This window comes from Acidimicrobiales bacterium, from assembly GCA_033344915.1.
In the GTDB taxonomy this organism is placed as follows: Bacteria; Actinomycetota; Acidimicrobiia; order Acidimicrobiales; family Aldehydirespiratoraceae; genus JAJRXC01.
The window spans coordinates 2,512,752-2,743,437 of sequence record JAWPML010000001.1; the positions used below are offsets into that span (position 1 = coordinate 2,512,752).

Consider the following 230,686-nt stretch of genomic DNA (forward strand, 5'->3'; position numbering starts at 1 on the left):
CGGCGGCGTACTCCGCTTCGAGGTCCTGCAGGGACGCCAGGAGGAAGTCGCGCTCCTCGCGGCGGGCGGCCTCGAGATCCGCCATCAGACGTCGTCCCGGGCGGCGAGCGCGTCCTCCACGAGCGCGGCGTCCGCGGCCGACGCCTCGAGGTCGCCCTCGCGCTTCCACTTGCGGAACACGACGACCAACCCGGCCGCCGCTCCCGCCCCCGCCACGACCGGGAGGATCCACACCAGGCTCGTGATGCCGTCGGCCGAGGGCGTGTAGTCGACATCGTCGCCGAACCGGCTCCGCAGGTCGCTACGGATCTCCTCGTCCGACCGACCGTCCTGCACCCAGACCGCGATCGCGAGACGGATGTTCTTCGCGACGGTCGCGTCGGACTCGGCGACGGACTGGCCGCTGCAGACCGGGCAGCCGATCGTCTTCGCGATGGCATAGACCCGATCGTCGTTGGTGCGGGGCCCGCCCTCGTCGACGGCTCCGTACAGGAAGGCGCCGGCCCCGACCATCGCGGCGAGAAGCCATGCGAGGGCGCGACGACTCACGGGTCGCCCGCCTGCCACTCGGCGATCACCTGCTCGATCTGGGCGCGGGTGACACCGCCGATCAGCTTCTCGATGACCTCGCCGGTCGGGGCGACGATCGCGCTCTCCGGCACCAGCGCGACGCCGTAGTCGACCGCCACCGGACCGGTGTCCTCGGCGATGACGGGCCAGGCTCCTCCGAACTCCTCGAAGAACTCGCGGATGTTGTCCGGCTGGTCGTCGAAGGCCACGGACACGACGGTGGCCGTGCCGCTGGCGGCGTAGGCCTCGTGGAACGAGATGAGTTCCGGGTGCTCCTGGATGCAGGGCACGCAGGTGGTCTGGAAGAAGTTCACGACCACGAACTGGCCGCGGAGGTCGTCGAGATCGAACTCGTCTCCGTCGATGGTCGTGCCGACGATGCGGGGGGCGAGCTCACCATCCAGATCGACGATGGTCAGTCCGCTCTCGTTGGTGTCCCGCGTGGCCAGCAGCACGATGAACGCGAGCATGAGGACGCCGATCGGCAGCACGATCCACAGGGCGACCCCGCTCGGCGTGGACGCGGTCGGCTCGTCGCTCATGCCGGCTCCATCTCCGGAGTCTCGCCGATCGGGGACGACACCGGCGCGGTCGGCCGCCGCCGCTTCCCCGGCACCACGGCGAGGAGCGTGCCGAGCGCCATCACCAACCCACCGATCCACAACCACACGATCAGGGGCTGCACGGTGGCACGCAGCACCACGGTGTCCTCGTCGAGGTCGAACGCCTGGAGGGACAGCGCAACGTCGTCGAAGGCCGTCGAGCGCACCGACGGGATCCCGATGTTGCGGCCGGTGAACCGATAGTTGGCGATACCGGGCTCGTAGGCCTGGCCGCCGTCGATCGCGATGCGGGCCCGGGTCTCGATGCGGTTCCCGTACTCGGTCTCGGACAGGCCGAGATGGGTGAGTTCATGACCCGAGAAGAAGGCGGTCTCGCCGACGCCGAGCTCGAACTCGGCCTGGCGCACGTAGGCGTTGCTGGCCGCGAAGGCGACGGCGATCAGCACCACGCCGAGATGCACGACCATGCCGCCGTTCGTGCGACCGACGAGTCCCCGCCATCCCTGGCGCCGGGTGGCGAGCACGACCTGGCGCAGCGCCGCGCCGCCGGCGAATCCGCCGAGCCCGAAGGCGAGCAGCGGCGCCCAACCCCGCGCCCCGACGAGCACCGAGAAGACGATCGACCCGACGCCGATCCACGCCGGCCAGATGAGGCGGTCGCCGAGCACGCCGGAGGAGGCCTTGCGCCACGGCAGCACCGGGGCGATGGCCATCAGGAACAGCAGCGTGAATCCGATCGGCATCGTCATCCGGTCGAAGTAGGGGTTGCCGACCGAGATCGTCCGGTCGTCGATGGCCTCGACGATCAGCGGGAAGATCGTGCCGAGCAGCACCACGAAGGCGAACGCCGCGAACAGCACGTTGTTGGCGAGGAAGGCGCCCTCGCGCGAGACCGGCGAGTCGATGCGGCCGGGCGACCGGAGTTGATCGCCCCGCCACCCGATGAGCACGAGCGACACGATCACGATGAGGGCGAAGAAGCCGAGCAGCATCGGGCCGATCCCCGAGTTGCTGAAGGCATGGACGGACTCGAGCACACCGGAGCGGGTGATGAACGTGCCGAGGATCGTGAGCGCGAACGTGGCGATGACGAGCGAGAGATTCCAGACCCGCAGCATCCCGCGCCGCTCCTGGACCATCACGGAGTGGATGAACGCGGTGCCGGTGAGCCACGGCAGGAAGGAGGCGTTCTCGACGGGATCCCACGCCCAGTAGCCGCCCCAGCCGAGTGTCTCGTAGCTCCACCACGCACCGAGCACGATGCCGAGGGTGAGGAAGCCCCACGCCATGACGGTCCAGCGGCGGGTGGCCAGCAGCCACCCCTCCCCCACCCGACCGGTGGCCAGCGCGCCGATCGCGAAGGCGAACGGCACGGTGAAGCCCACGTAGCCGAGGTAGAGGATCGGCGGATGGAAGGCCATCAGGATGTGGCTCTGGAGCAGGGGGTTCGGGCCGGGTCCGTCGTAGCCGGGCACCGGATCGAACGACCGGAACGGCGCCGACGGGCCGACCATCAGCAGGAAGAAGAAGGCGGTGACGATGAAGAGCGTGAGCAGGGCGAAGCCCATCATCGGGTCGTCACGGCGGTCACGGAACTTCACGACGACCGCGACGAGATACCCGCAGAGGATGAACGTCCACAACAGGATCGATCCCTCGAGGGCGGACCACATCGTGGCGACGTTGAAGATCGAAGAGGTCTGGTGCGACCCGTGTTCGGCGACGAAGCGGATCGTGAAGTCCCGGTTGATGAGCGCCCGCTCCATCCACACGATGGACGCTCCGGACAGCGCCAGGGTGGCGAAGGCGAGCCCGCGGGCATCGCGCCACCAGCGCCGGTGGAGGCCGAGGAGACCGAAGGTGACGACGCCGATGCCGACGATCGCCGCAGCGGCGCCGAGGGCAACGAACGCGGCACCGACGTTGGCGCTGCTCACGCCGCGCAGTCCCCGGCTGCGGCGGCCGCGGCCGCCTGCTCGAGGCGGTCCTCGTATTCCTCGTCGTTGATGTAGTCGTTGTCGTGCTTCACCCGCATGCGATCAGACGAGTAGTACCAGCCGTCGTCGGCAAGCCCGTCGAAGCCGACGACGTCGGGTGCGTCGTTGACCCAGTTGCCGTCGAGCACGACCGGTGTGCCGCCCTCGAACAGCTCGGCGGGCTCACCACGATGGACGACATCGACCAGGGCGCCGCCGAAACTCACGGTGAAGGCGGTGACCGGCTCGTCGTCCTGGCTGCCCTCGACGATGGAGCAGCCGACGGGCGTGCCCTGGAGCGTGAACCGGTCGTCGCCCAGCTCGTCGCGTCGTTCGATCGCCTCGTCGGCGTTGTAGAAGAACAGCGTGCCGGTGAAGAGGTTCCACACGAGCACCACGATGAGCACGGCGACGATGCCCGCGATCGCGGCGGGGACCCAGCGTCGCCCGCGGGTTCGTCCCGGGCGCGGGGCCTGTGGGGTCAGCGTCTCGGTCATGCGTCGTCCGTCGTCATCCAGCGGCGGCGCTCGGCCGGCACGCGGGCGGACAGTCGTCGGCCCCGCAGGATCAGGCTCGTCGCGTAGGCCGCGCCGACCCCGAGGCTGACGCCCCAACCGACGAGGAGATATCCGAGATGGGTCACGAGTTTCCTTCCTCGGCGCGGCCTTCGGCCCGCCGTTCTCGCAGGGCGAGATCGAGATCGCTGACCCGCAGCTCCCGTTCGAGCCACGTGATGCGGAACCGGTGAATCAGCGACCAGGCGAAGAAGAGACCCCAGACCACGAGTCCGACGACGATCGTGAAGAGCGTCATGTCCTCGAGGTTGCCGTCGGTGAGCGACGACTGCTGGTGCAGCGTGTTGTTCTCCCACCACTCGACCGAGCGGTTCACGATCGGCATGAGGACCGCGGCGAGCACACCGATCACGGCGGCCCGGGTGGCCGTCGCCCGTTCGTCGCCACCGAGCGACCGGACCGACAGGTAACCGATCATCATCAGCAGGAGGATGAGCGTGGTGACGAGGCGGACGTCGCCCCAGTCCCAGTAGGTGTTCCAGGTGGGGCGGCCCCAGACCGAGCCGGTGAAGAGCGTGAGGCCGCAGAACAGCACACCGATCTCCGCCGCGGCGCCGGCGACGGTGTCCCACCACACGGAACGGCGCAGGAGCCACATCGCCGAGCCGATGGCCGTGGTGACGAACGCGACATAGGTGAAGATCGCCGACGGGACGTGGACGAAGATCATCCGGACGGCGTCCTGCTGTTCGTCGTCCTCCGGGGCGGCGAAGAAGCCGAGGAGCACGAGCGCGACGACGCCGACCACGACGGCGATACCGAGCAGCCGGGTGGTGCGGCTGCCCGTGTGGCTGGGAGCGGGGGCGGGGGCGGGGGCGGGGGCGGGGGCGGTCATCAGGTCTCCTCGAGAAGCACGCCGTAGGCCAATGCTCCCAGCACGATGTTGATCACGCCGAACCCGGCGAGCAGACCGAGCCAGGCCCAGCCGTCGACGGCCACGGTGCCGAGAGCGTCGTCGAACGCCCGGGTGGCTCCGATCAACACCGGAGCGAGGACCGGAAGCAGGAGGATCGGCAGAACCGTCTCCCGCGCCCGAACACCAGCGACCAGCGCGCCGAGCAGCGTACCGGCCGCCGCGATCCCAACGGTCGCGACCACGCACGTCGCGGCGAGCAAGCCGAACGACTCGATGGACGCGTCGTACAGCACCACGATGCCGCCGACCATCACCGCCTCGACCACGAGGAGTTGCACGGCCACGGCCGCGGCCTTGCCGAGGAACACGGCGGCGGGCTCGACGCCGGCCAGGAGCAGGGCCCGGCGCGCCCCGTCCGTCGTCTCGATCGCGGTGGAGCGCTGGACCGCGACGATCGCGACGAACAGCACGGCGATCCAGAAAAGGCCACCCGTGGCTGCGTCCAGAACCGGACGATTCGCGTCGAGGGCGAAGCCGAACAACACGAGGACCAGGAAAGCGAAGGGCACGACCTGCGACGCGGTGATCCGCGAGCGCCACTCGATGCGGAGGTCCTTGGCGGCGACGAGGCGGGCGTCAGCGAACATCGGACGCGTCCCCCGTGATCATTCCGCCCGCGACGGTGACCCGCCGGGTGGCGAGGTCCAGGGTGCGGTCCACTTCGTGGGAGGAGAGGAGAACCGTTGCCCCCGCCGCGGCGGCATCGGCCACCAGCCGGTCGACGAGGTCGCGTCCGCTCGGGTCGAGCCCGGCGTGCGGTTCGTCCAGGAGCCACAGCTGGGGGCGGCGCACGACGACGGCGGCCAGCGCGACCCGGCGGCGCTGCCCGGCCGACAGGAGGCCGACCGCGACGTCGTGCAGCCGGCTCGGCACCCCGAGGCGCTCCATCGCCGCGTCGACGCCGGCGACGTCCACGCGGCTCGCCCGGGCCCAGAAGTCGAGGTTCTCGCGCACGGTGAGGTCGTCGTACAGCGCGGTGTCGTGGCCGAGGAGTCCGACCGAACGGCGGATCAGCGGGCGATCCGTCCTCAGGTCGTGACCGAGGATCTCGCCCTCTCCGGATTCGAGTCGCAACAACCCGGCGCAGAGCCGCAGCAGGGTGGACTTGCCGGCCCCGTTCGGCCCCTGGATGAGCACGACCTCGCCACCGTCGACGTCGAGATCCATCCCCGCAAGGGCGGGAAAGCGGCCGATCAGGGCGACGGCGGCGCGCAGCCGGACGATGGACACGGCGAAAACGGTAGCGGGGAAAACGGTCGCGGAGCCGAGCGCTCAGGACAGGCCCCGCCCCGCCGATAGTTTCGCCGTATGGCAGAACCACCGAACAGAGCGCGCGTGCTCGGTGCAATCGGCCGTGGCCTGATCACGGCAGGGGTCGTCGTTCTGCTCTTCGTCGTGTTCCAGTTGTGGGGCACCAACATCCAGGAGGCTCGCGCCCAGGACGGTCTCCGCGACGACTTCGACGACACCTTCGCGCTCGCCCAGAGCCAGCTCGCCCTGTTCGCCGACAGTGGTGACACCGACCCGCCGGCGGTCATCGACGCGGGCGGCACCGACGGTACGCCCGACCTTCCGGCCCCGACATCGACACTGCCGGGCGGTTTCGACCCCACGGTCCTGCAGTACTTCTTCCCGGAGGGCGGCGACGCCACGGCCCGAATCGAGATCCCGTCGATCGGGGTCGACAAGATCGTCGTCAACGGGGTGCAGGTCGCGGACCTGCGGAAGGGCCCGGGGCACTATCCCGACACGGCGTCGGTGGGCACCGCGGGCAACACCGCGATCGCCGGCCATCGCACGACCTACGGCGCGCCGTTCAACCGCATCGACGAGCTCCGCCCCGGCGACGAGATCCACGTCACCGGCGTGCTCGGGCGTTTCACCTACCGGGTCATGGCGCCGGCGGACGCGTATCCGGAGCAGCTCGACACGGTGGACAGCTCGGGCGACGGGCACATCATCGTGCGACCGGGGGCCACCTGGGTGCTCGGCGACTTCCTCGACAACCGCGTGACGCTCACGGCCTGTCACCCGAAGCTGTCCTCACGCCAGCGGATCATCGTCGCCGCTGAGCTCGTCGACGAACCAGCCGCCCTTCCCGACTTCGCGCCCGCCCTCGTGGCGGAGTTCGTGGGCGGCGACGCCACCCCGACCCTCCCCGGCGAGGAGGTCGACGACGGGGGCGACGAGGCCGGTGCCGACCCTGCGTCGGGTCCGCGGACCGTCCCGGCATCGGACCTCGACGAAGGACTCGATGGTGAGCGCGACGCGATTCCCGCCGCCGTGATCTGGTTCGTCGTCGCGACGGCGATCTGGATCGGCTTCGGCTACCTGGCCCGCCACCTGTTCGCCGAGAAACTGCGCCGTGTCGCGGTCCGCAGCGTGGGCCTGCTCCCGGCCGGATACTGCCTGTGGTTCGCGTTCGAGGCGCTCGATCGCGCGCTCCCGGCGGGCTGACTGCCGTAGCGTCTCTGCGATGAGACGCGCTCGACTCCTCACCGGTGCCGCCCTCGCGGCGGTGCTCGCGCTGACCGGGTGTGGTGACGACGGGGGCGACGAGGCCAGTGCCGACCCCGCGGAATTCGCCGCCGAGGAACTCGAGGCCGCGCGCCGGCGAAGCGTCGACGCCACCACGACGACCACCGACCCGGACGAACTCGCCCCGAGTGACGTCCCGGGCGCCCCGATCAACCAGTTCAATCTGCAGTTGGGCGACTGCTTCGATCGCGTCGACGGTCTCATCGACGGACGACCGAACACCATCACGGCCGAACTCTCCTGCGACGAGCCCCACCACTTCGAGGTGTTCCACCGGTTCACCTACCCCGCCGAGCACCCGTCTCCGTATCCGGGCGAACCCGCCCTTCGGGACTACGCACTCCAGGTCTGCTACCGACGATTCGCGGAGTGGGTCGGCAACGAATACGAGGTCTCGGAGCTCGACATCGACGTGATCGTGCCCCGGCGACAGGACTTCGAGGACGACGCGGCGCGCTATCGCGGGATGCACTGCTCGGTGACGCGCGTGGACGGCGAGCCGATGATCGGCACCTCGGAGGGGTCCGGCTGGTAATTTCGCGGCTGTGTCCGTGGCCCCGATCCTCCTCGCGGTGGTCGTCGGCGTGGTGTTCGGCTTCCTACGCCGAGGCCGCCTGGCGTCGATCGCGCGCACCAAGGTGCGCCACCCCGAGTTCCTGGCGGTGGCCGTCGGCTGCAGCCTCTTCGTCGATCTCGTCGACACCGACCTGGCCGGCGCGATCGCGCTCGTCGGCCTCGTGGGTGGCCTCTTCTTCGCCGTCGTGAACGTCCATCTCGTCGGGATGCTGGTGATCGCGCTGGGCATCGTCTTGAACCTGTTGCCGGTCGTGCTCAACGGCGCCATGCCGGTGCGGGGCGACGCCCTGGTCGAAGCCGAGATGATCACCGCCGACGAACTCCCCCGCGTCACCCTCACCGGGGCCCGCGAGATCGAGACCGACTCGACCATCCTGCCCGCCCTGGGCGACACCTTCCCGGTGCGTTGGACCAACCAGGTCGTGTCGATCGGTGACCTGATCATGGTCGTGGGTCTGGCCGATCTCGTCGCGAACCTGATGTTGCAGCGTCGCCGCCGCCGGCTTCCGGTCAGCGCCCTCCCCGCGCTCGAGGCCATGGGGTGGCACGAGGAGCGCATCGATCTCACCGGCGATCCCGTCGAGGCGATCGACCTCCGCGAAACGGTCGATCTGCGCGATCAGCCCGACGTGTCGAGCACCAGCGCCAGTCCCGTCCAGGACTGAGGGATCGCCCCGAGGCCGGTGCCCCGCTCCCCGTCCCAGTACTCCGCGAGGCCGGAGCTGATCGCGCCGGCGACCGTGGTCGAACGAACCAGTTCGGCGGCATCGGACGCACCGCGGCGGTCGAGGGCGACCCAGAGCAGGTACGCGAGTTGGGGCCAGACCGGGCCCCGCCAGTACGCGCCCGCGTCGTAGGTGGGTTCCCCGATGTGGACGCCCCGGGGCCCGTAGGCCGCAGCGAACCCGTCCTCGTCGACGAGCGCGGCCACGGCCCGGGCCGCGGCATCGTCGTCGTCGGTGACGAGCAGGGGCAGCAGAGCGTCGGCCGTGCGGGCCCGACCGGATCCGTCGGCCGCCGCGCCCGTGTCGGCCCACACCGCGCGGTCCCGGTCGAAGCGGGCGTCGAGCGCGGCGATGCGCGACGTGGCCAGGTCGCGCAGATCACCGTCGTCGGTCACCGAGGCGAGCTCCAACGCGTTCCAGATCGTGAGCGCGGTGAACCCGGCCGACCCGACCCGGAAGGCCGGGTTCTGCAGTGGCTCCCCCGCGGGTCCCCGTTCGACGGTGGCGAGCAGGTCGTTCTTGTGGGTCCGCCAGCGGGCGACGTCGAAGTGATCGCCGGGCCCCAGATCGTCCCATCGGGGCGAGTCGTCACAGCCGCTCTCCCACGGATGGACGATCCCGACCAGGCCGTCGACCGAACGGGCCTCGGACAGCAGGAAGCGGACCCCGCGGGCCGCCGCGTCGAGCAGCGGGGCGGGCACGTCGACCCCTGCGCCGGACAGCGCCGCGATCGTGTGTCCGAACATCGGTGGCTGGGTGATCGAGGACGCGCCGCGCCGGCCCCACAGCTCAACGGACCGCTCCGGGTCGAGCTGATAGCCCATGTGGGCGACGAAACCCGCGTCGTCGATCGTGGACAGGGCCGAGTCGAGCTCGCGCCGGGCGCGGGCCGGGTCGTCGAGCGCGAGCCAGACGAGCGAGTGGAAGCAGCTGTCCCAGAGCCACAGCCAGGGGTACACGTCGGTGTTGGGGGCGGTGTACCCCTCGTCCACCCAGGCGGCGAGCATCGCCTCGTGCACCGCCTGACGCAGCGTGGAGGTGCGGTCGACCGGATCTCCCGGCATCGTGTGGTCCATGGCCAGCGCTGCGATCGTGTCGTTCCGTCTCGGGATGGCGGACGGCGTGTCGGTGGTGGCCCGCAACTGGCAGCGGGCGCTCGAGCAGTTGGATTACTCGGTGCGCACCGTGGCCGGGGACGGGCCCGTCGATCGGACGGTACCCGGGCTCGCGATCGACGCGACGGATCCGCCGACCCGTGAGGAGCTCGAGACGGCGCTCGCGGACGCCGACCTCGTGGTCGTCGAGAACCTCTGCACGATCCCGCTGAACCTCCCGGCCGCGCGGCTCACGGCCGCCGTGCTCGCCGGTCGGCCGGCCGTCATGCACCACCACGATCCACCGTGGCAGCGCGAACACTGGGCCCATGTCACCGAGCTTCCCCTCGTCGACCCGGCGTGGCGCCACGTCACCATCAATCGCCTGACCCGTGACCAGATGGCCGAACGCGGCATCCCCGCGACGTGCATCTACAACGGCTTCCCCACGGCCACGGGCGGCGCCGACCGCGCCGGCGTGCGCCGGGCTCTCGGCGTCGCGAACGACGCGCTGCTGCTCGCCCATCCGGTGCGGGCGATTCCCCGCAAGGACGTGCCCACCGCGGTCCGGCTGGCCGAGGAACTCGGGGGCACCTACTGGCTCTGGGGTCCTGCGGAGGACGGCTACGACGACGAACTCGCCCGGATCCTGTCGACGGCGACGTGCCCCGTGGTCCGCGGGACGAACGGCGAGTCGGCCGTCGACCTCTACGGCGCGGCGGACGCCGTGCTGTTCCCGTCGCTGTGGGAAGGCTTCGGTAACCCGCCCGTCGAGGCCGCGATCCATCGGGTGCCCGCCGCGGTCGCGGACTATCCGGTGAGCCGAGAGCTCCGCGCCCTCGGGCTGTCGTGGTATCCGACCGACGATGCCGGTCCGTTGGCCGAGGCGTTGGCGCATCCGGACCTCGATCGGCTGGAGGAGAACCGGCGCATCGCGGTCGAGCACCTGAGCCTCGATGCGATGCGCGACGCGATCGGCGCGCTGCTCCGCGAGGTCGGCTGGCTAGCGTGAGCGCGATGACCCCGCGCGACCCGATCCTCGAGCAGCGGGCGAAGGCGCGACGGATCGTCGACGTGGGTCAGCGCCTCGGCTACGCGCTCTACGGCGTGGCCATCGTCGCCTTCGTCATCGGCATGCTCACCGACTTCACGGGGATCGTGGCCGGTGTCGCGCTCTTCGGTCTGATCGCCGGGTCCGTCGTGCTCGCGCCCGCCATCATCGGGGGATACGCGATCAAGGCAGCGGTTCGCGACGATCTCGAGCACGGCCGCAACATCGGCGACTGAACACTAGAGTTGCGGCCCGTGACCATCCGACTTCCTGCTGCGGAGCGCCGAGTGCAACTGCTCGACGCGGCCCTCGGGGTCTTCGCCGCGGAAGGCTTCCAGACGGCCACGATGGAGTCCGTCGCCACGGAGGCCGGTGTCACCAAACCGGTGCTCTACCAGCACTTCTCCTCGAAACGGGACCTCTTCCTCGAGCTGCTCCGTTCGACGGGCCACGACCTCACGGAGACGGTCGGCGCCGCCACCGCCTCGGCCACGTCCGCCGAGGAGATGGTGGTCAACGGGTTCGCCGCCTACTTCGACTTCGTGGCCGACCATCCGGAGGAGTTTCGTCTGCTCTTCGGCGAGGGCGTGCGCACCGATCCCGATTTCGCACTCGCCGTCGCCGAGGTGGAGAACCAGCTCGCCGACTTCATCGCCGCCCTGATCGACATCGACGAGCTCACCGCCGACGAGCGTCTGATGTTCGCCTACGGCATCCTCGGCCTGGCCGAGGCGACGGGCCGGCACTGGATCGCGAGCGGGGCGACCGGTGATGTCCAGGCACTCGCCGCCCGCGTCGCCGATCTCGCCTGGCTCGGCCTGCGCGGCCGCCGCCGCTGAACCGACTCAGTCGAAGCGTCCGCCCTGGTCCGCCGGGGGCGTGATGTCGATCGGTTCCTCCGGGATCTCGCCGGCGACGAGGGCGGGGAGGAACTCGCGGAGACGCACGGGCACCGTGGGTTCGTCGTTCGCGAGCAGATCGTCGAGGGCCCACCATTGGGCCCCCTGGAACGCGGCGGCCTCGAGCGCCTCGAGGCCGCGCGGGTCGTACTCGCCACCATCGCACCACGCGACGTGGATGTGGTCGTCGGACTCGAAGTGGTACCCGGCGAACGTGTACTCGGTCTGCTGACGCCACACGCAGGGCCCCATCTCGACGTTCGGGATGCCGGTCTCCTCGTGGAGTTCGCGCAGCGCGGCGTGGGCGGACTCCTCGCCGCGTCCCATGCCGCCACCGGGGATCTCCCACCACTCGGGCTTGTAGGGATCGACGGGATCCTCCGCCCGGATCAGGAAGATGCGATTGTCGCGATCGAGCAGGACCGTGCGAGCGGCCGGGCGACGGAAGGTGAACGACATCCGGGCGAACCTAATCCCTCGGCTTCAGCTCGCGCAGAAGCACCTCTTGGGCGATCGAGGCGATGTGGAGGCCGTCGGCCCCCCACACCTCGCCGAAGGCGAGCCCCCGTGAGCCGTAGACGCCGGACGACCGCAGGTCGTGGAGGCACCATTCGTCGGCGCGCGCCCAGCGGTGGAACCAGACCGTGTGGTCGAGCGACGCGCCCATGTAGGGATGGTCCTCGGGCCCGTTCCATTCCGGACGGCCGCGAGGGTGTTCGAGCTCGACCGCCTCGGTCGCCATGTCGTCGCTCGCGAACACGTGGGCGAGGACATGGATCAACGGGTCGTCCGGCAATGGGCCGGGCACCCGGACCCACGCGCGGGCTCGCTGCTCGTCGCGGGGCACGGGCCGCCGCTCGAGCAGCGGGCCCCAGTCGTCATCGGCCAGCTCGTCGGGGCCGGCGACGGGGCCGGGAACAGCCAGCGCCGTCGCATCAGGTGCGTCCTCGTGACGTTGGAACGACGCCGAGAGGTTGAGGATCGCGCCGCTGGACTGGCGAGCGACCACCCGCCGGGTCACGAACGAGCGCCCGTCGCGGATGCGGTCGACCTCGAACCGGATCGGCTGGTCCTGATCGCCGCCCCGGATGAAGTAGGCGTGAACGGAGTGGGGGGCGTACTCGTCCGGCACCGTCTGGGCGGCCGCCCAGAGCCCCTGGGCCGCGACCTGGCCGCCGTACACGCGACCCCACGGATACTGGGCGCTGGGGCCGACCCAGACATCGGGGCCGTGCACGGCCATGTCGAAGAGAGCGACGAAATCGGTGATGGCCTGGGACACGGGTCGCGACCCTAGCGAGCCGCCGTGGCACCGCGGTCACCGCCGGGCGTGCAACGATCCTGCGATGCCCACGCGTCCCCACCAGCTCGAGACCGTCGTCGTCGGTGACGACCCACGGGCCTGGGCCGACGCGGGCTTCACGGTCACCGACGGTCGGACCCGCATCGGCGGCACCACCATCGTGCTCGCGGGGGCGGCCGACGAGCGGGGGATCCTCGCCGCCGACGCCGGCATCGCCGGTCCGGTCGACGGCATGGCGTTCTCCACCGTCCCCCCGGACCGCGGGATGGTCACCCGTGCGGCCCCCGACCATCCGAACCGCGTGGTGGGCTTCGATCACCTGGTGGCGATGAGTCCCGACATGGACCGGACGACCGCGGCCCTGACCGACGCGGGCGTCGAGCATCGCCGCACCCGGACCTTCGAGGTCGGCGAGGCGATGCGTCGGCAGGCCTTCTTCTGGCTCGGCGACGTGATCCTCGAGCTCGTCGGCGACGACGCCGCCCACGGCGACGGCCCGGCGACCCTGTGGGGCCTCGCCCTGACGTGTGACGATCTCGACGCGTCCGCGGAAGCGCTCGGTGCCGCTCTCGGCCGGGTGAAGCCCGCCGTGCAGCCCGGCCGCCACATCGCGACGATGCGCACCCGCGATCTCGACATCTCGGTGCCCATCGCGCTGATGTCACCCCATCCGGAGCCGGGTCGATGACCGTGCCTGCGGTCCTCGGTGCCCTGCTCACCGTCGCCCTGCTCGCCGGCGGGTGCACCGACGATGCCGAACCGGCCCCGCCCCCAACGTCCACCACCTCGACGGACACGACGCCGGCGTCGACATCGTCGACCGTCTCCACGACAACGACGACCACCACCACGACGACAACGACGACGACCACGACGGTCGCGCCGCCGCTCGATCCGCTCGATCCGGCGTATCCGACCACACCACCACGGCCGCCGGTGACCTATCCGACCACCGGTGACGGCTGACCCACCCTCGCGGTGGGGGTCAGGCGGGTCGATGCCGCACGGCACCCGTCGGCCGGAAGCGCACCGCTCCCCCGCCAGGCTCGACGGCACCCACGCACGACACGTCGACGATGAGACTCATGCTCTGATCCACCGTCGCCGGCCACAGCACGCAGGCCGCCGGATTCGACGACAGCGCCGCCGCCGCCCGACCCCCCACGGAGACCTCGAGTTCGCCGTCGACCCACGCGACCCTCGAGTGGGTGACCCGCGGGGGCGCCGCCTCGACCCCGACGATCACATAGGCCGAATGGCCGTATTCGGCGCTCACCGTCGGCAGTTCCTCGATGGGGACCTGGATGCTCATGGGAGAAAGGTAGCAAGAGCACTTTTGCCCGGGCGGCCAGGTGCCGATGGAAGACCATCGTGCGATACAAGGGGTTGTCCGTCCTGCTGGGCATGTTCGTGATCGTGTCGACCACCGTCGTCGGTGCGCAGGCCGACGCGCCCCCGGCGTTCCCCGAGGCCGAGACGCTCGCAACCGACGGCGCCGCGATCGACGAGATCCTCGCGACCGTGGGACTCGATGCCGCCTGGCGTTCGACCCTCGATCTGCATCCGGCCGCCCGACTGCTCACGATCGAGTATCGGGACCAGGAGGGCGACGCCGTGATCGCGCTCCTCTCCACGACCCTTCAGCTCGGCAACACCACCAACGCCCGCGAACAGGTCATCGCGGACCTGCGGGGCATGGCCGCGAGGTTGGACGAGGCGGCCGAGGAGCAGCGTCGCCGCGAGATCGATCGCAACCGGGCCGACGCCCACTTCCGGGGCATGCACGCCCTCACGCAGGCCGCCGCCGTCCACGTGTTCGCCGGCACGGACCCGGCCATCGACGCCGTGCTCGGTCTCGACGGCGAGGCGTTGACGATCGCCCAGCGCGAGTACCTCCTGACGAACGCCACGCTCGACGAGCTCTTCGCCCTGCGCGCCGAGGCCGCGACCGAACTCGAGCTCGCGGAGGCGGCCCTCGACGCGGCCATCACGTACCACGACGACGTCGAGGCCCAGCACGCGGCGCTGATCGACGACGCCGCCGCGCTCGCCGCCGCGCGACGCGAACTCGACGCGTCGGCCCGGGAGATGCTCGCCCCGGCGGCAAAGGCGTACGCGTTGGCCGCCGTCCCGGGCCAGCCGGGCCTCACCCCCCGCGCCCTCGACGCCTACCTCGAGGCCGAGGCGACCATGTCCGTCCTCGCGCCTTCCTGCCATGTGTCGTGGCGGACCATCGCCGCCATCGCCTCGGTGGAGAGCCGCCACGGCGAATACGGCGGCGGCCGCCTCCACCTCGACGGGCGCCCGGCCGCACCGATCATCGGCATCGCCCTCGACGGGCGAACCGTCGACAACTTCGGCCTGACGACGGCGAAGCTGGCCGACACCGACGGCGGCGAGTTCGACGGCGATCCGCTCTTCGACCGTGCCGTCGGACCGCTCCAGTTCATCCCCGAATCGTGGCAACGGTGGCAGCTCGACGCCGACGACGATGGGGAGCGCGACCCCCAGGACATCGACGACGCGGCGCTCAGCGCCGGTGCCTACCTCTGCAACTACGGCTCGTTGCGGTACTGGGAGGGCTGGCAGACCGCCGTCTTCGGCTACAACCACGCCGGCGCCTACGTGAATTCCGTCAAGGCCGCGCTCGATCGCGTCCAACGGCTCCGGCTGCCGGAATTCGAGGGCGACGAGGACCTGCGCCAGCGCATCCCCTACGGGACGTGGGTGCCGATGCCGGAGGAAGTCGACGAGCCGACGGACGAGGAACCGGTCAGCGCAGAAAGCGAATGACGTCGCCCTTGGTGCCGTCGACCATCCAGCCGTCCACACCGACCATCCTCGCGAGATCGTCGAGCGCGGGGCGCAGCGCCTCCGCGACCCGGCCGGGCGACTGCCCCTCCTCGGCGAACGCGCCGAACACCCGCAGCACGCCGGCGGCGCGGTCGGTCTTGAGATCGACCCGGGCGACGAGCTCGTCACCCAGGAGGAACGGCAGCACGTAGTAGCCGTAGATCCGCTTCGCCGCGGGCACGTAGATCTCGATCTTGTAGTCGAAGGCGAAGAGCCGCGACGCCCGTTCCCGAAACCAGACCACGGGGTCGAAGGGCGACACGAGCGTGCACGCGTCGATCGATCGGGGCCGCACCGCGTCGGGATGCAGCAACGCCGGCCGGTTCCAGCCCTCGACCTCGGCCTCGATGAGCCGCCCGTCCTCGACGAGCTCCGCCACGCGGGCCTTGGCCGGCACCTTTGGCAGCCGGTGGTAGTCGACGAGATCGGGCATGGCCGCGATGCCGTGGCTCGCCGCCGCTCGCATCAGCAGCTCGCGATGCGCGTCCTCCTCACTCGGCGTCGGTCGGGCCCGGATCTCGGCCGGGACGATGCGTTCGAGCAGATCGAACTCCTTGACGAAGCCCGGCGTGCGGCGGATCCCGACCTCGCCGACCCGGAACAGCCAGTCGAGCGCCACCGATCCGAACGAGCGGTCACCCCACCACTCCCCCTCCCGCGGGCGGGGGTCGTCGAGGTCGCCGGGGGCGAGCGGGCGCTCGCGCACCTGGTCGAGCACCTCGTCGATGTACGCGGCGTCGCGCGCCGCGAAGTCCGCCAGCGGGCCCCACGTCTCGCCCCGCCGAGCCCGCGCCTTCGACCACCGCAGGAGCGGCTCGTCCTCCACGGGGACGAGCGACGCCTCGTGGCACCACGCCTCGATCCACTCGTCGTCGCGGTAGGCGATCCGCTCGTGCAGGGCGGTGTCGTAGGGGCCGAGCCGCGAGAACGCGGGCATGTACTGGGTGCGGATGACCACGGGCACCGAGTCGAGCTGGAGGAGTCCGAGCCGTCCCATCACCCGCCGCAGGTGACGGCGATCCACCGCCCCCGTCGGGCGCGGGTCACGAAAGCCCTGCGCGCCGAGCGCGATCCGACGCGCCGTCGCCGCATTGATCGAGACGGTCATGTGGCCAGGTGCTCCGCCAGGGCGACGACGTCGGGCAGACGCCAGTGATCGAAGTGGGCGTGGTGGTCGTAGGGATCGAGTTGGACGACCGGCATCCCGGCCGCGGTCGCGCCGTGCACGTCGGCGTGGACCGTGTCGCCGACATAGAGCGTGCGGTCGGCGGCGGTGCCGAGGGCGTCCAACGCCGGCGCGAAGATCGCCGGATCGGGCTTGGCGACACCCACGACACCGCTGTCGACGATCGCCGCGACCGAGGGGAGGTCCCCGTCGCCGACCTGGCAGATCCGCATGTCGAGGCACTGCTGCACCGCGGTGCCGTTGTTGTTGGTGACGATCGCCGTCGGTCGAAGACGAGCGATGCGGGCGAACGCGGCGCGGTTCTCGACGAGCACGTGGGACCAGATGACGGCGGTGTCGAACCCGTCGACCCGGGCCGCGGTACGCGCCGCGACCGCCTCGTCGAGCGCGGTTCCGCGGAGCCCCGTGGAGGCGAAGTAGGCGCGGTCGTAGTGTTCCCACACCGCCGGATTCGTCTCGTGCACCGCACCGTCGACCAGGGCGGCGGTGAGGGCGGCGACGCCCGCGTAGTGGGCGACTCGCGCGGACGAATCATCGAGCTCGAAGCGAACACCGCCCGCGGCCATCAGCTCCGACATGGGCGCCGGTGCGGGCACCGCGAACACGCCGCCCATGTCGAAGACGACCGCGTCCACACGGTCGGGTGAAACCGGGGCGAGTGAGGTCACGGCCGGACCGTACACTGCTCCGATGCCCGTGGCGCAGGACCGGAGCACGCGGTTCTCCGGCTGGCGGATCGTGGCGCTCGCAACGATCACGATGGCCCTCACGGGGCCCGGCCAGACGATCGGCGTGTCGGTCTTCATCGACCACTTCGCGGCCGACCTCGACCTCGAGAAGTCGTGGATCACCGCCGGCTATCTCGTCGGCACCCTGACCGGCTCACTGGCCCTGCCGACGGTCGGTCGACTGATCGACCGCCACGGCGTGCGCCGATCGATGACGGCCATCGGTGCCGCCTTCACGGTCGCCCTCGTCGCGATGTCGGGGGTGCAGGGAATCCTCAGCCTGACCGCGGGCTTCGTCTTCATCCGCATGCTCGGTCAGGGTTCGCTCTCTCTGGTCAGCGTCATGTCGATCCAGCTCTGGTTCGAGCGGCGGCGGGGTACGGCGATCTCCGTGGCCGTCACCGTCTCCGCCGCGCTGATGGCGCTCGTCCCGGTCGGACTCAACACGGTCATCGACGAGATCGGCTGGCGGGCCACCTGGCTGGTCGCCGCCGGTGTCGTCGGGACGCTCGTGCTGCCCATCGCGTGGTTCGGCATGATCGACCGGCCGAGCTCGGTGGGCCAGATGGCCGATGGCGGCGTCGTGGCCGACGGCGTGGCCGCGGTCCCGGCGTGGGGGCTCGGCCGCGGCGAGGCGGTCCGGCGCTACGAGTTCTGGGTCCTCGCGATCTCGAGCGCGTCGGTGTCGATGCTCGTCACCGGTCTCAACTTCCACCAGATCGCCCTGCTCGGCGAGTCCGGGTTCACCAGCACGGAAGCGGCTGCCCTCTTCCTGCCCCAGGTCCTCGGCTCGACGATCGGCTCACCGGCGACGGGCTACGCCCTCGACCGCATCGGCACCCGCAACGCGCCCCTGATCGTCGTCGCCCTCCTCACCGCGACGCTCGTGGTCGCCGGCTCGGCGTCGTCCACCGGCGAGGTGATCGGCTATGCCGTCCTGCTGGGTCTGCTGGGCGGTGCGGCCCGCAGCGTCTCGTCCACCCTGCCCCCGGCGTGGTTCGGTGTCCGCAACCTGGGGGCGATCCAGGGAACGCTCTCGTTCGTCGGCGTGATGGCGTCCGCCGCGGGGCCGTTCGCGTTCTCGGTCACGGAGCTGGCCACCGGCGGCTACCGCTCGACCGCGCTCGCATGGGCTGTCGCGCCGGCCGCGTTGACGGTGCTGTTCGCCCTGCGGCCGCCGACGGTCAGACGACCAGGTTGACCATCCGGCCGGGCACGTAGATCGCCTTGCGGAGATCCTGGCCGTCCACGTGCGCGGCGACGTTCGCCTCCGCCAGCGCGGCGGCGATCGCCGTCTCCTCGTCGGCGTCGGCCGCGATGACGACCTTGCCGCGGACCTTGCCGTTGACCTGCACGGGCAGCTCGACGGTGTCGTCGACGAGCAGGCTGGTGTCCGCCTCGGGGAACTCGGCGCGGGTGACCGAACCGGTGCCGCCCAAGCGGGTCCACAGCTCTTCGGCGACGTGGGGCACGAGGGGCGAGAGCATGCGGACGATCGCGTCGGCGACCTCGCGCGGCGTGGGTCCCTCCCGCTTCGTCAGCTCGTTGTTGAGCTCGGTGATCTTCGCGATCGCGGTGTTGAAGCGCAGGCCGTCCATGTCGGCGCGGACGCCGTCGATGGTCCGGTGCAGCACCCGCCGCAGGTCGTCGTCCGCGAGGTCATCGGTGACGACGAGCTCACCGGTCTCCTCGTCGACGAGGTTCCGCCAGACCCGCTGCAGGAGCCGCTGGGACCCGACGACGGACCGCGTCTCCCACGGACGGTCCTGATCGATGGGGCCCATCGACATCTCGTAGAGGCGCAGGGTGTCGGCGCCGTACGCCGCGTACATGTCGTCAGGCGTGACGGAGTTCTTCAGGGACTTGCCCATCTTGCCGAACGTGCGCGTGACCGGCCGGCCGTCGTGGGTGAACCCGGACTGCGGGTCGCCCTCCACCTCGTCGGCTTCGACATAGACGCCGCGCTCGTCCTGGAAGGCGGCGGCCTGGATGTAGCCCTGATTGATGAGGCGCTTGAACGGCTCCGGGCCCGACACGTGGCCGAGATCGAACAGCACCTTGTGCCAGAAGCGGGCATAGAGGAGATGCAGGACCGCGTGTTCGACGCCGCCCACGTAGAGGTCGACGCCGCCGACCTCGCCGTCGGCCGGGTCGGTCATCCAGTACTGCTCGACGTCGGGGTCGACCATGGCGTTCTCGTTCGTCGGGTCGAGGTAGCGCAGGTAGTACCAGCACGACCCGGCCCACTGGGGCATCGTGTTCAGCTCGCGTCGATAGGTCCGCGGGCCGTCGCCGAGATCCATCTCGACCTCGCGCCATTCGCTCACCCGGCCGAGCGGCGGCTCGGGCTCGGAGTCCTCGTCCAGCGCACGCGGCGCCCAGTCCATGAGGTCGGGCAGGAGCACCGGCAGCTCGGACTCCGGCACCGCGCGGGGCAGGTCGTCGTCGCCATAGACGATCGGGAAGGGTTCACCCCAGTAGCGCTGCCGGCTGAACAGCCAGTCCCGCAGCTTGTAGGTGATCGTGCCCTCGCCATGATCGTTGGCCTCGAGCCAGTCGATGATCGTCTGCTTGGCGGTTGCGATGTCGTGGCCGTCGAGGAACCCGGAGTTGATGGCGGCACCCTCGCCGACGTAGGCCTTGCCGCCCTCGTCGTCCCAACCGGCGGGAGGCTGCACCGTGCGCACGATGTCGAGCCCGAAGGTCTCGGCGAACTCCCAGTCCCGTTCGTCCTGGCCGGGAACGGCCATGATCGCGCCGGTGCCGTAGCCCATGAGCACGTAGTCGGCGATGAAGACGGGCAGCTCGGCGCCGTTGACCGGGTTGGCCACGGTGGTGCCCACGAACACGCCGGTCTTCTCCTTGTGCTCCTGGCGCTCGAGATCGGTCATCTGGGCGGCACGGGCGCGATACGCGTCGACCGCGGCCTGCGGACTCGCGTGTCCACCGGTCCAGGCCGGATTCGTCCCGTCGGGCCAGGCGTCGGCGGTGAGCTCGTCCACGAGCGGGTGCTCGGGCGCGAGCACCATGTAGGTCGCCCCGAAGACGGTGTCGGGTCGGGTGGTGAAGACCTCGATCGGGCCGAAGCGGATCAGCGCACCCTCGCTGCGCCCGATCCAGTTCCGCTGCATCGTCTTGATCGAGTCGGTCCAGTCGAGCAGATCCAGATCGTCGAGCAGGCGATCGGCGTAGGACGTGATCCGCATCATCCACTGACGCAGCGGGCGACGGAAGACGGGGAAGTTGCCGCGTTCGGAGCGACCCTCGGCGGTGACCTCCTCGTTGGCGAGCACGGTGCCGAGGCCCGGACACCAGTTGACGGGGGCGTCGTCGACGTAGGCGAGGCGGTACTGGGCGAGGATCGCGCGACGGCCGGACTCGTCGGCCGCGGCCCAGTCCTCGCCGCCCTTCGGCGTGCGGGTGCCGGCCTCGAACTCGGCGACGAGCTCGTCGATCGGACGACCGGCCTGGCGGTCTTCGTCGAACCAGGCGTCGAACAGCTGGAGGAAGATCCACTGCGTCCAGCGGTAGAACGCGGGGTCGGTGGTCGCCACGCTGCGCCGCTCGTCGTGGCCGAGGCCGAGGCGTTCGAGCTGGCGGGTCATGTTGGCGATGTTGTTCTCGGTGTTCTCGCGCGGGTGCTCGCCGGTCTGCCGGGCGTGCTCCTCGGCCGGCAGACCGAACGCGTCGAACCCCATCGTGTGCAGGACGTTGAACCCGGTCATCCGTTTGAAGCGGGCGTAGACGTCGGTCGCGATGAAGCCCAGCGGATGGCCCACGTGCAGGCCCGTGCCCGAGGGATACGGGAACATGTCCATGATGAAGAGCTTCGGGCGTCGGGCGAGCGCGTCTTCGTCGTCGGCGAGCAACCCCGACGGGTTGGGCGCGTGGTACGTGCCCGCCTCACGCCACTGCGCCTGCCAACGGGTCTCGATCTCGTCGGCGCGGGCCGCGTCGTAGCGGTGCGCGGGCTGATCGTCTGGCTGGGGCGGTTCGGACACGCCCGAAAGACTACGGGTCCCTGCCGGGACTCCCGCGGTATTCGCCCCCGGCTCGCCGCGGCGCGCGTATTGGGCCGAACGGCGGTGGTGATTCGGCCCCGAACCCGGCATTCTGACCTCTAGTGTTTGCCGGGAGCCGCGTGTCTGTTTCATGATACGGTACGGTTCCACGATGCGGAACAGAGTCGAGCCCTCCAACGCCTTTCGGAGCACCAGAAGTGAGTGACCAACCCGACGAGAACGACGAGGACGAGATCGATCTCAACGCCCTCAGCGATGAGGACCTCACGGCCCAGATGCACGACGACCTCTACGACGGTCTGGCCGACGAGATCGACGAAGGAACCCGCATCCTGCTCGGCCGCGGGTGGTCGGCGGACAAGGTGCTCAACGACGCCCTGGTCGAGGGCATGCGCATCGTCGGCATCGACTTCCGCGACGGCATCCTCTTCGTCCCCGAGGTCCTGCTCGCCGCGAACGCGATGAAGGCCGGCATGGCGATCCTGCGCCCGCTCCTCGCGGAGACCGGCGCGGAGCCCATCGGCACCGTCATCATCGGCACGGTGAAGGGCGACATCCACGACATCGGGAAGAACCTCGTCGGCATGATGCTCGAGGGCGCGGGATTCGAGGTCCACAATCTCGGCATCAACACCGATGTCGACGAGTTCCTCGCCGCGATCGAGGAGCACAAGCCCGACATCATCGGCATGTCCGCCCTGCTCACCACGACCATGCCGTACATGAAGGTCGTGATCGACACGCTCGTCGAGAAGGGCATGCGCGACGACTACATCGTGATCGTCGGCGGCGCGCCGCTCAACGAGGAGTTCGGCGAGGCCATCGGCGCCGACGCGTACTGCCGCGACGCGGCGGTCGCGGCCGAGACGGCATCGTCGTTGGTGCGGGCCCGACGGGCTGCGTAGACCATCATGGCCGGGTCGCCGCGCGTGCTCATCCTGGCGTGCGGTGCGCTGGCTCGGGAGATCCGCGACGTCGCGCGGCTCCATGAGTTCGACAACGTCACCCTCGAATGCCTTCCCGCCTCACTGCACATGACCCCGCAACACATCACCCCCGCCGTCCGCACCCGCCTCGACCGACGCATCGCCGACTTCGACCGCGTGCTCGTCGGATACGCCGACTGCGGCACGGCCGGTGCCCTCGTCGACCTCTGCGGCGAGTACCGCGCGAACGGGGCGAACATCGAGATGATGCCGGGTGCGCACTGCTACCAGTTCTTCGCCGGGGGCGACGTGTTCACCGCGATGCACGACGCCGATCCGACCGCCTTCTACCTCACCGACTATCTGGTGAAGCACTTCGAGCGGCTGATCATCGCCGGCCTCGGCATCGCGGAGCACCCGGAGCTCGAGTCCCTGTACTTCGGCAACTACACGAAGATGATCTATCTCGCCCAGACCGACGACCCGGTGCTGGACGAGAAGGCGCGCGCCGCCGCCGATCGACTCGGTCTCGAGTTCTCCCGGGTCGCCACGGGCTACGGCGAGCTCGAGTCCGAGGTGCTGGAGGTCGCCCGCCATGGCTAGACGCGGTCGCCGGGCCGGACCGGGCCTCACCACCATCTACTGGCGCGACATCCCCGCCCAGATCACCGCCACCACCGCGGAGGGCGGCACCGAGAAGGTGCTGCTGGAGCCGCGGTTCCAGCACGCAATCGACCGAGCCGCCCACGTGGCCGGACTCACCGACACCAACGACTACGTGCAGCAGTGGCGCCGGGTGCAACGCACCCTCGACGGCGACGCCGCCGAAGCCGCCCAACAGGCCGCGGACACGATCCATTCCACCTACCCCAGAGACCGCCTGGAGGCCCTCGTGGCATCGGGCGGGCTCGAGCCCGATGGAGGGCAAGACCAGTGACCGAGACCGTCATCAGTTCCGCAACGAAGGAAGTCGTCCTCGGCTTCGATCGCCCGTTCGTCATGATCGGCGAGCGCATCAACCCGACCGGCCGCAAGCTCCTCGCCGAGGAGATGAAGAGCGGCGACTTCAGCCGGGTCGAGGCGGACGCCATCGCCCAGGTCGAGGCGGGCGCCCACATGCTCGACGTGAACGCCGGCATCCCCCTGGCCGACGAGCCGGCCCTGCTGGCCAAGGCGATCCAACTCGTCCAGTCCGTCACGGACGTGCCGCTCGCCATCGACTCGTCGATCATCGAGGCGCTCGAGGCGGGCATCGCCGTCTATCAAGGCAAGCCGCTGATCAACTCGGTCACCGGGGAGGACGAGGTGATGGAGCGCGTCCTGCCCCTCGTCGCCAAGCACGGCGCCGCCGTCGTCGCGATCTCCAACGACGAGACCGGCATCAGTGAGGACCCCGACGTCCGGTTCGAGGTGGCGAAGAAGATCGTGCATGCGGCGGCCGACCACGGCATCGCGAAGGAGGACGTCGTGGTGGACCCGCTCGTCATGCCGATCGGCGCGATGGGCACCGCCGGCCAGCAGGTCTTCGCCCTCGTCCGCCGGCTGCGCGAGGAACTGGGCGTCAACACCACCTGTGGCGCCTCGAACGTGAGCTTCGGGCTTCCGAACCGCCACGCCATCACCGGCACCTTCCTGTCGATGGCCATCGGCGCGGGCATGACCTCCGCGATCATGAGCCCGATGCACGCGGAGGTGAAGAGCGCCATCATGGCCGCCGACGTGCTGGCCGGACACGACAAGGACTGTGCGGCGTGGATCGGCGAGTTCCGCGACCCGAGTGCCGGCGGCGGCCAGGGCGGGGCCCGTCGCCGCGGAGGGCGTCGCCGCGGCGGCGCCGCGAGCTAGCCCGCCGACCATGGAGGCCCGGGACGCGACCGTGATCTTCACCCCTTCGGGGGTGCAGGCCCGCGTGCCGGAGGGCACCACCCTGCTCGACGCGGCCCGCTCCGTCGCGGTCGACCTGGACTCCACCTGCGGCGGCCGCGGCCTGTGCGGTCGCTGCCAGATCACGCCGTCGTTCGGTGACTTCGCCAAGTGGGGGATCACCTCCACCACGGACGACATCAGCGAATGGACCACCAGCGAACGCGACTATCGCGGGCGCCGACCGATCACCGAGGGCAACCGCCTCGGGTGCCAGGCGCTCGTCCGTGGCGATGTCGTCGTCGACGTGCCGGCCGAGTCGCAGGTCCATCGCCCCGTCGTGCGCAAGAAGGTCGACCTCACCGGCCTCACCCTCGATCCGATGATCACCGCGCGCTACGTCGAACTCCCGACACCGGAGCTGGGCGACGAGCGCACCGATGCCGAGATGCTGGCCGCCGCCCTCACCGAGGACTGGGGTCTCGGACCGACCCGGGTCGACGCGCGGACGCTCAACGACCTCCAGTCCGCCATCGTCGCCGGTGGTCGCTCGGTCACGGCGATCGTCCACGCCGACGGTGCCGTGCTCCACGTCCGACCGGGATTCGACGAGACGATCCTCGGACTCGCCATCGACGTCGGCTCCACGACGATCGCGGCGTATCTCGTCGACCTCGCCAGCGGCGAGGTCGTCGCCGGGGGCGGCGCCATGAATCCCCAGATCCGCTTCGGTGAGGACCTGATGAGCCGGGTCTCGTACGTGATGATGAACCCCGGCGGCGAGCGGGAGCTCACCTCGGCCGTCCGCGGCGCGCTCGACGGCATCGTCTCCGAACTCGCCACCGATCTGGACGAGGACGAGACCACCCTGCGGCGCCGCATCCACGACGTCGTGCTCGTCGGCAACCCCGTCATGCACCACCTCCTGCTCGGCATCGACCCGACGCCGCTCGGCGCGGCGCCGTTCACGCTCACGGTCGGCACCGCGGTCGACCTGCGAGCCGAGGAGCTCGACCTCGACCTCCCGTTCGCGCGAGCGCACGTCGGGCCACTGATTGCCGGTCACGTCGGCGCCGACGCGGCCGCGGCCATGCTCAACGAGGGCACTCACCGAGCCGAGAGCCCCCAGCTCATGGTCGACGTCGGCACCAACGCGGAGCTGGTGCTCGGGGCCGGCGATCGGACCTACGCCGCCTCGTCACCGACAGGCCCCGCGTTCGAGGGCGCCCAGATCAGCTGCGGCATGCGCGCCACCGCGGGCGCGATCGAACGGATCCGGATCGACCGGACCACCTACGAAGCCCGGTACAAGGTGATCGGCTCCGATCTGTGGAGCGACGACCCGGGCTTCGCCGCGGACACCGCCAAGCTCGACATCGCCGGTCTCTGCGGCTCCGCCATCATCGAGGTCATCGGCGAGATGTTCCTGGCCGGTGTCTGCGACCACAACGGCGTGGTGCAGGGGGCACTGACGGCCACCACGGACCGCGTGCGCCCCGAGGACCGGACCTTCCGCTATGTCATCCGGGACGCCACCGACACCTCGCCCGAGCTGGCGATCACGCAGAACGACGTGCGCCAGATCCAGCTCGCCGGCTCCGCCCTGCGCGCCGGGATCGACCTGCTCATGGAACACGCAGGCGTGACGGAGATCCACGACGTCCGCCTCGCCGGCGCCTTCGGGGCCCACATCGACCCGGTGTACGCGCTGGTCCTCGGCCTCGTGCCCGACGGCCCGGTGGAAGGCGTGCGGGCGGTCGGCAACGCCTCGGGGGCCGGCGCGATCCGCATGCTGGTGAGCGCCGAGCAGCGCGCCGAGGTGGCGGCCGCCGTGCGCTCGATCGAGAAGATCGAGACCGCGACCGAGCCGCGCTTCCAGGAGTTGTTCGTCGCGGCCATGGCGTTCCCCCACGACACCGCGCCGAGCCCGCATCTGGCGAAGGTGGTCGAGCTGCCCGAACGCGTCGCCGCGTCCGACTCCGGCCGGCCCCGGCGCCGCCGTCGTTCGACGGGTTCGCCATGAGCGAGACCGACGCCCGGCGCGGACGCCGCGGCGGCGGCCGGGCGGCGCGACAGGCCGCGCGGGCCGAGGTCGGCGGCGAGACCGTCGCGTATCTCGAACGCCGGCTCGCGCCGGTCGACATGCTCGACGAGGAGGGCCTCGCCCGGATCGAGGCCAACGCGGAGATCATCCTCAGCGAGGTGGGCATCGCGTTCCAGGACTTCCCCGAGGCGCTCGACCTGCTCCGCGACGCCGGCGCGGACGTGGACGGCGAGCTCGTGCGCTTCCCCGCCGGCATGTGCCGCGAGATCGTGCAGACCAACGCACCGACATCGTTCGTCCAGCACGCCCGCAATCCCGCCCGCAGCGTGAAGATCGGCGACAACTGCACGGTGTTCGCGCCGAACTACGGGTCGCCGTTCGCCTTCGATCTCGACAAGGGCCGGCGCTACGCGTCGCTCGCCGACTTCGAGAACGCCGTCCGCCTCACCTACATGCTTCCCCACCTGCACCACTCCGGCGGCACGGTGTGCGAGCCGGTCGACATTCCCGTGAACAAGCGCCACCTCGACATGGTGTATTCGCACATCCGCTACAGCGACAAGCCCTACATGGGCTCGGTCACCGCGCCCGAGCGGGCGGCCGATTCGATCGAGCTGAGCCGCATCGCCTTCGGCGGCGACCTCGGCGACCGCACCGTGATGACGTCGCTGATCAACGCGTCCTCGCCGCTGCGCTGGGACGCCACGATGCTCGGCGCGGCCACGGAGTACGCCCGCGCCAACCAGGCGGCCATCATCTCGCCGTTCATCCTCGCCGGGGCGATGTCGCCGGTCACGGTCGCCGGGCTCGCCGCCCAGGCTCTCGCCGAGGCCCTGTCGGGCATGGCCTACTACCAGCTGGTCCGGCCGGGCGCGCCGGTCGTCTTCGGCACGTTCGCGTCGTCGATGTCGATGGCCACCGGGGCGCCGACGTTCGGCACACCCGAAGCCGGGCAGGCCATCAACGTGATGGCATCGCTCGCCCGCCGGGTCGGGGTGCCGTTCCGGTCCGGTGGCCAGTTCACGTCGTCGAAGTACCCCGATGCCCAGGCCGCGTACGAGTCGGCATCGACCATCCTCCCCACCGTCGAAGCGGGCGTGAACTTCGTGCTCCACGCCGCCGGGTGGCAGGAAGGCGGCCTCACCCTCGGGTTCGAGAAGCTGATCATGGACGCCGACCAGCTCGGCATGATGGGGGTCTACGCCCGCGGCATCGACCTCTCGGCGAACGGCCAGGCGATGGAGGCGTTCCACACGAACCCCCACGGCGACCACTTCCTCGGCAACGCCCACACCCTCGCCAACTTCGAGACCGCCTTCTACCGTTCCACGATCGCCGACAACAACAGCTTCGAGCAGTGGGAGCTCGAGGGTTCGCTCACCGCCGCCCAACGGGCGAACGCGAAGTGGAAGGAGATGCTGGCCGCCTACGAGGCGCCGCCGCTCGACGCGGCCATCGACGAGGAGCTGCAGGAGTTCGTCGCCCGCCGCAAGGCGTCGATGCCCGACGCCGCCTACTGAGCGTCGCCGTCCCCCGCCTCGGCGGACGTGGCGTAGACCGATCGCCGGCGGCGACCGATGAGGTTCGACGCCACCGCCGACGCACGGGCCGGGTAGGCCACGAATGCCCGCTGGCGTTCGGCGGGGAGCGCGTCGCGGAAGAGCACCCGCCACGAGATGTAGGACGCGATCAGCCCGTGGGTGACCACCATCACGACGAAGAACGCTCGCGGGCTCGTGGCCGACATGAGCGGGGCCGCCACGAGCGGGCCACAGACCGCGCCGACCCCGTTCACGCGGACGAGCGACGCCGACGACGCCGTGAGCTGCGACTGGGGCAGCCAGTCGCCGGCGTAGGCGATCGTGAGCGAGTAGAGCGGGAACGTCGTCCCGCCGAGCAGGAACATCAACCCGATCGCCGCCCAGCTCCCCACCGGCGCGACGGTGAGCACGGCGCACACGCCGGCCGCGGCGACCGCCACCCACCACATGACGGACCGCCGCGAGACCCGGTCGGAGATCCAGCCGATGGGCCACTGGAGGAGGAACGAACCGATCAGTGGCGCGGCGAGGAAGGTGGGAATCCGCGACGCCGGCACGTCCGCCGCGATCGCGTAGACGGCACCGAGCCCCATCAGTACGCCGGCCGACATGCCACCCCAGAACGAGCTGACCACGCCGGTCGGGACCTGGCGGAAGAGCTCGCGCATCGACAGGGGCTCCGGGATGCCGGTGGGCGGGCTGGTGGAGGCCGAGAGCGTGACCGGCAGCAACGACGTCGACACCAGGATCGACGCCAGCACGAAGAGCTTGAAGCCGGACGGGTCGGCGGCCTCGAGCAGATACTGCCCGATGGTCATGCCGCCCATCGTCGCGACCATGTAGAGCGAGAGGAGCCGTCCCCGCGTCGCGTTGGTGGCCATGTCGTTGAGCCATGACTCCGAGACCACGTAGAGGCCGCTGAAACAGACCCCGGTGACGAAGCGCATCGCCCCCCAGCTGAGCGGCGAGATGAGAATGGCGTGGGCGAGCACGGCGGCGGAGGCAGTCGACGCCAGGGCGGCGAACACGCGGATGTGGCCGACCTGCGCCAGCATGCGTTCGGCGTATTTCGCGCCGACGAGGAAGCCGGCGAAGTAGCAGGCCATGACGACGCCGGCCGCGCCGAGCGAGAAGCCCTCCACCTGGGTCCGCACCCCGAGGAGCGATCCCTGGAGCCCGTTGCCCGCCATGAGGAGGGCGACCCCGATCAGCAGGGCGCGGGCCGCGACGACCGGGTTGTTCTCGATGAGCGGACCGCCCTCGACGTCGTCGCTCACTTCAGGTGCGGCTTCTCGACGACGACCGCGGGCAGGCAGCCGTGGACCGGGTGGTCGATGCCGAGTTCGGTGCCGAGGCGGCTGTGCTCGACGGTGGTGCGGACGAAGCCGATGTTGCGGCGCAGTCGGGGCGACCAGCAGGCCGAGGTGAGCGTGCCAACTTCGTGATCGTCCCGGCGCACGGGAAGCACCCGCGGCATGTCGCCGTCCGTGAAGGTGCCGAGATCGGGACCGTCGATGTCGACGCCGACGAGCCGGCCCGTCGGACCCGCCGCCCGCTGCGCGAGGAGTGCGTCGCGGCCGACGAAGTCGTCGGGCTGGTCGAGATCGACCATCCAGTCGTGCCCCGACCCGAGTTCGAGCGGTGTCGTGGTGTCGTCGATGTCGCAGCCCAGCGCCAGCATGCCGGCCTCGATCCGGCGGACGTGGTTCGGCGCGCCCGCCGTGATGTCGTGGCGCTCACCGGCCCGCATCACCGTGTCCCACCACTGCTCGGCCCGGGCGTTCTCGTCCGCCCGCGCGTCGGCGACATAGATCTCGTAGCCGTCCGTGCCGCCCCAGCCAGTGCGGGAGATGACGAGCTCGAGGCCGTCGTGTTGCCGCCGGATCAGCCGGTAGTAGCCGAGGTCCGGCAGCTCGTCGCCGAAGAGATCGTCCATGACCGCCGGCGCGTGGGGACCCTGGATCTGCACGGGCGCGATGTCGGGCACGGCAACGTCGACGTCGTAGCCGCTGGCGAGGGCCAGACCCTGACACCAGAGGTGGATGTCGGCATCGGCCACGCTCAGCCAGAAGCGATCGTCGTCGAGCCGGAGCACGACCGGATCACCGATGATGCCGCCGTCCGCATTCGTCATGAACGCGTACTTGCACTGGCCGACTTCGTGTGACGAGAGATCCCTGGTGACGAGGTACTGCATCAGCGCCACGGCGTCCGGCCCCCGCACCTCCACCTGGCGCTGGTAGGCGACATCCCACAGGGTCACGCCGTCGATCAGGGCCCAGTACTCGGCGACGGGGTCGCCGTAGTGGAGCAGGTGGTACGTGTGGTTGTAGACACCGCGCGCCGCCTTCTCCGGGTCGGCCACCGCGAGGGCGCGGCGCAGATACGGCGACTCGTCGATCCTGGCGTATCGAGTCAACGGCACCGGGCGCTCCGCACGCGCGAGAGCGTATCGTTGCTCTCCGATGCTTCGTGTCACTCGAGCGCTCGTCCGCCATGCCACGCCGCAGGGGCGGCGGTGGGTCTCCTTCAGCGATCCGATCGAGCATTTCGTGGCTGACGACCTCGCGTCCGTCGGCGCCGCGATCGACGCCGCGGAGGCGGCGGCCGCGGCCGGCCGCTGGGTGGTCGGCTTCGTGTCCTACGACGCCGGACCGGCGTTCGACCCGGCGATCGCCTCGCATCGAGCCGACGACACCCCGCTCGTCGCCATGGCGAGTTTCGCCGAGGCTCGGCCCTCGCGGGGGCCGGCCGGACGGCTGTTCGAGACCGGCGACTGGGTGCCATCCGACGACCAGGCGGCCTTCGAGTCGTCCGTGCGCGAGATCCGCGAGCGCATCGCGGCGGGCGACACCTACCAGGTCAATTACACGATGCGCCTCGACACCCAGTTCGCCGGCGACCCCGAAGGTCTGTTCGCCGCGCTCTGTCGGGCCCAACGAGCGGACCATCTCGCCTTCATCGACCTGGGCGACGCGGCCGTGTGCTCTGCGTCCCCGGAGCTGTTCGTCCGCCGCATCGGCCGCACGGTCGAGACGCGGCCGATGAAGGGCACGCGACCACGCCACCCGGACCCGATCCGCGACCGCGACCTCGCGGAGGAACTCGTGCGCAGCGAGAAGGACCGGGCCGAGAACACGATGATCGTCGACATGGCCCGCAACGACCTCGGACGCATCGCCGATGTCGGCTCGGTCCGGACCGTCGCCCTGCACACCGTCGAGAGCTATCCGACGGTCCACCAGCTCACGTCGACGGTCGTCGCCGAGACGGACGCCTCGCTGCGCGAACTCTTCGCCGCGACCTTCCCCGGTGCCTCGATCACCGGCGCGCCCAAGGTGGCGACGTCGCGCATCATCACCGAGCTCGAGTCCCGACCCCGCGGCACCTACACCGGCAGCGTCGGGCTCATCGAGCCGGGCGGCGACGCGGAGTTCAACATCGCCATCCGCACGGCGTGGGTCGATCAGCGCACCGGCACCGCCACCTACGGGGTCGGCGGCGGCATCGTGTGGGACAGCGACGAGACGGCCGAGTGGGAGGAGGCGCACGACAAGGCACGGGTGCTGTATCGGGCCACCCGACCGTTCCGGCTGCTCGAGACCCTCGGCTGGGATCCCGGCGCGGGACCCATCCTCCTCGATCGCCATGTCGCCCGGCTCGCCGCGTCGGCCGCCCACTTCGGGTTCGACTGCGACGTGGCCGAGATCACCCGCCGGCTCGGCGCGGTGCGGGCCGAGGAGCCGAAGCGACTCCGGCTGCTCGTGGCCGCCGACGGGGCCATCGAGGTCCAGGTCCTCGACATGCCGCCCCGACGCACGGACGCCTGGCAGCTGGCGATCGACACGTTGCCGGTGGGGCGCGGCGACGAGTTCCTGCGCCACAAGACCACCCGCCGGGACCGCTACGAGGAGGCCGCCGGCCGCTTCCCCGACGCGGACGACGTCGTGTTGTGGAACGAGGACGGGGAGATCACCGAGACCTCGGTCGCCAACCTCGTCCTCGAGATCGACGGCGAGGCCCTCACCCCCGCCGAGAGCAGCGGCCTGCTCCCCGGCACGCTGCGGGCCGAACTCCTCGCCAACGGTCGCATCCGTGAGGCGGTCCTCACCCTCGACGACCTCCACCGCGCCGACCGCATCTGGGGCATCAACTCCCTTCGCGGCTGGATCCCGGCCGAGTTGAGACACCGGGGTCAGAGTCCCGTCCCACCTTCCGTGCCCCCGGCCGCGTCGCGATCCGTCGAAGGTGGGACGGGACTCTGACCCCGCGTCTCAACTTCGGGCGCGGTGGAAGTCGACGGGCTCGGGGGCGAGGGGGGTGTTGCCGAGGATGAGGTCGGCGGCCTTCTCGGCGAGCATCATCACCGGCGCGTAGATGTTGCCGTTCGTGACGTAGGGCATCGCCGACGCGTCGACCACCCGGAGCCCTTCCGTGCCGTGGACCCGCATGGACGTCGGATCCAGGACGGCGTCGTCACCGACGCCCATCTTCGCGGTGCACGACGGATGCAGCGCCGTCTCGGCGTCCCTGCGGACCCAGTCGAGGATCTCGTCGTCGGTCTCGACCCCCGGCCCCGGTGAGACCTCACCGCCGTTGAAGCGGTCCATGGCCGGCTGGTTCAGGATCCGCCGCGCGTGGCGAACTGCCTCGACCCACTCGCGCTTGTCGTTCGGCGTCGTCAGATAGTTGAACCGCAGCGCCGGCTTCGCCATCGGGTCGGTGCTGGTGATCTCCACCGAGCCGCGCGTGTCGGCGTACATGGGTCCGACGTGCACCTGGTAGCCGTGGCCGCCCTCGGGCGTGGACCCGTCGTAGCGGATCGCGATCGGCAGGAAGTGAAACATCAGGTTCGGATATTCGACCTCGTCGTTGCTGCGGATGAACCCGCCCGCCTCGAAGTGGTTCGACGCCCCGGGCCCCCGGCGGAAGAGCCACTGGAGACCGATCCACGGTCGCTTCCAGAACGCCAGGTTGGGCTGGAGCGACACCGGCTCCTTGCAGGCGTACTGCACGTAGACCTCGAGATGGTCCTGGAGGTTCTGACCGACGCCGGCAACGTCGGCGACGACCGGGATCCCGAGACCCTCGAGCAGCCCCGCCGGGCCGACCCCGGAGAGCTGGAGGAGCTGCGGGGTGTTGATCGCGCCGCCACAGAGGATGACCTCACCGGCCTCCACCGATCGTGGCCTGCCCCGATGGACGTAGTCGACACCGACCGCCCGGTTTCCCTCGAAGCGCACCCGGGTCGCATGGGCCTTCGTGTGGAGGTCCAGGTTCTCCCGCCCGAGCACGGGATGGAGATAGGCCCGGGCGGCGCTGAGCCGGCGGCCGCGGTGGACGTTGCGGTCGAAGGCGTTGAACCCCTCCTGGCGATAGCCGTTCACATCGGTCGTGCGGGGGTGTCCGGCCTCGACCGTGGCGTCGAGGAACGCCTGGAAGAGTGGGTTCGTCGCCGGTCCCCGCTCGAGGACCAGCGGCCCGTCGTCGCCGCGGAAGTCGGGGCCATCGTCGGGGTGCAGGCACGTCTCCATGCGCTTGAAGTACGGCAGGCAGTGGGCGTAGTCCCACTGCGCCATACCCGGGTCGGCGCCCCAGCGCTCGTAGTCCAGCGGATTGCCCCGCTGGAAGATCATGCCGTTGATCGACGACGACCCGCCGAGCACCTTGCCCCGGGCGTGGTAGACGGTCCGCCCGTTCATGCCCGGCTCCGGTTCGGACTCGTACATCCAGTCGTAGAAGCGGTTCCCGATGCTGAACGAGAGCGCCGCCGGCATGTGGATGTAGACGTCGAACTTCCAGTCGCGCCGGCCGGCCTCCAACACGAGCACCGAGGCGTCCGGATCAGCCGACAGCCGGTTCGCGATCGCACAGCCGGCCGATCCACCGCCGACGACGACATAGTCGTAACGCGAAACGGCCGACCCCCGAGGGGGCCGGCCGTTCCGGTCGTTCACGACGAGGTTTGGATCAGGCCGCGGCGATCGCGTTCGCGATCCAGGTGTCGACCGTGTCACGGTTGTCCGTGATCCAGTCGGCCGCGAGCTGCTGGACGTCGGCGCCGTTGCTCATGTCGACGTTCATCAGCGAGACCTCGAGAACCGACATCTTGAAGTCGGTGAGGAACTGCTCGACCGCCGGGTTGGCCTCGAGGAAGTCGCTGTTGGCCGTCACCAGGATGTCAGCGGCGACCCAGCCGAGCGTGCACGTACCGTCAGCGCTTCCGGGGCACTCATCGGTCCCGATGGTGGCGGTGCCGGGCAGCTGGCTGTGCTCTTCGCCACCCTCGACGCCGGTCGGGTTGGAGTCGTCGATGACGTCCTCGACCGTGAGCCAGACGACATTGTCGCCGGGGCGCAGCTGGGTGATGTAGGCGCTGGGCGTCCAGGTGTAGATCACCATGGGCTCACCGGCGTCGGCCTTGGTGGCCGCCTCGGCGAACATGGCGTCGTAGCCGGCGATCGTCTGACCGATGTTGTCCCAGCCGGAGAACGCGATCTGCGAGGTGATGATGTCGTCGCAGGTGTAGCTCTCCTGGCAGCCGTAGATGTCGGCGACACCGTTGCCGGGCACCGGATCCTGGGCGTCGTAGGCGGCGAGCGCGTCCGGGTTGTTGTTCAGGTCGTCGAGCGACGTGATGCCGAACTCGTCCGCGAAGGACTTGGTGACCAGGTAGCCCTGCAGGCCACCGGCGGGCATCATCTCGCCGACGATGCTCAGGTGGTCACCGACCAGGGACCCGTCCGGGAGTTCGTTGGCGAGCCAACTGCGGTGACCCGGGTACCAGCTGTTGATCCAGAAGTCCATGTCGGCCTGGGCCATCGAGATGTAGGCCTGGCTCGGACCGAGCTCGAGATCCCGGGGATCGCTCACGTCGTAGCCGAGCTCTTGCAGGATCGCTCGGGCCACGTAGGCGTTGGGGTCTTCGGTGTTCCAGTCGGCCTTGCCCATGGTGATGGACACGCCCTCACCGGGCAGTTCGCCCTCGCCCATGTCGTCGCCGGTGCCGTCGTCGCCGGTGCCGTCGTCGCCGGTGCCGTCGTCGCCGGCGCCGTCGCCGGTGCCGTCGTCGGCGCTGTCGTCGCCTGCGGCGTCGTCGCCGGCGCTGGTGCTGTCATCGTCTCCACACGCCGCGGCCAGCATGCCGAACACGACGAGCAGACACGCGATGAATGTGATTCTCTGCTTCTTCATTGGGGTAATCCCCTCCTGGGTTGGCTTCGGAAGCCGAGCAACACGTCCCGCGCGGCTCAGGCCCCGGCAGTTGACGATAGGGCGTCGCCGGCCGCTACGGCTACCGCACCGTCAGATAATCCTCTGTCGGCCTGTTCGCCATCGAGGGCCGGAAGGGGCGGATACACCTTGCTTCGCTCGTAACCCCCGACGATCAATCGTCCGCTGACGATGGCGTGAACGCCGGTGATCAGTGCGAACAACACCCCGACACCACTGGTGAAGTTCGGGTCGGTGGCCCGAGCCAGCGACCCGATCCAGCCGGAGGCGATCGCCATGATCCCGACGCCGAATCCCATCGCGACGATGCCGCCGATCCACTGCCGGCGTTCGCCGAGACCGAACACGCCGGCGGCGCCGAGACCGCCAGCACCACCGATGAGCGACAGCACGAGCACGACGATGCCGAGTCCCGGCCCGTCGGGCGTCTTGCCGTCGAGGACGATCGCGTCGTCGGCCACCGCCGTGGCCCGGATCGTCTGGATGCGGGTCGCCGCCACGCCAGGCTCGATCTCTCCGGCCTCCGACTGGCGGATCACCTCGTCGAGCTCTGCCTGGATCGCAGGGGTGATCACCGCGTCCTGGCGTTCGTCGAGCGTCCACGACGAGAACATGGAGACGACGGCGAACAGAACGCCCGCCACCGCGACCGCGATCGGCCCGATCACGACATGGGGTTTGAGGGGACGACGAGGGCCGTGTTCCGCGTCGCGAACCCAGAGGACGCCGAAGACCGTGGCCACCAGTCCGCCTGCGATGCCGACATAGACGCCGAAGCCGTGGCTGTACTCGAGGGTCAGCACGGACGGTTGGATCAGGACGTAGCCGAGAACCGTGAGCAGACCGCCGATCGACGCGAGGAGCGCCCCGTCGGGGGCGAGCCACCGTCCGCCCGCACCGGGCCGCATCAACATGTTGGCGCTGGCCAGAATGGCGACGAGGGAGAGAACGATGAGGATGATGCCGAACCACGAGCCACCCTCCGGGGCGAGTCCGTTGAACGACTCGCCCGGGAGGCTCTGGTCGGAACGACGCGAGTAGCCCGTGACGAGACCGGCATCGGTGCCCCAGGGCAGCAGCACGGAGATCATCATCACCACCGCACCGGCGATGACGCCGTAGATCGACCGACGCTCGGCGGGGCCGACGGCGGCGATCTCGCCGGACTGAGCGATCGCGTCCGCGAGCTCCGGTTCCACCGCGACGGGCTCGACGTCCGGGTTGAAGTCGGGATCGTCCAGCAGGATCTCGGGGGCCCGGCGGGCCTTCCACGCGCCGACGATGCGGGTGAACAGGCTCGTGTTCGCCCCCGACTGGGGCTGGGCTATCCGGTCCAGGATCACGGCGAGGAGGAAGAACGCAAGGCCGCTCGACGCCGCGAGCGCGACGTCCTGTTGGCCGAGCGCCCGGAACAGCAGCTGGCCGAGTCCACCGGCACCCAGGATGGCGGCGATGCCGAGCATCGAGAACGCCAGCAGCAGCGTCTGGTTGATGCCGGTCATGATCGCGGGCCGCGCCAGCGGAAGCTGGACGTCGCGCAGGACGCGGAGCTCGGTGGCGCCGTAGGCGCGCGATGCCTCCACCACGTCCTCGGGCACCTGTCTGATCCCGAGATTGGTCAACCGTATGAGCGGCGGCAGGGCGAACACCATCGTCGCCATCGTCGCCGACACCCGGCCGACCCCCCAGAAGTAGACGAAGGGGAGCAGGTACACGAACGAGTGGATGACTTGCATCGCGTCGAGGGTGGGTCTGAGTACGGACCACACCGAGTCCAGTCGTCCGGCGAGGATCCCGAGTGGGATGCCGATCACCACGCAGATGACCACGGCGACGACGATGAAGCCGATGGTGCGGGCTGTCTGGACCCAGTACTCGTCACCGAGCAGGCCACACACCACGAGGGCACCAGCCGTACCCGCGGCGACCGTGAGGTTGCGCACCAACCAGGCGATCAGGAACATCATGCCGACGAGCACGAGCCACGGGAGCTCGATCAGGAAGTTGTCGACGATGTTGCTGAGCAGGAACTCGAAGGGCCACTCGATGCCCTCGAGCAACCACTCGAGGTTGAGGGTCACCCAGTTGACGGCCTGCTCCGTCCATGTGCCGAACGGAATCGTGAACTGATCGAGGACCTCGTTGTCTCCGATGCCCGGAGGAGCGTCTTCCTGCAAGAACAACATCACATGAACACCTCTCGCTCGAAGTCGTCTATGAGCGACTCGACCCGACCCATCTCTTCCATGATGTGGCGGGGATCGAGATTGCCGACGAGTCGACCGTCGTCGTCCACCACCGCGATCGGGATCCCCCGACCGGCCGCCGAATACACCTCGTTCAAGGTGTCGTGCGACCGGCAGGTGGAGAAGTCGCTCCGCAGCCCGTCGTCGAGCTGGTCGCTGCCCATGCCCGAGGCCCGGATGCCGTCGCCCGTGGTGAGGACGGCCACGGGGCGACCTTCGTCGTCGACGACGAAGGCGCCGGCCCGATCACCGAGATGCTGCAGGCCGTCGCGCAGGGAGAGGCTGCGGGCGATCGGTTGGGGTTCGACCATGATCTCGTGGACCTGGATGACCCGGCCCTGGTCGACGTCCTGCACGAACTCGGCCACGTAGCCGGTCGCCGGCTGGGTGAGGATCTCCTCGGGGGTGCCGATCTGGACGACCGCACCGTCCTTCATGATGCAGACGCGGTCCCCGATGCGCAGCGCTTCGTTGAGGTCGTGGGTGATGAAGAGGATCGTCTTCTTCAGTTCGGCCTGGATCGCCATCATCTCGTCCTGCATCTGTCGGCGGATGAGCGGGTCGAGCGCACTGAACGCCTCATCCATCAGGAGGATGTCGGGGTCGCTCGCGAGGGCCCGGGCGAGGCCGACGCGCTGTTGCATGCCGCCGGAGAGCTCGGAGGGATAGTTGTTGGCGTAGCGGGCCAACCCGACGAGGCCGAGCGACCGCAGCGACGACTCGTCGCGTGCGTGCTTCCTGACCCCCTGGACCTCGAGCCCGTAGCCGACGTTCTCGATGACGGTGCGATGGGGGAAGAGGGCGAAGTGCTGGAAGACCATGCCCATCTTCTCGCGCCGGAACGCCTGGAGGGCCTTGCCGGAGAGCTGCTGGACATCGGTGCCGTCGACGAGGACCTCACCATCGGTGACGTCGTGGAGCTTGTTGACGGTTCGGATCGCGGTCGACTTGCCGGAACCCGACAGGCCCATGACGACGAAGATCTCACCCTCCTCCACGGAGAAGCAGACATCGGTCAACCCGACCACATGGTTGGTGCGCAGCTGGACATCGTCCTTGCCGACACCGGCCTTGGCCAGCTCGAGCGCTCGCCCCCGTGGTTGGTCACCGAAGATCTTGTAGACGTTGTTCAGCCGGATCTTCTCGGTCACTTGGCCTTCACTCCCCCACAGTCGGAAGGATTGACGTAGAACTGCCCCCGACCGGTACCAAAATTCGACCATAGCACGACGATCCGAGCCGCCCCGCAGCCGTCCGGCCCGCTCACTGGACGAGCCGCAATTCATCGTTTATCGTCGATGAACGATGAATTCCGAGCCGGCAAAGACGACCATCGACCCCGCCACCGCCGCCGAGTACGCGCGCTGGTTCCGGTGTCTCGCCGACGGCACCCGCGTGCACATCCTCAACGTGATCGCCACCGCCGACGCACCGCTCGCGGTCGGCGACATCGTGGAAATGGTCGGCCGGAGCCAGTCCACGGTGTCGCGTCACCTCCAGCTGCTGGCGGAGGACGAGTACGTCTTCCTCGAGCCGGACGGGGTCCGCACGCTCGTACGGGTCAACGACGCGTGCATGACCGCGCTGCCGGCCGCGGCCGCCGCGATCATGGGCGTGCCGTGATCCGCTCGACCGCGCTCCTCGCCGTCGAGTTGATCGGGCTGATCATCGGCGTCACGTTCCTCGTCCAGCTCGTCCAGCGCCGCCTGGGCCCGGATCGGATCCGCGACCTGATGGGCGGTCATCCGCTGGTCGCCGCCCTGAAGGGCATCGGCATCGGATTCGTGACGCCGTTCTGCACCTATTCCGCCATCCCCATGCTGCTCGGGCTCCGCCAGGCCCGCGTCGCGACCGCCGGGTGGGTCGCCTTCATCGTCGCCGCGCCGGTGCTCGATCCGATCCTCTTCGGCGCACTGTCCGTCATCATCGGCGTCGAGGCCGCGCTGCTCTACATGGTGATCGCGTTCGCCGCGGCGCTCAGCCTCGCCCTCGTTGCCGAAGCAGTGGGGATCGACGCCCATCTCAAGCCGATCGACGAGCCGGCCCGGGTGCTGGTCGGGGCGAGCAGTGCGCCGGCCGACCCACCGGCGGTCGAGTCGTGGCGCGGCCTGCGGCGGGAATCCGGCCCTGCCTGGCAGGCGTCGATGCGCCTCCTGCGGACCATGCTCCCGCTGCTCGCCGTGGGGCTCGGGATCGGCCTGGCCATCGAGTCGTTCGTCGACGCGGAGACGGCCGCCCGCATCACCGGCGAACACGAGCAGCTCGCGATCCCGCTCGCCGCCGCGCTGGGCACACCGCTCTACATGAGCACCGAGCTCTACATCCCCATCGCCGACTCACTCCAGAGCGCCGGCGTGTCGATCGGCGCGATCGTCGCCCTCACGATCGCCGGGGCCGGCGCCAACGTGCCGGAGTTCGTCCTGCTCGGTCGCATCGCCAGCCGCCGGCTGATCGGCCTCTTCATCGCCTACGTCTTCACCATCGCGGTGCTCGGCGGCGCGCTTTCCGCCCTGCTCCTGTAGCTCGGCGGGCTCAGCTCCGCATCCGTTCGCCGTCGGGATCCCAGAGGCAACCGTCGACGAGCTTCGCCGCACGCCGCTCGCCCACGATCTCGATCTCGAACGGGCCCGTCGATGACGCGAGCGCGGCCGGCACGTAGCCCATCGCCACCGAGACATCGGCGTGATGGGCGTAGCCGCCGGAGGTGACCCAGCCGACGACGGCGCCGTCGTGCCAGACGGGTTCGTCGCCGATGACGTCGAAGCCGGCGCGACCGGGGGCAGTGTCCACCGTCCACGTACAGAGTCGTACCGCCGATCCGGCACCGCCGACCGCGTACTTCGCGGCCAGCGCATCACGCCCGATGAAGTCCTTCTCCATCCGCACGAAGCGGTCCAACCCGGCCTCGAACGGGTCGTAGATCGGGCGGTACTCGCGGGCCCACGAGCCGAATCCCTTCTCGAGGCGCAGCGAGTTGAGCGCGTGGAGCCCGAAGAGCCGCAGTCCGAACTCCTCGCCCGCGTCCATCAGGGTCTCGTAGACGTACCGCTGATAGCGGGCAGGCATCCAGAACTCGTAGCCGAGGTCGCCGGTGTACGTGACCCGGCCACACCAGACCGGGGCGAGACCGACGTTCAACTCCGTGAAGGACATGAAGCGCATGCCCTCGCGGCTCACGTCGGCGTCGGTGACCTTCGCCAGCAGGGCCCGGCTGTTCGGCCCGGCGATGGAGAGACCGGCCATCTCGAAACCGAGCGTCTCGTAGCGCACCGACCCGTCGGCCGGCAGGTGCTGGTCGAACCAGCGCTCGTAGTAGCGCTCCGCCACGCCGGAGCCGAAGAGGACGAACTCCTCGCGCTGGCGGACGTTGCCGGTGGCGCCGCCGGTGATCGTGTGGGCCGGGCCTTCCGCCAGGCCCGTCGCCGCGCCGAACGTCGCGACGGTCAGGTCGCCGATCAGGTTTCCCCTCTCGTTGGTCATCGGGGTCAGCGCCATGCGACCCGGATTCGGGATCCGCCCGGCCAGGAGCCGGTCGAGGAACGACCGGGCACCGGGCCCGGCAAAGCGGAACTTCGAGAACCCCGTCGTCTCCATCATCCCGACGCTGCTGCGCACGGCCAGCGTCTCCGCCCGCACCTGGTCCCACGCGTTCGACCGGCCGAACGTGACCTCCTCGACCGCCTCCTCCCCCTCGGCCTGGAACCACATCGCCGATTCGAGACCGAAGCCGTCGCCGAAGACGGCGTTCTCGGCCGCGAGGCGATCATGGATCGGCGACGTCTGCACGAACCGCCCCTTGGGCAGGAACTCGTTGGGGAACGTGATGCGGAACCGGCGGCTGTAGTTCTCCCGCACCTTCTCGTTCGTGTACGCCATCGTCGCGAAGTCGCCGTAGCGGGCAATGTCCATGCCCCAGATGTCCGCCCCGGGGTCGCCGTCGACCATCCAGGCGGCGAGGGCGAGGCCGACCCCGCCACCCTGGGACAGGCCGGCCATCACCGCGCAGGCCGACCAGAACCCGGGCAGACCCCGGACGGGGCCGAGCAGCGGGTTGCCGTCCGCAGCGAACGTGAACGGCCCGTTGACGACCTGCTTGATGCCGGCCTCGGCGAAGACCGGGAAGTGCTTGAAGCCGGTGTCGAGCGACTCGGCGATGCGGTCGAGATCCGGCGGGAGCAGGCGGGCGCCGAAGTCCCACGGGGTCTGGCCCGGCGACCACGGCTTCCCGGCCCGCTCGTAGGTCCCCATCAGGAGCCCGTTGCCCTCCTGGCGCATGTAGATCTCGCCACCGAAGTCGATCGCGTGGAGGAACTGCTTCCCCGTGCGGGCGTTGTACTCGACGACCTCGGGGATCTCCTCGGTCAGCAGGTACATGTGTTCCATGGCGAGCAGCGGAAGCTCCAGCCCGACCATCCGGCCCACCTCACGGGCCCACAGTCCACCGGCGTTGACCACGTGTTCGCAGTGGACGATCGCCGTGTCCTCGTCCGTCTGCGTGTCGTAGACGGTGAGGTCCCAGCCCCCGTCGGGTGCCCGGTTGATGTCGCGCACCCACCGATGGCGGTGGGTCTCGGCCCCCCGACGGCGGGCGCACTCGAGATAGCCGTGGGTGATCTGACTCGGGTCGAGATGACCCTCGTGGGCGTCCCACATCGCGCCGACGAAGTACTGCTCGTCGAGGATGGGGAGCAGCTCCTTGGCCTCCTTCGCGGAGATCAGCTCGGTGTCCATGCCGAGGTAGCGGCCCCGGGCATGGCTCATCTTCAGCCAGTCCATCCGCTCGCGGGTGTCGGCGAGGGCGACGCCGCCGGTGATGTGCATCGACGCGTCGATGCCCGACTCCTTCTGGATCTCGCTGTAGAGCTCGATCGTGTACTGCTGGAGCTTGGCGACGTTCGGGTCGCCGTTGAGGGTGTGCATGCCGCCGGCCGAATGCCAGGTGGACCCGGCCGTGTACTCCGCCCGCTCCAACAGCATCACGTCGGTCCATCCAGCCTTCGCGAGGTGGTAGAGCACGGACGCGCCGACGACGCCACCACCGACGACCACGACCTGGGCCTGTGTCTTCATCTCAGCTGTTCCTCGGTCTCGGCGCGATCGATCGCGGGCGGATGCGGATTCTCCCCCGTGCCCAGACGAGACGTCGGGCTGCCGTCGTCGCCCGCGGGTACGGCCACGGTCGCGAGGGACGACGCGGTCATGCAGTCCGCGACCATCCCGTGGAAGCGATGGAGCGGTTCTTCGAACCGCGGCACCAACGGGCCGGGCGGGACGTTGCCGCGGTGCAGGCCGCGCTGACCCCGCTCGACGATGTCGATGTCCTCGTCGTTGACGTCGAACCAGAAGGCGCGTGTGGTGTCGAGGTCGCCGTCGGCCAGCGGTGCGGTGGACGGGGGCAGCAGGAACGAGCAGTGCTCGCGTGTGTGGCCCGGCGCGACGGGCTCGAGGAGGATGAGGAACACGTGGTTCGGCAGCACGGCGAGCAGCACGTTCGGGAAGATCGCGACGAACCGGCCCGACACCGCATCGGAGTCGTCGAGTCCGGCGGCGGGGGGCAGCACCAGCCAGTCGTCGCGGTCGTCGCCCGACACCGGGCTCGTCGTCTGGCCGCAGTACAGGCCCGGGCCCTGGTAGCGGTAGTGGTCCTTCACGCGCGACACCTTGGCGAGCTCCGGATGCACCCAGGCCAGGTGGTAGTACTCCTGGAAGTTCTCGGTGATCAGCTTCCAGTTCGCGGCGATGTCGAGCGTGCGCGTCTCCTCGAGCCGCCAGTCCTCGAAGCCGTAGCCGGCCATGCGGGCGGGGAGGTCCCCGAGCCACTCTCCGAGCGGCACGGTGTCCGCTGCGAGACAGGCGAACACCACGGGTCCCCAGCTGTCGACCCGCACGGGGACCAGGCCGTGCTCCGCCGGATCGAACTCGTCGCGGGGCACCTCGTCGAGGAACGGCGTCGCCACGAGCGTGCCGTCGAGGCCGTACCCCCAGCGGTGGTACGGGCACCGGATCGTGCCGGCCACGTCGCAGTCGACGTCGGCCAACTCCGTGCCGCGATGACGGCAGCTGTTGAGGAACGCCCGCAGCACACCCTCGCCGTCGCGGGTGACGAGGATCGACCGCTCCCCCACCCGGCGCACCAGCAGGCGACCCGATTCGGCGACCTCCGCGGTGGTGCCGACGGCGACCCATCCCCGCTCGAACAGGCGGGTGCGCTCGTCGGCGAAGAACTCCTCGCTGGTGTACGCCTGTGGGGGCAGACCGGTCGCGGCCGTGAGCGGCGCCCGGGTGCCGGTCCAGAAACCGGCGCTCGTCCACGGGCCCGGCATCAGAAGTCGGTCTCCACGCCGCCCTCGGCGATGCGGCGCTGCACGAATTCCTCGAGTTCGGCCCGGCGCTGCGGATCCATGGTCGGTTCCTCGTAGGTCGCGAGATGGGCGGCGACGAGGCGCTCCGCATGGTCGAGCGACGTCGGCGCACCCGCCTCCTCCCACGTCTCGTAATTGCGCCAGTCCGACACGGCCGGCGAGAAGAACGCATCCCGGTAGCGGTCCTGGGTGTGCTGCACACCGAAGAAGTGACCTCCGGGGCCCACCTCGGCGATCGCCTCCACCGCCATGGTCGCGTCGTCCACCACGAGCGGCTGGAGGAACGTGGCCACGCTGTTGACGATGTCGTTGTCGACCATCATCTTCTCGTAGCTCGCCTTCAGCCCGCCCTCCATCCATCCCACGCTGTGCCAGATCATGTGGGCGCCGCCCATCACCGCGCCCCAGAGCGCGAAGACGCTCTCGTAGCCGGCCTGCGCGTCGACCGCGTTCGCGGCGTTGACCCCCGAGGACCGGTAGGGCACGCCGTAGCGGCGGGCGAGCTGTCCACCGAGCATGGCCGACTGGACGTACTCCGGCGTGCCGAATGCGGGCGAGCCGGACTGCATGTCCACGTTCGAGGTGAACCCGCCGTAGACGACCGGCGCGCCCCGTCGCACGAGCTGGGTGAACGCGATCCCGGCGAGGGCCTCGGCGTTCTGCTGCACGACAGCACCGGCGATGGTGACCGGTGCCATCGCGCCGGCGAGGGTGAACGGCGTGAGGACGATCACCTGGTTGCGCGCGGAGAACTCCAGGATCCCGTTCAGCATCGGGGTGTCGAGCTGGAGCGGCGAGTTGCAGTTGATGACCGAATGGATCGACGGCTCGACGTCGAGCCGAGCGTCGTCGATGCCGCGGACGATCTTCACCATCTCGATGGCATCGCGGTTCATCTGTCGGCCCAGCGAGTACGCCCCGACCGACTTCGTGGAGAGGGTGAACAGGTCCTGCAGGGCCACCAGGTGACGGATCGACGGATGCACGTCCACCGGTTCGACGGGATAGCCGCCGTGGAACGACACCGACGACAACGCCTCGCTGAGCCGCACCAGGTTGCGGAAGTCCTCGTGGTTGCCGGTGCGCCGCCCACCGGCGCGGGTCTCGACGTTCGGTGCGCTCGCGACGGCCCCGAAGGCGACGCTGTCGCCTCCGATGTGGAGGTTCCGCGCCGGGTCGGTGGCGTGGACGGTGAACTCGGACGGTGCCGACGCCACGAGATCGGCGATGAGTTCGGCGTCGAAGCGGACCCGGTCGCCCTGCACGTCGGCCCCCGCGTCGGCCCACATGCGCCGCGCCTCGGGATGCAGGAACACGATGCCGGTCTCGCGCAGGACGCGCAGCGACGACTCGTGGATCGCCTCGAGCTGATCGTCGCTGACCACCCGGGTCGGCTCGAACGGACGCCGGTGGGTCCGCCAGGGCGGCTGGGCGGGCGCCTGCGGGCCCGCGGGCCGGTCGCGGCGTCCTCGGCGGCGGGGGGCGTCACTCATGACCGAGCTGCCGACTGACCTCGTCGGCGACCGCGAGCACCCGCTCGGCGACCGCCGAAGCCTGCCCCTTGGGCGGATACCGGTACGTGGGTCCGTACGTGTACAGGGCGCCGATGGCGCGGCCGTTCGGCCCGACGACGGCGGCGGAGCAACTCGACAGGCCATCCACGTACTCGCCGTGGGTCCACATCGTGCGGGCCGAGCGGGCCCGGCGGATGCGGGACCGGATCTGATCCGCATCCGTGACGGTGTTGATCGAGCAGGCCACGAGTTCGCCGGTGAGATAGTCCTCCACGTCGGCGCTGTCCCACGTGGCCATCGCGACGAGGCCGGCGCCGCCGGCGTGCAACGGCACCCGGGTGCCCGTCCAGTTCTCGGCCTGCACCGGCTTGGGCGCGTCGACCTGATCGACGGTGACGATGTCGCGTCCGGAGACGACCGCGAAGCACGCGGCCTCGTCGAACTCGGCGCTGAGGTCGGCCAGGACCGGGTGCACGAGCGCCCGCACCCGCAGGCTCGGATCCTCGGCCGAACCGAGCTGCTGGATCAGCGGGCCGAGGTCGTAGCTGCCGTCGCCGTCCCGGCGCAGCGCGCCGGTGTCCTCGAGGGTGCCGAGCAGACGGGCGGCGGTCGTCGTGGCGAGCCCGGAGCGGTCAGCCAGGTCGACGAGCCCACCCGGCGAACGCCCGACCTCGCGCAACAGCGCCATCGCCCGCTCAACGCTCTGCACGTTCCCCATGACGATTCGGAGATTACCGAAGTACGGGAACCCCGTCCACCGATTCCCACCTACCGGAAACCGCGCAACACCTGGGGTCTGACCCCCGCTTCACCTCCTGTCCGCTCGCCGTTCCGCGGTGTCAGGAGTTCCCGACGAGCTGTGCTTCCCGCCGGATCACCAGCGAGAGGCCGCCGAGCACGACGGCGATGCCGACCACCTGCAGGGCGCCGATCGACTGATCGAGGAACAGCACGCCGCCCGTCGTCGTGAGCACGGGCACGGCCAGGGTCAACATCGCGGTGATGGTCAGGCGTACCCGCGGGTGCGCCCAGTTCATGAGCATGTGGCCGGTGCCCGGAACGGCCAGCAACGCCGCGATCCACGCCCACTGCTCGGCGGTCGGCAGGGTCACGCCCGACGCGTCGACCACCGCGATCGGGAACAGCACGACCGAACCGACGATCCAGATGCAGGCCTGGAACTCGAGGGCGGGTACGTGTTCCCGGGCGGACTTGGCGAGCGCGAAGTAGCCGGCGAAGAAGACGAGCGCCACCACGGCGAGGAGGTCGCCGCGCAGGCTCCAGGCGGTCGACGACGAGGCGCCGGACATGACGAGGACGACGCCGCCGAGCGAGACGACACTGACGCCGACCAGGAACCTCGTCACCTGCTCGCCGAACTGGCGCGCCGCCACCCCCATCAGGAGGAGCGGCACGAGCGATCCGATCGTGGTGGCGCTGGCCACCGTCGTCGCCCGGATCGCGACGAAGAAGATCGCGATCTCGAGACTGATGCAGGCGCCGGTTGCTGCGGAGCGTCGGAGGTGGACCCACGTGATGCGCCGGCCGGCTCCGTAGACGACGGCCGAGTAGACGACCGCACCGAGCAGGATCCGCCAGAACGCGATCTGGAGCCCCGGCATCGGCACCTTGGCGACCATGATGTTGCCGATCGACCAGCAGACGATCGCGCCCGTCGCTGCGCTGAGGCCGATGCGAGCGGCCCGGGGACTGAGGACGGCCGCGGTCATGGAGCACAAATGTGACACGTTCCTGAGGCGCGCCGCGCCATGATTGCGCCCGTGACCGTGATCGACCACGCGCCCCTGCAGCGGCGGACGCTTCGAGTTCTCATCTGCTCGGTCGCTCCGGCCGGCATGGGCATGACCGGCGCCTTCGCCGCGACGACGCTCGCCGCGAACGAGATGGTCGAGAACGAGGGGTGGGCGACCTTCGCGGCAACCATGACCGCGATCGGCGGCGCCGTGTTCGCCATACCCCTGTCGCGGATCATGGCCCGACGGGGACGCCGTCCCGGCCTCCGCCTCGGCTGGTCGATCGCCGCGGTCGGCGCGGTCGTGAACGTCGTGTCCGTCGAGACCGGCTTCTATCCACTGCTCGTGGTCGGGACCCTCGCCATCGGCGCCGGCAACGGCACGAACCTCGCCGCCCGCTACGCCGCTGCGGACCTCGCGCCGGACGATCGACGGGCCCGGGCGATCGGTGTGCTGGTCTGGGCGTCGTCCATCGGCAGCGTGCTCGGCCCGACCGTCGCCCTCGGCGCCACGGAACCACCCGCGGAGTGGCTCGGCTTCGAACCGCTCGCCGGGCCGTACCTCATGGGCATCGTGGTCTTCGTCGCCGCCGCGCTCATCGTCGAGACCTTCCTGCGGCCGGACCCCCTGCTCACCGCGACGGGGGCCGACGGCGTGAGCGCGCCGGAGGGCCCGAGCCTGCGCCAGTCGTTCGCCCACATCGCCACCAACCGGCTCGCCGTCATCGCGGTCGGCGCGATGGCCGTCGGCCAGGGCGTGATGGTCGCGATCATGACCGTCACACCGCTCCACATGGAGGACGGCGCCCACGAGAAGCAGATCATCGGCCTGGTGATCTCGCTGCACATCGTCGGCATGTACTTCTTCGCGCCGATCGTCGGGTGGCTCGTCGACCGGCTTCCGAGCAGCCTCATCGTCGCAACGGCCGGGGTCACCCTCTTCGTCGGTGGCGAACTGGCCTCGCACACTGACGCGGAGGACAGCGCCGGCGTGTTCATCGGCCTGTTGCTGATCGGCCTCGGCTGGTCGTTCGCAATGATCTCCGGGAGCGCCCTGCTCACCGGCGCGTTCCCCGCCCACGAACGGGCCGCGGTCCAGGGTGCGGCCGACTTCACGATGATCGCCTCCGGCGCGAGCGCCGGTCTCGCCTCCGGCGTGATCGTGGCCGCCAGCAGCTACCACTCACTGAGCCACTGGGCCGGGGTCAGCGCGCTCGCGCTTGTGGCGGCCGCGCTCTACCCCGTCGTCACACGGGTGAAGGCGCCACCGTCGCGCGCGACGTCCTCCTCCTGAAGGGAACAAACACGTCCGCCCGTTGGTTCACCCCCACATGGACGACTTCGCCCCGACCCTCGGACTCCGCCACGCCGTGCTCTGGGTCCGTGACCCCGCCGCGTCCGCGGCCTTCTATCGCGACGCCCTCGGTCTCGTCGTGAAGAACGATCTCGGCGACGCGGTGTTCATGAGCTCACCGGGTAGCGCGACGGACCACGACCTCGGGTTGTTCCGCGCCGCGGACGGCGCCCCGCGCCCGCCCCGCGGGATCGGCCTGTACCACCTGGCCTGGGAGGTGGCGACGCTCGAGGACCTCGTCGCCGCCCGCGCCCGACTCTCGGAGCTCGGTGCGCTCGTCGGCCAGAGCGACCACGGCGTCAGCCGCTCGCTCTACGCCCAGGATCCCGACGGCATCGAGTTCGAGATCATGTGGGAACTACCCGTCGAGCAGGTCTCCGACGGCGGCGCGATGACCGCTCCGCTCGACCTCGACGCCGCGATCGCCGACTTCGGCGCGTCCACGCCCGGCCGCGGCGCCTGACTCCGCGACGCCGTCACCAGCTCGCGGCGATGTACTGCGTCTCGCAGAACTCGTAGATGCCTTCGCTCGCGCCCTCGCGTCCGAGCCCCGACTGCTTCATGCCGCCGAAGGGGGCGGCCGGATCGGACATCGACCCGCGGTTCAGGCCGACCATGCCGGACTCCAGCGCCTCCGCGGTGCGCATCCCCTTGGCGAGGTCCTGCGTGTACACGTAGGCGGCGAGTCCCATCTCGGTGTCGTTCGCGTGGGCGAGCATCGCGTCGTGGTCGACGAAGGGGATGACGGGAGCGACCGGGCCGAAGATCTCCTCCCGGGTGATCGGCGCCGTGGGATCGACGCCGTGGAGCACGGTCGGCTCGTAGAAGTACCCCGGCCCGTCGAGCACGTGGCCGCCGACGGCCACCGACGCGCCGCCGTCGACCGCGGCGGTGACGAGCGACCCGATCGAGTCGATCGCCGCCGGATTGATCATCGGGCCGCACGACACGTCCGCGTCGAAGCCGTTGCCGACCTTCAGCTCCCCCATCGCCGCCGCGAGCTTCTCGGTGAATGCATCGGACACCCCGGCTTCCACGAAGAACCGATTCGCCGCCGTGCAGGTCTCCGCGCTGTGGCGCATCTTCGCCACGATCGCGCCCTCGACGGCGGCGTCGAGGTCGGCGTCGTCGAACACGATGAACGGCGCGTTCCCGCCGAGCTCCATGGCCACCTTCAGCACGCGTTCGGCGCAACGACGCAACAACACCCGCCCGACCTCCGTGGAGCCGGTGAACGAGACCATGCGGGTGGCCCGGTGTTCGGTCGCCGCGTCGAACCAGCTCCCGGAGTCGGTGGTCGGCACCACGTTCACCACGCCGTCGGGCACCCCCGCCTCGTGCAGCAGCTCGGCCACTCGGAGCGCGGTCAGCGGCGTCTCCTTCGGTGGCTTGATCACGACGGCGTTTCCGGCACCGAGCGCCGGGGCGACCTTGCGGGTGATCATCGCGGCCGGGAAGTTCCACGGCGTCACCATCACCACCACACCGACCGGCGGGTGACGCACGATGATGCGGTTGGCGCCGCCCGGGGCCGTGCTCAGGGATCCGTGAATGCGCACCGTCTCCTCGCTGTTCCAGCGGAAGAACTCGGCGGCATAGGTGACCTCGCCCCGGGCATCGACGGTGGGCTTTCCGTGCTCGCGGGTGATGAGCTCGGCGAGCTCGTCGGTGTGGGCGATCAGCACCTCCCAGCAGCGGCGGAGCACCTCGGCCCGCTCCCGGGGCGGAGTCGCCGCCCATGAGGCCTGGGCCCGCGCCGCGGCGTCGACGGCCGCGGTGGCGTCCGCCGGTGTCCCGGCCGCGACGGTCGTGATCTCCTCGCCCGTCGCCGGGTCGAGCACGGCGATACGTTCGCCGTCGGCTCCGTCACGCCACCGGCCATCGATGAGCAATTGCGTCTGCATCCCGGCTGTCTATCGCACGCGGGGCGGCGACGGGGCCCCGGCTCCGTCAGTCGACGTAGACGCGGTCGTAGCGTCGACCCAGTGCCGTGAGAATCTCGTAGGAGATCGTGTCCGCCGCCGCCGCGACGTCGTCGACCGGCAGCGTGTCGCCGATCACCTCGACGATGCCGGCGTCGAGCGCGTCGCGGGGCACGGCCGTGACGTCGAGCACCGTGAGGTCCATCGACACCCGGCCGACGATCGGCACCCGGTGTCCGCCGATGGCCATCGTGCCGCGGTTCGACGCCGAGCGCAGGTAGCCGTCGGCGTACCCGACCGGTACGACCGCGTGGCGCTCGGGCTTCGAGACGGTGTAGGTGGCGCCGTAGCCGACCCGGTCGCCGGGCATCACGTCCCTGATCTGGAGCACGGGCGACTCGAGCACGACCGCGGCCCGTACCGACCCGGCCCCGCCGGCCGACGGCACGCCGCCGTAGAGCGCGATTCCCGGACGGACGAGATCGAGGTGGAAATCGACATGCCGGAGCGTGCCCGCCGAGTTCGCGATCGACGCCCGGCCCTGCGGGAGCAAAGACCGCACTTCTGCGAAGCGAGCCAGCTGCTCCTCCGGCTGGTGGCTGTCGGGGTCGTCCGCCGACGCGAGATGACTCAGGACGTGTCGGACGTCGAGACCGGTGAAGGCGTCCGACTCGGTGGCGATCCGCCGAGCGTCCTCCATGGAAAGCCCCGTCCGGTTGATCCCGGTGTCGATGTGGAGTCCGACGGGCAGGGCCTCGTCCCGCGCGGATGCCGCGAGACGCCAGGAGTCGAGCTGCTCGCCGCTGATCACGAGCGGGACGAGATCATGGAGGATCAGGTCCGCGGCGGTACCCGCCACCACCCCGTTGAAGACGGCGATCTCGACGTCGGGGAGCACGCCACGGAGCTCGACGCCTTCCTCGACGTTCGCGACGAAGAACGACCGGCACCCCTCGTCGTGGAGCCGACGGGCGACCGGTTCCACTCCGAGCCCGTACGCATCCGCCTTCACCGCGGCACCGACCTGCGCGCCCGGGGCCCGGGCGACGATGGCGCGATAGTTGGCGGCGATCGCGCCGAGGCGAACCTGCAGCCGGGGTCGGGAGAGCGGCACGAGTTCAGTCTGCCTCGTCGATCACGAACGCGAGGGTCACTCGTTTCGACGCGGGACCCGGAGACGTACCCGCGCGCCGGTGCCGGGCGCCGAGTCGACCGAGAGCGTCCCACCCAACGCCGCGATGCGGTCCCGCATGTTCGCGATGCCCCGCGACGCCACGACGTGTTCGGCGTCGAACCCGGGACCGTCGTCGCCCACCTCGACGACGATCTCCTCGCCGCGGGCTTCGATGGTGACCGACACCATGCTCTCGACGGGCGCGTGCTTGGCCGCGTTCTGGATCGCCTCCAGACACACGAAGTACACGGCGGCGGCGTCGTCGGCCGGCAGATCGATCCGGTCCGGCCCCTCGACGGTCACTGTCTGGGCCGAGCGTCGAGCGACGGCACGAAGCGCGTCGGTCAGGCCCCGTTCGGCGAGCACGGCCGGATACACGCCCTGGGCGAGCTCGCGGAGCTCCTCGACCGCGTCGAGGGCCGCGGTGTGGAAGTCGGCCAGCGACTCGGCCGAGGGCGCGGTGCCCTTCTCGGCCATCTGACGAGACAGGTTCAGCTGCATCGCCAGCGCGACGAGCCGCTGCTGGGCACCGTCGTGCAGGTTGCGTTCGATCCGCACGCGCTCCTGGTCACCGGCCGCGACCAAGCGGCGGCGGGACTCTCGCAGCAGGGTGTCCGCCTGTCGCAGATCGACGTTGGCGGCCACGAGCCGCTCGATCGTGGCCTGACGGATCCGGTTCGACTCGCGCGCGTCGATGGTCCACAGCAGGACGTGGGCTGCGAGATAGATCACGAGCGTCGTTGCGAACACCCACGACGCGACATCGTCCTGGAACCGTGCGCCATCCTGGCCGAACGCCAGAGCCGCGTTCACGAACGCCACCACCACGCCCGCCCCGATGACCCGGCTGACGAGTCGCGCCGGGAGGTACAGCGTCGACAGCATGATCGGTCCGAGGATCGACACCATGGTGATGCCGAGCGCCTCGGGCACGATCCAGACGATCCAGATCGTGCTCGCCCACGTCCCCGCGACGACGATCAACAGCCCGCCGGTGACGTCACCGCGTCGGTAGTGCTGAAACGCGAGCGTCCGGAAGAGCACCAGTCCGAACCCGCACGCGCCGAGGACGTACGCCCACGCGTTGATGCCGAAGAGAGGCGCCACGACGAACACCGCCGACGCGACGCAGGTCCAGAACTGGTCCGTTTTCAGGTTGGCGACCAGATAGTCGAGCGCCTCCTCCTGGATGGCGACGACGGTCGCCGGCGCCTCGGACGCAGCCATCTCCTCGGTCACGACGCTCACCGTACGCGGCTCGGCCTCAACCGACGCCGATCAGCACGACGCCGGTCACGACCGTGACGAGACCGATGCCCTGCCACCAGCGCAAGGGGTGCTTCTCGAAGACGGACGCGAGCACCACGGTGACCGCGGGGAACATCGAAGCCGTGACGGTGATCTCGCTGAGCGAGCCCCGTTGCGCGCCGGCAACGAAGGCGCCGACACCCGTCCCGGTGAGCACACCGCCGAGCAGCGCCTGGGGAAGCAGGGCGCGGGGAACGAATCGCGGAATCCCCTGGGCGGTCGCGAGAACCGCCAGCACGAGAAAGGCGGTGTAGCGCTGGAACACCGTTGCCCACATGCCACTCTCGATCGACGCCTGCCCGATGAACGTCAGCGACACCCCGAAGCACGTCCCCGACGCGAGCCCCCACGCGACGCCCTGGCGGGCCCGATCACCGAGCTCGGGCGAGAACGTGGTCACGCCCAGACCGGCGAGCGACACGACGATGCCGACGACCACCAGAGCCGCGAGCTCGGCACCGGTGACGACGTCCCACGCGACGGGGATCAGGGCCGTCACGACGGCCGTCACGGGTGAGACGACGGCGGCCGACGACACGGTCATGCCGTGGTAGAGCAACGTGAGCGCGAACCCGACCGTGAGGCCGCCGAGGATGCCGAAGCCGACGTCGCGACCGATGAACTCGCTGTCGATGAGGAAGAGCAACGGGACGGCGCTCGTCCCGCCGATCAGCAGATAGCTCAGCACCGTGGAATAGGAGTGCGACCGGCGGGCGAGGAACGCGCCGAAGAAGTCCCCGACCCCGATCGCGATCGAGAAGTAGATCCCGAGGGCCCAGACCAAGGAGGCTCGCTACGGCCGGGGCTCGCGGGGCAACCCGAGCAGGCGCTCGCCGAGGATGTTGCGCATGACGTTCGAGGTGCCGCCCATGATCGTGTACGCCGGCGCATAGTTGATGGCCTTGGCGAGATCGGCGTCCGCGGTGGCCCGCATGCCGAGTTGGCGCGCCGCGAAGTCCGCGACGCGCTGCTCGTGTTCGGTGCAGAAGCACTTCGTGGCGGCGCTGAAGCCTGCCGGCGCCTGCTTCAACGCCTCCCGGTAGACGAGGATTCGGCCGAGCCGGTAGCCGATCTCCAGCTGGGCGATCTCCTGACGCACGATCGGATCGGTCGTGTCGGCCACCTCGACGGCGAGGTCGAACAGCGGACGGTTGCTCATGAGTCGATCGATTCCACCGCGCTCGTGCTCCAGCTGCGCCATCGTCTGCTTGAACGCGTCGCCCTCCACCCCGACGAGGTTCTCGATCGGCACCCGAACATCGGTGAAATACACCTCGCAGAAGTGGGCGTTGGTGGTCATGTCCGTGATGGGCCGCACCTCGATCCCGGGCAGGTCCATGGGCACGATGATCTCGCTCACGCCGCGGTGCGGCGGCCCTTCGGTGGACGTGCGACCGATCAGATAGCAGTAGTCGGCGACGGCGGCGAAGGACGTCCAGATCTTCTGACCGTTGATCACCCACTCGCTGCCGTCGCGCACCGCGGAGGTCCTGAGGCTGGCGAGATCGCTGCCGGAATCCGGCTCGCTCATCCCGATGCACCAGGTGGTCTCCCCACTGAGCATGCCGGGCAGGAACTCGGCCCGTTGATCGTCGGTGCCGTAGGCGATCAGGCCGGGACCCATCTGACGGTCCGCGAACCAGCTGGCCGCGATCGGCGCGCCGACCTTGATCATCTCCTCGCCCATGATGATGCGCTCGATGTTCGGCCGGCCGCCGCCGCCGACCTCGGTGGGCCAGGTCATCCCGATCCAGCCGTGCTCGGCGAGCACCTTCGAGAACTCGGCCGAATAGCCGTTGATCCACGAATCCGTGAAGGACCCGTACCGGGTGACGCCCTCGAGCGCGACGGCGCGGGCCCGTGCTCGTAGCTCTTCGAGTTCCGGTGGCAGCGAAAAATTCAACATCGTCCGCTCAGGTTACGCCCCAGCGGTGCCCCACGACGCTTGACTAAGGTCCACCGGACGTGTCCAGGGGAGGACCATGACCTTCGTTCGAGCAATCCGCGTCGCCGTCTTCCTTCTCGGCGCCGGCATCGCACTGGCTGCCTGCCATCAGAACGGCACCGTGTTCGTCGTCGGGATCACCGCGGACACGGTCGACGCCAACCCGGGCGACGGGCTCTGTGCGGATGCCGTGGGCGACTGTTCGCTGCGGGCCGCGGTGATGGAGGCCAACGCCACGCCCGGCGTCGAGGAGATCCGCCTGTCCGACGGCGAGACCTACACCCTCTCCCTCGTCGGCTTCGAGGATGCCGGCGCCGCCGGCGATCTCGACATCACCGAAGCCGTCGTCATGACCGGCGAGGGCACCATCACGGCCGCCACCTCGGCGATCGGACGGATTCTGCACGTCTCCCACCCGAGCGGTCTGGTCGAGATCGACGGGCCGGACCTCACCGGCGGGACGAGCGAGTCGTCCGGCGGCGCGGCGATCCTCCACGACTCGGCCGGCATGCTCTCCGTGCTCCGGTCCGAGATACGGGGCCACACCATGACGGAGAGCATCAGCGGGACAGTCGTCGCGTCGTCGGGAACGGGGACCCTCTACCTCTGGTCGAGCACCGTCCACGACAACACGGCGACGGCGCTCGGCGTGGGCGTCGGCAAGTCCGCGGGCGTGCTCGACCTCCAGAACGCGACCATCGAGGGCGCGTCACCGATGCTCTTCGGCCCCGGCGACATCGCCGCCGTGGCGATCTTCCCCGGCGGCAGCGCGACGGCGAAGCACTCGACGATCCTCGGCGCCTGGATCGGGCCGGGCACCGTCGCGACCTCGGTGGTCAACGAGTGTCCCACCATCTTCGAGGTCCCGGGTACCCCCTCGAGCGCAGGACACAACATCAACCCGGACGGGTCGTGCACCTTCGCGGCGGCGAGCGATCAGGTGGTCGATCCGGAGCTCGGTCCGATCACCGACAACGGCGGTGGCACACCGACCGCCGCGCCTCGTCCGGGTTCGCCGGTGCTGGACACAGCAGGCGGCGTGAACTGCACGATCTTCTCGCTCGACGCCCGCGACGAGGCCCGCCCCAACAACGGCGTCTGCGACACGGGCGCGGTCGAACTCCAGGTGGGCCCCGACTGCGCATCGCCCGGACCCGCCGCGCAGATGCAGTACTGCGACCTCGCGGGGTCACTGCTGTCGTTCCTGGACCTGACCGGTGCGGACCTCACCGGTGCGGACCTCAGTGGATCGGGACCCCACCTCCTGACGAACTTCACCAACGTCACCTTCGTCGACGCCGACCTCACGAATGCGAACCTGTCCGGCACGATCGTGACCGGCGCCGACTTCTCGGACGCGTCGGTCGCGTCGCTGCGCGCCACGAGCCTGACGGGCATCGTCGCCGCGCCACCCACCGGGTGGAGTCAGGTCGGCGCCAACCTCATCGGACCGTTCGCCGACGTCATCGGCGGCGACTTCACCGGCGAGGATCTGACCGGCCTGATCGCGAACGACGTGGAGGCTGCGCTCGCCGACTTCGTCGACGCCGATCTCACGAACGCCGTGTTCGACCGCGCCGATTTCCAGGACGCCGACCTCCGGGGCGCGACCACGACCGGCGCGAGCTTCGTCGACGCCGACTGGGACGACACCTGGTGTCCCGATGGCACGTTGTCCACGTCCAATCCCGGCCAGACCTGCATCGGCCACCTCTGAGAGTCCGCGCCAGAGGGCGCGGGACGGGTGCGAGATGGAAAGATCCGACGATGCAGTTCGCGGCCAGGACGACCCAGTTGATCCATTCGCCGATCGGCGCGGCCACCGGCCTGCTCGCCGATCGGCGCGACTCCCGGCCCCTCCTCAACCTCTCGCAGGCGGCACCGTCCTTCGCGCCGCCGCCCGAGATCGCGGCCCGGATCCGGGCGGCCGGTAGCGAACCCGAGGCGTCGCGCTACACACTCCAGCCCGGCATCGCGTCCGTGCGTGCGGCCGTCGCCGAGGACCTCTCCCAGACGTATGCCGCCGCGGTCGCGGCCGACGACGTCGTCATCACTGCCGGCTGCAACCAGGCGTTCTGCGCCGTGATCAACGCCGTTGCCGGGCCCGGCGACAATGTCGTGCTCGTCGTACCGTTCTACTTCAACCACGACATGTGGCTGCGGGTGGAGGGCATCGAGCCCCGCTACGTGCATCCGGCCGCGGATCTCGTCCCCACGGTCGACGAGATCGCGGCCGTCATGGACGACCGCACCCGCGCCGTCACGATCGTCACGCCCGGGAACCCGAGCGGGGCGATCACGCCGCCGGAGCGGATCTCGGACATCGCGGATCTCTGCGCCGAGCGCGACGTCGCGCTGGTGCTCGACGAGACGTACCGGTCGTACCGCGGCACGGACGAGCCGGCCCATCGCTTGTTCGACCGGCCGGCCTGGCGCGACACGGTCGTGTCGCTCCACAGCTTCTCGAAGGACCTCGCCATCCCGGGGTATCGCGTCGGCGCGATCGTGGCGGGCGAACGGCTCCGCGTGGAGGCGCTGAAGATCCTCGACTGCGTCACGATTTGTGCGCCGTCGCTCGGGCAGCTCGCCGTCGAGACCGGGCTCCGCGAGTGCGGGGACTGGCGTGCGGCCCAGGCCGATCGCATCCTCGGGCTCCAGCGGGCGTTCGAGGCGATGATGGCCGCGCGACCGGGCGGCTTCGAGCTCGTCGGCGCCGGCGCCTACTTCGGGTGGGTCGCCCACCATCGGGACCGCCCGACCGTCGACGTGGTGAAGCAGCTGCTCGTGGACCACAGCGTGCTCACCATCCCCGGCATCGCGTTCACGCCGACGGACGAAGGGATGATCCGCTTCAGCTTCGCCAACCTCGACCCGGACGAGTTGCCCGAGCTCCGCCTCCGTCTCGGTGAGCTCCCATGATCTCCCCCCACAGCTGACCCCTTCGTGACCATAGAAGGGGCTCACAAGAAGGCGCTCACAAGAGGAATCTCTGGTCAGGAAAGGGTCGTGAGTCTGGCCCGGAAACGACCCCTTTGTGACCAGAGATCGCCTTTCTGAGCGATCTGTGGTCACAAAGGGGTCGGTGTTCAGGGGCGGGTGGGGGGTTGGACGTAGGTCCAGCCGAAGCGGCCCTTGATGCAGAGGTGGCCGTGGGTGACGGCGTGATCGGCGGGTGAGGTGACCTTGACGATCCGGTCGTCCTGGGTGTGCAGCTCGAGATTGCAGCCGACGCCACAGAACGAGCACACGGTCGTGGTGACCTCCTGCTCGTCGGGACGCCAGTCCCCCGCGTTGCGCATGTCGAACTCGGTCTTGAACTGGATCGCGCCGGTCGGGCAGACCCCGATGCAGTTGCCGCAGTAGACGCAGGCCGAGTCGGGCAGGGTGACGTCGAACTCCGTGCTGATCCGGGCGTCGAATCCACGGCCGGCGACGGCGATGGCGAAGGTGTGCTGGGCGTCGTCGCCGCACGCCTCGACGCACTTGTAGCAGAGCACGCACTTGTCGTAGTCACGGATGTAGAGGTCGTCCTGGACTTTGGGGTCCTCGTCGATCCGAGCCGCGGGCAGCGCGGGTTGGTCGTAGCGGTCCGGCTCGGCGCCGTAGTGGTCGATCCATCGGCCGAGGTCCTCCGCCTGACTCAGGTCGACGCCGCTGCCGAGGAACTCGAGCACCATCCGCCGGCTGTGGCGCACCCGCTCGGAGTCGGTCTCGACGACCATGCCCTCCTCGGCGGCCCGCGCACATGCCGGCACGAGGGCCCGCGAGCCCTCGACCTCGACGACACACACGCGACAGACGTTGACCGGCGTGAGGTTCTCGGCCCAGCACAGCGTGGGCGTGTCGATCCCGGCGGACTCGCAGGCCTTGTGGATCGACGTCCCCGCGGGGACGTCAACGGCCCGGCCGTCGATCGTCAGGGACACATGCACCTCCGACCCGGTCACGACAGGCCTTCGATCAGGCCGAGCTCGATGGCGGAGTCGATCGCCGACGCGGCGGTGTGGCCGAGGCCGCAGATCGACGCGTCCTCCATCACCCGGGCGACGTCGCCGACCAGGGCGCGACGGTCGGCGGTGAGCGAGCCGGTCCGTTGCAGCTGCACCATCGTCTCGTGCTGACGCACCGTGCCGACCCGGCACGGCACGCACTGGCCGCAGCTCTCGTTGCGGAAGAACTCGGCGATGCGGACACAGACCGCCGTCATGTCGATCTCGTCGGTGAACGCCATCACGACACCCGAGCCGAGCGTGGTGCCCCGCTCGCGGGTGTGCTCGAGAGTGAGTGGCATGTCCAACGCATCCGGACCCACGAACGAGCCGGCGGCGCCACCCAGCAGCACCGCGGCGAGGGTGCCGCTGCCGGTCAGGCCGCCGGCGAGGTCGAGCACCTCGCCGAGCGTCGTGCCGAACTCGACCTCGTAGACGCCCGGCCGCGCCACCCGACCGGACAGGCACAGCAGCTTGGTCCCGGGTGAGCGCTCCGTGCCCCGTGTGCGGTAGGCGGCCGCGCCGTGGAGAACGATGTCGAGGGCGTTGAGGAGGGTCTCGGGGTTGTTGATCGCGGTCGGCTCCCCGAAGAGACCGTGGGTGGTGGGGAACGGTGGTTTGCTGCGCGGTTCGCCCCGGAACCCCTCGAGCGACGCGAACAGGGCCGTCTCCTCGCCACAGATGTAGGCGCCGGCGCCGCGGCGGATCTCGATGTCGAAGGCCTGGCCCGCTCCGGCGGCATCGGCGCCGAGGAGGCCGGCCGAGCGGCACTGGTCCACGGCGTTGCGGAGGCGGGCGGTGGCCAACGGATACTCGCCGCGGATGTAGATCCACCCGTTCTCCGCGCCGGTGGCGAACCCGGCCAGGGTGAGCGACTCGACGACCGCGAACGGGTCGTTCTCCATCACCACCCGGTCCTTGAACGTGCCCGGCTCGCTCTCGTCGCAGTTGGCGACGACGTGCTTCGGACGCCCGTGCTCGGCCGCGACCGCCTTCCACTTCACGCCGGTCGGGAACGCGGCGCCGCCGCGACCGGAGAGCCCGGCGTCTGCGATGGCGTCGCACACCGCGGCCGGTCCGAGCTCGAGCGCCCGGGCCAGCGCCCCGAATCCGCCGTGCTCGCGGTACGAGTCGAGTGAGGTGGGGTCGACCACACCGACGTTCGCGAGCAACCGGAGCCCGGTGTCGCCCTGCTGGGGGACCCGCCGATCGGAGGCGACCTCGTCCGCGGGCACCACATCAGGACCACCGACACTCTGGACGAACCGGGCGGGAGCTCGCTCGCATTGCCCCAGGCACGGCGAACGGTGGACCGGGCGACCCGCCGACTCGAGCTCGGCGATCAGCACCTCGTTGGACGCGATCTGACAGGCGGCATCGACGCACACGTGCACGACGGCATCGGTGTGGCCGGGGTCGTCGACCCGGAACATCTCGTAGAACGTGGCCACGCCGTACGCCTCGGCCGGCGGCACCTGGAGCACGTCACACACGTGGTTGAGGCCGCCGGGTGAGATCCATCCCTTCGCGTTCTGCAGCGCATGGAGCGCGGGCAGCAGCAGGTGGCGCCGTTCGCGGCGGCGGGTGCCACCGCCGATCACGAGCCGTTCGGTCTCGTGCACCACAGCGGGGTCGTCGCCGATCGCCGCGGTGACGGCGGCGATCTCGACGTCGTCGGCGAGGTCCGGACCGATGAACAGGTCAGCCATCGGTCGTCGCCGCCAGCCTGTCGATCCGGATCGACGCGGCCTTGAACTCCGCGGTGCCGGACCTGGGGTCCCACTCGTCGTTGGTGAGGGTGTTGATGTCGACCAACTCGGGGAAGTGGAACGTGGTGAAGGTCAGGCCCTCGGGGAGATCGACCTGCACCCGCGCGTGCATCTCCACCGACCCGCGAGGCGAGGTGACGCGCACCCGCTCGCCGTCCGCGATCCCGAGCCGCACGGCATCGGCCGGGTTGACGTCGATCTCGTCGCCGTAACGGATCGGCGACGCGTAGGCGTTGGACTGCACGCCGGTGTTGTAGCTGTCGAGCGCTCGCCCGGTGGTGAGCCGCAACGGATACTCGGCGGTCAGCTGCTCCTTCGGGCCCTCGAAGTTGGTGATGCTGAACGGCGCCGGCCCCCGCCCGCCGAGGTCCTGCTCCCAGAGCCAGCCGTGCAGGAAGGGCGAGCCCGGGTGGTCGAGATCGGGGCAGGGCCACTGGAGACCGCCCTCGGACTCGAGGCGCTCGTAGGCCATGCCCGCGTGGAGCGGCGACAGCGAACGGAGTTCGTCCCACAGGTCCTCCGGCGACGGGCTGCCCCAGTCGACGCCGAGCCGTGTCGCGAGGTCGCCGAGGATCTCGTGATCGTGGCGGCACTCCCCGGGTGGCGCGACCGCGGCCCGCACTCGCTGCACGCGCCGCTCGGACGACGTGACCGTGCCCTCGCCCTCCGCCCACCCCACCGAAGCCGGCAGGACCACGTCGGCCAGCTCCGCGGTGCGGGTCAGGAAGATGTCCTGCACGACGAGCAGGTCGAGCCCGGACAACAGGGCGCGGGCATGTTCGACATCGGCCTCGCTGTCCGCCGGATTCTCGCCGATGACGTAGACGCCCTTGATCGCCCCCGCCTCCATCGCCTCGAACATCAACGTGAGGTGCAGGCCCGGTCGATCCGGCAGCGCCTTCCCGTAGGCCGCTTCGAACGTCGCCTGGGTCGCCGGGTCGCCGACGTCCTGGAAGCCGGGGAACTTGTCCGGCAGCGCCCCCATGTCGCCCCCGCCCTGCACGTTGTTCTGTCCCCGCAGCGGGACGAGGCCGCTCCCCCAGCGACCGATGTGGCCGGTGAGGAGGGCGAGGTTGCACAACGACAGCACGTTCTCGACCGCGTTGTGGTGCTCGGTGATGCCGAGCGTCCACAGGATCTGGGCCTTCTCCGCGGTGGCGTAGGCATGGGCCATGTCGCGGATCGCCGCCGCGGGCACGCCCGTGAGGCGCTCCGCCTCGTCCAGCGTGTACGGCTCGACGTGGGCCTTGTACGCCGCGAACCCCTGCGTGGCGTGGGCGATGAACCGTTCGTCGTGGAGCCCGGCGGCGATGATCTCGCGTCCGACCGCGTTCGCCATGGCGATGTCGGAGCCGACGTCGAGACCGAGCCACACGTCGGCGAACTTCGCGGAGCTGCTCCGGCGCGGGTCCACGGCGAACATCCGGGCGCCGTGGTCGAGTCCCTTCAGGAGATGGTGGAAGAAGATCGGGTGGGCCTCACGGGCGTTCGATCCCCACAGCAGGACGACGTCGGCCTCTTCGATCTCCTCGTAGGAACAGGTGCCGCCGCCCGCTCCGAACACTGTCGCCAGACCGACGACGGAAGGCGCGTGTCAAGTTCGATTGCAGGAGTCGATGTTGTTCGACCCCATGGCGGTGCGGATGAACTTCTGGGCGGCGTAGTTCATCTCGTTCGTGCCCTTCGAGCAGCTGAACATGCCGAATGCCTCGCCGCCGTGCTCGTCGCGGATCCGAGCGAATCCCTCGGCGGCGCGGGTGAGCGCCTCGTCCCAGGTGGCCGTTCGCAGCCGGCCGTCCTCACGCACGAGCGGAGTGGTCAACCGGTCCAGCGGCCGCCCGTAGGTGCGGCCCTTGCGACGTCGGCGGGTACCCGCCGCGGTGGACGCGCTCGCGTCAGCGTGCTGCATGCCGGGACGGTACCGCATGGCTCAACGGCGAGGCACGAGTCTCACGGATCCCGGTGGGCGATGGTCATGGTGGCCGGATCCACCCCGGGGGCGAATTCCAGCGCGACCGCTCGCGTGACGCGGATCGAATCCGCGTCGCAGCCGCCGAAGCTCCGCAGGTCGACATCCATCCGGTCGCCGTCGATGCCGATGCGCACCTCCGGCGCCCACGGACAGTTCGGGAAGACGGTGTAGAGGGCGAGCGCGTCGTACCCGCCGACGCCCCGCTGGATCTCGAGGACGTTCCCCCGATCCGTCACGTCGTCGCCGAGCAACCCGTACGGATCGACCGCCCATGCCCGGGTGACGGCGCCGTCGTCGACGAACGCGCCGTCGAGATCGATCTCGAACGCCTCGTCGCCTCTCGGCGTCGCCATCTCCTGGCGTCGGCTCTCCGACGGCGTATCCACCGTGACGAGCACTGCGAACACCGCGACCGCGGACGCCACCGCGAGGAACACCCATCGCCGGTCCATGCCCGTGCACGGTACCGCCCCCGACGCTGCAGCTCCGGACGCGCGCTCGTGTGCCAGGCTTGTCGCTCACCGTCCAACGAGCTGGAGAACCCCCGCCGTGCACCGTCTCATCACCACCGTCGCGATCACCGCGCTTCTCCTCGCCGCCTGCGGCGACGACGGGAGCGGCGACGGGACCGAGGATCCGACCACCACGACCACCACAACCACCACGACGACCACGACAACGACGACGACGACCGCGGCGCCCGATGACGAGACCAGCACGCCGACGGACGAGCCGGCGGACACGCCGGGCGGCGAGATCGCGGTCGGGCTCAGCGAGTTCAGCATCGTGCTCGACGGCGAGATCGTGGCGGGCACCAACACGTTCACACTGACGAACGAGGGTGAGTTCCCCCACGAATTCGGGATCGTCGCAGCAGCCACCTACGAGGAACTGCCCAAGCTCGACAACGGCGCGATCGACGAGACGCTCGCCGAGGGGATCCTCGGGAAGAGCGACACGCTCGACGCCGGCACCTCGGCGACGATCGAGTTCGACCTCGAGCCGGGCGACTACCTGCTCTTCTGCAATGTGAACTTCGGTCCGAACAGTCATGCGGCCAACGGCCAGACGTTGCCGATCAGCATCGGCTGACCTCGATGCGATCCCTGTTCGACCTTCCGGCGCATCCGTTCTTCATCCATCTGCCACTCGTGCTCGTGCCGATCAACGCGATCGCCGCCGTCGTGATCGCCTGTCGGCGGACCTGGCAGCGCCGCTACGCCGTCTCGTTGGCGATCGCCGCCTTCGTGGCCGCCGTGGGAGCGGTGCTGGCGGCACGATCGGGTGAGGAGTTGAACGAGGAGCTCTCGTCGCGCATCGGGCCCCTCGCCGAGGAACACCAGTCACTCGCCGAGACAGGGGTCTGGCTGGCGCTCGCGTTCTTCGTCGCGTCGCTCGTCGTGGTACTCGTCCAACGAATGACCGCGAGCGAAACGGGTGAGCGGGTCGCGCAGGGCGTGATGATGACGGCGGCGGCGCTCGCGATCGGCGCGGCCGTCTGGATCGTGCGGGCCGGGCACGAGGGCTCGCGCATCGTGTGGGACGGCGTCATCAGCTGAAGCGAGGCGCGGGCTTTCGACCGACGCTCGCAACTCGCCCGGTTCCGAAGAGTCCAACCGGTACGGTTGCTGGCCATGCGCTGGTCGAAACTCCACATCCCCACGTTGCGCGACGCACCGGCCGACGCCGAGGCCGCGAGCCACAAGCTGCTGGTCCAGGGAGGCTTCATCCGCCAGCTCCACGCGGGCCACTATTCGCTGCTGCCGCTCGGCCTGAAGGTCCACGAGAAGGTCGCGGCGATCGTGCGCGACGAGATGAACGGGATCGGCGCTCAGGAGTTCCTCCTGCCCGGCATGCACCCCGCGTCGTTGTGGAAGAAGTCCGGTCGGTGGGACGTGATGGGCGACGAGATGTTCCGCGTCATCGATCGCAAGGGGGCCGAGAACGCCCTCGGCATGACCCACGAGGAGGTCTTCACCGACCTCGCGCTCGAGATCGCCTCCTACAAGTCGCTGCCCCAGATCTGGTATCAGATCCAGTGGAAGTTCCGCGACGAACCCCGCCCGAAGAGCGGGCTGCTGCGAGTCCGGGAATTCGCGATGAAGGACTCCTACTCCTTCGACATCGACGAGGCCGGACTCGACGCCAGCTTCCGGCTCCACCACGACGCCTACGTCCGCATCTTCGAACGTCTCCGGCTGCCGGCGATGCCCGTCGAGGCGTCATCCGGCGCGATGGGCGGGTCCGGTTCGACCGAGTTCATGGTTCCCTCGCCCGCCGGCGAGGACGACGTGGTCCGCTGTCCGTCGTGCGACTACGCCGCGAACGTCGAACGAGCCACCGCCGCGCTCCCTCCCATCGAAGACCGCGACCTTCCCGAGCTCACCCGCTTCCCCACGCCGGGCGTGCGGACGATCGCCGCGCTCGAGCAGATCGAGGGCGGGGCGCCGGCCGACCAGCAGATCAAGACGATGGTCATGGTGCTCGACGGCGCGGTCACCCTCGCGCTCGTGCGGGGCGACCATCAGCTCAACGTCCAGAAGCTGCAGGATCACACCGGCGCGATCGACATCCGTCCGGCCACCCCCGAGGAAGCCGTCGAACATCTCGGCGCGAGTCCCGGCTCGTTGGGAGCGGTGCAGGTCGACGGTCTGCGGATCATCGCCGATCCCGCACTCGAGGGACGCACCGGTCTCACCACCGGTGCGAACGAGGACGACTGGCACTGGACCGGCGTGGACGTCGAGCGCGACATCGCGGTCGACGAGTTCGCCGATCTCCGCGAGGTGCAGGCCGGCGAGCCCTGCATCAACTGTGGCGCCGCACTCGAGATCGTCCGTTGTATCGAAGCAGGCCACATCTTCAAGCTCGGCACGAAGTACTCGGATGCACTGGGCGCCCACGTCCTCGATCCGGATGGCACGAAGCGAGCGCTCGTGATGGGCAGCTACGGCATCGGCATCGGCCGCAACATGGCCGCCGCGGCCGAGACCTTCCACGACGACAACGGACTGAACTGGCCCGTGTCGATCGCGCCCTATGAGGCGGTCGTCACCATCGTGAGTGTCAAGGACGACGCGTCGGTCACCGCGGGCGAGCAGCTCTACGCCGACCTGCGGGACCGCGGCATCGATGCCCTGCTCGACGACCGCGACGCCCGAGCCGGCGTGAAGTTCGCCGATGCCGAACTGATCGGCATCCCCTACAGGATCACGATCGGTCCCAAGGCGCTCGCGGACGGCGAGGTCGAGTTCACCCCCCGAGCGACCGGCGACACCACGCGCGTCGCGATCGACTCGATCGTCGACCGGGTCACCGAGGAGATCATCGCGGCGCGGTGACGGCGGGACCCGCGTGATCTGTTCCGCATTGTGGAACAGTCCCGGTGACGGCCTACGGTGGTCATCATGTCCGTCCAGTCGATCGAGCGAGCCTTCGCCCTGCTGCGGGCCCTCGCCGTGGGGCCGGCCGGTGTCACCGAACTCGCCGACAGAGTCGACCTCCCGAAGTCGACCGTCGCGCGTCTGCTGAGCGCGCTCGAGACCGAACGCGCCGTCACCCAGGACGAGATGGGCGGCGTCTACCGGCTCGGCGAGGGACTCGTCGACATCGCCGGGGCAACGCAGCCGGGCCGCAACCTCGTCGCGACAGCCCGTCCCCACCTTCTCGACCTCATGGAGCGCTCGGGCGAGACCGCCGGCATCTCGGTGCCCGACGGTCGCGACATGTACTACCTGGACCACGCCGATGCCGAGGGCGAGGTGCAGGTGCGGGACTGGACGGGCGAAAGCTGCCCCATCCACACCGTGCCCTCCGGCCTCGTGGTCATGGCGTACTGGCCCGACGCGAAGCTCGACGCGCTGCTGCGCTCCGACCTCATCCGAACGACCAGCTGGACCGTCACCGACCCGGACCAGATCCGCGAGCGGCTCGAACAGATCCGCAGCCTCGGCTACGCGTGGGGCTACGAGGAGTTCGCGGAGGGCATCAACTCGATCGCGGCGCCGGTCATCGAGTCCGACGGCACCGTCGAGTCGGCGGTGCACATCCACGGACCGGCGTACCGGTTCCCGGATCCGGAGCGCACCCACGACCTCGGCATTCTCGTGATGGAGACGGCCGCGAGCATCGCGGAGCACCTCGCCGCGGACTGAACGTCAGTCGCTGATGCCGAACGCCCCGCGGCGCAGGGTGGGCGTGACCCGCACGAGCACTTCGTCGGCACCGCCGTTGCGTCGGCCGTACTCCTCGGCCCGCTCGTCACCGACATAGCGCCGACAGGTCTCCGTGGCCCAGTGGCGCAGGGCGTCCGGGTCCTCGGCGTGGGTCGTGATCGCCGCAGTGCCGTCGACCCGGGCGAAGTCGAACGGGAACTCCATCACGTCGACACAGATCGAGACGCGGGGGTCGCGGCGGATGCAGTTCGCCTTGAGCGTCGCCGCACCGGTCATGAACACGAGGTCACCGGTCGCCGGGTCGGCGTCGAACCAGATCGGTGTGACGACGGGCCGGCCGTCCTTGCGCACCAGCGCGAGCTTGCCGGTGCGCGAGCCGGTCGTCATGAACTCGATCACCTCGGCGTCGGACATCGGTCGCATGGATGGGACCGTAGCGGCTCCGCGCGCGAGGCTGGAACGGTGACCTACATCGAAGGACGAGTCGTCCACGACGCGGACGCGCACATCATGGAACTGCCCCATTGGCTCCGCGAGCACGCCGACCCGGGCATCCGGGACCGCATCGAGATCCCGGGCTACGCCAACGAACTGCGCCAGACCGGCGACAACGACGAGCAGTTGGCCGACCTCGACCAGGCCTTTCGTCGACTCTTCGAGCGCCACGCCTCGGACGACTACCGCGCCGACGAAGCGGCACAGGTGATGCTCCGCAAGAACTTCGCGGCGACCGGCTCGTTCGTCGCCGAGGACCGGCCCCGCGTCCTCGACTACATGGGCGTGTCGTCGCAGCTCATGTTCAACACGTTCCACAACTCGCGCCTGCGGGACTGGGAACACGCCGGCGACGCCGAGCTCGCGGCGGGCGCGGCCCGCGCCCACAACCGCGGGATGCTCGAGTTCTGCTCGGTGGACGAACGTCTCCTCTCCACCTGCTACGTGCCGTTGTTCGACTTCGCGATCGCCGAGGAGATCGCCCGCGAGTCGATCGCCGCCGGCGCCGGCGCCCTGCTCGTCGCATCCGGCTGCCCGCCGGACCACTCGCCGTCACACCGCGAGCTCGACCGCGTGTGGGTCCAGGCCGAAGAGGCGCAGGTTCCCGTGGTCTTCCACGTCGGGGGCACCGGTGAGCTGCTCGATCCGGCCTATTTCAACAACGGGCTCCCGATCCCGCCGGACTTCCACGGCGGCGAGGAGAACTTCCGCTCCGTCGACTACATGGGCATCGCCCATCCGCCGATGCAGACGCTGGCGACGCTGATCTTCGACGGCGTGCTCGAGCGATTCCCGGCCCTGAGGATCGGGGTCATCGAACAGGGGGCCGTGTGGCTGCCCAGCTTCGCCAAGCGCATGGAGTCGGCGTTCGACGCGTTCCATCGTCACGAGGAGAGGCTCCAGGATCTGTCGCTGCGACCGACCGAGTACCTCCAGCGCCAGGTGCGGGCGACGCCGTACCCGACCGAGGACGTGGGCTGGATCACCGACCAGCTCGGACCCGACGTCTGCCTGTTCTCCTCGGACTACCCCCACGTGGAGGGTGGTCGGGATCCCTACGGCCGGTTCGAACGCAGCCTCGGCGATCGACCGGAAGCGGTTCGCCAGGCGTTCTACTGCGACAACATGGTCGACCTGATCGGCGCGCCCATCACCTCCGGCTGAACCCGTCAGGAGGTGCGGATCCTACGGCGCTTGATCTCCTCGGTGATCGCGGGCACGACCTCGTGGAGGTCGGCGATCACGGCCCAATCCGCCTTCACCACCATGTTCGCCTCGCGATCGGTGTTGATCGCCAGGATGTGCTTCGACGCCATGGCGCCGACCCAGTGCTGGATCGCGCCGGAGATGCCCGACGCGATGTAGATCTCCGGCGCGATGCGGGTGCCGGTCTGGCCGACCTGGTCCGCGTGGGGGCGCCAGCCGAGGTTCGTGACCGCGCGGGAACAGCCGACGCGGCCACCGAGCAGTTCGGCGAGCTCCTCGAGCGACGCGAACCCGTCCTCGCTGCCGACCCCGCGACCACCACCGACCACCACCGGCGCGGTGGGCAGCGTGACACCGGCTTCCTGCACGACGCGGTCCCGCACGACGGTGACGGCGTGGCGCTCGTCGAGCCCCGCCGCGAACGACTCGGCACCGGCGTCGCGAGGGTCACCCGGCTCCGCGGCGACGGCGTGGAGGCCGCAGCTGAGCAGGGCGACGTCCGCGTCGAGCGTCGCATCCTCGAGGAGCGAGCCACCCCACTGGACGCGGGTCATGGACCACGGGGCGCCCGGCGTGACGTCGATGCAGTTGGCCACGAACGGCGCGTCGAGGCGCGCCGCGGCGTGCGCCATCACCTCGTTGCCCCGGTCCGAACCACAGGCGAGCACGGCGTCGGGGGCCAGCGTCTCGACCATCTGGGCGACGACCGCGCCGTGGGCATCCGGCCCGTAGTCGGACAGGACATCGTGGGTGCACGTGTGGACGGTCGCCGCGCCGTATGCGCCGGCCGCCGCGACGAGTGACTCGTCGGCGGCACCGATCAAGGCGGCTTCGAGATCCTCGCCCATCTTCGCGGCGAGCGTCCGCCCGAAGGTGAGCGCCTCACGGGCGGCTTCGACGAGTTCGCCCCGATCGTGTTCGAGAACGACGAGCAACATCAGAGCACCCCCAGCTCGGCGAGCACGTCGACCACCGCGGCCGCCGCCTCGGGACCCTCGCCGAGGATGACGGTCTCGGACACCTGCTCCTCGGGGCGATGCAGCCTGACCCGCTGCTGGCCACCGGCAGCCGCGGCGACGTCCAGCGATCGGACCTCGAGCTTCTTCGACGCCAGGCGGCCCTTCATGGTCGGGTAGCGGGGCAGATTGAGCCCTTCCTTGACGCCGAGAACCGCCGGGCGGGGCAGCTCGTACACCTCGAAGCCACCGTCGATCTCGCGACGGGCCCGCACGGTGTCGCCGTCGAGCTCGATGCCCTTGATGCCCTGCACGATCGGGCGACCGAGCGCATGGGCGACCCGGATGCCGACCTGGAAACCGCCGGCATCGGCCGACTCGTTGCCGAAGAGGATGAGGTCGAACGGGGCCTCGGCCTCGAGCTCCGTCACCGCGGCCGCGATCGCGGCGGCCGTGCGCTGCGGGTCGTAGGCGGTCCCGTCGGTCGGGATCAGCACGCCGTGGTCGGCGCCGACCGACGCGGCGTAGCGCAGCTGCTCCTCGGCCTCACCCGGACCGAGGGTGAGCACGGTGACCTCGCCGCCGTGCTCCTCCTTGAGCTGGATCGCTCCTTCGACGCCGCACTCCTCGTGCGGGCTCGTGGTGAACCCGAGATGGGCCGCATCCACGTCCATGCCGTCGGCCGTCACGTTGATCTTGGCCCCCGGCGCCGGCACCCGTTTCACACAACACAGAATCTTCACGTCTCAACAACCTTCTCTGGTCATGAAGGAGTCACGAAAGGAGCCGAACGGTGACCCCTTCGTGACCATAGATCGCGGGTGGGGGCGGACAACTCAGGACTTGAGGCGGGTGTCGTCGGGGTCGAAGGCGGAGCCGGTGCCGACGACGGTGCAGGGGTAGAGCTCGTTCATGTACATCGACTGGAGCTTGGTGCCGGGCTCGGCGAGCTCGTTGGGGACATAGCCCATCAGCAGGTTCTTGCCGAGCGACGGCGCGTAGCCCGCCGTCGTCACGCGGCTGGCCCGGCCGTGGCTGTCGACGATGCGGTTGCCGTCGAGGTCGAGGATCGGCTCGTTGCCCCCCTGCATGAAACGCTCACGACCCTGGCTGTCGACGTTGTCGTCGACGATCAGCGTCACGCACTGCACCTCGGCACCGGCCTCGCGAGCCGCCAGGTAGGCCTCCTTGCCGATGAAGTCGGCGGCCTTGACCTTCGGGCGGGCCAGCCCGGCCTCGACCGGGTTGTACTCGCTCTCGAGCTCCGCCCCCATGAGGCGATAGCCCTTCTCGATGCGACCGGACAGGCTGTACACGCCGCCGCCGGTGATGCGTAGGCCGTGGTCCTCGCCGGCCGCCATGACCGCGTCGAACACCGAGGGCGCCTGATCCCACGGGACGTAGATCTCCCAGCCCGTGTCGCCGACGTAGGAGATGCGGAAGAGGTGGCAGTCGACGCCGGCGATGGCGACCGGCAGGTAGCTGCCGTAGGGCGAACCCTCCTGGGTCAGGTCGTGGTCGGTCAACTGGCCCAGCACCGCCGGCGCGTTCGGCCCCCACAACCCGAGCGTGCTGATCTGCTTGCTGAGGTTGGTGAACGTGACCGACCCGTCGTTCGGCATGTGCTTGCGCACCCAGAACTCGTCGCGTCCCCCGTCGAAGACACCGGTGACGATGCGGACCCGGTCCTCGGCCATCCGCATCATCGTGAGATCCGAGTGGAAGCCGCCGTCACCCGTGAGCCAGGGCGTGTAGACGGAACGACCGACGGGGACGTCCACCTTGTTGACCGCGAGATGGTCGGCGAACTCGACGGCGCCGGGGCCTTCGAGGTCGTAGATCTGGAAGGCGCTCAGGTCGATGAGCCCACAGTTCTCCCGCAGGTTCAGGTGCTCGCCGACCGTGATCGGGCTCCACCAGCGGTTGTCCCACTCGACGGGACGCTCCGCGAGGCCGTAGCGCTCCACGAGGTCGGCGTTGGAGGCGTACCACTGGGGCCGCTCCCACACCCGGGCCTGGAAGAACTCCGCGCCGAGTGCCTCCTCGCGACTCTTGAAGGGGGCCTCCACGAGATGGCGGCGGTCGGCCCACTGCTCGGACGGGTGGACGATGCCGTACGTCTTGTTGAACGACTCCTCGGCGCGGGCCCAGATGTGGTCGTCGCTCTTCTCCTCGTCGTAGAAGCGGGCGATGTCGGCGCCGTGGGCGTCGATCACCCGGGGGTAGCCGTAGTGCATCCACTCGGCGACGACCTGGCCCATGCCCGGGCCCTCCTTGACCCACACCGCGGCGGCCGACCAGAGGTTCTCGACGTCCGGGATCTCCCCGAGGCACGGCATGCCGTCGGGCGTGAGCGAGAGGAGCCCGTTGATGGCGTACTTGATCTCGGCGTCGCCGAGCATCTCCATCAGCTCGATCGCGGTCTCCATCTGATCGTCGAAGTCGTCCGGTGTGAACGGCAGCTCGGTGGGTGAGAGCGCAGCCTCCTCGTTCGACGGGATCTCGTCGGGGTGGTGCAGGATCGGGCGGTGTCCGTAGCTGCCGACCTCCATCGATCCGGCCGACTGGCGCTCGTAGCAGAAGGTGTCCATGTCGCGGACGATCGGGTAGCCGATCTCGTTGTTGGTCTCGGCGAGGATGTCCATCGGGCCGACGTCGGCCATCTGGTGCACCGCCGGGACGAGCGGGATGTAGGTGTCGGCCATGGAGGCGATGCGGTTCGACCACACGCCGCACGCGATCACGACGTGATCGGCCTCGATCGTCCCCTTGTCGGTCTCGACCGCGGTGATCTTGCGACGACCGTTGGGACGAGGAGTGTCGTCGGTGACGAGATCCAGCACCTCGGTGTTGGCGAACACCTGCAACCCGGCCGTCTCGATGGCCTCCTTGCGCATCGTCGTGCCGGTCTCGAGCGAGTCGACGACGCTCACGGTCGGGCAGTAGAAGCCGCCGAGGATGACCTCGTCGTTGATGAACGGCACGAGCTCCTTCACCTCGGCCGGGGTGAGAAGGTGCGCCTCGATCCCCCACGCCGTCGCCGAGGTCATGCGGCGTTGGAGCTCGTCCATGCGTTCCTGGGTGCGGGCCACCTCGATGCCACCGGAGTCGACCGACAGACCGAGGTCGCGGTACTGGTTGGCCGACTGCTCACCGAGCAGCGCCATCTCCTTGTTGTGGTCGACCGGGAAGATGAAGTTCGACGCGTGGCCGGTGGAGCCCCCGGGGTTCGGCAGCGGCCCCTTGTCCAGTAGGACGAGGTCCGTCCATCCCAGGCGGGCGAGATGGCCGACGACACAGTTGCCGACGATGCCGGCGCCGATGACCACGCACGTGGCCTTCTCCGGGAATGCGTTGGTGGGCAGATCGGTCACGGTTGACTCCAACGGCGTGGTGATATATCACTCATGTATCAGACAGCGTAGGACACGACCCCGAGCCGGGCAACCACTTCATGAGTGACCTCACCCTCAGCGAGCAGGCCTACGCCGACCTCCGCACGATGATCGTGCGACTCGAGCTCGCGCCCGGCGACGTGTTGCGCGAGGACGATCTCCGCGCCCGGCTCGGCATCGGCCGCACCCCCATCCGTGAAGCGCTCCAGCGGCTCGCCCGAGAGCACTTCGTGACGGTCATCCCCCGGCGCGGCATGTTCGTCGCCGGCATCGACGTGAGCGAACTCTCCATGCTCTTCGAGACCCGCACCGTGCTCGAGCCGTACGCGGCCCGCCTCGCCGCGGCGCGGGGCACCGACGAGCACTGGACGCGGATGGACGCCGAGCTGAAGGCGACCACGAAGGCCAGGGGCGACAACGAACGGCTGATGGCGATCGACCGTCGCTGCCACGAACTCATGTGGCAGGCCGCCGGCAACCGGTTCCTCCTCGACACCCTCGACACGCTCTACGCCCAGTCGGACCGGCTGTGGCACCTGTACCTCGCCGAGGTGGCCGACATGAGTCACGCGGTGAGCGAGCACCGCACGATCCTCGACGCCCTCCGCTCGGGCGACGGCGACCGGGTCGCCGACCTCGTCGAGGCGCACGTGCGCTCTTTCGACGGCGACATCCGGGCCGCCGTGACGGAGCGACTCGAATCGCCGCTCGCCGGCTGACGCAGCGTTCCACATCGCGGAACGCTCCCACATCGTGGAACGGAAATGCTAGAGTGACGCCCGGTTCATGCCGAAGGGGTCACTGTGAGCTTTCCGTCCGATCTGGAAATCGCGAACGGCGCGAATCTCGAGCCGCTGAGCGAGATCGCGAAAGCAGCCGGGATCCCCGACGACTGCCTGGAGCCCTACGGCGTCGGCGCCGCGAAGATCCGGCTCGACGCGATCGAGCGCATGCAGGACCGTCCCCGCGCCAAGTACGTCGTCGTGTCCGCGATCACCCCGACGCCGCTCGGCGAAGGCAAGACGACCACCACCGTCGGGCTCGGGCAGGCGTTCCGACACATCGGCAGCTCCGCGACGATCGCGATCCGCCAGCCCTCGATGGGGCCGACCTTCGGCATCAAGGGCGGCGCAGCCGGCGGCGGCTACAGCCAGGTCGTGCCGATGGAGATGTTCAACCTCCACCTCACGGGTGACATGCACGCCGTCACCGCGGCCCACAACCTCTGCTCGGCCCTTCTCGACGCCCACCTCTACCACGGCAACGACGCGGGCTTCGACGTCCACAACATCACCTGGCGCCGGGTGCTCGACGTCAACGACCGGGCCCTGCGCAACACCGTCATCGGCCTCGGCGGCCGCCTCGACGGCATCCCCCGCGAGACCGGCTTCGACATCACCGCCGCCTCCGAGGTCATGGCCACCCTCGCCCTGTGCACGTCGCTGCAGGACCTCCGCACCCGACTCGGCCGCATCGTGCTCGGCTACTCGGAGGCCGGCACGCCGATCACGGCCGAGGAGATCGGCGCCGCCGGGTCGATGGCCGTCATCTTGAAGGAGGCGATCAAGCCGAACCTGATGCAGACGCTGGAGAACACCCCTGCGCTGGTCCACACCGGCCCATTCGGCAACATCGCCACCGGCAACTCGTCGATCGTCGCCGATCAGATCGGCATCCACACCAGCGACTTCCTCCTCACCGAGGCCGGCTTCGGGGCGGACATGGGCGCCGAGCGGTTCTTCAACATCAAGTGCCGCTACTCGGGTCTCACCCCCGACGCCGCGGTACTGGTCGCCACGGTGCGCGGGCTCAAGGCCCACTCCGGCAACCACCGGATCGTCGCCGGCAAGCCGCTCCCCGATGCGATCCTCGAGCCCAACCCCGACGAGGTGCACGAGGGCGGGGCCAACCTGCGCAAGCAGCTGGAGAACATGCGGATCCACGGCTGCACGCCGGTCGTGGCGATCAACGTGTTCCCCGACGATCACGACGAGGACATCGCGGCGATCCACGAGATCGCCGCCGAGTACGGCGCCCGCGCCGCGGTGTCGACCCACTTCTCCGACGGGGGCAAGGGTGCCGCCGAGCTCGCCACCGCCATCCAGGACGCGGCCGAGGAGGAGTCGCAGTTCTCGTTCCTCTATCCGGACGACGCATCGCTCAAGGACAAGATCCACGCCGTCGCCACCAAGGTCTACGGCGCCGACGGCGTGGAGTACACGGCTCAGGCGGACAAGCAGCTGGCGACCTACACCGAGGCCGGCTTCGCCGCGCTGCCGGTCTGCATCGCGAAGCAGCACCTCTCCCTGAGTCACGACGCCGCCCTCAAGGGTGCACCGACCGGCTGGACGCTGCCGGTGCGGGAGGTGCGCGCCTCGGTCGGCGCCGGGTTCGTCTACCCGATCTGCGGCGACATGCGGACCATGCCCGGGCTCGGCCGCACACCGGCCGCCCACGCCATCGACATCGACGCCGATGGCAATGTCGTCAACCTGAGCTGAGGAGCCGATCTGCGTTGAGCGCCACCGCCTACTCCTTCCGCCGAGGACCTCGGGCGATCACCGACCCGTTCGTCCGCGGCCTGGTCGCGGACATGACCTACGAGCTGGTCCCGATGAAGAGCCTCGCCGCCCGGCTCCCGGATCTGCCGGCGAACGCCCGCATCTCCGTGACCGCCTCGCCGGTCAAGAGCCTCGAGGAGACGCTCGACGTCTGCGCCGAGCTGCTCGACCTCGGCCATCGACCGGTCCCCCACCTCGCGGCGCGCATGGTGGCCGACGCCGACCAGGTGGCGGCGATCGCGGCCCGCTGCAAGCGACTCGGACTCACCGAGGTCTTCTGCATCGGCGGCGATCGCGAAGAGCCCGGCGCCTACCCGGACGCCATGGCGTTCCTGCGGGAGCTGCTCGACGTCGCGGCCGGTGACATCACCACGGTCGGCGTCGGGAGCTACCCGGACGGGCACGCCTTCATCCCCGAGGAGGCGCTGCGGGCCGCGCTCGTCGAGAAGCAGGAGTTGTTCGCGGCGGCCGGCGTCGACGGCCACGCGACGACGCAGATGTGTTTCAGCGCCGACACCATCCGCACCTGGCTCCGGGCCGAACGCGCCGCCGGCCTCACGCTCCCGGTGCACCTCGGGCTGCCCGGCGTCGTCGATCGCACGAAGCTCATGACGATGGGCATGCGCGTCGGTGTGGGGGCGTCGCTGCGCTATCTCAAGAAGAACAAGGCCGGGCTCACCCGGCTGTTCGCGTCGCCCGGCTACAACCCGAGCGCACTCGTCGACCCACTCGGTGGTGACTTCGAGACGCTGGGGATCGCCGGCCTGCACACGTACACCTTCAACCAGGTGGCCGCCACCCACGAGTGGCAGCGGGCCGTCCTGGGCTGACTGCTCACCCTCCGATTGCCGCCACCGCGTCGGCAAGGATCAGGAACGAGCCGGTGACGAGAATCGCGTCGCCGGGGGCGGAGCGCTCGACGGCTCGGTCGACGGCGGCCGCCGTGGTCGACGCAGCCGCCGCATCCACGCCGTGCCGACGCAGCGCGTCGACGACATCCGCGGCGCGATGACTGCGGGGCGGTGTCGCCCCGCCGAACTCGGTGACGATGATCGGGCAGCCGAGGCGGGCGAGCTCCCGTGCGCAGCCGTCGAGATCCTTGCCGGCGCCGAGGGCGAGTACGGCGAGCGCCGGCCACGCGTCGCCGGGGAGGGCGTCCACGAGCGCGGCGAGCTTGAGCGGGTTGTGGGCGCCGTCGAGCAGGAGCCGCCGTCCCGCGATGTCGCGCCGTTCGCCCCGCCCGACCGGCGGCGGTCCCAACGGCGCCGGGAGGGTCACCCCGAGCAACTCGCCGAGCGCGTCTGCTGCGACTGCAGCGACCGCGCGACCGTCGCGCACCCACGAGCCGGCGGGCGCGACCTCGACCAACTCGACACCCGCGGTGTCCGCGCATGTCCGCACCACCGCGGCCGCATCCGGATCGGGTTGGGGGCCGAGCACCGCGATCCGCCGCCCCGCGAGCACGGCGGCCTTCTCCCGGGTGATCGCGTCGATCGTCGAGCCGAGCTCGGCCGTGTGGTCGAGGCCGATGGCGGTGATCACGGTGATCGTGTCGGGCCGGTCGAGCACCGCGGTCGCATCCAACCGCCCGCCGATCCCGGCCTCGGTGACGAAGACGTCCACCCCGGCGTTGCGGCCGAGCACCCACGAGAGGGCGGCCGACGCCGCGAAGAACGTGGGCGGGCGGCCGTGTTCGCGCGCCACGATCGTCGCCGCGGCGCGCACCTCGTCGACGGCGACCACGAGGTCGGCCGGCGACGCGAAGCCACCGTCGATCGTGAACCGCTCGCGGATGTCGTGGACATGGGGCGACACGTGTGTGGCGACCGAACACCCGCCGGCCACGATGGCGTCGGTGAGCATCGACGCCACCGTGCCCTTGCCCGCGGTTCCCACGATGTGCACGGCCGGCGCCGAGCGCTGCGGATTCCCCAGTGCCTCGACGAGCGTGGCGGCCAGCGCCGGCGCCTCGCCCCCGCGGGGCCGGGGAAGGCCCCAGAGCGAGCGCAACCACCCCTCGACTTCGCGCACCCCTTCGGTAGACTGTTCCGTCATGCGGAACGGTTCCACGATCCAGTACAGATCCCGTCGTCCGCTGGCGCCGATCGACCCCTGCCGCTACCACTGAAGCCGTCCGAACGACAGGTGCCCACCCGATGAAGATACTCCTGGCCGACTCCCTCCCGGAAGCGTCCGTGCAGCGCCTCGAAGCCGCCGGCGACGAGGTCCGGGTCGACGCCACCCTCGGCGCGGAGGATCTCGCCGGGGCCCTCGCCGGCATCGAGGTCCTCGTCGTGCGCTCCACCCCGGTCACCGAGGAGGCCCTGCGGGCCGCCGATCAGCTCGCCCTGGTGGTGCGGGCCGGTGCCGGCACGAACACCATCGATTGTGACGTCGCGGCCGAGCTCGGCATCTTCGTGTGCAACGTCCCCGGCAAGAACGCCCTCGCGGTCGCCGAGCTCACGCTCGGCCTGCTCCTCGCCGTGGACCGACACATCGCGGACGCCACCGGCGACCTGCGGGTGGGTCGGTGGAACAAGAAGGCGTATTCGGAGGCCGATGGTCTGTTCGGGCGGACCATGGGCATCATCGGTCTCGGCGACATCGGGATCGCCACCGCCGAGCGGGCGAGCGCCTTCGGCATCGACGTGATCGCCGAGGAGAAGCCGGAGCGGTCCGCGGACGCCGTCGCCCGCGCCCTGCGGGCCGGCGTGCGATTCGTCGCCGACCGCGATGCGCTGCTGCGCGAGAGCGACATCGTGTCGCTCCACGTCCCCGGCGGAGCAGACACCGCCGGCCTGGTCGACGCCGCCTTCCTCGCGACGATGAAGAACGACGCGATCCTCCTGAACACCTCGCGCGGCGATGTCGTCGACGAGGCGGCGTTGATCGCCGCGATGGACGAACGGGGCATCCGCGCCGGGCTCGATGTCTTCGCCGACGAACCGGGCGCCGGCACCGGCGAGTTCGATTCCCCGCTCGCCCGCCACCCGTCCGTCGTCGCCACGCACCACATCGGCGCCTCGACCGAGCAGGCACAGAACGCCGTCGCCGACGGCACCGTCGATGCGATCGATGCCTACCGGCGGGGCGGTGTCGTCAACTGTGTGAACATGGAGGCCGCGCCACCCAAGGCGGCGACCCTCACGATCCGTCACCGCGATCGCGTCGGGGTCCTCGCGGCGGTCCTCACCCTGCTACGCCGCTCGGAGCTCAACGTGTCCAACATGAGCAACAAGATCTTCTCGGGCAGCAAGGCGGCCGTCGCGACGATCGACGTCGGGTCGGTTCCGTCCGCCGCCCTCATCGAGGAACTCCGCTCCCAGGAACACGTGATCAACGTCGCCGTCACCATCGCATGAGCGACCGCCTCTTCGAACCGTTCCAGGCGTGGCTGATCCAGCCCGAATGGGCAAGCCGAGTCATCGCCGGGGCCTACGACGCCAAGACGCCGGCCGAGCGCCGGGCGATCGTGGAGAAGAACCCCTACAGCTACTTCGGCGTCACCCGCAGCCGCGAGGACCTCGCCCGGGGCGATTCGGCGGACGACGAGGAACTGCTCCGGCGCGGCGCGGAGACGCTTGCGCGGATCCTGGACGTCGGCGCGTTCGCGCCCACGCCCCAGGCCGCGCTCTACGCCTACCGGCTCGTCTACGGCGATCACCGCCAGACGGGCGTCGTGGGGGCCCTGGACGTCGCCGGCCTGCTCGACGGCCGCGTCCTCACCCACGAGAACGTGCGACCGAAGCGGGCGGCGCTGCTCGGTCATCACCTCGAGGTCGTCGGCGCGACATCGTCGCCGATCGCCCTCACCCACGAACCGGACGACGAGATCCGCGCCGTCCTCGCGGCTGCGACCGACCGGACCCCCCACGTCGACCATGTCGTCGAGGGGGTTCGCCATCTCGTCTGGCCGCTCGATCCGGTCGAGAGCGCCGCGGTCGCCGATCGCCTCGACGCCACCTCGCTGTACGTCACCGACGGCCACCACCGCTCGGCCGCAGCCCTCGCCGGTCGCGACGCCCACCCGGGCGAAGCGCCGTTCGCCCGCACGCTCGCCGTCCTCTTCCCGTCCGACGAACTGCGGGTCGAGGCGTTCCACCGGCGCGCGGCCGACGTCGACCTGCGCACCGCCGATGACCTGCGCACGTCCCTGGCGACCGTCGGCACCGTGACCCCGGCCGATGACGCCGCGGCCGCGGCACCGCACGCACGGGGCGAAATCGGGGTCTACCACCACGGCCGGTGGTCCAAACTCGTGCTCGACCCGCTCGAACGGCCCTCGCCGCTGACCGCCCTCGACGTCGAGCGTCTCCGGCGGGACGTGCTCGGTCATGTGCTGGGCGTCGACGAACTCGCGCCGGACAGCGGGGTCGACTATGTGCCGGGCCCGACCGGCGTCGGCGAACTGGTGGCTCGTTGCGACGCGGACGGACTGCTCGGCTTCGTCGTCTTCCCGACGGACATCAACGACCTGATGGCGGTCGCCGCAGCGGGGGAGCTGATGCCCCCCAAGTCGTCGTACTTCGCACCGAAACCCCGCTCCGGCGTGTTCCTGCGCGTCCTGGGCACCGGCACCACCGCCCAGCTCCCGCCCAGCTAGCCACTGGGAGCGTTCGGCGGCCGGCAGTACCATCGCGGCACCGTGGCGCGCACCCGACGATTCGTAGGCCGAGACGACGAACTCGAGGTCGCGGCGCGGGCGCTCGAAACCGGCGTGTCCGGCACCGTGTGCCTCGCCGGCCCCGCCGGGATCGGGAAGACGACGCTGGCGGAGGAGCTCATGGCCCGGGCCACCGAGGCGGGCCGCACCGTCGCGTGGAGCCGTTGCTGGGACGACTCGAGCACGCCGGCGTTGTGGCCATGGCTCCAGGTCCTCGACGCGCTCGATCCGACACGGGGTCACCCGCTGCGGACCACACCGACGGGCGACGACCGGTTCGCGCTGTTCGACGGGATCGCCGAGTGGTTGCGGGATCGAGGACGATCGGGTCCGATCACCCTCGTCGTCGACGACGTCCACTGGGCCGACATCGCGTCCGTGGAGCTGCTCCACTTCCTCAGCCGCGATGTGAACAACCACGATCTCCACCTCCTGGCGACCTACCGCGAGGAAGGCCGGCCACCGGCCGTCGAGAATCGCCTCGCCGACATCGAGCGCGAGGCCACGGTCCTGCGTCTGCGGGGCTTCGCCCTCGCCGAGCTCCGCGCCCTCGTCGACGAACGCGGCACGCGGAGCGACGCGACGGTGGAGATGCTCCACACCCGCAGCGAGGGCAACCCGTTCTTCGCGCTCGAGCTCGCCCGTCTCGTCGACCAGGCCGGCGACGCCGATCCCGAGAACCTCCCCGTGACCCACGGTGTCCGTTCGGTGATCGAACGCCATCTCGCGGGGGTGTCCCGGCCGACCCGTGATGCTCTGGCGCTCGCCGCGTTCCAGGGCCGGCTGTTCGATCTCCGGGTGATCGCCGTCGCCCGCCAGCTCGATCCGCTCGAGATCACCGAGATGCTCCGGGAGGCGGAGCGAGCGGGCCTCACCCGATCCACGGGGGACGGCTCGTGGCAGTTCGAGCACGCACTCATCGCGGAGACCCTGCTCGCCGATCTCGGGCCCCACGAACGATCGCAGGGCCACCTGGCGACGGCGGACGGGCTCGAGAAGGTGCACAACAGCGACATCGACGAACACGTGGAGGCCATTGCGAACCACCTGCTGCACGCCGGATCGCTCGTGCCACCCGGTCGACTCCTGGACGCCTCGAGGGCCGCCGCCCGCCATGCCGGCGGCCGACTCGCGTGGGAGGACCAGTCCCACCATCTCGCGAGCGCCGTGCACGCCCTGCGCTCGATGTCCGAGCCCGACGAGACGCTTCTCGTGCGCACTCTGACCGAGCGGATGGGGGTGGAGAAGCGCATGCGCAACCTCGAGCGGGCCCACGATCTCGGCATCGAGGCCGCAGCGATCGCCCGTCGCACCAACGACGTGCCGGGGCTCGCCGAGGTGGCCATCGCCTTCCCACCCGACAGCGAAGGGATCGAGATCGACGACATCTTCGATCCCGACCAGCGCCCGCTGCGCGAGGAAGCACTCGCCGCGCTCGGACCCGACGATGTCGCGCTGCGCTGTCGGCTCGAGGCCTCGCTCGCGCTCTCGCTGTACTGGGAGACACCCACCGGTAGCCGGGCCGAGAGCCACGCGCGCTCCGCCCGTCGCCGCGACGACCTCACTGCCGCCGCGCTCGCCACCGCCCGCGGGCTCGACGACCCGGCGATCCTCGCCCACGCCCTCAACGCCCGCATCCACGCGACCTGGGGGCCCGAGAACCGCGCCCGGCGGCCGGCGCTGGCCGAGGAGTTGATCGCCGTCGCCCTCGAGCTCGGCGACCACGACCTCGCGCTGCGGGGCCGCGGTGGCGGGTGGCCGACCTGCTGGAGCGGGGCGAGCTGGCCGCCGCGGACCGCGAGATCGATGCCTTCGAACGGGAGGCCCGCCGGCTCCGCAGTCGGCTCCACCTCTGGACGGTCGCCCGTTGGCGGGCGAATCGGGCGTTCATGGAAGGTGCGCTCGACGACGCCGAGGCGCTCGCCGCCCACGCGCTCGAACTCGGCGCGGCCGTGATGGACCCCGAGGTCGCGTTCCACTTCTACACGACCACGCTCGGGCCCCTTCAGTACCTTCGCAGCGAGTTGGCGGACAGCATCGACTATGTCCGCAGTGCGGCCGAATCGATGCCGAACGTCCCCGCATGGCGGGTGGGACTCGCCACGGCCGCCGCCGAGTCGGGAGATCTGACGCTCGCCCGCCGCGAGCTCGCGGCGGTGGGCGCGGACGACTTCGCCCTGCTCCCCCGTGACCTGAACTTCCTCGGGTCGATGATGTTGATGGCCCTCGCCGCCCACCACACCGACGACCACGAGACCGCCGCGAAGGTCCATGCGATCCTCGAACCGCTCGCCGGACGCTTCGCAATCCACGGCACGGGGTATGCGAGCTACGGCACGGTCGACCTTGCGCTGGGTCAGACCGCCCACACCCTCGGCCGCCCTGGGGCCGCTGAGACCCACTTCCGCGCCGCCATCGAGCAGCTCGACCCGACGGGCTCGCCCTACGCCGGGATCGCCCGGGTCCACCTCGCCGGTGTCCCGGGACTCGACGACTCGGCGTGCAGCCGACTGCTCGGCGAGGCCGCGACCATCTTCGATGCCGCGGGTCTCACCGTGCGGGCCGAAGAGGCCCGCGCCGCCCGCGAACGCCACGAGAACCGTCTCGTGGTCGCGTTACACGAGACGGACGGTGGTTGGGCGCTGCGCCGCGGCGACGGGCCGAGTCAGGATCTGGGCACGCTCAAGGGGTTCGCCGCCCTGCGCGAACTGCTGACCCGGCCTGATACCGAGCGCCATGCGCTGGACCTCGCGGCCGCGATCGAGGGGCGACCGGGGGCGTCCGTCGACCCCGGCGGCGCCGACCCACTCCTCGACGACGATGCCCGCGCCGCGTATGCGGCCCGGCTCCGGACGATCAGCGACGAACTCGACGATGCCGACCGTCGCGGGGACGCGGCAGCGTCGGCCGCGTTGACAACCGAGAAGGCCGCCATCCAGGCCGAACTCGCGGCGGCGACCGGGCTCGGCGGGAGGAGCCGCCGCGCGACCACCGACGCCGATCGCGCCCGGGTCAACGTCACGAAGCACCTGAAGCGCGCCGTCGCTCGGATCGGCGACGTGGACCCCGAACTCGGCCGCCATCTGGACGAGTGCGTGGACACCGGCATGTACGCCCGGTATCGCGCCGCCGGCTCCGGGATCCGTTGGAACACCAATGGAACAACGGGTGTCACACCCTCCTAGGTGATGACGCGCGCGCACTTTTCATCACCCTTGGATTCCGCGGTTTTCCGGGGAATCCTGGCCGTCTTCGTGGCCGTCCTCACGCTCTCGGCCTCCCCCGCGGCCGCCCAGGACGACCCGCCACCGAGCGCCGACCTCGAGGCCGTGGAAGCACTGGTGGCGGACCTCGGATGCCCCTCCCTTCCCGTCGACGGGCTCCGTGAGCCGACCCCCACCCCCTCGGGTCCGGGTCGCAACATCTCCGGCGACCGCGCCGAGCTCCTCCCCACGATCCAGCTCCAGTGCCGCTACCAGATCAACCTCGACGACGGCATCTTCTACGGCTTCGACGTCATCCTCCGCGCGGCGAGGGACCTGAGTTCCTCCGGCCCGCTGTGTGCCGCCGAGCCCGCACTCGACGACTCGAATCCCACCACCCCGCGCTACGAGACGGGTGCGATCGGTGAGGGCTGGGCCCGCACGATGACGATCAGCGGCACCGCGGACACGATGGACCTCCTGGGCGATCCCCGCGAGATGGTCCTCGACGGGTGGTCGGGCTACCTCGAGGCGCTCGAGCCCTTCACCACGCGGTGCCAGTACCAGCCAGTCGAGATCACGTGTCCGGCGATCACGAACTATGTCGCTGCCGACGTGGTGCAGAGCACCACCATCGACCTGCTCGCCGCGAGCTGTGTCTACAACGGCACCGACGAGGAGAACTTCGAGCGCATCGAGTTCGCCCTCCGTTGGGCGACGGATCGCAGCAGTCTCGATGCCCAGCGTCGGGCCTGCGAGGACTTCGGCGAGTCGCCGCGACCGCGTGTCCAGGTGATCGGCGGCGATGGCGTCGCGGCCGAGATGACGATCCATGCCGGCGTCGATCTCGCCACGTACGACCCCGCACCCTGGCTCGCCGCCGGTCAGGACATCCGCGGCCAGGTCCTCGACCAGGCGACCGACTGCGACGAGGCCGGCATCGTGCCGGTCTGGACGCCACTGCCGGACTACCTGTCCGCCATCTACACACCCGAGCGGGTCGACAGCCCTCCGCTGCCCGGCGTGGGCGGGCCCGCCTTCTTCGGGAGCACCGACTTCACCGACACCGGGGCGGCCCCGGTCGCGGTCGGGGGCGGCGGCCCCGCGACACCGGGCGCCGCGGTCGGGGCGTCCGAACCGTTGAGCGGGTGGATGCGCACCGCATTGCGCATCTTCGCCGTCGTCGGGCTCGTCGTCTCCCTTCTCGGTCTCCTCATGGCGCTCCTCCTCATGCGCAAGGAGACCCGAATCCGCCCGGTGATGGAGTTCATCCGCATCGGGCTGGCCGCCGTCATGGCCGTTGTCTCGATCTCGCTGTTCGCCCGGGGCGCGCCCGCGTGGGCCGTGGTCGCGGCACTGGCCGGCGGCGGCCTCCTCGGTTTCCTCCAGGGCCGGAACCTGTCCCTGCGCGTCGACGGCGACAAGGTGTTCGCCAAGCGCGGCGTCATGGCGTTGTTCGCGTTCGCCGGTGGGCTCGTCCTCATCCAGATCGCCGGGCTGCTGAACCGCACGGGTGTCATCCACCTGGGCATCGCCCTGTCGTTCGCCTCGGCCGCGATCACGGTCGGATTGATGGTCGGTCGCCAACCCCAGTTCGCCGAGTTGAAGCGGGGTGGCGGCGTCGCCGTGCTGCTGCTCGTCGTCGGCTCGCTCGTCGCCGCGCCGCTGCTCGTCGACGCGCCGGCGGCCGCCCAGGAGGACGATCCGGACGAGGCGCCCACCGAAGATCCCGATGACACTGCCGACCTCCCGATCTGTCCACAGCTCCGCCAGGAGGGGCAGCCTCGCTGCGATGCCCACGAGGCGCTGATCGACCTCGTGCCGTGGGACGACATCGACTACAACGGCGGCCTCTTCTTCAGCCAGCAGAAGCCATGGGTCACCGTGGAGGTGCCACGGGCGTTCGCGGCCGCGCCGGACCCGATCACCCGCACGGTGGAGTGGGACCAGATCGGCAGCGAGGGCCTCGCCGTCTCGAGCTTCTCGGTCACCGAGACGTTCACGTTCGCGTTGCGAGACGACGGCGTCTGTTGCTCGATCGACTACGAGGGCGAAGGCAGCGAACTCGCGAATCGCGAGGGGGCCGAGCCCCGCACCGAGACACTGCTCGGCCCACTCGACGACATCAACGTCTACGGCGATGCGATCACGGGCGATCTCACCCGGGCGACGATGCTCAACGTGCCGTTCGACGCCGAGAACCTGTGGACGGCCGAGGGCGTCGACGAGTGCGGCCGCATCGTCGCCTCGACCGTGCCGAACTCCCGACGCGGCCAACTCGCCGAGGCCGTCTACACCCGCGACGGTGTGCCGGAGACGCCCTTCGACTCGGTCGGTCAGAGTGCGTTCCGCGCGCCGTGCGACATCGACGGCTTCGACGCCGCGTCCGCGCTCGCCGCCGCGCCGCCCGCGCTCCCCCGCGACCAGCGGTCCAGCCCCTGCCCGTCGCGCGTCGAGCTCTATCCCCGGCTCGAGACACCCGGTTTCGAGCTCCAGGCACACACCATGCTGGGCCCCCTGTTCACCAACCCGAACGAGGCGATCTGCAACGACGGGTCACTGTTCGAGCCGCTCCAGTTCGGCAGCGACGCGAAGGGCGCGACCCGCAACGAGCTCGCGCTCAGCTTCGCCGGGCCCGACACCGCGACCACCTGGGGCGACGACGAGACCCTCGCGATCCTCGATCGGCCGGCGGACACGCCCGCGGCGCGGGTCTGTGCGCAGAATCCCGACGGGACGGCGGTGACGATCACCGAGGACGATCCCACCTGCGAAGTCGTGTCGATGCACAAGATCGACGACCAGGGCAGCTGGATCATGGTGTGGGTCGACAACCAGCTGGCCGACGGGCCCGACGTGACGATCCGGGCGAGCATGCCCTGGGGCACCTACCGCTACCGCTGCCATCACTGCTCGCCGGACTCGCCGGAGGTCGCGACCTTCCTCGGCCAGTTCCACGACGTCGCGGTCGAGTGGATCGACGGCAGCCCGGGCTTCTTCGAGGGGCTCGCCGGAGCCGACGAGGTCAGCGAGGACGTCGGCTCGGTCGGTCTCCCGGAGGACGAGCAGACCGATGACGATGCCACCCGCGCCGCGGCCGTCGCCGCGGTGATCGCCGTCCTCGCGAGCGGCGGCATGCTCGCGACCGCGCTCGCAGACGCAGGACTCAGCCGCGACGAGTTCATCGACGCGATCCGCAACGACCCGAGTGGCGGCATCGATTCGCTGATCGACGGCCTGGACGGCATCTCCGACCTGGCGCCGCCCGAACCGCCCGAGGAGCCACCACCGCCGTCGCGCTATCCGCCCGGATCACAGATCGTCGACCAGTGGGGTGACGCCCTGACCGTCGGTGAGGACGGCAACCTCGAGTTCTTCGACGAGGAGGCGGACCGCTGGCGATCGCTCCCGGCCGAGGAGGCACAGGCCATCATCGCCGACCAGATCGGCGAGCTCTCGATCTACGATCCGGACCTCGGTCGACGCATCTATTTCGACGACCCGGCGGCCTACGACGCCTACGCGGACCGCGTCCGCCGCCAGATCTCGGGCGACTTCTGGACCCGCACCGACGAGGAGTGGCGCGACAGCCAGCGGCGGCGGGACTGGGACGCGGCCAGGCGGGCCGACGAACTCGCCATGGCCCACGACCGGGCGCTCATCGAAGCGTGGGAGGAGGCGACCCTGCGAGGCCGCGACCGTGCCCTGGAGGGCGCGCTCCAGGCCGCGGAGTCGAACCCGGAGCTCGAGGCGGCGGTCGACGCGGCGATCGAGAACGAGGACTTCAACTCCCTCGCGGAGATCTACTCCGGCTGGATGTGGGACCAGATGGCCGAGTCGCAGTCCGAGGCCGAGTGGCAGGAGACCGTCGCGACCTGGTCGCGCCGCGGGGAGCTCGTCGCCCGCACCACGGAGGCTGCCGCCCGTACCGCGATGGTCGTCGTCACCGGCCCGGCCGGTGTCGGGTACACCGCGGCCGGACTCGCGGCGATCAACGCGGGATCCGAAGGCGCCCTCGCCGTGCAGCGCGGCGAGTCGGCGGAACAGATCGCGGCCCGGGTCGGGCTCGGCGTGCTCGCGGGCGGCCGCGACGCCGTCATGGGGCGGGTCAACATGCTCCCGATCCCCGTCGGGTTCACCGCGGGCCTGAACGGCGCCGGCGACGCAATGGAGGCCTACACACGGGCCCGGCTCGACGGGCTCACCCACGAACAGGCCATGGGCGTCGCCCGGGTCACCTACACGAGCAGCTCCGCCAGCCATGTCGCGGGGAGTCTGCTCGACCGCATGGCGCCGGGCGTCGGCCAGCAGCTCGGCCGCGCCGGTCTCGGCGGCGTCGCCGCGGGCTGGTCGACCTGGATGCAGGGAGGATCGTTCGAGGAGGGCTTCGTCGACGGCCTGGCCGGCTACGGCGGCGGGGCCGTCGGCGGCCGCGTCGGTGGGTCCATGACCCGGATACCGGGGGCCTACGACGGCTATGTCGATCCCGTCGAGCGGCTTCCGACCATCCGCCTTGGTGGCCCCACCCTCGAGGACGCCATCCTCTCCCGCGTCGGCGATGCGGCGAGGCCCCGCGGCGTGATCGGCATCGACGACCAGCCACCGCCGATCCAGGACGCGTGGGACGGACGGCGGCGTGTCGATGCCCCGCCCACCCGCGTCCTCCAGACCGACGACGACGGCGTGACGCGGGTCGTCAACCGTCCGCCGAAGCCGGGTGAACAGCTCCAGGTGACGGACGAACACACGGTGCTCGCCGGACTCCGCGACACCGCCGCGAGCCGTACCGGCAAGCAGGCCGACACCGAGGTGCAGGGCGTCATCATCAACACCCGCAACCAGATCTACGACCGCGCCGACCACACCACCATCGCCCGGACGGTCGCGGACGTGCCGGAGGTCCAAGCGATGCTCCGCCCCGGCGACCAGGTCGTGATGGACACGTTCTCCACCCCGGGTTCGAGGCCGTCGCTCGGCGCCGACCGCGACGCCCGTATGGTGATCCGTCGCCCCCGTCCCGACGGCGGCCACGATCTCATCGAGATCCCGCGCCAACACTGGGAGCGCGGCGCGTACAGCGACTTCGCGGAGGAGGCCCGGGGCAGCTACCGGCGCGGCGGGCTCACTCCTCCCGGCGCCGACGACCCCGAGATCGCCTCCCGGATCGAACACCTCACGCAGCAACTCGCCCAAGCCGACCCGCCGTGGAGCCGCCAGCAGATCGAGGACCGGGCATTCGCCGAGGCCCACAACCAGCTGTTCACCGACCGCCACCATGTCGAGGCATCGACCGCCAACAGCGACCAGGCCACCCGCTGGGTCTCGTCGGTGGACCGCGACACCGTCGAGGCCGTGTCGACCCGCCTCCGTGACGAAGGCCGGATGAGCGACAACGAGATGGCGTTCGTCCGCCGCAACCCGCAGACGGGCGAGGACGAGCTGGTGATCCGGCGCGACGGCGACTCCCGTCAGGAACGGGTGGTCGATCCCGGCGAATGGCGGGCCGATCACCAAGAACGGGCGACGACGCTGCGCACCGAGTACGAAGCCTGGCGGGCCGATCCCGACAACAACCCGAAGCCGGATCTGGGTGGGTTCGAGCATGTCCAGTCCGACTCGGACGTGCTGCGGACCATGCAGGGTCGGGGCACGATCGACGACCCGGTCGGCGCCCGGCTGATGTGGGAGGAGAAGTCGCGCTTCTACGCCGGCATCAACGACCCCGAGGCGGTCGAGCAGGCCCGCAAGGGAGTCAACCTGCTGCTCGCGGAGCGTTCGGGTCTCCATCAGAGCGGCCACGACGTGCCCCCGCTCGGCGACAACGACTACCAGGCGATGCGGGTCCTGCTGGAAGCACCGCACGGTGCCCAGCTCCGACCGGCCGAGGCCGAGCAGGTCCGGGCCGAGCTCGGCCGCATCTACGGCGACCCTGACATGCCGATGGAGACCGCCCTCGGCCGCGTGGCCGCGGCCCACGAGATGCTTCGCTTCGCCCGTCCCGCGACGGACGCGGCCGGCCCGGTCGGGTCCACGGCGGACCCGGCGGACGTCACGCGGCTTTCCCAGCAGTTCATGCAGCGCACCCAGGTCGACGAACCGTTCGGCTTCGCGGAGGAGGACGACCGATGAGCGTCGCGCCCCCCGTCGAACACCAGGTGCCGTCCATGCCCGCGTCGGTCCTGGCCGCCCTGCTCGACGCCGTCGGCCCGGCCAACCCGATGAGTCCCCGCCCCCGTTGGGGCGAGGCGCCGGACGCGCTCGACCCGCGCACACAGGTGCAACTCCAGGTCCACGGTCTGATCGACGAGGACGGCCGGCCGCGGCCGGCGTTCGCCGACATCGCCCGAGTGATCCTCGAACCGCATTCCGTCATCGATCTCCGTTTCTGGCACGAGTCGGGATCGTGGGCGCTGCGGGGCGTCCTCGCCGAGGATGCCGGCGTCGCGATCAACGAGACCGGCGACGAGGTCATCATCTCCGGGCCGGTCACCCCGACCCGGGTCGGTGAGTTGGTCTCCGGCTTCCTCGCGGGGACGGCTCTCGAGCTCGACCCCGGCGTCGAGCTCGACACCCACCTGTCGACGACCGACGCCCTCGTGCTGGCGGCGGTGATCGAGGCCCAGCGGGCGAGCCCGGACGCGGCACCGGCGTGGCTCCCTGTCGCGGAACTGCAGGCAATGGTCGATGCCGACGCCGCGTCGATGCGGGCCGACGACCTGCGCCTGATCACCCGCGTCATCGGCGGCGTCGCGGTTCCTCCCGACGCGGCGAGCATCGACACGGCGATCGAGCGCCTGGTGTCCACCGAGGTGATCGAACGGGACGAACGCGGCATCGCGGCGAGCCTGTCGCTGATCGCGATCGCGGCCTTCCTCGGCGCGCAGGCCCCGGGTTGGCGTTGGCAACGGGCGACCCAACACGAGCCCGCGTCGTCGACCTGGACGGATCAGATCGTCCTCATCGGGGCCGGTGGCCTCCAGGTGCGCGTCGTCGCCGGTTCGCCGGGCCATGTCGTCATCCAGACGGTGCGACCCCGCGACCTGGCGGAGATGATGGCCGCCGAGCTGGCGCTGCTCCATCGTCCGCCCGGCCTCGACACGACCGCCATGCCGGAGGCACCGCCCCGGACGGTGGCGGCGATGCCGATCGAGCCACCGACCGCCTCGAGCCGCGTCCAGCCGCCCCCGGCGGCGACCACGGAGACCGCGCCGCCCCCGCCGGCGACCACCGCACCCGCGCCGCCGCCCGAGCCGGCGCGTCGGCGGGGTCGCCTGATCGTCGGGTTGATCGTGCTGCTTCTCCTCGCCGCCGCGGCCGGCGCGGGGGCGATGCTGCTGCTGAACGACGACGACACCGCGGACCCGGTGCCGACCACGACGCTCGCGCCGACGACCGTGGCGGAGACGACGACCACGGCCGTGACGACGACCAGCACGACCACGACCACCACGACGACAACGACCACGATTCCGCTCATCGTGGTCCCCTCGCTCGTCGGCCTGGACGTCGCGGACGCGGAGGCGGCACTGCTCGACCTCGGACTCGTCGTGGAGGTGATCGAATCGGAGACCGGGGCCGAGGCGCCCGGCACGGTGCTCGCCACCGACCCGCCCGACACCAGCGAGCTCGAGGCGGGCGACACGGTGGTGCTCACGGTCGCCGTCGAGCCCCCGCCGGACTGCAACGACATCCCCGACCCCCTCCCGCCCAGTGACGCAACCGACATCGACGGTCTCAACGCCGAGGGCCGCGACGCGATCGCCTGGAGCCAGGCGGTTGGTCTGATCGGCGGCGGGGATGCCCGACCCGACGACCCGATGTCACGCGCCGCGACAGCGACCGTCGTCTGGCGCTACTTCTGCGAGCCGCCGGCCGATGCACCGGCCGGTTTCACCGACGTGGAGCCCGATGCCTTCTACGCCGACGCTGCGGACTGGGCCGCCGGCGCGGGCCTGATCAACGGGGTGGACGCCACCACCTTCGACCCGGAGGGCGCGGTGACCCGCGCCCAGTTCGTCACGATCGCCTGGCGGGCGACCGGATCGCCGCTGCCCCTGGGGTCGGCGCCCTTCACCGACACCGATCCGGACGGCTTCTACGCCGACGCCCTCGACTGGGCGTTCACCACCGGTCTCGTCGGTGGTGTCACGCCGACCACGTTCGAGCCGGACCGTGCCCTGGATCGCCGCACGACGTTGATCCTGATGTATCGCCTCGAGGTGCTGATCGACCCGCAGGTCGACTGATCAGCCGACCGCGCCCTGCATGCGGGCCGCGGCGAGGGTGTTCTCCATCAGACAGCCGATGGTCATCGGGCCGGTGCCGCCGGGCATCGGGGTGATCGCCCCGGCGATCTCCTGCACCGACTCGAAATCGACATCGCCGACGATGCCGTCCTCGGTGCGGGAGATGCCGACGTCGAGGACGGCCGCTCCCGGCTTCACGAAGTCCGCGGTGACCAGGCGAGCCATCCCGGCCGCGGCGACGATGATGTCCGCCCCACGGCACACGGCCGCGAGATCGGTGGTGCGGCTGTGGGCCAGCGTCGGCGTGGCATCGCAACCCTTGCGTCCGAGGAGCAGGATCTGCGGCAACCCGACGAGCGTCGAGCGACCGATCACGACGGCCTGCTTCCCGGACGTCTCGACCCCGTAGCGTTCGAGGAGCCGCATGACGCCGAGGGGCGTGCAGGGAACGTGACCGACCCGACCGCGGACGAGCCGACCCATCGAGCGCTCGGTGAGACCGTCCACGTCCTTCTCGGGCGGCACGAGATCGAGGACCCGTTCGGCGTCGAGACCGTCCGGCAGCGGGAGCTGCACGAGGATGCCGTGGACGCCGGGATCCTCGGCGAGATCGCTCACCGCGCGCTCCACGTCGTCCTGCGTCGCGTCGGCGGGCAGCTCGACGTGGCGGGAGACCATGCCGGCCTGCTCCGCCTTGCGGTGCTTGTTGCGCACATAGATCTGGCTCGGCTTGTCGCTGCCGACGAGCACGGTCGCGAGACACACCGCGGGGTTGCCGAGCGACTCGATCTCCACGCGTATCTTGGCGACGATCTCGTCGCGGAGCTTGTTGCCGTCCATGAGCACGGCACCGCCGGCCGTGCGTTCGAAGTCGTCGTAGGAGGTCACCGCGGCACGCTACCTCCCGACAGCTCCCGAACGGGGCTTGCTCGAGCACCGCGAACGCGGGTGGCGAAGGTCCCGGACGCGATGGGCCGAAGTGCCCAGTTCTCGCTCACATCAGCATGGTCACGGCCGATGTGAAGCCCGTGAGGGAACCCGCGAAGGACACGGCCCGCACGAGCCAACTCCGGCTCGTGATCCCCGCGCTGCGCGTCCTTCGACTCCCCCGGGGCCGGGTGCTCGCGCTCGCTGCCCTCGCCTTCGTCTCCGGTCTCGGCACCGCCTCGACGCTCGTGTTGCTCATCAACGTCGGCCTGCGGCTGACAGGAACCGACGGCGCGACCGCGGTGCTCGGCATCGACCTCGGCGGTCTGTCCACCGGCGTGCTCTTCGGCGCCGCCCTGGTCGCCGCCTGTCTCGTCTTCGTCGTCGACCTCCTCGCGGCGCGCCAGAGCGCCCGCATCATCACGGCGGTCCAACTGCGGCTGCGCACCGCCCTCTTCGAGGCGTACAACGGCGCCGACTGGGTCACCCAGTCCGCGGACCCGCCCGGCCACCTCCAGGAACTCATGTCGATGAACGTCGGCCGGGCGGTCAACCTGACCACCGCGGTGAACGGCGGCCTCGTCGCGATCCTGGCCCTCGCCACGATGGTCGGCATCGCGGCGGTCATCAATCCCGTGACCACCGGCGTGTTGATCGCGGCGCTCGGCGCCCTCATCGCCGTGTTGAGCCCGCTGGCCACCCGCATCCGCACAGCGGCCGAGCGCACGCGCGCCGCCAATCACGCCTACGCCCTCGGGCTCGCCGAGATCACGGGTGTCCCGACCGAGGTCCGCACGTTCGGCGTCGGCGACGCCGCGGACGAGCGCCACCGAGTCGCGGCCGCCGACGTCGCCCACACGCTCGGTCGGCTCACGTGGCTCGAGAAGGCGATCCCGTCGGGTCAGCGAAACCTCGCCCTCATCACCGTTCTCGCCGTTCTCGCCCTCTTGCACGGCGCGGGCGTCGCCGGCCCGGAGGAACTCGGCTCGGTCGTCGTGCTGCTCGGCCGTTCGATCACCTACGTCCACGCCATCCAGCAGACGGTGAACAAGTTCGCGAGCGCGGGCCCGTTCGTGTTCGCGCTCGACGACGAGATCACCCGCTATCGAGCTCACGACGGCGGGGACACCCGGTCGAGCCGTCCGAGCACCGTGGACCTCGATCCGGTCGCCGTCCGCCTCGACGGGGTGACCTACCGCCACCCGGCGGCCGAACAGTGCGCGGTCGAGGGCGTGTCCCTCGCGATCGACGCCGGCACCTACCTGGCCCTCGTCGGCCCGTCCGGCAGCGGGAAGACGACCCTCGCAGAGATCATCCTCGGACTGCGGCGGCCCAGCGCCGGTCGGTGCACGATCGGCGACGACGCGCCAACCGACCTCGCGGCCGACGAGCGGGCCCGAACGGTGGCCTTCGTGCCCCAGTCGCCGGCGACGATCCGCGGCACCGTTGCGGACAACGTCCGCTTCCTGCGCACCGGGATCAGCGACGCCGACGTCGTCCGGGCCATGACCGATGCCGGGCTGACGGACGCCTCCGGTGGTCTGCTGGTCTCACCCGACGAGGTCGTCGGTGAGGACGCGCGGTCGTTCTCCGGCGGACAGCTCCAGCGCCTCGCGATCGCCCGCGCACTCGCGGGCCGGCCGCGGCTGATCGTCCTCGACGAACCGACGAGCGCGCTCGATCCCGACGCCGAGGCGGCCCTCAGCGACACCCTGGGGCGCCTGGCCGGATCCGTCACGCTCATCGTCATCGCCCACCGGCCGGCGACCATCGAGGGCTGCGATCGGGTCGTCGTCCTCGACGCCGGCGCCGTGGTGGCCGACGACACGCCGGCCGCCGTCGCCGCGTCGAATGCGTTCTGGCAGCGAGGCTTCGAGACCGCGGGGCCCCGGGCATGAGCGGCCGGATCGTCCTCTGCTGCGGCATGCCCCGGTCGGCGTCCACCCTGCAGTACCAACTCGCGCGCTTCGCGTCCGAGCGCCGCGGCACGACCGTCGCGGCGGGCTGGTACGACGGCACGCCGCTGCCCGAGCTCGCGTCGACGGTGCCCGACGGTGAGACGTGGATCTACAAGGTCCACAACCATCGCCCGGAGTACCGCTTCGAGGAGGCGGCCGCGGCCCACGACGTGCTCGGCCTGTCGACGTGGCGGGACATCCGCAAGGTGATCGCGTCCTACCGCGAACTGCACGGCAAATCGATGTGGTGGGTCGCCCGCCACCAGGTCCTCGAGATCCTCATCCGGGACCACCGCCGGTGGTCCGAGGCGGACGGCGTGCTCATGCAGCGCTACGACGAGCTGACCGGGTCGACCGCCACGGCGCTGGCCGCCATCGCCGCACACCTCGACGTCGAACTCAGCGACGCCGATCTCGCCGACGCGACGGAACAGTTCGACCGCCGGGCGCAACACCAGCGCACCGAGTCGCGCCGCGGCGCCGCCGGCATCGACCGTCCCGACGATCTGCTGCTCGCCGGCCACGTCGCGGCCCAGGAACGTGCGACGGACCGCTCACTCGACACGGCCTGGGTCGAGTCGATCGGCGGATCGTGGCTCCGCGCCCAGGGCTTCGCGCCGACGACCTCGCGCGCGAAGCGCGTCCTCGCTCGGATCCGCTTCTCTCCGCGGCTGCTCTGGTTCGCCCTGTTCCAGCTCCGCGGCGGCGGCATGGCCGGCCGACTGCTCGGCATCGCCCGCCGGGTCCGCAGCGCCGTTCGCCGTGTCGACGAACGCCGCCGACTGGCCGTGCCGATCCTGCGCCGCACCGCGGCCCGTCTGTCCGCTCGCATGCGCACGCACGAAGAGCCCGGGCACACGGTCGTGCTCGTCAGCTGGAACAGCGAAGCGATCATCGCCGACACCCTGCGACTCGTTCGCCACTTCTCGCCGCCCGAGACCCGGATCCTCGTGGTGGACAACGGATCGCACGACGCGACCCGCGAGATCGTCGGACTGTTCACGGGCGTCGATCTCCTGGCGCTGCGGAGGAACATCGGCCATGGCCTGGCGATGGATCTCGGCTTCCTACGCGCCCGCACCGAGTACTGCATCGCCCTCGATGTCGATGCGTTCCCGATCTCGCCGACCTGGATCGCGGACCTGCAGGGGCATCTCGATGCCGGGGCCGTGGTGGCGGGAGCGAAGCTCCGACGCCATGTGGGGTTCTACATCCACCCGTGCTGCCTGATGATGCGCCGTCGGCGCTTCGTGTCGCGTCGGCACAGCTTCGAAAGCCGATTCGTGCCCGGCGTCAACCCGAAGGGCGATGCGTTCGGCCGCTACTGGGACACCGGCGAACGGATCTCGATGCGCGAGGGCACCGCCCGGCTGGCCCCGATTCCCCTGACCGAGCGCGGGCCGAACGACACGGCCCTCGTCTTCGGTGATCTCGTGTACCACAACGGCGCGACGGCCCGAGCCGCCACGGCCGAAGGGTGGGCCGAGGCCGGCGGTGCCAACGCCGCGCTCCAGACGTGGCGCGGCGCCGTCGAACGCTTCGATCCGGCAGCATCGAACGGCATCGACGTCCGGACGTCAGCGACGGCGGACCCGCCCGACGAACCGCCCCACCTGCGTGCCGCAGACGTAGAGCCAGCGAGCGCGGCCGGCGCGGGAACGAAGTCCGGTTAGCGAACGCAGCAGCCAGAGACCGCGCCGCACGGCGCGGCCCGATGACGGCGCCGCCACCCCCAGCTCCGCCAAGCGCCGCTCGATGGCGACCTGGGCCCGGCCGAACGACCGGGCCTGGTCGAACACCCCCCGCATCGTGGGTCGATAGCGGTACCGGACGACCATCGCTTCGGCGAAGTGGAGCTCGACATCGGCGCGCCAGAGCCGCAGCGACAGCTCGGAGTCCTGGCCGATGCGAAACGCCTCGTCGAACCCGCCGTGCTCGTCGAAGAGCTGTCGGCGGATGGCGAGGTTGCACGACGATGCGATCGGAAAGACGCCTTCGAACATCGGCTGACCGGTCGCGATCGCCGCGCCCCGCGAGCCCGCCAGCCAGTCCTCGTTCAACGCAGCCGTGTCCAGCGGGCCGGTCACGAACTCGTGGCGCCCGAGGGCGTCCGCCACCGCGGCGAGCCAGCCGGGGGCCACGACGTCGTCGGCGTCGCAGAAGGCGATCCATCCGGCACCCGTCGCCGCCACCCCGCGATTGCGGGCGTAGCCGGCTCCGGAACCGTCGGTGGCCGCGATGACGCGGACCCGGGGATCGTCGGTCGCGGCGGCCACCGTCGCCGTGGCATCGGTCGACCCGTTGTCGACCACGATGATCTCGGTCTCGATGTCGATCTGCTGGTCCGCGAGTGCCGCCAACTGCGCCGGCAGCGTGTCGGCCGCGTCGTGGGCGGCGATCACGACGGCCAACGACGGCGAAGACATGCCTGCATTGTGACGGCGCCGTCCCCGAACCCGGAGGATGCCGCGCCCAGGCCCTTGAACGACTCCCCGGAACTGCCGATGGAGAGGGGTGATGCGTGAGGACGACCGGGAGGCCGGTGAGGTCGCGCCCGGAGGGCGTGGGAGCGAGACGATCGACCGCGCTCGGGATCTGTCGGTGATCGTTCCCTGTCACAACGAGGAGACCACGCTTCCCGCGCAGCTCGAGGCGCTGCTCGCCGAGGACTGGGCGGGCGACTGGGAGATCATCGTCGTCGACAACGCCTCCACCGACGACACCGCGACGGTGGCCCGGTCGTTCGACCACGCCGACGCCACGGTCCGCGTCCACGTCGTCTCGGCGTTCGGAGGGCGGGGCGTGGCCTACGCCCGCAATCGTGGGATCGCCGCCAGCGTCGCCCACTCGATCGCGATCTGTGACGGCGACGACCTCATCGCGCCGGGCTGGGTCGCGGCGATCGGCGACGCGCTCGCCACGACACCGCTGGTCTCGTCCCGCTTGGACACCGATCGACTGAACCCCGCATGGCTCGCCCACACCCGCCCGCTCCCGGCGGACGGCCTCCCCGCGTTCGGCGAGGTCCGCTTCGCCCACGGCGGCGCCTGTGGCATGCACCGCGCCGTCTGGCAGGAGCTCGGCGGCTTCGACTCCGCCTTCGACGGCGTCGAGGACATCGAGTTCGGGCTCCGCGCCCATGCCGCGGGCTACCGCCCCGAGCGAGCCGGCGACGCCACCGTGCACTACCGACTGCGCCGCGGGCTCGGCTCCGTGTGGCGCCAGGGCGTCGGCTACGGCCGCCGCCGGGCGGCCCTCACCGCCCGGGCGCGGGCCCTGGGCATCACGCCACCGTCCCGGGCGGCCGGCTGGAAGTCGGTCGCCTGGCTGCTCGTGCGCCTCCCGACCGTCGCCACCCGCCGCGGCCGCTACGCGTGGACCTGGACGTTCGCGTCCCGGGTCGGCGTGGGTCAGGGCGCGGTCCGGCGTCGACCGATGCCGATCCCGAGGGCGGCCGCCGCATGACCGGCAACCGCAGCCACGCCGTCCTCGTGACCTTCCGCCGTCCGGACCTCCTCGCCGATCACCTGCACCGGTTGGCGGACCAGACCGCACCGCTCGACACCCTCGTCGTCGTCGACAATGACGCCGATCCGTCCATCGGCGAGCTCGTCGCCTCATGCGACCCGATGCCCGCGACCGAGGTCGTCTACATCCCCCTCGGTGGCAACCCGGGACCGGCGGGCGGCTTCACCGCGGGCCTCGCCGAGCTGCTGCCGACGGCTGACGACGACGACATCGTGGTCCTGCTCGACGACAACGACCCGCCGAAGCGGAACGAGACGTTCGCCGAAGTGCAGCGGGTGCTGCGCGAGCTCCAACGCGAGAACGACGACGTCGGCGGCGTCGGCACGTGGGGAGCCAGCCTCCGCCGCGGCGGCCGGCTCCGGACCGAGACCGCGGCGGTCCCCGTGCCGGTCGACTATCTCTCCGGCAACGGCTGCCCCCACTATCTGGCCGGCGCCCTGCGTGCGGTCGGCGGGCCGGATCCCGCCCTCTTCTTCGGGTTCGAGGAACTCGATCTCGGACTGTCGCTCCAGCGGGCCGGATACCGCATCTGGTCGAGCGGCATCGCCCGCGAGCACGGCCTGTCCGCCATGGTGGAGCCCGCTCGCCCGGCCGCCGGCGTGGAAGCACCGACATGGCGCCGCTACTACAGCTTCCGGAACCTCGTCGTCGTCCTGCGCAAGGACGGTCGCACGCTCGACGCTCTCGCCATGACGCTCGTGGCCGGCGTGGTGAAGCCCACACTGAACCTGGTGGTTCGCCCCCGCATCGCCGTGGCGAACCTGCGCGTCAACGTCGCCGCACTCCACCACGGATGGCGCCGCCGGCTCGGCAAGCGCATCGATCCCGTCGCTCTCCCCGGACACCTCCGATGATCGCCACCCTCCGCCACAACCGACGCGCCGACTACGACGAGGCCATCGCGACGGCGCCCCCGCAGGGCCGGTGGACGGCCCGCACCGCGGATCCGAACGACCCGCAGGCCGTCGCCCTGCGGGCCCGCACCCTCGAGGCCGCATGGCGATCCCCGATCGCCGACCGCGTCGCCTTCCTCGAAGGGCGGGTGCGCGGCCGAATGGTGCTCGACATCGGCTGCGTCGCCCACGACGAGTCGCGGATGGACGCCTCGAACTGGCTGCACGCCCGCATCGCGGCCGCCGCCTCGACCTGTCTCGGTGTCGACATCCTCGACGCCGGGGTCGACGCGATGCGCCGCCGTGGGTTCGATGCCGTCGTCCACGACCTCACCACCGGACTCGGACCGATCGCGGACCGGGGTCCGTTCGACGTGATCGTCGCCGGCGAACTCATCGAACACGTCGACGACCTCGGCATGCTCTTCCGCACCGCCGCCGAGGGGCTGAGCGCCGAGGGCGAGCTGATCCTGACCACGCCCAACCCGTACTCGCCGCGGCGAGTGCGCGCCGGCCAGCTGGGCATCGCGTGGGAGAACGTCGACCACATCGTCTACGCCTTCCCGAGCGGGATCGCGGAACTGGCCGAACGGCACGGCCTCGTCCTGGCCGAGGCGGCGACGACCGACACGCCGGCGTCGCGCGACTCCCTCCGGCGCCGCCTCGCCCGCACGATCAAGGGCAGCCACTGGCGAACCGTCGGCATCGACACCAACGGCCCGGCCCGCCAGGTCGCGCCCGACGCCGGCCCGCTCGGCCGTGCGCTCCGGCGGCTCGCCCGCCCCCGACACCGGTTCGTCGGCGAGACGTTCGTCTACGTCATCCGCCGTCCGGCCGCATGACGGCCCCGCCCTCCCTCTAGCCTGCCTGAGAACATGCGCGACCTGTACCGCTGGCAACACGATGCCCTGACCGCCTGGCATCGCTGTGGTCGCAAGGGTGTCATCGAAGCCGTCACCGGATCCGGCAAGACCGATGTCGCCATCACGGCGATCGGCGATGCCCTCGAACGCGGCCTGTTCGTGCTCGTCATCGTGCCCTCCCGTGTCCTCATGGAACAGTGGAACGAGCGGCTCACCGAGTCGCTGCCGGACCGCACCATCGGGCGACTCGGCGACGGCTATCGCGACCGACCGGCGGACTGCGAGGTGCTCGTCACCACACGCCACAGCGCGGCGAGCCGCGTGCCGCTCCCCAAGACCGACGCCGGTGGCCTACTGGTGGCCGACGAATGCCACGGTTTCGGTGGTGCGGTGCTCCGGAAGTCGCTGCTCCCGGAGTACCAGGAGCGCCTCGGCCTGACCGCCACGCTCGAACGCTCCGACGATGCCGTGGAGTCGATCCTGCTCCCGTTCTTCGGCGGCATCTGTTACCGCTACGGCTTCGCCGACGCGATCGACGACGGCGTGTGTGCCCAGCCCCGGGTCGCCTTCGTCGCCGTGCCCCTCACCGCCGAGGAGCGCAGCGAGTATGACGCCACGGAAGGTGCGATCGTGGCCGCCCGCCGCACGCTCAAGCAGATCCCGGGTGTACCCCACACGCCGTTCGGCGACTTCCTCGCCGCGGTCCACCATCTCGCGGAGAACGACGGCGGGCCCGACGGCAAGGCCGCCAACGACTATCTCGACGCCTTCTCCGCCCGACGCGAAATTGTCGCCACGAGCTCGGCGAAGTACGAGTCGCTGGGCTCGTTCGCCGACGTCATCCAGACCGCGAAGGGCTCGCTGATCTTCACCGAGACGGTGCGGGCCGCCAACCATGCGATCGTGCGCCTGGACCCCCACGTCGACATCGAGATCATCACCGGCGGCACCGGGCGCAGCGACCGGGGTCAGATCCTCGACGACCTCCGCGACGGCTCGCTCGACGCGGTCGCCGCGCCGCGGGTGCTCGACGAGGGTGTCGACGTCCCCAACGCAAACCTCGGGATCGTCGTGAGCGCGAGCCGCACCCGGCGCCAGATGATCCAGCGAATGGGCCGCATCCTGAGGCGCAAGCCGCTCGGCAGCGGTGCCCGGTTCGTCATCATCTTCTCCGCCGACACCATGGAGGACCCGCGGTACTCCGACGGCGGCGACGGCTTCCTCGAGGAGATCGAGAACATCTCCGAGTCGTCCCACATCTTCGGCCCCGAGCAGACGGACAAGCTCACCGAGTTCCTCGACTATCGCGGCCCCGCCACCGTGATCGAACCCGAGACCGTCGGCGGCTTCACCGCGCCCGACCTCTCCCCGGAGGAGATCACGGAGTGGGCCGAGCAGGCGCCCTACCTCGAGATCCGCAGCCCCGAACTCCCGACGATCAGCCAGCCCAAGATCGTCAAGGAGAAGCCCCGCCTGTCCACCGGCGAACACCCGGTCCGCCTCGAGTCCATCGACAAGGAATGGGTGCTGCGCTGCACGGGGTGCGGCGTCGCCTCCGAACCTCGTTCGTTCAAGTGGCAGGCGCTCGAGGACAAGGTCGATTGCACCTGCCTGCGCTGACCCTCCTAGGGTGCGCGACATGTCTGAATACGGTGAAGAGACCGCCAACCCGACCGGTGCCGAGGGGGCCGACGACGGCCACCAGTGGGTGCTGTTGGACGACCCGATCCCGGGCGTCCGTCGCATCACGTTCAACCGGGCCGAGAAGCGCAACTCGCTGATCCACCCGCTGCGCGGTGCGATCCTCAACGCCCTACGAGACGCCGACAACGACCCGGACGTGAAGGTGTCGATCGTGCGGGGCGACGGACCGTCGTTCTCCGCGGGCTACGACCTCGCGGGCGGCAACGAGGGCTACGAGCTGCCGTTCTTCACCGCGTCCGGCGAGGGCCAGTGGCCCCGCCACGTCACCGAGGGTTGGATGAGCATCTGGGATCTCGCCAAGCCGGTCATCGCCCAGGTCCACGGCTACTGCCTCGCCGGCGGGTCCGAACTCGCCACCTGCTGCGACCTGGTCTATGTCGCGGAGGACGCCCAGATGGGTTATCCGGCGACCCGGTTCGGCGTGCCCGACATGCACTTCCACGCCTGGTTCATGGGCATGCGCAAGGCGATGGAGATGATGCTGACCGGCGACTCGGTCAGCGGGCTCGAGGCCGTCGAATACGGCTGGGCCAACGCCGCGTTCCCCGCGGAGGATCTCTCCGAGAAGGTGCTCGAGGTCGCGGCCCGCGTCGCCCAGACGCCGTCGGACATGCTCCAGCTCAACAAGCGGGTCGTGCATCGCCAGATGGAGGTCATGGGGATGCGCACCGGCATCCGCCAGGGCACCGAGCTGTGCGCCCTCGGCACCCATCAGCAGTCGATGCGCGACTTCATCGGGAGCGTGCAGCAGAAGGGACTGACCGCCACGCTCAGCGAACGCGACGAGCCCTACGACGACTACCGCACCGCCGCCGAGCAGCCCAAGCAAGCCGACTGAGGTGAAGCGGGGGTCAGACCCCAGGTGAAGCGCGGGGCTAGCCGGCGCCGTCGATGTAGGGGGCGGTGGTGCCGGCGAGGTCCATGGGGGCCATGCCGAGCTTGCGATGGTCCCAGGTGCGGATGCGCTCGATCTCGAGCTTCACGGCGACCCGCTTCTGCAGCATGATCTCGACGAAGGGCTTCATCTCCTCGGAGTACGGCCCGTTGTAGCGCTCGAACACGTTGACGCCCATGCGCCAGATCTCGTCGGGATCCTCGATGACGATGCCGCGGCCCTCGAGCGCAACCCCGCGGAGCTGGTCGTAGGTCCGACCGTCCTCGATCATCACCGACAGTCGGTCGTTGCGGCGCAGGTTGACGACCTTCTGGGCCTTCGCCTTGGTCTCGAACCACACCGTGCCGTCGAGCCAGGCGTACCACATGGCGACCAGATGGGGCGCGCCGTTGGGTCCGACGGTCGCCATCGTGGCGGTGCGGGACTGCTCGATGAAGACGTCGATCTCCTCGGGCGTCATGGTGATCTGCGAACGCTGGTTCTGGCCCACGTCGGCTCCTGTCGTTCTCGTCGCCGGGGTGGGCGCCAGTATCGTCGCGCCCATGCCCGCCGACCCAACTCGCACGACCGTCACACTGCATCCGTCCGACAATGTGGTCGTCGTGGTGGACGGAGACGACGACCGGCGGGGCCACAAGCTGGCGAGCCGGCCCATCGCCGCCGGCGAGGCGATCGTCAAGCTCGGCGAGATCATCGGCGCCGCCACCGAGCCGATCGCGGCGGGCGACCATGTCCACACGCACAACGTCGCCCCGAACCGTGAGCCGGTGAACGCCGACGACGCCGGCACCCACCTGATCGCACCGCCGGCGGTGACGCCGCGGACCTTCGAGGGGTTCGTCCGCCCCGACGGACGGGTCGGCACCCGGAACCACCTGCTCGTCCTCACGTCCGTGAACTGCTCCGCGTCGGTCGCCAAGGTCATCGCCGCCCGCGCCCGCGAATCCGGCCTCGGCGCGGACGTCGACGGCATCACGGCGCTCACCCACCACGGCGGCTGTGCGCTCGGGCAGGACAGCGAGGGCCTCGCCAATCTGCGACGCACGCTCGCGGGCTACGCGACCCATCCCAACGTCGGCGGTGTGCTGATCCTCGGGCTCGGTTGCGAGTCCAACCAGGTCGACGGCCTCCTCGACACCCACGGGTTGGAGCCGGGCGACCGGCTCCGCACCCTCGTCATCCAGGACGAGGGTGGCAGTGCGGCCACCGTCGACGCCGGTCTGCACGCCCTCGCCGAGCTGGCCGAATCCGCGGCGACCGACCGCCGTTCCACTGTGCCGGTCAGCCATCTCGCCCTCGCGTTGCAGTGCGGTGGGTCGGACGGCTACTCGGCCATCACCGCCAACCCGGCGTTGGGCCGGGCCGCGGACCTGCTCGTCGGCCACGGTGGCACCGCCGTGCTCGGCGAGACACCGGAGATGCACGGTGCCGAGCACCTGCTGGTACGGCGCGCCGTCGACCGCGACATCGCCCAGCTCCTCCTCGACCGGCTGGCCTGGTGGCGCGAGCACAACGAACCGGAGCACAACCCGTCGCCCGGCAACAAGAAGGGCGGCCTGACCACCATCGCCGAGAAGTCGCTCGGTGCCGTCGCCAAGGGTGGCACCACGCCGCTCGTCGACGTCCTCCGCTACGCCGAGCCGCTGCGACGACCCGGCTTCGTCATCATGGACTCGCCGGGCTACGACCCGTGTTCGGTGACCGGCGAGATCGCGTCCGGCTGCACGATCTGCTGCTTCACGACCGGGCGCGGCAGCGTGTCCGGATTCGCCCCGAGTCCGAGCCTCAAGGTGTCGACGAACACCGCGCTCTACGAACGGATGACGGGCGACATCGACCTCGACGCCGGGCCGATCGCGACCGGCGACGAAACCGTCGACGAGGTCGGCGGGCGACTGTTCGATCTCCTCGTGGACACGGCGAGCGGGCGGGCGACGAAGAGCGAGGCGCTCGGCTTCGGCGAAGAGGAGTTCGTGCCGTGGCAGATGGGCGTCGTCACCTGACGTCGACGAGATTCTCGGCTGACGGGTACCGTCCACGTCGTGCAGTTCGTGTCCTACATGTCCCCGGGATTCCCCGAGTCGCTCTTCGAGGTGCTCGCCCGTGAGATGGGCGCCGAGCTGCACTTCGAGACCGAGACCTCCGGCCCGGCCCCGGGCACCGATCCGTTCCGCGACGGCACGTTCGACCTGGGGTGGATCTGCTCGACCTCGTTCGTCGATCTCGCGCTGCACCGCGCCGAGCCGTCGGTGCGGATCGCCGGTGTGGCGTGGGTGCCGGACGACCCGGATGCGCACGGTCGGCCCGTGTACTTCGGCGACGTGGTCGTGCGCCCCGATGCGCCGTTCACCTCCGTCGCCGATCTCGCCGGCCTGCGCATCGGCTGCAACGACGTCGTCAGTCTGAGCGGCCACTACGCACTGCGCTTCGCGATCGAGGACCTCGGCGCACACCCCGACGACTTCGCCGAACTCGTGTTCACCGGCGGACACCACCATTCGCTCGACGCCCTCGTGCGGGGCGAGATCGACGCCTGCGTGGTCGATTCGGTCGTGCGGATCGGGCGCAGCCGCCACGACGCGGCCGTCGCCGGCCTCCGGGTGATCGACCGCCTCGGCCCCTGGCCGGTGCAGCCGCTCGTGGCCCGCCACGACTTCGACGACGCCGAACTCCACCGCCTGCGCACCGCACTTCTCGCCGCCAACGATCGCCCCGAGGTGCGGGCCGAGCTCGAGCGGGCGGCGTTGACCACACTCGTGGAGGTCGGCGTCGACCACTACACCGACCTGCACGCGGCGATGGAGCGCGGCACCGGCAGCATCAGCTGATCCCCTACGGTTGGGGGCGTTGCGCGGCGGGAACCAGCCCCATCCGCGCGGCGTCGTAGCTCTGATGCACCTCCCTCGTCGATCCCGTGTCCTGCTCGGCTGCGCGGTCCTGCTCGCGCTGATCGCCGCGTCATGCGGCGACGACGGCACCGCGGAGCCGCCGTCGACCAGCAGCACGACGACCACGACGGTCGAGTCGACGACATCGACGACGACGAGCACGACGACCACGACGACGGAGCCCCCGCCGCCGACCGTGCCCGTTCCCGTCCACATCGACGAGAACGGCTTCAACGACCACACCGTGCCCGCGGTGGACACGGTGGAGGAATGGTTCGCCCTGGCCCACTCGACCGCCGACCGGTCGGTCACCAAGTTCACGATCTCCGACTTCGGCCGGGCCGACGCGGCGGCACGGTGGGCCGACAGCAACTTCTTCGAGCTCCACGACGAGTGGTACTACTTCCGCCTCCTCAACGGCCAGCCCGTTCCGGGGGTCACCGATCGTCCGGTCACCGGCCTCTCGTTCGCCACCGTGGCGGCCATCTACGCCTGGGCCGAGAGTCAGGGCTCGTTGCCGCTGGGGCTCGACTGGATCGAGAGCCAGACGTTCGGCCGGGACCGGCTCTACTCGCGACGCTTCTACGACATCATCCTGCGCACCACACCCCGCATCTACGGCGCCGGCACGCTCGTCCACCTGCCGGACAGTCGGGACGGCGAGCGCTGGCTGATCGAGCTCGAGTTCAGCGACCAGGTGACCCCGGGCGACATCGAGACATATGTCGCGACGCTCGCCGCCACGCTGCCGGCGGAGATCGGCGACAACCTCGAGTGGGTCATGCGCTCGCCCCATCAGATCGACGTCGGCGAGCAGATGAAGGCGGACGGACACCCGCTGGCCGACCGCATCGTCCGCTGGTCCGAGATCGTCGAGCCCGGCGAGATCGCCGTCTACAACCCGGGTATCGCGGCCGGCCAGCTCCTGCTCGTCGACGAGTCCGGCAGCCAGCTCGCCCGGGCGACCGACACCGACATCATCATCATGGAGCACGTGCCGGACTACCTCCCGCCCGGCAGCGCCCTCATCACGTCGTCACCGCAGACGCCGCTCGCCCACGTGAACCTGCTCGCCCGCAACCGCGGCATCCCGAACCTCTCGTTCAGCGGCGTCACCGACGACCCCGGCATCTCGTCCGCGGCACGGGTCCGCTCCTACGTCATCGTCCGGGCGGAGGGCGACTCCGTCGACATCACCCTCATCGACCGCGACGACTTCCTCGACTGGCAGGCCCGCCAGGACACCTCGACGATCCGCGTGCCCGCGGTCGACGTGGAGACGATGGCGCTCACCGTCGACCTCACGGCCCTCGCCGGCGCGATCACCAGCGACGCCCAGCTCGACGACTGGCGCCCCACCATCGGCGGCAAGTCCGCCGGTTTCGTCGCCCTCCTGCGCACCGCGGAGCTCACGACACCACCCACCCCGCTCGCGATCACCGTGCGGCCGTACCTCGAACATCTCGACCTGGTCGACGACGCGCTCGACGCCATCCTCCGCAACGACGAGTTCGAGGACGACCCACGCGCCCGCTACCTCTTCCTCGAGGGTCCGACCGACTACGAGGCCTTCTACTCCGCCCCGCGCGACCTGGAGTACGGTGCCGAGCTCCAGGCGGCCCATCCGCCCGGCACGATTCTCGGTGACGTGCTCGCCGCGGACGGCTTCAAGCAGTACTTCCGGGCCCAGCCGATGAACGGCGCGACACTCGCCGCGCTCACCGCCGCGTTGACCGACCGGTTCGGGCACTACGACGACACCCAGGGCCTGCGCTTCCGCTCGTCGAGTTCGGTGGAGGACATCGAGGGGTTCAACGGCGCCGGGCTCTACAACTCCAACACCGGTTTCCTCGATCCCGGCGCGCAGCCCGACAGCTCGGACCACAAGCGGTCGATGGAGTACGCGATCAAGAAGACGTGGGCGTCGTACTGGGGGTTCGAGGCGTTCGAGGAACGGCGGCGGGAGAACGTCGACCACCGAAGCGGCGCGATGGGTGTGACGGTGCACGCCCGCTTCGACGACGCCCTCGAGGAGAACAACGGCGTCGCCACCTTCACGTTCGCCCCCGAAGGCTCGGCGATCATCGGCACCGCGGTGATCAACGTGCAGGACGGCGCGGTGAGCGTCGCCAACCCCGATCCGACGTCCACCGATCTCCCCGAGGTGATCGAGGCCGACTTGCGGGCCGACGGGAGCGTCGTGGTCCGCCGCATCCAGGGATCGACGATCACGTCCGGGCCGATTCTCTCCGACGCCGAGGCGGAGACCCTGACCGAGCAACTCCACGCCGCCACCACCACGTGGCGCGACCAGGTCAACGCGGGGCTCGCCGCGGCGCAGGCCGTCACCGTCGTCACGCTCGACTTCGAGTTCAAGACCATGGGCGCGGGCTGGCCCGCGGGGGCCGCGAACGACGACGGCGGACTGATCGTCAAGCAGGCCCGCAGCCTCGATCCGGGCCTGCGGGGGATTCCGAGCTCCGTCGTCGCTCTCGACATCCCCCGCGACATCCTCGCCCGGGCCTCGCGCGTCGCCCGGCTCAATTGCGTTGGGTCGACGGCGATTGCGGCGTGGACGGACCCGCTCCTCGCACCCGACATGGGCTTCAGCGAGATGCCGTACACCACACCGACGGGCGTCGATCCCGCCGACTGCACCCAGAGCACCCTCTACTCCACCCCGGATGCGTTTCTCGTCGAACTGCTGAACAGCGGCGACCGGATCGAGCTGACCGGCTGAGCCGCGCCGCGGACGTTCTACGCTCGCGGTCATGATCCTCGTCATCGGTGACGTCACACTCGCCCCGGGTTCTCGCGACGAAGCCCTCGCCCTGAGCCGCGACCACGTGGCTCGCTCCCGGACCGAGCCGGGATGCATCTCCCACGACGTCCATCTCCACGCCGACGATCCGGATCGGATCGTCTTCGTCGAGCGCTGGGCGGACCGGGCCGCGCTCGACGCGCACTTCGCCGTCGCCGCGTCGCGGGACTTCGCTCGGGCGCTCACGGCCTTGGCCGCGCAGGCGCCTCGGATGGACGTCTACGAGACCGACGGAGGGGACTGAGATGCCGGGCGGATCGGACTATCCAGGCCCGAGTGACCGACTCGAGCTCTACCGCCGGCTCGTCGACCGCCATCCCGAGGCCGAGGTGAAGGGGGCGAAGAATCCCTACACGTCCCGCAACGGTTGGATGACGAGCTTCCTCGCTCCGGACGGACTCATCTGCCTGCGGCTCGGCGGCGCCGAGCGCGACGAGGCGCTGGCCGCCGGCGCGTCCGAGGTGCAGCAGTACGGCCGCAACATGCCCGACTTCGCCGCGCTCCCCGCGGAGCTGGCCGACGGCGACGCCGACGCGTGGTTCGCCCGCAGCTGGGACCACGCGGGCACGCTGGACCCGAAGTAGCTCTCAGCCCTCAGCGGGACCGGGCCGCGTCGGCGAGGACCGACTCGACGACCTCGATCAGGGTCCGTGCCGTCATCGGCTGGTAGATGACCGTGCAGTCGACGAAGTCCTCGGGCCGACGCTCCACGTAGGGCCTCGGCGCTTCGACGATCACGGGCACGTCGGGGTAGCGAGCGATGATGCCGGTGAGCACCTCCCGATTGCGGGGGTCTTGCTGCCGCATCGAGTGCACCACCACATCCGCCCTCGCCACCGCGTCGCAGCGGTCGTGCTCGACGAGCGCGCAGCGGTCGTCGGTGGCTTCCGGGCCCCCGCACGCGGCGACGTCGTACCCGCGCTCGCGCAGGATCCGGCCCACCGCCTCCTGCTTGGCGAAGTCCGATTCCTCGATCAGCACGCGGGGGCCGGTGCTCGGTTCCGACCAGATGGGGACCTTCATGGTTCGTGACATGACGCCTCCTCCCCTCACGACACACCACAATTACCTTCCTGGGAAGGGACCTAGGTCCCGGATCCGCACGGGATCGCCGGATGTGGACGCGTTCAGTCGCAGCAGGTGTCGCCGGACCAGGCTTCGCGACCCTCGCGCAGGGCCAGGGCCGCGATGACGAGGCCGGCGAGCGGGTCGGCCCACCACCACCCGAGGGCGGCGTTGAGCACGAGGCCGACCAACAGGACAGCCGACAGGTAGGTGCACAACCAGGTCTGCTGGCTGTCGGCCGCGACCGTCACCGATCCGAGGCGCCGGCCGGTGCGCCGCTTGGCCGTCGCCAGCAGCGGCATCACGACCAACGACAAGGCGGCCAGCACGATGCCCACGACGCTGGCGTCGGGTTCGGATGTCGTCGACAGGTCGTACAGCGCCTGGACCGAGACATAGGCGGCCAGCGCGAAGAAGCTCAGGGCGATCAGCCGCAGGGCCTGGCGTTCCCGCTGTTCGTCGGCGCCGGCGAACTGCCACAGGATCACGGCGGCGGACGCGACCTCGATCGTCGAGTCGAGGCCGAATCCGACGAGGGCGAGCGACCCGGCTTCCAGCCCCGCGCCGATGGCCACGACGGCTTCGATCACGTTCCACGCGATCGTCATCCAGGCCAGCACGACCACGCGCCGACGGAGCCGCTCCGTCGGGACCGAATCAGTGGTTGCCGATGTCATGAGCGGGCGGCGATGACGGCGCGGAGTTGATCGAGCGTCGGCGAACCGGCCGGGCCGTCCGGGGTCTGGTACACCCGGCACGAGAGCCCGACGGGGTCGTCCGGGTCGGCGAACGGGTCCACCCCGTCGAGGAGAATGCTCGGCGACCCGCGGAAGCGGGTCCGCTCGGCCTCCTCGGGCGTGTCGACGACATGCCGCGTGATCGAGAGGTCGGGATGCTCGGCCGCAAGCGCGCCCAAGCGGGCGTCGGCGACGAGCCAGTTGGGACAGTCGTCGAAGTACAACAGGGTCACGTCCATGAACTCACCGTAAACCTTGCCCCCCGGTGCAAGGTCAAGAGCGAACGGGCCACCACCCGTGCACTCGCGACCCTCGCCGATCCCGCGTACCATCGCGACCTGACGCCCAGGAGGACGCGCATTCATGAGCTTCACCGAAGATCTGCACATCGACTGTCCGCCCGCAACCGCATTCGATGTGTTGGCGGACGTTCGCAACGAACTCCGATGGAACGACGACGTCTCGGAGGCCGAGTTGCTCACGGGCGAACCGATCGGGCGGGGCTCGACGTTCACCACCGAGCACGCTGCCCCGCTGGGCGAGATCGAGTCGACGATCACCGTGTTCGACCGGCCGGATCGCCTCGAGTTCGCGGCCACCAGCAAGCGGATGGATCTCGGCATCTCGTTCACGCTCACGGAGGACGGCTCGGGAACGCTCGTCCACGGCACCTTCGACCCGAAGCCGAGAGGCATCATGGCCGTGCTGTTCCCCCTCCTTCGGCCGATGATCCGCCGCGGCATGGCGAAGCAGCATCAGAACCTCAAGGCGCTCTGCGAGTCAGAACCCCAGTAGCGCGTCGGTCCCGGGAAGGTCGGTTCGTCAGCCGGCAGGGCTGAAGCAGTGGTACTGCGTGACGGTCTCGAAACCCATGCGGTCGTACACGGGCGCACCCATCGGGCTCGCCTGCAACACGCCGGTCGCACAGCCCAGCTCCCTGCCGGCGACGAGCGCGGCCGCGGTGATCGCGGTGCCGAGTCCGCGGCGCCGGAACTGCTCACGCACGCCGATCGAATACACGCCGGCGATGTCTGCGGTGCGCAGCAGCTGCCCGCATGCGGCCAGCTCACCGTCGAGGTAGCCGAGGAACCAGGCGCAGCGGTCGTCGTCGAGCGTCGATGCGGGTGCGAGCAGAGCCGCTGCCTGCACCGGCGCGCCGAAGGCCTCCGAGGTCACCAGGGCGAGTTCGCCGAGCTGGTCCGCTTCGGTGATCTGGAGAAACTCGGCACCTCCGACCGCCTCGACCGGAAGGTCCGCAAGCGGCGCGTAGGCCATCCCCGGCATGGTTGCCGCCACCGGGTCCAGACCCGTCGACCCGGCCATGTCTGCGATTGCCGGCGCAACGGAGCCCGGTGCGCTCACCCAGAAGGGGACCTGTCGTTCGGCGAACCAGCTCGTTGCCTGCTCCAGGTCGCCCGCGGATGGCTCCTCGAAGACGAACGCCTGATTGAACAGCGGCATCGGCACACCGACCGACGAGCAGCGGATCGCGCCGAACGTCCGAGATTCACCCCCGGGGGAATGCTCAGCCGTGAAGCTGAGCCACTCGGCCCAGTTCTCGTTCATGTCGGTCAGAACGTCCGCGCTCACCACTCGCCCCCTGGTCGCCGTCGGTTCCGCTCACCGTAGACGTTCTTCGTTGCGCTACTCGATGCGGATGCCCGAGATGGCCCGGCTGATCACGAGCTGCTGGATCTGCTCGGTGCCTTCGAAGATGTCGTGGATCTTTGCGTCACGGTGCCAACGCTCGACCGGGTACTCACGGGTGTAGCCGTAGCCGCCGAGGATCTGGATGGCTCGCTCGGTCGCCCAGGTGGCGACCCGGCCGGCCTTCATCTTGGCCATGGAGCCCTCGGCGTTCTTGAACTGGCCGTTCTTGCCGAGCCAGGCAGCGCGCCAGATGAGCAGGCGGGTCGCGTCGATCTCGGTGGCGATGTCGGCGAGCATGAAGGCGATCGACTGGTTCTCGATGATCGCCCGGCCGAACGCACGACGCTCCTTGGCGTATTCGAGCGAGTACTCGTAGGCGGCGCGGGCCACACCGAGCGCCTGGGCGCCGACCGCGGGGCGGGTCGCCTCGAAGGTCTGCATCGCGGCCTGGGCGTTGCCCTTCTTGCCCTCACGGACCCGGGCGAGACGCTCGTCGAGCTTGTCCTTGCCACCGAGCAGGCAGCTGCCCGGGACGCGCACGTCGTCGAGCACGACCTCGGCGGTGTGCGAGGCACGGATGCCGTGCTTCTTGTACTTCTGGCCCATGCTCAGCCCGGGGGTCTCGGGCGGCACGATGAAACTGGCGTGACCCTTGGAACCGAGCTCGGGATCGACCACGGCGACGACGACATGGATGTCGGAGATGCCACCGTTGGTGATCCACGCCTTGGTGCCGTTGAGCGTCCACTCGTCCTTGGCCTCGTCGTAGACGGCGCGCGTTCGATAGCCGCCGACGTCGGAGCCGGCGTCGGGCTCCGAGGCGCAGAACGCACCGAGGGCGATGTTGTCCGGCGTGCCGTAGCACTGGGGCACCCACTCCATGACCTGCTCGGGCGTGCCCGACGCGGCGATGCCGGCGGCGGCGAGACCCGAGCCCATGATGGCCATGCCGATGCCGGCGTCGCCCCAGAACAGTTCTTCGATGGCGACCGGCATGGTGAGGCCGGTGGGATCGCCCATCATGCCCTGGGCCATGAACTCCCAGCCGTAGAGGCCGATCTCGGCCGCCTGCTCGACGATCGGGTACGGGAACTCCTCGCGTTCGTCCCACTCTTCGGCGGCCGGACGAATGACGTCCACCGCGAACTCGTGGACCCACTTCTGCAGGGCGAGTTGGTCCTCGTTGAGCTCGAGGGAGAAGTCGGACATGGTGGGCCTCCGATGGCGGGGACGGCGAACGATGACGTAGTTACTCGTGAGTAACCATCTTCCCCTCGAAGAGTACGGACGCGGGCCGATTCTGGCAACCCTTCTGCCAGAACCCGTGACCAACGACCCAGTACCGGTTCCAGTACGCGGGGCTCATCTTCCGCGGGTTTCGTTCGATAAGAACAACAGTGAGTTCGCGCCGTTCCCAAGAAACACGATGGGGCGACCGCACCGCGTTGGTCGCGGCTGCCGTCGCCTTCCCGGTCGCGCTCGCGTCCGCGCTCACCACCGTGGTGGCCGGAGACCCGGGAAGTGTGGTCGGCGCGTTCTCGATCGCGGTCCCCGCGATCGTCGCCGCGATCGCCACCGCGGTGACCGTGCACCTCGGCCTCGTCCGCCGCCACCGTGAACGCGAACGGACCATGAACCGGAAGCTGTCCAACACCAAGCGCGAGCTCCACGACGAGAAGCAGGAACGCAGCGTGCTCCGCGAACTCGATGCCGCGCTCGACGTCGCCGCCACTGAGTCCGCCGCGATCGACGTCGTGCGGGAGAGCTTCGCCAAGCACCTCTCGATGCAGCCGATGGAGTTCCATCTCGTCGACGCCGTCGACCCCGTGCTCGAGCTCGCCGTCGCGACGGGTGACCACGCGACCAAGCCGGGCGTGCGCACGTCGCCCTGGGACTCCCTGGCCGCCCGCTCCAACACGACCCTCGTCTACGCCACGACCGATCGGCTCGACGTCTGCCCCCACCTCCGCGACCGCCTCCACTCCCCCATGTCGGCGATCGCCGTGCCGGTCAACGTCATGGGTCGCCTGCTCGGTGTGCTCTACGGTCTCGGCCCCGCGGGGCAGCAGCCGGGGTTCGGCGACGTGAAGTTCCTCGAGGACATGGGGCGCCTGATCGGCGCCCGCCTCGCCATCCTCCGTGCGTCGTCGATGACCGCGGCGACCGCGGACAATGTCGACAAGCTGACGGGCCTGCCCGATCGGGCCGCCATGCAGGAGAGGGTGCTACGCCTGCTGCGCGATCGACAGGCATTCACCGTCGCCGTCGCCGACATCGACGACTTCAGCCGGCTCAACGAGACCCAGGGCCGCGAGGCCGGCGACCGGGCGCTTCAGCTGCTCGCCCGCATCGCCCGCAAGGCCGTGCGTCCGGGCGACATCATCGGCCGTATCGGCGGCGACGAGTACCTGTTCGTGATGCCCCAGACGAACCCCGACGACGCAACGCGCGCGTTCGAACGACTCCGCGAGGAGCTCGTACTCGCCCAGGCGACCACCAACGACCCGCAGTTCACCCTCTCGATCGGCGTGATCGGCTCGAGCTCCGGTGGCACGATCGAGGAGATCCTGCACCGGGCGGCCGGCGCGCTCACCCACGCGAAGACGCAGGGCGGCAACCGGGTCGTCGTCGCCCACACGGCGAAGCCGTCGAGCAACCGCTGACGCTCCCGGGCGCGCACTCCTCCGCTACGCGAGGATGACGGCGAAGCAAGGGGGACTCATGACCGGACCGTTGGACGGCGTACGCATACTCGACCTCTCACAGGTCGTCGCGGGGCCGCTCGCGACGATGATGCTCGCCGAACAGGGCGCCGACGTGATCAAGGTCGAAGGGCCGACGGGCGAGATGACCCGCCTCCAGGGCCCCGACGACATCAACGCGCTCATCGCGAACAACAACCGGGGCAAGCGTTCCGTCATCGTCGATCTGGCTGCCGAAGGCGGAGCCGACGTGGTGCTCCGACTCGCGAGCACGTGCGACATCGTGTTCGAGAACTTCCGGCCCGGCGTGGCCGACCGCCTGGGCGTGGGCTACGACGCGATCCACGCGGTCGCGCCCGACGTCATCTACGTCTCGATCACGGGCTTCGGCGAGGACGGGCCCTACGCCGACCGCGTCGCCCTCGACCCGGTGATCCAGGCCCTCACCGGGCTGGTCCACGGACAGATGAGCATGGCGCTCCCCTTCCCGGACCTCATCCGCACGCTGGTCGCCGACAAGTCCACCGCCTACACGGCCGCACAGGCCGCGACCGCCGCCCTCGTCGCCCGGGCCAACGGGGCCGGCGGGCAAAGGATCGACATCGCGATGCTCGACGCCACGATGGCGTACTTCTGGCCGGACGGCATGACCGACAAGACGTTCCACGACCCGGCCCGCGACCCGATGCGGGTGGTCGACCTCTACCGTCTCGTCGACACGGCGGACGGCCAGATCGTCTACTTCATCTCCACCCAGGGCCAGCTCGAGGGCATGTGGAAGGTCCTCGGACTGGACGACTACCTCGCCGACCCGGACCTCGGGAACCTCGCCCGGTTGGGCGCCGACCCGGAGAAGGCCATCGCCGCATCGGCCGAGGCGGACGCCCGGATCGGCGCGAAGACGACAGCCGAGATGGTTGCGCTGTGCGCCGAGCACAGCATTCCCTGCGGACCGGTGCTCGACCGCGACGCCGCACTCGCCGACCCCCAGCTCGTGCACAACGGCGTCCTGGTCGAGTGGGAGCACCCCGTCGGCGGCAAGCTCCGCCAGGCCCGGCCGGCCCCCCACTTCAGCGCAACGCCGGCGCCGCTGCACCCGCTCATCGCGCTGGCCGGCGAACACACCGACGAGATCCTGGCCGAAGCCGGCTTCTCCACCGAGGAGGTCGCCGACCTCGCGGCGCGGGGGATCACTATCCGCGCCGGTTGAGCATCAGAGCACGCCGAGCAGGAGTCGTAGCGCCCCGACGGTGACGACGACCTGGAAGAGGCGTCCGAGCATCACCGGGTCCAGCCGGTGCAGGTAGCGGGCGCCCAGCCGGGTGCCGGCGAACACACCGATCGAGGCGACGAGGATCAGCGGCAGGTGTTCCCGGAAGGCGAACCCGGCCACCCCGAACACGGCGATCTTGGCGATGTGATTGCACACCTGCACGACGGCGAAGGTGGCGACGAAGGAGACGTGGTCCTTCGCGATCGTCCGGAACACGGGCGAGATCAGTGGACCGGTCGCACCGATCGTGGGGTTGAGCAGGCCGTTGAGCGCGCCGACCAGGGTCAGGCGCCGGTGGCCGCCGCCCGTCGGCGACAGCCACGCGGTGGCGGCGGGCCACCAGACGGCGAGGAGGGCGAACCCGCCGATGATCGCCCGACCGCCGTCACGGGGAATCGCATCCGCGATGACGTAGCCGACGATCGTTCCGGGAAGCAACAGGGGCAGGTACCAGCGCAGCAGTGCAGTGTCCGCCTTGTCGCGCAGGGTCGCGGCCCGGGTGCCGTTGCTGACCAGCTGCACCACCCCATGGGCCGGCACGGCCACCAGCGGATCGACGAACTGGAGGATGACGACGAGGAGCACGACACCACCGCCGGCACCGGCCACGGCGGTGATGCCCGCGGTGACGACCGCGGCCACCGCGACGATGAGCAGTTCCCCTTCCGACATAGCTTGTATCCTACTTGTATTAGACCTGTCTTGTCCATGAATTGTCCGATCCTGTCCGGCCGGACCTGACACACTGCGCCCGATGGACACCGCAGCCACCCCCGACCGCCGGGCCGCGATGGCAGCCGGGGTACGCCGGATCTTCCCACTGTCGCTGATCGCGGGGCCCTTCGGCCTCGCCTACGGCGCCACGGCGACCGCCAACGAGATCGGCGATGTGGACGGCATCCTCGCCTCCTTCGTGATCCTCGCCGGCGCAGCCCAGATCGCCCTCGTCGACCTCAACGGCGACGGCGCGGCGTGGTACATCGCGGTCAGCACGGCGATCGTCATCAACCTCCGGTTCGTCCTCTACTCGGCGTCGCTCGCCCCGTCGTTTCGCGAGTTCGAACCCCGCTGGCGATTCGGGCTGACGTATCTGCTCACCGACCAGACGTCCGTGCTCGCCATCCAGGAGTTCGAAGCACACCGCGATCCCGCCTACCGACGCTGGTTCGTGCTCGGCGCCGGGGTGTGGTTCACGATCCCGTGGTTCATCGGCACCACGGTCGGCGTGCTCGCGGGAGGTGACATCCCGGACTGGGTGCAGATCGGCTTCGTCGTACCGCTCATGTTCATGGCGCTGTTGGTGCCGGCACTCACGTCCCGACCGAAGCTCGCGGCCGCGATCGTCGGCGCGACCGTTGCGGCCGCCGCCCAACCCCTCCCCGACGGCGTGAACATCATGCTCGGCGCGGCCGCCGGCATCGGCGTGGGCACGGTGCTCGCGGAACGGGCCGACGGATGAGCGTCACCGTCCAGATCCTGCTCGTCGGACTCGGCAGCTACGCCCTCCGGGGAAGCTTCATCGCGTTCGCCTCGCGGCTCGGCGAGATTCCCGCGCGGGCCAACACGGCCCTGTCGATGATCCCGCCCGCGGTACTCGCGTCGATTGTCGCCGACAGCCTCCTGTTCAGCGGCGACTCGTGGCGTGGTCTCGACGAGTGGCACATCGCGCTCGCCGTCACGACCGTCGTCGCCTGGCGCACCAAGAGCATCGCCCTCTGCCTGGCCGTCGGCATGCCCCTCGTCTGGCTCCTCGCCTGAGATGGGACACGGTGTCAGACACCGTGTCCCACCGTGTCTGTGACCGGGGTTCCACAAGCGCTGTGAATCCTGACCACTGGTGTCAGGGAGCCGAAGACGGGACAATGGATCCCGCCGCACGCCGCGGCGGTCGAGGGGACGACGATGACCTGCGGGTCCTGTGGGGAGAAGAACCGGGACGGCGCCCGATTCTGCGCGGAATGCGGCACCGTGCTCGAGCACGCCTGTATGACCTGTGACGCCGCGCTGACACCGACGGCGAAATTCTGCGACCAGTGCGGCACGCCGGTGGGGTTCACCCCGGACGATCCCGAATCGAGCGACGACGGGGCCGTCCGTAAGACCGTCACCGTCATGTTCGCCGACCTGGTCGGCTCCACCGCGTTCGGCGAGGCCGTCGATGCGGAGGCGGCGCGGCGGGAGATGGGCGCCTACCACCAGCTGGCCCAGCGGGTGATCGACCGCCACCAGGGGACGCTCGTCAAGTTCATCGGCGACGGCGTCATGGCCGTGTTCGGCATCCCGGAGATCGCGGAGGACGACGCCGACCGCGCCATCCGCGCCGGGCTCGACCTCCAGGGCGAGTTCCGCACCATCGCCGCCGGGATCCTCGAACGCCACGGCGCCACCGTCGGCCTGCGGGTCGGCATCAACACGGGCGAGATCGTGATCGCCGAGCACGACGACGACATGGTCGGCGACGCGATCAACACCGCCGCCCGCATCGAAGCCGAGTGCACGCCCGGCCGCGTGCTCGTCGGTGAACAGACCTGGCGGCTAACGCGTTCGACCGTCGACTACGAGGTGCTCGGCGAGGTCCACGTGAAGGGCAAGCAGGAGGGCGTCGCAACCTTCCAGGTGCTCGCTGCGACCGACGAGGAGATCGCAACCCCGTTCGTGGGCCGCGACAACGAACTGCTCCGGCTCCGCGCCGCCCTCGACGACACGATCGACGATCGCACCGTTCGCTTGGTGTCCGTCATCGGCGCCCCCGGCGTGGGCAAGACCCGCCTCGCCGCCGAGATGAGCGACCGGGCGGGCGAAGGCGTGACGGCATTCGACCTGCGCGTGGACCGCGCCGCCACCGCCACGTTCGGACCGATCGCCGACCTGCTCGCGGCAGCCCCCGACGCGGCCCGACGCGCCGTAGACGCGCCCGATGCCGAGCGGCTGCTCCCCCTCCTCGACACGTTCACCGGATCGGCGCCTGCCCGCTCGACGGAGGAGTCGTTCTGGGCGGCCCGCCGCCTCGTCGAACTGATCGCCGCCGACGGCCCCACCGTGATCGTGGTCGACGACGTGCAGTGGGCCCAGCCCCTGTTCCTCGACCTGCTCGATCATCTCGTGGAGTGGGTCGCCGGCCCCGCCCTCATCGTGGCCCTGGCCCGCCCCGAGATCCGCGAGATCCGGCCGACCCTCGCGGAGCGCGGACGCCGTGTCGCCGACGTCATTTCGCTCGAAGGGCTCGACGCCGCGACAACGGAGATGCTGGCCGCCCGTCTGCTCGGCGCCGATGAGCTCCCGGACGGTCTCGCGGTCAGACTCCCCGAGTCGACCGAAGGCAATCCGCTCTTCGTGCGCGAGCTCGTCCGGATGCTCGTGGACGACGGCACGATCGAGGAACGCAACGGCAGATGGGCGCTGTCCATCGACGCCGATGCCGTCGAGGTGCCGCCCACCATCCAATCGCTGCTCGCCAGCCGCGTGGAGCGCATGGACGACGAGGCTCGCCGCGTCGTGGAGATGGCCGCGGTCGTCGGATCCGAGTTCGCCCGCGGCGCGGTTGCCGCCCTTCTACCGGACATGGCCCACACCTCGCTCGACCGCATCCTCGAAGGACTGCGCCGGCGCGAGATCATCGATCCGACCGGCACCTACTGGGGCGACGAACCCGTCCTGCGGTTCCACCACGTCCTCATACGCGACGCGGCCTATCGCCGCCTCCTCAAGGAGCGGCGGGCCGACCTGCATCTCAAGGTGGCTGACTGGACCGAGACGATGGCGACCGCCACGGGCGCCGACCATGACCTCGCGATCGCCTTCCACCTCGAACAAGCCCACCGGTATCTCGGCGAGCTCGGTCCGTTCGATGACGCCGGACTCGCCGCAGGTGCCCGCGCCGCCGATCTCCTTGCCGCCGCGGCCAAGGGCGCGTTGCAACAGGACGACCTCGCGGCGGCCAGCTCGCTGGCCGTGCGGGCCCTCGCGCTGATCGATGCCGAGGACCCCCACCGGGCCGAGGTGCTGGTGATCGGGTGCGAGGCGTTCTTCCAGGCAGCGCGCGTGAACGACGCGGAGCCGCTGCTCGGCGAGCTGACCGAGCTGGCGGGTGACGATCGCCGCCTCGACGCCTGGGCCACGGCATTTCGGGGGAATCGCGTGGCGCTGACCGAACCCGACGGACTGGTCGAGGCCGAGCCCGAGGTTGCCGCGGCGGCCGAGACGTTGAGCGACCTCGGCGACGATGCCGGCGTGGCGAAGGCCCGCCTGGTGCGGGCGATGATCCTCGCCCGCCTCGGCCGGGTGGGCGACTGCGAAACCGAGCTCGATGCCGCCCTCCACGCAGCGCGAGCGGCAGACGACCGGAGGCGGATCACCGCCGTGCTGGGTGCCGCACCCGTCGCCGCGCTGTGGGGTCCGAGCCCTGTGGCGCGGGCCGGCGGTCGCTGTCTCGACATCATCCGACTACTCCGCATCACGTCGGCGTCACCCATGGTCGAGGCCACCTCCATCCGCTGCCAGGCCGTGCTGGAGGCGATGCGGGGACGCTTCGACGAGGCCCGCGAGCTCGCCTGGCGCTCCGCCGAGATCGTCGACGAGCTCGGTCTGCGCCACGGCGTGCTCGAGACGGAGATGTACCGCGGCTACATCGAACTCCTGGCCGACGACCCTGCCGCAGCCGAGCCCCATCTCCGCCGGGCCTTCGACGGCCTGGGTCAGCTCGGCGTGGGTGCCGACGCCGGCCAGGCCGCGGCCCATCTGGCCCGGGCGTTGCTGGCGCAGGGACGCCTCGACGAGGCGGCAGAGGTCGCGGAGCAGAGCGCAGCACTCGCCGGCCAGAACCTCCAGACGGCGATCGCCTCGCGCTCGGTGCGGGCCGAGCTGGCGTCGCGCCGTACCGACCACCGCACGGCGCATCGCTTGGCCGAGGAGGCCGTCGCGATTGCCGAGCGCACCGACCTGACGATGGACCATGCCCGGGCCGAGGTGGCACAGGCGACAGTGTTGCGCCGGGCCGGCGACGAGGCAGGGGCCGACGCCGCACAGTCCCGAGCGTCGGAGCTCCACGCGGCCAAGGGAGCGGAGTTCGGGGCCCAGCTGACACCGAGTGTCGGCGACCGCGTCACCGGGTCCCAGCCAACAGCGAATGCGGCTTCCGAGCTGCAACTCGAGTTCTGGGCGGCAGTCAGGGCCGGCGACGCCGACCGCGCCGCAGCACTCGTCGCCGACGACTGGTGGTCCGTCGACACGCGCCCGGGCCATTACCTCGACATGACGAAGGCGCAGCTGATGGAGCTCTTCGACCAGATCAGAGGCATCGGCGCAGGGGTCGCGCTGACGCCGATCTCCGTGCGCGGCGATCGGCTCGTACTCAGCCGGTGTCAGTCGAACGAAGACGGCGCGACCCACGACTATCTCGAGCTCGTCGAACTCGCCGACGACGGCCGAGCCGCGCGGGCCGCGTTCTACGACCATGACGACCTTCGGACCGCGCTCGACGAGCTCACCCAGCGGTACCGAGACGGCGAGGGCGCCGAGTTCGCAGAGATGGTCGATCTCGGCTGGCGGTTGGGCAAGGCGAGCGAGGCGCCGGCAGAAGACCAACCGGCGCTGCTGGCCGACGTCTGCCACGACGACATCGTCGTCATCGATCACCAACCCGTGGTCGGACTTCCCGACAGCGACCTGTCGACGCTCACCGAGCAGGGCATGCTCGACGCCGGGATGATCCTGGTCTCGGAGTATCTCCGCATCGGGCCGGGTGCGATCGTCGTCGGCCTCCACAAGCATCTCGACGGCGACCTGGTTCGGGACCAGTACCTGCTCGTCGTGATGCGCGACGGCAAGGCTGCACGCATGGAGTGGTTCGCCGCCGTACAGCGCGAACAAGCCGCGGCCCGGTTCGACGAGCTGACCTCGGATACGACGGCCGGTGACGGGCCTCGCGACAACGGCGCCTCCCTCCTGTTGCGACGGTTCTATGACCTCGCTACAAAACCCGACCAGCACGAGGCCGCGCTCGAGCTGGTCGCGGACGACTGGGAAGGCGACGACCGGCGACCGCTGGTGGGCACGTCGGTCACGAAGGCGGACCTGGCCGAATTTCACCTGCTCGGCCGGCCGCCGGCGACCGCGCCCGACATCGAGGTGATCGACACCGCCGGCGACGAGCTGGCGATGTGCTCGGTCAGGACGCGGACGGACGGCTCGGACCTCGCGATGCCGGCCCTCTTCGTGATCGAGACGGACGGGGAGCGGTTCCGCTCATCCGCCGTGTTCGACATCGACGATCGCGACCGGGCCGCGCGGGAGTTCGAGCGCCGCCGCTTCCGCCGCGAGGAGGGCGCGGCGTACGTCGAGACGCTCGACCTCTCCTGGAGCTATCGCAACCTGTTCTACGACCTCGAGGCGTTCCGGGACCTCCTCACCGACGACTTCGAGCTCGTCGATCACCGCGCCGTGAGCTTCGGCCGCCTGAACGCGGACGAGTACGTCGACGTTCTCGCGAATGCGCGGGAAGTTGCCGAGGGACGCCGGTTCGACCCCGGTCCCTATATCGCCGTCGACCACGGCGTGATACTCAGCGACACGTTGCTCTCGAATGCCGAGGCGAGCTGGCCCGTATTGATGATCACGGTCTACCGCGGCGATCTGATGGAGCGTCAGGAGCTGTTCGACCCCGCGGACCGCGACCGGGCCCTCGCCCGCTTCGAGGAACTGCGGCCCAGCCGTTCGGCCGTGCCGGGGGAGCTCCACAACCGGGCGACGGCGACGATGCGAGCGTTCTACACGGCGATGTACGACGACCGGGACCTGGAGCGCGCACGCGCGCTGCTCCACGACGACCTCATCGGCGTCGACAATCGCCCGCTGGTCGGCACCGACATCACCGCGGACCAGGTCCCCGACAACTTCCGTGAGCTGCTCTCGCACGACCATCTCGACTGGACGCTCGACACGCTCGCCGTGGCCGGTGAGTCGCTCGCGCTGTCACGGCTCGAGGTGACTCGCCCGGGATCGTCGTTCACGAGCTCGTACCTCATGGTCAACGAGGTCGACGCCGACGGGCTCGCCGTTGCCGCATGGTCCTGCGAACCCGACGACATCGAAGCGGCCCACGCCGAACTGGATCGGCGCTACCGCGCCGGCGAGGGAGCCGAGTTCGCCCCGACGACTGGTCACCCCCCACTCGGTGAGCTCCGCAACCCGGCGACGGACAACCTGCGGGCGTTCTACGCCGCGATGTTCAACGACCGCGACTTCGACACAGCGATGGCGTTCATGGCTGACGACTTCGTGGGAGAGGATCGCCGGGAGCTTGTCGGGTCGACGGTCGCGAAGCCGGACGTCTTCGAGAACTACCGGGAACTCCTCGAACACGACGGACGGATCGACTGGACGGTCGACGTGTTGGCGGTCGCGGGCGAACGGGTCGCCCTGACGCACGTCACCACGGTCCGCTCCGGCTCGAGCTTCGAAACGGAGTTCCTCCTCGTCGCAGAGGCCGACGAAGCGGGGCTCGCCACCGCGGTGGTCGCGTTCGGGACCGATGATCTCGAAGCCGCCGTCGACGAAATGACCGAGCGCTACATCGCCGGAGAAGGCGCGCCGTACGAGGAAATTGCCCGGGTCTCCAAGGCACTTGGAGATGCCCGCGCGAGGAACGACGCCGAAGCCAGTCGCCAACTGACAACCGACGACTTCGTGGTCGTCGACCACCGGGCCGCAGCCTTCGGCGAACTCGACTTGGAGGGCTATCTGACGCTGCTTCGCGCGGACGTCGAGGCGACGGGTGACCGCCCCATGGTCACCCGCCAGATCCTGGCCGCAGACGAGTCGATGCTTCTGTGCGAGACCGTCTCCGTCACCGACGCCGCAGAGTGGCCGATGATCTCGCTGCTCGTGATGCGAGACGGCCGAGTGTGTCGCGTGGAGGTGTGGCACCCCGGTGACCATGCGACCGCGCTCGCCCGCTTCGAGGAGCTCACCGCTGAGTCGCGCGAGTCTCGCAACCTCGTCATCGAGATGTTCGCTCAGCAGGAGGAGATCGGGCCCGGTGACTTCGACCCGCGGGAGGCGTTCAGCGACGCCGTGATCGTCGACCACCGCAGCGGGGTCATCCCGCTCGGGTCGATCGAGGACCTGGCGGGGTCGGTGGCGGCCTTCGACGAGCAGGGCATGGGCTTCTCCACGAGGGCCATCGCGTGGCGGGGCGAGTTCCTCGGTCTCTTCCGGATGACGCGCTCCACGCCCTCGGGACTGCGAGCGGTGATGTACAACCTCATCCAGGTCGACGCCGACCGTCGCCCTACCCGGCTCGAGACCTTCGGCGAGGACCAGCTCGACCAGTCGCTTCGGCGACTCGACGAACTGTGGTGGGACTCAGATGAGCCGGAGTTCCGGCCGTTCGCGGAGCTGCTTCGGCTGTTCGGCGACCGGATCTTCGCGGCCGACTGGGCCGGCGTGCGCGAGCTGCTCGATCCCGAGTTCCGCCACGTTCTGCACAAGAAGCTCGAGGTCGGACCATTTGACCTCGAGGGCTTTGTCGAGAACGGCCGGATCTGGAAGGACATGGCCGGATCGATCCAGCCCGTCATCCAGGAAGTCGTCCGCCACACCGACTCGGTCGCGCTGCTCCGACAGGATCTCCACGGACTCGACGAGGCCGGGCTCGAGAGCCAGTGGTCGGGGCTCGTCATCGGAGTCGGGGCCGGCGACAAGATCACCCGCTGGGAAGAGTTCGAGCCCGACGCCGTCGACGCAGCGCTGGCCCGCTTCGACGAACTCGCCCGAGGTGAGACAGAGGTCTGACCCCAGAAAGTACGGCGGTCCGCGGGGGTGCCAGGGGTAGCCTTTCGGGACTATGAGCACGTCCCGCATCCCCGACAAGCCCGACCTCGCCGGCCTCGAGGACAAGTGGGACGCGGTATGGGACGAGACCGGGATCTACCACTTCGACGAGAACACCACGCGTGACGAGGTCTTCTCGATCGACACCCCGCCGCCCACGGTCTCCGGCTCACTCCACGTCGGTCACGTCTTCAGCTACACCCACACCGACACCGTCGCCCGCTACCAGCGCATGGCCGGCAAGAACGTCTTCTACCCGATGGGCTGGGACGACAACGGCCTGCCCACCGAGCGCCGCGTCCAGAACTACTACGGCGTTCGCTGCGACCCGTCACTCCCCTACGACCCCGGCTTCACCGCGCCCGACGACGCCGGCGACCCGAAGGCGGTCGGCAAGCGCCCGACCATCTCCGTCAGCCGGCCGAACTTCATCGAGCTGTGCACGGAGCTCGCAGAGGAGGACGAGAAGGCGTTCGAGGCGCTGTTTCGCAAGCTCGGCCTCTCGGTCGACTGGACCCGCACCTACGAGACGATCAACGACCACTCGCGTCGCATCAGCCAGCTCGGGTTCCTGCGCAACCTCGAGGACGGGCAGGCCTATCAGGTCGAGGCGCCGAGTCTGTGGGACGTCACCTTCCAGACCGCCGTCGCCCAGGCCGAGCTGGAGGACAAGGAGACGCCGGGCGCCTATCACAAGCTCCGCTTCGCCGGCGTCGGCGACACGCCCGACATCTGGATCGACACGACGCGGCCGGAGCTGGTTCCATCGTGCGTCGCCCTCGTCGCCCATCCCGACGATGAGCGCTATCAGCCCCACTTCGGTGGCACCGTCCGTTCGCCCCTGTTCGCCGTCGAGGTGCCCGTCCACGCCCACGAACTCGCCGACCCCGAGAAGGGCACCGGCATCGCCATGATCTGCACGTTCGGCGACACGACCGACGTCACCTGGTGGCGCGAGCTCGACCTCCCCGTCCGCACCGTCATCCAGCGCGACGGCAAGTTCGCCGAGGAGACGCCCGAGTGGATCGCCGACGGCGCGCCCGCCGAGGCATACCAGCGACTCGCCGGTCTGCGGGCGAAGAACGCCCAGGCCGAGATCGCCACGATGCTCGCCGAGTCCGGCGACATGGAGGGCGAGCCCCGGCCGATCACCCACCCGGTCAAGTACTTCGAGAAGGGCGACAAGCCGCTCGAGATCGTCAGCTCGCGCCAGTGGTACATCCGCAACGGCGGCCGCGACGAGCACCTGCAGGACGCGCTCGTCGCCCGCGGCGACGAGATCAACTGGGTTCCCGGCTACATGCAGACCCGCTTCGCCAGCTGGATCGAAGGACTCAACGGCGACTGGCTGATCAGCCGCCAGCGCTTCTTCGGCGTGCCGATCCCGCTGTGGTACCCGCTCGACCAGAACGGCGAGCCGGAATACGCCGAACCGCTGAAGCCGTCCGTCGAGGATCTGCCGATCGACCCGTCGACCGACGTCCCCCCGGGCTACACAGACGACCAGCGCGGTCAGCCGATGGGCTTCATCGGCGAGCCCGACATCATGGACACGTGGGCGACGTCCTCGCTCACCCCCCAGATCGCGTGCGGTTGGGAGACCGACCCGGCCCTGTTCGCCGCGACCTACCCGATGGACGTGCGTCCCCAGGCGCACGACATCATCCGCACCTGGCTCTTCTCCACCGTCGTCCGCGCCCACTTCGAGGACGACACCGCCCCGTGGAAGAACGCGACCCTGTCCGGCTGGATCCTGGATCCCGACCGCAAGAAGATGTCGAAGTCGAAGGGCAACGTGGTCGTTCCGACCGACCTCCTCGAGCAGTACGGCTCCGATGCCGTGCGCTACTGGGCATCGTCCGGCCGTCCCGGCACCGACACCGCGTTCGACGAGGGGCAGATGAAGATCGGGCGCCGGCTCTCTATCAAGCTGCTGAACGCGTCGAAGTTCGTCCTCGGCTTCGGCGAGGGTTCCGACGTCGATCCCGCAGCGATCACCGAGCCGCTCGACCGCTCGATGCTCGACAAGCTGGCCGATCTCGTCGACGCCGCCACCACCGCGTTCGACGCGTTCGACTATGCCCGGGCGCTGGAGCGCACCGAAGAGTTCTTCTGGTGGTTCACGGACAACCATGTCGAGCTCGTCAAGGCGCGCGCCTACGGCGAGTACGGCGACGAGCGCGCCGCCTCGGCCCAGCACGCGCTACGGATGGCGCTGTCCACGGTGCAGCGGCTGTTCGCCCCGTTCCTGCCCTTCGTCACCGAAGAGGTCTGGAGCTGGTGGCAGGACGGCTCAATCCACACGGCCGACTGGCCGGGGGCCGACGGCCTGCGGGCCGCGGCGGCCGGCGTAGGTCCGGGTCCGAGCGACATCGCCAGCGAAGCGCTGTCCGTCGTCCGTCGCGAGAAGTCGGAAGCGAAGCGCAAGCTCCGCACACCGGTCGTCTCTGCGACGTTCGCGACCACGCAGGCGCAGCTCGACGTGCTCGACCAGGTGATCGACGACGTCAAGGCCGCGGGGATGATCCGGTCCGTCACCACCGGCACCGTCACCGATCGATCCGAGATCGAGGTCACGGCCGAACTCGAGCCCGAGGCGAGCTGACCCATGGCGGTGGGCGACCGCGAGCGCTGGAACGAGAAGTGGTCCTCCGTCGGTGTCGGAACCGGTCATCGCTCGCAGCTCGCGGAACTCGTCGCGCCCTGGCTCCCCGACCGCGGCACGCTGCTCGACGTGGCCGGGGGTGGTGCTCCCGCCGCGATCGCGTTCGCGAAGCACGGCCTCGCAGTCACGGTCGCCGACGTCAGCGACGTCGGGCTGCAGAAGGCTCGCGAGGAGGCGGCGCTCGCCGGTCTGGAGATCGACACGGTGGAAGTGGATCTGGAGGCCGAGCCGCTGCCGGCCGGCCCCTGGGACGTCATCACCGTCGCCAACTACCTTCAGCGCGAGCTGTTCCCGGCGATGGTCGAACAACTCGCCGCCGGCGGCGTCCTCGCCGTCGTGATCGCAACCGAGACGAACCTCGAGCGCTGCAACAAGCCGGGCCGCCCGTTCCTACTCGACCGTGACGAGTTGCCCACCCTCGTACCCGGCCTCGAGATCCTCCACCACACCGAGGACTGGCGCGACAACGGCCGCCACGAAGCCCACCTCGTCGCCCGCACCAGTTGAGACGCCGGGGTCAGAGTCCCGTCTCATCTGCGGGCCGAAGGCGGAGCACGCGACGGTGTCTGTGACGTGGGTTCCACTCGGGGTGTGATTGATGACCGGGGCCGCGTGCTGGCGTCCGGAATGGGGCCGCGGGACACTTGAGCACCCGGCGTGGCGCCGCGGGCAGGGGGACAGCGTGAACTGCACATCGTGCGGGGAGGAGAACCGGCCGAACGCGAAGTTCTGCGGGGAGTGCGGAACCCCGATCACCCGTGCGTGCGCGACATGCGGCCACAACCTTCATCCCACGGCGAAGTTCTGCGACGAGTGTGGTTCGGCGACGACCGCCGCGGCCGAAGGGCCCCCGCCCTCCGAGGACCGCGCGGTCCGCCGCACCGTCACCATCGTGTTCGCAGACCTCGTCGGATCGACCGCCTTCGGCGAACGGGTCGACGCCGAGACCGCCCGCCGCGAGATGGGCGCCTACCACGAGCTCGCCCGCGACGTGATCGAGTCGCACGACGGCGAGGTCATCAAGTTCCAAGGTGACGGGGTCATGGCCGGCTTCGGCGTGCACGACGTCAGCGAGGACGACGCGGACCGAGCGGTGCGGGCAGGCCTCGAGCTCCAGCGCCGCTTCGCCGCCGTCATCGACGGGATCCGTGATCGCCACAGCGTCGAGGTCGGCCTCCGAGTCGGAGTCAACACGGGCGAGGTGGTCATCGCCGAGGACGACGCCGACATGGTCGGCGACCCCATCAACACCGCGGCCCGGATCGAAGCCCAGTGCACGCCCGGCCGGGTGCTCGTCGGCGAACAGACGTGGCGGCTCACCCGCTCGACCGTCGACTACGAGGTGCTCGGCGAAGTCGAGGTGAAGGGCAAGGCGGAGCCGATCGCGACGTTCCAGGTGCTCGCCGCCGTCGAGGACGAGGAGGTCGCCACGCCGTTCGTGGGCCGCGAAGCAGAGCTCGCCGCCCTCACCGCCGCGCTGGAGAACACGATCGCCGAAGGCGCGCCCCAGCTCGTGACCGTGATCGGCTCGCCCGGCGTGGGCAAGACCCGCCTCGCGGCCGAGCTGGCCCGCCGAGCGTCGGAAGTGACGTCGTTCGACCTCCGCGTCGACCGGGCGGGAGCGGCCACCTTCGACCCGGTCGCCGATCTGCTGCGGGCGGTCAGCGAACTGCCGGCCGGACTCTCCAACGAGGCGATCTCGGAGCACCTCCGCGCGTTCGTGGGCGAGGTCGACGACGCTGACCGGCTGGTGCCGTTGCTGGCGGGCTTCGTGGGCGCGGCCCCGATGCGCTCCACCGAGGAGTCGTTCTGGGCCGCTCGCCGCCTGGTCGAGCTCGTGGTCGCGACCCGACCCGCGGTGATCGTGGTCGACGACATCCAGTGGGCCGAACCGCTCTTCCTCGACCTCCTCGAGCATCTCGTCGAGTGGACCGAGGGGGCCGCTTTCGTCGTCGCCCTCGCCCGGCCCGAGATCCGCGACATCCGACCGGCGTTCGCCGAAGTCGGACGGCGGGTGACCGAGGTGATCGCGCTCGAAGGGCTCGACCCCACCACGATGGCCGAACTGGCGACCGGCATCCTCGGGGGCAAGGCGCTCCCCGACGAGCTGATCGCCCGCCTCCCCGACTCGACGGAGGGCAACCCGCTGTTCGTGCGGGAGCTGGTCCGCATGCTCGTCGACGACGAGGTGATCGCCGAGACGCCGTCGGGGTGGGTCCTCGCGATCGATGCCGACGCCGTGGAGGTGCCGCCGACCATCATCTCGCTGCTTGCCAGCCGCGTGGAACGCATGGACGACGAGGAGCGGCGCGTCGTCGAGGCCGCCTCGGTGGTCGGGTCGGAGTTCGCCCGCGGCGCGGTCGGCACACTCCTGCCGAATCTGGGAGCGGCCCAGCTCGAGCGGATCCTCGAACGGCTCCGTCGCCAGGAGATCGTCGACGCCACCGGCAGCTACTGGGGCGACGAGCCGGTCTGGCGGTTCCACCACGTGCTCATCCGAGATGCGGCCTACCGGCGACTCCTGAAGGAGCGCCGGATCGACATGCACCGCCGCGTCGGGCAGTGGACCGAGACCACCGCCGCCGAACTCGGCGGTGAACACGAGATCTCGATCGCCTTCCACTACGAACAGGCCCACGGCTATCTCCGCGAGCTCGGCGGCGACGACGGCGACGCTGTCGACCTGGGCGGACGAGCCGCCGACCTGCTCGCCTTGGCCGCCGAACGAGCGCTTGCGCGCGACGACCTCGCCTCGGCCGGTTCGCTGGCCACGCGCGCCCTCGGTGTGCTCGACGAGAGCGATCCCCGTCGGCCCGAACTGCTGCTCTCTACCTGCGAGGCCTGGTTCGGCGCCGGCCGGGTCCGCGACGGCGCGCCGCACCTCGACGAGCTCCGCCGCCACACCGGCGACGACCGGATCGCCGCCTGGACCGCGGCGTTCGAGGGCCAACACGTCGTGCTCACCGAACCGGATCGCCTCAACGAGGTCGAACCGATCGTCGCCGATGCCGCCGCCCGCCTCGCCGATGTCGGAGACGATGCCGGGGTCGCCAAGGCCCGGCTCGTTCGTGCGCTGATCCTCGCCCGGACCGGCCGGGTCGGCGAGTGCGAAGACGAGCTCGATGCCGCGCTGGCTGCAGCCCGGGCCGCCGACGATCGCCGCCGGATCACCGCCGTGCTCGGTGCCGCGCCCGTCGCCGCGCTGTGGGGGCCGAGTCCGGTCGCCCGAGCCGGCGGCCGCTGCCTCGACATCATCCGCCTCCTGCGCATCACTTCGGCGTCGCCGATGGTCGAGGCCGTCTCGATCCGGTGCCAGGCCGTGCTCGAGGCGATGCGGGGTCGGTTCGACGAAGCCCGCACCCTGATCGACCGCTCGCAGGCGATCGTCGAGGAACTCGGTCTCCGCCACGGGATCCTGGAGTGCCGGATGTTCGCCGGCTACATCGAGCTCCTCGCGGGGGACCCCGTGGCCGCCGAACCCCACCTCCGCGTGGCGCACGCAGGGCTCGGCACCCTGGGCGTGGGCGCCGATGCCGGCCAGGCCGCAGCACTGCTGTCGCGCTCGCTCCTGGCCCAGGGCCGAACCGACGAAGCGGCCGAACTCGCCGACGAGTCCGCCGACCTCGCCGGCCAGAACCTCCAGACCGGTATCGCGTCGCGCACCGCCCAGGCCGAACTCGCAGCCCACGAGGGCGACCTCGACACCGCGCTCCGACTGGCCGACGAGGCCGTGGCCATCGGCGCCGACACGGATCTCACCATGGACCACGCCACCGCGCTCGTGGGCCTGGCCGACATCCACCGGCTCCGGGGTGACGAGAAGGAGGCCGACCACGCAACGAGCACCGCCAATCGGTTGTTCGCCGAGAAGGGCGCGGTGGTGGTCGTGGAGGCACCCTCCCGCACCCGATTCGACCTGCGGTCGTCGTCGATCGACACGCTGGCCACGCGACACGGCCGCGCAGCGGCCGGGGCGCTCTACGGCCGGCGCGACGTCGCAGCCTGGGAAGCGATGTGCCTTCCCGATGCCCGTTTCATCGACCGCCGCCCGCTCCACGACGACATGACCGGTCTCGCCGAACGGCGTGCACTCCAGCACGACATCGTCGCCGGACTGCGCTCGTACGACACCGAACTCGTCGCCACGCGGGGTGAGTATCTCGCCCTCTTCGCCACCACGCTGCGTTTCGGCGGCGACCGTTCAGAGATCTCGACCCTCGATGTGTTGGAGGTCGACCACGAGGGTCTGCTCGTCGCGTCGGTCGTGTTCGAGGAGCACGAGATCCAGGCAGCGAGCGGCGAGCTCACCGAGCGCTATGCCATCGGCGAAGCGGCCGACTACGCAGAGGTGTTGCGCACCGCATGGCGCCAGTTCGAGTGGATGGCCGACACGGGTGAGTTCGCTGGTGAGTGGGTGGCCGACGACTATGTCCTCGTCGACAACCGTCGGCTTCTGGAGGCGACGGCCGACCGCGACGACATGGCCGAACTGGCGGCCGACGTCGACCTGCGCACGCTGTTCGCCCGGACCATCGAGGCGATCAACGAGCACGGCCTCGTCGTGACGTTCCGCTCCCGCTCCCACGACGACGCCGCGCTCGCGGCCGAATGGGACCTGATCGCGCTCCACCTCATTCGGGACGGCAAGTACGCACGCACCGAGTTCTTCGACGGCGACGGCCTCGACGACGCGCTGCGCCGGTTCGAGCAGCTGACCGTGCCCGCGACCATGGAGAACGCCGCGACCCGCCTCGCCCGCGAGTTCTGGTCGGCGCTGTACGACGACCTCGATGTCGACGCCGCGGTCGCGCTCGTGTCCGGTGGCACAAGCGACGAGCGCGGGCTGTCGTTCCCCGATTTCCAGAGCCACATGGCGGACTATCTCGAACTCCTGCTCGAGGGCGTGACCCATGTCGACCACCGCATGACGCCCCTGGCGATCCGAGGTGACCTCCACTCGATCAACCACATCTGGTCCCGGTTCCATCCCGGTGACACCGAGAGCGCGGACTACATGGTGGCCCGGGTTAGCGACGGGCGCTTCGTCGACAGCTCGATCTTCGACGATCTCGACGAGGCCTACGCCGAACTCGAGCGCCAGTACCGCGAACACGAGGGAGCCGAGTTCGCCGACGTCCTCGACGCGATCTCGGCCCAATGCCGTGCGATCGCCGAGCTCGACGTCGACGCGACGTGGGACCTCGCCCACCGCGACTGCATGGTGATCGACCATCGGCCGCTGATCCGCCACGAGACGCCGCTCGCCGACATGCTCGACGCTCAGGTCGAGACGGGCATGCACGGACGGATGATCGTCGAGAGATTCGCCCGTCTGACCGAGCACGGTGCCGTCCAGATCGACCACTCCGACTTCCGCGACAAGGACGGCATCCCCGTCGAGTTCCGCAGCTGCCAGCTCCGGATCATTCGCGACGGCAAGTGCGCCCACTTCGAGGTCTTCCCCGAGCACGCCGTCGAGGCCGCGTGCGCCCGCTTCGACGAACTGACCGCCACTCGGCCGGTCTCCAACCGGGCCTTCGAGGTGAACAAGGAGTTCTTCCGACGGATCCTGGACGACCGCGACGTCGATGGGGCGCGGGCCCTCCGCCACCCCGACTGGGTGAACGCCGACGAACGGGGCCTCCGACTCACCGAGCTCGACGCGACATCGGCCATCCAGTGGTTCTCTGTCGGCGGGCAGCCGAAACGGTGGTCGGCGACCGCGGTCGCGGTCCGCGGCGACCGGGTGACCCTGTCGGAGATGACGGTCGAGGCAGCCCACGAACGTCGCTTCCTCGTGGTGAGCGAGATCGACGAGTCGGGACTGGCCATCCGAGATGCTCACTTCGAGGCTGGCGATCTCCGCCCGGCCCTCGACCTCCTCAACCGGTGGTACATCGAGGGCGAGGGCGCGCCCTATCAGGAGATGATCGAGACAGGCACCGACCTGGCCGCCGCCGGCCAGCTCCCGAAGGAGGAGCGGATCGCCCGACTGACCGAGATCCTCCACGACGACTTCACACTCGTCGATCATCGCGCCTTCAGCTTTCCCGACATCGACCGATCGGCGCTTCTGGAGTTGGACGACGCGGAGGAAACACGGACGTCGATCAGCCCTGCGTTCCTCCGACTGGCGCCGAACGCGCTGCTCACGATCAGCGAGGAACACACCGCCAACACGACCGGTGGCGAGGTGTTCCATCGCCATCTCGTCGTGCAGGCCCAGCGCGGCGGGCGGGTCACGGACCTCGAGTTCTTCGCGGAGGACCAGCTCGCCGAGGCCGAGGCCCGATTCGAAGAACTCGTCCGGGCCGACCGCCGGCTCCGGAATCTCGCCACCGCGGCCGCCGACGGCTTCTACGCCCGCCTCGCCCGCCGCGAGCTCGATGGTGCGCTGGCGATGCTCGGCCCCGGCTGGTCGATGCGGGACAACCGCGACCTCGCCCTCGCCGTTCTCGACCGCGTCACGGCCGAGTCGTGGTTCGCCCAGGCGATCGCAGAGGGTGCCCGGCGATGGACGACGGAGACGATCGCGATTCGTGGCCGTTCCCTCGCCGCAATGAGGATCGGTGCGGTCGGCGCAGACGCCGAGTGGGCCTACCTGCTCGTCATCGAGGCCGACGACGGGGGGCACTCCCGCCGAGCCGAGATCTTCGACCCCGACGAACTACGGCCGGCTCTCGATCTCCTCAACGAGTGGTACCTCGAGGGCGAGGGCAGCGAACATCGAGCGGTGTTCGAGCTGGCCTGGGCGCTCGGGAGAACACAGGAATCGGACAGCACCGAACAGGCGGCCGCCCTCGCCACGCTGATGCACGACGACGTGCAGATGAAGGACCACCGCCGTTTCTCGTTTCCGACAATCGACCGCGCCGCTTTGGAAGACGACCGCAGAGACGTCCTCTTCGCACCGTTTGCGGTGATCGTCCCGGAATACCTGGCCTTCAACGACCGTGGCCTGCTCATCGTGCAGGAGAACCGCGAAACCACCGACACCGGTGGGCAGGTGATCCATCGACAGTTGACACTGTTGGTCGCACGTGACGGGAAGGCCGCTCGGATCGAATGGTACGACGATGACGATCGCGACACCGCGCTCGCCCGGTTCGACGAGCTGACCGCCCCCGCGCCGGCCAACGCGGCGTCGCGGCAGCTCTCGTCGTTCTGGCAGGCGGCGTACGGGGAGCGCGACCTCGACGCTGCGTTCGCCATGCTGCGCGACGATTTCGTCAGCACCGACCGTCGGCGACTTGTCAGCTCGCCGACGCTCGACAAGCCGGAGGTACGCGACTACCTCGAGTTGTTCATCAACTCGACGAACAGATCGATCGACCACGAGTTCGAGGTGATCGCCACCCGCGACGACCATCTCGTCCTCGCCCGCGTCGACCCCAGAGACGGTCGCAGCGGTTTCGGCCAGGAGATGCTCCAGCTCGGGGAATTCGGCGCCGACGGCCGGGCCGTGCGTGCGACCAGCTACTCCCCGGAGGACCGCGACCGAGCCCTGCGCGACCTCGAGGCGCTCGGCGGCCTCGGTCCGCTGGAGAACCCCGCCTCGCGCCTGGCCCGCTCGTTCTACGAATCCGTCTTCGATCGCGGCGACATGGAGCCCGCGCTCACGCTCGTAGCCGATGACTTCGCCGGCGAGGACCGCCGACCGCTCATCGATGTCCGACTCGGCAAGGCCGACCTCTCCGCCAACTTCGCGGCGATCGTCGACGACGCCACCTCGTGGGACTGGCGCCTCGAGACGATCGCCATCGCCGGTGACCGACTCGCGCTCTATCGCTTGTCCCCCGCGGAACAGGCATCGAGCTTCTCGAGCCCCCATCTCCAGGTGATCGAAACCGACGGTTCCCGGATCATCGGCGGCGTCTCCTTCGAGCCCGACGACTTCGAGGCGGCCGCCGCGGAGATGCACCGCCGCTACCGCGACGGCGAGGGTGCCGAGTTCGCGACGACGCTCGACCGCGGGTGGGAACTGCTGCGTCAGTTCGACGGCCCCGTCTCAAATCGGGCGGCGCTCACCGATGACTTCACCTACGTCGACCACCGATCGATGGGTTTCGGCACGCTCGACCGCGATGGCTACCTCGAGCTCCTCACCGTCGGGCGGGAGATGGCGGGTCACCGCCGGGCCCTGACCCGGCGCATCATCGCCATCGACCACGACATCGTGCTCCGTGAGGCACTGATCGAAACCGACGGGCTGTCATGGCCGGCGCTGGTGATCGTGGTCCAACGCGACGGTCGGATCTGTCGCCAGGAGTCGTTCGACGTCATCGATCTCGACGCTGCGCTCTCTCGATTCGAGGAGCTCACGGCACCGGCCGATGGGCAACCCCTCGACGGGCAGCCGTATCGCAATCGCTGTCAGCAGATCGTCGACCGGTGCAACGATCTGCTCCGGGCCGGCGACTTCGACGGGGTCGAGAAGCTCTACCGCCCGGACTCGTCGTCGTTCTTCGCCTTCGACCAACTGACGTTGGACCGGGAGGGACTCATGGAGAGCCTGAAGGTCAGTCACGACGGATCCGAGTTCGGCACCGTGGAACTCGAGACCGAGTGGTTGCGCTCGCGCGGCGAACACCTCGCCCTCGCACGCCAGACCTACGTCATCGAGGCTTCGTCGATGAACGCCATCCGGCATGTGGTGCGCGAGATCGATGCCGAAGGGCGGATCGTCCGCGGCTACACCACCGACGAGGACGGCCTGGACGACGCCGTGGCAACCCTCGACGAATGGTGGCTCGAGTCGCTCGACCCCGACCAGGCGCGCACGCTCGCAACGACGGAGTCGTTCGGGCCTGCGATCACCCACATGCCGAGGCTGACCCATGCGGGCGCGGTAGTCCGCGTCAGCGCTCGTTCCGCCGACGGCACCGACGAGGACGGCGCGATCGCGATGTTCGTCGACGGCGGCCGCGTCAGCGCGACCGACCGGTTCCCGGGCGAGGAATTGGCCCGTGCCGTCGCCCGCTTCGACGAGCTGACCGCCGAACCCCCCACGACTGTCAACCTGGTCATCCAGGCCTTCGGCGAAGACACCGGCTCCTTGGCATCCGGCGGATTCGATCCGCGGGAGGCGTACAGCGACGCGGTGATCGTCGATCATCGCCCGGGCGTCGTACCGCTCACGTCGATCGACGGTCTGGCCCGGTCGGTCGCCGCGTTCGACGAACACGACATGGACTTCCGGTACGAGGTCGTTGCGTGGCGGGGCGAGCTCGTCGGCCTCCTGCGCATGACCCGTTCGACCGCCTCCGGGATGCGGTCCGTGTGGTTCAACCTCATCCAGGCCGACCACGACGGTCGACCGGCCCGCGTCGAGTTCTTCGGCGAGGACCATCTCGACGAGGCGCTTCGCCGACTCGATGAACTCTGGTGGGAGAACGAGAACCCGGGCATACGGCCATTCGGCGAACTCCTCCGCTCGCTCGGTGACCGGGTCGACGCGGGCGACTGGGACGGTGTCCGCGAGCTCCTCCATCCCCAGTTCCGTCACGTCGTCCGCAAGCAGCTCGAGTCGGAGGAGTACGACACCGAGGGCTTCGTCGCGAGCACCAAGATCTGGAAGGAGATGGCGGGCTCGGCAATCTCGGTCAACCGCGAGGTCGTCCGCCATGACGACACATCCTTCCTGCTGCGCCAGGACCTCAACGCGACGGACGAAGCAGGGATGGAGACCCAGTGGTCGGCCCTGGTCATCGGCATCGGCGAGAACGGGCTCGTGAAGTGGTGGGAGGAGCTCGAAGCGGATGATCTCGATGCCGCGGTAGCTCGATACGAGGAACTGACGGGAACCCTCGGACCAGCGTCGACACCGTAGGGGTCCGTTGCGCCAGAATGCCGGGGTGATCGATCTTCGTTCCGACACCGTCACCCAGCCGACCGCCGAAATGCGCAAGGCGATGCACGATGCCGAGCTCGGCGACGACGTCTTCGGCGACGACCCGACCGTCAACCGACTCGAGGCGGTCGTCGCCGAGCGACTCGGCAAGGAGGCGGCGGTCTTCGTCACGAGCGGTACCCAGTCCAACCTGTGCGCGTTGCTCGCCCACTGCGGACGGGGCGACGAGTACCTCGTCGGCGACATGGCCCACACCTACCGCTGGGAGGGTGGCGGTGGTGCGGTGCTCGGCGGGATCCAACCCCAGCCGGTGCCGATGCTCGCCGACGGCCTCCCCGACCCGGTCGCCATCGACGCCGCGGTCAAGCCGATCGACGACCACTTCGCCCGCACCCGCCTCCTGTGCCTCGAGAACACGAAGGACGGCACGCCGCAGTCGATCGCGCGAATGGACGAGGCGCTCGCCGTCGGGCGCAAGCACGAGCTGGCGACCCATCTCGACGGGGCGCGGATGTGGAACGCCGCGGTCGCCCTCGGCGTCTCCGGCGAAGAACTCACCGCCGGGTTCGACACGGTCTCCATGTGCCTGTCGAAGGGACTGGGCGCACCAGCCGGGTCCGTCCTCAGCGGCCCGGCGGACCTGATCGCCGAGGCCCGCCATTGGCGCAAGATGCTCGGCGGCGGCCTCCGCCAGGCCGGTGTGCTCGCCGCCGCGGGGCTCTATGCGCTCGACCACAACGTCGACCGGCTGGCCGACGACCATCGTCGGGCCGAGGCGCTCGCCGCCGGCCTCACCGAGATCCCCGGCATCACGGTCCTGGCCCGCAACACCAGCATGCTCTTCCTCGGCTTCGAGGATCCGCCGGCCGACCTCCAGTCGACGCTGGAGACCGCCGGGGTGAAGACGCTGATCTCGCGGCGCGACGGCAGCGGTCAGAGTCGTCTCGTCACCCATCTCGGCATCACCGACGCTGACGTGGAGACCGTCATCGCGGCCTTCGCCGACGCCCTCTCGTGACCGCCACGCTCTTCACCCGCTGGTAGGGTTCCCGCAACCAAATCAGGGGGAAACAGATGCTGTCCGGTTACCTGGATCCGGCGTCAGGGAGTGCCATCATCAGCGGCGTCGTGGCCGGAGCTGCGGGCGCGGTGGTCACGGCCAAGACGATGATGACCAAGATGCGGCTCCGCAAGCGCGACGACGCGCCGGACCCGGCGGACGCCCCCACGACATCCGACATCGTCGACGAATCACTGCAGTGACCCCGACGGGTTCGTCGCCCGCCCACCCGAAGTACGACCGAGGCTCGTTTCGAGATCCCTCCTCTCGCGTCTGGCGAGACGGCGACCGCGTGTTTCGCGGGCTCGACGAGACTGCCGCCGCCGACTTCGCCCGCACCGAAGCTGCGCCGTTCTTCCGGGCCGGCCTCGACGCGGGGACCATCGTCGGAACTCGCCGCGTCGACGAGTCGAGCCCCGATGGCCGCGCCTGGACGACCGTGGTCGAACACGACCAGATCCCCGTGGTCACCTATCCGCACGAGTGGTCGTTCTCGATGCTCCAGGACGCCGCGCTGTTGACGCTCCGGCTCGTGCGAGCGGCGATCGACGACGACATCACCACCAAGGACGCGACGGCCTACAACGTGCAGTTCGTCGGCACCCGGCCCGTCTTCATCGACGTCCCGTCGTTCGAGCCGTACCGCGACGGCGAGCCGTGGTGGGGCTATCGCCAGTTCTGCCAGCTGTTCCTGTTCCCGCTCATGTTCACCGCCTACAAGGATCTGCCGCATCAGCCGTGGCTGCGTGGGTCGGTGGACGGCATCACGCCCGAGCACGCCCGGCGGGTACTGGAGGGTCGACGGGCCGGCCACAAGGGGTTCCTCTTCCACGTGTGGCTCCATGCGAAGGCCGACAAGCGATTCACCGGCGGCTCCGCCGACACCGTCAACGAGATGAAGAGCGCCGGCTACAAGAAGGAGATCTTCATCGCCACGATCGACCGGCTGATCAAGCTGGTCGAGGGCCTCGAGTGGGAACGGTCGGAGTCGACCTGGGGCGACTATTCCCAGCGCGCCCACTACGAGTCCAAGGAGCTGCTCCTCAAGGGCGACTTCGTCCGCAAGATCGCGTCGCAGCGGCACCGAGGCCAGGTGTGGGACGTGGGCGCGAACGACGGCATGTTCTCGCGGATCGCAGCCGGCCACGCCGACACGGTGCTGGCGATGGACGCCGACGATCTCGTGGTCGATCGCCTCTACCGGGAGCTGCGTGACGACGGCACCGAGGGCATCGTCCCGATGGTGATGAACTTCGCCGACCCGACCCCCGGTATCGGCTGGACGGGCACCGAACGCCCTCCCCTTCCCGAGCGATCGTCGCCGGACCTGATTCTCGCGCTCGCGGTGATCCACCATCTGGCGCTCACCCACAACGTGCCGACGACCGCAATCCTCGACCACTTCGCCGCGCTCGGCGGCGAGGTCGTCCTCGAGATCCCGACCGAGGACGACCCGATGGTGAAGACCCTCCTGCGCCACAAGCGGGCCGGCACCCACGACGCCTACACGCTCGACGCGATCGAAGCGCAGGCCGCCGACCGTTTCGCCGTCGCCGAACGCCTCGCGCTCCCCGGCGGCACCCGCGTCCTGCTCCACCTCGTCCCCCACTGAGTTGAGACGGCGGGGTCAGAGTCCCGTCCCACCTCCCCCGAGCGGCTACAGGCCGGCGCGGCGATAGGCCGACTCGAGCTCCTCGTGGCCGGTGTAGCAGCCGAGGAACACCCGGTTGCCGGTGTAGTGCGTGCGGCCGTGCAGCACGCGCCAGTTGTCGATCAGCAGGAGTTCGCCGGGCGCCCATGTGAGCTCGAGCGCCCGCGCCGGCTCGGTCGCCAGCGCCCGGAACGCCGCGTAGGCGTCGATCACCTCGTCGACCCAGCCGTGGGCCGGCAGCACCGGGGCACGGTCATAGTTGTTGAAACTGACCTGGCGAAGCACGCCCTGCGCGTCGACCCGAAGCGGTGGCCGGTCGGCGTGGACGCTCACGCCAGGCTCGAGGTAGCGCCCGCCGATGTCGTAGCGGGCGAGCAGTTCGGCGGCTGTCGGTTCGCGTTCGACCAGGTCACGGGCCACGGCGAACCCGTCCACCAGGATGGAGTTGCCGCCCGCGCCGTCCCTCTCCTGCTGGGCGAAGACGATCGTGCCGGGGCAATCATCGAGGTAGGTCCCGTCGGTGTGGACGTCGAGTGCGACGGGCGCGTACGCGGAGTCCTGATGCTCGACGTCGCCCGGCGCCATCCTCCAGACGTCACCGAACAGCGTCGTCCGGATCCCGCCGATCCGGCCGGCAAGCCGCCGCACCGCCGCGTCGCCGAGCGGCGCTCCGTCGAACCGGACCCAACCGAAGCGGCGCAGATGGCCGAGGGCGTCCGTCCAGGCCCGGTCGTCTTCGATCACCGGGGCGGGGAACGTCGTGACGACCGGCCGAGTCGACCAGAGCTCGGCGCCGGAGTCGAGCCGGAACGATCCCGGCGACGGTCCGGGAGTCCGCGGCGACCGGACGACGGCGAGCAAGGCCGCAAGGTCGTGTCCGGTCGTGGCGCCGTCGGACCATCCGATCGTGAGCGTCTCGCCGGCGTTCTCCACCGAGACGGCGGCGACATCACGCGGTATCGCGAACGTGTCGACCTCGCGCTGGAGCGTCTGCGGGTGGACCGAGCCGGCGTCGTCACCATGGTCTCGCAGCCAGCGTGCGGGCAATTCGTACCCGTCGATCGTGACCATGTCGCCCACGCGGTAGACGCTAGCGGCCCGAGGTGGGACGGGACTCTGACCCCGGCGTCTCAACTCAGCGGAGGATGCGGGTCTTGCCGTACATGGTGCCGAAGAGGAGACGTCCGTCGTCGTCGATGGTGACGCCGGCGCCGATGGTGTTGAACTTCGATCCGCCGAGCACGTAGTGGAACGCCGCGGCGCCGGTCTCCCAATCGACCGCCTCGATCGTGAACCGCCCGTCGCGCACGCCACACGTGTAGACGAGCCCGCTCTCCTCGGCCACGAAGGGCACGGAGTTGGGCGACGAGACGTCGTGGTTGACCCACGCCTCGCGGAACTCCCGCGCCTGCGGGTCCCAGGCGTACTTGTGCAGACCGTGGGGGGTGTACGCCGGCTTGTGCGGGAGCATGAAGCACAACATCCGCACCCCCTGGCCGGGGAACCCGTCCGGCACCGAGGCCGGCTCGTTGTTCACGGTCATGGCGCCGTACCCCGACACGGTGATCGACTGCTCGGTCTGGATCGTCTCGATCGTCGGGTCGCCCATGGTGGCGGGACCGATCCCGGCGATCCGACGGTGCGGCGCGTCGGGCAGCTGTTCCCAGTCCTCGGGAATGTCGTTGCGCCAGGCGATGGTGATGTTCACGACCTCGTCGCCGTCGCCGAACACCACGAACTCGTCCTCGTCGGGCCCGAACCCCATCAGCGACGGCGTCGTGCCGGATCCCGTGCCCCCGCCATTGCGATACGGGATCGTCCAGCCGCCGTTGGCCGGGTCGTCAGTCAGCTCCGTTCCGGTCCACCGCAGCTTGTGGTGGTGATCATTGGACGACACGTAGATGCCGTTGTCCTCGTCCACGCACATGCTCGTCCGCATCCAGCCGTAGCCGACCCGACCAGCCTGCTCCATCGTCTGGTTGTAGGCCGCGGCGTGCTCGGCGCCCCCGGCGACCTGGAAGGCGTGGTACTCGGAGAAGTCCCGCGCCAGGACCACCACCCAGCCGTGGTCGGTGGACATCACGAGCCGGCCGTCGAACGTCATGTTCATGCCGACGAACGCGCCCTCGATCTCCGGCGGCTTGGGCCAGCGGTCGCGTTCGACGATCTCGCTCGCGGGGTCGGTCGGGTCGGTCTCGACATAGGCGACGGCGTGGTCCTTGCGCCCGAGGAACAGGGTGTTGTCGCGATCGAGCAGTGCGTAGACCCCGTCGAGGCCGGTCATGAACCTCATCGACAGTTCGATGGCGTGTTCGATCGCCTCCCCGTCCTCCTTCTCGTCGAGGGCCGCCAGATACCCCTCGAGCTCCGAAACCGGCGTGCGGCCTCCGCCACCGACGATCTCGTGGTCGGCGAGCACCTCGAGCGTCTCGTAGTCGAGCTTCGCGATGTTCTCCCGACCGTTCGACCAGACCACCCGCCGCCCGTCCGGATAGGGCGACGACGTCAGGTGGCCGAAGTGGCAGGGCCCGAGCCAGGCGTACTGGAGGTCGGTGGCCTCGTCGAGCACCTCGGTGGGCCCTTCGGGCCCGCGCCACGGCACGTTGTCCTGCTGATCGCAGCGGCCGTGGGCGATCGCGTACGAGGAGTCGGCCAGAAACGGGTTCCGGGGAGCGTTCTGCATTCCCGCGCGCCTAGACCGCGTCTGCGAAGGGTTCGCCGTGGAACTCGACCCGGTGGACGACGCGTCGCCCCTGGAAGTCCGACAGGGCGATGTGCTGCGTCGAGCGATTGTCCCAGATGACGACGTCGCCCTCCGCCCAGGTGTGGCGGAAGGTGAACTGGGGCTGCTGCACATGGTCGATCAGGAACGGCAGGATCACCGAGCTCTCTCCCGGCGGCAGGTTGACGATCCCGCGGGTGAAGATCTCGTTGACGTAGATGAGCTTCCGGCCGGTGACCGGATGGGTCTGGACGACGGGATGCACGGCGAAGTGCGACTCGTTGATCTCGTGGCGTGCCCGCCGGTTGGACAACAACTCCTTCATGCCGTTCGACAGGGCGTCATACGCGGCCGCCGTACTCGTCCAGAGCGTGTCGCCGCCTACCTCCGGCAGGATCTGCATCGAGAGCACCGCCCCGGTGCACGGCTCGTCGACGAACGTCTCGTCGGTGTGCCACTTCTCGGCTCGGTAGCCCTCGTCGCTGTCGAAGACACACACCAGGTCGTTGTCGGGATGACGCGGGTTCTGACCGAGCGGGGGTCGCGCCTCGCCGAAGACCTCCGCCAGCGCGATCTGCTGGGCGGGGGTCGGGCTTGCGGCGGGCAGGACCAGCACACCGTGTTCCGGCAGGGCCGCGCGGATCGCGTCCTGGAGCGCCGGGTCGGCCAACACCTCTGCGAGTGGGTTGGCGACCTCCGCGGCGAGATGGCCGCTGAGTCGACGGAGTTGGAGCGTTGGAGTGGACACGGTCACCTCAGACGGGGGCGGGTTCGGTGGGCACGGCAACGCCGGCCCGGAAATCGGCCGACGATGGGAGACCGGTATCTGCTTCGAAGGCCACGACGAGCGATCGGACGATCTCGCTCGCGTCGGCGAGGGGGATGTCGCGGACGATGCGTTCGAGACCGGTCGTGATCGCATCGATCACCCGGCCGTGGAAGGCCACGCCGGCAACGGTGAGAACGACGAGCTTGCCGCGGCCGTCCGCCGGGTCCGGTCGTCGTTCGACGAACCCGTCGGATTCGAGTCGGCGAAGCGTCGCCGTCAGCCCTCCACTCGTCTGCACGACGAACCGAGCGATGTCGGACGGGCTCGCCGAGCGCCCCGGCCGGTGGATGAGCAGCGACATCACCCGCACCTCGGCGGGCGTCGTGTCGTGGTCGGCGCAGATCTCGGCGACCATCGCCTCGTTGAGCCGGCCGAGCCGGCCGAGCAGGAGAGCGAACGTGGTCGGGTCGGCCATGCCCTTGATTTAACTTTGCAGAAAGCTTTCTGTCAAGCCACTTCCCCCACTAAGATGACCAGCCATGATCCTCGGATTCGACGTCGGAGGCACGAACGCCCGGGGTCAACTGGTCGACCCGGCAAGTCGCGCGATCGTCGCCCGCAGCCGGGCATCGAGCGCTGGTGACGGCGCGGACCTCGTCCGCACACTCACGCGCCTCGCGGAGGATCTCCAGCAGCAGGGCGGCGCCGCGACCGCGGTCGGCCTCGGCGTCGCCGGGCTGGCGAGCGCGTCCGGCATCGTCCACTTCAGCCCGAACTTGCCGAACGCGACGGGCTATCCGATCGGTGCGGAACTCGCCGCCGCACTCGGCGTACCCGTCACGCTCCTCAACGACGCGAGCGCCGGCGCGTGGGCCGAAGCGACCGTCGGCGCCGGTCGCGACGCGGACGACTTCGCCTACGTCGCGCTCGGCACCGGCATCGGCACCGGGTTCGTCGCCGGCGGCTCGCTGATCACCGGCGCCCACGGCTTCGCGGGCGAGGCCGGCCACATGGTGATCGACGTCGACGGACCCACCCACATCACCGACCAGCGCGGGCCGTGGGAGCACTACGCGTCCGGCAATGCGCTGGGCCGCCAGGGTCGCGAGGCCGCAGCGGCCGGCTCGTTCGACGCGGGGGTCACCCTGGCCGGATCAGTCGACGCGATCACCGGGTTCCACGTGGCCGAGGCGATGCTCGCCGGCGACGACGACGCGAGCCGGATCTTCGTCGGCTTCTGCCGCTGGGTCGCGATCGGATGCGCAAACCTGGTCATGATCCTCGATCCGTCCCGCATCGTCATCGGCGGTGGACTGAGCGGGATCGGCCAACCCCTCGCCGACGGCATCGCCGACTGGATGCCCGACGTCACTCTGGGCGCCGCCCACCGCCCGCCGGTCGAGATCCGCATGGCCGAGCTCGGCGACGACGCGGCCGCCCTCGGCGCCGCCCTCTTCGCCCTCGACTCCGCCTGACCGAGAAAGTATGGGGGTCTGACCCCCTGTACCTTCCGAGAAAGTATGGGGGTCTGACCCCCTGTACTTTCTCAGGCGTCGGGCTTCTTGGCCCGGCTGGGGCTGACGCGGGGGGGTTCGTTCGGCTGCTTCGGGTAGACGGGCGGCCATGGCGCGTCGAGCAGACCGTCGGCCCAGTCGCGTTCGTGCCACTCGAGCAGCGGCTCGAGCGACTGGAGCTCGTCGTCGAGCGCCGCCCACGGGTCGCCCCGCTCGGCCAGCAGGCCGGGCACGGTCGCGAGCGTCAGTTCCTCGGGCTCGACGGTGTCGACCTCCTCCCACGTGATCGGCATCGACACCTGACCACCGACCCGCGGCCGCACCGACCAGGTGCCGAAGACGGTCTTGTGCGGCGCGTTCTGATTGAAGTCGACGAAGATCCGCTCACCCCGTTCCTCCTTCCACCACTCACACGTGAGGAGATCCGGTCGCCGGCGCTGCATCACGCGAGCGAGGGCGACGGCCGCGTAGCGGACCTGATAGCTGTCCCAGCGCGGCTCGAGGCGGACGTAGATGTGGATGCCCTTGGAGCCCGACGTCTTCGGCCAGGCGACGATGCCGAGCTCCTCGAGGACGGCGTTCACCTCGAGGGCGGCGGCCCGCACATCGTCGAAATTGGTGCCCGGCTGGGGGTCGAGGTCGATCCGGAGTTCGTCCGCGTGCTCGGGGTCCGCGGCCCGGTACGGCCACACGTGGAAGCCCAGACACCCCATGTTCACGGCCCAGGCGATGTGCGCCATGTCGTAGGCGATCAGGGCGTTGGACGTGGTGCCGTTGGGCGTGCTGACCTCCGTCGTGCGCAGCCAGTCGGGCGCGCCCTTCGGCACCCGCTTCTGGAAGAACGACTTCCCCCTCGCGCCGTCCGGGTAGCGCTCCAGCAGCAGCGGCCGGCCGCCCACCACCCGCATGAAGGGCTCGGCCACGGCGAGGTAGTACTCCACGAGGTCGAGCTTCGTCTCGCCCCGCTTGGGGAAGAACACCTTCTCCGGGCTGGTGACGCGGACGTCCACCCCATCGATGTCGAGAGTGATCGGGGCACCGTGCTCGTCGCCGGCCATGACCGGACGCTACCCGGTCGGCTGGAGCCGCTCGACCGTCAACGCGATCACACCACCGGCCGCCATGATGCCGGCACCGACCACGCCGAGGCCACCGAACGACCAGGCCGAGACGACAGCACCACCCACGAGCGGGCCCGCCGCTCGCCCGGCCGCCATAGCCGCCTGCGCATCGCCCGCCCGGTCCGCGGGATTCGCCGACCGGGCCGCCAGCAGACTGAAGACCCCGGGGATCGCGGCCCAGAACGCGAATCCCCAGAGAATCAGGACCGGCCAGGCCATCCACGGTTCGGTCAGGAATCCCAACGCGAGGGCGCAGAGGCCCGTCAGCACGATCCACAGTCCGGCGAACGGACGGCGCCCGCGCCAGCGCGCCGAGGGAATCGACGCGAGCGCGTTGGCCGCGTAGATGAGCGACAGCGTGCCCGCCCCCACGCCCACCTCGTCGATGAGGATCACGCCACCGAACACGAAGACCGCCGATCCACCGAGCGTCATCAACGTCAGCGCGACGACCAGGGCGAGGGCCTGCGGTACCGCCTTGGATCGCTCCCGGTCGACCGCCGCGCCGACACCGTCGAAGGTCGGCGTCCACAGCAAGGGCACCAGCGACGCCGCGGCGAGCACGGCGAAGATCGTGCGGTCGTCGCCCACCTCCAGCAGGAACCCGAAGAGCGGCGACACGACCACGCCGGCGACGGGGCCGACGACGGCGATGTCGCCCTGCCGTTCGTCGTCACCGAAGACCTGCGACCAGGCGAGCCAGGTGAGCGTGCCGAGGGCGAGACCGGCGAAGCCGCGCAGCACTACGAAGAGGACGAAGGTGTCCGACAGGGCGCTGGCGAGGTTGGCGGCCGCGAGGATCAGCAAGGCGAGGCGGAACGCCCGTCCCGATGGCGCCGTGAACCGCCCCGCCGTCCAGGACCCCACCACGAACATGCCGAGCTGGGCGGCGGAGAAGAGTCCGGCGGTTCCCGCGCCCACGTCGAACCGTTCGGCGATCGACGACAGGGAGATCGGGGTGGCCGCGAACACTGCGGTGGACACCGCGGTCGCGGCGAGCAACCCGGGGGCGGTCCCGAGCCGGGCAACGCGAAGTAGCCGAAGGGGCGCCTGCATCGCCGCAGGCTACGGCGCCGCCCCCCGGGTTTGACCGACCGAGCTAGGCGCCCGGCTTGAAGACCATGAGATAGAGCGTGATGAGGAACATCACGGTGATGAGCTGACCGCCGAGGGCGATGGTCTTCACCGCACTGTCGTCGCCGGCGGCGAGCTTCTTCTCGCCCTTCAGGATCATGGCGTGGAGCACACCGTTCATGGCGAGCCACAGCACGACGGCCGGCCAGACCCAGCTGTCGGAAACCGAGATGAACAGGTCGCCGTTCGCGTCCTTGCCGGACATCCCCGCCAAGCCGAAGCCGAGCAGGCCGCCGACGATGAGCGCCGCGCCGTAGATCTTCATGCCGCGCGACGCGATCCCGGTGAAGATCCGTTGGCGCGCGTCACCCATGCCCTGGGTGTCGTTCTCGACGAACGGATGCACGAAGGCGGGCGAGAACGCCACGAACATCGTGAGAATGTGCAGGAAGAGAACGACGTTGTATCCGGTGTCACCGACATCAGCGAGAATCATGGACACAGCATAGTTCCGCCTCGCTGCGGCAATGGGTGGGCCGCCTGGCCGAGCGAGCCGTAGGCTGGCGCCCATGCCCGAGTACCGCAGCCGCACCACCACCCAGGGACGCAACATGGCCGGCGCCCGTGCCCTCTGGCGCGCCACCGGCATGACCGACGACGACTTCGAGAAGCCGATCATCGCCGTGTCGAACTCGTTCACCCAGTTCGTGCCCGGACACGTGCACCTGAAGGACATGGGCCAGCTCGTCGCCCGCGAGATCGAGGCCGCGGGCGGCATCGCGAAGGAGTTCAACACGATCGCTGTGGACGACGGCATCGCGATGGGTCACGACGGGATGCTCTACAGCCTGCCCAGCCGCGACCTGATCGCCGATTCGGTCGAGTACATGGTGAACGCCCACTGCGCCGACGCGTTGGTGTGCATCTCGAACTGCGACAAGATCACCCCGGGAATGTTGATGGCCACCATGCGCCTCAACGTCCCGACGATCTTCGTCACCGGCGGCCCGATGGAAGCCGGCAAGACGCGCCTCGCCGGCGTCGAGGTGAAGCTCGACCTCATCGACCCGATGATCAAGGCCGGCGACGCATCGGTCAGTGACGAGGACGTGCTCCAGATGGAGCGCTCTGCGTGCCCGACCTGCGGCTCGTGCTCCGGCATGTTCACCGCGAACTCCATGAACTGTCTCGCCGAGGCCCTGGGCCTCGCCCTTCCCGGCAACGGCACGGTGGTGGCAACGCACAGCGATCGCGAGCAGCTGTTCCTCGAGGCCGGTCGTCGCATCGTTGACATCGCGAAGCGGCACTACGAGAAGGACGACGACTCGGTCCTGCCCCGTTCGATCTGCACGAAGGCCGCCTTCGAGAACGCGATGACCCTCGACATCGCGATGGGCGGGTCGACCAACACGGTGCTCCACATCCTCGCCGCCGCGAGGGAAGCAGAGGTCGACTTCACGATGTCCGACATCGACCGTCTGAGTCGATCGACACCCGCCATCTGCAAGGTCGCGCCGGCCACGAACGACTACCACATCGAGGACGTGCACCGAGCCGGCGGAATCATGGCCATCCTCGGTGAGCTCGACCGAGGCGGTCTCCTCGACACATCACGACCGACGGTGCACAGCGAGACGTTCGCGGCAGCACTCGACCAGTGGGACGTCGCCCGCGACCCGGCCCCCGACGTCGTCGAGTTCTTCCGGGCCGGACCGGCGGGCATCCCGACCCAGACCGCGTTCAGCCAGAGCACCCGGTGGGACACCCTCGACCTCGACCGCGAGAACGGGTGCATCCGCTCCGTCGAGAACGCCTACTTCCAGGACGGCGGGCTCGCCGTGCTCTACGGCAACATCGCCGAGAACGGCTGCATCGTGAAGACGGCCGGCGTCGATCCGTCGATCTTCGAGTTCTCCGGCCCCGCCCGGGTGTTCGAGTCCCAGGACTCTGCGTGCGACGGCATCCTCGACGAGTCCCGGATCCAGGCGGGCGACGTCGTGATCATCCGCTACGAGGGCCCCAAGGGCGGTCCCGGCATGCAGGAGATGCTCTACCCGACGAGCTACATCAAGAGCCGCGACCTCGGCAAGGAGTGTGCGCTCGTCACCGACGGCCGCTTCTCGGGTGGCACGTCCGGACTCTCGATCGGCCACGCCTCACCGGAAGCCGCCGAGGGCGGCGCCATCGGCCTCATCGAGGACGGCGACATGATCGACATCGACATCCCGAACCGCACCATCGCCCTGCGCATCAGCGACGACGAACTCGCGGCGCGGCGCGCCGCGATGGAGGCCAAGGGCGATGCCGCCTGGCGGCCGGCCGAAACCCGCACCCGCAATGTGAGCTCGGCCCTCTGGGCCTACGCGGCGATGACCACGAGCGCCGACAAGGGCGCGGTCCGCGACGTCAGCCAGATCCGACGGTGACATGACGGCGGTCGAACGGACGACGAGGGGTCCCGACGCCGTTCGGCGAGCGCTCGTCGACGCAGCAAAAAGCCTCATGGGCATGCGCTCACCGCGTCAGGTGAGCGGCCGCGAGCTCGCCCAACACGCCGGGGTCAACTACGGACTCATCCACCACTACTTCGGCACGAAGGACAACGTCTTCGCCGAGGCCGTGGCCGAAGCGACCGAGGCCATGGGCGAGCGTTGGGATGCCGGCGGCATGCTTCCCGTCAACACCACCGACGAGGCCGCGAGCTATCGCACGTTCGCCAAGCTCGAGGTCGACGACGCGGCGAGCCCGATCCGCCACCTCATCACCCGCATCGTGGCGGGTCAGGCCGAGGTGACGGGCCGACCGAAAGACGATCCCGAGCTGCTCGCCGAGGTCGCCATCGCGACCGCCCTCCAGTTCGGGTGGGGTGCCTTCGAGGAGGACATCCTCGACACGCTCGAGGTGTTCGGCGCGGAGCGCGACGCCCTGCGCGCCCGGGTGAGCGAGCTGTCCCTCCGTCTCGCGAGCAACTGAGCGCCTCGATGACGAAGCTGCGCAGCGACCGCGCCGTTGTCGCGTACATCGCGTCGATGGCGGTCATCCTCGCCTTCGGCATCGACGCGTCGCTGCCCGCATTCGACGAGCTCCGGGCGGAATTCGATCTCCGCGACGGATCCGGCGAGGTCTCGCTCGTCGTCACGACCTACTTCCTCGGCATGGGGTTCGGCCAGCTGATCTGGGGCCTGTCGTCCGACCGGATCGGTCGCCAGAAGGCGATGCTGGCCGGGCTGCTTCTCTATGGCGTCGGCGCCGCCGGGGCGGCGCTTGCCGGGAGCATGACGATGCTGTTGGTCGCCCGCGTCATCTGGGGACTCGGCGCCGCCGCCCCGAGCGTGCTGCGCAACTCCGTCGCCCGCGACCTCTACAGCGGGGACAAGCTCGCCCAGATCACGTCCATGGCGATGGCCATCTTCCTGATGGGCCCCGCCGTCGCGCCGGCGGTCGGCGAGCTGATCCTGCTCGGCGACAACTGGCGGTGGGTCTTCGCCGCGGCGGTGCCCCTCGCGATCGGCGGCATGGTCTGGACGTTCCGGTTCGGCGAGACGCTCGATCCGGCGAACGTCCGGCCGCTCGACCTCCGCAGCATCGCCGCCGGTGCCCGCACCTACTTCGGCAGCCGCGCCGCCTTCGGACATTCACTGGCCATCACGGCCGCCTCCGGTGCCTTCTTCATCTTCCTCGGATCGAGCCAACCGATCGTCGACGAGATCTACGGCTACGGCGACTGGTTCGCCCTCATCTTCGCCGGGGTCGCCACCTGCATCGGCCTGACCGTGTGGAACAGCGGGCGCTTCATCCGCGGTCATGGTGCGCCCACGGTCGCCCTCGTCTCGGTGATCGGGATGATCGCCGCCGCGTCGACGTTCGGGGTCGTCGCCGTGGCCACGGACGGACGACCACCGTTCTGGTTCTGGCTCGGTGCCGTCGCGGTCTTCGCGTCGCTCGGCACGGTGTCGACACCGACGATGACCGCGATGGCAATGACGCCGATGGCTCGCGTGGCCGGTACCGCGAGCGCGCTCAACGGCGTGCTGACCGTGGCCGGAGCGTCGCTTCTCGCCGTGGTGTTCGATCGCCGGATCGACGACAGCGTCACACCCATGGCCGTCGGCTTCCTCGTCTATTCGCTGGTCGCGCTCGGCTTCCTGCTGTGGGCCCGCGGCGGCTCCGAGGAGATCGTGGAGCCGGCCGATCGGGCTACCGTGGCGCGATGAGCGACGAGTTCTGGGACGCGACCGCGCCACTGCTCGCGGAGGGACTGATCGAGGAGGGCACGATCATGGGCGGCCCCTGTGTGCGCAGCGCCGGCGAGTTCGTCGGCATGCCCCACCACAAGGGAGACGGCATCGTGGTCAAGCTTCCCCGCGACGAGGTGGACGCGATGATCGCGGCCGGCGACGGCGCGTCGTTCGCCCCGGCCGGGAAGGTCTTCCGTGAGTGGGTACTCGTCGAGGAACACGACGAGACGCGGTGGACCGAGCTGCTCCGCCGGTCGGTCGCCTTCGTGAATCCGTGAACGGCGGCCGCGAGTAACGTCCCCGGATGCGCTTCACCACCGTCCGCACCGACGGCACGACCCGAGCGGCCCGCGTCGAGGGCGACGAACTCGTCCTGCTCGATCATGCCGACGTCGGTGCGCTCCTGCGCAGCGGCGACGACGGCACCGGGACCGGACCGACAGTGGCCGCGGCGACGGCTGACCGCGCACCGCTCGTCATCCACCCCGAGAAGATCGTCTGCGTCGGCGTGAACTATCGCGATCACATCGAGGAGATGGGCCGGGAGCCGCCCGCCGCGCCCACCTATTTCGCGAAGTACCGGCGGGCGCTCATCGGCGCCCGGGACGACATCGCCCTTCCCGACCCGGCCGTGTCCACGAGCATCGACTGGGAGGCGGAGCTCGCCGTCGTCATCGGCACCGAGGTCCGCGACGCGACGGCCACCGAGGCCCTCGAGGCGATCGCTGGCTACAGCGTGCTCAATGACGTGTCCGTGCGGGACTACCAGCGCCGCACCACCCAGTTCCTCGCCGGCAAGACCTGGGAGGGCATGACCCCGCTCGGGCCCGAGCTGGTGACCCGAGACGAGCTCGGCGACGGATCGGGGCTCGCCATCCGCTGTGAGGTCGACGGCGTCGTGAAGCAGGAGAGCACCACGAGCGAGCTCGTCTTCAACGCCGTCGACATCGTGGCGGACCTGAGTCGTGTCATCACGCTGGCTCCCGGCGACGTGATCGCCACCGGCACCCCCGGTGGCGTCGGCGCGGCCCGCACGCCCCCCGAGTTCATGACGGAGGGCACCGAGTTGCGTACGGTCATCGAGGGCATCGGCGAGTGTCTGAACGTCTGCCGCTTCCGATGATGCGAGGATGACGTGATGGGACTCTTCAGCCGCAAGAAGCGTGAACCCGCCGACCTCGCGGCCATCGATGAGCCGGACGGCGCGGACGAGGCGACGCCCGCGCCCGATGTCGCGGCCGAGGACGTGCGCGAAGCGTTCGAGCGACTGATGGGCCGGGAGTGGGAGCGGCTGTCGAGCCCCGGCACCTGGTGGACCGCCGGCGAGCGGATCGCCATCGCGATCGACGCCCGCCTCGCGATGGCGGGCGAAGCGCCCAGCGGCGTACTGCCGCCACCGCTCGAGGAAGCGACCGCCCGCATCGCCGCGGCACCGGCCACGATCCGCGGCACGGACGTCGCCCGCTGGGAACTCGACGGCCTCGACTCGTTCGCCTATGTCGAGACCGTCGGCATCGTGAGCCGGCTGATCGCGCTCGACACCGCCGCCTTCGGGCTCGGGATCAAGGCCCGCCGGCTCCCCGAGCCGCAACCAGGCGCCCCGTCCCGGATCCGGCCCGCCGACGCAGCCCTCACCACCGGCTGGTCGCCCACCGTCGGACCCGCCAGCGCGCCCTCGTCACTCACCGCGGTGCCCGACGAGGCCGAGGCGATGTTCGATTGCCATGGCGTGCTCTACGCAACGATGGAAGAGATGTTCGAGATGCAGCTCGAACGCGACGGGCTCACCCGCCCGCAGATCGAGCTCGTCGCCGCCCGCACGTCGACGCTCAACGAATGCTTCTATTGACTGCTCGGCCACGCCTCGATGCTCCGTGCGAGCATCGCCACCTTCGAGCTCGAGCTCACTCCCGGCCCGATCGTCTCCGGCATCGGTGACACCGGTGTGCCCCACGGCGACGCGCTCATGGCGTTCGTGGACGCGGTCGTGCTCCGCGACGAGGACGAGCTCGAGCCGGCCCGAGCGACCCTCGAGGCCTTGATCGGCGCGGCCGCAACGGACCGCGCCGCGTTGGTCGCCGGCAACTTCTCGATGATGAACCGCGCCCTCGACGCCGTCGGCGCCCCCGTCGACCGCGGCCTCGAACCGTTGGCGGCCGAAATGGGCCTCACGATCCCGGATCACCTCAGCTCGTCGTGAGCACCTCGTCGAGCGTGGCGAGGAAGCGGTCGTTCTGCTCCGGTGTGCCGATCGTGACCCGGATGCCCTCGCCCGCGAACGGGCGGGTCACCACGCCACGGCGCTCGAGCTCGAGATGGATCGCGTCGGTCCGCTCGCCGAACGGCAACCAGACGAAGTTCGCGTTCGGCTGAGGGAAGTCGTGCCCGGCCGCGGCCAACGCCTCGCCGACCCGGTCACGTTCCGACCGCAGCAGGGCGACCCGTTCGGCGATGTCGGCCTGCGCCTCGATCGCGGCGATGCCGGCGGCCTGGGCGATGGCGTTCACCGCGAAGGGGAACAGCGTCTTGTCCACCGCTTCGACCACCGCTGGATCACCGACCATGTAGCCGAGGCGCAGACCCGCGAGGCCGTGCGCCTTCGAGAACGTCCGGAGCACGACGGCATGCGGGTGATGGGGCAGGACGTCGCGCACCGGGTCGCCGAGCGCCTCGTCGTTGAACTCGCGGTAGGCCTCGTCGATGACGACGATCGTGCCGTGGCCGACGCGTGAACAGAAGCGGCTGAGCTGCTCGCTCGACAGTGCCGTGCCGGTCGGGTTGTTGGGCGACGCCAGGAAGATCAGTTTCGTCCGATCGGTGACCGCCGCGGCGACCGCATCGAGGTCGAACGCGTGGTCGACGAGCGGCACGGTCACCGCCGTCCCCCCGACGAGCTGCGTGTAGACGGGGTACACCTCGAAGGACCGCCACGGGTACACCACCTCGTCGCCCGGGTCGACATAGGTGAGGCACAGCTGCTGGAGGAGGCCCACCGAGCCGCAGCCGACCGCCACCCGGTCGTCGGCGACACCGAGCCAACCGCCGAGCGCCGAACGCAGCGCGGTCGCCCGATGGTCGGCGTAGCGGTTGACGCCCGCCGCGGCCGCCTCGATCGCGGCGGCGACCGCGGGCACCGGCGGCCACGGGTTCTCGTTCGACGCGAGCTTGATCGCATCAGAGATCCCGTGCTCCTCCTCGGCCTGGGCGGCGTCCTTGCCGGGCCGGTAGGCCGGCAGGGCGTCGACGGCGGGGCGGGGGCGTCCGATCATTGGTGCTTCATCATCTCGCTCATGAGTTCGTCGAACTCGGGGATTCGGGGCGGACCGGCGTCGATCACGAGTTCGTCCAGCACGTCGAGCCGGAAGGGAGGACCGTACTCGTCGCTCACGGGGAAGTCGGTGGCGTAACCGGCCGTGAGCCATTCGCCGTTGGTCGTGATGATCCCCGGCACCGCGGCTTCCACCGGACCGCGGCCGATCTCCTCACCGTCACCGGACATCGCGACGACCAGCCCGCCCTCGGGCGATTCGGTGATGACGAGCCCGAGCACGCGGGCGCCGCTCGGTGCCGGAACCGCGAAGCGGAACCCGCCGCGCTCGGGCGCGTGCACGAAGAACACCAGTGATCCGTCGAGCACGACCCAGGACCAGCCGGCGATCCAGTCGCCCTGCTCGCAGATCGTGCCGGTGTTCTCGCCCAGCGGCGCGGTCAGGCGGGCGGCCGCGGTGAAGCCGCCACCGAGCAGCGGCCCCGAGTAGACGCTGATCCGTTCGCCGGCCCGCAGCTCGTAGCGCCGGCGGTAGCCGAGATAGGGCGTGTGCATGAACGGGAACCGGTTCTGCACCGCGTCGTCGAGGGGCAGCACATGGTTGCGCTCCGCCTCCTCCCACCAGCGGGCCACGAGCTCGTCGCGCTTGTCGGGATGCGTCGCCGAGAGGTCGTGGGCCTCCACGAAGTCCTCGGCGGTGTGGAAGAGCGCCCAGTGGTCGGCCTCGAAGTCGTCGCTGCCCTCCATCCGCTCGCGCTCGTAGGGATTGAGCTGGTTGACGTGGTCGGTCACGACCTTCCAACCGTCCTCGTACATCGCCCGGCTCCCCCAGCACTCGTAGTACTGCGACGTGCGGACATCGGCCGCCGCGGGATCCTCGATCGTCGGCGCGAGCGACACGCCGTCGAGGCTCATCTGCTCGTGACCACGCACGCTCGTCGGCATGTCGACCTCCAGGAGGTCGAGCACCGTCGGCAGCAGATCGATCGCGTGGCAGTACTGCGACCGCACTCCCCCGTCGTCGGTGATGCGCTTCGGGAAGTGCACGATCAACGGATCGCGGACCCCACCTTCGAACGTGTAGCGCTTCCACCGCCGCAGCGGCGTGTTGCCGGCGTGGGCCCACCCCCAGGGGTAGTGGTTGTAGCCGTGGTGGCCGCCGGCCCGGTCGACCTCGTCCTTGAGCTGCTCGAGATCCTCGCGATGGTTGTTGAGCTGACTCAGGTGGTTGACGGACCCGTGGGGGCCGCCCTCACCCGAGGCGCCGTTGTCGGACATCAGCACGACGACCGTGTTGTCGAACTCACCGGCGGCGTCGAGCGCGTCGATGATCCGGCCGATCTGGGCGTCGGTGTGGGTGAGGAAGGCGGCGAACACCTCCTGAAGTCGGGCGTAGAGCCGCTGCTCGTCGGCGGGCAGGTCGTCCCAGGCGTCGACCCAGGGCGGCCGGTCGGACAGCTCGACGTCGGCGGGCACGATGCCGAGTTCTTTCTGGCGGGCCAGCGTGCGCTCGCGGAGCACGTCCCACCCGTCGTCGAAGCGTCCTTCGTAGGCCTCGATCCACTCGGCCGGTACCTGATGGGGCGAGTGGGGCGCCCCCGTCGCCCAATACATCATGAACGGGCGGTCGGGCTGGTGCAGGCGCAGCTCCCGCATGTTGCCGATCGCTTCGTCGGCGATGTCCTCGGTGAAGTGGTAGCCCTCGTCGGGCGTGCGGGGCCGCTCGACATAGGACTGGTCGCGGACCATGTCCGGCGTCCACTGGCTGTCCTCGCCACCGATGAAGCCGTAGTAGCGATCGAACCCCTGGCCCGTCGGCCACGTGTGGAACGGCCCGGCCGGCCCGCGATGATCGCGGGGACTCAGGTGCCACTTGCCGATCGCCCACGTGACCCAGCCCTCCTCCCGCAGGATCGCGGGCAGGGTCGCGGCCTGGGGCGGGATGACCCCGTTGTAGGCCGGGAAGGGCAGCGGGATGTCCGGCAGCATGCCCATGCCGACCCGGTGGTGGTTCCGGCCGGTGAGCGCGCAGGCTCGGGTGGGCGAGCACACCGCGGTGGTGTGGAAGTTGGTGTAGCGCAGGCCACCGGCGGCGAGCCGGTCGATGTTCGGCGTGTCGATCAGGCCGCCGAAACAGCCGAGCTGCCCGAACCCGCAGTCGTCCAGCACCATCAGGATCACGTTCGGCGCACCCCGCCGATACGGATCCGGCGGCCGATCCGCTCGCGACTGCGGGAGGGTCAGGCCGATCTCGTGCGTCACCCGGGCAATCTGCCACCGATCGGACCGGGCTCGCCAGGCGACTCCGAGCCCGCGCTCGGGTCGTCGGGCGTCGGCCGTCGGGTCCCCACGAAGCCGATCAGCAACGGGATCAGCGAGATCACGCCGGCGATCGTGATCGACAGGAGCGTCGCGGCGCGATAGCCGGGCGAGTTCGTCGCGCTCCAGCGCAGGAGGGGAATCGGGGGCAGGACCAACCCGGCCAGCAGGGCCGTCCCGAGCGCGATGCGGGCGCTCGGTACGAGGCTTCGCCACAGCCGGGTCGGCTCCATCAGGGCGAGGCCGCAGATGATCAGCAGGGCGAAGACGGGCACGGTGAGGAAGATCTCCAGCGGAAGGATGGCGACCGGCGCACGCATGGCCGCGAGCAGGATCACGAGGGACAGCACCAGCGATCCGAGGGTGAGCACGCCGAGCAGCGGCCCGCCTCGGAGGTCGCGACGGATACGCACGGCGATCGCGGCGAACGCAGTGGCCACGAGGACCACGACGACCGCCAAGAGCCCGATCGCCGCTCGCGGGAGCGCCCGGAAGTCACGGGGCGTCGGCGTCCACGTCCCGTCGGCCTGCCGCTCGACGACGGTGTCCAGGCCGTCGAACGACGCCATGACCTGCGAGTCCGTCGCAACGATGTCGCGGGGACCGAACTCGTCTGCGTCGGTGGCGGACGTGTGCTCGGACCGCAGGGTCGCGGCGGCCTCGTGGTCCACCCGCCAGACGGTGGTCCAGGTCACTCCCCCGTCGCTCGACTCGTCGATGCGGAGATCCCGGATACGGAAGCATTCGTCCGGCGACGACGGTCGACAGGCCGAGGCCGCGTAGACGGCGTCCGGGTCGTAGTCGAAGTCCGTCGCGACGATCCGACCGGACTCGATCGACAAATCCGCGCCTTCCGTCGGCGGGTAGCTGGTGGCGACCGCCGCGCTCGCCGCGGCGAGGAGCCCGAGCACCCGGGCCGTGCGCGACGTCCACCACACGATCGGCCGCTCGACGATGGGCGCCACGACGAACAGGACCGGGAGCGCAAGGAGGTCCGTCGGGTCGGTGACGACGGCGTTCGACCACGGCAGGACGGCATCCGCGGCCCCCACGGCCAGCGCCGTGATCGCCGGGACCGTCTTCACCGCGGCGAACGCGGCCGCGAGCGCAAGGAGCGAGATGCGGCCGCGCCGGACATCGATCACGGCCACCCGCAGCATCACGCCGACGACGAGCAGCCCCACGACGTCGCTGAGCTTGCCGGTGAACTCGTTTCCGTGAGCCGCCTTCCACCAGTGATCGTTGGCGGCCAGCAGCACGACCGCGAGCAGGAACCGGGGGTCCGCGAGCGCTCGTCGATCAGCCGCCATCCCGCGAGCGTAGACCGGGGTCAGGGGCCCCAGTCGATCGGCACGGGCGTGGGATCGACCGGAACCGGCACACCGTCACGCAGCACGGGGACCCAATCCTGGTTGAACGTCAGCTCGTGGGCGATCGTCGTGTCGGCCGGCGAGTAGTGGTACACCATCGCCGCCCGCATGCCCTCGCTCACATTGTCGGTCGACCGATGACGCAGGTGGCTGTCGAAGATGAGGACGTCGCCCGCGGTCATCAGCATCTGCTGCTCGGTCGACGTGTCGGCGCCCTGGATCTCGACATAGCCCAGGTTCGCGCCCTCACGGGGATCGTTGACGACCTCCTCGTGGACGCCCTCGCGGTGCGAACCGGGCACCACCCAGAGCGGCCCGTTGTCGGGCGTCGCGTCGGTGCAGGCGAGCCACACCCCGACCTGGGTCGGTGGGTCCATCCGGAAGTACCACTCGTCCTGGTGCCACGGCTGCCCGAGCGCCCCCGGGTGCTTGAAGATGAACTGCGAGAGGAAACAGTCGATGTCCGGGCCGAGCAGGTCGGCCAGCACGGCGAGCAGCTGCGGGTCGGTGGCGAACTCCCGGAAGACATCCTCGGAGCGCATCACCCGGAAGATCTTCGAGAGTCGCCCCTCCGGCGTCGGCTCGTCGGCCAGCAGGGTCTCGGGGCTGACCAGGAGGTCCGGACGTTCGTCGCCGGCGTCGAGCGTGCGGGCGAGCTCGACGATCCGGTCGATCATCGCCTGGCGGACCGCGGCGGGAGCCCAGTCGGTCAACACCACGTAGCCGTCGTCCTCCCAGCTCCGCCGCTGCTCGTCGGTGAGGCCGGACGGCGCGGTCATCCGAACCGTTCCTGGAGTTCGCGCTTCAAGACCTTGCCTGCGGGGTTGCGGGGCAGCGCCTCGGCGACCTCCACGCGTTCGGGGAGCGCCTGGGTCCGCAGCCCCGCGTCGCGCAGATACTCGCCGAGGCGCTCGACGGTGAGCTCGGCCCCGGCGTCGGCGGCGACCACGACGGCGCAGACCCGTTCGCCCGTGCGGTCGTCGGGCACCCCGACCACCGCGACATCGGCCACGCCGTCGTGGGCGAAGAGGAGATCCTCCACCTCCTTCGCCGAGATGTTCTCGCCGTTGCGGATGATCACGTCCTTGAGCCGGCCCGTGATCACCACATAGCCCTCCTCGTCGATGATCCCAAGGTCGCCGGTGCGGTAGTAGCCGTCGGCGTCGAACGCGTCGGCGTCGAGCGAGGCGTCGACATAGCCGAGCATCACCTGCGGTCCCTTGGCCCGCAGCTCACCCTCGACGCCGGGCGGGCAGACGCTCCCGTCCTCGGCCACGGTGATGAGGTCCACGCCGGGCATGGCACGGCCCTCGGTCGTCGCGAGCTTGTCGTCCGGATCACGGACGTCGCCGTTGGTGAGCACCGGCGTCTCCGTGAGTCCCCAGCCGGAGGCGACGCCCACACCACCGAGCTCGCGCACCAGCCGGTGGTGGATCGCCGGCGAGATCGGCGCGCCGCCGCCGGGGCACACCTTCAGGCTCGGGAACAGACGCTGCCCCTCGGGAAGCGCAGCCTGGGCGGCGAGGTACATCAGGTAGAAGGGCGTGCCGGTGCCGGCGTGGGTGCAGTCGTTCTCCGACAGGAAGCGCACCGTCTCCACCGGATCGACGGTTTCGTCCATCAGGTGGGTGCAGCCCGACTGGAGCGCCATGTAGAGCAGGGCGATGCCCCCGATGTGGGGGAAGGGGAACGTGAGCGAGTAGCGGTCGCCGGCCTGCACGTCGAGGCGCTCGGCGAGAGCCACCGGAACCGCACCGACGGTCTGGTCCGTGTGGCGGGCCCCCTTGGGGTCGGCCGTGGTGCCCGACGTGTAGGTCAGCCAGCGCACGTCCGTCGGGCCGGGGTGGACCGGCGGTTCGAGCGTCGCCGGGTCGCCGTCGGGGAACTGGCCGGGTCCGACGACGAGATGGTCGAGGCCGTCGATCCCGCCCGCGACCCGCTCCCCCATCGCCGCGAAGTCGTAGCCGCCGAACTCGCCGGGGGTGATGAGCAGCGACGAGCCCGCCTGCCCGCAGCAGAACCCCACCTCGCGGTCGCGATAGATGGCGATGATCGGGTTCTGCACGGCGCCGAGCCGGGCCAGGGCGGACGCCAGGACGACGGTGTCCACCCAGGTCGGCAAGATCCACGAGACCACGTCGCCCGCACCCACGCCGTGGGAGCGGAGCCCGGCCGCCATCCGTTCGGCACGGTCCTCGTACTCGGCGAACGTCGCGCCGTCGCCCTGCCGTGAGATGAGCATCGGTGCATCCGGCCAGGTCGCGGCACCGTGTTCGACGAGCGCCCAGAGGGTGTCCGGCAGATCGCCGCCGACCGGACTCACAGGGAGACGACCTCGCTCGTCGGTTGCTCCGGATCCTCGTCGGGCAGCAGGAACCGCCAGAAGACCGAACCCCGCTGGTGCGAATCGGTGTCGAGCCAGTTCGGGTGGCCGGGGTCCTTCGCACTGACCCAGATCTCGAACGTGCCGTCGTCCTCCCGATGGATCTGGGCACCGTTGAGCGACGACTGGCGACCGCGGTATTCGAGCGTCTGCATGTGGGCGTTCCACAGCATCACGTTGACGAACGGCCCGGGCGGAAGCGTGCCCCGCATCACGAGCGCCTGGTCCGGCTCGAGCTCCCAGCGGCACATGGCGTAGTGGATGTCGGCCGCGCCCGGCACCGGCATCCCCGAGTCCCGGAAGCTGAACGGCTTGGGACACACGTTCGCCTCGTCGGACACGAAGGGCACACCGCTCGAACCGCCGAATCCACCCTGCCCGGTCGTGACCTGGCGGAGGAAGGCGATGCCTTCCGCCATCCGACCGGCGAGGAAGTCGTCCGCGAGCGACGGTGGCGCCTCGGTTGCATCGAGACGCGTGATGTCGATGTCGACGGCGATCGAGCTGTCGGTCTGGGCCGACACCTCGTTCTGGTAGTAGCTCCGCACGATCACGTTGATGGTGTCCGGCGGCAGCTCGATCCAGTCGCCGCCCTCGGCATCGGCTTCGTCCGCGCTGATCGTGAGCGAGTAGCGCCCGTCGGCGTCCACGGTGAGCGCCCGGTCGTTCACATCGCCCCGCAGCGGGCCGGCCATTCCCCCGTCGTCGGCCGGGGCGTGCAGGGTGAAGGACGTGTAGCACTCCTGGTCCATGCGGCCGGTCACGCGGTAGGCACCGGAACCGTCGATGCGGGCGTAGTGATAGATCGCATCCGGGTTGTCGCCCTGGAGCTTGCGGCCCGGGTCCACGATCGACACGAAGCGCGGGTGGGACGGCCGTGCCTCCCAGTACATCTCGGACATCGCGGAGAGCATCTGGCCGACATAGCGCACCGCCTCGACCTGCTCGACGGGTTGTGACCAGCGTTTCGCGTCGAGGACGTAGCCGTCGCGGATCTCCGACAGCGCGGCGATGAGATCGTCGAGCTGGGTCAACGATTGGGGAATGTGGTTGTCCGGCATGGGCGGAATACTGTCACGCGGTGCCCGCAGGTTTCGAAGACGACACAGCTCTGGACGACACAGCTCTGGACGACACAGCTCTGATTGCCGCGTTCGGCGGCCACGGGATCGACCGGGACAGTGCCGCGCACTTCCGCGGGCGCCTCGAACGCCGCCTGCTCGTCCACCGCTGCGACGACTGCGGCCATTGGCACCATCCGCCCCGGCCCATGTGCCCGGCGTGCTGGTCGTGGAACATCACCCCCACCGAGGTCAGCGGGCGGGGCCGGATCCACCTGCTCATGACGCTGCACCAGGGCCCGCCCGCCGCCGGCGTCGACTACGCCGACGGTCACCCGGTCGTCACCGTGGAACTCGCGGAGCAGCCGGCCCTTCGCTTCACGTCCACCGTCACAGCCGACTTCCCGGCCGATCGGCTCGAGATCGGCACCCCGGTCACCCTCCAGTGGGTCGACCGTGACGGCACGCCGACGCCCGTCTTCGGCCTGCAGGAGGACCGATGACGAACCGGGATCCAATGAAGGACCAGGTGGCGATCGTCGGCCTCGGGTCGACCGGCTTCACCCGCGACGGCGACGAGTCGCCGCTCGCGATGGCACTGCGGGCGGCGACCGAGGCGATCACCGACGCCGGGCTGACCGCGGCCGACATCGACGGCGTCGTCGCCACGTCCGAGCCGGCCGCCAAGGGTCCCGAGGAGATCGCCGCGGCCCTCGGCATCACCGAGGCGACGCACCACACCAAGCCGTCGCCCGTCGCGATGTTCTCGTTGCTCGACGCGGCCCGCGCCGTCTTCTCGGGGGCCGCCGACAACGTCCTGGTCGTCACGCCCGTGGTGATGGGCCCGTGGAACTCCCGGCGCGCCGCGGCCGATCCGTGGCGGGCCGGCACCCGGTCGAGCATCCTGCCCATCCCCGAGGACGCCACCAAGGCCGCGGCCTACGCCGCGTGGGCCAGCCGCTACATCCACGAGTACGGCGCGACGAAGGACCCCTTCGCCCGGATCGCGATCAACTCCCGCACCAACGCGGCGGCCAATCCACTCGCCGCGATGACCGAGCCGCTGAGCTTCGGGATGTACGACGCCGGCCGCATGATCCGCGACCCACTCAACATCTACGACATGGACCTGCCCGTGGACGGGGCCGACGCGTTCGTGCTCACGACCGCCGAGCGGGGCCGAGCGATCGCCGCGGCGCAGGGGCGCGAGCCCGTGGTGATCCATGCGGCCACGACCGGCATCGTCGGCAAGAACGACGAGGACCAGCTGGTCGGGCTCGAGCGCACCGGCCAGCACGTCGTCGTCGACCAGCTCCGGCGCACGAGCGACATCTGGATCGACGACGTCGACCTCTTCTACCCCTACGAGGGCTTCACGATCATCACCCTCGCGTGGTTCGAGAACGTCGGCTTCTGCCCGCCCGGCGGCGCTGAGGACTTCCTGCGCGAGCACTGGAACGACGACGCCCAGCGCATCGAGATCAACGGTCGGGTGCTCGTCAACACCCACGGCGGGTCGCTCTCGGAGGGCGCCACGCGCGGCACCGGCCACATCCGCGAAGCTGTGCACCAGCTCCGGGGGACGGCCGGCGACCGTCAGGTCGCCGACGTGCAGAGCGCACTGGTCACCCCCGGCGGATTCTTCTTCAACCCGCAGGGCGCGATCCTGCGACGGGGGTGACGGACATGAACGAGCCGAGTGTCAAGGCCGATGATCTGATCCTGATCAGCGTCGACGATCACATCTGTGAACCGGCCGACATGTTCGACGCGCACGTGCCGGCCGCGTACAAGGACCGCGCCCCGCGGGTCGACACCGACCCGAACGGCTTCCAGCAGTGGTGGTACGGCGATGCGATGGGTCGCAACCTCGGCCTCAACGCGGTCGCCGGCAAGCCGCCGGAGATGTTCAACGTCAACCCCAGCACCTACGAGGAGATGCGGCCCGGTTGCTACGACGTGCACGAGCGGGTGCGCGACATGTCCGCCGGCGGCCAGCTCGCCGGACTCAACTTCCCGAACTGGACGGGCTTCGCCGGCCAGGTCCTCAGCGAGGGCCCCGATCGCGACGTGAACCTCGTCATGATTCAGGCGTACAACGACTGGCACGTGGACGAATGGTGCGCGGCCTACCCGGAGCGCTTCATCCCCTGTGGGATCGTGCCACTGTGGGACGCCGACCTCGCGGCGGCCGAAGTGCGTCGACTCGCGGCAAAGGGCGCCCGGGCCATCAGCTTCTCCGAGAACCCGGCCGCGCTCGGCGTGCCGTCGATGCACTCGGGGTTCTGGGATCCGCTGTTCGGGGCGTGCAGCGACGAAGGCGTGGTGCTGTGCTGCCACATCGGATCGTCGTCGAAGGGCATGAACACCTCGCTCGATGCTCCCCAGTCGGTCCCGATGACCCTCAGCCCGGTGAGCACGATGTACACGCTCGCCGATCTGCTCTGGTCCGATCTCTGGCACCGATTCCCGGACCTGAAGTTCTCGCTCAGCGAGGGCGACATCGGTTGGATCCCCTACATGCTCCAGCGAGCCGACCATGTGCAGAACCGCCACCACGGCTGGACCGCCCACGAGTTCCCCGAGGGCATGGACCGGCCGAGCGACGTCTTCCGCAAGCACATCCTCTGCTGCTTCATCGAGGACCCCGTCGGTGTCGGCCTGCTCGATCAGCTCAACCTCGACAACATCATGTGGGAGTCGGACTTCCCCCACAGCGACAGCTCGTGGCCGCAAGCGCCCGAGTCACTCGCGCCGATGTTCGCCGGGCTCGACGCCGACACCGTCGAGCGCATCACCCATCGCAACGCGATGCATCACTTCGGCTTCGACCCGTTCGCCCATCGACCCCGCGAGGCGTGCGCCGCGAGTGCGTTGCGGGCCGAGGCAGCCGACGTCGACACGGTGACCCACGTGGGGCGGCTCGCCGACGAGGCCGACCGGGAGGCGTTCCGGGAGATCTCCACCCGCGCCCTGCGCGGCGCGGCGGGCAAGGCCAGGTCGTGATCGACGACCTACTCGGCGGCTGACTCGATCCAGGCGAGCGCTTCGCCGTAGTCACGCGACACCGGATAGTGGGGGAACCGTTCCGGGAGCCCTTCGGGTGCGTGGATGAAGCTCGCCACATCGGCCGCGTCGAACATGCCGATGTCGTTGAAGGAGTCACCCATCGCGGTGACGTGGTAGTTCAGCCCCTGGAACGCCTCGACGGCGCGCCGCTTCGGGTCGTCGATGCGGGGCGTGAACGAGAGGATCCGGTCGTCCTCGACATGAAGGCGATGACAGAGCAATTGGGGGCGCCCGAGTTGCTCCATGAACGGGTCGGCGAACTGCTCGAACGTGTCGGACAACAGCACCACGGGATGGCGTCGCCGGAGCTCGTCGAGGAAGGCCCGGGCGCCGTCCAGCGGACGGAGCCCACCGATCACCCCCTGGATGAACGACAGGGTGATGTCGTGCTCCTTGCAGATGCCGATCCGCTCGTCCATCAGCTTCTGGTAGATCGGCTCGTCACGGGTGGTCCGGCGTAGCGCATCCACACCCGTCGCCTCGGCGACGGCGATCCAGATCTCGGGGGTGATCACACCCTCCATGTCGAGCGTGACGATGCGCTGGCGCGGGACCGCCGAGGAAGACATGCCGACCATTGTGCCGTCAGCGCGCCGGATTGCCCGCGAGATTGCGGACGAGATCGTCGGCCAGACGCTCGGCGAATTCCTCACCCTCACCGAATCCCAGGTCGTGAACCCACGCCCGCTTGAGGAAAAGGTGGGCGTCGACCTCCCACGTGTAGCCCATCCCGCCGTGGACCTGCACACAGTCCTTCCCGCATGCGGCAGCGGCATGGGAGGCGAGGATCTTGGCCACCGCGACGGTGCGCTCCGGCGCGTCGACCCCGTTGCCGTCGAGGGTGCAGCCGGCCGCGTAGACCGCCGCCCGCAGCACCTCGACCCGGGTGACCATGTCGGCGCAACGGTGTTTGACCGCCTGGAACGCGCCGATCGGCTTGCCGAACTGCTCGCGTTCCTTCGCGTACGCCACGGCGAGTTCGGTGGCGCCGACCGCGATTCCCAACTGGAGCGCGGCGGTGAGCATCGCGCCGCGGGTGCGCCACGCCGCGGCCGCGGCGCCCTCGCCGACGCTCGTCCCCGCGGGGAGTTCGTCGATCGTCCACACCGGTGTGAGCGGGTCGAGCGGCTGCTCGCTGGGTCGGCCGTCGAGATCCGCCGTCGGGACCGTGGCAAGACCCTCGTCGTCCACGATCACGAGCACATCGGCCCAGCCGAGATGTTCGATCATCGTCGGTCCGGCCGTTCGCTCGACCGAGGCGACGACGACCGATCCGTCGGCCGCGCCGTCCACCACGCCGGCTGCGAGGGTGGTGGCGATCAGCGGCCCGGGCACCAACGCCTTGCCGAGCTGCTCGAACACGACCGCCGCCTCCGCCCATCCCAGGCCGACGCCGCCTTCGGCTTCCGGCACGCACAGGGAGAACACGCCCGTGTCGGCGAGTTCGGTCCAGCGGCTCCGGTCCAGACCGCCGTCGGCCATCGCCCGGACCGTCTCGATGTCGAAACGTCCTTCGCAGAGGGCGGCGACGCCCTCGGCCAATGCTTCCTGATCCTCGGTGAGTTCGAAGTCCATGGGCTGCTCCTACCGCTCTCTCGGCAGGCCGAGCAGCCGCTCACCGATGATGTTGCGCTGGATCTCCGACGTACCCGCCGCGATCGTGAGGGTCAGCGTGTAGAGCCGCTCCCCCACATGGTCGAGGTCCGAGAGGTCCATCGTCTCGCCGATCGCCAGGCCGGCGCGGCCGAGGATCTGCTCCGCCAGATCGGCCATGCGCTTGCGCACGTCGGCGTAGGCCAGCTTGAAGACCGAGCCGCCCGGGCCGACCATCCCGGTGCGCTGGGCCTGCGACACGTTGCGCTTGGTCAGCGACCACAGGGCGTCGAGTTCGGCGTCGAGGCGACCCAACTCGCGGCGGATGCCGGCGTCGTCCCACGCGGTGCCGGACCGCCGTGTGACCTTCTGTGCCACCTGGGCGAGGTCGGCGAGCAGCCGCTGCGACGAGATCACCTCGGAGATGAACGCGGTGCCCCGCTCGAAGGAGAAGGTGACGTTGGTGACCCGCCAGCCGTCGTTCTCGTCGCCGACGCGGTTCACCTTGGGGATCCGCACCTCGTCCAGGAACATCTCGGCGAACTCACCCGAGCCGAGGGCCGTGTCGATCGGACGGATCTCGATGCCGTCCAGGTCCATCGGCATGATCACCCAGGTGATGCCCTTGTGCTTGGGCGCCTCCGGGTCGGTGCGCACGAGCAGCTCGCAGTAGTCGGCGACCTGCGCGAAGGACGTCCAGATCTTCTGGCCGGTGACGACATAGTCGTCGCCGTCGTCGATCGCCCGCGTCGAGAGAGACGCGAGGTCGGAGCCGGAACCAGGCTCGGAGAACCCCTGGCACCACACGTGCTCGCCCTTCAGGATCGGCGCCAGGTGGGTCGCTCGTTGCTGGTCGGTCGCCTCTGCGATCAGCGTCGGACCGGCGTGGAGCTGACCGACGAAGTTGACCCCGACGTAGGGCGCACCGGCCCGCTCGGTCTCCTCGAGGAAGATGAGGTGCTCGGTCGGGGTGGACCCCCGGCCGCCGAACTCGGCCGGCCAGTGGATGCCGGCATAGCCGGCCTCGTGCAGCTGCGCCTGCCATGCCGTGTCGTAGGCGCGGCGAGCGACGAGATCGGTGTGGTCGGACGGCACCGGCGGCACGTCGGGCAGCACGGCGGCGAGCCAACCGCGCAACTCGTCGCGGAAGTGCTCTTCTTCCTCGGTGTAGCGGAGATCCATCGGGCGCCGATCGTAGGCGAGCCGCACTTTTCGGACGAAGGCGGGAGCCGACTACGTTGCGCCCATGGCCGATTCAGACCCGACGCGCGACGACGAGCTCAACGCGCCTCCCACCCGTTCGACCCGTGACCGCGACGAGCTCCGGCAACGCCTCACCGAGTGGCTCGCTGCCCGCGTCGGCACGGACGTCACGCTCGGCGAGCTCAGCAGCCCGGACGGAAGCGGCATGTCGAGTGAGACCCTGCTCTTCGACGCCGCTTGGGACGACGGGAACGGGCCCACGGAGCACGCGCTGGTCGCCCGGGTCGAGCCCGCGGCGGTCGACGTCCCCGTGTTTCCCACCTACGACCTGGAGCTCCAGTACCGGGTGATGGAACTGGTCGGGGCGAAGAGTTCGGTCCCCGTCCCCGCCACCCGCTGGTTCGAGCCGGACCCGGCACCGCTCGGCGCGCCGTTCTTCGTGATGGACCGGATGTCCGGACGAGTGCCGAGCGACATCCCGCCCTACCTCATGGACGGCTGGCTCCTCGCCGCGTCCGCCGAACAGCAGCGGGAGCTCCAGGACGCGACGGTGCGCATGCTCGCGGACCTCCACAGCATCGACATCACCGGACTCGACGTCGACTTCCTCGAGACGCCGGCCCCCGGCGACACGCCGCTGCAGCGCCACGTCAACAACCAGCGGGCCTACTACGACTGGTCGCGGGGCGATCGCCGCCACCCCATCGTGGAGGCGAGCTTCGACTGGCTCGACGCGAACTGGCCGGACGACGAGGGCCCCACGGTGATCGGCTGGGGCGACGGCCGCATCGGCAACATCATGTACGCGGCCGACGGCTTCCAGCCCGTTGCCGTGCTCGACTGGGAGATGGCGGCGCTGGCCCCGCCGGAGATGGACATCGCGTGGATGATGTTCCTCCACACCTTCTTCCAGGAGATCGCCGAGGCGCTCGGGATGGAGGGCATGCCCGACTTCCTTCGGCGCGACGACGTCGTCGCCACGTACGAAGCCCACTCGGGCCACACCGTGCAGAACCTCGAGTTCTTCGAGGTCTATGCCGCGCTGCGCCACGCCATGATCATGACCAAGGTGCGGGAGCGGTCGGTCCACTTCGGTGAAGCCGAGTGGTCCGACGACCTCGACGACTGCATCCCCCACCGCCACGTGATGGAGCAGATGATCGACGGAAGCTGGTGGCGCTGATGGTCAACCCCGTCGGCCCCATCCTCGCCGCGGACGAGGGCTTCACGCACCAGATCGCGGAGACGTTCGCCAACGTCGGGTCGAGCGATCCGTCATGGACCGAGAAGGTCTGTGCGATGGCGATGGCCCGCGACGGCAGCCTCCAGATCGGCTTCGGCCTCGGCAAGTACACGAACCGCAACGTGATGGACGGCTACGCCGCCGTGAGCCGCGGGGTCGAACAGCGCACGGTGCGGGCCAGCCGACAGTTGGAGCCCGAGCCGACGCTCACGTCGATCGGGCCGATCCACTACGAGGTCGTCGAACCGCTGAAGCAGGTCCGGTTCCGCCTCGAGGCGAACGACACCCAGCCGATCGCGTTCGACTGGCTGTTCGAGGCGGTCGTGCCGCCGTTCGAGGAGGAACGGTCACACAGTCGCCGCCACTACCGGATCGCCACCGATCTCGTGCGCTACCACCAGACCGGTGTCTGCTCCGGCTGGATCGAGGTCGACGGCGAACGCACGGAGATGTCACCCGACACCTGGGTCAGCACCCGAGACCACTCGTGGGGCGTCCGCTACGACGTCGGCACGCCGCCGACCGACGTCCAGCCCGGCCTCGGCATCCCGGCCGGGGTCGGCTTCCAGATGATCTGGTCGCCCCTGCTCATGGAGCGCCCGGACGGCTCGCAGTACGCCCTACACCTCCACTACGTGTGGCACCGGGCCGGCGAACACGGCCAGAAGATGGTCACCGCCCAGGTCGAGCACCCCGACGGGTCGAGCGACCAGATCGTCGACATCGTCCCCGACCTCCGGTTCGACCCCGACAACCGACGGCTGCTCGGCGGTCGCCTCGACTGCCGGATGGCCGACGGGTCCGAGCGGCCCATCACCATCGACGTGCTGGGCGACACCGGTGTGCAGCTCGGCGCCGGCCTCTACTTCGGGTTCGACGGTCACCACCATGGCGAGTGGCGGGGTGCCCTCCACGTCGACGGCGAACACATCGAGGACTGCTCGACGCCGGAGAACGCCCGCCGGCTCCACCAGATCCGGGACACGACCATCCACGTCACCGACCCGGTGGGTGGCGCCGAGGGCTGGGGCAACTGCCAGCCCATCGCGTGCGGCCCGTGGCCCGAGTTGGGCCTCGCCGACGAGAACTGGATGTAGCCGACCCGCGCCGGCCCTGGCTCAGCGGAGCCGGGCCTTGGCCTCGCGCTTGAACGCGGCCAACTGCACCCGTTCCTCGCGCTCCTTGTAGAAGTCGTCGAGGGGATAACAGCCCGAGACCAGGCCACCCCGCGGCGCCGTCGTGCAATCCGAGAACGTGCGACACAGAAGGCGCCGGTCCAGCTCGCGGCCGGCGAGCACGTCGGCCGGCATGTGCGGGTAGGAGAGGATCATCCGGCCGAGACCGACCGCGTCGGCCACGCCGCCGGCGACCATCGCGTCCCCGGCGTTCGGCAGCCACTCCTGGAGGTAGGACAGCCCCGCGCCGACGATCCGCATCTCGGCGTGGTGGTTGGTGACCTCCGCGGTTGCCGCCATCAGTCGGGCGACACCGATGAGCGGGTCCTCCGGCGGCTGGTAGCCATCGCTCGGCGGGAAGAACGCGGGCCGCTGGGCGTGGGGCACGTAGTAGGGCGATCCCGCAGTGGCACACACGAGGCCGACGCCCAGTCCGTGCAGCGCATCGAGCAGCGCGTGGGTCTCCCGCAGGTCGAATCCGAGCCCGGTCCCGTCACCGCCGAACGCGAGGCCGTAGTCGCCCGGCTTCCCGGCCGAGACCTCCGGCACGCCCACCCCGCCCTCGCCCGCCACATAGGGCACGAGGTCGAACAACGACAGTCGGATCGCCACGCCGAGCCCGGGGGCACGGACCCGGATCCCCTCGGTGACGCTCCGCACGAAGTTGGTGCGCCCGACGAGGTCGCCGCCATAGCGGCCCTCACGATCGACGGCGCTGAGGAACTCGTGGCCGAGATAGCCGTGGCACGCCTTCACGTCGACGAAATCGAAGCCGGCCTGCTGCGCCAGCACGGCGCGCTCGACGAACTGTTCGACCAGCTCGTCGAGCTCGTCGTCGGAGAACACCTCGTCGTCGCCCGAACCGACCCGACCGTCGAGCAAGGGGTGCCGGTAGAGCGTGCGGGGCGCGGGGCCGTCGGCGCTCGGCCGGGCGTAGCGACCGGAGTGGGTCAGCTGGAGCACGGTGACCTGGCTCGGATCGAGCCGGGCCCGCAGCGCGGCGATGTCATCGACCGTGGACTCGTCGAGGACGAGCTGGTTCGGGTTGGCCTTACCGTCGGCGCGCACCGCGGTGGCCTCGCCCCACACCAACCCCGCGCCGGACGTGGCGAAGCGATCCCATCGCCGCCGGACGAGATCGGTCGGGCGACCGTCGGCGTCGCCGTCCCATCCCTCCATGGGGAGCACCGCCCACCGGTTCGGTGCGACCTTGGTGCCGGCGAAGCCGTCGGTGATCGTCATGGGCGCGGCGAGCACGCCGGCGGGGTCCACCTCGTCCGTGATCGGGATGTCGATCCCGAGCGACGCGCAATGGTCGCGGAAGGTCGCGGCGTCGGTGAGCTTCTTGACCTGGGTGTGACGGGGACCGGCCATCAGGGCAGGGCTGCGCCTCAGGCCGCGACGCCGCGGGCGGCGAGCAACTCGTTGACCTGGTCGACCCAGCCGGACTGCATGAAGAAGCTGACGTGGCCACTGTCGACTCCCACGAGTTCGGGCCGCCCGAAGTGGTGCCACAGGCGGCCCACCTGGAACACCGGGTCGGCGAGCCGGTCGGCGTGGGCGGACACGAGGGCGAGTCGTTCGGGCGGAAGCGTCGGCTGTAGGGCGAACGCGGTGACCGGGCGGGCCGCTCGGGACGCTTCGCCGTAGAGACGGGACAGGCGGGGTTGGTTCCGCAACTCGGGTCGGGTGTTGGCTCGCACCAGATCTACGAGATCGGCGGCCGGGCAACCCATGACGACCGCGTCCAGGTCGGTCTCCGTGCAGGCGAGCAGACTCGCCATGCACCCACCGAGTGAGAACCCGAACACGCCGATCGCCGTCGGGTCCTGCTCGCGCACCCAGGCGATGGTACGGCGGACGTCCCACAGGGCATGACTGAGACCGTGGATGTTGGCGACATGATCGTCGCTCGGGAAACCGGCACGCGTGCGGGACCCGTCGCCGCGGGGGCCGTGGAGCGGAAGCACCGGCATCGCGATGTTCACGCCGAGCTCGCGCGCCATGGTCTCGACGCGAAGCATGCGGGCGTCCCACGACCGGCCCATGTCGGCGCCGTGGATGACCACGAGCCACGGCCGGGGACCATCGTCGTGGGTGAAGACGCGAATGACCCCTTCGTGGTTGTTCGAAGCGTCGAGCCACGCGGCGCGACCCGGAGCGGCCGCGTGTGGTTCCCATTCGCTGACGAAGCGGAGCTCCCGGCCGGCGACGCCGCCGAACGAGCCCGCCTCGTCCGAGACGATCACCGGCGCCGCCGGGGTGGCATGCAGCGACGACGGGTCCGCGGCGACGCCGATGTCGTCCCACAATGCGTTGAGGCCGTCGATCTGCTGTTCGACCCGCAGGAAGACATCGGCCGGCATCGGGTCGGCGAACATCTCGAAATACACCATCACGAGCTCGTCGAGCGCCGCATGGGCGGTGCGCAGCGGGTTCCATCGAGGCACGGCGAGATCGTGGCGGGCGAAGCGGCGGGCGCGCTGGTGCAGCGCGGCGTTGAACCCGAACCGGCCGGTGCGGACCTGGGCTCGGCGCGCCGCGCTCGCGAACGACTGCACCCGTGATCGGGGCGCCCGGACGGGGATCGGACCACGGTTCGGCGTGGGGTCCACCAGATCGACCGTCGACCCGTCATCGAGGCGCCGCGCCGGTACCGGAGCGTGGTCGGTCGGGGCGGCGGCGGTCGGTGATCCCATTCGATCGACGGTAGCTCCTCGACGAACCCGACCCTATGCTCACGAAGTCGTTGCGTGCTGCATGCAACCAACACCGACGATCTCCCGACCCGCGAACCCACAACCAGACGAGACCCACAGGACCAATGAAGCGCCTCTCCGGCAGTGACCAGATCTTCCTCTCGTTGGAAACCCGCGACTGGCACCAGCACATCGCGGGGATGACGGTCCTCAAACCCGGGGCGGACGGGCCGCTGACCTTCGACCGCGCCATCGGACGCCTCGAAGAGCGACTGGACCTGGCTCCCAAATTCCGGTGGCGACTCAAGCATGTTCCGTTCGGCCTCGATCGGCCCGGTTGGGTCGAGGACGACCGCTTCGACATCCGACGCCATGTCCATCGCGTCGGCGTGCCCCGCCCGGGCGGCCGCGAAGAGGTCGCCGGCCTCCTCGGCCAGATCATGTCGACCCAACTCAATCGCAAGATCCCGTTGTGGGAGTTCTGGTACATCGACGGGCTCGACAACGGCCGCCTCGCGTTCGTGCTGAAGTTCCACCACGCCCTGCTCGACGGCATGGCCGGAGCCAGTCTCGCCACGGTGATCTCGGATCTCAGCCCGGATGCGGAAAGCCCGCCCGTCCCCGACGACATCGAATCGGCGGGCCCGACCCCGACGGATCAGGAGCTGATCCTTCGCAGCATCATCCCGAACGCCCGCACACCGTTCCGCATCGCCCGCTATCTCGGCGAGGCCGCCAACCGGGGTCTGGCGATGCTCGACTACCAGCGCAAGAGCGACAACCCGCCGAAGATGATCGGTGTCCCGAAGACGCCCTGGAACGAGAAGATCGGCCCGCGCCGCAACGTGGCGTTCGCCTCCGTCTCGCTGGATGACGCGAAGGCGATCCGCGCCGAACACGAGGTGAAGATCAACGACGTGGTGCTCGCCCTCGTCGCCGGCGCGTTCCGCGACTATCTCCTGGCCAAGGACGCGCTCCCCGATGAGAGCCTCGTCGTCGGTGTGCCGGTGTCGACTCGCGCCAAGGACGACAAGGAACTCGACAACAAGATCGCCAACATGTCGGTCACGCTGCCGACGGAAGTCGAGGACCCGATCGAACGGCTCGTCAAGATCCATGCGAACAGCCAGGCCTCGAAGGCGATGACGGAGGCGATGCGGGCTCGGCGGATCCAGTCGCTGGGTGAGACCGCCCCGCCCCTGATGCTCAACCTCGCGGTCTCGGCGTTGCATCGCACGGGTGCAGTGGCCGCGATCCCGACCGCGATGAACGCAGTGGTGTCCAACGTTCCCGGCCCGCCGTTCCCCCTCTACTTCGCGGGCTCGGAGGTCACCGGCATGTTCCCCGGTTCGGTGATCATGGAGGGCATGGGCCTGAACGTCACCGTGCTCAGCTACATCGACCGCATCGACATCGGGCTCTCGGCCGACCCCGAGCTGGTGCCCGATCTCTGGGACATGGCGGATCTGCTGCCCAAGGCGATGAACGATCTGATGGTCGGGTCCGGCCTCGGCGAAGCCACACCCGTCACGGACGCGTTCGGCTACTAGTCCCGCGGTTCGACCACACCGAGCCGCACACCGATGTCGCGCAACACCTCGCGGTCCGCGTCGGGGCGACGGGGCGCGCCCGCCGGCACGTTGTCCGATGCGGCCCAGCCCCGCAGCTCGAGGAACGTCGCCGCATTGTGGCGATAGCCGGGGACCGGCGGGCGGAACGTGAAGTGGCCCAGGTACTGGAGCATGTCGTTCAGCTCGTAGAACGCCGGGTCGCCCTCGGACCACATCCGGTCCCGCGCGGCGAACAGGTCGGGTGCGAACGTGGACAGACCGAGCAGGTAGTCGGACCCGTACATGACCATGTCGATGCCGAGGTCGTTGCCGGTGAGCACCATGAAGTCCGGTCGCACCTCGTCGCGCAACGCGAGTCGGTCCCACTCGAGCTGCCGGCTCAGCGACGAGTGCTTCGCCCCGACACACTGCGGGATGTCGAGCAGCCCGCGGTAGGTGTCGAGCGAGAAGATGCGCCCGTAGGGCACGAACATGGCGCCGAGTTCGAACCCGAGGAACCGGTCGAGCTCCGCCCCGATCGCCGTGAGCGCGGCGATCCACTCGTCCTCGGTACCACCGTTGAGACCGTGGCTCGGGAAGATCACCGGCGTGCCACCCCGTGAGGCGATGTCCGTCGCCGCCCCGACGTAGGCGGCGTGGTCGAGCGGATCACCTTCGGCATCGGCGACGAACGCGCCGGCCACGAACGAGCCGCCGGTGATCTCGGCCGCGAGGTCGAGCACCCGCAGTTTCGTCTCTCGGTCGAGCAGCTGGACGTAGCCGGTGTCCATGTTGACGCCGGGCAGCAGTCCGACCTCGTGGGTACGGGCGATGTGGGCTTCGGTCGCGCCCCAGTCGATTGCGCCGTCGGGCGTGTGGGGCAGGAGCACGGCCGACATGCCGGTGATCGACCGGCGAGGCCGGATTCGGGCGGGAATGTCTCCGGTCATCGCCGACCGACGCTATCGGTCCGGACGGGCGGCTCGGCTCAACCCTGGTCTCCCCAGCCCCCCGGGACGCGCCCGTCGACGGTGACCTTGCGCTCGGCGAACCGCCAGCGACCGTCGACCCGGCGATAGCGGTCGATGTAGCGGCCCCAGTGGTCGAGACCGCGGTCGGTCAGCACCTGGTAGTAGCAGCGGCTCGTCGCGGTGTGTTCGTCCCCGACGTCGATCTGGAGGGACGCGGTGAAGTGCCGGATGAACGCGGCGGCTGCTCCCGCGCCGTCGCCCGTCTTCGCCGCGGCGTTCGTGAACATGCCCTCGATGGCGTCGCGGCCGTGGTGCGAGCCCGACGGGATGTGCATCGTCGCATCCGGGGTGAAGAGCTCGAGCATCTCGGCGAACCGGCCGGCGTCGCCGTTCGCGTTGTAGCGGGCCACCAGGTCGCGAATCGCCTCTCTGGCCTCGAGTTCCCACAGCTCCATGAGGTCCATCTCTAGCAGGCGCGCTACCTCGAGCAACTAGCGTCGCGGCGATGAGTGCACACCCGGCAAAGCCGTATCCGATCGACGTCGACGGTCTGGAGATCGTCACCCATCACGATCGCGGCGTGCTCGAGCTCACGATCGACCGACCGGATCGACGCAACGCCGTGACCGACGACATCGTGCAGGCGCTCATCGGAGCCATCGAGGCAGCCGGGTCCGACGACGAGGTGCGGGTCGTCCGGCTCGACGGGCGCGGCGACCACTTCTGTTCGGGATTCGACCTCGCCGGCCGGGCCAAACCCGACGGCCCGCTCCGTGCCGGCGAGACACAACGCCGAATGCGCTGGCAGGTCGACGAGTTGATCCCGGCCATGCTGGAGACCCAGACCCCGATCGTCGCGTCGGTTCGCGGCACGGCGATGGGCCTCGGTCTCGCGATGGCGCTCGCCGCCGACTTCGCCATCGTGGCCGACGATGCTCGCCTCTCGTCGCCGTTCGTGCGCTCGGGGTTCACCCCCGACAGCGGCAGCTCCTGGCTCCTCCCCCGGCTCGTCGGGGTGGCCCGGGCGAAGGACATGCTCCTGCTCGGCACCACGATCGACGGGGCGACCGCCGCGGGGTGGGGAATGGTGCACACGGCCGTACCTGCGGGCGACGTCGGCGCCGCCACCGACGCCCTGGTCGAACGACTCGCGACGAGTGCGACGGTCGCGGTCGGACTCGCCAAGTCACTCGTCCACCGGTCGCTGACGGCGGACCTCGATCGGCATCTCGCGGACGAGGCGATGGCCATCGAGCTGTCGAGCCGCTCCGCCGACTTCGCCGAATGGAGCCGGGCCCGGCGCGAGAAGCGTGACCCGGAGTTCGACGGGCGATGACGTCCTCCATCGCCGCCTCCGCCGTCGTTCTCGACGAGACCGGTGGCCCCGACGTGATGTCCCTTCGCCCCGTCGAGATCGGACCGCCCGGGGCCGGTGAACTGCTCGTGGAGGTTCACGCGGCCGGCGTCAACTTCATCGACACCTACAACCGCTCCGGGCTGTATCCGGTCGCCCTGCCGTTCACGCCCGGCAGTGAGGGATCCGGCACGATCCTGGAGGTGGGCGACGCGATGGGCGACGCGATGGGCGACGCGGCTGGTGACCCGGCGTTCGCCGTGGGCGATCGCGTCGCGTGGGTCGGCGGCGGCCGTTCCTACGCAACCGACACCGTGATCCCCGCGGCCTCTGCGTTTCCCATACCCGAGGGCATGGATCTCGACATCGCCGCGGCGCTGCCGCTGCAAGGGCTCACCGCGCACTACCTCATCGATGCCGTGTACCCGCTCGGTCCCAGCGACACGTGCCTGGTGCACGCGGCGGCCGGCGGCACCGGTCGGTTGATCGTCCAGATGGCGAAGCTGCGGGGCGCCACGGTCATCGCGACCGTCGGATCCGAGGCGAAGGCCGAACTCGCCCACTCCGCCGGGGCGGACCACGTCATCGACTATCGGGCGCATCCGCCCACCGATGGCCTCGTCCGCGCCGTGGAGGCGATCGTCGGTCCCACTGCCGTCGACGTCGTCTACGACGGCGTGGGCGCCGCCACGTTCGATGCCGGCATCGCTCTGCTGCGGACCCGCGGGACCATGGCCACGTTCGGCAACGCGTCGGGCCCGGTCGAGCCGATCACACCGCTCACGCTCATGCCGAAGTCGCTGATCCTCACGCGGCCGAGGCTCTTCGACTTCATCGCCGCACCGGCGGAACGCGAACGGCGCTGGAGCGAGACCCTCGCCTGGGTGCGCGACGGCGCCCTCGACGTCCACATCGGCATGCGGGCGCCGTTGGACGAGGCCGCCGATGTCCACCGGGCTCTCGAGAGTCGCGCCACGACCGGCAAGCTGCTGCTGCTCGCCGCTTCGGGGCCCGAGGGCGCGCAGGGCTAGATTCGCGGATCATGAGCAGCGCACCCTGGGCCACGATCCCCGAGCTGATCGACGATGCCGCGACCCGTTTCGCCGACAACGAGGCGATGGTCGACGGCGACGTGCGATGGACCTTCGCCGAGTTCCGCGACGAGATCCATCGCGGCGCTCGCGCTCTCATGGCGAGCGGCATCGAGGCCGGCGACCGCGTGGCCGTGTGGGCGCCCAACATCTGGGAGTGGGCCATCGCTGCGCTCGGCGTGCATGTCGCCGGCGGCGTCATCGTGCCGATCAACACCCGCTTCAAGGGCCGCGAGGCCAACTACGTCCTGACCAACAGCGGCGCCCGCATGCTGTTCACCGTCACGGACTTCCTCGACACCGACTATGTGGCCGCGTTGCGGGGTACGGGCGAGGACCTCCCCGGCACGCTCGAGGAGATCGTGGTGATGCGGGGGACCTGCCCGCCGGACACGACGCCGTTCGCCGACTTCATCGCCCGCGCCGACGACGTCCCCGACGACGACCGCGCCGCTCGCACCGCGGCGATCACCGGTGACGACCTGTGCCACATCATGTTCACCTCGGGCACGACCGGTGACCCGAAGGGCGCCATGCTCATCCACTCGGCGATCTGTCGCGCGTACCTCGTGTGGGCCGAGGGCGTCGGGCTCGACCAGGACCGCTACCTCATCGTCAATCCGTTCTTCCACTCGTTCGGACTGAACGCCGGCATCCTCGCCTGTCTGATGACCGGCAGCACGATCATCCCGCACCCCGTGTTCGACATCCCCTCCGTCATGCAACGCATCGCGGAGGAACGGGTCTCCGCCTTCCCCGGACCGCCGGCGATCTACCAGACGATCCTCAACACGGAGAACCTCGACGACTTCGACCTGTCCAGCCTGCGGCTGGCGGTGACCGGCGCCGCGCCGGTGCCCGTGTCATTGATCGAGGAGATGCGGGCCCGCCTCGGCTTCGAGACCATCATCACGGCCTACGGCCTGACCGAGTCGTCCGGCATGGCCACGATGTGCCGGGTCGGCGACTCCGCCGAGGTCATCTCGGGCAGCTCCGGACGGGCGATCGACGGCGTCGAGGTGCTCATCGTCGATCGCGACGGCAACGAGGTGCCGCGGGGCGAGCCGGGCGAGATCGTCGTCCGCGGCTACAACCTGATGAAGGGCTATCTCGGCGATCCGGAGAAGACGGCCGAGACCATCGACCGCGACGGATGGCTCCACACCGGCGACATCGGTGTGATGGACGAAGCCGGCAACGTCGACATCACCGACCGGGTGAAGGACATGTTCATCAACGGCGGCTTCAACGCCTACCCGGCCGAGATCGAGAACCTCATGTTGAACCACCGGGAGGTCGGCCAGGTCGCCGTGGTGGGCGTTCCCGACCAACGGCTCGGTGAAGTCGGCTACGCCTTCGTGGTGCCGACCCCGGGCGCATCCGCCCGTACGGACCCGGACGCCGCGGCCGACGAGTTGTTGGCGTGGTGCAAGGCCGAGATGGCCAACTACAAGGCGCCCCGCCACATCACGTTCGTCGACGAGTTCCCGCTCAATGCGAGCGGCAAGGTCCTCAAGTACGAACTGCGTGACCGGGCCGTCGCGTCGCTCTCCTGACCGGCCCGGTCAAACGAGGATCGCCACGCCGCTCACCGCGATCCACGCGAGGCCGACTGCACCACCGGCCGGGAGGACCACGCGTCCCAGGCGCATCAGCGCCGGGGGTCGTGGATAGCGGATGGTCCTCGCGGCCACGACGACGGCGAGCGCGACCAACAGCGGCGGGATGAGGGCGAGCAACGCCAGGGGCGCAAGGCCGGCCAGACCGCGAATCGACGGACCGGGCGTCGGCCATAGGGGTACCCAACGGTCGACGAGGATCGCGATCGTGAGTGGACCGATCGCGATCACGGCAAGGCAGAGAACGACCGCGAGCCAGCGGGGCTCGAGGATCGCGAAGTCGTGGTTCTCCGGATCCAGGACGCCACTCGGCCGGGCGAGCAGTCCACCGGCGATCCCCACCCCGACGAGTCCGGCCGTCAGACTCCGCGCCGGCAGGAGCCGGCGGGCGCTCAGATAGCCGATCGCGCCGACGATGCCCATGAATGTGCCGGCCGCGAGGAGGAAGCCCGTTCCCCCGCCCGATACCTCGCCGACGATCTCGTCGGCGTCGGTGAGTCTGCCGTTCGCGTCCGGTGACGTCGCGGCGAGCACGCGCATCATGAGGCGGCCGCCCATCCCGATCGAGAGCAGTCCACCGAGCGCTCCCGCGGCGATCGCGGCACACACCACACCCAGCTCGGATCGCGCCCGAGCGCGCCACGGGACGTCGTTGCCTCCGCGTTCGGTCGCCTCGACGTGGCGACCGGCGACGACCACGACGAACGAGGCGAGCACGCCGAGCGAACACAGGATGGTCACGACGGTCTTGGTCACGGGCAGGTCCTCGCCACGGCGCTCCTCGTCGAAGCGGCTTCAACTGGACAGACGAGCGACGTCGCCCCGCGGGTGACAGGCGTCGCGATTCGCCGACCGTCCGCCGTGTCCTAGCGTCGTGTCGATGGCGACGTACGAGCACCCCTATCCGGACCCTGAGCTCGCGGCAGCGCACCCGTTCACACCCTATGACGTGGCGGCGCGATCGGACGACGAGATGCGGGCGAGGGCCGGGGAGTTCCACGAACTCATGGACGCCCGCCGCAGTGTCCGGATGTTCGACGACCGGCCGGTCCCCCGCGACCTGATCGAGACGGCGATCCGAACGGCGTCAACCGCGCCGTCCGGCGCCCACATGCAACCGTGGACGTTCGTCGCGGTGAGCGACCCGGACCTCAAGCGCCGGATCCGCTCGGCCGCGGAGGAAGAGGAACGAACGAACTATCTCGAGAACCGCATGAACGCCGAGTGGCAGGCCGCGCTGGCGCCGCTCGGCACCGATCACCACAAGGAGTTCCTCGAGATCGCGCCCTGGTTGGTGGTCCTGTTCGAGCAGCGGTTCGGCGAGCACGATGACGGGTCGAAGAAGACCCACTACTACGTCAAGGAGAGCGTCGGGATCGCAGCCGGCATGTTCGTCACCGCGATCCATCAGATGGGGCTGGCGACGCTCCCCCACACGCCGAGCCCGATGGCATTCCTACGCGCCGTCCTCGACCGGCCCGAGACGGAACGACCGTTCGTGCTGTTCCCCGTGGGCCACCCGCTGCCGGGTGTTCAGGTGCCCGACCTCGAACGGAAGCCCCTGGATCAGGTGGCGCTCTTCCGGGAGTAGTCGCGCACCGGGTTTCGCGGCGGCATGTTGAAATCACCCTTCGGTGTCCACTGCGCCGACTTCAGGTCCTCGTTGATGTGGGCCATGTTCATCAGGTCCATCTCGTAGGAGAACTTTCCGCCGCCCGCGTAGTAGAGGACGGAGATGCCGGCCTGCGTGTAGATCTCACCGTCCGCGCCGGGAATGCGCTGGTCGAACATCGTCACGACGCGGTCACCGTCGACCATCGTCCACTGTTCGGGGAACTCCCAGTCGCCGAGCCCCGCCATCGACTCCTCCAGGAACGTGCGGATCGCATCGATGCCTTCGACCCGACCCCACGCCGGATCGATGAACACGGCATCATCGGTGAAGAACGCGCTCAGCGTCTCCCACGGCGCGTCGCCGGCGAGGATCTTCTCCCGTTGCCCGACATAGGCCTCGTAGGTGGCGAGGGCCTCGGCCTCCGCAGGCGTCAGGTGCTGTGACATGTGCGCACACTACGCATCTGCGCTAGACGGACGCACATGTCGTATGACCCCTTCGCCCGAGGACCCCATCCGGTCGGCGTTCGCAGCGCCACCGTGGACAGTGCCGGCCGTTCCGTCCCGGTCGAGATCTGGTACCCGACCCGCGACAGCAACGTCGGCAAGGACCTCGACCCGGCGACGCAGGACACCTACGTGCTCGGACCCGGCCTACCGGCCGCTCCGCAAGCCGCGCTGCGGGACGGACTGCCCTCCGTCGAAGCCACCAGTGGGACCGCACCCACGATCGTGTTCAGCCACGGATTCGGCGGGCACCGCCGCCAGACCACGCACCTCACCACCCATCTCGCCAGTCACGGCTATGTCGTCGCCGCGCCGGACCACATGGGCAACACCGCGACGGAGGTCATGGGTTGGATGCTCGGCGTCGGGGCACCGGCCGACATGGCGGCCTACACGCGAGAGACGGCAACGAACCGCGTCGCCGATGCCACACGGACGCTCGACGGTCTCCTGTCGGGCGAGTTCGGGGTCACGGGTGCGACTGCGTCGTGCGGCATCACCGGACACAGCTTCGGTGGCTGGACCACCCTCGCGACGACCGCCGCCGATCCACGCATCCGCGCCGCCCTCCCGCTCGCGCCCGCCGGCGGCGATGGCGGCGTCCTCGCCGGACCCGACGATCCCCGGATCGCGATGCGCGACATGCTCGAGCTGGACTGGGACCGGCCGGTGGACGTCCTCACGCTCGTTGCCGACGGCGACACGGTCCTCCCCTATCCGATGATGGCGGATCTTCTCGCTCGGGCGACCGGCATCGACCGCCTGGTCGTGCTCGCCAACGCGGACCACTACCACTTCTGCGACAACGTCGAAGCGGTGCACGATCTCATGTCGATGACCATGGGCGAAGGAGCGAAGCCGTCGAGCGAACTGGTGCCCGGCGACCACGCCTACGCCATGACCACCGCGCTGGGGCTCGCCCACTTCGACGCGTCGTTGCGGGGCAGCCCTCCGGCCGCCGCCTTCCTGGCCCAGGACCTGCGCGCCGTTCTCGCCGAGCGCGGAGTCGACATCACTGTCGTCACCCGAAACTGAGCAGAGGCGCAAACGTCCCATGAACCAGCCCAACGTCATCCTCATCAACTGCGACGATCTCGGCTACGGCGACCTGGCCTGCTACGGATCGAACCTCAACCGCACGCCCCACCTCGACCGCCTCGCCGCGGAGGGCGTGCGCTTCACCGACTTCTACGCGTCGTCACCGGTGTGTTCGCCATCGCGGGCGGCGCTGATGACCGGGTCCTACCCGCTTCGAGTGGGATTCGGCGGCAAGGCGTCCGGCGGGCTCGGCGGCGTGCTGTTCCCCGGCTGGTCCGTCGGGCTCAACCCGAGCGAGATCACGATCGCGCGGGCGCTGAAGGACGCGGGATACGCCACGAAGCTCGTCGGCAAGTGGCATCTGGGCGACCAGCCCGAGTTCCTTCCGACCAACCACGGGTTCGACGAGTACTACGGGATCCCGTACTCGAACGACATGGGTCGACAGATCGAGGGCGACCGCGTGCACGGGCTGACCCCCGAGGAGCTCGAGGACATGCTCCGCCAGATGGGGTTGACGGAGCCGTGGGTCCGACCGCCGCTCCCGCTGGTGGACGCGAACGAAGACGTCATCGACGTCATCGAGGCCCAGCCGGACCAGGCGAGCCTCACCAACCGGTATCTCGAACAGGCCCTCCGGTTCATCCGCCGGGAGACCTCGGCCCAGACCCCCTTCTTCCTGTACCTCGCGCACATGTACGTCCACCTGCCGATCTATGTGCAGGAACGGTTCAAGAAGGCCTCGCAGAACGGTGACTATGGCGCGGCGGTCGAGTGCGTCGACTGGGTGACCGGCGTGATCCTCGCCGAACTCGAGCGGCTCGGGATCGACGACGACACGGTCGTGGTGTTCACCAGCGACAACGGCGCGCTCGCCGTCGAGAGCGGTGGGTCCGGCTCGAACGCGCCCCTCCGCGGGTCGAAGGGGTCCACGTGGGAGGGCGGGCAGCGCGTGCCCGGGATCATCCGTTGGCCCGGCACGATCGCACCCGGCGAAGCGCACGAAGTCGCCAGCCAGATGGACCTCTACCCCACGCTCGCGAACATCTGCGGTGCCACCGTTCCCGCCGACCGCATCATCGACGGTCACGACCTGTCTCCGCGGCTCGGCCTCCGTTCCGGTGAGGACGAGCCCGATGACGAGCGGCCGTTCTTCTACTTCGCCGGTCCGTCGATCGAGGCGGTTCGGCAGGGACGCTGGAAGCTCCACGTGCGCAAGCAGGGCGACGACACGATCCAGCTCTACGACCTCGAGTCCGACATCGCCGAGGCAACGGACGTCGCCGACGACCACCCGGACGTGGTGGCGGAGCTCACGACGCTCATCGACGAGGCCCGCGCCGATCTCGGCCACGAGATTGCCGGGATTGCGGGCCCCGGGCTCCGGCCGATCGGCAAGGTCGACAACCCGGTCACGCTGACCGAGTTCGATCCGGACCACCCCTACTTCATGGCCGAGTACGACCTCGCCGATCGCGGCTGACCTCTCGTCCCCGCGGCGCCGGCGCGCACGATGAATTAGACCGGTGCCCATGACGTGTGAGCACTGTGAGTCGCGAAACACGTGTGCGTGCCCGGCCGGGCGGGAGGTGTGCTCGGTGGGAGGCGCATGTCCCTGCGGACCGGGATGCCCCTGCCCGACGCCCGAAGCGGAGCTCCCCGAGCCGAAGTGCCGCAGGTGCCCGGCGCCGGTGTTCTGCGGTCCCGGGGCATCCTCCTCGGCGCGGTGGTCTGGCTGGGCCTGTTCTTCCTGGTCTTCTGGTGGTGGGAGAAGACACCGCTCGTCTCCGTGGCGCTGCTGCTCTCGGTCCTGATCCTCGTCTTCTGGATCGTCCTCATGCTCGGCTACTTCGGCCGCTGGGGGCGCCGGGCGGTCGTGATGATCAATGCCCCGCCCTGGCTGTGGTGGCTCTGGCTGCTGCTGGCACTCGCCCTCTTCGGCCTGGGTGTCGTCGCGCTCCTCGACGGCGGGGAGTCGCGTGCCGGTGTCGTGCTCGTGCTGCTGGCGGCGATCTTCGCGATCGGCGGGTGGGCGCGGATGCTCCCGATCCTCTACCGGATGCTGCCCCCCATCGTCATGGCTCCAATCGTGGCCGTGATCGTCGCGGGCGCGGTGCTCGGCGTGCTCGGTCTGCGGGCGGACGACGAGACGTTCGGCGCGATCGCCGCGCTCGTCGCGACCCTCTGGCTGGCGGTGATGGTGCTCGCACCCTGGCTGCTGCTCTGGCGACGAGGCGTGCGGCACCAGCGCGTGCCGACCGGCATCCCGATCCTGATGCTCCTTGCACCGATCGTGATCCTGGTCGTCGGCACGCTGATGTTGATCGCGAACGGCTACACCCGGGACAAGCCCGACGGTGAGCGCGCGACCGCGACGAACGAGCAGGGCACGACCGACGTCACGAGCACGACGACCACGACCACAACCACGACCACGACCACGACCACGACGACCACCGAGGCGCCCGAGGACGCAAGCCCGCCTCAACAGCAACCCACCTACCGAGTGGCGATGTCGGACGGCCGGATGTTTCCCATCTACCGGTTCGACGACGGCAACCAGCAGAGCCTCGGCATCGTGCTCCCCCGCCCCGAGGACGACTGTTGGCTGCTCCAGTACGACGAGGGAATCGCCGATCACGTGGGCACGTGCAGGTTGTCGTTCGTGAACGACGTGGAGCCCGTGCCGGCGTCGATCATCTTCGAGTCCGAAGATCGTGTCGTTGCGTTGCTGCAAGGCACGAACGTGGTCGTCTCGGACGCCCTGACGGCCCAGGGGTTCGCTTTCGACCTCGACGACGAGTTCTTCGTGGAGCTCGACGCCTCCGGCGACACGGTCGAGATCGACGGCGAAACGTTCCGGCGCTGAGCAGTAGGGTGCGCCCATGATCCTCGAATCGCTCGCCGTCGACCCTGCAACGTTCGCCGACGCGACCGGCTGGGAGTCGAAACCGGAAGGTCTGTGCAAGGGCGATCAGTGTGTGCCCGCGCCCGAGGCCGTCACCGCCGACGGCGGCCTCGACGTCACCGTCGTCGCCGATCGGCTCGGAATGGCGATCGTGGAGGACCCCGAGCACGGCCTCGTCGCGCTCGGTCCCGAGAGCGGCGGGCGGGCCCTCACCACCGCGACGGTGCCCGAACTGCCGTTCACCGACGCGGACGGCAACCCGTTCTCGCTCGGTTCGCTCCACGGCCGCAAGGTGCTGCTCGTCGCTTGGGCCTCGTGGTGAGGTTGTCGCCACAGCCTGCCCGGGTGGCAGGCACTCCACGCTGAACTCGAGCCCCGGGGCCTCTCCGTTGTCACGGTCGCCCTCGACCTCGACCCCTCCAAGACCACCGAGTGGATCGCCGCGGCGGCCCCGACGCATCCGTCGCTGCTCGACCCGCACCACCTCGTCGACCAGCACCTCGGCATCAACAACGTGCCGATGGCCGTGTGGATCGACGAGACCGGCACCCTCGTGCGACCGCCCGAGTCGGCGTCGATCGAGCCGTCGCCGTTGCGCGACATGGAGATCACCGACGATCTGCCGGAGCGGATGCAGATGATGCTCGCCGAGGTGAAGAAGCTGCCCGACCTCGCCGAGGACTATCGCGCCGCGATCGTCGACTGGGTCGAGAAGGGCGCCGACAGCCGCTTCGCAATGGCGCCCCACGAGGTGATCGACGCCTCGCAGCCCCGGCCGATCGAACACAGCCGCGCCGCCGCACTCTTCGAGCTCGGCTGCCACCTCCACGACACCGTCGGCAAGGACGCCGCCGTTCCGTTCTGGAAGCAGGCCCACGCCGCGAACCCGGAGAACTGGACCTACAAGCGCCAGGCGTGGACCCTCGAGTCCACGCCGCCCGGCGAGGCGAGCGACATGGCCCAGGAGGTATCGGACACCTACGGCACCACCTGGCTCGACGACGTCATCGCCAACGGCGGCGGCGAGGCGTACGGCATCACCCCGGCGCTCTAGCCCGGCACGGCTGCAGACGTCAGTCGACGGTGACCTCGTCGAGCCGTCCGTTCCCCACGTCGTAGACGAAGCCCCGGATGTGGTCCTTGTGGGCGATGAACGGCGAGTTCAGGAGTCGCTGGATCGACTGCTTCGTGTCCGCGTAGGGGTCCGTGAACGCTTCCACCCGCCAGGGCGGACGGACCCCGATGTCGGACTCGATGTCCGCGGTGAATCCGTCCTCGGTCACTTTCTGCAGACCGCAGTCGGTGTGGTGCACGAGGATGATCTCGCGGGTGCCGAGCGCCCGCTGCGACAGCGTCAGCGAGCGGATGACGTCATCTGTCACGACCCCACCGGCGTTGCGGATCAGGTGGGCGTCGCCGCGGTCGAGACCGAGGATGGGGAACAACGGCATACGCGAGTCCATACAGGCCACGATCGCGACACGACGACCGGGTGACACCGGGAGCCCACGGGGCTCGAACTCCGCAACCCATTCGGCGTTCCGGGCGAGGAAATGGTCGGCGCTCGGTGTGAAGTCGTCGTCGTGCATGGGCGACAGCTTTACCGGACGCACGACCGCGAACGAACATGGGCCATGAACTCTCCCGCGAACACCGGCGTGATGGACGGCATCCGCATCCTCGAAGTGGCCGACCACACGTTCGTTCCCGCTGCCACCGCGATCCTCAGCGACTGGGGCGCGGACGTCATCAAGATCGAACACGCGGTTCGCGGCGACGCCGCCCGCGGCCTCGGACAGAGCGGCGCCGTCGACCTGAGCGGCGACGTGCACGCGATCATGGAGCACGCCAATCGTGGTAAGCGCAGCCTCGGCCTCGACCTGCAGACCGAGGAGGGGCTCGCGGTCCTGCATCGCCTCATCGCCATCAGCGACGTCTTCCTCGTGAACAAGCCGCCGATCGTGCGCGAGAAGCTGAAGATCACGGAAGCGGAGGTACGCGAGCACAACCCGTCGATCGTCTACGCGGCCGGCACCGCCTGGGGACCGAAAGGGCCCGAAGGCGATCGGGGCGGCTACGACATGACGTCGTTCTGGTGCCGGTCGGGCGCCGCGATGGGCGCGTGGTACGTCGACGACGAGCGCATGCCGAGCCAGCCCGGGCCGGCGTTCGGCGACTCGATGGGCGCGATGACGATCGCGGGCGGCATCGCCGCGGCGTTGCTCAAGCGGGAACGGGGTGGCGGGCCGCAGTCGTTGGAGGTGTCGTTGCTCGGCACCGGCATGTGGGCGATGGCCTCCGGGATCGCGATGAGCCATGTCAGCCAGACCCCGTGGCGGCCGTTCGACCTGTCCGGCTTCGTCTTCAATCCCCTGCTCGGCACGTTCCCCACGAGCGACGGCCGCATGGTCAACATCACCTGCCTCCAACCGCTGAAGTACTGGCAGGAGTTCTGCACCGTCATCGGACGCCCCGAGCTGATCGAGGACGAGCGCTTCGCCGATCACGAGTCACTCACGGCGAACGGGGCGGAGGCGAAGGCAGTCGTCGACGAGTTCATCGCGGCCCGCACGCTCGACGAGGTGCGCCGTGACCTCGCCGACTTCACCGGCCAGTGGACGCCGGTGCTCGACTCGCTCGAGATCATCGACGATCCCCAGACGGTGGCGAACGACTACGTCCAGGACCTCGTGAACGAGGCGGGCGTGCCGTTCAAGCTCGTGACCACGCCGGTGCAGTTCAACGGCGCGCCGAGCCCGATCGGCCGCGCCCCCGGGTTCAACGAGCACGGCGACGAGATCCTGACCGGCGACCTCGGTATGGACATGGACGAGATCATGGAACTGAAGGTGAAGGGCGCCGTGACATGACGATCACAGTGACACCGTTGACAGCGAGCGTTCGCCGGCTGACCGTCGTCCTGGCGGTGCTCGCAATCGTGGCGGCGTCGTGCGGGGACGATACGAACGACGACCCGAGTGCGGAGCCCACGACGACCACGACACCACCGACGACCGTCGCCGACACGCCGGAGGACGAACCGGAGCCGACCACCGAACCCGAGCCGGTCGACGTCGAGCCGACGCCGTGGCCGGGCAACGACCTGGCCGCCTCCGTGGCGTCAGGGGACGCCTGGATCGAGACACCAGCCGCGACCGCGTTCGAAGGATTGACGATCACGGCGACGGAGCCGGAAGGCGGTTCGATCGACGGTGCGGAGTCCGACGAGGTCGGGGCGTTCGCCGCGTTCGAGCTCGGGCCCGACGGCGCCGTCTTCGACGAAGCGGTCGTCGTGTCCGTCGTCGTGCCGCGGTCGCTGCTCGGTGACGACGGTGCGATTCCGGTCGTTCGCGCCGCAGTCAGCCACGGGGACGGGCCGTACGAACCCGTCGAGGTGACCGTGAGTCGGGACGGCGAGCAGGTCGTCGCTCGCGCTGCGGTCACCGGCTTCAGCATCGTCGAATTCGCCTACGACAACGCAAAGCCGATCCTACTCAGCGGAGACCACGCCGAACCGCTGTCGCTCTTCTGGGCATCCGAGAGCAGGACGTTCGAGATCTCCGCCACCTCCGGCGGGGAGGATCTCGTTTTCGGATCGTTCGCCGACGCCGTGCTGCTTGGGCGGGATGGGGCTGCATGGGACTGGCGCCCGGTGCCGGACGGCAGCCTGGATCTCGTCGGCCGCTGCACCGCGCTGGGCAACGGAACCTACGCGGTGGGTATCCACCTCGGCGGGGGGACGATGATGGTGAACAGCGGGCCGAGCGGCCCCTGGGCGCCGATCGAGTGCAAGCGACTCATCGCGCCGCTCGACCCGCCCGAGGGGTTCTCGGTCGTCTACGCCACGTGCGGCGGTCGATTCGAGGAGTTGACCAACCTCGACCCGGACGCCCTGGCCGATGCCGCGAGCGGCCTCGACGTCACGTTCGAGCATCGCCACTTCAGCGAAGCCGACTGCGACAGCCACAACGCGGGGCCGGCGGCCGAACTCGCCGCCCTGGACGCAGACGTCTACATCACACACTTCGGTCTCGAGTCGGCGCTCCGCGGGGACCTCGGCGGCGAAGCCGGTCAGGACGGCAAGTTCTATCCCGAGCCGCTCGAGGACTTCTCGAGTCTGTTCATCCCGATCGCCCCCAACGCCGCGGACTGGGCGATGCAGCGGACACTCACACCGTTCGAGACGTGGCTCGTCTTCCACGCGGCCGTGCGGGATCGCCTGGACCCGGACGTTCAGCAGGGCGGGTCGATCCACTGGGAAGTCCATCCCGTCATCGGACCGGAACCGCTCGATGTCGGCGGTTTCGAGCCGGCTTTCCAGGAGCAGTGGAGACTTCCCCTCGACTGACGATCACGCGAGCCCGAGGATGCGAGCGGCGTTGCCTCGCAGGAACGGCGCCCAGACGTGGTCCCGGAACGGCACGTCGTCCATCTCGTCGAAGATCCGGTCGAGCTCCAGCGCGTACGGGTGATAGCCGCCGTAGAGGACCTTCTCGACGCCGCGCGTGTTGGCGTAGTCGACGATGGCCGCCGGGTAGTGCTTCGGCGCGAAGGCCGAGGTCGAGTAGTGCAGGCCCGGCCACTTGAGCATCAGCTTCACGGCAAGGTCCTCCCACGGCTCGCCGCCGTGGCGCATGACGAAGACGAGCTCGGGGAAGTCGTACATGACCCGGTCGATGGCCTCGACGTGTTGCGAGTCCATCGGCACACGCGGCCCGGGCACGCCGGCGGTCGCGAAGAAGGGCAGGCCGAGTTCCACACACGTCGCGTAGACCGGGTACCAGTGGGCGTCGTCGAGCCGGATCGGCGGTGTCGTCCCCGCGGGGAAGGCGCTCACGGCGCGGATGTCGTGCTCGGCGTGGTCGGCTCGGACCTGACGCACGGCGCCCATGACGTCGTTGCCGTCGACCTGGGTGGCGAGCACGAACCGATCGGGGAACGCCCGGGCTGCGGGCGCCGCGGCCGGGTGTCCGAGCTGCACGAGCCCGATGCCGACGCCGTTCGCGTCCATCGCCCCGAGCGTGTCCGCGATCATCGTGGCGTCGTCATCGTCGGGACGAGCCGTCGCGGGGATGTCACGAAACATGTAGTCCGCCGGATGCTTGTCGCCCCGTTGTGACGCATGGACGTTCGCGGGGTTGCGGTCGACGTCGGCGGGCGAACGAAACCCGATCAACGTGTCGATCGCGGCGATGTCACGGGGGCGGGCCACGCCGAGATGGTACGTCCGTGTCCGCCGGATACCGGGTGAGACCCCTGTCTCGCGAGAGACTGCTCTCATGGAAACAGCACAAGAGGTCCTCATCGCCGGCGGCATGCTCATGCTCGTGCTCGGCGTCGTCACCGGCAACATCATGGCGATGATCCGCATGAACGAACCGACGGTTCCCCGCTATCTGTCGCTCGCCCACGAGGGTTGCTACCTGCAGGGCGCGATGCTCCTCGGGCTCGCGGTCGCCGCCGGGCTGAGCGATCTGTCGTCCGGCTGGGAGAACGCGGCGGCCTGGATGCTCGTCGTCGGCGCCGTCCTGTTGTTCACGAAGGACTTCCTCAACTGGCGTCTCGGCGTCGAGGACGAGTTCGCGAGCAAGGGCATCGGCCTCACCCTGGGCTTCCTCATGGGCCCGCTGCACACGATCGGGATCATCATCCTGACCGTCGGCGTCCTCGGCGCCCTCTAGCCCCGCACGAACCCGCGATCCGCGCCAAACCCGCGATCCGCGCCAAACCCGCGATCCGCGCCAAACCCGCGATCCGCGTTGAGTTGTGGTCGTCCTACGACCAAAACTCGGTTAAGAAGCCCGGGAGAGGTGGGTGCGGACGGCGGTGAGCCACTCGGCGGGGTGGGTGAGTTGGGGTGAGTGGTAGGCGCCGTCGATGATGACGCACTCGCCGTTCACCACGCCGTCGGCGAGTGCCGGTGCGTGGTCGACGAAGGGATGATCGTGCTCGCCCGCGATCACGGTGACCGGCGCGTCGATGTCGCCGAGGAGATGGTCGACGGGCTGGAGCCGGTTGTCGAACAGCGCGAGTCCGAGCGCCTTGCACGCCATCGGGTCGAAGGCGGCGCTCAGCTCGGCCTTGCGGGCCCGCCAATCCGCAGGCGTGGCCGCCTCGATCAGCGGATCCTCCGGGGTCGCCGGGGGCTGCCCCATCGGTGAGTCGACCGTGAGCGACCCGAAGTAGCCGGTGATCAGCTCGGCGACCGCCGGATCCTCGATGCCGAACGTCCACGCGGTCGTATCCATCAGGATCAGCGAGTGCACGAGGTCGCGTCGAGCCAGTGCGAAGCGCAGCGCGACGCGGCCCCCCATCGAGTGGCCGAGCATGTCGACCGGCCCGTCGACCGTGTGGGTGAGCCAGTCGATGACGTCGTCGACGATGTGGTCGACGGTGTACGTCTCCTCGTCGAAGGAGTTGGACGACCGGCCGTGGCCCCGATGGTCGATGGCCAGCACCCGCCGGTCCGCGGCGAGCGCATCGATGTGGAGATCGAAGTCGTGCGCCGACCCGGAGAACCCGTGCACGAGGACGAGCGGTGGGCCGTCACCACGACCCCACTCGTCCCAGGCGAGCGAGAACCCCTCGACCTCGTAGGACCTGGTCAGCTCGTGCGTCATGTCGGCAGTGTCGCGGACTCAGGCCTCGTTGACGAGCGGGACGACCTGCTCGACGAACGCGTCGACCTGGTCGAGGTACTCCGCGATGTCGCGGGAGCGGAACTTGAGGTGGATCGTGTTGGCGCCGACGGCGCGGGCCGCCCGGATGTCCTCGACCAGGGGTTCGACCCCGCCGGACAACGCCATCACGCCCTCGGGCACGTCGCCGAGCAGGTAGGTCCACGGCGGCATGTAGCCGATGTCGAACGTCGCGTCGCCGCGACCGGCGGCCTCCGCCGCGGCGCCGATCGTGTCGAGGATCTCGGGGTACTGGTCCTTGCCGTTGCCCATCGGGATGTAGCCGTCACCGATCCGACCGGTCCGGCGCCACGCGGCCTTACCCATGCCGCCGATCCAGATCGGCAGTTCGTTCGCGGGCTGAGGCGCGACCCCGACATCGGCGTAGGAATAGAAGTCGCCGTCGTGGGACACATAGGTGTCGGTGAACGCGCCCCGCACCGCGTCGAGCGTCTCGTCGAGTCGCTTGCCCCGGGTGCTGAAGTCCACCCCGAGCGCGTCGAACTCTGCTTCGACATGACCCGCGCCGACCCCGAGGATCGCCCGCCCGCCGGACAGATGGTCGAGCGTGCCGAAGGACTTGGCGGTCTGCAGTGGGTGCCGGTAGCCGGCGATCCACACGACCGAGAGGAGCCGGATGTTCCGGGTCCTCGCCGCGAGGAATGCGAGCGTCGCGATCGTGTCGTACCACGTGGTCGTCATCCGCGACGCGTACTCGTTGTCCGGAATGGCGACGTGGTCGCACACGCCGACGAAGTCGTAGCCCCGCTCGTCGCAGCGGGTCGCGATCGTGACGAGGTCGTCGACGGTGGCGTCGTCCTCCCAGGGATCGACGAGCGTGCGGGTCAGGGTCTGGATCGGGAGTTGGAGCCCGAACGACCAGTCGTTGCCCGTGTTGATCGCAGCCATCAGCCCGCGTCTCCCTCGTCGTCGGCCTCGGTCTGTTCTTTTTCGAGCTGTTCCTTCTCGAACCATGCGATCGCGCCCTCGGTCACGCCGGTGAACTCGGCGGCGCGCGGGTAGCCGACATAGGGCGTCGCCTGAATCAGTACTTCACGCAACTGCTCCGCAGTGAAGTCGCCCCGCTTCAGGCCGGCCTTGCACTGGATCTCCCAGGTCGTGGTGCCCCCGATCGCGGCGATCACGCCCATGATGATCAGCCGCCGGTCGCGCACGTCGAGCGCGTCACGACTCCACACCGCACCGAAGAGGTCCTCGGTCATGATGTCGGCGAAGTCCATGAACCCCTGGGGGACGACCGGCACGATGCCCTGGTAGACGTCCTCGAGCTTCGCCGCGCCCCGTTCCCACTTCGCCTGGTCGACTTCGTGTGCCATCTCAGGTCTCCTTCGCCTGGTCACCCGCGCCCGGCATCGCGTACACGAGGTTCATCGAGTCACGCACCGTCTCGACGACCGGCATCGGCCGCCCGGACTCGCGGCCGAGACTCGCCGCGATGTCGAGATCCTTCTCCGCGAGATAGATCGGGCCCTTCAGATAGTCGCCGAACGGGCCCGCCTTGTCGTCGGCCGACATGTCGAGGATCGACCAGAACATCTCGGTGAGGGCGCCGAGCTGGCCGACATGGCGCCACCCGTCGAGCAGGAGGGACGGATCCGCACCCTCGCCCACCATGATCTGATGCGCCGCGCTCGCGGCCGCCTGCTGGAAGTACGTCATCACGTTGAACGCGACCTTCATGGCCGCTCCCGCACCGACCGGCCCGGCCTCGAACACGATGCCGCCGCACGACTCGATCACCGCCCGTGCCGTCGCCGGCAGACCGCCGTCCGGCACCCCGACCATGATCGACAGATTGCCCTTCTCGGCATTGGCGGTTCCGCCGCCGACCGACGCGTCGAAGACGATGACCTGGCGCTCCGCGGCCAACGCCGCGGCATCCCGCACCGTGTCGGGGTGCACGGTCGAGTGGATCGCGATCGTGGTGCCAGGGGCGCAGGAGTCGAGGATGCCGTTCTCGCCGGCGATGACGTCCATCACGATCTCGTCGTTCGGCACGCAGATGGAGATGTGATCACATGATGCCGCGAGCGCCGCGCCGGAGTCGGCCGCGCGGCCCCCCTTGTCGACGACCGCTGCCACGGCCGCAGCGTCGAGGTCGAACACCTGGAGGTCGAAGTCCTGTGTCGCGAGCCAGCCGGCCATGGCCCCACCCATGTCGCCGACTCCGATGTACCCGATCGAGCTCGTCACGATGATCTCCCTGTCGCGGTGCGAGGCGAGGGACAAACGTACCCGCCGACCCCGACCCGCCGGGAATCAGAGGTAGTCGAGCGGGAGCGCGGTCGTCTGCTTCATCTGCTCCATCACGAAGACCGTGCGCACGTCGTAGAGATCCACCCGCGCGATCAGTCGTTTGTAGAAGCCGTCGTACGCCTCGATCGAGGGAACGACCACCTTGAGCGTGTAGTCGATCTCGCCGGAGGTGCGAAACGCCTCGACGATCTCGGGCAGGTCGGCGATGGCGGCACAGAACCGGTCGAGCCACGCCGCGCTGTGGTCGTTGGTCCGGATGTGCACGAGCGCGGTGACGTCGAGATTCAAGGCCGCGGGATCGACGAGCGCGACGCGGCCCGTGATCACGCCGGCCTTCTCGAGGTTCTGCACGCGCCGCCAGACCGGCGTCGGGGTGAGTCCGACCTGCTCCGCCAGTTCCCGCGCGGTCAGATCGCCCTGCTCCTGCAGCAAACGCAGTATTTCCCGATCAACTTCGTCCACAATAGAAGATTCTACTACTCCAAATGGAGCCGAGAGTTACGGCGGCTGCTCTTTCGGCGAATCGTGCATGAACTTGCACGGATCTTCTGCGCGGGAATCCGTAGCCTGGACGCATGGCTGCCAACCCCTTCACCGACCATTGCCACGAAGCTGGCGAGACGTACCGCGAGCACATGGCGGTCGCGCTCGGTGTCAGCCGCCAGTTGGCCGGCGCAGCGACGGCCGCGTTCGTCCACGCCCTCGTCCCCCGGTTCCACGAGACCACCGCGAGCGACAAGATCCGCGCCCTCGCCGATTGTCTCGAGCGCAAGGACCGCGGCGGCCTGCGCGGCCACGCCACGATCACCGCCGTCGACGGCGCCGCCTGACCACCTCCCCGTTCTGCCCCCCCCTTACCCGTTCTGGGTGAACATAGGGTCGGAATCCGCGCCTCCGTTCACCCAGAACGAAGGAAGTGGGGGTTCACCACTTGGTGGGGTGGGTGCCGACGCGGTCGAACCTGGGGCCGAGGATGACGCCGAGCTGACGTTCCTCGCCGTCGGCGAGTGCGATGCCGGGGCGACCGTGGGCGAAACGGAAGTTGTCGAACACGGCGATCTCGCCGGGTCGCCAGTCGACCTTGATCCCGAAGCGGTCGTACTGACGCACCATCAGCTGGAGTTCGTCGCGGCTGAACTCGGTGTCGTCACCAAAGGTCATGTGCAACGGACGCTCGTGGTGGGGCAGGTGCATGACCAGCGGCCAGGTGTCGAACCACATGCCGTGGTCCGCGACCGAGCAGTAGAAGAGGTTCCGATCCGTCACCGGGTCGTACTCGAAGGCCTCGCAGTAGTAGCGCGTCCTGAGCAGGCGGTCGGGCCCCCACTCGGTGACGAGGCCACGTTCCTGTGCGTAGGCCTCGGCCTCGGCGGGATCGTCGGTGCCCATCGAGAGCTGCCAATGGTTGTACACGCCGACCTCGAGTTTGTCGGCGAAGGCCTCGCGGTCGGTCAGGTTGCGGTGGTAGCAGACGCCGAGTTCGCGCAGCTTCTGACCCAGCTCGGTGGCCAACATGAAGTCGGTGCTGGCGAGCCCGTCGGAGAAGTAGGTCGCCCCGCGGTCCGGCAGCGCCTTCTTGCACAGGAAGGCGAGCGCCCGCGTGCTCTTCGACACGTAGGCCATCTCGTGGTGATAGTGGAGATGGGCCGACAGCGGCGCACCGACCTCGAAGACGTTGGCTTCCAGCGGCTCGCGTGGGTTGCTCCCGCCCTCGTACTGCATCTCGCCGGGCAGGCAGTGCCGGGCGAGCGTCCGCATGTCCGCGAGCTCGGTGAGGCCGGTGTTGCGGACGTGGACGAGGCCGACGTCGTCGTAGACGCGACGCATCTCGGCGGCGAGGGCGCCGGCCGGGTCGAGGTCGGCGCGGCCGCCGGCGTCGACCTCGTAGCGGTCGGCTGCGATCGCGGGCGTGCCGTTCCACCACTCGGGCAGGATGAGGTCGTCGAGACGTCGATCGAGTTCCGGTGGTGCCTGCAGGAAGTCGATCGAACCCGCTGCTGTGTTCATGTGCCTGCTCCGCATTCCGCTCGGTGGGCAAATCCCGATGAGACGGACCCGACTGGTCAATCCCGACGTATGTGGTCAGGAATCGTACCTCACACTTAGCCGAATGCCCACCGCGAATTTCCTCACTGCCAGTTCGCCCTCGTCGCGCCCGCCCGACAGACTGCGAGGTATGAGCGAGACGCATCACATCGTCATCAGCGCCGACACCCATTGCGGCGCCGATCTCCTCGACTATCGGCCCTACCTCGAGTCGAAGTACCACGAGGAGTTCGACAGCTGGGCCGCCTACATGCAGCAGGAAGCCGAGGAACGCAAGAAGATGTTCGCCGGCATGGAACGCACGCCGCTCGAGGTCGGCGTCGACGGCGATCCCGACGTCTTCGGCTACCGCAACCACTCGTCCGAGCAGCGCCTGCGCGAGCAGGAGGAGGACGGCGTCGTCGCGGCCGTGCTCTTCCCGAACACCACGCCGCCGTTCGCGCCCCCCGCCTCGTCGTCGTTCGAAGCGCCGCCCTACTCCGACAACTTCGAACACCGCTGGGCCGGGCTGCGGGCCCACAACCGCTGGCTCGCCGACTTCGTCAGCCAAGCGCCCGAACGCCGCGCCGGCATCTTCCAGATCTTCCTCGGCGACGTCGAGGGTTCCGTCAAGGAGATCGAGTGGGCGGCCGAACAGGGCCTGCGGGGCGGCGTCCTCGTGCCCGGCGCCCCGCCGGACTCCCCGTTCGAGCCGCTGTACGCCGCGTCGTACGAGCCGATCTGGGCGGCCGCCGCGGCGCACGGCATGCCGCTCAACCACCACGCCGGCGGCGCCACGCCGAACTTCGGCAACCACTTCCCGTCGTCGCTCGCCATGTTCATGCTCGAGGTGCAGTGGTGGACCCAGCGGGCCCTCTGGCACCTGATGTTCTCCGGCGTGTTCGAGCGTCACCCCGACATGCCCTACGTGATCACCGAGACCGGCACCGCGTGGGTCCCCGACACGCTGGCCAAGCTCGACAGCTTCCACCATCGGATGAAGTACTCGAAGTACGGCAGCGAATCGATCTTCGGCGGCCAGGCAGTCGCCCAGATGTCGCTCACCCCGACGGAGTACTTCGAACGTCAGTGCTACATCGGCGCATCGTTCCTGCGGCCGGCCGAGGCCGACATCGCTCGCAGCGTCGGTGTCGAGCGCGTGATGTGGGGATCGGACTATCCCCACATCGAGGGCTCGTACCCGCACACCCATGAGCACCTGCGGCTCACGTTCGCGCAGATGACGCGCCAGGAGACGACGACGATGCTCACCGACAACGCGGCGAAGGTCTACAAGTTCGACCTCGACGCGCTGCGCCCCCTCGCCGAACAGTTCTGTCCGACCAAGGAGTTCGTCGAGACGCCCATCGACTACGCCGACATCCCCGAACGGGCCAAGGGCTGCCCCGGGATGAATCCACTCAACCAGGTGAAGGAGGTCGCGTGATGAGCGACGGAACAGCCACGGATGCGATCGCCGACATTGAGATCGCCGGCACGGTCGCCGTCGTCACCGGTGGCGCGAGCGGCATCGGCAAGGGCATCGTCGGAGGCCTCCTGCGGGCCGGCTCGTCCGTCGTCATCGCCGACATCGAAAAGGACGCCATCGACGCGACCGTCGAGGAGTTCGCCGACCTCGGCGATGTGTCCGGGGTCCAGACCGACATCACCGACGAGGCGTCGGTCAAGGCGCTCGCCGACGAGACCTACGACCGCCACGGCAAGGTGAACCTGCTCTACAACAACGCCGGCGTCACATCCGGCGGCGGCGGCAAGCCCTGGCAGCAGGAGCCGAACGACTGGCGCTGGTGCTTCGGCGTCAACGTGTTCGGCACCGCCATCTGCACATCGGAGTTCGTCCCCCGCATGCTCGAAGGCGACGAACCCGGCCAGGTGGTCAACACGTCGTCGGGCGACGGGGGCTTCGCGCCCGTGCCGACGGCGTCGGTCTACGCCGCATCCAAGGCCGCTGTCAGCTGCTTCACCGAGGCGCTGCACCACAACCTCGTCATGGAGGACACGTTGCTGCGCGCGTCGGTGTTCTATCCCGCCGGCGGGCTTCAGCGAACCGGGCTGTTCACGGCCCAGCGCAACCGGCCCGAGCATCTCCAGCGGGTCGGGGCCGGCACCGGACGCAAGAGCATGACCTTCGACGAGATGAAGGCGATGCTCGAGAAGGGCGGGCGCGAGGTGGTCGAAGCGGATCTCGACGCCCAGGGCGACTTCGTGGTCAGCGAGACCGCTGCGAGGCGCTACATCATCACGCTGAACCTCGGCGACACCGTGGCGCTGCTCCATCGCCGCGCCGATGCCATCGGCGCCCTCGACGTGCCGCCCCATCACGGCATGCCCATCTGATCGGGGCCTGGTGACGGCGAGCGACGAGAACGCAGGCGAGCTCGCGGCTTACACCGCGGTGCGCCGGACGCAGGACCGCTACGCCGACATCGTGACCCGTCGGGCGTGGCCCGAGCTCCACGAGATCATGCGGGCCGACTGCGTCATCACGGTGGACCTCGTCGACCGCGCCATCGACTTCAACGGGCCCCAGGCGATCGGAGACTTCATCGCGGGGCAGCTCGAGCAATTCGACTTCTTCGAGTTCGTCATCCTCAACACGGTGATCGAGATCGACGCCACTGCCGGTCGAGCCGGCGCTCGGATGTACATGCAAGAGGCGCGCCAGGAAATCGCGACCGGGCGCCGGACGGACACCTACGGCGTGTACCACGACCGATTCGAACGCGGCGACGACGGCCGTTGGTGGTTCGCCCGGCGCCACTACCGCTCCTACGCCCGCACCACCCCGGCGGGCGACGACGCTGATCTGGTCGTCTTCGAGCTTCCGTCGTTCGACCTCGGCGCCCTCGCCCGCGGCGAGCACGGCTGACCGTCAGGACGAGCCAATCACCAATCGTGGGCGAGACCGGCGACGATCCGGGGCATCCACAGGTCGTCCATCGAGTCGCCGTCGTAGCTGTCGCTCTGCAGCACCGCGATGCTCATCAGGATCTGCACCGCCTGGCCGCGGTACGTCGCGGCGATCGCCGCCCGCAGGTCGGCGCGGTCGACGTCCACCCCTCGCTCGACCAGTGCCCGTTCGTAGCCGGCGACGAGATCGTTCGCGCTGGACAGGCGATCCTCGGAGAGGCAGCTGCTGAGCAGGTAGCCGACGTCGTAGCCGGGATGGGCGAAGGCCGCCAGCGCCCAGTCGAGCAGGACGACCTGGCCGTCGTCGCGGTAGAGGATGTTGTCCGAGCGGGGATCGCCATGGATCAGCGTGATCGGTTCGTTGACCAGGGCGACGTCGGACCCGAAACGATCCAACGCGTCGTGCAACAGCCGCTCGTGCTCGTCGGTGAACCAGTCCGACCAGCGCTCCCGCGCGAGCGGGAGGCAACGACGACGGCCGACCGTCTGGTAGAGTCGCGGCGTGCGCGTGAGGATGGTGCGGAAGACGTCGTTGCCGGCCAGCGAACGATCGTTCCAGAACGCGGCGTGGACCGACGCGAGCACGTCGAGGGCCGCGGCGAGCTGGTCGTCGTCCGGCGGATCGATGAGATCGTGCACGGTCGTGTCGCCGCCGAGATCCTCGATCAGGAGGGCGTAGCGCCGCTTGCTCGCTCGCATGAACCGGGTGACGTCCCTCGTGACCGCGAGCTGCACGGGTGCGGGCAGCGCATCGACGATGCGGGATGCCAGCGGACTGCCGGTGAACGACGAGCCTTCGTCGAACGCCCCGCCGAGGTACGTCGGCGTGGGGCACGGCATCCGGTGCGCGAACTCGCGATAGAAGCGGATCTCGCGCGCGTAGGCGTCGAAGTTCTCGAGCATGCCGCGGTTCTGGCGATCGCGGGTCGGGAACTTGGCGATCAGCGTTTCCGGCGCACCCTCCGCGCCCTCGGTCGTGAGCGTGACCCTGACCGTCTCGCCGGTGAAGCCAGTCCCGCCATCCGAGATCGACTCGATCCGGATCTCCCGCACGCGGCCGTGCGGAAGCGCACCGGCGTCTCGCATCGCGTGCGTGACCCAGTCGGGAGTGAGGTCGCCGGGAGAACCGGGAATGAAGCCGGACACGAGGGGCCAGAGTAGTGGCGCGCACCCCGAGTGCCGGAGGCACGTGTCTCATGACACACGGAGGGTGAGACCGACCTACGGTGCTCTCCGTGAGCCTCGACGAACGTCCGATCGCCGCAGACACCGTCGGCCTGCTCGAAGGGCTGACCACGACGCGAGCGATCCGCCGCTACCGCGACGAACCCATTCCGCCCGAGGTGCTGCGCGACATGCTGTTCGCCGCAACCCGCGCGCCCTCGGGTTCGAACCGTCAGAACTTCCGTTTCATCGTCCTGACCGACGGCGACATCGCCGACCGGGCGAAGGCGCTCGTGGCTCGAGCCGCCCAGACCATGTGGGACACGAAACGGCGGGACGAGGGCTACGACGAGGGGTCCGGCGCCGTCGACGACTCGCCGAAGGCCCGCATGGCACGATCCATGGCGCACTATGTCGACAACATGGCGACCGTGCCGGCGCTGGTCCTCCCTTGCCTCATCCGACACCGGCCGGCGAACGCGACCGAGGGTGCGTCCGTCTACCCGGCCTGCCAGAACCTGCTGCTCGCGGCCCGCGCCCTCGGCTACGGCGGCGTCCTCACGATCTTCCACGTGTTCGTCGAGGACGAACTGCGGGCCCTCCTCGAGCTGCCCGACGAGGTCGCGATCGCCGCGACGATCACCCTCGGCAAGCCGGCAGGCAACCACGGCCCGGTGCGGCGGGTCCCGCTCGCGGACCTCGTCTACGACGGTGTGTGGGGCGACACCGCCGACTGGGCCGTCGACCCGCCCGGCACCAGCCACACGCGTGCCGGCCCGCCGCGGCCGAGCCGCTGACTCAGCCGAACGTCTCGCCGACGAAGGCCTCCGACATCGCCCACAGGCGCGCCGCGGCATCGACGTCGACGGCATAGGGGGCCGGCGTGCTGACCGAGGCGTCCTCGCAGTACTGCCCGCCGACGTCCGCCATCTCGTCGGACACGGCGACCCACACCGATGTGGCGGCGCCCTGCTCGACCGACTTGAAGTCGGGCAGCCCGGGACCCGTCCGCTTGGAGGCCCGGTCCCGGAGCTCCGTCATGTCGTCGGGCCCCATGTGGCGCGCGAGGTCCGTCATGATCATCCCCGGATGCACGGCGTTCGCCCGTACCCCGCTCGCCGCGTGGCGGCGATCGAGTTCGACGGAGAAGAGGATGTTGGCCGTCTTGGACTGGCCGTACGCGTTGAACTTGTCGTAGGGCGTCGTCTCGAAGTTCGGGTCGTCCCAGATCACGTCGCTGGTGAAGTGACCTGCGCTCGACAGGTTCACGATGCGGCTGGGCGCGGCGGCGACGAGCGCCGGCAGGAGCCGGTTCGTCAGCACGAAGTGACCGAGATGGTTGGTGCCGAACTGGGTCTCGAATCCGTCGACCGTGGTGCCGGGCGGGGTGAACATCACACCCGCGTTGTTGATCAGGAGGTCGATGCGATCGTGGCGGGCCAACAGCGCATCGGCCCCGGCCCGGACCGTCGCGAGATCGGCGAGATCGAACGTCTGCGCCTCGAGGCTCGCGTCGGGCGCTGCCTCACGGATCGCCGCCATCGCCGCCTCGCACTTCTCGGCGGTGCGTCCGCAGACCACGACGTGGGCGCCCGTCTCGGCCAGCGCCCGGGCGGTTTCGCGTCCGAGGCCGGTCGTCGCGCCGGTGACCACCGCGGTGTGCCCGCCGAGGTCCACACCCTGGATCACGTCCTGCGTCGTTGTTTCGAAAGCCATGGGCGGAGCTTCGCACAAGTGGTCGCCCGCGCGCGCTCCGTGCGAAGTCGGGCTAGTCCTACCGAACAACGTCCGGCTAATGTCAGGCCCTCGCAGAGTGGCTGGGGGGAGTCCGGGTGAGCGACAGCGACGGAGCAACGCGGTCTGCAGCCTCCTTGACCGCGACGGTCCTGGACGAGGAGGCGGCGCGCCAGGAGGCGCAGGCCGCCCGGTCGAAGGAAGTCCTGTTCGCCGACGATCTGCTTCCCGGAGTCGGCAGCGAAGAGATGAGCCTTCGGGACGGGTTCGCCAAGGGTGGCGCCTACACCTTCGTCGTGTTGCTCCTCCTCAACTCGATGGACGAGCTCGAGGGCGCGGCGATCAACATCCTCGGCCCCGACATCGGCGAGACCTTCGGTGTCAGCGACGGCCTCATCACGTTCATCTCGGTCGCCTCGGTCGCCTTCTTCGTGCTCGGGGCCGGCCCCATGGGCTACCTCGCCGATCGCATGCGCCGCGGCCCCATCGTGGGGGTCGCCAGCGTCGCCTTCGCCGCGTTCGCCTTCCTCAGTGGTCTGGCCGTCAACGCGTTCATGTTCTTCTGGACGCGGTTCTTCACCGGCATCTCCAAGGCCAACACGATCACGGTCCATTCGACGCTCCTCGCCGACGCCTACCCGATCGCGATCCGCGGCCGCATGTATTCGATCAACGCGGCGATCGGGCGGGTGTTCAACGCCATGAGTCCGATCCTCGTCGGCGGCATCGCCGTGTGGGTCGGCGGTACCGAGGGCTGGCGCTGGGCGTACCTCCTGCTCACCCTGCCGGTGGCCGTCCTCGCCGTCCTCGCCTTCGCGATTCCCGAGCCCGAGCGGGGCCAATGGGAGAAGAAGGACGTCCTCGGTCACAGCTTCGGCGCTGACGGCGAGGAGATCCCGATCTCGATCGGCGCCGCGTTCAACCGCATCTGGCGGATCGACACGGTGCGGTCGATGACGATCGGCCTCGCCGCGATCGGTTTCGCCCTCTTCCCCGCGGGCTCGATCACGAGCTTCTTCCTCGAGGAGGAGTTCGGTCTCGACGCGCTCGAGCGGGGCTTCGCCGTCGCCCCGTCGGGTGTGCTGATCATCATCCTCTTGCCGATCATCGGGAAGCGGTTCGACCAGACGTTCCGCCAGGCGCCCGATCGGGCGCTGCGCATCATCGGCACCTTGCTCATCCCGGTTGGCATCCTCATCCCGATCCAGTTCTCGATGCCCAACGTGTGGCTCTTCATCATCTTCGCCACGCTGACGAGCACCTTCCTCGGCGCCGCGTTCTCGATGATCCAGCCGTCGATCCAGGGCGTGGTCCCCTACCGACTCCGCGGCATGGGCACGGCGATCATCACCTTCTTCATGTTCGCGATCGGCGGCATCGGCGGCGGCCTGCTGTCGGGCTTCATGCAGAACGAGTGGGGTGAGCGATTCGCCATCACCTTCCTGACGCTGATCTTCATGCCGCTCGGCGGCTGGAACATCATCAAGGGCAGCCGCGCCATCCGCCGCGACCTCTCGCTGGTCGTCGAGGAGCTCCAGGAGGAGCAGGCCTACTTCGACCTGGTCGCGGCCGGCACCGACATCCCGGTGATGCAGGTCAACCACATCGACTTCAGCTACGGCCAGGTGCAGGTGCTGTTCGACGTGTCGTTCGACGTGGCGCAGGGCGAATGTCTCGCCCTGCTCGGCACCAACGGTGCGGGCAAGTCCACGATCCTCAAGGTGATCGCGGGACTCGAGACACCCGAGCGCGGCGTCGTGAGATACCACGGTCGAACCGCCACCTTCGCGAGCCCGGAGATCCGCGGATCGCTCGGCATCCAGATGCTCCCGGGCGGCAAGGGTGTGTGGCCGAACCTCACGATCGGCGACAACCTCGACGTCGGCGCGTACAACTACCGCAAAGATCCCCAGGACGTACAGCGGCGCAAGGACCGGGTGCTCGAGATGTTCCCCGCGCTCCAGGACCGCCTCGACGAGCGGGCCGGCGACCTGTCCGGCGGTCAGCAACAGATGCTGGCCCTCGCTCGCGTCATGCTGCACGAGCCCGACCTGCTGATCATCGACGAGTTGAGCCTCGGCCTCGCTCCCACCGTCGTGCAGGACCTGCTCGGCCACATCGACACGCTGCGGGCCGCGGGCCAGACGATGATCATCGTGGAGCAGTCGCTCAACGTCGCCCTCGCGATCTCCGACCGGGCGATCTTCCTCGAGAAGGGGCAGGTCCGCTTCGAGGGGTCGGCGCAGGAGCTCACCGAACGGGACGACCTCGCGCGAGCCGTCTTCCTCGGGAAGGAAGGCGGTTGATGGAGTCCGGGCTCCTGCTCGGCGCGTGGATCACGCGCCAGATCCTGTTCTGGACGCTGGTCCAGGGCCTCGTGTTCGGCCTCCTCGCGATGGGCATCGTGCTCATCTACCGGAGCACGAGGGTCATCAACTTCGCGGTCGGCAACATGGGCCTGCCCGGCGCCACGCTGATGGCCCTGCTCGTCATCAACTGGCACTTCCCGTTCTGGCTCGCGTTCGTGATCTCGCTCACCGTCGGCGCCCTGCTCGGTCTCGTCACCGAGATCATCGTCGTCAAACGGCTGTTCCACAGACCGCGCATCGTCCTGCTCATCGCGACGGTGGCGATCGCCGACTTCTGGCGCGCCGTCGTGCTGCTCAGTTTCCCGAAGGTCGAGGGCGCGCAGACCACCTACCCCGCGGCGATCGGGCGCAACTACGAGGGAGTCGGCGGAGACTTCTCGGCTCTCGACGGGATCGGTGTCGGCACCGACGAGGGCATCCTCATCAAGGGCTCGGACATCCAGATCCTGATCGTCGTCCCGCTCATCGCCATCCTGCTCGGCCTGATGATGAGCCGCACGACGTTCGGCAAGTCCATCACCGCATCGGCCGACAACCCCGATCTCAGCCGCCTGTCGGGCGTGAACCCCCATGTCGTCTCGTCGGTCGTCTGGACGATCGGCGGCTTCCTCGCCACCCTCTCGATGATCCTGCTCAGCAGCGGCCGCGCCGCGACGGGCATCGACAACCTCGGCCCGTTCACGCTCACCAACGCGCTCGCCGCCGCCGTCATCGCGGGCATGCGCTCCTTCCCGCGCGCCATGGCCGGCGGCATCCTGATCGCCTTCGGCGACAACCTCTTCGGCTTCAACTTCACCTCCGACCCGGGGCTGTCGACCCTGCTCGTTTTCGTCGCCGTCATCGTCGCCCTCCTCTGGCAGAGCCGGAGCAACAACGACGAATCCCCGCTCAGCTTCGCCACGAAGGTGCGGCCCCTCCCCCTCCACATCGCGAAGATCTGGTGGGTGCGCTGGATGCCGCGGATCGTGCTCGGTGTCCTGCTCATCGCGGTGTGGCAGGTGTCAATCCACCACGAGACGCTCTTCGACTGGGCCGACCGCTTCCTGTGGTTCTGGGACGCCCCGCCCGAGAGGATCGTGCCGTCGAAGTGGTTCCTCTACAGCTCGGTCGTGGCGTTCGCGATCATCACCGCGTCGCTGACGGTCATCACCGGTTGGTCCGGCCAGGTCTCCCTGGCCCAGGCCGCCTACGCCGGCATCGGCGCCCTCAGTGCGGCCGCGTTCAACCGCGGCATCGAGCTCGACATCGGCTGGGGAAGCAACCGCCTGCTGGACGTGGAGTGGTCCGGCATCCCGACGTTGCCGTCGATCGTCGCCGCGGTGTTCCTCACCGCGGCCATCGCCGCCATCACCGGTATCGGCGCGCTCCGAGTGCGGGGGATCATGCTCGCGATCTCCACCTTCGCGTTCGCGATCGCGGCCGAGAAGTACATCTACCAGCGCCCGTTCTTCTCGAACGGTGACAGCTCCGTCGTGTTCGAGCGGGGCCACTTCTTCGGCATCAACCTGCGCCAGCAGGAAAACTTCTTCCGCTTCAGCCTCGTGTGTCTCGTGGTCACGATCCTCGTCATCGGTCGACTCCGCCGCAGCGGGATCGGCCGTTCGATCATCGCCGTCCGAGACAACACGGACACGGCGTCGGCCTACACGGTCTCCCCGGTGCGGATGAAACTCACGGCGTTCGCGATCGCCGGCGGCATCGCCGGACTCGGCGGCGCCCTCTTCGGCAACGCCGCCCGTCAGATCCGCTTCGGCGAGGCCCACTTCCAGATCGCGGATTCGCTCCAGGTCGTCAACATGGCGGTTATCGGCGGGCTCGGCTCCGTCATCGGGCCGGTCCTCGGTGCGTTCTGGGTCCGCGGCCTGCCGTCGTTCTTCTCCGACAACCCCATCATCAGTCTCGCCACGTCGTCCATCGGCTTCCTGGTGATGCTGATGTACTTCCCGGGCGGTTTCGTCCAGATCGCCTACAAGGTGCGCGACGGGATCGTCGAGCGGCTCGAGCGCAGCTACGGAGCGGCCGAGATCTCCAGCACGACCGCCACGCCCGACGCGATCCGCCGCGGCAGCGACGGATCCATCATCGTCGACGACACCGGACGCTCGTCGCTGCTCGACTGGCTCGTGAGCGGGATCGCGCTCGTCGCGAAGGTGATCACCTTCCTCTATGTGGCCCGGCTCGCGGTCGATCACCTCTTCGGCGACGGCACCCGCGGCATCCGCGGCTTCCCGATCGAGAGCACCTGGTTCGACTACTACCTGGTCGGGGCCGTGATCTCCGGCGTCATCGCGTTCGCCATGCTGCTGCAGCTCGCCCAGATCCGCAGCGAGCGGATCGGCGCGATCGGCACCAAGGCGGGCTACAGCTTCTATCTCGTCTTCGAGCCCTTGATCCCGTTCCTGTGGCCGCTCGTGATCGGGCGCTGGCTCCGCCGGGACCTCGCCGCCAACGACCCCCGGCCGGCGCGGGTCTACGAGAACCTGCCGCAGAACGCCGAGGGTCGCGACATCACCCTCAAGACGAGCGGCGTGACCGTCCGCTTCGGTGGCAACGTCGCGGTGAGCGACGTGAGCATCGACGTCGGCCGCGACGAGATCGTGGGGCTTATCGGCACGAACGGTGCAGGCAAGTCCACCCTGATGAACGCGATCGGCGGCTACGTCCCCGCGGAGGGCAGGGTCACCCTGCTCGGCAAGAACATCGAGTCGCTCGCGTCGCCGGTGCGTTCCTCGATGGGGCTCGGCCGCACCTTCCAGGCGGCGACGCTGTTCCCCGAGCTGACGGTGCGCGAATGCGTGCAGGTGGCGCTCGAGGCGCGGCACCCGTCGTCGTTCGCCCGCAGCGTCCTGTTCCTCGACATGGCGTCCGAACGGCGTATGCGCAGCGAGGCCGACGAGCTCATCGACTTCCTCGGTCTGGGCCGCTACGCCGACGCCTTCGTCTCGGACCTCTCGACCGGCACCCGCCGCATCGTCGAGTTGAGCGGCCTGCTCGCCCTCGACGCCGACGTCCTGTGCCTCGACGAGCCGACGGCCGGTGTCGCCCAACGCGAGACCGAGGCCTTCGGCCCGCTGATCACCGAAATCCGTCGCGAGATGGGCGCCTCGATGCTGATCATCGAGCACGACATGCCGCTCATCATGAGCATCAGCGACCGGGTGTACTGCCTGGAGGCGGGTTCGGTCATCGCCGAAGGCTCGCCGGACGCCGTGCGCAGCGATCCCCTCGTCGTGGCCAGCTATCTGGGCACCGACGAACGCGCCATCGACCGCAGCGACTCCTGAACGACGATGGCGGTCCTCGGCTCGCTCCGGTCCGTTGTCCGCTTCCGCCGCTTCGAACGCGACGGCGACCTTCGCCGCCTCCGGTCCGTCGCCGACGTGGCCGATCTGCGGCGGCTGGCCGAACGCCGCCTCCCCGGCGGCGTCTTCGACTACATCGACGGCGGAGCCGAGGACGAGCAGACGATGGCGGACAACGCCGCCGCGTACCGGCACATCGGGTTCCACCCGCGGGTCCTGCGCGACGTGAGCAATGTCGACACCTCCACCTCGCTCCTGGGCCGCGTCATGCCGATGCCGTTGGTGCTCGCCCCGACGGGGTTCACCCGCATCGCCGATCCGCAGGGCGAGCTCGCAGTCGCCCGTGCCTGCGCGCGGGTCGGCATCCCCTACACCCTGTCGACGATGGGCACTCGCTCGATCGAGGAGATGGCCGCCGCCAGCGACAGTGTGCCCTGGGCCGGCGAGGGCGAGCGGCGACTCTGGTTCCAGGTCTACGTCTGGCGCGATCGCGGACTGGTGCAGGAGATGGTCGAACGGGCCGCGGCGGCGCGCTACGAGGCGCTGGTCCTCACCGTCGACACCGCCTATCTCGGCCGGCGGGAGCGCGACGTCCGCCGAGGGATGGAGCTGCCGCCGAAGCTCGGACCGGGCACGATCGTCGATGGCCTCCGGCACCCGGGCTGGACCCGCCGGTTCCTCACGAACGAACCGATCGTGTTCGCCAACGTCGCGACCAGCACCAGGGCGCAGTCCGTCCCCGACGGCAGTTCGGCGGTCGATCTCGCGCAGCAGATCAACACCCAGTTCGACCCGTCGCTGAACTGGGACGAGATCGCGTGGCTTCGTTCGATCTGGGACGGCAAGATCGTCGTGAAAGGCATCCAGACCGTTGCCGACGCCGAGTTGTGTGTCGAACACGGCGTGGACGCGGCGTGCCTCTCGAACCACGGCGGACGCCAGCTCGACGGCTCGCCGGCGACGATCTCCCTCGTCGCTCCCACCCGCGACGCCGTCGGCGACGCGATCGAGATCATCGTGGACGGCGGTTGCCGGCGGGGCAGCGATCTGGTGAAGGCCCGGGCCCTGGGAGCCGACGCTGTCATGGCCGGTCGGCCCTACCTCTACGCCCTCGGCGCCGCGGGCGAGGCCGGCGTCGATTGGCTGCTCGACTTCTACGCGTCCGGCATGCGCCGAACGATGGCGTTGTGCGGTGAGACCGCGACGACCGGACTGTCGCCGGCGATGCTGTCCGGCGTGTGACATCACCCGGCCCCGTTCCCTACGGTGGGCCGCCGACACCCGGAGGTGACCCATGGCCCGACGATCCATCGCCGCAGCCGACATCGCAGACTACGCAACGGCGCACAGCACACCGCCGGACGACGTGCAGCGCGCCCTGCAGACCGCCACCACCGAGATCGCCGGGCCGTTCGCCGGCATGCAGATCGGCGCGGACCAGGGTGCGTTCATGTCCGTGCTGGTCTCGATCCTGCAGCCGGCCTTCGCGGTCGAGGTGGGCACGTTCACCGGCTACTCGTCGCTGGCGATCGCGAAGGCGCTCCCGCCCGGCGGGCGCCTCCTGTGCTGCGACATCAGCGAGGAGTGGACCGACGTCGCCCGGGAGCACTGGGCGAAGGCCGGGGTCGACGACCGGATCGACCTCGTGATCGCCCCCGCGGTCGAGACACTGGCCGCGCTTCCCGCCGACCAGCAGATCGACTTCGCGTTCATCGACGCGGACAAGACCGGCTACCGCAGCTACTACGAGGAGATCCTGCAGCGGCTCGCGCCGCAGGGTGTGATCCTGATCGACAACACCCTGTGGGGCGCGCAGGTCCTGGCCGATTCCGGTGCCGACGACGACGACACCGAGGCGATCCGGGCGCTGAACGACTTCCTGGTGAACGACGACCGAGTCGAGGTCGCCCAACTGACGGTGGGCGACGGCGTGACGATGGTGCGCCGCCGCTAGGCGCTAGACCGACGCCTCGTCGTCGTGGGCCTGGGCGAGGTCCGCGACGGGAATGGTGGACGGGTCCGGCGGTGGCGGGATCGGGTGCTCCCCCTGATGGCGGAACCACACGGTCTGCTGGGGGAACGGGATCTCGATGCCGGCGGCGTCGAGCGCGTTCTTCAGCCGGAGTCGCAGCTCGCGCTCCACGGCCCACTGCTGCGAGGGTTCGGTCTTCACGACGAGACGGATCGCCACGGCCGACGACCCGAGGCTCTGGACGCCCCAGACCTCGGGACGTTCCATGAGTTCGTCGCCGCCCCAGGCCGGGTCCTCCCACAGGTCGTCGGCGACCTTCTGGATGACCCCCTGGGCAAGCTCGAGGTCCGTGTCGTAGGCGACCTCGACGTCGAGAAGCGCCCGACTCCACAGCTGGCTGTAGTTGCCCACCCGACTGATCTCGCCGTTGGGGATGTGCCACACCGTGCCGTAGACGTCGCGCACGGTCGTCGACCGCAACGAGACCTTCTCGACCGTGCCGGTCGCCTCGCCGACGTCGATGATGTCGCCGACGCCGTACTGGTCCTCGATGAGCATGAAGAGGCCGGCCAGGAAGTCCTTCACGATGGACTGTGCACCGAAGCCGAGGGCGATGCCGCCGATGCCGGCGCCGGCGATCAGCGGGGCGAGGTCGATCTCGAGCTGACCGAGCACCAGCAACGCGGCGATGCTCCAGACGACCGCGACGACGATGCTCTTCAGCACGAGCCCGATCGTCTCGGCTCGGGCCTCGGCGCGCTTTCGCTCCGATTCCTCGATCAGCAGGCGACCCGGGCCTCGCTCCCGCAGCGCCTGGAACCGTTCGTCGGTCGGCGACGCCGCGATCGTGTTCACGAACCGGACGACGACCCGCTGGAGGATGCGCGAGATGATCCAGGCGGCGACGAGGACGAAGACGATCCGGATCGGTCGGTCGAGCATCCACTCGGCGGCGTTGGCGAGGAACTTGCTGTCCGTCCACTCGAACACCTGCTCGCAGGTGTAGGAGACGTCGGTGATGCCGCACGCGTCGGCGAGGGCTTCGGCATCGGTGTCCTGGACAAGCGGGATCTGGGCCATGCCGAGACGCTACGAGAGTGCCGCAATCCGTCGGTGGATCAACCAAATATCCCGCAGGTGCAAGATATTTTGTACCCTTTGACCGCATGCACCAGTTTCGGATGGGTGAGGCGGCGCGGCTGCTCGGCGTGAGCGTGGACACGGTCCGCCGCTGGGCCGACCAGGGACGGCTCGAGACCAGCCGCACCGAAGGCGGCCATCGCGAGGTGGCGGGCCCGGAGTTGGCCCGGTTGGCGCTCGAGCTCGGCGATCAGCCGACCGAGGCCGATCGCACCGTTTCGGCCCGGAATCGCTTCCCCGGCCTCGTCACCCGGGTGGTCAAGGACACGGTGATGGCCCAGGTCGAGATCCAGGCGGGGCCCCACCGGATCGTGTCGCTCATCTCCGCCGAGGCGGTCGACGCCCTCGGCCTCGAACCGGGCGCACCCGCCGTTGCGTCGATCAAGTCCACCAACGTCGTGATCGAGGCCACGTGATCCGTCGGCTCTCGATCGTCGTCGTCGCGATCGTCGCCACCGCGGGACTGTGCGGCGAGAGCGACGACCCGGACATCGCCATGGTCCCGAGTTCGTTCACCGATCTCACGGCCGAGATCGACCGCGCCCTCGACGACGACCCGGTCTGGGTCATCGCCGGCAGCAGCCGACTCGTGCGCCAACTCGCGGACGGCGCCGCCGCGGACCTGTTGATCACCGCCGACGCGGCGACCATGGAGCAGGCGCTCGCCGACGGCCTCGTCGACACCACGCTCGGCGTCGTGGCCCGCAACCGGCTCGTGTTCGCCGTCGCGCCGGACAACCCCGGTGGGATCACGTCGGTCGAGGACCTCGGCGATGGCGACCGCTTTCTCGGCGTCTGCGCACCGGAGGTGCCGTGCGGTCGACTGGCCGCCGCCGCGCTCGACGAGCTCGGCATCGAGGTTGCCGCGGACACGGAGGAGCCGAACGTGCGCGCCCTCGCGTTGAAGATCGCCCGCGGCGAGCTCGACGGCGGACTGATCTACGCCACCGACGCGCGGGCCTTCTCGCTCGACACCGTCGACGACGTGCGGCTCGAAGCCTTCGTCACCGACTATGTGGCCGCGTCGGTGCACGGAGGCACGACCGGGATCCCTGCCTTCCTGCGCAGCGACGAGGGGCGAGCGCTTCTCGAATCCCGCGGGTTCCTCGTGCCGTGAGTGCTCCGCCCCGGCACACGCCGCGTCCGCTGATCGCGCCGGCCGGCGTGGCGGTCGCGATCCTCACGGTCCCGCTCATCGGGCTGCTCCAACGGGCGCCCTGGTCCTCGATCGTCGAACGCCTCACCACCGACGCGGTCCTCGACGCGTTCCGCGTGAGCCTGATCGTCAGCGTGTCCGCCGCACTGGCGTGCGTGGTCGTCGGCCTGCCCCTCGCGTGGGTCATGGCCCGATCCTCCCGCCGGGGCATCGCCGCGTTGCGGGTGATCGTGCTGCTGCCGATGGTGCTGCCGCCCGTCGTCGGCGGCACGGCGTTGCTCTTCGCGCTCGGTCGGCGCGGCCTGTTCGGCGAGTGGCTCGATCGCTGGTTCGGCATCACGCTGCCGTTCACGACGGCCGGCGCCGTGGTCGCCGCGACCTTCGTCGCGATGCCGTTCTTCGTCACCACCGTCGAGTCCGCGCTACGCGACGCGGGACCCGACCTGGACGAGGCCGCGGCCACGCTCGGGGCCGGGCCGTGGGCGACGTTCGTGCACGTCACCGTACCCACCGTGCGACCCGCCATCGGCGCCGGCCTCGCGCTGTCGTGGGCCCGCGCCCTCGGCGAGTTCGGCGCGACCATCACCTTCGCAGGCAGCCTGGGCGGCCGGACGCGGACCCTCCCGGTCGAGACCTTCCTCGCGCTGGAGACCGACCCCGAGTCGGCGATCGCGATCAGCGTCCTGCTGTTGGCGATCAGCCTCGCCGTGCTCGTCCTGCTCCGTGGACGGTGGCTCCGGCGATGACGATCGAACTGCACGGCCACGTCCGCCGCGGTGACCTCGCGCTCGACATCGACCTGTCGCTCGAACCCGGCCTCACCACGGTCGCCGGCGGCAACGGCGCAGGGAAGACCACACTGCTACGCACGCTCGCCGGATTGGAGGCGCTCGACGGCGGCTCGCTCGTGATCGACGGCCGCGTGCTCGACGACGCGTCACGATCGGGGTTCGTGGCGGCCCACGACCGCGACGTCGCCCTGCTCTTCCAGGATCACCGGCTCTTCCCCCATCTCGACGCCCTCGACAATGTGGCGTTCGCCGCCCGCCGGCGCGGCGTCGCCCGCGCCACGGCGCGACGCGCGGCGCGCGACGCCCTCGCCGCGGTCGAGATGGCGGACTTCGGGTCACGTCGACCCGACTCGCTCTCGCTCGGTCAGCGACAACGGGTGGCGATCGCCCGCACCCTCGCGGCCGGGGCAGGGACCGTCCTGCTGGACGAGCCCCTCGCCGCGGTCGACGACGCGGGACGGACGACCCTGCGCGACGCGTTGCGCTCCTTCGACGCCACCAACATCGTCTGGGTCACCCACGACCCGGTCGACGCGGCCGGTGCCCCACAACGCGTGTCGGCGGGGAACGGCACGGTGCGCAAGACTTCCGACTCGTGACCACTCCCGACCCGCTCTCCGCCTTCCGCCTCGACGACCGCGTCGCGATCGTCACCGGGGCCAGCTCCGGCCTCGGTGCCCGGTTCGCCCGCACCCTCGCGGGCGTCGGCGCCAAGGTCGTCCTCGCCGCCCGGCGGGCGGACCGCCTGGAGGCCCTGGCGGCTGAACTCCCCGACGCACTCGCCGTCGCCGTCGACCTGACGGAGGCGGGCGCAGCGGCCGACCTCGTCAACCGGACGGTCGAGCACTACGGCCGGATCGACGTGCTGGTGAACAACGCAGGCGTGAGCACCGCCATCCCCGCGCTGGACTTCGACGAGGACGACTTCCGGCGCGAGGTCGAGATCGACCTCGTCGCGCCCTACGCGCTCGCCCGGGCCACCGGCGCGTGGGCGATCGAGAACGCGCACCCGCTGAGCATCGTCAACATCGGGTCGGTGCTCGGCTTCGTCGGCGGCGGCAAGCTCCGGGTGCCGGGCTATGCCGCGGCGAAGGGCGGCCTCCACAACCTCACGCGTGAGCTGGCGTCCCAGTGGGCCCGCAAGGGCGTGCGGGTGAACGCGATCGCTCCGGGCTGGTTCGAGACCGAGATGAACACGGAGATGTTCGAGGACGACCGGTCGTTCGCCTACATGGCGGACGGCGCGCCCATGGGTCGGGCGGGCATCGACGGCGAGCTCGACGGCGCCCTGCTCCTCCTCGCGTCGGACGCGAGTTCCTTCATGACCGGGGCCATCGTGGCGGTCGACGGCGGATGGACCGCCGTGTGAGCCGCTCGCTACTCTGCGTGCGATGAGTCTTCTCCGAACGGACGATCTCTCGGTGTCGTTCGGCGGCGTCAAGGCACTCTCGGGCGTGGACCTGCGCGTCGATCAGGGCGGCATCACCGGCCTGATCGGGCCGAACGGCGCCGGAAAGACGACCTTCATCGACGCGGTGACGGGCATGGTTCCCTCGAGTGGACAGGTCATGCTGGGCGACGTCGAGATCACCTCCATGCCGCCGGCCGAACGAGCCCGGCTCGGTCTCGTCCGCACGTTCCAGACGCTGGAGCTCTTCGAGGATCTGACGGTCGAGGACAACCTCGCGGCCGCCGCACTTCACCGGCCCTGGTGGCAGTTCGTCGTGGATGCACTGTGGCCGTGGGGGTCGCGGGGCATACCCCCGGAGGTCGACGACGCGCTCGATCTCCTCGGTATCACGGCCGACCGCGACCGGTTCCCATCCGACCTCAGCCACGGTCAGCGCCGGCTCGTCGGCGTCGCCCGCGCCCTCGCCGCTCGACCGCGGGTGCTGCTGCTCGACGAACCGGCGGCCGGGCTCGACTCCGCGGAGAGCGCCGCACTCGGTCGACGGCTGCGAGCGATCGCCGACACCGGCGTGACCGTCTTTCTCATCGACCACGACATGGGGCTCGTGCTCGACGTCTGCGACACGATCCACGTGCTCGACTTCGGCTCGATCATCGCGTCGGGCACGGCGGAACAGGTCCGCGCGGATCCCGCCGTCGTCGCCGCGTACCTCGGACGGGCGGCCGAGGCATGACCGTCCTGCGCATCCGCGGACTGCACGCGGGCTACAACGGCGTTGCCGTGGTATGGGGTCTCGACCTCGAGGTCGCGGCCGGCGAGGTCGTCGCCCTGCTCGGCCCGAACGGCGCGGGCAAGACCACCACGCTCCGCACGATCAGCGGCCTGCTGCCGGTGATCGACGGCACGGTGGAAGTAGCCGGCCAGCCGACCGACAGTCGGCGGCCCTTCAAGGTCGCGCGCCGCGGCGTCGCCCATGTGGCCGAGGACCGTTCGCTCTTCCCGGGCCTCACGGTCAAGGAGAACCTGCGCCTGTCCCCCGGCTTGAAGCGTCGGGATCGGGCTGCCGCCTACGACCGGGCCGTCGATGTCTTCCCCGCCCTCGGCCCACTCATGAACCGGCGGGCCGGGCTCCTGTCGGGCGGCGAGCAGCAGATGCTCGCCGTGGCCCGCGGGATCATCACGAAGCCGCAGTTGCTCCTCGTCGACGAGATGAGTCTGGGGCTCGCCCCGGTCATCGTCGAGGAGATGCTCCCGGTCGTACGTCGCGTCGCCGACGAGCTCGACACCGCCGTGGTCGTCGTCGAGCAGCACATCCATCTCGCCCTCGAGCTCGCCGACCGGGCCGTGGTGCTCGCCAACGGCTCCGTCGTCCTCGACGGCGACGCCGCCGCCCTGCGCGACGACCCCAGCCGGATCGAAGCCAGCTATCTCGGCTGAGAACGGACAGGGGGTCAGACGCCTGTCCATTCTCGGGCATCTAGATTGGCGCCATGAGCGACGATGCGGGGCCGCGGCCCGACGCGGGCTGGTACCCGGACCCCGAAGTCGCCGGCGGGCTGCGTTACTGGGACGGCGCCGACTGGACCACGCACCGCCAACCACCGGCCGGTCCGCCCCCGCCCCCGCTGCTCGCGCCCCGACCGGACAACGGCGCCGCGATCGCGTCGCTCGTCATCTCCATCGCCGGCTTCTTCTTCACGTGCATGGTGTTGTGCCCGATCGGCATGATCCTCGGTCGCAACGAGGTGCAGCGCATCGACCGCGGCGAGGGTGACCCGGCCGCTCGAGGACTCGCCCAGGCCGGCTACATCATCGGCGCGATCGGCACGGCGCTTCTCGCCCTCGGGATCGTGTTCATCGCGATGATCCTGGCCGTGGCCGCGGCGAACACATGACCGCCACCGCGACCCGTGTCCCCCTGGCGACCCACGTCACGCCGCGCCTGGCGGTCGTGGGTGCGCTCGCCGCGACCGCGGTGGCAACCGCCGGAGCGGAGGACGGCGTGGTGCTGTGCCCGTTCCGTCGGTGCACGGGCGCCTACTGCCCGGGCTGCGGCGCGACCCGGGCGACGAACCGGCTCGTGCGCGGTGACCTCGGCGCGGCCTGGGCCCACCACCCGGCGATCGTGCTCATGGCGGCGCAGGTCGCGGTCATCGGCGCGGTCCTGCTCGCCCGGCGCCAGGATCCCCGGACACTTCCGCGCTGGCTGGTCCTCGGCTGGGTGAGCGTCAACGCGGCCGCGATGATCGTCGTCTGGGCGGTACGGATCGGATCCGGCGCGATCCCCCGCGGGATCTTCTGACCGTCAGATCGTGCGACCGGCGTCGGCCCAGTACGGCTCGCGCAGCTCCCGTTTCAGGATCTTGCCGGTCCCCGTCCGCGGCATCTCGTCGACGAAATCGACCGAGCGGGGTCGCTTGTACCCCGCCAGCTTCTCCCGGCATGCGTCGATGAGGGCGTCGGCGAGCGCGTCGCGGTCGACGGTGGGATCGGACACGGCGACGATCGCCTTGACCTCCTCGCCGAACTCCTCGTTCGGCACACCGATCACGGCGACGTCCTCGACCGCATCGTTCTCGGAGATGATGGCCTCGATCTCGGCCGGATAGATGTTGACCCCACCCGAGATGATCATGTCGATCTTGCGGTCGGACAGCCAGAGGTAGCCGTCGGCGTCGAGATGGCCGACGTCGCCCGTGGTGAACACGCCCGGCTCGAGATGGGCAGCGGCGGTCTTCTCGGGGTCGTTGTGGTACTCGAAGTCGCTGCCCATCGCGTTCTTGAAGTAGAGCGTGCCGGTCTCGTCCACGCCGAGGTGGTTGCCGTCGTCGTCGACGACGAAGACCTCCATCACCTCGAGCGGCTTGCCGACGCTGCCGCCCTTGTCGAGCCACTCGTCGGCCCGGATGACGCTGATGAACGCGCCCTCGGTCGAGCCGTAGTACTCGTGGAAAACCGGACCCATCCAGTCGATCATCGCCCGCTTCCACGGCGGCGGGAAGGGCGCGGCGCCGTGCCAGACCGCGACCAGCGACGACCCGTCGAACCCGCCCCGCTCGTCGGCGGGGAGGTCGAGCAGGCGCTTGAACTGGGTCGGCACGAGATGGACGTTGGTCACCGCGTGCTCGTCGATGAGCGCCAGCGCGCCGGCGGCGTCGAACTTGTGCTGCATGACGATCGTCGACCCGTTGACGAGCGGCATGAAGCTGAAGGCCCACTGGGCGGAGTGGTAGGCCGGGCCGGCCAACAGGGTCGTGCCGTCGGAAGGCACGAAGTCGTTCATCGACGCGCAGATGAGCTGGAAGATCTCCGACGGGATCCCCTGCCCGCCCGACAACATGCCCCGCACGCCCTTGGGACGCCCGGTCGTACCGGAGGTGTAGAACATCGGACCGCCAAGGAGCTGTTCTTCCAGCGGCGCATCGTCGCCGGACGCGACCAGGTCCTCGTAGGCATCCAGGTCGCCGGAGCCGACGACGGCCGAGAACTCGACCGTGGCGGCCCGCGGGTCCGCGAGCGCCGCCGTTGCGACGTCGACGAACCGGTTCCCCACCAGCAGCGCCTTCGCGCCGGCGTCGTCGAGCACGTAGGCCAGCTCGTCGGCCACCCAGTGCCAGTTGACGGGGACGACGGTGAATCCGGTGTGGGCCGCGGCGAGCAGGATCTCGTAGAGCTCGCGGCGGTTGCCCATCATCACCGCGATGGTGTCGCCGGAGCCGACGCCGCGATCCGCCATTGCCCGGGAGAGCCGCGTGACCCGCGTCCGCAGTTCGGCCCATGTGGTGGTGCCGTGCTCGTCGACGAGCGCGGCCCGATCCGGGTGCGCGGCGACATGATTGTCGAGCAGGATCGCCATCAGCCGCGGGGCATCCAGTTGCCGTGGGCGCCGTAGGGGACGCGCTGGGGCGAGAACACCCGGGCCACCGGCGGACCGGAGAAGTCCTGGGCGTCGATGATCCGGAACTCGCTGACGTCGGTCTCGACGTCGTGGCCGAACAGCACGACCCAACCGTCGTCCTCGGCACCACCCTCACCGCGGGGGATGAACACGGGCTCGCCGCCGTTGACGTTGCCGAGGTCGTGGATCTCGGGGACGCCCGTGCGCAGGTCGTACTTGTAGATCTCCTGGCCCATCGACGGGTTCTCCGGGGAGTGCCCGAGCTGTTGGGCGTAGCCGAAGCGGGTCTGGAGGCCGACGAGGCGATCGTTCACCCGGGGGAAGTCCGCCTTGTGGTCGTCGAGGTGCTCCTCCTTGACCGTGCCCGCGGTGAGGTCGATCGTCCAGCGCCACAGCTCGGCCTTGCCGGAGATGTCGTCGAAGCCCCCGTCCATGAAGCTGTCGAGCCGGCAGACGACGAGGACGATCGTGTCGCCCTCCTCCCACGAGTTGACGGGATGCAGCACGTAGCCCGGCTCGATGTCGAACCAGCGCACGTCGGCATCGCCGCCGGTGCGGGGCATCACGCCCAGCCGGGAGCCGTTGTCCGGCGTCCAGCCGAACGGGGTTTCACCTGCCATCGCCTTGTCGAGGCTGAAGCAGACGGGGAGGTCCATCCACACCACGTTGTGTTCCGTGATGTTGAAGTCGTGCATCATCACCCCGGTGGGGAGCGTGATCGGCTCCGCTTGGATCAGCGCGCCCGATGCATCGAAGCGGTAGTAGCGGAGGAACTCGGGGCCCACGACGCGGTACCCGAACGCGAGCATCTCGCCCGTCACCGGGCAGAGCTTCGGGTGGGCGGTGAACGGACCGACCACCCTGCCGTCGAAGTTCTCCATGCCGATCGTGTTCAGGTCGCGGTCCATCTCGTAGGGGGCGAACCCCTCGTTCAGCGCGAAGAGCCGACCGGCGTGGGGCACGATGTTGGTGTTGGCCGGCGAGTTGGCGGGATCCATCGAGAATCCGTCGGCGCCACCTTCGAGCACCGGCGTGCGCACATAGCGGTTGGTGATCGACGCCTTGCCGTCGCGCAGGTCGACGGCGTGGATCATGCCGTCGCCGAAGAACCAGTGATCGCTCCAACCGCTCTTCGGGTTGAACCCGTTGCGCATGTACGTGCCGTCGATCTCGGCCGGGATCGCGCCCTCGACCTCGAGATCGTCGAGCGTGAGCTCCTCCTCGATCGGGCCGTAGTTGCCCTGGAGATGCCACGGCAGATCCGTCGGCGTGGTCGGCGTGATGTCGGCTTCGGCGGTGCTCATGGTTCCCCTCGCGATGGCTGACGACAAACCTAGCCCAGCCGGTTAACACTGTTAAGTCCCGGACGGCTAACGTCGTTCACCACTTCGGGATCATGAGGGAGATTTCCGTGCATCGTCGCCTGTTCGCCGTTCTGACCGTTGCCGTCCTGTTCGCGGCCGCCTGCAGCGAGGACCCCGATGTCAACAGCACCGCAGACGACGCCGGAACCGACACGACCGACGACGACTCGGCGGACGGCGGCACGGCGGACGACAGCACGGCGGACGACAGCACGGGCAACGACAATGCCGACGACGGCACCGGCGACGACAGCACGGACGAGCCCCAGGGCGACGGCACCTCGATCGTCGAGCGCCTCGCCGGCGAGGAATGGTTCCTCGGCACGATCCCCGATCTACCGGTTGCGGCCGACCCCTCGCTGGAGCCGATCAAGATCGGCATGATCAACCAGGAGAACTCGCCCGCCGGCTCGTTCCCCGAGCTGCGCTTCGCCGCCGAGGCGGCGATCAACTGGATCAACGCCGAGCTCGGCGGCGTCGACGGTCGCCCGCTCGAGCTGTACCCGTGCATCACCGAGTTCAGCCCCGAGAGCTCGCAGGCCTGCGCGCAGGAACTCGTGCTCGAAGAGGTCGTCGCGCTCGTCGGTGGCCTCGACGTGCTCATCCACGGCGCCCTCCCGGTGCTCGAGGAGAACGGCCTGCCGATCGTCGGCGGCATCCCCGCGGGGCTGGCCGAACAGCGCAGCCCGTCGGCGTTCGCGTTCTCCGGCGGCACCGCCGGGGGTATGGCCGCGTTCATGAAGCACGCGGCCGATCAGGGCTACGAGAAGGCCTTCATCGCCTACGGCGACTTCGACTCCTTCCAGGTCGCGGTGGAGGAGTACGGGGCGAAGGTCGGCGAGAGCCTCGGGCTCGAGGTGCGGACGAACAACTTCCCGCTCTTCGGGGCCGACTACACCCGGGTGCTGAACGACGCGAAGGCGTTCGGGGCCGAAGCCGTCGTGATCAACGCCGCCGACGCGGCCTGTGTCCCGGTGATGAAGGGCTTCCGCGACCTCGGCTTCGAGGGCACGCTCTACATGTTCGGCGCCTGTGCGGCCGAGGAGATCATCGGCGCGGCCGACGGCGCCAACATCGGCGTGATCTTCAACAGCGAGGGCCCGCCGGCCCAGGACGACACCGAAGGTGAGATCTTCGACCTCGCCTCCAACAAGTACAACACCGGCAACGCCCAGGCCGCCGGGACCGTTGCGTTCCGCGGGATGATGAACCTCTACGCCGTGCTCCAGGAGCTCGGCGGTGAGAACATCACCAGCGCCGGGATCGTGGAGATCCTCGAGAACGCGGTGGACCGCGAGAGCTTCTGGGGCCACAACTACACATGCGACGGCGAGCAGGTGCCCGGCCTACCCTCGCTGTGTGCGCCACAGCAGACGCTCATGACCATCGAGGGCGATTCGCAGGACGACCTGATCTTCCTGACCGACTGGATCGACACGGTCACCCTCTTCCACGACGCGCTCGCCGACTAGCGGACCCCGCGGGCCGTGACCACGTTCTTCTCCAACCTCCTCCTCGGACTCGGGGTCGGCGGCGTCATCGCCGCCCTCGCGGTCGGCGTGGTCGTCACCCATCGCGCCAGCAACGTCATCAACTTCGCCCACGCCGCGATCGGCACGTACCTGGCGCTCGTGTACTACGAGTTCCGGCGCACGGGCGACATCGTGCAGCCGCTGCTGGTGCCGTTCGCGCCGGACCGGTTCCATCTGCTCGACCGTCCGACCGTCTCCAGTGCGCTGTTCGTCACGCTCGTCATCTCCGCGCTCGTCGGACTGATCACGTACTGGCTCGTCTTCCGGCCGCTGCGAACGTCGCCGCCGCTCGCCCGGGTGGTCGCGTCGCTCGGCCTCATGACCTATCTCATCGGCGTGATGACGGTCCGCTTCCCGACGAGCGGTGCCGTGGTCAACGTGATCGACGGTCCGCTCCCGACCGATCTGGTCGAGTTCGGCGGCACGTTCATCCCGGCGGATCGCTATCTGCTCGCCGGCGGTGTCGTCGCCGCCGCGCTCGCGATCAGCGCGTTGAGCAAGTTCACCAACTTCGGTCTGGCGACGCGGGCCAACGCCGAGAACGAGAACGGCGCGACGCTCGTCGGCATCTCCGCCGACCGGATCAGCGTCCTCAACTGGATGCTCGCCACGACCCTGGCCGGCGCCGCCATGATCCTCGCCGCCCCGATCCTGAACAACCTCGATCCGCCGACGAGCAGCCTGCTGATCGTGCCCGCGCTCGGCGCTGCGCTGCTCGCTCGGTTCTCGTCGATCGGCATCGCGTCCGCGGCGGGGCTGGGAATCGGCATGCTCCAGTCGGAGATCCAGGCCGCCCAGTCGGAGTGGGACAGCCTCCGCGGGATCGGCCTCGCCGAAGGACTGCCCTTCCTGCTGGTCCTGCTCGCGCTCACGCTGCGCAGCGATCGCGTGATCGGTCGCGGCGACATCCTGACGACCCGACTCCCGGCCGCACCGGACCCGCAGCGCACGCTCTGGGTCACCGGGGCGGTCGTGGCGCTCGGGGTCGTCGGGCTCTACACGCTCGAGAGCGACTGGCGCAACGCGATCATCTTCTCCGCGATCTCGGGGGTGATGGCGCTCTCCGTCATCGTGCTCACGGGCTTCGTCGGCCAGATCTCGCTCGCCACGTTCGCCCTCGCGGGCACCGCCGGCTTCACGATGGTGAAGGTGGGCGACTCGATCGGCCTCGGCTTCCCGTGGGCGCCGCTCGTCGGCACGCTCGCCGCCGTCGCCGTCGGCACGCTCGCGGGCCTCCCGGCGATCCGCGTCCGGGGTCTCACGCTCGCCATCGCCTCGCTCGCCGCCGCGGTCGCCGTCGAACAACTGCTCTTCAAGTGGGACTGGCTCACCGGCGGTATCGAGGGCGCCCGCGCCGATCCACCCTCGCTGTTCGGCATCGGGCTCCAGATCCAGGGCAAGGGCGCGCTGTTCCCCCGCAAGGAGTTCGGGCTGCTCACGCTCGCTGCGCTCGGTTTCGCGATGTACGTGGTCGTGAATCTGCGACGAAGCCACACCGGCCGTCAGTGGCTCGCGGTGCGGGCCAACGAACGCGCGGCCGAGGCCATCGGCATCTCCGCGCCACGGGTGAAGCTCTCGGCGAACGCCGTCGCGGCCCTCCTGGCCGGCATGGGCGGAACACTGGCCGCCTACCAGAACAGCATCGTGTCCGCGAGCTCGTTCGACGCGCTGAAATCGCTCGTCCTCGTCGCCATGACGTACCTCTCCGGCATCGCCGCGCCGGTCGCGGCCCTCGTCGCCGGCGCCCTCACCCAGGAGGGCGTCCTCACCGTCGGCATGGACCAGATCAACGACGACGCGTCGCAGTACCAGTTCGCGGTGAGCGGCCTGTTCCTGATGATCGCCGCCATCAAGTTTCCGTCCGGCATCGTCGGTGCGTCGTCTCGCCTCGCCCGCCGAAACCGCAGCGCATGAACGCCGAACGAGCACCCCTCTCCGCGGCGCGGATCGTGGATGAAGCCATCGCGCTGATCCGCGAACGCGACGTCAGCGCGCTCTCCATGCGAGCCCTCGCCACCCGGCTCGACGTGACCGCACCGGCGCTCTACGCCCACTTCGCGAACCGGGATGCGCTCCTGCGGGCCTGCGCCCAGGTGGGATACGACGAACTCGATCGACGGTTCCGCGCCGAAGCACCCGAGTCGGCGATCGACATGATCTGGGTGTCGAGCCGCAGCTATGTCGCCTTCGCCCTCGACGAGCCGGCGCTCTTCTCACTGATGTTCATGTACCGCCCGGATGCGATCGAGATCGACGTCGATCCGGACGGCGAGGTCGAGCACGGCGGAGCGACCTCGGTGTTCGACAGCATGCTCGTCAACATCGCGACCGCGATGGACGGCGGCGAACTCCGCCGGGGCGATCCGCTTGCCGACGGTCTCGCCCTGTGGGCCGCGGTCCACGGCGTCGCCACCGTGGCCGGCCTGGCCCCCGGGCTCGACGTCGACAGCCTGCTCGATGACGTCGTCGGCGGCCTGCTCGACGGCTGGCGCCCGACCTGACACGGCCCGATCCGGAGAGAGCGGCGGCGGCGGAACGCACCTCCTCCCCCATGGGTGCGCACCGCCGCCCCGCGGTCCCGGGCACCCGTGAGGGTCCCGGTGGACTGCTCCACGCTACGGGGGCGTGTGGCGGATGACACATGGTGCGCCACGTCGCCGCCGGGGTCAAGAGGTGAGCGAGCGGCGGTCCCCCGGATCGGTCAGTCGAGACCGAGAGCTTCCTGGAGGAAGTGCAGCTGCACCAGCAGGAGGTTCTCCGCCACCTCCTCCTGCGGCGTCATGTGGGTGACGCCGCTGAGCGGCAGGACGGTGTGGGGCCGGCCGGCTTCGAGCAGTGCCCGCGACAGCGAGAGCGTGTGGGCCGCGACGACATTGTCGTCGGCGAGACCGTGGATCAGCATCAAGGGCGGCAGGACGACGTCCGGGTCGAGGCGAGCGACCGCACCCGCGAGACCGCTGCGCTCGTAGTTCTCGGGCTCGGAGTCGGGGTGGCCGAGATAGCGCTCGGTGTAGTGGGTGTCATAGAGCCGCCAATCGGTCACGGGGGCTCCGGCGATCGCCGCGTGGAACACGTCGGGTCGCTCCAGCACCGCGAGAGCGGACAGGTAGCCGCCGAAGGACCAGCCCCGCATGGCCACCCGGTCGAGATCCAGCCGCGGCTCCAGCGCCGCGGCGGCGTGGAGCGCGTCGATCTGATCCTCGAGCACCGGGTTGGCAAGGTCGCCACGGACCTCGCGCTCGAATGCCGGGCCGCGTCCAGGCGTTCCCCGACCGTCGGTGACGAGCACGGCGAAGCCCTGGTCCGCGAACCACTGGGACGCGTGGAACAGCGAGCGGGACTGTTGCACCCGCTGGGCATGGGGTCCGCCGTAGGGATCGAGGAGCACCGGGAGCCGGGCGTCGTCGGCCACGCCATTGGGCAGCAAGAGGGCGGACGCGAGCTCCCGTTCGCCCAGCCGCAGCAGCTTCATGTTGAGCGCGACGTCGGGCCGTTCGCCGTGTTCGGCGATCGAACCGGGGTCCCGGCCGGGCGAACGGACGGTGATGCGGGGCCCGTCGATCCCGAGGCTGCGGCTGACCTCGACACGCGTCGCGCCGCCGACGACCGCCGAGTGGACGCCGGCGTCGTCGGTCAGCCACTCGAGGGCACCGGTCCAGTCGACGCGGGCGAGCTGCACGGTGGTCGGCTCGCGTGACGCGGCGATCACGATGCCGTCGTCGCTCGTCGCCACCACGCGTCGCACCTGCACGCCGTCGCCGGTGACGGTGGTGCCGTCGATGCACAGGCGTCGTGCCGCGCCCCGGTCCTCCACGGTGACGAGACGCCCGTCGTGGAGGGCGGGCGTGCCGGGGATCAGCTCGACCCAGTGTTCATCCTCCACCCGATGGCGCTCGACGACGCTCCCGTCCGTCAGGTCGACCGCGAGCACGGCGAGCCGGCGCTGATCCCGGCTCTGCACCGTGAGCCGGATGCCGTCGTCGTCCCAGGATGCGTCGGCGAGGTATTCCCACCCGCCGGCCGCCCAGTCGATGTCCTGACGGGACCCGTCGAGGCCGACGATCGCGAGGCCCACCGTCGCGTTGGCGGTGCCCGCCCCCGGGTAGCGGACCGGCGTGGGCGCCACGCGGGGCGTGACCGGGGACGCGATCCACCATCGGTCGACCGGGCTGACATCGACCCGTTCGACGAGCAGGCGCTCGCCGTCGGGGGCCCACCAGAATCCGCGGGTCCGACCCATCTCCTCACCCGCGATGAACTCCGCCGCGCCCCAGCTGACATGCGGATCGTCGTCCGAGATCACCCGCCGGTCGACACCATCGACCACGGCGCGCAGCTCGGACCCGCTCACGTACGCGACGCTCGAGCCGTCCGACGAGAGACGCGGGTCGAAGACACTCGCCGTGTCGGGCATCGCGACGGACCCGCGCTCGACATCGACGATCGCGAGCTGGCCGCCGATGGCGAACGTCGCCGTTGCGAGGTCGGCCGTCGCGTCGAAGGCGACGATCCCGCCGCCGGACTCGCGTGCTCGTTCGCGGCGGGCGCGTTCCTCGGGCGGCAGGTCCGCATCCGCTCCGCCGAGGGTGGATGCGTCCACGACGAGGCGCTCGGCCCCCGCGGCCACGTCGTACTCCCAGAGCGAGTTGATCGAATCCTCGGGACCGGTCGAACGCAGGAACAGGACGCGACCGCCGTCGTCGGACACGCGGAAATCGCGGGGCAGACCGAGCGTGAACCGGCGGGTGACGGCCTGTCGGCGCGGGAACGTGTGCGTCTCTGACATCTGCGTATCGTGGCCGCTGAGACGCCGACGTGCAGGGAGCATCCATGGAACCACTGACGGGACCGATCCGATGGGGTCTCGCCGGCACCGGCAACATCGTGACGTCGTTCGCGACGGACTTCCCCCGCGCCGGCGAGGGCGAGATCGTCGCGGTGGCCTCACGGAGCCAGGCGAGCGCCGATGCGTTCGCCGCGGAACACGCCATCGGCCGGGCCCACGGCAGCTACGAAGCACTGGCCGCGGACCCCGAGGTCGATGTCGTCTACGTCGGCGGCATCCACCCGGTGCACTGCCCGCAGACCGTGATGTTCCTCGAGGCGGGCAAGCACGTGCTCGTCGAGAAGCCGATCGCGCTCAACACCCGCGAGGTCGACGAGATGATCGCCGCGGCCACGGCCAACGATCGTTTCCTCATGGAGGCGATGTGGATGCGTTTCAATCCGGCGTCCGTCGACGCGGTCGCCCGGATCCACGAGGGCGCCATCGGCGAGGTCCGCCGCGTCCTCGCCGACTTCTCGTTCAACGTGCCCTACGACCCCGAGATGCGACTGCTCGACCCGACCAAGGGCGGCGGCGCGCTCCTCGACGTCGGCATCTACCCGTTCACGCTCGCCTGGTGGATCCTGGGGGAGCCCGCCACGGCGACCGCCGCCGGACACCTCGCCGACACCGGCGTGGACGACGCGATCAGCGTGGTGTGCGGGTGGGAGAACGGCGCGTCGGCCGCGCTCACGGCCGGCGTACGGGTGCCCGGCACCATGACGGCGCGGGTCGAGGGCTCCGAGGGTGTGGTCGAGTTCCCCCTCCCCGCCCACGCGCCCGACCACTTCGTCCTGAAGCAGGGGTTCGACGAGGAGACCGTGCATCACGACCCGCCCGGACTGCACTACCAGGCCATCGAGGTCCACCGCTGTCTACGAGCCGGCGAGCGCGAGAGCCCGCGGATGCCGTTGGGGACGAGCCGGGCGATGACGACGCACTTCGACGCCCTGCGGGCCCAGCTCGGTGTGGTCTACCCGGCCGACTGAGCGGCGTCGAACACCTGGACGACCTCGATCTCGCCGTCCACGACCGCGACCGCCCGCCCCGGCGTGGGCCGGAGCGCGAGCCGGGCGGGAAGCTGCGCGCCGAGCAGATCGCCGTCGATCGGATCCGGCCGCAGGAGCAGGCCGACGCGTGACGAGCGGATCTCCGTGACCCAGTGGCCGTAGGCGGACCGCAGCCGGTCGGTGCGCACGGCAGCCACGATGTGGACTCCCGGCGACGACGCGGCGGCGAGCCGGGCGAGGGCGCCGGTCGGGTCGTCGACCTCGGTCGCGTCATCGACGAGGAGGAGTACGGCACCGCGGCCCTGGATGGCGGAGTCCAGGGCCGCGGGCGTCGTGGGGACGACCCCGCTGCGGCGGACGAGATCGCCATCGCCGACCACGATGACGTCGTCCCCGCCGGCGCGGGCCATCGCCGCGAGCATGTTGGTCCGGCCGGTACGCGAACCCCCGACGACCAACGCGTGCTGACCTCGGTGCAGCGTGAGCGGATGGGGCTGGAGGTCCCGGTCCCGGATCGCCACGGTGATCGTCGTCGTGTCGCCGGTGCGAGTGACGGCCGTCGTTGCCGGATCGAACGGGATAGCGGAGGCCAGCTCGCCGACTTCGTGGGGGACGTCGACCGGCGGCGGACCGGCGTGGGCCGCCACCGCCTGCTCGATCGTGTGATCGTCCATCACCACCTGGACGTGGCGACCGTCGCCCACCCGCACCGCCCGCCCCGGCGGCAGGTCGGCGAGGGATTCGACGATGCCGAAGCGCAGACCATCGCCCGCATCGGCACTGCGGTGGAGCAGCACGGTGCCCGCCGTGGCGACGAGCGCCGGGGGGAGATCGGCCGAGCGCCGAAGGGATGTGGCGACCACCACCCCGACCGCCGGGCCGTCGGCCCAGATCCGGGCGACCCGGTCGTGGATGGCGGCGTCGCGCACCGGGTCGTGGGCCCGGGCGAGGCCGCCGAAGTCATCGATGACCACGAGGAGGTCGGGTGACGCGCCGCCCGGCCTGGCTCGACGGCGGCCGACCTCGTCGTCGAGCCACCGCACGAGGCGTTGGCGACGCTCGTCGTCGGTGGGACCGGCGTGGGTGCCGGCCGCCGGGAGGGCCGCGAGCGGCGCGAGGTCACCGCCGGCCATGTCGACCAGGTGCAGATGGTGGCCGCCGGCGCGCGACGCGGCGAGGGCGGCGGTGGCGAGCGTGGTCGTCGCCCCGCACCCCGGACCGCCGACCACGACGAGGTGACCATCGGCGGGCCGCCAGCCGTCGAGCCGCCGCCGTTGGCGATCGGGTTCGTCGACGAGGAGCCAGTCGTCGAGCGCCGCGTCGAACGTCGGCGCCAGCTCGGCGCGAAGGACGTGCTCGGGCAACGGCGGCGGCCACGGCGACCGGGGAACCCGACCGCCCCGCCGGCGATGAGCTCCCTGGATGGCGCGAACCAGGCGCTCCAGGTCGGTCGGGCCTCGCGGGATCGGGTCCGCCGCTCCCCCGGCGTGCACCGTGATGCCGGACCGTCCCGCCGTGTGCCCCGTGGCGAGGGCGGACTGGAACGCCACCAGCTCGCCGGGGCCGAGGCGGGCGAGCGCTCGCCCGGGCCGGCCCCGCGGAATCGACGCCGCGTCCGGCGCGTCGATCACGTCGATGGAGTCGTTGCGGTCGGTGACGCGCAGTGCGATCCGACACGCGGTGTTCGCCCGGATGTCGTCGGTGATCACGCCGGCCGGCCGTTGGGTCGCCAGCACGAGGTGGACCCCGAGGCTGCGCCCTCGCTGGGCGATACCGACGAGGGCGGCGACGAAGTCCGGTAGGTCGGCGGCCATCGAGGCGAACTCGTCGACCACCACGAGGAGGCGGGGCAACGGGTCGCCGCCGACCGCGGCAGAGCGGAACGCCGGGAGGTCCTCGGCGCCGGCGGCACGGAGCCGTTCTTCACGATGGTGCAGCTCCGCTTCGAGACACTGCAACGCCCGGGCGGCCAGGGTCGCGTCGAGATCCGTCACGAGCCCGGCGATGTGGGGCAGGTCCGCGCAGCAGTCGAAGGCCGCACCGCCCTTGTAGTCGATCAGCACCATGGCCACATGGTCCGGATCCGCCGAGGCGGCGACGCCCGCCACCAGCGAGCGCAACAGTTCGGACTTCCCCGATCCGGTCGTGCCGCCGACGAGCACGTGCGGTCCGTCGGCGACGAGGTCGAGAACGATCGGCCCCTCACCGTCGGCGCCGAGGGGGACGGCCAGGTCGGCGGTGCCGTCCGTGCGCCGCCACCGGCCCTCGATCTCGCCCGGACCGTCGCCGTCGACCTCCAGGAGATGCAGAAGCGACACCGACCCCGGGAGCGCGGCGCCGGCGAGCGGCAACTCCGGATCGTCGAGCCGGGCCAGCCGGCGTGCCGCGGTGGCCGCGACGTCCTCCGGCATGCCCCAGGCGAGGGCGGGGCGACCGTCACCGGCGTGCCGCGGGTCGACGATCTCGAGCCACCCGAGGTCGTCGACATGCACGATCCGGTCGCACCCCGCCGGCAGGCGATGGGCGTCGCCCACCAACACGAGGGCGGCGGCCGACTCGTGGAGCAACAGCGCCCGGCCCGCCGTGGACCGCCCCTGGAACGGGTCGTCGCCGTCGAGGACCGCGAGCATGCGCCGTTCGCCGAGGGCGGCGAGCAGCGCCGCCGCATCCCGGGCGTCGTCCGTGTGGAGCAGGCCCGCGCCGCGCCGACCGGTCGCGGCGTCGGCGAGATGGGGCAGCCAGGTGGTCCAGGACCAGGCGGGCCGGTCGTCGGCGGCCACGGCGACCGACAGGTCGGCCGGACCGTGGTGCACACACATCTGCACGACGAGGGAGCGGGCCACGGCCGAGCGCGCCGCGCGGCCCCCGACGAGACCGACGATGCGGCCGGCCCGCAGGTCGACCTCCACCGGCACGTCGGCCATCGCCGGCAGGGCGCGAACGAGCGCATTCGCCTCGGCGGCGACCACCGGGCCGGCTGCGTCCGGGGTCGACGACGCCGGCCGGAAGCGCTCGTCGTCGACTCCCAGCCCGACCCGGAACGCGTCCGGATCGTCGCGTCGCCGTTCCCAGAGCCGCACCGAGAGATCGCACGCGCGACGCACGACCTCCGCCGGCTCGGGATGCAGCGTGCGGCGGCGGGCGGTCTCCGCCAGGCGGAGCGCGGGCAGCCGCTGCTCGAGGGCGATCAGGGTGTCGCCGAAGGCCCGCATCGCGAGCCGGTGCGCCCGGCGGGCGCGACGTCGCCGCTCCCACCACGTACCGACGGTCAGCACCGGGCCGAGGGCGGCGAAGATCGCCATGAAGGGCGAGAACAGGACCGCCACGACCGCGCCCGCGAGGACCGGCAGGACGATGCCGGCGACCGACAACGGCTCGGTCGGCGGGGCCTCGGGCGCCGGCTCCGGCAGGGAGCACGCGGTGGGGTCGGTGGGCGGGGCGAGACGGGGCGGACGATTGAACGGAATCGTGCCCCCGCGGGCCCCGAGGCCGGCCTCGATGGCGACGGGCCGGTCGCGCACCGGCTCGCGCAGCACGAAACGGCTGGTGCCGGCGCGGATCGAGGCATCGGGAGTGACCGGCGTGGGTCCCGCCACCGGGTGACCCTCGATCGCGGTGCCGTTGCGCGAGTGCAGGTCGCAGAGCGTCCCGCCGGCGATGCGCAGGTGCCGGGCCTCGAGGCCGGGGTCGTCGAGGACCACGTCCGCGCCCGGCGACCGGCCGATCGTCGTGGCCCGGGTGAGCGCAATCGCGCCGCCGGCCCGGATGCCGCCACTCACGGCGAGCATCCGGGCCCCGGCACTGGTGGTGGCGGTGGCGGCGCCCGCCGTCGAGCGGAGGGCCGTCTCGATCACGCTGCCTTCGCAGATCGTGACGTCGCGTAGGGGGAGATGCAACGCCACCTCGTGACCGTCGATGACGGCGGCGGGCGCAGCGACGGGGAGCGGGGAACCCAATGCGTTCAGCAGGTCGCCCACGGTGCGGGCCGGATCGTCGATGTCGAGATCGAGGATCCGTTCGCCGCGCAGACCGCGATGAACGACACGCATTGCCGCCCCCCGTCGCGTTCTCAGACCGTGTCGAGGGCGGTGACGCCGGCCTGGAGTTCCCGTCCGATGAAGGTGGAGTGCTCACCGAGCGCCTCCACGAGGTTCATCAGGCTCGGGCGGAACTCGCTGTCCCAGAGCTGGCGGAACCGGTCGGCCCGGTTGCCCTGCCAGGTGGTGCCGTCGAGCCCGCCCTGGATCGCCCGGATGACGTCCTGTACCGCCTGGCTCTGATGCCCG

Annotated in this window: 196 protein-coding genes (2 of these 196 only partly in view); 108 read left to right on the top strand and 88 right to left on the bottom strand. The window is 69.9% G+C overall.

Annotation, left to right across the window (positions count from 1 at the left end):
- The 9 genes in view from R8F63_12235 to ccmA are tightly spaced (each overlapping or abutting the next) and all read right to left on the bottom strand, a layout consistent with a single transcriptional unit that may run on beyond the window.
- A protein-coding gene (locus tag R8F63_12235) for a hypothetical protein (GenBank protein ID MDW3219369.1) crosses the window boundary here: on the bottom strand, positions 1–85 show its 5' portion. Its footprint begins 1,031 nt before the window's first position; only the first 85 of its 1,116 coding nucleotides appear in the window; the start codon lies at positions 83–85; its stop codon lies beyond the left edge, outside the window.
- Complete coding sequence (locus R8F63_12240; protein ID MDW3219370.1) at positions 85–549, bottom strand: cytochrome c-type biogenesis protein CcmH; 465 nt, start codon at positions 547–549, stop codon at positions 85–87. The genes R8F63_12235 and R8F63_12240 overlap by 1 nt, the downstream gene beginning before the upstream one ends.
- Entirely contained in the window at positions 546–1,112 is a 567-nt protein-coding gene (locus R8F63_12245) for a redoxin family protein (GenBank protein MDW3219371.1), read from the bottom strand. The genes R8F63_12240 and R8F63_12245 overlap by 4 nt, the downstream gene beginning before the upstream one ends.
- Positions 1,109–3,070: a heme lyase CcmF/NrfE family subunit gene (locus tag R8F63_12250; protein ID MDW3219372.1), complete on the bottom strand. Its 1,962-nt coding sequence runs from the start codon at positions 3,068–3,070 to the stop codon at positions 1,109–1,111. The genes R8F63_12245 and R8F63_12250 overlap by 4 nt, the downstream gene beginning before the upstream one ends.
- On the bottom strand, positions 3,067–3,606 hold the full coding sequence (locus tag R8F63_12255; GenBank protein MDW3219373.1) for a cytochrome c maturation protein CcmE: 540 nt from the start codon (positions 3,604–3,606) through the stop codon (positions 3,067–3,069). Before R8F63_12255 ends, R8F63_12250 begins: the two co-directional genes overlap by 4 nt.
- Positions 3,603–3,752 (bottom strand): hypothetical protein, encoded by a 150-nt coding sequence (locus R8F63_12260; protein ID MDW3219374.1) that lies wholly within the window; start codon positions 3,750–3,752, stop codon positions 3,603–3,605. Before R8F63_12260 ends, R8F63_12255 begins: the two co-directional genes overlap by 4 nt.
- Positions 3,749–4,519, bottom strand: coding sequence for a cytochrome c biogenesis protein CcsA (gene ccsA, locus R8F63_12265; GenBank protein ID MDW3219375.1), 771 nt, complete (start codon positions 4,517–4,519; stop codon positions 3,749–3,751). Before ccsA ends, R8F63_12260 begins: the two co-directional genes overlap by 4 nt.
- Positions 4,519–5,187, bottom strand: a complete 669-nt coding sequence (locus R8F63_12270) for a heme exporter protein CcmB (protein ID MDW3219376.1) — start codon at positions 5,185–5,187, stop codon at positions 4,519–4,521. Before R8F63_12270 ends, ccsA begins: the two co-directional genes overlap by 1 nt.
- The gene (gene ccmA, locus R8F63_12275) at positions 5,177–5,830 is read right to left on the bottom strand and encodes a heme ABC exporter ATP-binding protein CcmA (GenBank protein ID MDW3219377.1); all 654 of its coding nucleotides are present in this window, start codon (positions 5,828–5,830) and stop codon (positions 5,177–5,179) included. The genes R8F63_12270 and ccmA overlap by 11 nt, the downstream gene beginning before the upstream one ends.
- 105 nt (positions 5,831–5,935) lie before the next feature.
- Here ccmA and R8F63_12280 point away from each other — a divergent pair, with 105 nt between their 5' ends.
- From R8F63_12280 to R8F63_12290, 3 genes are read left to right on the top strand one after another with little or no spacing between them, the layout of a single operon-like run.
- Positions 5,936–7,057 (top strand): sortase, encoded by a 1,122-nt coding sequence (locus tag R8F63_12280; protein ID MDW3219378.1) that lies wholly within the window; start codon positions 5,936–5,938, stop codon positions 7,055–7,057.
- A 19-nt stretch (positions 7,058–7,076) separates the two neighbouring features.
- Positions 7,077–7,673 carry a septum formation family protein gene (locus tag R8F63_12285; protein MDW3219379.1) on the top strand — a complete coding sequence of 199 codons (597 nt, stop codon included), beginning with the start codon at positions 7,077–7,079 and terminating at the stop codon, positions 7,671–7,673.
- Between the two features lie 16 nt (positions 7,674–7,689).
- Positions 7,690–8,379: a DUF5317 family protein gene (locus tag R8F63_12290; protein ID MDW3219380.1), complete on the top strand. Its 690-nt coding sequence runs from the start codon at positions 7,690–7,692 to the stop codon at positions 8,377–8,379.
- Here the strand turns inward: R8F63_12290 and R8F63_12295 are convergent.
- On the bottom strand, positions 8,334–9,515 hold the full coding sequence (locus R8F63_12295) for a hypothetical protein (GenBank protein ID MDW3219381.1): 1,182 nt from the start codon (positions 9,513–9,515) through the stop codon (positions 8,334–8,336). The genes R8F63_12290 and R8F63_12295 overlap by 46 nt on opposite strands.
- Between R8F63_12295 and R8F63_12300 the strand changes: the two genes are divergently transcribed.
- The 3 genes from R8F63_12300 to R8F63_12310 are packed head-to-tail and all read left to right on the top strand — an operon-like array spanning position 9,514 to position 11,423.
- Positions 9,514–10,545, top strand: a complete 1,032-nt coding sequence (locus R8F63_12300) for a glycosyltransferase family 4 protein (GenBank protein MDW3219382.1) — start codon at positions 9,514–9,516, stop codon at positions 10,543–10,545. The two genes, R8F63_12295 and R8F63_12300, sit on opposite strands and share 2 nt — an antisense overlap.
- Positions 10,546–10,550: 5 nt before the next feature.
- On the top strand, positions 10,551–10,820 hold the full coding sequence (locus R8F63_12305) for a hypothetical protein (GenBank protein MDW3219383.1): 270 nt from the start codon (positions 10,551–10,553) through the stop codon (positions 10,818–10,820).
- Between the two features lie 18 nt (positions 10,821–10,838).
- The gene (locus R8F63_12310) at positions 10,839–11,423 is read left to right on the top strand and encodes a TetR/AcrR family transcriptional regulator (GenBank protein MDW3219384.1); all 585 of its coding nucleotides are present in this window, start codon (positions 10,839–10,841) and stop codon (positions 11,421–11,423) included.
- A gap of 6 nt (positions 11,424–11,429) precedes the next feature.
- On the opposite strand, the gene R8F63_12315 is transcribed toward R8F63_12310, so the two are convergent.
- On the bottom strand, positions 11,430–11,942 hold the full coding sequence (locus R8F63_12315; GenBank protein MDW3219385.1) for an NUDIX domain-containing protein: 513 nt from the start codon (positions 11,940–11,942) through the stop codon (positions 11,430–11,432).
- A 10-nt stretch (positions 11,943–11,952) separates the two neighbouring features.
- Positions 11,953–12,765 carry a thioesterase family protein gene (locus R8F63_12320; GenBank protein ID MDW3219386.1) on the bottom strand — a complete coding sequence of 271 codons (813 nt, stop codon included), beginning with the start codon at positions 12,763–12,765 and terminating at the stop codon, positions 11,953–11,955.
- Between the two features lie 64 nt (positions 12,766–12,829).
- Here R8F63_12320 and R8F63_12325 point away from each other — a divergent pair, with 64 nt between their 5' ends.
- A complete protein-coding gene (locus R8F63_12325) occupies positions 12,830–13,474 on the top strand; it encodes a hypothetical protein (GenBank protein MDW3219387.1) in 645 nt (214 codons plus the stop codon).
- Positions 13,471–13,752, top strand: coding sequence for a hypothetical protein (locus R8F63_12330; protein ID MDW3219388.1), 282 nt, complete (start codon positions 13,471–13,473; stop codon positions 13,750–13,752). The genes R8F63_12325 and R8F63_12330 overlap by 4 nt, the downstream gene beginning before the upstream one ends.
- A 19-nt stretch (positions 13,753–13,771) precedes the next feature.
- On the opposite strand, the gene R8F63_12335 is transcribed toward R8F63_12330, so the two are convergent.
- Positions 13,772–14,098, bottom strand: coding sequence for a hypothetical protein (locus tag R8F63_12335; protein MDW3219389.1), 327 nt, complete (start codon positions 14,096–14,098; stop codon positions 13,772–13,774).
- A gap of 59 nt (positions 14,099–14,157) precedes the next feature.
- On the opposite strand from R8F63_12335, the gene R8F63_12340 reads away from it, so the two are divergent.
- Positions 14,158–15,579: a lytic transglycosylase domain-containing protein gene (locus tag R8F63_12340; GenBank protein ID MDW3219390.1), complete on the top strand. Its 1,422-nt coding sequence runs from the start codon at positions 14,158–14,160 to the stop codon at positions 15,577–15,579.
- Here the strand turns inward: R8F63_12340 and R8F63_12345 are convergent.
- Together R8F63_12345 and R8F63_12350 are read right to left on the bottom strand one after the other, a co-directional pair.
- Positions 15,560–16,747 carry a crosslink repair DNA glycosylase YcaQ family protein gene (locus tag R8F63_12345; protein MDW3219391.1) on the bottom strand — a complete coding sequence of 396 codons (1,188 nt, stop codon included), beginning with the start codon at positions 16,745–16,747 and terminating at the stop codon, positions 15,560–15,562. The genes R8F63_12340 and R8F63_12345 overlap by 20 nt on opposite strands.
- Complete coding sequence (locus tag R8F63_12350) at positions 16,744–17,493, bottom strand: HAD family hydrolase (protein ID MDW3219392.1); 750 nt, start codon at positions 17,491–17,493, stop codon at positions 16,744–16,746. Before R8F63_12350 ends, R8F63_12345 begins: the two co-directional genes overlap by 4 nt.
- A 22-nt stretch (positions 17,494–17,515) precedes the next feature.
- Between R8F63_12350 and R8F63_12355 the strand changes: the two genes are divergently transcribed.
- Positions 17,516–18,754, top strand: a complete 1,239-nt coding sequence (locus R8F63_12355) for an MFS transporter (protein MDW3219393.1) — start codon at positions 17,516–17,518, stop codon at positions 18,752–18,754.
- Here the strand turns inward: R8F63_12355 and leuS are convergent.
- Entirely contained in the window at positions 18,738–21,554 is a 2,817-nt protein-coding gene (leuS, locus tag R8F63_12360; GenBank protein MDW3219394.1) for a leucine--tRNA ligase, read from the bottom strand. The two genes, R8F63_12355 and leuS, sit on opposite strands and share 17 nt — an antisense overlap.
- A 218-nt stretch (positions 21,555–21,772) precedes the next feature.
- Between leuS and R8F63_12365 the strand changes: the two genes are divergently transcribed.
- From R8F63_12365 to R8F63_12390, 6 genes are read left to right on the top strand one after another with little or no spacing between them, the layout of a single operon-like run.
- Positions 21,773–22,480 carry a B12-binding domain-containing protein gene (locus tag R8F63_12365; GenBank protein ID MDW3219395.1) on the top strand — a complete coding sequence of 236 codons (708 nt, stop codon included), beginning with the start codon at positions 21,773–21,775 and terminating at the stop codon, positions 22,478–22,480.
- 6 nt (positions 22,481–22,486) lie between these two features.
- Positions 22,487–23,104 carry a DUF1638 domain-containing protein gene (locus R8F63_12370; protein ID MDW3219396.1) on the top strand — a complete coding sequence of 206 codons (618 nt, stop codon included), beginning with the start codon at positions 22,487–22,489 and terminating at the stop codon, positions 23,102–23,104.
- On the top strand, positions 23,097–23,438 hold the full coding sequence (locus R8F63_12375) for a virulence factor (GenBank protein ID MDW3219397.1): 342 nt from the start codon (positions 23,097–23,099) through the stop codon (positions 23,436–23,438). The genes R8F63_12370 and R8F63_12375 overlap by 8 nt, the downstream gene beginning before the upstream one ends.
- Positions 23,435–24,346 (top strand): dihydropteroate synthase, encoded by a 912-nt coding sequence (locus R8F63_12380; GenBank protein MDW3219398.1) that lies wholly within the window; start codon positions 23,435–23,437, stop codon positions 24,344–24,346. The genes R8F63_12375 and R8F63_12380 overlap by 4 nt, the downstream gene beginning before the upstream one ends.
- Before the next feature lie 10 nt (positions 24,347–24,356).
- Complete coding sequence (locus tag R8F63_12385; protein MDW3219399.1) at positions 24,357–26,387, top strand: ASKHA domain-containing protein; 2,031 nt, start codon at positions 24,357–24,359, stop codon at positions 26,385–26,387.
- Entirely contained in the window at positions 26,384–27,928 is a 1,545-nt protein-coding gene (locus R8F63_12390) for a trimethylamine methyltransferase family protein (protein ID MDW3219400.1), read from the top strand. Before R8F63_12385 ends, R8F63_12390 begins: the two co-directional genes overlap by 4 nt.
- Here R8F63_12390 and R8F63_12395 read toward each other — a convergent pair.
- On the bottom strand, positions 27,922–29,226 hold the full coding sequence (locus tag R8F63_12395; protein ID MDW3219401.1) for an MFS transporter: 1,305 nt from the start codon (positions 29,224–29,226) through the stop codon (positions 27,922–27,924). The two genes, R8F63_12390 and R8F63_12395, sit on opposite strands and share 7 nt — an antisense overlap.
- Positions 29,223–30,374: a glycine cleavage T C-terminal barrel domain-containing protein gene (locus tag R8F63_12400; GenBank protein ID MDW3219402.1), complete on the bottom strand. Its 1,152-nt coding sequence runs from the start codon at positions 30,372–30,374 to the stop codon at positions 29,223–29,225. Before R8F63_12400 ends, R8F63_12395 begins: the two co-directional genes overlap by 4 nt.
- 40 nt (positions 30,375–30,414) lie before the next feature.
- Between R8F63_12400 and pabB the strand changes: the two genes are divergently transcribed.
- Entirely contained in the window at positions 30,415–32,214 is a 1,800-nt protein-coding gene (pabB, locus tag R8F63_12405; GenBank protein MDW3219403.1) for an aminodeoxychorismate synthase component I, read from the top strand.
- Between the two features lie 9 nt (positions 32,215–32,223).
- Here the strand turns inward: pabB and betA are convergent, their stop codons facing one another.
- Genes betA through R8F63_12425 form a run of 4 tightly spaced genes read right to left on the bottom strand, consistent with a single transcriptional unit; the run spans position 32,224 to position 38,579 of the window.
- Positions 32,224–33,906, bottom strand: a complete 1,683-nt coding sequence (betA, locus tag R8F63_12410; GenBank protein MDW3219404.1) for a choline dehydrogenase — start codon at positions 33,904–33,906, stop codon at positions 32,224–32,226.
- A gap of 13 nt (positions 33,907–33,919) precedes the next feature.
- Entirely contained in the window at positions 33,920–35,143 is a 1,224-nt protein-coding gene (locus tag R8F63_12415) for a glycine betaine ABC transporter substrate-binding protein (protein MDW3219405.1), read from the bottom strand.
- A gap of 56 nt (positions 35,144–35,199) precedes the next feature.
- Complete coding sequence (locus R8F63_12420) at positions 35,200–37,368, bottom strand: ABC transporter permease subunit (protein ID MDW3219406.1); 2,169 nt, start codon at positions 37,366–37,368, stop codon at positions 35,200–35,202.
- Positions 37,368–38,579 carry a glycine betaine/L-proline ABC transporter ATP-binding protein gene (locus tag R8F63_12425; protein ID MDW3219407.1) on the bottom strand — a complete coding sequence of 404 codons (1,212 nt, stop codon included), beginning with the start codon at positions 38,577–38,579 and terminating at the stop codon, positions 37,368–37,370. Before R8F63_12425 ends, R8F63_12420 begins: the two co-directional genes overlap by 1 nt.
- Positions 38,580–38,733: 154 nt before the next feature.
- On the opposite strand from R8F63_12425, the gene R8F63_12430 reads away from it, so the two are divergent.
- Together R8F63_12430 and R8F63_12435 are read left to right on the top strand one after the other, a co-directional pair.
- The gene (locus tag R8F63_12430) at positions 38,734–39,051 is read left to right on the top strand and encodes a metalloregulator ArsR/SmtB family transcription factor (protein ID MDW3219408.1); all 318 of its coding nucleotides are present in this window, start codon (positions 38,734–38,736) and stop codon (positions 39,049–39,051) included.
- Positions 39,048–39,950 carry a permease gene (locus tag R8F63_12435; GenBank protein ID MDW3219409.1) on the top strand — a complete coding sequence of 301 codons (903 nt, stop codon included), beginning with the start codon at positions 39,048–39,050 and terminating at the stop codon, positions 39,948–39,950. The genes R8F63_12430 and R8F63_12435 overlap by 4 nt, the downstream gene beginning before the upstream one ends.
- A gap of 10 nt (positions 39,951–39,960) precedes the next feature.
- Here the strand turns inward: R8F63_12435 and R8F63_12440 are convergent, their stop codons facing one another.
- The 5 genes from R8F63_12440 to R8F63_12460 all read right to left on the bottom strand — a co-directional run bounded on the left by R8F63_12440 (position 39,961) and on the right by R8F63_12460 (position 47,034).
- The gene (locus R8F63_12440; protein MDW3219410.1) at positions 39,961–42,498 is read right to left on the bottom strand and encodes an FAD-dependent oxidoreductase; all 2,538 of its coding nucleotides are present in this window, start codon (positions 42,496–42,498) and stop codon (positions 39,961–39,963) included.
- Positions 42,495–43,751: an aromatic ring-hydroxylating dioxygenase subunit alpha gene (locus R8F63_12445; protein MDW3219411.1), complete on the bottom strand. Its 1,257-nt coding sequence runs from the start codon at positions 43,749–43,751 to the stop codon at positions 42,495–42,497. Before R8F63_12445 ends, R8F63_12440 begins: the two co-directional genes overlap by 4 nt.
- Positions 43,751–45,283, bottom strand: coding sequence for a trimethylamine methyltransferase family protein (locus tag R8F63_12450; GenBank protein ID MDW3219412.1), 1,533 nt, complete (start codon positions 45,281–45,283; stop codon positions 43,751–43,753). The genes R8F63_12445 and R8F63_12450 overlap by 1 nt, the downstream gene beginning before the upstream one ends.
- Positions 45,276–46,022 (bottom strand): IclR family transcriptional regulator, encoded by a 747-nt coding sequence (locus R8F63_12455; GenBank protein ID MDW3219413.1) that lies wholly within the window; start codon positions 46,020–46,022, stop codon positions 45,276–45,278. Before R8F63_12455 ends, R8F63_12450 begins: the two co-directional genes overlap by 8 nt.
- A 121-nt stretch (positions 46,023–46,143) precedes the next feature.
- A complete protein-coding gene (locus tag R8F63_12460) occupies positions 46,144–47,034 on the bottom strand; it encodes a DMT family transporter (protein ID MDW3219414.1) in 891 nt (296 codons plus the stop codon).
- Positions 47,035–47,085: 51 nt separating this feature from the next.
- Between R8F63_12460 and R8F63_12465 the strand changes: the two genes are divergently transcribed.
- Together R8F63_12465 and R8F63_12470 are read left to right on the top strand one after the other, a co-directional pair.
- A complete protein-coding gene (locus R8F63_12465; GenBank protein MDW3219415.1) occupies positions 47,086–48,351 on the top strand; it encodes an MFS transporter in 1,266 nt (421 codons plus the stop codon).
- A gap of 37 nt (positions 48,352–48,388) precedes the next feature.
- Positions 48,389–48,874, top strand: coding sequence for a VOC family protein (locus R8F63_12470; GenBank protein ID MDW3219416.1), 486 nt, complete (start codon positions 48,389–48,391; stop codon positions 48,872–48,874).
- Between the two features lie 13 nt (positions 48,875–48,887).
- On the opposite strand, the gene R8F63_12475 is transcribed toward R8F63_12470, so the two are convergent.
- Genes R8F63_12475 through R8F63_12495 form a run of 5 tightly spaced genes read right to left on the bottom strand, consistent with a single transcriptional unit; the run spans position 48,888 to position 54,721 of the window.
- Entirely contained in the window at positions 48,888–50,315 is a 1,428-nt protein-coding gene (locus R8F63_12475) for an NAD-dependent succinate-semialdehyde dehydrogenase (GenBank protein MDW3219417.1), read from the bottom strand.
- 46 nt (positions 50,316–50,361) lie between these two features.
- On the bottom strand, positions 50,362–51,447 hold the full coding sequence (gene alr / locus R8F63_12480; protein ID MDW3219418.1) for an alanine racemase: 1,086 nt from the start codon (positions 51,445–51,447) through the stop codon (positions 50,362–50,364).
- A 36-nt stretch (positions 51,448–51,483) separates the two neighbouring features.
- The gene (locus R8F63_12485; protein MDW3219419.1) at positions 51,484–52,746 is read right to left on the bottom strand and encodes a sensor histidine kinase; all 1,263 of its coding nucleotides are present in this window, start codon (positions 52,744–52,746) and stop codon (positions 51,484–51,486) included.
- A 25-nt stretch (positions 52,747–52,771) separates the two neighbouring features.
- Positions 52,772–53,599: an EamA family transporter gene (locus tag R8F63_12490; protein MDW3219420.1), complete on the bottom strand. Its 828-nt coding sequence runs from the start codon at positions 53,597–53,599 to the stop codon at positions 52,772–52,774.
- Positions 53,600–53,608: 9 nt separating this feature from the next.
- A complete protein-coding gene (locus tag R8F63_12495) occupies positions 53,609–54,721 on the bottom strand; it encodes an acyl-CoA dehydrogenase family protein (protein MDW3219421.1) in 1,113 nt (370 codons plus the stop codon).
- Between the two features lie 76 nt (positions 54,722–54,797).
- On the opposite strand from R8F63_12495, the gene R8F63_12500 reads away from it, so the two are divergent.
- Entirely contained in the window at positions 54,798–56,477 is a 1,680-nt protein-coding gene (locus tag R8F63_12500; GenBank protein MDW3219422.1) for a pentapeptide repeat-containing protein, read from the top strand.
- Positions 56,478–56,527: 50 nt separating this feature from the next.
- Positions 56,528–57,679 carry an aminotransferase gene (locus R8F63_12505; GenBank protein ID MDW3219423.1) on the top strand — a complete coding sequence of 384 codons (1,152 nt, stop codon included), beginning with the start codon at positions 56,528–56,530 and terminating at the stop codon, positions 57,677–57,679.
- Between the two features lie 167 nt (positions 57,680–57,846).
- Here R8F63_12505 and R8F63_12510 read toward each other — a convergent pair whose 3' ends face one another.
- The 4 genes from R8F63_12510 to R8F63_12525 form a co-directional block, all read right to left on the bottom strand.
- Positions 57,847–58,686: a 2Fe-2S iron-sulfur cluster-binding protein gene (locus R8F63_12510; protein MDW3219424.1), complete on the bottom strand. Its 840-nt coding sequence runs from the start codon at positions 58,684–58,686 to the stop codon at positions 57,847–57,849.
- 17 nt (positions 58,687–58,703) lie between these two features.
- The gene (locus R8F63_12515) at positions 58,704–60,458 is read right to left on the bottom strand and encodes an NAD(P)H-dependent oxidoreductase subunit E (protein MDW3219425.1); all 1,755 of its coding nucleotides are present in this window, start codon (positions 60,456–60,458) and stop codon (positions 58,704–58,706) included.
- Positions 60,451–62,349 carry a molybdopterin-dependent oxidoreductase gene (locus tag R8F63_12520; protein ID MDW3219426.1) on the bottom strand — a complete coding sequence of 633 codons (1,899 nt, stop codon included), beginning with the start codon at positions 62,347–62,349 and terminating at the stop codon, positions 60,451–60,453. Before R8F63_12520 ends, R8F63_12515 begins: the two co-directional genes overlap by 8 nt.
- Before the next feature lie 119 nt (positions 62,350–62,468).
- Positions 62,469–62,942, bottom strand: coding sequence for a hypothetical protein (locus R8F63_12525; GenBank protein ID MDW3219427.1), 474 nt, complete (start codon positions 62,940–62,942; stop codon positions 62,469–62,471).
- Between the two features lie 97 nt (positions 62,943–63,039).
- On the opposite strand from R8F63_12525, the gene R8F63_12530 reads away from it, so the two are divergent.
- The 4 genes from R8F63_12530 (at position 63,040) to R8F63_12545 (ending at position 66,644) form a co-directional block, all read left to right on the top strand.
- On the top strand, positions 63,040–63,582 hold the full coding sequence (locus tag R8F63_12530) for a hypothetical protein (protein MDW3219428.1): 543 nt from the start codon (positions 63,040–63,042) through the stop codon (positions 63,580–63,582).
- A gap of 5 nt (positions 63,583–63,587) precedes the next feature.
- Positions 63,588–64,049, top strand: a complete 462-nt coding sequence (locus R8F63_12535) for a DUF2231 domain-containing protein (protein ID MDW3219429.1) — start codon at positions 63,588–63,590, stop codon at positions 64,047–64,049.
- Positions 64,050–64,124: 75 nt separating this feature from the next.
- Positions 64,125–65,831 carry a proline--tRNA ligase gene (locus R8F63_12540; protein MDW3219430.1) on the top strand — a complete coding sequence of 569 codons (1,707 nt, stop codon included), beginning with the start codon at positions 64,125–64,127 and terminating at the stop codon, positions 65,829–65,831.
- Between the two features lie 66 nt (positions 65,832–65,897).
- Positions 65,898–66,644, top strand: a complete 747-nt coding sequence (locus R8F63_12545) for an IclR family transcriptional regulator (protein MDW3219431.1) — start codon at positions 65,898–65,900, stop codon at positions 66,642–66,644.
- Between the two features lie 3 nt (positions 66,645–66,647).
- On the opposite strand, the gene R8F63_12550 is transcribed toward R8F63_12545, so the two are convergent.
- Complete coding sequence (locus R8F63_12550; GenBank protein ID MDW3219432.1) at positions 66,648–67,088, bottom strand: PPOX class F420-dependent oxidoreductase; 441 nt, start codon at positions 67,086–67,088, stop codon at positions 66,648–66,650.
- 39 nt (positions 67,089–67,127) lie between these two features.
- On the opposite strand from R8F63_12550, the gene R8F63_12555 reads away from it, so the two are divergent.
- A complete protein-coding gene (locus tag R8F63_12555; protein ID MDW3219433.1) occupies positions 67,128–68,324 on the top strand; it encodes an amidohydrolase family protein in 1,197 nt (398 codons plus the stop codon).
- A gap of 5 nt (positions 68,325–68,329) precedes the next feature.
- Here R8F63_12555 and R8F63_12560 read toward each other — a convergent pair whose 3' ends face one another.
- The 3 genes from R8F63_12560 to R8F63_12570 all read right to left on the bottom strand — a co-directional run bounded on the left by R8F63_12560 (position 68,330) and on the right by R8F63_12570 (position 72,696).
- Positions 68,330–69,304, bottom strand: coding sequence for an electron transfer flavoprotein subunit alpha/FixB family protein (locus R8F63_12560; GenBank protein ID MDW3219434.1), 975 nt, complete (start codon positions 69,302–69,304; stop codon positions 68,330–68,332).
- Entirely contained in the window at positions 69,304–70,065 is a 762-nt protein-coding gene (locus R8F63_12565; protein MDW3219435.1) for an electron transfer flavoprotein subunit beta/FixA family protein, read from the bottom strand. Before R8F63_12565 ends, R8F63_12560 begins: the two co-directional genes overlap by 1 nt.
- A 93-nt stretch (positions 70,066–70,158) precedes the next feature.
- Positions 70,159–72,696: an FAD-dependent oxidoreductase gene (locus tag R8F63_12570; protein ID MDW3219436.1), complete on the bottom strand. Its 2,538-nt coding sequence runs from the start codon at positions 72,694–72,696 to the stop codon at positions 70,159–70,161.
- A gap of 80 nt (positions 72,697–72,776) precedes the next feature.
- Between R8F63_12570 and R8F63_12575 the strand changes: the two genes are divergently transcribed.
- The 3 genes from R8F63_12575 (at position 72,777) to R8F63_12585 (ending at position 76,108) form a co-directional block, all read left to right on the top strand.
- Positions 72,777–73,436: a GntR family transcriptional regulator gene (locus R8F63_12575; protein MDW3219437.1), complete on the top strand. Its 660-nt coding sequence runs from the start codon at positions 72,777–72,779 to the stop codon at positions 73,434–73,436.
- An 84-nt stretch (positions 73,437–73,520) separates the two neighbouring features.
- The gene (locus tag R8F63_12580; protein ID MDW3219438.1) at positions 73,521–75,218 is read left to right on the top strand and encodes a formate--tetrahydrofolate ligase; all 1,698 of its coding nucleotides are present in this window, start codon (positions 73,521–73,523) and stop codon (positions 75,216–75,218) included.
- A gap of 14 nt (positions 75,219–75,232) precedes the next feature.
- Complete coding sequence (locus R8F63_12585) at positions 75,233–76,108, top strand: methylenetetrahydrofolate reductase (protein ID MDW3219439.1); 876 nt, start codon at positions 75,233–75,235, stop codon at positions 76,106–76,108.
- 4 nt (positions 76,109–76,112) lie between these two features.
- On the opposite strand, the gene R8F63_12590 is transcribed toward R8F63_12585, so the two are convergent.
- Entirely contained in the window at positions 76,113–77,333 is a 1,221-nt protein-coding gene (locus R8F63_12590; GenBank protein ID MDW3219440.1) for a hypothetical protein, read from the bottom strand.
- A 101-nt stretch (positions 77,334–77,434) separates the two neighbouring features.
- On the opposite strand from R8F63_12590, the gene R8F63_12595 reads away from it, so the two are divergent.
- The 6 genes from R8F63_12595 to R8F63_12620 are packed head-to-tail and all read left to right on the top strand — an operon-like array spanning position 77,435 to position 91,390.
- Entirely contained in the window at positions 77,435–78,640 is a 1,206-nt protein-coding gene (locus R8F63_12595) for a phosphoglycerate dehydrogenase (protein ID MDW3219441.1), read from the top strand.
- Complete coding sequence (locus tag R8F63_12600; protein ID MDW3219442.1) at positions 78,637–79,881, top strand: DUF1015 family protein; 1,245 nt, start codon at positions 78,637–78,639, stop codon at positions 79,879–79,881. Before R8F63_12595 ends, R8F63_12600 begins: the two co-directional genes overlap by 4 nt.
- A 42-nt stretch (positions 79,882–79,923) precedes the next feature.
- Entirely contained in the window at positions 79,924–81,897 is a 1,974-nt protein-coding gene (locus R8F63_12605; GenBank protein ID MDW3219443.1) for an AAA family ATPase, read from the top strand.
- Positions 81,831–83,126 carry a hypothetical protein gene (locus tag R8F63_12610; GenBank protein MDW3219444.1) on the top strand — a complete coding sequence of 432 codons (1,296 nt, stop codon included), beginning with the start codon at positions 81,831–81,833 and terminating at the stop codon, positions 83,124–83,126. Before R8F63_12605 ends, R8F63_12610 begins: the two co-directional genes overlap by 67 nt.
- 30 nt (positions 83,127–83,156) lie before the next feature.
- On the top strand, positions 83,157–89,273 hold the full coding sequence (locus R8F63_12615) for a hypothetical protein (GenBank protein MDW3219445.1): 6,117 nt from the start codon (positions 83,157–83,159) through the stop codon (positions 89,271–89,273).
- Complete coding sequence (locus R8F63_12620) at positions 89,270–91,390, top strand: S-layer homology domain-containing protein (GenBank protein MDW3219446.1); 2,121 nt, start codon at positions 89,270–89,272, stop codon at positions 91,388–91,390. The genes R8F63_12615 and R8F63_12620 overlap by 4 nt, the downstream gene beginning before the upstream one ends.
- On the opposite strand, the gene R8F63_12625 is transcribed toward R8F63_12620, so the two are convergent.
- Positions 91,391–92,278 (bottom strand): bifunctional 5,10-methylenetetrahydrofolate dehydrogenase/5,10-methenyltetrahydrofolate cyclohydrolase, encoded by an 888-nt coding sequence (locus R8F63_12625; protein MDW3219447.1) that lies wholly within the window; start codon positions 92,276–92,278, stop codon positions 91,391–91,393.
- A 140-nt stretch (positions 92,279–92,418) separates the two neighbouring features.
- On the opposite strand from R8F63_12625, the gene R8F63_12630 reads away from it, so the two are divergent.
- Positions 92,419–94,215, top strand: coding sequence for an ABC transporter ATP-binding protein (locus tag R8F63_12630; GenBank protein MDW3219448.1), 1,797 nt, complete (start codon positions 92,419–92,421; stop codon positions 94,213–94,215).
- Positions 94,212–95,948: a glycosyltransferase family 2 protein gene (locus R8F63_12635; GenBank protein MDW3219449.1), complete on the top strand. Its 1,737-nt coding sequence runs from the start codon at positions 94,212–94,214 to the stop codon at positions 95,946–95,948. The genes R8F63_12630 and R8F63_12635 overlap by 4 nt, the downstream gene beginning before the upstream one ends.
- Here the strand turns inward: R8F63_12635 and R8F63_12640 are convergent.
- Complete coding sequence (locus tag R8F63_12640; GenBank protein MDW3219450.1) at positions 95,853–96,701, bottom strand: glycosyltransferase family A protein; 849 nt, start codon at positions 96,699–96,701, stop codon at positions 95,853–95,855. The two genes, R8F63_12635 and R8F63_12640, sit on opposite strands and share 96 nt — an antisense overlap.
- A gap of 91 nt (positions 96,702–96,792) precedes the next feature.
- On the opposite strand from R8F63_12640, the gene R8F63_12645 reads away from it, so the two are divergent.
- From R8F63_12645 to R8F63_12665, 5 genes are read left to right on the top strand one after another with little or no spacing between them, the layout of a single operon-like run.
- Positions 96,793–97,740, top strand: a complete 948-nt coding sequence (locus R8F63_12645; protein MDW3219451.1) for a glycosyltransferase — start codon at positions 96,793–96,795, stop codon at positions 97,738–97,740.
- Positions 97,737–98,657, top strand: a complete 921-nt coding sequence (locus R8F63_12650; GenBank protein ID MDW3219452.1) for a glycosyltransferase — start codon at positions 97,737–97,739, stop codon at positions 98,655–98,657. Before R8F63_12645 ends, R8F63_12650 begins: the two co-directional genes overlap by 4 nt.
- Entirely contained in the window at positions 98,654–99,538 is an 885-nt protein-coding gene (locus R8F63_12655; GenBank protein ID MDW3219453.1) for a class I SAM-dependent methyltransferase, read from the top strand. The genes R8F63_12650 and R8F63_12655 overlap by 4 nt, the downstream gene beginning before the upstream one ends.
- 33 nt (positions 99,539–99,571) lie before the next feature.
- Positions 99,572–101,179 carry a DEAD/DEAH box helicase gene (locus tag R8F63_12660; GenBank protein MDW3219454.1) on the top strand — a complete coding sequence of 536 codons (1,608 nt, stop codon included), beginning with the start codon at positions 99,572–99,574 and terminating at the stop codon, positions 101,177–101,179.
- A 19-nt stretch (positions 101,180–101,198) separates the two neighbouring features.
- Entirely contained in the window at positions 101,199–102,101 is a 903-nt protein-coding gene (locus R8F63_12665; protein ID MDW3219455.1) for an enoyl-CoA hydratase-related protein, read from the top strand.
- A gap of 37 nt (positions 102,102–102,138) precedes the next feature.
- Here the strand turns inward: R8F63_12665 and R8F63_12670 are convergent, their stop codons facing one another.
- Positions 102,139–102,648 carry a PPOX class F420-dependent oxidoreductase gene (locus R8F63_12670; protein MDW3219456.1) on the bottom strand — a complete coding sequence of 170 codons (510 nt, stop codon included), beginning with the start codon at positions 102,646–102,648 and terminating at the stop codon, positions 102,139–102,141.
- Positions 102,649–102,700: 52 nt separating this feature from the next.
- Here R8F63_12670 and R8F63_12675 point away from each other — a divergent pair, with 52 nt between their 5' ends.
- The 5 genes from R8F63_12675 (at position 102,701) to R8F63_12695 (ending at position 108,451) form a co-directional block, all read left to right on the top strand.
- Complete coding sequence (locus R8F63_12675) at positions 102,701–104,161, top strand: altronate dehydratase family protein (protein ID MDW3219457.1); 1,461 nt, start codon at positions 102,701–102,703, stop codon at positions 104,159–104,161.
- 39 nt (positions 104,162–104,200) lie between these two features.
- Positions 104,201–104,986, top strand: coding sequence for a PhnD/SsuA/transferrin family substrate-binding protein (locus tag R8F63_12680; protein ID MDW3219458.1), 786 nt, complete (start codon positions 104,201–104,203; stop codon positions 104,984–104,986).
- A gap of 64 nt (positions 104,987–105,050) precedes the next feature.
- On the top strand, positions 105,051–107,786 hold the full coding sequence (locus R8F63_12685) for a PEP/pyruvate-binding domain-containing protein (GenBank protein ID MDW3219459.1): 2,736 nt from the start codon (positions 105,051–105,053) through the stop codon (positions 107,784–107,786).
- Between the two features lie 31 nt (positions 107,787–107,817).
- A complete protein-coding gene (locus R8F63_12690) occupies positions 107,818–108,111 on the top strand; it encodes a putative quinol monooxygenase (protein ID MDW3219460.1) in 294 nt (97 codons plus the stop codon).
- 1 nt (position 108,112) lies between these two features.
- Complete coding sequence (locus R8F63_12695) at positions 108,113–108,451, top strand: hypothetical protein (protein ID MDW3219461.1); 339 nt, start codon at positions 108,113–108,115, stop codon at positions 108,449–108,451.
- 10 nt (positions 108,452–108,461) lie between these two features.
- On the opposite strand, the gene R8F63_12700 is transcribed toward R8F63_12695, so the two are convergent.
- From R8F63_12700 to R8F63_12710, 3 genes are all read right to left on the bottom strand, one after another.
- Complete coding sequence (locus R8F63_12700; GenBank protein MDW3219462.1) at positions 108,462–108,902, bottom strand: hypothetical protein; 441 nt, start codon at positions 108,900–108,902, stop codon at positions 108,462–108,464.
- A gap of 92 nt (positions 108,903–108,994) precedes the next feature.
- Positions 108,995–109,609: a cation transporter gene (locus R8F63_12705; protein MDW3219463.1), complete on the bottom strand. Its 615-nt coding sequence runs from the start codon at positions 109,607–109,609 to the stop codon at positions 108,995–108,997.
- Positions 109,606–109,908 carry a thioredoxin family protein gene (locus tag R8F63_12710; protein ID MDW3219464.1) on the bottom strand — a complete coding sequence of 101 codons (303 nt, stop codon included), beginning with the start codon at positions 109,906–109,908 and terminating at the stop codon, positions 109,606–109,608. The genes R8F63_12705 and R8F63_12710 overlap by 4 nt, the downstream gene beginning before the upstream one ends.
- Before the next feature lie 124 nt (positions 109,909–110,032).
- Here R8F63_12710 and R8F63_12715 point away from each other — a divergent pair, with 124 nt between their 5' ends.
- Positions 110,033–110,464 carry an SRPBCC family protein gene (locus tag R8F63_12715; GenBank protein MDW3219465.1) on the top strand — a complete coding sequence of 144 codons (432 nt, stop codon included), beginning with the start codon at positions 110,033–110,035 and terminating at the stop codon, positions 110,462–110,464.
- Between the two features lie 27 nt (positions 110,465–110,491).
- Here R8F63_12715 and R8F63_12720 read toward each other — a convergent pair whose 3' ends face one another.
- Both R8F63_12720 and R8F63_12725 read right to left on the bottom strand, forming a co-directional pair.
- Positions 110,492–111,259: a GNAT family N-acetyltransferase gene (locus tag R8F63_12720; GenBank protein MDW3219466.1), complete on the bottom strand. Its 768-nt coding sequence runs from the start codon at positions 111,257–111,259 to the stop codon at positions 110,492–110,494.
- A gap of 54 nt (positions 111,260–111,313) precedes the next feature.
- Complete coding sequence (locus R8F63_12725) at positions 111,314–112,528, bottom strand: acyl-CoA dehydrogenase family protein (protein ID MDW3219467.1); 1,215 nt, start codon at positions 112,526–112,528, stop codon at positions 111,314–111,316.
- 188 nt (positions 112,529–112,716) lie between these two features.
- Between R8F63_12725 and R8F63_12730 the strand changes: the two genes are divergently transcribed.
- Positions 112,717–113,982, top strand: coding sequence for a GGDEF domain-containing protein (locus R8F63_12730; GenBank protein ID MDW3219468.1), 1,266 nt, complete (start codon positions 112,717–112,719; stop codon positions 113,980–113,982).
- Between the two features lie 58 nt (positions 113,983–114,040).
- Positions 114,041–115,231 (top strand): CoA transferase, encoded by a 1,191-nt coding sequence (locus R8F63_12735; GenBank protein ID MDW3219469.1) that lies wholly within the window; start codon positions 114,041–114,043, stop codon positions 115,229–115,231.
- Positions 115,232–115,234: 3 nt separating this feature from the next.
- Here R8F63_12735 and R8F63_12740 read toward each other — a convergent pair whose 3' ends face one another.
- Positions 115,235–115,966 carry a sulfite exporter TauE/SafE family protein gene (locus R8F63_12740; protein ID MDW3219470.1) on the bottom strand — a complete coding sequence of 244 codons (732 nt, stop codon included), beginning with the start codon at positions 115,964–115,966 and terminating at the stop codon, positions 115,235–115,237.
- Between the two features lie 82 nt (positions 115,967–116,048).
- Here R8F63_12740 and R8F63_12745 point away from each other — a divergent pair, with 82 nt between their 5' ends.
- The 9 genes from R8F63_12745 (at position 116,049) to R8F63_12785 (ending at position 139,310) form a co-directional block, all read left to right on the top strand.
- Entirely contained in the window at positions 116,049–116,753 is a 705-nt protein-coding gene (locus R8F63_12745) for an AzlC family ABC transporter permease (protein ID MDW3219471.1), read from the top strand.
- On the top strand, positions 116,750–117,052 hold the full coding sequence (locus tag R8F63_12750; GenBank protein MDW3219472.1) for an AzlD domain-containing protein: 303 nt from the start codon (positions 116,750–116,752) through the stop codon (positions 117,050–117,052). Before R8F63_12745 ends, R8F63_12750 begins: the two co-directional genes overlap by 4 nt.
- Before the next feature lie 144 nt (positions 117,053–117,196).
- Positions 117,197–124,084, top strand: coding sequence for an adenylate/guanylate cyclase domain-containing protein (locus R8F63_12755; GenBank protein MDW3219473.1), 6,888 nt, complete (start codon positions 117,197–117,199; stop codon positions 124,082–124,084).
- Positions 124,085–124,136: 52 nt separating this feature from the next.
- Positions 124,137–126,728 (top strand): valine--tRNA ligase, encoded by a 2,592-nt coding sequence (valS, locus tag R8F63_12760; GenBank protein MDW3219474.1) that lies wholly within the window; start codon positions 124,137–124,139, stop codon positions 126,726–126,728.
- 3 nt (positions 126,729–126,731) lie between these two features.
- The gene (locus R8F63_12765; GenBank protein MDW3219475.1) at positions 126,732–127,295 is read left to right on the top strand and encodes a class I SAM-dependent methyltransferase; all 564 of its coding nucleotides are present in this window, start codon (positions 126,732–126,734) and stop codon (positions 127,293–127,295) included.
- 175 nt (positions 127,296–127,470) lie between these two features.
- On the top strand, positions 127,471–136,617 hold the full coding sequence (locus R8F63_12770; protein MDW3219476.1) for an adenylate/guanylate cyclase domain-containing protein: 9,147 nt from the start codon (positions 127,471–127,473) through the stop codon (positions 136,615–136,617).
- Positions 136,618–136,642: 25 nt separating this feature from the next.
- Positions 136,643–137,656 (top strand): low-specificity L-threonine aldolase, encoded by a 1,014-nt coding sequence (gene ltaE, locus R8F63_12775; protein MDW3219477.1) that lies wholly within the window; start codon positions 136,643–136,645, stop codon positions 137,654–137,656.
- Positions 137,657–137,712: 56 nt separating this feature from the next.
- Positions 137,713–137,901 carry a hypothetical protein gene (locus tag R8F63_12780; GenBank protein ID MDW3219478.1) on the top strand — a complete coding sequence of 63 codons (189 nt, stop codon included), beginning with the start codon at positions 137,713–137,715 and terminating at the stop codon, positions 137,899–137,901.
- Between the two features lie 89 nt (positions 137,902–137,990).
- On the top strand, positions 137,991–139,310 hold the full coding sequence (locus R8F63_12785) for a hypothetical protein (protein MDW3219479.1): 1,320 nt from the start codon (positions 137,991–137,993) through the stop codon (positions 139,308–139,310).
- Between the two features lie 45 nt (positions 139,311–139,355).
- Here the strand turns inward: R8F63_12785 and R8F63_12790 are convergent, their stop codons facing one another.
- The 4 genes from R8F63_12790 to R8F63_12805 form a co-directional block, all read right to left on the bottom strand.
- Entirely contained in the window at positions 139,356–140,420 is a 1,065-nt protein-coding gene (locus tag R8F63_12790; GenBank protein ID MDW3219480.1) for a TauD/TfdA family dioxygenase, read from the bottom strand.
- Positions 140,421–140,484: 64 nt separating this feature from the next.
- A complete protein-coding gene (locus R8F63_12795; GenBank protein ID MDW3219481.1) occupies positions 140,485–142,032 on the bottom strand; it encodes a hypothetical protein in 1,548 nt (515 codons plus the stop codon).
- A 10-nt stretch (positions 142,033–142,042) separates the two neighbouring features.
- On the bottom strand, positions 142,043–142,819 hold the full coding sequence (locus tag R8F63_12800; GenBank protein MDW3219482.1) for a TauD/TfdA family dioxygenase: 777 nt from the start codon (positions 142,817–142,819) through the stop codon (positions 142,043–142,045).
- A gap of 7 nt (positions 142,820–142,826) precedes the next feature.
- Positions 142,827–143,315, bottom strand: coding sequence for a MarR family transcriptional regulator (locus R8F63_12805; protein ID MDW3219483.1), 489 nt, complete (start codon positions 143,313–143,315; stop codon positions 142,827–142,829).
- 64 nt (positions 143,316–143,379) lie between these two features.
- Here R8F63_12805 and R8F63_12810 point away from each other — a divergent pair, with 64 nt between their 5' ends.
- The gene (locus R8F63_12810) at positions 143,380–144,315 is read left to right on the top strand and encodes an ROK family protein (GenBank protein MDW3219484.1); all 936 of its coding nucleotides are present in this window, start codon (positions 143,380–143,382) and stop codon (positions 144,313–144,315) included.
- Between the two features lie 71 nt (positions 144,316–144,386).
- Here the strand turns inward: R8F63_12810 and ligD are convergent, their stop codons facing one another.
- The 3 genes from ligD to R8F63_12825 are packed head-to-tail and all read right to left on the bottom strand — an operon-like array spanning position 144,387 to position 147,045.
- Positions 144,387–145,412, bottom strand: a complete 1,026-nt coding sequence (gene ligD / locus R8F63_12815) for a non-homologous end-joining DNA ligase (GenBank protein MDW3219485.1) — start codon at positions 145,410–145,412, stop codon at positions 144,387–144,389.
- A gap of 9 nt (positions 145,413–145,421) precedes the next feature.
- A complete protein-coding gene (locus tag R8F63_12820; protein MDW3219486.1) occupies positions 145,422–146,531 on the bottom strand; it encodes a hypothetical protein in 1,110 nt (369 codons plus the stop codon).
- A 43-nt stretch (positions 146,532–146,574) separates the two neighbouring features.
- Positions 146,575–147,045 (bottom strand): hypothetical protein, encoded by a 471-nt coding sequence (locus R8F63_12825; protein ID MDW3219487.1) that lies wholly within the window; start codon positions 147,043–147,045, stop codon positions 146,575–146,577.
- Positions 147,046–147,118: 73 nt separating this feature from the next.
- On the opposite strand from R8F63_12825, the gene ilvD reads away from it, so the two are divergent.
- The 7 genes from ilvD to R8F63_12860 are packed head-to-tail and all read left to right on the top strand — an operon-like array spanning position 147,119 to position 152,987.
- Positions 147,119–148,975 carry a dihydroxy-acid dehydratase gene (ilvD, locus tag R8F63_12830; protein ID MDW3219488.1) on the top strand — a complete coding sequence of 619 codons (1,857 nt, stop codon included), beginning with the start codon at positions 147,119–147,121 and terminating at the stop codon, positions 148,973–148,975.
- Between the two features lies 1 nt (position 148,976).
- Entirely contained in the window at positions 148,977–149,522 is a 546-nt protein-coding gene (locus R8F63_12835; protein MDW3219489.1) for a helix-turn-helix domain-containing protein, read from the top strand.
- An 8-nt stretch (positions 149,523–149,530) separates the two neighbouring features.
- Positions 149,531–150,763, top strand: a complete 1,233-nt coding sequence (locus R8F63_12840) for an MFS transporter (protein MDW3219490.1) — start codon at positions 149,531–149,533, stop codon at positions 150,761–150,763.
- On the top strand, positions 150,760–151,065 hold the full coding sequence (locus R8F63_12845) for a hypothetical protein (protein ID MDW3219491.1): 306 nt from the start codon (positions 150,760–150,762) through the stop codon (positions 151,063–151,065). Before R8F63_12840 ends, R8F63_12845 begins: the two co-directional genes overlap by 4 nt.
- Before the next feature lie 26 nt (positions 151,066–151,091).
- Positions 151,092–151,910, top strand: coding sequence for a fumarylacetoacetate hydrolase family protein (locus tag R8F63_12850; GenBank protein MDW3219492.1), 819 nt, complete (start codon positions 151,092–151,094; stop codon positions 151,908–151,910).
- 15 nt (positions 151,911–151,925) lie between these two features.
- On the top strand, positions 151,926–152,636 hold the full coding sequence (locus R8F63_12855) for a hypothetical protein (protein MDW3219493.1): 711 nt from the start codon (positions 151,926–151,928) through the stop codon (positions 152,634–152,636).
- Between the two features lie 18 nt (positions 152,637–152,654).
- Positions 152,655–152,987: a hypothetical protein gene (locus tag R8F63_12860; protein ID MDW3219494.1), complete on the top strand. Its 333-nt coding sequence runs from the start codon at positions 152,655–152,657 to the stop codon at positions 152,985–152,987.
- Here the strand turns inward: R8F63_12860 and hisC are convergent.
- The 6 genes from hisC to R8F63_12890 are packed head-to-tail and all read right to left on the bottom strand — an operon-like array spanning position 152,974 to position 161,188.
- Positions 152,974–154,056 carry a histidinol-phosphate transaminase gene (gene hisC, locus R8F63_12865; protein MDW3219495.1) on the bottom strand — a complete coding sequence of 361 codons (1,083 nt, stop codon included), beginning with the start codon at positions 154,054–154,056 and terminating at the stop codon, positions 152,974–152,976. The genes R8F63_12860 and hisC overlap by 14 nt on opposite strands.
- Positions 154,053–156,317, bottom strand: coding sequence for an arylsulfatase (locus R8F63_12870; protein MDW3219496.1), 2,265 nt, complete (start codon positions 156,315–156,317; stop codon positions 154,053–154,055). Before R8F63_12870 ends, hisC begins: the two co-directional genes overlap by 4 nt.
- Positions 156,314–157,684, bottom strand: coding sequence for a hypothetical protein (locus R8F63_12875; GenBank protein MDW3219497.1), 1,371 nt, complete (start codon positions 157,682–157,684; stop codon positions 156,314–156,316). The genes R8F63_12870 and R8F63_12875 overlap by 4 nt, the downstream gene beginning before the upstream one ends.
- Before the next feature lie 20 nt (positions 157,685–157,704).
- Positions 157,705–158,523 (bottom strand): phytanoyl-CoA dioxygenase family protein, encoded by an 819-nt coding sequence (locus R8F63_12880; GenBank protein ID MDW3219498.1) that lies wholly within the window; start codon positions 158,521–158,523, stop codon positions 157,705–157,707.
- The gene (locus tag R8F63_12885) at positions 158,520–160,067 is read right to left on the bottom strand and encodes an AMP-binding protein (GenBank protein MDW3219499.1); all 1,548 of its coding nucleotides are present in this window, start codon (positions 160,065–160,067) and stop codon (positions 158,520–158,522) included. The genes R8F63_12880 and R8F63_12885 overlap by 4 nt, the downstream gene beginning before the upstream one ends.
- On the bottom strand, positions 160,064–161,188 hold the full coding sequence (locus R8F63_12890; protein MDW3219500.1) for a DUF1214 domain-containing protein: 1,125 nt from the start codon (positions 161,186–161,188) through the stop codon (positions 160,064–160,066). Before R8F63_12890 ends, R8F63_12885 begins: the two co-directional genes overlap by 4 nt.
- Positions 161,189–161,208: 20 nt before the next feature.
- Here R8F63_12890 and R8F63_12895 point away from each other — a divergent pair, with 20 nt between their 5' ends.
- From R8F63_12895 to R8F63_12905, 3 genes are read left to right on the top strand one after another with little or no spacing between them, the layout of a single operon-like run.
- Positions 161,209–161,691 (top strand): zinc ribbon domain-containing protein, encoded by a 483-nt coding sequence (locus R8F63_12895; protein MDW3219501.1) that lies wholly within the window; start codon positions 161,209–161,211, stop codon positions 161,689–161,691.
- On the top strand, positions 161,688–162,869 hold the full coding sequence (locus R8F63_12900; protein ID MDW3219502.1) for a hypothetical protein: 1,182 nt from the start codon (positions 161,688–161,690) through the stop codon (positions 162,867–162,869). Before R8F63_12895 ends, R8F63_12900 begins: the two co-directional genes overlap by 4 nt.
- Positions 162,870–162,874: 5 nt before the next feature.
- A complete protein-coding gene (locus R8F63_12905; protein MDW3219503.1) occupies positions 162,875–164,194 on the top strand; it encodes an amidohydrolase family protein in 1,320 nt (439 codons plus the stop codon).
- 8 nt (positions 164,195–164,202) lie between these two features.
- Here R8F63_12905 and thrH read toward each other — a convergent pair whose 3' ends face one another.
- From thrH to R8F63_12920, 3 genes are read right to left on the bottom strand one after another with little or no spacing between them, the layout of a single operon-like run.
- Positions 164,203–164,826 carry a bifunctional phosphoserine phosphatase/homoserine phosphotransferase ThrH gene (thrH, locus tag R8F63_12910; GenBank protein ID MDW3219504.1) on the bottom strand — a complete coding sequence of 208 codons (624 nt, stop codon included), beginning with the start codon at positions 164,824–164,826 and terminating at the stop codon, positions 164,203–164,205.
- Between the two features lie 16 nt (positions 164,827–164,842).
- Complete coding sequence (locus tag R8F63_12915) at positions 164,843–165,832, bottom strand: acyl-CoA dehydrogenase family protein (protein ID MDW3219505.1); 990 nt, start codon at positions 165,830–165,832, stop codon at positions 164,843–164,845.
- A gap of 9 nt (positions 165,833–165,841) precedes the next feature.
- Positions 165,842–167,032 (bottom strand): acyl-CoA dehydrogenase family protein, encoded by a 1,191-nt coding sequence (locus R8F63_12920; GenBank protein ID MDW3219506.1) that lies wholly within the window; start codon positions 167,030–167,032, stop codon positions 165,842–165,844.
- Positions 167,033–167,096: 64 nt separating this feature from the next.
- Between R8F63_12920 and R8F63_12925 the strand changes: the two genes are divergently transcribed.
- Together R8F63_12925 and R8F63_12930 are read left to right on the top strand one after the other, a co-directional pair.
- Entirely contained in the window at positions 167,097–168,236 is a 1,140-nt protein-coding gene (locus R8F63_12925) for a phosphotransferase family protein (GenBank protein ID MDW3219507.1), read from the top strand.
- Complete coding sequence (locus R8F63_12930) at positions 168,227–169,393, top strand: hypothetical protein (GenBank protein ID MDW3219508.1); 1,167 nt, start codon at positions 168,227–168,229, stop codon at positions 169,391–169,393. The genes R8F63_12925 and R8F63_12930 overlap by 10 nt, the downstream gene beginning before the upstream one ends.
- A 21-nt stretch (positions 169,394–169,414) precedes the next feature.
- On the opposite strand, the gene R8F63_12935 is transcribed toward R8F63_12930, so the two are convergent.
- Complete coding sequence (locus R8F63_12935) at positions 169,415–170,845, bottom strand: NADH:flavin oxidoreductase (protein MDW3219509.1); 1,431 nt, start codon at positions 170,843–170,845, stop codon at positions 169,415–169,417.
- Positions 170,846–170,862: 17 nt separating this feature from the next.
- Entirely contained in the window at positions 170,863–172,170 is a 1,308-nt protein-coding gene (locus tag R8F63_12940; protein MDW3219510.1) for a hypothetical protein, read from the bottom strand.
- A gap of 125 nt (positions 172,171–172,295) precedes the next feature.
- Here R8F63_12940 and R8F63_12945 point away from each other — a divergent pair, with 125 nt between their 5' ends.
- The gene (locus tag R8F63_12945; GenBank protein ID MDW3219511.1) at positions 172,296–173,720 is read left to right on the top strand and encodes a wax ester/triacylglycerol synthase family O-acyltransferase; all 1,425 of its coding nucleotides are present in this window, start codon (positions 172,296–172,298) and stop codon (positions 173,718–173,720) included.
- Here the strand turns inward: R8F63_12945 and R8F63_12950 are convergent.
- A complete protein-coding gene (locus R8F63_12950) occupies positions 173,717–174,670 on the bottom strand; it encodes a dihydrodipicolinate synthase family protein (GenBank protein MDW3219512.1) in 954 nt (317 codons plus the stop codon). The two genes, R8F63_12945 and R8F63_12950, sit on opposite strands and share 4 nt — an antisense overlap.
- Positions 174,671–174,708: 38 nt before the next feature.
- The gene (locus R8F63_12955) at positions 174,709–175,146 is read right to left on the bottom strand and encodes a nuclear transport factor 2 family protein (GenBank protein MDW3219513.1); all 438 of its coding nucleotides are present in this window, start codon (positions 175,144–175,146) and stop codon (positions 174,709–174,711) included.
- 50 nt (positions 175,147–175,196) lie between these two features.
- On the opposite strand from R8F63_12955, the gene R8F63_12960 reads away from it, so the two are divergent.
- Genes R8F63_12960 through R8F63_12970 form a run of 3 tightly spaced genes read left to right on the top strand, consistent with a single transcriptional unit; the run spans position 175,197 to position 178,692 of the window.
- Entirely contained in the window at positions 175,197–176,027 is an 831-nt protein-coding gene (locus R8F63_12960) for an enoyl-CoA hydratase-related protein (GenBank protein MDW3219514.1), read from the top strand.
- Positions 176,024–177,076 (top strand): quinone oxidoreductase, encoded by a 1,053-nt coding sequence (locus tag R8F63_12965; protein ID MDW3219515.1) that lies wholly within the window; start codon positions 176,024–176,026, stop codon positions 177,074–177,076. Before R8F63_12960 ends, R8F63_12965 begins: the two co-directional genes overlap by 4 nt.
- An 11-nt stretch (positions 177,077–177,087) precedes the next feature.
- Positions 177,088–178,692, top strand: coding sequence for a FadD3 family acyl-CoA ligase (locus R8F63_12970; GenBank protein MDW3219516.1), 1,605 nt, complete (start codon positions 177,088–177,090; stop codon positions 178,690–178,692).
- Positions 178,693–178,701: 9 nt separating this feature from the next.
- Here R8F63_12970 and R8F63_12975 read toward each other — a convergent pair whose 3' ends face one another.
- Positions 178,702–179,511 carry a hypothetical protein gene (locus R8F63_12975; GenBank protein MDW3219517.1) on the bottom strand — a complete coding sequence of 270 codons (810 nt, stop codon included), beginning with the start codon at positions 179,509–179,511 and terminating at the stop codon, positions 178,702–178,704.
- A 124-nt stretch (positions 179,512–179,635) separates the two neighbouring features.
- Between R8F63_12975 and R8F63_12980 the strand changes: the two genes are divergently transcribed.
- A complete protein-coding gene (locus R8F63_12980) occupies positions 179,636–180,346 on the top strand; it encodes a nitroreductase family protein (GenBank protein MDW3219518.1) in 711 nt (236 codons plus the stop codon).
- Here R8F63_12980 and R8F63_12985 read toward each other — a convergent pair.
- Complete coding sequence (locus tag R8F63_12985; protein MDW3219519.1) at positions 180,322–180,816, bottom strand: nuclear transport factor 2 family protein; 495 nt, start codon at positions 180,814–180,816, stop codon at positions 180,322–180,324. The genes R8F63_12980 and R8F63_12985 overlap by 25 nt on opposite strands.
- 36 nt (positions 180,817–180,852) lie before the next feature.
- On the opposite strand from R8F63_12985, the gene R8F63_12990 reads away from it, so the two are divergent.
- The 4 genes from R8F63_12990 to R8F63_13005 all read left to right on the top strand — a co-directional run bounded on the left by R8F63_12990 (position 180,853) and on the right by R8F63_13005 (position 185,876).
- The gene (locus R8F63_12990; GenBank protein ID MDW3219520.1) at positions 180,853–181,911 is read left to right on the top strand and encodes an alpha/beta hydrolase; all 1,059 of its coding nucleotides are present in this window, start codon (positions 180,853–180,855) and stop codon (positions 181,909–181,911) included.
- Between the two features lie 19 nt (positions 181,912–181,930).
- Positions 181,931–183,397 (top strand): sulfatase, encoded by a 1,467-nt coding sequence (locus R8F63_12995; protein ID MDW3219521.1) that lies wholly within the window; start codon positions 181,931–181,933, stop codon positions 183,395–183,397.
- Positions 183,398–183,523: 126 nt separating this feature from the next.
- Positions 183,524–184,783: a hypothetical protein gene (locus R8F63_13000; GenBank protein MDW3219522.1), complete on the top strand. Its 1,260-nt coding sequence runs from the start codon at positions 183,524–183,526 to the stop codon at positions 184,781–184,783.
- A gap of 16 nt (positions 184,784–184,799) precedes the next feature.
- Positions 184,800–185,876, top strand: a complete 1,077-nt coding sequence (locus R8F63_13005) for a ResA-like WAxxUGC motif-containing protein (protein MDW3219523.1) — start codon at positions 184,800–184,802, stop codon at positions 185,874–185,876.
- 19 nt (positions 185,877–185,895) lie between these two features.
- On the opposite strand, the gene R8F63_13010 is transcribed toward R8F63_13005, so the two are convergent.
- Complete coding sequence (locus tag R8F63_13010) at positions 185,896–186,411, bottom strand: carbonic anhydrase (protein MDW3219524.1); 516 nt, start codon at positions 186,409–186,411, stop codon at positions 185,896–185,898.
- Positions 186,412–186,456: 45 nt separating this feature from the next.
- Between R8F63_13010 and R8F63_13015 the strand changes: the two genes are divergently transcribed.
- Entirely contained in the window at positions 186,457–187,692 is a 1,236-nt protein-coding gene (locus tag R8F63_13015) for a CoA transferase (GenBank protein MDW3219525.1), read from the top strand.
- Positions 187,689–189,170 (top strand): hypothetical protein, encoded by a 1,482-nt coding sequence (locus R8F63_13020; protein ID MDW3219526.1) that lies wholly within the window; start codon positions 187,689–187,691, stop codon positions 189,168–189,170. Before R8F63_13015 ends, R8F63_13020 begins: the two co-directional genes overlap by 4 nt.
- Positions 189,171–189,173: 3 nt before the next feature.
- On the opposite strand, the gene R8F63_13025 is transcribed toward R8F63_13020, so the two are convergent.
- The gene (locus tag R8F63_13025; GenBank protein ID MDW3219527.1) at positions 189,174–190,034 is read right to left on the bottom strand and encodes an amidohydrolase family protein; all 861 of its coding nucleotides are present in this window, start codon (positions 190,032–190,034) and stop codon (positions 189,174–189,176) included.
- Positions 190,035–190,101: 67 nt separating this feature from the next.
- Between R8F63_13025 and R8F63_13030 the strand changes: the two genes are divergently transcribed.
- A complete protein-coding gene (locus tag R8F63_13030) occupies positions 190,102–190,503 on the top strand; it encodes a hypothetical protein (GenBank protein MDW3219528.1) in 402 nt (133 codons plus the stop codon).
- 111 nt (positions 190,504–190,614) lie between these two features.
- Here R8F63_13030 and R8F63_13035 read toward each other — a convergent pair whose 3' ends face one another.
- From R8F63_13035 to R8F63_13055, 5 genes are all read right to left on the bottom strand, one after another.
- Entirely contained in the window at positions 190,615–191,442 is an 828-nt protein-coding gene (locus R8F63_13035) for an alpha/beta hydrolase (GenBank protein MDW3219529.1), read from the bottom strand.
- Positions 191,443–191,460: 18 nt separating this feature from the next.
- Positions 191,461–192,408 carry a TIGR03619 family F420-dependent LLM class oxidoreductase gene (locus R8F63_13040; GenBank protein MDW3219530.1) on the bottom strand — a complete coding sequence of 316 codons (948 nt, stop codon included), beginning with the start codon at positions 192,406–192,408 and terminating at the stop codon, positions 191,461–191,463.
- Entirely contained in the window at positions 192,408–192,836 is a 429-nt protein-coding gene (locus R8F63_13045) for a carboxymuconolactone decarboxylase family protein (GenBank protein ID MDW3219531.1), read from the bottom strand. The genes R8F63_13040 and R8F63_13045 overlap by 1 nt, the downstream gene beginning before the upstream one ends.
- Before the next feature lies 1 nt (position 192,837).
- Positions 192,838–193,713, bottom strand: coding sequence for an NAD(P)-binding domain-containing protein (locus R8F63_13050; protein MDW3219532.1), 876 nt, complete (start codon positions 193,711–193,713; stop codon positions 192,838–192,840).
- Between the two features lie 66 nt (positions 193,714–193,779).
- A complete protein-coding gene (locus R8F63_13055) occupies positions 193,780–194,238 on the bottom strand; it encodes an Lrp/AsnC family transcriptional regulator (protein ID MDW3219533.1) in 459 nt (152 codons plus the stop codon).
- A 113-nt stretch (positions 194,239–194,351) separates the two neighbouring features.
- Between R8F63_13055 and R8F63_13060 the strand changes: the two genes are divergently transcribed.
- On the top strand, positions 194,352–194,606 hold the full coding sequence (locus R8F63_13060; GenBank protein ID MDW3219534.1) for a DUF6356 family protein: 255 nt from the start codon (positions 194,352–194,354) through the stop codon (positions 194,604–194,606).
- A gap of 94 nt (positions 194,607–194,700) precedes the next feature.
- Here the strand turns inward: R8F63_13060 and R8F63_13065 are convergent, their stop codons facing one another.
- Positions 194,701–195,783, bottom strand: a complete 1,083-nt coding sequence (locus R8F63_13065; protein ID MDW3219535.1) for a TauD/TfdA family dioxygenase — start codon at positions 195,781–195,783, stop codon at positions 194,701–194,703.
- Positions 195,784–195,952: 169 nt separating this feature from the next.
- On the opposite strand from R8F63_13065, the gene R8F63_13070 reads away from it, so the two are divergent.
- From R8F63_13070 to R8F63_13080, 3 genes are read left to right on the top strand one after another with little or no spacing between them, the layout of a single operon-like run.
- Positions 195,953–197,248 carry an amidohydrolase family protein gene (locus tag R8F63_13070; GenBank protein ID MDW3219536.1) on the top strand — a complete coding sequence of 432 codons (1,296 nt, stop codon included), beginning with the start codon at positions 195,953–195,955 and terminating at the stop codon, positions 197,246–197,248.
- A complete protein-coding gene (locus R8F63_13075; GenBank protein MDW3219537.1) occupies positions 197,248–198,159 on the top strand; it encodes an SDR family NAD(P)-dependent oxidoreductase in 912 nt (303 codons plus the stop codon). Before R8F63_13070 ends, R8F63_13075 begins: the two co-directional genes overlap by 1 nt.
- 10 nt (positions 198,160–198,169) lie before the next feature.
- The gene (locus R8F63_13080) at positions 198,170–198,691 is read left to right on the top strand and encodes a nuclear transport factor 2 family protein (GenBank protein MDW3219538.1); all 522 of its coding nucleotides are present in this window, start codon (positions 198,170–198,172) and stop codon (positions 198,689–198,691) included.
- A 17-nt stretch (positions 198,692–198,708) separates the two neighbouring features.
- Here R8F63_13080 and R8F63_13085 read toward each other — a convergent pair whose 3' ends face one another.
- Complete coding sequence (locus tag R8F63_13085) at positions 198,709–199,878, bottom strand: phosphotransferase (protein MDW3219539.1); 1,170 nt, start codon at positions 199,876–199,878, stop codon at positions 198,709–198,711.
- A gap of 89 nt (positions 199,879–199,967) precedes the next feature.
- Between R8F63_13085 and R8F63_13090 the strand changes: the two genes are divergently transcribed.
- On the top strand, positions 199,968–200,693 hold the full coding sequence (locus tag R8F63_13090; protein ID MDW3219540.1) for a nitroreductase family protein: 726 nt from the start codon (positions 199,968–199,970) through the stop codon (positions 200,691–200,693).
- A 1-nt stretch (position 200,694) separates the two neighbouring features.
- Here the strand turns inward: R8F63_13090 and R8F63_13095 are convergent, their stop codons facing one another.
- On the bottom strand, positions 200,695–201,612 hold the full coding sequence (locus R8F63_13095) for an SDR family NAD(P)-dependent oxidoreductase (protein ID MDW3219541.1): 918 nt from the start codon (positions 201,610–201,612) through the stop codon (positions 200,695–200,697).
- Between the two features lie 155 nt (positions 201,613–201,767).
- On the opposite strand from R8F63_13095, the gene R8F63_13100 reads away from it, so the two are divergent.
- From R8F63_13100 to R8F63_13115, 4 genes are read left to right on the top strand one after another with little or no spacing between them, the layout of a single operon-like run.
- On the top strand, positions 201,768–203,936 hold the full coding sequence (locus R8F63_13100) for an MFS transporter (protein ID MDW3219542.1): 2,169 nt from the start codon (positions 201,768–201,770) through the stop codon (positions 203,934–203,936).
- Positions 203,936–207,283 carry a branched-chain amino acid ABC transporter permease/ATP-binding protein gene (locus R8F63_13105; GenBank protein MDW3219543.1) on the top strand — a complete coding sequence of 1,116 codons (3,348 nt, stop codon included), beginning with the start codon at positions 203,936–203,938 and terminating at the stop codon, positions 207,281–207,283. Before R8F63_13100 ends, R8F63_13105 begins: the two co-directional genes overlap by 1 nt.
- A 6-nt stretch (positions 207,284–207,289) precedes the next feature.
- Positions 207,290–208,543 carry an alpha-hydroxy acid oxidase gene (locus R8F63_13110; GenBank protein ID MDW3219544.1) on the top strand — a complete coding sequence of 418 codons (1,254 nt, stop codon included), beginning with the start codon at positions 207,290–207,292 and terminating at the stop codon, positions 208,541–208,543.
- A 52-nt stretch (positions 208,544–208,595) separates the two neighbouring features.
- Positions 208,596–209,255: a class I SAM-dependent methyltransferase gene (locus R8F63_13115; GenBank protein ID MDW3219545.1), complete on the top strand. Its 660-nt coding sequence runs from the start codon at positions 208,596–208,598 to the stop codon at positions 209,253–209,255.
- 3 nt (positions 209,256–209,258) lie between these two features.
- On the opposite strand, the gene R8F63_13120 is transcribed toward R8F63_13115, so the two are convergent.
- On the bottom strand, positions 209,259–210,353 hold the full coding sequence (locus tag R8F63_13120; GenBank protein MDW3219546.1) for a mechanosensitive ion channel family protein: 1,095 nt from the start codon (positions 210,351–210,353) through the stop codon (positions 209,259–209,261).
- A gap of 86 nt (positions 210,354–210,439) precedes the next feature.
- Between R8F63_13120 and R8F63_13125 the strand changes: the two genes are divergently transcribed.
- From R8F63_13125 to R8F63_13165, 9 genes are read left to right on the top strand one after another with little or no spacing between them, the layout of a single operon-like run.
- A complete protein-coding gene (locus R8F63_13125; protein MDW3219547.1) occupies positions 210,440–210,829 on the top strand; it encodes a TOBE domain-containing protein in 390 nt (129 codons plus the stop codon).
- A complete protein-coding gene (locus tag R8F63_13130; GenBank protein ID MDW3219548.1) occupies positions 210,826–211,530 on the top strand; it encodes a substrate-binding domain-containing protein in 705 nt (234 codons plus the stop codon). The genes R8F63_13125 and R8F63_13130 overlap by 4 nt, the downstream gene beginning before the upstream one ends.
- A complete protein-coding gene (locus tag R8F63_13135; GenBank protein ID MDW3219549.1) occupies positions 211,527–212,315 on the top strand; it encodes an ABC transporter permease in 789 nt (262 codons plus the stop codon). The genes R8F63_13130 and R8F63_13135 overlap by 4 nt, the downstream gene beginning before the upstream one ends.
- Positions 212,312–212,959, top strand: coding sequence for an ATP-binding cassette domain-containing protein (locus tag R8F63_13140; GenBank protein MDW3219550.1), 648 nt, complete (start codon positions 212,312–212,314; stop codon positions 212,957–212,959). The genes R8F63_13135 and R8F63_13140 overlap by 4 nt, the downstream gene beginning before the upstream one ends.
- Complete coding sequence (locus R8F63_13145; GenBank protein MDW3219551.1) at positions 212,956–213,729, top strand: SDR family oxidoreductase; 774 nt, start codon at positions 212,956–212,958, stop codon at positions 213,727–213,729. Before R8F63_13140 ends, R8F63_13145 begins: the two co-directional genes overlap by 4 nt.
- Before the next feature lie 22 nt (positions 213,730–213,751).
- Positions 213,752–214,504, top strand: coding sequence for an ABC transporter ATP-binding protein (locus tag R8F63_13150; GenBank protein ID MDW3219552.1), 753 nt, complete (start codon positions 213,752–213,754; stop codon positions 214,502–214,504).
- Positions 214,501–215,208 carry an ABC transporter ATP-binding protein gene (locus R8F63_13155; GenBank protein MDW3219553.1) on the top strand — a complete coding sequence of 236 codons (708 nt, stop codon included), beginning with the start codon at positions 214,501–214,503 and terminating at the stop codon, positions 215,206–215,208. The genes R8F63_13150 and R8F63_13155 overlap by 4 nt, the downstream gene beginning before the upstream one ends.
- Positions 215,209–215,261: 53 nt before the next feature.
- On the top strand, positions 215,262–215,666 hold the full coding sequence (locus tag R8F63_13160) for a DUF2510 domain-containing protein (GenBank protein ID MDW3219554.1): 405 nt from the start codon (positions 215,262–215,264) through the stop codon (positions 215,664–215,666).
- Positions 215,663–216,073: a DUF2752 domain-containing protein gene (locus R8F63_13165; GenBank protein ID MDW3219555.1), complete on the top strand. Its 411-nt coding sequence runs from the start codon at positions 215,663–215,665 to the stop codon at positions 216,071–216,073. Before R8F63_13160 ends, R8F63_13165 begins: the two co-directional genes overlap by 4 nt.
- Before the next feature lie 3 nt (positions 216,074–216,076).
- On the opposite strand, the gene R8F63_13170 is transcribed toward R8F63_13165, so the two are convergent.
- Both R8F63_13170 and R8F63_13175 read right to left on the bottom strand, forming a co-directional pair.
- Positions 216,077–217,627 (bottom strand): AMP-binding protein, encoded by a 1,551-nt coding sequence (locus tag R8F63_13170; GenBank protein MDW3219556.1) that lies wholly within the window; start codon positions 217,625–217,627, stop codon positions 216,077–216,079.
- The gene (locus R8F63_13175) at positions 217,627–218,973 is read right to left on the bottom strand and encodes a carotenoid oxygenase family protein (protein ID MDW3219557.1); all 1,347 of its coding nucleotides are present in this window, start codon (positions 218,971–218,973) and stop codon (positions 217,627–217,629) included. Before R8F63_13175 ends, R8F63_13170 begins: the two co-directional genes overlap by 1 nt.
- A 107-nt stretch (positions 218,974–219,080) precedes the next feature.
- Between R8F63_13175 and R8F63_13180 the strand changes: the two genes are divergently transcribed.
- Genes R8F63_13180 through R8F63_13190 form a run of 3 tightly spaced genes read left to right on the top strand, consistent with a single transcriptional unit; the run spans position 219,081 to position 223,066 of the window.
- Positions 219,081–220,505: an ABC transporter substrate-binding protein gene (locus tag R8F63_13180; protein MDW3219558.1), complete on the top strand. Its 1,425-nt coding sequence runs from the start codon at positions 219,081–219,083 to the stop codon at positions 220,503–220,505.
- A 15-nt stretch (positions 220,506–220,520) separates the two neighbouring features.
- The gene (locus tag R8F63_13185; protein ID MDW3219559.1) at positions 220,521–222,479 is read left to right on the top strand and encodes an ABC transporter permease; all 1,959 of its coding nucleotides are present in this window, start codon (positions 220,521–220,523) and stop codon (positions 222,477–222,479) included.
- A complete protein-coding gene (locus R8F63_13190) occupies positions 222,476–223,066 on the top strand; it encodes a TetR/AcrR family transcriptional regulator (GenBank protein ID MDW3219560.1) in 591 nt (196 codons plus the stop codon). The genes R8F63_13185 and R8F63_13190 overlap by 4 nt, the downstream gene beginning before the upstream one ends.
- Before the next feature lie 200 nt (positions 223,067–223,266).
- Here R8F63_13190 and R8F63_13195 read toward each other — a convergent pair whose 3' ends face one another.
- Entirely contained in the window at positions 223,267–225,351 is a 2,085-nt protein-coding gene (locus tag R8F63_13195) for a prolyl oligopeptidase family serine peptidase (protein MDW3219561.1), read from the bottom strand.
- A 44-nt stretch (positions 225,352–225,395) separates the two neighbouring features.
- Between R8F63_13195 and R8F63_13200 the strand changes: the two genes are divergently transcribed.
- Positions 225,396–226,379: a Gfo/Idh/MocA family oxidoreductase gene (locus tag R8F63_13200; protein MDW3219562.1), complete on the top strand. Its 984-nt coding sequence runs from the start codon at positions 225,396–225,398 to the stop codon at positions 226,377–226,379.
- Here R8F63_13200 and R8F63_13205 read toward each other — a convergent pair.
- The gene (locus R8F63_13205) at positions 226,364–230,449 is read right to left on the bottom strand and encodes an FtsK/SpoIIIE domain-containing protein (GenBank protein MDW3219563.1); all 4,086 of its coding nucleotides are present in this window, start codon (positions 230,447–230,449) and stop codon (positions 226,364–226,366) included. The genes R8F63_13200 and R8F63_13205 overlap by 16 nt on opposite strands.
- Positions 230,450–230,469: 20 nt before the next feature.
- Positions 230,470–230,686: the 3' portion of a WXG100 family type VII secretion target gene (locus R8F63_13210; protein MDW3219564.1), read on the bottom strand. Its footprint extends 59 nt past the window's final position; 217 of the gene's 276 nt are visible here — the last part of the coding sequence; the start codon falls outside the window, past its right edge — the gene reads right to left on this strand; its stop codon occupies positions 230,470–230,472.

Bases quoted from the DNA above. Each gene is read 5' to 3' on its own strand.
- R8F63_12535 (MDW3219429.1), top strand. From the start codon at position 63,588: ATGCGATCCCTGTTCGACCTTCCGGCGCATCCGTTCTTCATCCATCTG.
- R8F63_12810 (MDW3219484.1), top strand. From the start codon at position 143,380: ATGATCCTCGGATTCGACGTCGGAGGCACGAACGCCCGGGGTCAACTG.
- R8F63_12430 (MDW3219408.1), top strand. From the start codon at position 38,734: ATGAATTCCGAGCCGGCAAAGACGACCATCGACCCCGCCACCGCCGCC.
- R8F63_12940 (MDW3219510.1), bottom strand. From the start codon at position 172,170: ATGGGATCACCGACCGCCGCCGCCCCGACCGACCACGCTCCGGTACCG.
- R8F63_12550 (MDW3219432.1), bottom strand. From the start codon at position 67,088: ATGCGACCGATGTCCGACGCCGAGGTGATCGAGTTCATGACGACCGGC.
- thrH (MDW3219504.1), bottom strand. From the start codon at position 164,826: ATGTCTTCCTCGGCGGTCCCGCGCCAGCGCATCGTCACGCTCGACATG.
- ccsA (MDW3219375.1), bottom strand. From the start codon at position 4,519: ATGACCGCCCCCGCCCCCGCCCCCGCCCCCGCCCCCGCTCCCAGCCAC.
- R8F63_13060 (MDW3219534.1), top strand. From the start codon at position 194,352: ATGGCTGCCAACCCCTTCACCGACCATTGCCACGAAGCTGGCGAGACG.
- R8F63_13175 (MDW3219557.1), bottom strand. From the start codon at position 218,973: ATGAGCACCGCCGAAGCCGACATCACGCCGACCACGCCGACGGATCTG.
- R8F63_12420 (MDW3219406.1), bottom strand. From the start codon at position 37,368: ATGTTGTTCTTGCAGGAAGACGCTCCTCCGGGCATCGGAGACAACGAG.
- R8F63_12445 (MDW3219411.1), bottom strand. From the start codon at position 43,751: ATGCCGGGCCCGTGGACGAGCGCCGGTTTCTGGACCGGCACCCGGGCG.
- R8F63_12640 (MDW3219450.1), bottom strand. From the start codon at position 96,701: ATGTCTTCGCCGTCGTTGGCCGTCGTGATCGCCGCCCACGACGCGGCC.
- R8F63_13040 (MDW3219530.1), bottom strand. From the start codon at position 192,408: ATGGCTGCGATCAACACGGGCAACGACTGGTCGTTCGGGCTCCAACTC.
- R8F63_12780 (MDW3219478.1), top strand. From the start codon at position 137,713: ATGCTGTCCGGTTACCTGGATCCGGCGTCAGGGAGTGCCATCATCAGC.
- R8F63_12545 (MDW3219431.1), top strand. From the start codon at position 65,898: ATGTCCGTCCAGTCGATCGAGCGAGCCTTCGCCCTGCTGCGGGCCCTC.
- R8F63_12735 (MDW3219469.1), top strand. From the start codon at position 114,041: ATGACCGGACCGTTGGACGGCGTACGCATACTCGACCTCTCACAGGTC.
- R8F63_13120 (MDW3219546.1), bottom strand. From the start codon at position 210,353: ATGGCCCAGATCCCGCTTGTCCAGGACACCGATGCCGAAGCCCTCGCC.
- R8F63_13205 (MDW3219563.1), bottom strand. From the start codon at position 230,449: ATGCGTGTCGTTCATCGCGGTCTGCGCGGCGAACGGATCCTCGATCTC.
- R8F63_12385 (MDW3219399.1), top strand. From the start codon at position 24,357: ATGGAGGCCCGGGACGCGACCGTGATCTTCACCCCTTCGGGGGTGCAG.
- R8F63_13015 (MDW3219525.1), top strand. From the start codon at position 186,457: ATGAACTCTCCCGCGAACACCGGCGTGATGGACGGCATCCGCATCCTC.
- R8F63_12575 (MDW3219437.1), top strand. From the start codon at position 72,777: ATGAGTGACCTCACCCTCAGCGAGCAGGCCTACGCCGACCTCCGCACG.
- R8F63_12635 (MDW3219449.1), top strand. From the start codon at position 94,212: ATGAGCGGCCGGATCGTCCTCTGCTGCGGCATGCCCCGGTCGGCGTCC.
- R8F63_12915 (MDW3219505.1), bottom strand. From the start codon at position 165,832: ATGGACTTCGAACTCACCGAGGATCAGGAAGCATTGGCCGAGGGCGTC.
- R8F63_12980 (MDW3219518.1), top strand. From the start codon at position 179,636: ATGGCGACGTACGAGCACCCCTATCCGGACCCTGAGCTCGCGGCAGCG.
- R8F63_12295 (MDW3219381.1), bottom strand. From the start codon at position 9,515: ATGGACCACACGATGCCGGGAGATCCGGTCGACCGCACCTCCACGCTG.
- R8F63_12725 (MDW3219467.1), bottom strand. From the start codon at position 112,528: ATGTCCGACTTCTCCCTCGAGCTCAACGAGGACCAACTCGCCCTGCAG.
- R8F63_12690 (MDW3219460.1), top strand. From the start codon at position 107,818: ATGATCCTCGTCATCGGTGACGTCACACTCGCCCCGGGTTCTCGCGAC.
- valS (MDW3219474.1), top strand. From the start codon at position 124,137: ATGAGCACGTCCCGCATCCCCGACAAGCCCGACCTCGCCGGCCTCGAG.
- R8F63_12650 (MDW3219452.1), top strand. From the start codon at position 97,737: ATGACCGGCAACCGCAGCCACGCCGTCCTCGTGACCTTCCGCCGTCCG.
- R8F63_13045 (MDW3219531.1), bottom strand. From the start codon at position 192,836: ATGGCACACGAAGTCGACCAGGCGAAGTGGGAACGGGGCGCGGCGAAG.
- R8F63_12415 (MDW3219405.1), bottom strand. From the start codon at position 35,143: ATGAAGAAGCAGAGAATCACATTCATCGCGTGTCTGCTCGTCGTGTTC.
- R8F63_12375 (MDW3219397.1), top strand. From the start codon at position 23,097: ATGGCTAGACGCGGTCGCCGGGCCGGACCGGGCCTCACCACCATCTAC.
- R8F63_12710 (MDW3219464.1), bottom strand. From the start codon at position 109,908: ATGGACGTGACCCTGTTGTACTTCGACGACTGTCCCAACTGGCTCGTC.
- ilvD (MDW3219488.1), top strand. From the start codon at position 147,119: ATGCCCGAGTACCGCAGCCGCACCACCACCCAGGGACGCAACATGGCC.
- R8F63_12305 (MDW3219383.1), top strand. From the start codon at position 10,551: ATGACCCCGCGCGACCCGATCCTCGAGCAGCGGGCGAAGGCGCGACGG.
- R8F63_12560 (MDW3219434.1), bottom strand. From the start codon at position 69,304: ATGTTGCTCGTCGTTCTCGAACACGATCGGGGCGAACTCGTCGAAGCC.
- R8F63_12955 (MDW3219513.1), bottom strand. From the start codon at position 175,146: ATGGAGCTGTGGGAACTCGAGGCCAGAGAGGCGATTCGCGACCTGGTG.
- R8F63_13065 (MDW3219535.1), bottom strand. From the start codon at position 195,783: ATGAACACAGCAGCGGGTTCGATCGACTTCCTGCAGGCACCACCGGAA.
- R8F63_12745 (MDW3219471.1), top strand. From the start codon at position 116,049: ATGGACACCGCAGCCACCCCCGACCGCCGGGCCGCGATGGCAGCCGGG.
- R8F63_13110 (MDW3219544.1), top strand. From the start codon at position 207,290: ATGGCGGTCCTCGGCTCGCTCCGGTCCGTTGTCCGCTTCCGCCGCTTC.
- R8F63_12850 (MDW3219492.1), top strand. From the start codon at position 151,092: ATGCGCTTCACCACCGTCCGCACCGACGGCACGACCCGAGCGGCCCGC.
- R8F63_12595 (MDW3219441.1), top strand. From the start codon at position 77,435: ATGAAGATACTCCTGGCCGACTCCCTCCCGGAAGCGTCCGTGCAGCGC.
- R8F63_13095 (MDW3219541.1), bottom strand. From the start codon at position 201,612: ATGGCTTTCGAAACAACGACGCAGGACGTGATCCAGGGTGTGGACCTC.
- R8F63_12965 (MDW3219515.1), top strand. From the start codon at position 176,024: ATGACGTCCTCCATCGCCGCCTCCGCCGTCGTTCTCGACGAGACCGGT.
- R8F63_12460 (MDW3219414.1), bottom strand. From the start codon at position 47,034: ATGACCGCGGCCGTCCTCAGTCCCCGGGCCGCTCGCATCGGCCTCAGC.
- R8F63_12315 (MDW3219385.1), bottom strand. From the start codon at position 11,942: ATGTCGTTCACCTTCCGTCGCCCGGCCGCTCGCACGGTCCTGCTCGAT.
- R8F63_12515 (MDW3219425.1), bottom strand. From the start codon at position 60,458: ATGGCTGACCTGTTCATCGGTCCGGACCTCGCCGACGACGTCGAGATC.
- R8F63_12355 (MDW3219393.1), top strand. From the start codon at position 17,516: ATGCCCGTGGCGCAGGACCGGAGCACGCGGTTCTCCGGCTGGCGGATC.
- R8F63_13170 (MDW3219556.1), bottom strand. From the start codon at position 217,627: ATGGCGATCCTGCTCGACAATCATGTCGCCGCGCACCCGGATCGGGCC.
- R8F63_12755 (MDW3219473.1), top strand. From the start codon at position 117,197: ATGACCTGCGGGTCCTGTGGGGAGAAGAACCGGGACGGCGCCCGATTC.
- R8F63_12945 (MDW3219511.1), top strand. From the start codon at position 172,296: ATGAAGCGCCTCTCCGGCAGTGACCAGATCTTCCTCTCGTTGGAAACC.
- R8F63_13155 (MDW3219553.1), top strand. From the start codon at position 214,501: ATGACCGTCCTGCGCATCCGCGGACTGCACGCGGGCTACAACGGCGTT.
- R8F63_12655 (MDW3219453.1), top strand. From the start codon at position 98,654: ATGATCGCCACCCTCCGCCACAACCGACGCGCCGACTACGACGAGGCC.
- R8F63_13115 (MDW3219545.1), top strand. From the start codon at position 208,596: ATGGCCCGACGATCCATCGCCGCAGCCGACATCGCAGACTACGCAACG.
- R8F63_13035 (MDW3219529.1), bottom strand. From the start codon at position 191,442: ATGACGCACGAGCTGACCAGGTCCTACGAGGTCGAGGGGTTCTCGCTC.
- R8F63_12525 (MDW3219427.1), bottom strand. From the start codon at position 62,942: ATGGACCGGCGATGGGTGTTCCTCGCGGTGGCGTCCGCGGTCGCGGTG.
- R8F63_12990 (MDW3219520.1), top strand. From the start codon at position 180,853: ATGTCGTATGACCCCTTCGCCCGAGGACCCCATCCGGTCGGCGTTCGC.
- R8F63_13070 (MDW3219536.1), top strand. From the start codon at position 195,953: ATGAGCGAGACGCATCACATCGTCATCAGCGCCGACACCCATTGCGGC.
- R8F63_12860 (MDW3219494.1), top strand. From the start codon at position 152,655: ATGCTCCGTGCGAGCATCGCCACCTTCGAGCTCGAGCTCACTCCCGGC.
- R8F63_13030 (MDW3219528.1), top strand. From the start codon at position 190,102: ATGGAAACAGCACAAGAGGTCCTCATCGCCGGCGGCATGCTCATGCTC.
- R8F63_12925 (MDW3219507.1), top strand. From the start codon at position 167,097: ATGGCCGATTCAGACCCGACGCGCGACGACGAGCTCAACGCGCCTCCC.
- R8F63_13195 (MDW3219561.1), bottom strand. From the start codon at position 225,351: ATGTCAGAGACGCACACGTTCCCGCGCCGACAGGCCGTCACCCGCCGG.
- R8F63_12390 (MDW3219400.1), top strand. From the start codon at position 26,384: ATGAGCGAGACCGACGCCCGGCGCGGACGCCGCGGCGGCGGCCGGGCG.
- R8F63_13150 (MDW3219552.1), top strand. From the start codon at position 213,752: ATGAGTCTTCTCCGAACGGACGATCTCTCGGTGTCGTTCGGCGGCGTC.
- R8F63_12790 (MDW3219480.1), bottom strand. From the start codon at position 140,420: ATGGTCACGATCGACGGGTACGAATTGCCCGCACGCTGGCTGCGAGAC.
- R8F63_12495 (MDW3219421.1), bottom strand. From the start codon at position 54,721: ATGTTGAATTTTTCGCTGCCACCGGAACTCGAAGAGCTACGAGCACGG.
- R8F63_12920 (MDW3219506.1), bottom strand. From the start codon at position 167,032: ATGGATCTCCGCTACACCGAGGAAGAAGAGCACTTCCGCGACGAGTTG.
- R8F63_13190 (MDW3219560.1), top strand. From the start codon at position 222,476: ATGAACGCCGAACGAGCACCCCTCTCCGCGGCGCGGATCGTGGATGAA.
- R8F63_12665 (MDW3219455.1), top strand. From the start codon at position 101,199: ATGTCTGAATACGGTGAAGAGACCGCCAACCCGACCGGTGCCGAGGGG.
- R8F63_13000 (MDW3219522.1), top strand. From the start codon at position 183,524: ATGTCCCTGCGGACCGGGATGCCCCTGCCCGACGCCCGAAGCGGAGCT.
- R8F63_12715 (MDW3219465.1), top strand. From the start codon at position 110,033: ATGAGCTTCACCGAAGATCTGCACATCGACTGTCCGCCCGCAACCGCA.
- R8F63_13105 (MDW3219543.1), top strand. From the start codon at position 203,936: ATGGAGTCCGGGCTCCTGCTCGGCGCGTGGATCACGCGCCAGATCCTG.
- R8F63_12845 (MDW3219491.1), top strand. From the start codon at position 150,760: ATGAGCGACGAGTTCTGGGACGCGACCGCGCCACTGCTCGCGGAGGGA.
- R8F63_12805 (MDW3219483.1), bottom strand. From the start codon at position 143,315: ATGGCCGACCCGACCACGTTCGCTCTCCTGCTCGGCCGGCTCGGCCGG.
- R8F63_13165 (MDW3219555.1), top strand. From the start codon at position 215,663: ATGACCGCCACCGCGACCCGTGTCCCCCTGGCGACCCACGTCACGCCG.
- R8F63_12660 (MDW3219454.1), top strand. From the start codon at position 99,572: ATGCGCGACCTGTACCGCTGGCAACACGATGCCCTGACCGCCTGGCAT.
- R8F63_12950 (MDW3219512.1), bottom strand. From the start codon at position 174,670: ATGACCGGAGACATTCCCGCCCGAATCCGGCCTCGCCGGTCGATCACC.
- R8F63_12620 (MDW3219446.1), top strand. From the start codon at position 89,270: ATGAGCGTCGCGCCCCCCGTCGAACACCAGGTGCCGTCCATGCCCGCG.
- R8F63_12345 (MDW3219391.1), bottom strand. From the start codon at position 16,747: ATGACCGTCTCGATCAATGCGGCGACGGCGCGTCGGATCGCGCTCGGC.
- R8F63_12970 (MDW3219516.1), top strand. From the start codon at position 177,088: ATGAGCAGCGCACCCTGGGCCACGATCCCCGAGCTGATCGACGATGCC.
- R8F63_12325 (MDW3219387.1), top strand. From the start codon at position 12,830: ATGCCCACGCGTCCCCACCAGCTCGAGACCGTCGTCGTCGGTGACGAC.
- R8F63_12795 (MDW3219481.1), bottom strand. From the start codon at position 142,032: ATGCAGAACGCTCCCCGGAACCCGTTTCTGGCCGACTCCTCGTACGCG.
- R8F63_12695 (MDW3219461.1), top strand. From the start codon at position 108,113: ATGCCGGGCGGATCGGACTATCCAGGCCCGAGTGACCGACTCGAGCTC.
- R8F63_13010 (MDW3219524.1), bottom strand. From the start codon at position 186,411: ATGCACGACGACGACTTCACACCGAGCGCCGACCATTTCCTCGCCCGG.
- R8F63_12750 (MDW3219472.1), top strand. From the start codon at position 116,750: ATGAGCGTCACCGTCCAGATCCTGCTCGTCGGACTCGGCAGCTACGCC.
- R8F63_12440 (MDW3219410.1), bottom strand. From the start codon at position 42,498: ATGAAGACACAGGCCCAGGTCGTGGTCGTCGGTGGTGGCGTCGTCGGC.
- R8F63_12450 (MDW3219412.1), bottom strand. From the start codon at position 45,283: ATGAGTGACGCCCCCCGCCGCCGAGGACGCCGCGACCGGCCCGCGGGC.
- R8F63_12835 (MDW3219489.1), top strand. From the start codon at position 148,977: ATGACGGCGGTCGAACGGACGACGAGGGGTCCCGACGCCGTTCGGCGA.
- R8F63_12890 (MDW3219500.1), bottom strand. From the start codon at position 161,188: ATGCCGGACAACCACATTCCCCAATCGTTGACCCAGCTCGACGATCTC.
- R8F63_12825 (MDW3219487.1), bottom strand. From the start codon at position 147,045: ATGATTCTCGCTGATGTCGGTGACACCGGATACAACGTCGTTCTCTTC.
- R8F63_12905 (MDW3219503.1), top strand. From the start codon at position 162,875: ATGAACGAGCCGAGTGTCAAGGCCGATGATCTGATCCTGATCAGCGTC.
- R8F63_12645 (MDW3219451.1), top strand. From the start codon at position 96,793: ATGCGTGAGGACGACCGGGAGGCCGGTGAGGTCGCGCCCGGAGGGCGT.
- R8F63_12370 (MDW3219396.1), top strand. From the start codon at position 22,487: ATGGCCGGGTCGCCGCGCGTGCTCATCCTGGCGTGCGGTGCGCTGGCT.
- R8F63_12705 (MDW3219463.1), bottom strand. From the start codon at position 109,609: ATGACATCGGCAACCACTGATTCGGTCCCGACGGAGCGGCTCCGTCGG.
- R8F63_12335 (MDW3219389.1), bottom strand. From the start codon at position 14,098: ATGAGCATCCAGGTCCCCATCGAGGAACTGCCGACGGTGAGCGCCGAA.
- R8F63_12475 (MDW3219417.1), bottom strand. From the start codon at position 50,315: ATGCAGACGCAATTGCTCATCGATGGCCGGTGGCGTGACGGAGCCGAC.
- R8F63_12900 (MDW3219502.1), top strand. From the start codon at position 161,688: ATGACGAACCGGGATCCAATGAAGGACCAGGTGGCGATCGTCGGCCTC.
- R8F63_13075 (MDW3219537.1), top strand. From the start codon at position 197,248: ATGAGCGACGGAACAGCCACGGATGCGATCGCCGACATTGAGATCGCC.
- R8F63_12740 (MDW3219470.1), bottom strand. From the start codon at position 115,966: ATGTCGGAAGGGGAACTGCTCATCGTCGCGGTGGCCGCGGTCGTCACC.
- R8F63_12245 (MDW3219371.1), bottom strand. From the start codon at position 1,112: ATGAGCGACGAGCCGACCGCGTCCACGCCGAGCGGGGTCGCCCTGTGG.
- R8F63_12685 (MDW3219459.1), top strand. From the start codon at position 105,051: ATGCACCTCCCTCGTCGATCCCGTGTCCTGCTCGGCTGCGCGGTCCTG.
- R8F63_12880 (MDW3219498.1), bottom strand. From the start codon at position 158,523: ATGACCGCGCCGTCCGGCCTCACCGACGAGCAGCGGCGGAGCTGGGAG.
- R8F63_13140 (MDW3219550.1), top strand. From the start codon at position 212,312: ATGACGATCGAACTGCACGGCCACGTCCGCCGCGGTGACCTCGCGCTC.
- hisC (MDW3219495.1), bottom strand. From the start codon at position 154,056: ATGATCGGACGCCCCCGCCCCGCCGTCGACGCCCTGCCGGCCTACCGG.
- R8F63_12470 (MDW3219416.1), top strand. From the start codon at position 48,389: ATGGACGACTTCGCCCCGACCCTCGGACTCCGCCACGCCGTGCTCTGG.
- R8F63_12455 (MDW3219413.1), bottom strand. From the start codon at position 46,022: ATGGGGAACGTGCAGAGCGTTGAGCGGGCGATGGCGCTGTTGCGCGAG.
- R8F63_13020 (MDW3219526.1), top strand. From the start codon at position 187,689: ATGACGATCACAGTGACACCGTTGACAGCGAGCGTTCGCCGGCTGACC.
- R8F63_12610 (MDW3219444.1), top strand. From the start codon at position 81,831: ATGGAAGGTGCGCTCGACGACGCCGAGGCGCTCGCCGCCCACGCGCTC.
- R8F63_12500 (MDW3219422.1), top strand. From the start codon at position 54,798: ATGACCTTCGTTCGAGCAATCCGCGTCGCCGTCTTCCTTCTCGGCGCC.
- R8F63_12255 (MDW3219373.1), bottom strand. From the start codon at position 3,606: ATGACCGAGACGCTGACCCCACAGGCCCCGCGCCCGGGACGAACCCGC.
- R8F63_12285 (MDW3219379.1), top strand. From the start codon at position 7,077: ATGAGACGCGCTCGACTCCTCACCGGTGCCGCCCTCGCGGCGGTGCTC.
- R8F63_12700 (MDW3219462.1), bottom strand. From the start codon at position 108,902: ATGTCACGAACCATGAAGGTCCCCATCTGGTCGGAACCGAGCACCGGC.
- R8F63_12270 (MDW3219376.1), bottom strand. From the start codon at position 5,187: ATGTTCGCTGACGCCCGCCTCGTCGCCGCCAAGGACCTCCGCATCGAG.
- R8F63_12840 (MDW3219490.1), top strand. From the start codon at position 149,531: ATGACGAAGCTGCGCAGCGACCGCGCCGTTGTCGCGTACATCGCGTCG.
- R8F63_12540 (MDW3219430.1), top strand. From the start codon at position 64,125: ATGCGCTGGTCGAAACTCCACATCCCCACGTTGCGCGACGCACCGGCC.
- R8F63_13200 (MDW3219562.1), top strand. From the start codon at position 225,396: ATGGAACCACTGACGGGACCGATCCGATGGGGTCTCGCCGGCACCGGC.
- R8F63_12875 (MDW3219497.1), bottom strand. From the start codon at position 157,684: ATGGCGGCTGATCGACGAGCGCTCGCGGACCCCCGGTTCCTGCTCGCG.
- R8F63_12960 (MDW3219514.1), top strand. From the start codon at position 175,197: ATGAGTGCACACCCGGCAAAGCCGTATCCGATCGACGTCGACGGTCTG.
- R8F63_12935 (MDW3219509.1), bottom strand. From the start codon at position 170,845: ATGGCCGGTCCCCGTCACACCCAGGTCAAGAAGCTCACCGACGCCGCG.
- R8F63_12985 (MDW3219519.1), bottom strand. From the start codon at position 180,816: ATGTCACAGCACCTGACGCCTGCGGAGGCCGAGGCCCTCGCCACCTAC.
- R8F63_12330 (MDW3219388.1), top strand. From the start codon at position 13,471: ATGACCGTGCCTGCGGTCCTCGGTGCCCTGCTCACCGTCGCCCTGCTC.
- R8F63_13160 (MDW3219554.1), top strand. From the start codon at position 215,262: ATGAGCGACGATGCGGGGCCGCGGCCCGACGCGGGCTGGTACCCGGAC.
- R8F63_12590 (MDW3219440.1), bottom strand. From the start codon at position 77,333: ATGACGGAACAGTCTACCGAAGGGGTGCGCGAAGTCGAGGGGTGGTTG.
- R8F63_13125 (MDW3219547.1), top strand. From the start codon at position 210,440: ATGCACCAGTTTCGGATGGGTGAGGCGGCGCGGCTGCTCGGCGTGAGC.
- R8F63_12855 (MDW3219493.1), top strand. From the start codon at position 151,926: ATGGGACTCTTCAGCCGCAAGAAGCGTGAACCCGCCGACCTCGCGGCC.
- pabB (MDW3219403.1), top strand. From the start codon at position 30,415: ATGCTTCGTGTCACTCGAGCGCTCGTCCGCCATGCCACGCCGCAGGGG.
- R8F63_12675 (MDW3219457.1), top strand. From the start codon at position 102,701: ATGCCCGCCGACCCAACTCGCACGACCGTCACACTGCATCCGTCCGAC.
- R8F63_12820 (MDW3219486.1), bottom strand. From the start codon at position 146,531: ATGCAGGCGCCCCTTCGGCTACTTCGCGTTGCCCGGCTCGGGACCGCC.
- R8F63_12995 (MDW3219521.1), top strand. From the start codon at position 181,931: ATGAACCAGCCCAACGTCATCCTCATCAACTGCGACGATCTCGGCTAC.
- R8F63_12505 (MDW3219423.1), top strand. From the start codon at position 56,528: ATGCAGTTCGCGGCCAGGACGACCCAGTTGATCCATTCGCCGATCGGC.
- R8F63_12300 (MDW3219382.1), top strand. From the start codon at position 9,514: ATGGCCAGCGCTGCGATCGTGTCGTTCCGTCTCGGGATGGCGGACGGC.
- ligD (MDW3219485.1), bottom strand. From the start codon at position 145,412: ATGGCCGGCGACGAGCACGGTGCCCCGATCACTCTCGACATCGATGGG.
- R8F63_12600 (MDW3219442.1), top strand. From the start codon at position 78,637: ATGAGCGACCGCCTCTTCGAACCGTTCCAGGCGTGGCTGATCCAGCCC.
- R8F63_12765 (MDW3219475.1), top strand. From the start codon at position 126,732: ATGGCGGTGGGCGACCGCGAGCGCTGGAACGAGAAGTGGTCCTCCGTC.